Here is a 224,534-nt window from a genome sequence, read left to right as displayed (position 1 = left end):
CGCCGCGCTGCAGGACCTGCTGGGCCTGCTGTCGGGCAAGAAGATGGTGCTCATCGACACCACGGGCGTGGCCCCGCGCGACCCGCGCAAGCGCGACATGCTCGACGTGCTGGACCTGCCCCATGTGAACCGCCTGCTGGTGCTCAACGCGGGCTGCCATGGCGACACGCTCGACGATGTGCTCACGGCGTTCAAGACCGAAGGCTCCCAGCAGGCCATCCTGTCCAAGGTGGACGAAGCCGTGAAACTCGGCCCGGCCATCGACGCACTGATCCGCCACCAGATGGTGCTGCGCGGCGTGACCAACGGCCAGCGCGTGCCGGAAGACTGGGAGCGTGCCGATGCGCACAAGCTCATCAGCACCTCCATGCGCGCTCCCGCCAAGTCGGCTTTCGACCCCAAGGCAACCGACCTGAACTTCTTCTTCTCGCATTCGCCCGACACCATGAACGAACGGGGGCTGGTCGATGCTTGATATCGGCTTTCACCAGGCGGCAGGCCTGCACAGCTTCACCCCGCAGTCGGAACTGCGGGTGGTGGCGGTCGCCAGCCAGGACAACGCGGGCACCGGGCTGGAGACGCTGTGGCAGATCTGCGCGAGCCTGCAGCGCCTGGGCTACCCGGTGGTGGTGCTCGACGGCACCGCCCAGGAGACGGACGACAGCCCGGGGCTGCTGCACCTGCTGCAACAGGCGCCCTGGAACGAGGGTGTCGCCCTGAACATGGGGGCCATGGCCTCCTCGCTGGCGGTGATTCCGGCAGCCAAGGGCCTTCTGCGCATCAGCCGGGAAGCCAGCCGCAATGAAACGGCACCCCTGCCCAGCCTGCTGCCCTATTTCCGGACCTACGGGTTGATCGTGCTGCACGCGCCTGCGGCCACGCTCGGGCCGCTGCTGACGCACACGTCCACCATACCGCTGGTGGTGATGGGCGACGGATCGGCCGGCGTGCTGACCAGCTACAAGAGCCTCAAGCAGATCGCCCTGCACACGACCCTGCCCTGCATGGTGGCGGCCTTGCTGCGCGGCAACACCGCCGCCGAACGGCGCAAGACACAGCACGCGCTGCTGACCCTGCAGGACTGCGCGGAGCGCCACCTGGGTGGCCCGGTGCGCACGACCACCATCGCCACGCAGAACCCCCAGGACCTCCAGCGCCTGGCCTTGCAACTACTGGAAAATGCGGGCACTATCAGTGAATCGCTGACTGCGCTGCCACCCAGCAACTTGACAGGCATGCCTGCGCATTTTGTCCGGAGCCACTGATCTGATGTACACCGCCAAAGGCCAGCTCGATCGTGATGCGCTGATCCGCCAGCACGTCCCGCTGGTGCGAAGGATTGCGCACCACATGATCGCCAAGCTGCCGCCCAACGTGGAGCTGGACGATTTGATCCAGGTCGGCATGATGGGCCTGGCGGAAGCACTCTCGCGCTACGAAGCCGCCCAGGGCGTGCAGTTCGAGACCTTCGCGACCCAGCGCATCCGCGGCGCCATGCTCGACGAGTTGCGCGAGGGCGACTGGATGTCCCGCAGCTCGCGCAAGAGCCAGAAAGACATCGAGCACGCCGTGCAACGGCTGGAGCAGAAACTCGGTCGCAGCCCGCTCGAATCCGAGATCGCCAGTGAAATGGGCATGAACCTGGCGGACTACCAGAACCTGCTGGGCAAGGTGCGGGGCACGCAGCTGGTGTACCTGGAAGACATGACACACGGCAACGAGGACGACGACGGTTTCCTGGACCGCCATGTTGCCGACGGCGATGCCGACCCCATGGAATTGCTGCGCGACCAGCGGCTCAAGATGTCCCTGGTCAACGCCATCAAGAGCCTGCCCGAGCGCGAGCAGCACATCATGGGCATGTACTACGAGCACGACATGAATCTCAAAGAGATCGCGGCCGTGCTGGGGGTTACCGAGTCACGGGTGTGCCAGCTGCATAGCCAGTCCATCGCCCGCTTGCGTGCCAAGATGCGGGCGCATTAGGGCTCCCTGAGGCCATGGCTCCCCCTGAGTCGCCTGCGGCGCCTTCCCCCTGAGGGGGACGCCACCCCTGGACTGGCGAAGCCAGATCCACGGTGGCACTGGTATTGGGCTGCGACCGTTTCGACGGCCATTGCGCAAGGCCGAACTCCGACGTACTGACCCCGGTTCGCTATCGATGGGATAGCTGCTTGCGCTTGACTTGCGTTGGATCAAGCCGGTTTGGCCATTCAAACGCAGGTAGCTCAAGCGCTGGTAGCTATCTTTTTTGAGTTGCGACTCGACTCAGCCCGCCGACTTGTAGATCCGTGCCACGCCGGGCTTGCCGGGCTGGGCGCCGCGGCCGTCGCCATAGGTGGCGGGGGAGCCGGCCTGGGGCAGCAGGCTGGCAACCTGGCGGTCGGCGTTGGCGGACAGGCGGGCGAGGCCCTCGCGGTGATTGGCGAGCATGTCGCCGATGGCATCCACCCTCTTTTGCAACTGCGCGGGCAAAGGCAGGCCCCGGGCCGCCGCCTGCTCCAGGACGCGCGCGAACTGGGCCGCAGCATCCCGCAAGGCCATGCTGTTTTTCTCAAGGGATGGGGGATCTGCCGCAAGAAGGGCGGCGGAGACTTTTTCGATCAGCTGTTCAACAGCCGAGAGGGATTCTTCCAGCGACATGGCCCATTGTGCGCTGGATGGCATCTGGCTGCCAAGCGAGCTGTGGGATCAGCCGCGGGAGCGGGAGAGGATTTCCTGGGCGTTGGTGAGCATCTTGTCGGCAATGGCCTCGGCATCCACCGAGAACGCGCCTTTTTCGATGGCCGTGCGCACGGCCTTGACCTTGCCGGCATCGAAATCGCCCGTGGAACGGGCCGTCTGGTCCAGTGCGCGGGCTGCGGTGGACACCGTGACGGGCACACCGGCGGTTGACACGGCCGCTGCGTCCTTGGCGGCTCCTTCAGCAGCGCTGGCAGGACTTTTGGCCTGCTTGGCAGGCCCCGTCTGCGCCAAGGCGCCCGGGAGTTCCGGTTTTTGACCAATCTTCATCGCTCTCTCCACCACCCCGCTTGATGTGGGGCACAGTAGCAATGTTTTCGACCCTTTTGGCCCGGACTTTAGCCATTTATCGCCACAGCGTCATCAAAGAGCCACGACCACTGTCCCAGTCTCATTCACAGTTCCACTGACAACGCGGCCATTATCCATGCGGATGCGAACAATCTGCCCCGCTGCCCCTGCCGACATTGCCTGGCCGGCCGATGTCACGGCATAGCCCGGCCCCTGCGCGACCACCTTGACCTGGGCCCCTGCCCGGAAAAGATGCGGGGCCCGCACCATGGTCTGGCGCAAAGTCTGCCCGGCAACCAGCTGACGGGCGGCCACCTGCCCGACCCACAGCTCCGGATTGGCCATGACGGCCGCCGACTCCTCGGCCCAGTCCACCTCGGCCTGCGTCGCATCGTTGGCCGTGAGGATGGCGCCAGGAGCCACGGGGTTGATCAGCACCCAGGCGGGGCCAAAGGCCTTGACGGTCACCGGAAGATACACGTTCCATGCGGTCTGCCCCTCCACGCAGCGCAGTCCTAGGCGCGTACGCCCCCACAGCCGCGCGCCGGCCGGCAGATAGGGCTCAACCCGCGCACACGGCGCCAGCCGCAGCCTGGAATCCAGTGAGCCAACGCTCACTTCCATCCGCAAGGGGAGCCCCGCAGGCTGGTTGCGCGACATCGCATCGTCCAGCCAGCGCTGGGTCAGCGGCCCCAGGTCGGCCGCGGGATCGGCGGCGGCCTGCGCGAACGCGGCGCCGCTGCCGCCGGCCACAGCGGCCGCCAGCGCCACGCCCGCCAGTGCGCGGTGCGCGGCCACCTGCCCGCGCAAGGACACAGCCTGCGCGCAGGCTCGGACGAAACGGGAAGAAAAGATCGATGGCATGGGGCCTCCTGGGCGTCGCGCGTCTTCCCGCGCAGGGCGGCAAAGACTATTTCACGACTGGAACTATAGGCAGCCGGGCACAGCGCAAAACCCGAAACTGCGCGCCCATTTCCTCGTTCTTCGCGCTTTAGAAAAAAGCCACGGTTTCCATAATCAAGCCACGCCGGAAAGCCCCCTGCCCGGCGCCATTGCAACCCAGGGTGTGAGGCAACCATGCTTGACAAGATGACCAACCGGCTGGACTTTCACGGCAACGCGCTGACGCTGCGTGCCGAGCGCCAGCGCGCCATCGCCAGCAACATCGCCAACGCCGACACCCCGGGCTACGTGGCACGCGATTTCAGCTTTGGCGACGCGATGCGCGAAGCCACGGGGTCCGGATCGGGCGTAACCCGCCTCGCCACCGCAGGCTCCGTGGGCACCACGGGCAACCTGGGGGCCAAGGGCGCCACAGACCCCCGCCACATTCCACTGCCCGCGGCCAGCACGGGCACTGGCGCCCCCGGCGCACTGGGCTATTCCGTGCAGGCGCAGCCGAGCCTGGACAACAACACGGTGGACCTGGACCGGGAACGCGCGAACTTTGTCGACAACGCGGTGCGCTACGAAGCCACGCTGCGCTTCATCAACGGCAACGCCAAAACCATGCTCAGCGCGATCCAGGGCCAGTAAAGCCCACCGCATTGCAGCGCAGAAAGCGAGTCACCCCATGTCCATGTTCTCCATCTTCAGCGTGTCGGGCAGCGCCGTCAGCGCGCAGTCGCAGCGGCTCAACGTGGTGGCCAGCAATCTGGCCAATGTCGATGCGGTGGCCGGCCCCGACGGCCAGGCGTACAAGGCGCGCCAGGTGGTGTTCCAGACCGCGCCGATGGGCGCCGACAGCTCCGCCGGCGTGCGGGTGAGCGCCATCAGCGAAAGCAACACCCCCGGGCGCCGCGTGCACGACCCCGCCCACCCCTCGGCCGACGAGCAGGGCTACGTGACGCACTCCAACGTCAACGCCGTGGAGGAAATGGTCAACATGATTTCCGCCTCCCGTTCGTACCAGAACAACGTCGAGGTCATGAACACGGCCAAGTCGCTGCTTCTCAAGACCCTGCAGATGGGCCAGTAATTTCCGGGAGACCCCACCATGATCCTCAGCGCCACCAACGCCCCTTCCGTGACGGATGCGACCGGCACGAAAGCCAACGCCGCCACCGACCCCGCCGCCGCGCAGGACCGGTTCCTGAAGCTGCTCGTCGCGCAGCTGAACAACCAGGACCCGATGAACCCGCTGGACAACGCGCAGATGACCTCGCAGATCGCGCAGATCAACACGGTGACCGGCATCCAGCAGCTCAACCAGACCATGCAGAGCATGTCCGAGCAGTTCAACTCGCTGCAGGTGATGCAGGGCACGGCGCTGATCGGCCGCAACGTGATGACCGAAGGCTCGAGCGTCGCCGTGGCCGACAAGGTCGGCAAGGGCGGCTTCGAGCTGCCCTCGGCCGCCACGAACGTGAAGATCGAGGTCACCACCGCGGGTGGCCAGGTGGTGGACACCATCGACCTGGGCGCCAAGGCCGCGGGCCGCCACACCTTCGAGTGGGACGCCAGCAAATACACCGGCGCCACCGATGCGCTGCAGTTCCGCGTCAGCGCCGTCAACGGCTCGGCCAAGCTGTCGAGCACGCCGCTGTCCCTGTCCAAGGTCACCGCCGCGGGCGCCGAGGACGGCCAGCTCAAGCTGACGCTCGCGAACGGCAAGACCATCAGCTACAGCCAGATCAAGGCCCTGGTCTAACGCCGGCCCAAACCCTTTCTTCGCCTCTATCAGGAGAACACCATGAGTTTTCAGCAAGGCCTCTCGGGCTTGAATGCCGCCAGCAAGAACCTCGACGTCATCGGACACAACATTGCCAACTCCAACACCGTCGGGTTCAAGGCCTCGCGGGCGGAATTCGCTGAAATGGTCGCTTCCGCCATCGGCTCGGCCGGCGGCACCAACGCGGGCATCGGCGTCGAAGTCGGCGCCGTCTCGCAGCAGTTCACCCAGGGCAACCTCACGATCACGGGCAACAGCCTGGACGTGGCCATCAACGGCAATGGCTTCTTCACGCTGACCCTGCCCGACGGCACGCCCGCCTACACCCGCTCCGGCAACTTCAAGCTGGACAAGGAGGGCAACATGATCACGAACGACAACGCGAACGTGATGGGCTACCCCGTGGACCCCGTGACCGGCCTACGCTCGGGCACCGACCCCATCCCCATGGTCTTCCCCACCTCCGAGCCGATCCCGGCCAAGCAGACGACGAAGATCACCGCGGCCTTCAACCTGCCCGCCACCGCCACCGACGCGGCCGGCGACCCCGCCGCCACGCCACCCATCCCGGCCACGCCGCGCGCCACCTATGGCACCTCCATCAACGTGTTCGACAGCCAGGGCGTGGCCAAGCCGGTGAGCCTGTACTTCCAGAAGACCGCGACGGACAACACCTGGGACGTGTACGACGCGCTCGACGATCCCACGGCCACCCCGCCCGTGGTGGCCACCCCCATCGGCCAGATCACGTTCGACAACAACGGCGTCATCACCGGCCCCACCGCCACGCCACCCGCCACGGGCTTTTCGCTGCCGCTCACCGTCAATCCGACGCCGCCCAACCCGAACAACCTGCCCACGTTCACCGTTGACGTGAGCCTGGACAAGGTCTCCCAGAGCGGCAGCAAGTTCGCGGTCTCGAACCTGAGCCAGGACGGCTACACGACGGGCGAGCTCACCGGCATCAACATCGAGAACAACGGGATGATCATGACCCGTTACTCCAACGGCGTGACCCGCGCGGAAGGGCAGCTCGCGCTGTCGAGCTTCCGCAACACGCAGGGCCTGGCCTCTGTGGGCGGCAACAACTGGGTGGCCACCTTTGAATCCGGCCAGCCCGTGGTGGGCACCGCGACGGACGGCAACTTCGGCGCCCTGCGCTCGGGCGCCCTGGAAGACTCCAACGTCGATCTCACGGCCGAACTCGTGAACATGATGACCGCGCAGCGTGCCTACCAGGCCAACGCCCAGACGATCAAGACGCAAGACCAGGTGATGTCCACCCTGGTGAACCTGAGATGAAACACCCCCTGAGTCGCTTCGCGCCTTCCCCCTCTCTCGGCGCGCTGTGCGCTCCGGAAGGGGGACGCAGCCAGCGCGGCGGGGCGGCCCTTGCGCGGCTGCCCGCGCCTGGGCCGCGCCGGTTGCACACGCTGCGCACGGCACGCAGCACTGCAGGGTACTGAAAGGAGCATCGCACCATGGACCGCATCATCTACACCTCGATGACGGGCGCGAACGCCGCCGCCCACCGGCAGGCCGTGCTGTCCAACAACCTCGCCAACGCGTCCACCCAGGGGTTTCGCGCGGAGCTTTCCACCTTCCGCTCGGTGCCGCTGCAGGGCGACGGCTCCAAGACCCGCGTGTTCGCGCTCGAAGCCACCTCCGGCCATGTGAACACGCCCGGTCCCGTGCAGCGCACCGGCCGCAATCTCGATGCCATGGCCGCAGGCAACGCCTGGTTTGCCGTGCAGGGCCTGGACGGCACCGAGGCCTACACCCGCGCGGGCACCTTCGAGCTGTCGGCTACGGGCCAGCTGCTCACGCCCACCGGGCTGCCGGTGCTCTCCGATGGCGGAGCGCCCATTGACGTCCCGCCGGGCGCCGAGGTCACGCTGGGCTCGGACGGCACGGTCACCGCCAAGGCCGCGGGCCAGCCCGCGCAGGCCATCGGCCGGCTCAAGCTCGCCACCCCCACGCTGGAAGACCCGCTCAAGCGCGGCGATGACGGCCTGTTTCGCACCACGTCCGGCGATCCCATCGCGAACGATGCCAACGCCCGCATGCTCGCGGGGGCCGTCGAAGGCTCCAACGTGAACCCGGTCGAGAGCATGGTCGGGATGATCGCCGCATCGCGCCAGTTCGAGCAGCAGATGCGCCTGCTGCAGACCGCCGAGACCAATGACAAGACCGCCAGCCAGCTGCTGGGCATGAACGGTTGACGCGGCACCACCCACGCCCGCATCGCCCAAGGAAGGAAGCACACCATGATCAACTCCCTCTGGATCGCCAAGACCGGCATGTCTGCCCAGCAGACCCAGCTTGACGTCATCTCGCACAACCTGGCCAACGTCTCCACCACCGGCTACAAGCGCAACAACGCGGTGTTCGAGGATCTGATCTACCAGAACCTGCGCCAGGTGGGCGCCAACACCACCGAACAGAACCAGCTGCCCACCGGCCTGCACCTGGGCCTGGGCGTGCGCACGGTGGCCACCAGCCGCAACTTCGTGCAGGGCAGCCTGCAGGAGTCCAAGAACAACCTGGACGTGGCCATCAACGGCAACGGCTTCTTTGAAGTGACCATGCCGGACGGCACCCTGGGCTACACGCGCGATGGCTCGTTCCAGGTGGATGCGCAGGGCCGCCTCGTCACCTCCAGCGGCCTGCCCGTGGCCAACGGCATCACCGTGCCCCCCAACGCCACGAGCGTGAGCATCAGCGCCGACGGCGTGGTGTCCGCCACGGTGCAGGGCAACACCCAGCCCCAGCCGCTGGGGAACCTGGCCATGTCGGCCTTCGTGAACCCGGCTGGCCTGGAGCCCATCGGGCAGAACCTGTTCAAGGAATCGGCCGCCTCCGGCCAGCCGCAGCAGGGCACGCCGGGCACCAACGGGCTGGGCATTCTCAAGCAGGGCTTCCTGGAAGCCTCGAACGTCAACGTGGTGGAAGAGCTGGTCACCATGATCCAGACCCAGCGCGCCTACGAAATGAATTCCAAGGCCATCCAGACCTCGGACCAGATGCTGGCCAAGCTCAGCCAGCTGTGACGACGACAGGACCTTTCGCCATGCTGCACTCCACACGCCTCCCAGCCCTGGCCGCCGCCGCGGGCGCCCTGCTGCTCACGGGCTGCGCCACCATGTCGCCGCCCCCGCCGGTGGACATCCTTCCCACCACGCCCCCTCCGCTGGCCGCCGCCCCGCGCACGCCGCCACCGGTCACGGGCGGCCTGTTCCACCAGGCCAGCTACCGCCCCGCCTTCGAAGACCGCCGCGCGCGCATGGTGGGCGACAACGTGACGGTCATGATCGTCGAGAACGTGACGGCCAGCCAGAAATCCTCCTCCACGGTGGACCGCACCTCCGAGGCCTCGGCCGGCATCACCAACCTGCCCTTCGTGAAGAAATCGCTGGCCGACCGCACCACGCTGGGCGCGGCCTCGGAAAACACCTTCTCCGGCAAGGGCGGCACCGAAAGCGCCAATACCTTCACGGGGTCGATCACCACCACGGTGGTGGACGTGCTGCCCAACGGCCACCTGGTCGTGACGGGCGAGAAGCAGATCGGCGTCAACCAGAACGTGGACGTGCTGCGCTTCTCGGGCACCATCGATCCGCGCGCGCTGCAGCCGGGCAGCATCGTCAACTCGACCCAGGTGGCCAATGTGCGGGTGGAATCCCGTGGCCGTGGCGCGCAGGGCGAGGCCCAGGCCATGGGCTGGATGGGGCGGTTCTTCAATACCATCACGCCGTTCTAGATTCCCCCCTGAGTCGCTGCGCGCCTTCCCCCCCTGAGGGGGAACGCCACCCCCGGCCCGGCAAAGCCGGATCCGCGGTGGCGCTGGCCTTTGGCCGCGCCAGTTTTTACGGGTGTGGTTTCTGGATGCGCCGGGGGCACAAAGCCTGGGGTTTTGAGGCTTCGGGATGTCTGACCGTTGTGAAAAATCCTCGCCCCAGTTTGCTACATAATTTATAGCTTCTAGCGCTTACCCATAAAGCGGTAGAGGCTGTTTTCATTCATACTTTCTCCGGTAGCGCGGCACCAGCGCCTGCCTGGTTTTCCGCGCACCACTGGCCGTTCCCCACCCGCCCGGGAACCCATGCAATAAGCCGGTGAACCCGCTTCTTTTTGGGTTTTAGTTCCTGGCGGGGCCGCCCACAATGGATGCCATGAAAGCCTTGTCCCATTCCCTCCTGCCACGCTCCGCGCGCGCGCTGTGGCTGCTGCTGGCCCTCGTGGCCGCCTGCCTGGCCATGCCCGTGCACGCGTTGCGCATCAAGGAAGTGGCGGCGGTGCAGGGCGTGCGCACCAACCAGCTCACGGGCTACGGCCTGGTGGTGGGACTGGACGGGACGGGCGACCAGACCACGCAGATGCCCTACACCACGCAGGCCATGTCCAACTACCTGCAGCAGATGGGCATCAGCCTGCCACCCAGCGCGGCTGGCCAGCTGCAGCTCAAGAACGTGGCGGCCGTGATCGTCACGGCGCAGTTGCCCGCGTTCGCCCAGCCCGGCCAGATGATCGACATCAACGTCTCTTCCATGGGCAACGCCAAGTCGCTCAAGGGCGGCACGCTGATCGTCACGCCGCTGCGCGGCGCCGATGGCGAGATCTACGCACTCGCCCAGGGCAACGTGGTGGTGGGCGGCGCGGGTGCCTCGGCCGGCGGCAGCAAGGTCCAGATCAACCACCTGAGCGCGGGCCGCATTCCCCAGGGCGCGCAGGTCGAGCGCGCCGTGCCCACGCCGCTCAACGAGGGCGACACCATCAACCTCGGGCTCAACGCCTCCGACTTCCAGACCGCGCGGCGCGTGGCGCAGGCCATCAACACCAAGCTGGGCAGCGGCCTGGCCACGGCGCTGGACGGCCGCACGGTACAGGTGCGCGCGCCGCTCGACCCCGGCGCCCGCGTGGGCTTCATCGCCGACCTGGAAGAGCTGGCGCTGGAGTCGTCCACGCCCTCGGCCAAGGTCGTCATCAATGCGCGCACCGGCTCGGTGGTGCTCAACCAGGCGGTCACGCTGGGCCCCTGCGCCATCGCGCACGGCAACCTCTCGATCACCATCAGCTCCACGCCCATCATCAGCCAGCCTGCCCCTCTCTCGCAAGGGCAGACCGTGGTGGCGCAGCAAAGCGACATCCGCATCAACCAGGAGCCGGGCAACATCATCCAGATGCCGCCCTCGCCCCAGCTCGCGGACGTGGTGAAGGCGCTCAATACGCTGGGCGCCACGCCGCAGGACCTGCTGGCCATCCTGCAGGCCATCAAGGCTGCCGGCGCGCTCAACGCCGAGCTGGAAGTGATCTAAATGCTTCCCCTGAGTCGCTTCGCGCCTTCCCCCAAAGGGGGACGCACCCGGTGGCCTGGCGAAGCCAGTTCCACGGGTGCACTGGCCTGGGCAGCGCCAAATTCACTGTCTGTGGGTAGCCCAGCGCAGGAGGCTTGACCATGGCCCTCACACTCCCTTCGTCCAGCACCACCAGCACATCCAATGCGCTGGCGGTGGACATCCGCTCGCTCAATTCCCTCAAGTACGACGCGGGCACGGCCAGCAGCGCCCAGACCACGCGCGAGGTGGCCAAGCAGTTCGAGTCGCTGTTCATGCGCGAACTGATCAAGAGCATGCGCGACGCCACGATGAAATCCGGTCTCATGGAGGGAGAGCAGGCCAACCTGGGGCAGGACATGCTCGACCAGCAACTGTCCGTGAGCATGTCCGGCATGCAGGGCGGGCTGTCCGAGGCGATCGCCCGCCAGCTGTCGCGCCAGATGGGGGGCGCCGACGCCAACTTCTCCGTGCCCTCCACCCTGAGCCTGCAGCAGCAGGCGCTGCCCCGCGCCGCCGCGCCGGCCACGGCAGCCCCCGCGGAGGCCACCCTGCAGGCCCCCAAGGGCCGCGAGGGTTTCGTGCAGCACCTCTCGGGCACCGCCGAGCGCGTGGCCCAGGACAGCGGCATTCCCGCCAGCTTCATGCTGGGCCAGGCCGGCCATGAAACCGGCTGGGGCAAGAGCGAGATCCGGAACAAGGACGGCTCCAACTCGTTCAACCTGTTCGGCATCAAGGCCGGCAAGGGCTGGACAGGCAAGGTGGCCGAGATCACCACCACCGAGTACATCAACGGCAAGCCCCAGAAGGTGACGGCCAAATTCCGCGCCTACGACTCGTACGAGGATTCGTTCCGGGACTACGCCCGCCTGATCACGGACAACCCCCGCTACGAAAAGGCGCAGGCCACCGCCAAGAGCGGCTCCGCCGTGGCCTATGCGGCCGAACTGCAAAAGGCGGGCTACGCCACCGACCCCGAATACGCCCGAAAGCTCAGCGGCGCCATCAACAGCGCATTGCGCGTACAGCGCGCCCAGGCGTGATGAGAAAGCCGAGGTAAGCCATGAGTCTTCTCAACGTCGGCGCCCGCGCCCTGCTGGCCAACCAGGTGGCCCTGCAGACGGCGGGCCACAACATCGCCAACGTCAATACGCCTGGCTATTCGCGCCAGACGGTGGTGCTGCAGACCGTGCAGGGCCAGTTCACCGGCGGCGGCTACATCGGCCAGGGCGTGGACGTGCAGACCATCCTGCGCAACCAGAGCGAGCTGCTCACGCGCCAGTCGGCCACGGCGGGCTCGGTGCAGTCTTCCGACATCGTGCGGGCCGAGCGCCTGCGCCAGTTGCAGGAGGTCTTCAGCGGCGGCACGGCAGGCCTGGGTGCCGCCATCAACGACATGATGAATGCGTTCTCGGACGTGGTGAGCGCCCCCACCGACATCACGGCGCGCACCGTGGTGCTCACGCGCATGGACGAAACGGCCTCGCGCATGCGCTCGGCCGCCGACCGCATCAACGAGATCCAGTACACCGTCACCGAACAGCTGCAGAGCAGCGTGACGGCCGTCAACAGCCTGGCCCAGCAGATGGCCAGCGTGAACGAGCAGATCGCGCGCGCCAAGGGCAACGGCCAGACGCCCAACGACCTGCTGGACCAGCGCGACCAGATCATCCGCGACATCAACCAGTACGTGCAGACCACGCAGATCCCGGCCGACGACGGCACCGTGGGCCTGTTCGTGGCGGGCAGCCAGCCCCTGGTGCTGGGCACCACGGCGACCAGCCTGTCGGTCGGGGATGCGACGGCCTTTCCCGGCAGCGGTCAGCTCAAGCTGTTCTTCAACCGGCCCGGCGCACCGGCCGTGGAAATGGACGAGAACGTGCTGGGCGGCGGGTCGATGTCCGGCCTGCTGCGCTTCAACAACAACGACCTGAGCGAAGGCCGCAACCTGCTGGGCCGCATGGCGATGGCCATCGGCATGACCATGAACGACCAGCACAACCTGGGCCTCACGCTCGACGGCGCGCTGGGCAAGGACCTGTTCGCGGTACCCACCAGCATGCCGGGCCACACCAATGGCGCGGGCGTCGGCACGGTGTCGTTCACCGGCCCCACGCAGTTCGCGGCGTCGGACTACGAGATCCGCTTCACCACCGGCACGGCCGGGCAGGTGGTGCGGCTGTCGGACGGCAAGTCCACCCCCTTCACCGACGCGGCCAACCTCGCCACGCTGCAGATCGACGGCCTGAACTTCAACCTGACCACGCCCGGCAACCCCGGCGAGCGCATGCTGTTCAAACCGTTCAGCACGGCGGCGGCCAACATCCAGTCCCTGGTGTACTCGCCACGCGACCTGGCGGTGGCCAATCCGGTCAACGCGGCCATGGGCACGTCCAACGGCGGAACGCTGCAGCTGTCGGGGCTCAAGGCCACGGGCCTGCCCAACCCGCCGGGGCTGGTGCTGCCGGCCAATGCGAACCCGGCCGCGGTGCCGCCGATCCTGGGCGGGGTGCAGCTGCGCTTCACCGCCGGCCCGCCGACCACCTACGACGTGCTGGACCGCGGCACGGCGCCCCCCACGACGATCGCCGCCGCACAGCCCTACACGCCCGGCGCGGCCATCTCCATCAACGGCTGGGAGATCAAGCTGCAGGGCTCGCCGAACACCGGCGACACGGTCGTCATCGGCAACGCCGCCGACCCCCAGTACGGCGACACGTTCACCCGCAACTCGGGCAACGCCAGCGCCCTCATGGGCCTGCGCGACGTGAAGATGTTCGACGACTCCACGCTCAGCGACGGCTACGCGGGCGCCATCGCCCAGGTGGGCACCCGCACGCAGAGCGCGCTGTTCGCCGCCGAGCTGTCCACCACCATCGCGTCCAACCTGGAGCGGGACCGCACCGCGATCTCGGGGGTGAATCTGGACGAAGAGGCCGCAAGGCTGATCCAATACCAGCAGGCCTACCAGGCATCTTCCAAGATGATCCAGATCGCGCAAAACATCTTTGACTCGCTGCTGCAGGGCCTGGGCCGCTGAATGCGGACAGGAGTTAGGAGTTCGACATGAGCAATAGCATCTACCGCCTTGGCACCGCCAACATGTATGACAACGCCCTGCGCAATCTGGGCACGCGGCAGACCAGCCTGTCGAACCTGCAGGAAAACCTGACCTCGGGCAAGCGCGTGGTGCGGGCGAGCGACGACCCGGTGTCGGCCGCGCAGGCCGAGCGCGCCATCAACCGCCTGGCCCGCATCCAGACCGAGCAGCGCGCGCTGGAAACCCAGCGCAACGCCATCGCGCAGGCCGAATCGGCCCTGGGCGATGCCGTGAATCTGGTACAGAACTTCCGCGAACTGGTGGTGAGCGCCGGCAATGCCGCCCTCACACCCAACGAGCGCACCACCATCGCCAACCAGCTGCAGGGCCTGCGCGAACAGCTGGTGGAAGTGGCCAACCGCAAGGACACCAACGGCATTCCGCTGCTGGGCGCGCTGGGCAGCGCGCTCGCGCCGTTCCTCGGCCCGCTGAGCAGCTCGCCGGACTACAGCTTCGACGGGCTGCCCGGGCAGGCGGCCAGCTCCGGCGTGACCATTCCCGGCGCGCTGGACGGCGAAGCCGCCTTCATGTTCGACCCGCAGCGCGACGGCGTCTACACCGCCGGCATCAGCGCCATTCCCACCGGGCGCATCCTCAACACCACGGCCATCACGCCCGTGGACCCGAGCCTGGTGACCGGCGACAACTACACCATCACGTTCAGCGCCGTCGGCCCCGGAGCCACGCCCGGCACCACGACCGCCACCTACACCCTCACCAACACCACCACCGGCGCCGTCTCCCCCGCCGTGGTGGTGCCCGACTTTCCATCGGACAAGCCGGTGACCATTGCCGTCACCGGCATTCCGGGGCTGACCTTCGACATCAAGGGCAATCCGGCCAACGGGGACACCATCACCCTGCAGCCCAGCCCTAGCATGTTCAGCACCATGGACAGCGCGATCAACGGCATCCGAAACGCACCCAACAGCAATGCGGCGGCGCAGGCCGTGGGGCAGGCGCTGGGCAACATGGACATCGGCCTGGAGCGCATGCACAACATGCGCGGCTATGCGGGTGAATTGCTCAACCGCGCGGACCGCATCACGGGCGACCAGGAAAAGCGCTCCATCCAGCTCGAAAGCGACCGCTCACGCGCCGAGGATCTCGATATGATCCAGGGAATTTCGGACTTCCAGAACCAGCAGGTGGGCTATGAGGCTGCGCTCAAGTCCTATGCCCAGGTCCAGAAGCTGTCTCTGTTCAACTTCATTAGCTAGGACCTGCTCACGCGGTGGAGGGGATGCCCCCACCCGGGAACAGGCCCCCGTACATTTGCCTGAGAGCACATGGTCCAATCTGTCCTTGGCAGCCTGATTCTGGGCTATCGCCCCTTGTGGAGCCGCGCCCGCAAACTCGCCGGCATCCAGCTCTACGTGCACAGCGAGGCAACGGCCCTGGTCGATGCCGCCCATCTGCTGCGCACGCTGCAGGAGCTCTGGTCGGCCAGTTCCCCGCCGATCCTGCTGTCGCCCCAGAGCCGCCAGCTGCTGTGCGACATGCTCGAGCACGCGCCGCGCGGCACCCCGTGGATCGAGGTGCGGGGCGGCTGGCTGGCCGATTCCGCCATCTACACGCGCGTCAGGTCCGCGCACCAGCGGGGCCTCAAGCTGGTGTGGCGGGGTGAACTGGGCAAGCTGCCAGAACCCGACATAGCCCAGTGCTTCGACAACAGCCTGCTCACCCTGCGCCCCGAAGACGCCGTGGCGGCGCTGCAGGCCGCGCCCGCCCGTCCCGGCGCGCCCGCGCAGCCGCTGCGCGCCGCCAGCCCGGTGCTGGCCGGGCAGATGTACGAAAACGTCGCCAGCCGCGCGCTCATGGAGCATTGCCTGGACCAGAACAACGCGCTGGCGCTGGCCGGCTGGCCGTCGGAGGACGTGCTCTACAGCCTGCGCCACCACCCCCAGCAGCCCTCGCACGCGGTGATCTTCAAGCTCATGAAGGCCATCGACGACGAGCAATCGCTCGAGACCTTCGAGGCCATCATGGGCGAGGACCCGCTGCTGGCCTACCGCTTCATGGTGTACACCAACTCGGCCGCGCTCGGCCTGCGCACCGGAATCGACTCGCTGCGCCGGGGCCTGGTGATGATGGGCTACGGCTCCATCAAGCGCTGGCTGTCCGACCAGCTGCCCCACGCGAGCACGGACCCCAACATGCACCCGGTGCGCGAGGCCATGGTGATGCGCGCCCGCCTGACCGCGCAGTTGCTGGACGCGGGCGTGGAAAACGATTTGCGCCGCGAGATCTACCTGTGCGGCCTGCTCTCGCAGATCGACGAGCTGCTGGGTGAATCCCTGGGCACGATCCTGCGGCGCCTGCCCCTGTCCGAGCGCATCTACGATGCCACGGTGCTGCGCACCGGCCCCTACACCGAAGGCCTGCAGATGGCCTGCGCGCTGGAGACGGACGACGCCAGCGCCATCCGCCAGCTGTGCGAGACCTATGAGCTCGACCTGGAAGAGGTCAACCGCGCCCTGCTGCGCGTGCTGTCAGACCTGGTGGTCGACAGGAAGTAAGCCTCCCACGGAAGCCCCCTGAGCCGCTGCGCGTCTTCCCTCCCAGGGGGACGCCACCCGCGGCCCGGCAAAGCCGGCTCCACGGTGGCGCTGGCGGGGCCGCGCACTGCGCAACGGCCAGCTGGGGTGAGGTGCGCGGGGGCCGCTGATGGCGCGATGAAGACGCGTCCAGTGGGAGCACCCCCGGTTTGGAGCCAACGGTAACTGCCTACCGCCCTTGCTCATCGCGCACGCGCGCGAAAGTCTTCCAGAACGCCGCCTCCTGCGTGGTGGCGAAGTTGATGCGCATGAGGGTGCTGGGCTTGCGCTCGGCGTGGAACAGCGCCCCGGGCGCCAGCAGATAGCCCTCGTCCAGCATGCGCTGCGCCAGCGCGTCGGTGTCCACGCCCGTCTCCACCCAGCCGAACAGTCCCACGGGCTCGGCCGCGAAGGTGCAGCCGGCCCCGAGCGCCAGCTTCACGCTGCGCGCGCGTGCCGCGTCGAGCCGCGTGCGGATGCGCTCGGCGTGGCGGCGCAGCTGGCCCTGCTCGATGCACAGCGCCAGCGCCTTCTCCAGCAGCGCGGGCGTGGTGAGGGTCGCGAGCAGCTTGGTGTCCAGCAGCTGCTCGATCAGCGAGGGGTGCGCTGCGAGGAAGCCGATGCGCCAGTTGGGAGCGAGGATCTTGGCGAAGCCGCTCACGTAGATGGTGCGCTGCAGCCCGTCCAGCGCCGTGAGCCGCGTGGCATGCTCGGGCGCGATGTGGCTGTAGGTGTCGTCCTCCACCACGTGGAAGTTGTATTGGTTGGCCAGCTGCAGGATGCGGTGGGCGCTGCCGGGCGACAGGCAGTAGCCCGTGGGGTTGTGGAACACGCTCACGCTCACGTAGAGCTTGGGCTGGTGCACCTCGCAGTACTTCGCCATGACCTCCAGGTCGGGCCCGTCGGCGCGGCGCGGCACCGGCAGGATGTGCATGCCCAGGGCGGCCAGGCGCGCGAACTCCACGGCCCAGCCCGGCTCCTCCACCATCACCGGGTCGCCCGGGCGCAGCAGCGTGCGGCTCACGATGTCGAGCGCGTGCGTGGCGCCCACGGTGGTGATGATGTTCTCGGGCGCCGCGTGCACGCTGAGCGTGGCCAGCTTCTTGGACAGCACCCGCCGCAGCCCCGTGTCGCCCAGCGGCTCGCCGTATTGCAGCGAGAAGTCCTGCAGCGCGCGCGTGTTGGTCACCTTGCGCACGGCGGCTGGCATGAAGGTGGACTCCAGCCAGTCGGGCGGAAACACGCCCATGCCGGGCTGTGGCTTGTCGCTCACCTTGTGGAACATGCCGCGGATGAGCGCCGTGGCATTGACGGGCGGCGCCCCGCGCGCCGCGCCGCGCCCAGCGCCCCGGGCCGCGAACCAGTGCGCCGTGCTCCAGTTGCCCATGCCGCGCTCGACCTCTTGCGCGGCCGCGTCGTCCTCCGGCGCCCGCTCCAGCAGCGCGGTGGCCATCTCCCGCACGAAGAAACCCCGGTTCTTGCGCGCCTCCACCAGGCCCTGCGCCAGCAGCTGGTCATAGGCGGCCACCACGGTGGAGGGGCTCACGCCGTGCTGCTGCGCGCACTGCCGCACCGACGGCAGGCGCGCGCCCGGCGCCAGCAGCCGGTTGCGGATGCGCTCGCCAAAACGCGCCGACAGCTGCTCGGTCAGCGACTGGGTGGAGGTTTTCATCAGCATGGCGGTGTCCTTGTGTACTGTTATCGCGGCCAATACAGATCACGAACTGCGCTGCTGAACTGTATTGGTTGTGTACTGGGCTGGAAGATTACATTGAAGCCTCAGCGTTGACAAGTTCCCCCCACTGAGCCCCGCCTATCCCCGCACCATGAGCGCCCCCGAACTGACTGCCCTGCTGCTGTTCTGCACCGCGATGAGTTTCTCGCCGGGGCCCAACACCACCTTGTCCACTGCGCTGGCCGCCAACCTGGGCCTGCGGCGCGCCCTGCGCTTTTGCCTGGCGGTTCCGGCGGGCTGGACGCTGCTGATGCTCGGCAGCGGCCTGGGCCTGGGCGCGCTGATCACGGGCGTGCCGGCCCTGCGCTGGGCGGTGACCCTGCTGGGCGTGGCCTACATGCTCTGGCTGGCCTGGAAGCTCAGCCGCGCAGGCCAGCTGGCCGAATTGGACAGCACCCGCCTCTCCGTGACCTTCTGGCAGGGCGTGGGCCTGCAGTTCGTGAACATCAAGGCCTGGATGCTGGCGCTCACGCTCAGCGCGGGCTGGGTGGTGAATGCGGCCGGGCAGCCGGCGGCCAACCCCGGCGAGCGCCTGGCGATCATCTGCGCCGTGATGATGGTGTTCGCGTTCACGAGCAATTTCGTCTATGCGCTGGTCGGCTCGCTGCTGCGCCAGTGGCTGGCGCAGGGCAGCCGCCTGCTCTGGTTCAACCGCGCGCTGGCCCTGGTGCTGGTGGCCACGGCCGTGTGGATGCTCACCCTATGAACCGCGCACAGGAACGCGAAGCGCTGGTCTGGGGCCTGGTGGGCGTCACCTTGTTTGCCGCCACCCTGCCGATGACCCGCCTGGCGGTGGGCCCCGTGGACGCCCCCCAGCTTTCGCCCTGGTTCGTCACCTTCGGCCGCGCGGCGGTGGCCGGGCTCCTGTCCGTGGCCTACCTGGCATGGCAGCACGGCCGCGGGCGGCTCAACGTGCCGCGCCGCACGGAGTGGCCGCTGCTCGCCATCACGGCCTTTGGCGTGATCGTGGGGTTTCCGCTCTTCCTCGCGCTGGCGCTGCGCCACGTGCCCAGCACCCACGGCGCGGTGGTCACGGCGCTGCTGCCCCTGTCCACCGCCGTGCTCGGCGCGCTGTGGTTCCGCCAGCGGCCCTCCGCGGGGTTCTGGGCGTGCGCGGTACTGGGCAGCGGCCTGGTGCTGGGCTTCATGGTGTGGCGTGCAGGGGGGCTGTACCTGGGCGCGGCCAACATCTATCTCCTCATTGCAATGACCACGGGCGCTTTCGGCTACATCGGCGGGGCACGGCTCACGCCGCGCCTAGGCGCCGAGCAGGTGATCTGCTGGGTGCTCGTGTGCAGCCTTCCGCTGACCATCCCGGTGGCCTGGTGGTTCGCGCCCGCCGTGCCCTCTTCCATCGGCGGCATGAGCTGGCTGGGCTTCGTCTACGTGGCCCTGTTCTCGATGTGGATCGGCTTTTTTGCCTGGTACCGGGCCCTCGCGCTGGGTGCCGTGCGCGTGAGCCAGCTGCAGCTCATCCAGCCCTTCCTGAGCCTGCTCTTCGCCGTGCCGCTGCTGGGCGAGCGCCTGGACGCGGCCACCCTGGGCTTCGGCCTGGCGGTGATCGCCACGGTGTTCATGGGCAAGAGGATGCCCGTCCGGCAAGGAGCCCCCGCATGAAGGCGGGCCCTGCGCAGCGCCTGCGCCCCCGGGGCGCGGCCGAGATCAACGCCATGGCTTCCCTGAAGGACTGAGGAGAAAATGCAGCTACACGACATCCCGTTTGCCACCACCGACTGGTCTGGCATTCCCCGCGAGGAAAAAAGCGCGCAGGCCGGCCAGGTCTTCTGGCGCACGCAGCAGTTTGGCGATGTGCGCGTGCGCATGGTGGAGTACACGCCAGGGTATGTGTCGGACCACTGGTGCGTCAAAGGCCACGTGCTGCTGTGCCTGAGCGGAGAATTGCACACCGAGCTGGCCGACGGCCGCCAGTTCACCCTGGCGCCGGGCATGAGCTACCAGGTGGCCGACAATGCGGAACCCCATCGATCCACGTCGCCACAGGGCGCCACACTGTTCATCGTGGACTGACGCAGTGCCCGGCCCGGCGCGCCGCATCCGATTTTTTGACGACTTTGCAACAGGGGCGGTCCTTGGGGACTGCCCGCAGGAGACGAGAGTGAAACTGAACGACCTTCCACAGACCAGCACCTGGACCCTGGCGCGCCGCGCCGAGCGCATGAACCCTTCGGTCATCCGCGAAATCCTCAAGGTCACCGAAAAGCCCGGCATCATCAGCCTGGCCGGCGGACTGCCCTCGCCCAGGACCTTCCCGGTCTCGGCCTTTGCCGAAGCCTCCGCCGCCGTGCTGGCCAACGACGGCCCGGCCGCGCTGCAGTACGCCGCCAGCGAAGGCTTCGCCCCGCTGCGCCAGGCCATCGCCGACTTCCTGCCCTGGGACGTGGACGCCGACCAGGTGCTGATCACCACCGGCTCGCAGCAGGCGCTGGACCTGATCGCCAAGGTGCTGATCGACACGGACAGCCGCGTGCTGGTGGAAACACCCACCTACCTGGGCGCGCTGCAGGCCTTCACACCCATGGAGCCCGCCGTGGTGTCCGTGGCCAGCGACGATGAAGGCGTTCTGATTGACGACCTGAAGGCCAAGGTGGGCACGGGCGCCGGCAAGGCGCGCTTCCTGTACGTGCTGCCCAACTTCCAGAACCCGACGGGCCGCACCATGAGCGAAGCCCGCCGAGCCGCCCTGGTGCAGGCCGCCGCCGAACTGAACCTGCCGCTGGTGGAGGACAACCCCTACGGCGACCTGTGGTTCGACACGCCGCCACCCGCACCGCTCACGGCGCGCAACCCCGAGGGCTGCATCTACATGGGCTCGTTCTCCAAGGTGCTGGCCCCCGGCCTGCGCCTGGGTTTCGTCGTGGCGCCCAAGGCCGTGTACCCCAAGCTGCTGCAGGCCAAGCAGGCGGCCGACCTGCACACGCCCGGCTACAACCAGCGCCTGGTGGCCGAGGTGATGAAGGGCAACTTCCTGGACCGCCACGTGCCCACCATCCGCGCGCTGTACAAGCAGCAGTGCGAGGCCATGCTGGCCGCGCTCGACAAGGAGATGCAGGGCCTGTCCGTGCAATGGAACCGCCCCGACGGCGGCATGTTCCTGTGGGTGCGCCTGCCCGAGGGCATGAGCGCCATCGAGCTGCTGCCCAAGGCGGTGGAGCGCAATGTGGCCTTCGTGCCCGGCGCGGCCTTCTATGCCGACAACGCCGACCCGCGCACGCTGCGCCTGTCGTTCGTCACGTCCACGGTGGAGCAGATCGCCACGGGCATCGCCGCGCTGGCCGCCGCGATCCGCGATAGCAAGTGAACAACCCCTGTGGCGCAGCGCGGCCACCTCGCCTGGGCCGCGCCCGCTTCCTGCTGCGTCACGGGCCGCGCAACGCACCATGAAAGTTGATTCAACATGCTGAGGCTCTGGGGACGGCTCTCGTCCATCAACGTGCGCAAGGTGGTGTGGGCGGCGCAGGAGCTGGGCATCACGCTGCAGCGCACCGATGCGGGGGGGCAGTTCGGCATCGTGCGCGAGGCCCGCTACCTCGGGCTCAACCCCAACGGCCTCGTCCCGCTGATCGAGGATGACGACACGGGCGCCGTGCTGTGGGAGTCCAACCCCATCGTGCGCTACCTGTGTGCCCGGCATTCCATGGGCGAGCTGTACCCCGATGCGTTGCGCGAGCGCTTCGTGGCCGAGCAGTGGATGGACTGGCAGCAGACCACGCTGAACCCGGCCGGGCGCGATGCCTTCATCCAGTGGATACGCACGCCGGCCGCGCAGCGCAGCGATGCGCTGATTGCCGCGTCGGTGGCGGCCACCGAGCCCCTGGTGGCGATGCTGGATGCGCACCTGGCACGCCAGCCCTTCATGGCGGGAGACCGGTTCACCATGGCCGACATTCCCGTGGGCTGCGAGATCCACCGCTGGTGGGGCCTGCCGCAGGACCGCATCGCGCGGCCGCACCTGGAGCGGTGGTACAACACGGTCAGCACCCGCCCCGGCGCTCGGGGCGTATTGGACCAGCCTCTCTCCTGAACCTCACCATGCACCAGCGCCCCTTCAAGCAGATCGACGTCTTCAGCGACCGGCCCGGCTACGGCAACCCGGTCGCGGTGGTGCTGGATGCCGACGGCCTGGACGACAGCGACATGCGCCGCTTCGCGGCCTGGACCAACCTGTCGGAAACCACCTTCCTGCTGCCCCCCACCGAGGCCGGGCGCGCTGCGGGCGCCGACTACCGCCTGCGCATCTTCAGCCCCAATGGCGAGCTGCCCTTTGCCGGACACCCCACGCTGGGCACCTGCCACGCCTGGCTGCAGGCGGGCAACACGCCGCGCCAGAGCGGCCTGGCGATCCAGGAGTGCGCGCTGGGCCTGGTGCGCATCGCGCAGGCAAAGGACACCCTGGCCTTTGCCGCACCGCCCCTCCAGCGCAGCGCGCCCAGCCCCGCGCTGGTGCCGCTGATCGCCAGCGCGCTCGGCGTGCGCCCCCAGCAGATCCAGGGCGCGCAGCTGCTGGACAACGGCCCCGTGTGGCTGGGCCTGCTGCTCGACAGCGCGGACACCGTGCTGGGCCTCAAGCCCGACCATGCGCGCCTGAAGGACCTGGGCCAGGACGTGGGCGTGATCCATGTGGGCCCCGCCGCCAGCGACACCAGCCGGCCCGGCGTGGTGGTGCGCGCGTTTGCCGCGCCCATGGGCAACCCGGAAGACCCGGTCACCGGCACCCTCAATGCCAGCCTCGCCGAATGGCTGATCGCCGACGGCCTGGCCCCGCGCAGCTACCTGGTGGCCCAGGGCGAGTGCCTGGGCCGTGCGGGCCGCGTGCACATCCGCCAGGACGACGACCACCAGCTCTGGGTGGGCGGGCGCGCCGTCACCTGCATTGAAGGCTCGGTGCTGCTATGAGCTGGTCCAAAACCCCGCGCCCCAGCGGCTGACCCCCACCCCGGCGGACTCCTTCCTCCCAGGTGCCCACCGAACACAAGCCCAAGAACTCCAGACCCCCGGTCAGCCCCCGGCGTGCCCAGCTCGACCGATCCACCGCCCGTTTCACCGCTTTTTTGCTTCAAGGACCCTGACCACCATGCAACAACGCCCCTTCAAACAAGTCGATGTTTTCACCGCCCAGGCCTACCGGGGCAACCCACTGGCCGTGGTGCTGGACGGCACGGGCCTGTCCACCGAAGCCATGCAGGAGTTCACGAACTGGACCAACCTGTCAGAAGCCACCTTCTTGCTCCCACCCACCTCGCAAGGCCGCGCCGCCGGTGCCGACTACCGCGTGCGTATCTTCTGCCCCGGGCGCGAACTGCCCTTTGCCGGCCACCCCACGCTGGGCAGCTGCCACGCCTGGCTGCAGGCCGGGGGCCAGCCCCAGGTGGCCGGCAAGGTGGTGCAGGAATGCGGCGTGGGCCTGGTCGCGCTGCGCCAGGACGGCGACCGCCTGGCTTTTGCCGCGCCTGCGTTGATCAAAAGTGGCCCGCTGGCGGAAGACGACGTGACCTTGATTGCCCGGGGTCTGGGGGTGGACCGCAGCGACATCCTGCACCACGCCTGGTGCGACAACGGCCCCAACTGGCGCGGTGTGATGCTGCGCAGCAGCGAACAGGTGCTGGCGCTCAAGCCCGACGCCAGCATCCTGGGCCAGCTGGATGTGGGTGTGGTCGGACCGCGCGGAAAGGTCGGTGTCATCGGCAGCACCGACGCCGAAGGCATCGCCTTTGAAGTGCGCGCCTTTTTCCCCGGCAACAACGGCCTGGCCGAAGACCCCGTCACCGGCAGCCTGAACGCCGCGCTGGCCCAGTGGCTCATCGGCGCGGGACTGGCCCCCACAAAATACGTGGCCAGTCAGGGCACCTGCCTGAGCCGCGCCGGGCGCGTCTATGTGGAGCAGGACGGCGACACGATCTGGGTGGGCGGCAGTTCGGTCACCTGCGTGTCGGGCGAGGTGCTGCTGTGACAGCGAGCCCCTTGGCCCCGTGCGTAGACCATCTGGTCGTGTTGGCCGCCGACCTGGCCAGCGGCGTAGCCTGGTGCGAACGCACGCTGGGCATCACCCCCACAGCGGGCGGTGAACACCCTCTGATGGGCACGCACAACCGCATCTTCAATGTCTCCGGCCCCACCCACCCGCGCGCCTACCTGGAAATAATTGCTATCAACAAAGGAGCTGCTCCCGCAATACCAGAAAGCGCCAGCCGCTGGTTTGATATGGATGATGCTGCCTTGCGACAACAGGTGGCACAACACGGCCCACAGCTGATCCACTGGGTGGCCAGCGTGCCCGACGTGGCCGAGCGGTGTGCCGCGCTGGTGGCGCGGTACATCGAGCGCGGCGCCATCGTCACCGCCAGCCGCCCTACGCCGAATGGCCTGCTGCAATGGCAGATCACCGTGCGCGACGACGGCCTGCGCCTCATGGACGGCTGCCTGCCCACCCTCATCCAGTGGGGCGACGTGCACCCGTGCAGCAGCCTGCCCGCCAGTGGTGTGCAACTGCAGCAGCTCGCGCTGCAGCATCCGCAGGCCGCCACGCTGCAGGCCGCGTGCGAAGCCGTGGGGGTAGCAAACTCCGTCGCCATCACACCCGGCAACACGCCCCGGCTCACCGCGCAGCTCAGCACGCCACGGGGCCCGGTCACCCTCTCGTCGTTCACCCCCCAGGAGTAACCGCCATGCTTTTCTCTGTACAGGAACTGCTGCTTTTCGCACTCGCCGCCCTCGTGCTGGTGCTCACGCCCGGCCCCAACATGGTGTACTGCGTCTCGCGCAGCCTCACCCAGGGGCCGCGCGCCGGGCTCATCTCGCTGACCGGGGTGGTGCTGGGTTTTGTCGTGCACCTGCTGGCGGCTGCCCTGGGCCTGACGGCGCTGCTGGCCGCCGTGCCCGTGGCCTTCGACGCCATCCGCTACGCCGGTGCCGCGTATCTGCTGTGGATGGCCTGGCAGGCCGTCAAACCCGGCGGCAACGCGCCGTTCGAAGCCCGCAACCTGCCGCACGACAGCCCGCGCACGCTGTTCCTCATGGGCTTCATGACCAACCTGCTCAACCCCAAGGTGGCCATGTTCTACCTGTCGTTCTTCCCGCAGTTTCTGCACCCCGAGCGCGGCCAGTTGCTGCTGCAGAGCCTGACGCTGGGTGCCGTGCAGATCACCACCAGCGCAGCCGTCAACACGCTGCTCATCCTGTGCGCCGCCCGCGTGGCGCTGTTCCTGAACCGCAACGCCGCATGGATGCGCGCCCAGCGCTATTTCATGGGCACCGTCCTGGGTCTGCTGGCCCTGCGCCTCCTCACCGAAAAGAAAGCCGCCGCATGAACACCCGCCTCGACCCCACCGCACTGCTGCCCACCCTGGCCGACATCGAGGCCGCCGCGCAGGTGGTGTACCGCGACTTTCCGCCCACGCCCCAGTACCGCTGGGGCCTGCTGAGCGAACGCCTGGGCACCGACTGCTGGCTCAAGCACGAGAACCACACGCCCGTGGGCGCCTTCAAGATCCGCGGCGGCCTGACCTACTTCGACCAGCTCGCCCGGCGCGGCGCCATGCCCCGGGAGGTGATCAGCGCCACGCGCGGCAACCACGGACAGAGCATGGGCTGGGCCGCGCGCAGCCACGGCGTGGCCTGCACCATCGTCGTGCCCGAAGGCAACTCGGTCGAGAAGAACGCCGCCATGCGCGCGCTGGGCGTCACGCTCATCGAGCACGGCAGCGACTTCCAGGAGGCGCGCGAGTTCGCCATGGACCTCGCGGCCGAGCGCGGCGCCCACATGGTGCCCAGCTTCCACCCCGACCTGCTGCGCGGCGTGAGCACCTACTGGTGGGAGTTCCTGCGCGCCGTGCCCCAGCTCGACGTGGTGTACGTGCCCATCGGCCAGGGTTCGGGCGCGTGCTCGGCCATCGCGGCCAAGCTGGCGCTGGGCCACGGCGTGCGCGTGGTGGGCGTGGTCAGCAGCCATGCCACCACCTACGCCGACTCGCTGGCCGCAGGCCGCGTGGTCGAGGCGCCGGTCACCACGCGCCTGGCTGACGGCATGGCCTGCCGCGTGGCCGACCGGGAGGCGCTGGCCATCATCGCCCCGCACATCGACCACATCGTGCAGGTGAGCGACGACGAGGTGGCCGCCGCCATGCGTGCCCTTTTCACCGACACGCACAACGTGGCCGAGGGTGCGGGCGCGGCCGCGCTGGCGGCGGCGCTGCAGGAGCGCGGCCAGTTGCGCGGCTTGCAGGTGGGTTTGGCGCTCACGGGTGGCAATGTGGACGCAACGATGTTTGCAGAAACGCTCACACATCCTTGAATGTTTGTTGGAGAATGCCCCTCGCACTGCTGCCGCCAGAACGGCAGTGACACTACAAGACCAATGAGGGGTGTCCATGGCAAGCTCATCGCCGTCCGGCTATCGCTGGGGTTTGCGCGCGGTCATTGCGCTGCAGTGCCTGCTGGTTCTCGCGTTCGTGTACCACGGGTTTGCGGCACCCGGGCCTTTCGGCCCGCGCCTGCCTGCCGTGCAGGGCCAGACGCTGTGGCTTCAAAGCCACGGAGACCTCCACCAATTCAACGCGCAGGGCCAAAGACTTCAGCACTTTCCGCTGAGTGACCTGAAGCTTTCCAGCAGTCCGAGCAGCCTGCAGTTCACGCAGGCGAACGTGCTCTGGGTGCACGACGAAAGCCGCGTGCACCGTTGTGATCTGAAGCAGCGCCAGTGTCTGCCGGTGGAACTGGCAGACCTGGATTCCCGCCGGAGCAACCGGTGGGTGCGGGTCAGCGATGATGAATCGGAAATCACGGTCTCCGACGCCTCCCGCCACCGGGTACTGGTGTACCGGCGCGACGCCGTCACTGGCCACTATGCCCTGGCACGCACCGAGTCAGAAGGCATGCGCTTTCCCAACCAGACGCTACAGGCCGGCGACAGGATATGGGTGGCCAACACCAATCGCCACCAGATCGTGCAATTGCGCACCGGCCAGGGAGACGCAGCGGTGCGGCAGGAACACTCCATCGATCACCCGGACCTCCGGCCCGGGCGTTCGTTTCCGTTTGCCATGGCGCAGGACCCGCGCGGACAGCTGTGGGTGCTGGTGGCCCGGCCCGACATGCAGCAGGCCGACCTGCTCATCATGAACGAGCGGCTGCAACCGGATCGGGTGATTCCGCTCGCGCCAAAGCAGGACCCGAATGCGATCGCCTTGTTCGATCAGCACATGCTGCTGCCCGACATGACCCAGTTCCTGGTGCGCAAACTGGACCTGTATGGCCGCGTGCTGAGTCCGTTTGGAGACGCTGCGTTCCAGGCGGAGCTGGACACCGCGCGCAGCCAGGCAAAGTGGACGCGCCGGCTGCCCGCCTTGCTGATGTCTGCCACCGCAGTCCTGATGCTGATTGCGGTGTTCCTCGCCTGGAAGGCGGGCGAACTGCGGCAATTGCGCGGCACGGCATGGCGGCCCGATCCCGCCAAGGCGACGCTGGACGCTGGCGGCCCTGGCCCCACCGACCCCATGGTGATCGCGCAGACCCGCACGCAGCCCATCGAGCGCGGCCGCGTGACCATGGTCAAGGCGTTACCCGGCAGCACCCGCACACGACGCCGCGTGATGCTGGCCACGGATGCCATCGTGCTGGTGGCCATAGGCGCGGTGGTCTACTGGGCTTGGCCCCAGTTCTACCAGCGCGACTGCGCCCCAGGCAAAGCCTGCGCACCCTGGATGCCCTATGCGCTGGTTGCGCTGGCTCTGATCCCTGTAGCACTGTCCCTTCAGATGCGGCGCCACCTGAGGGCGCTGGAGGCCATCCGCATTGGCACTGATGGCGAGCAGGTGCAAGCCCGGGTGGGCAAGAAGCGCTACCAGGCCCCAGCCGACCAGGTCACCTGCACACGCCAGCAGTTGCTGATCGGCCTGGGTGCCGTGCCGTTGCGGCTCAATGGCGAGGCCCTGTTCGACGAAGAGTCCCTACGCCACAACATCATCGACCGTCTTCCCCAGATGCACATGAGCGGCAGTGCCTGGAGCCAAGGGCGTCTGGGCCACTATTGGAAACACGGCGGCTGGCAAGGGCGCACCATCGTGATCGGAACGGTGGCTCTGTGTGGCCTGTGGGTCTGGGTGATGCTGCGCTAGGAGGGGCGGCTTAAGGTCGTTGACGGATACACGGATTCATCGATAGGCTGCTGCACCGCAGCATCCGCGACTCCCGAATTGATAGCACCCGTCGCACTAGCGACAAGCGCAAGGCGCTGCGTTCATCACAATCCGCCGCATGGGAACCCTCTACCTCGTGCGCCACGGCCAGGCCTCGTTTGGCGCGGATGACTACGACCAGCTGAGCGCGCGGGGCCGTGAGCAGGCCGTGCGCCTGGGCGAATACTGGCGCGCGCGCGGCCTGGCGTTCGACGCCGTGATCACCGGCACGCTGCGCCGCCACACACAAACGCTGGAAGGCATCGCCGAGGGCCTGCGGACCGCGCCCGAGGTACTGCGGCTGCCGGGGCTCAACGAGTACGACAGCCATGCGCTGATCGCCGCCATCCACCCCCAGCCCCTGGGCCCGGCCGACACGCCAGAGCGCTACCGCGCGCACTTTCGCATCCTGTGCGACGCGCTCGCGCAGTGGATGGCCGGCGTCATCAGCCCGCAGGGCATGCCCAGCTGGAACGAATTCTCCGCCGGCGTGCGCGCGGCACTGGACCATGTGCGCCATCACCACGTGGGCCACAACGTGCTGCTGGTGAGCAGCGGCGGCCCCATCTCGACCGCCGTGGGCGAGGTGCTGGGCACGGCGCCCGAGGTGACGATCGCCCTGAACATGCGCCTGCGCAACAGCGCGGTGACGGAGTTCTCCATCGCGCCCAAGCGGCTGATGATGCAGACCTTCAACACCCTGCCGCACCTGAACGAGGGGCCGCACCTGGACTGGATCACGCACGCATAGCCGCCAGCGGGCCCGCCTGTTCCCCTGCCTGACCATCCAGCGCGCCCGGAACCGGGTTCAGGGCACGGGGTTCGAGCTCACGGGCGCAGCCGTGGCAAAGCCCGGCGAAGCATGGCGCCGCCGGGCCACGGCGGGCTCGGCCAGCACATCCGGGCCTATTCCCATTCCGTATCGGGGCGCACCGTCTGCGGCGCCAGGTCCGCAAGCTCCTGCAGCAACGCCACCAGTTGGCCCGCCGCGGCCTCCACCACCGCGCGCCCCTTGCCCGCCGTGGCGCCAGCGGCATTGCCCACGGCACCCGCGGGGTGGTAGTCCTGCATCTGCCAGCCCAGCTTGGCGCTCTTGCCGTTGCCCAGAATGGCGTAACGCTCCGCCCGGTCCTGCGACGTGGAGCGGAAATCCCGCGCGTGCTCCATGTGCACCGCGCCAGGCGCCAGGTGCAGCATCATCGAGGTCTCGATCTCGCCCGCGTGGATGCCAAAGCGGTGCTCCTCGCCGCTGAACTGGCCCGCCACCGCATCGGGCAGCGGCAGGCTGAACCAGCTGGCGCTGTAGACGATGAGGTCGCAGCGCGTGCGCAGTTCGCGCGCCACGATGTCCATCACGCTCACCTGGCCGCCGTGGCCGTTGAACAGCAGCAGCTTCTTGATGCCCGCACGGGCCACACATTCGCCGATCTCGGTCCACAGCGCGATCACCGTGGCTGGAGACAGCGTGAGCGTGCCCGGAAAGCGGATGTGCTCCGGGCTCAGGCCCACGTTCTGCGGCGGCAGGAAGAGCACGGGCAGGTCGGCGGGCAGCTGCGGCAGCGCCGCGTCGATCACGCCCTGCAGCAGGGTGGCATCCACCGACAGCGGCAGGTGCGGGCCATGCTGCTCGACGGCGGCCACGGGCAGCACGGCCACCACCTGGCCGGCCTGGCCCGTGCCCTGCAGCGCGGCAAAGTCGCGGGTGGACAGATCGGCCCAGAAGCGGGAGGGCAAGGCGGGGCGGGCGGAGGAGGTCGCGGCGGCAGCGGTCATGCCGCGATGTTAGGGCCTGTCCGGGGCCGCGTCACTTCGGCGCCGCCTTGCCCAGCCCATGGCAGCCGGCGGCCCGCGCCCGTGGTATCCCTGCAGCCACGGGGCGCCGCCCATGCCGCTACCATCACCGCATGACCCAAGACATCTTCCGACAAGACGCCTACCTGCGCGACTGCGATGCGCACGTCACCGCCATCACCGACACCGGCGCCATCGTGCTGGACCGCACGGTGTTCTATCCGCTGGGCGGGGGCCAGGCCGGCGACAGCGGCGTGCTCTTGCTCGCCGACGGCAGCAGCATCGCCATCGCCGACACCCGCAAGGGCAAGGACGCCGAAGGCCATGCCACCAGCGACATCGTGCATGTCCCCGCCCCGGGGCAGGAAGACCGCGTGGCCCAGCTCGCGGCAGGCACCGCCGTGACCGCCCGCATCGACTGGGAACGCCGCCACCGCATGATGCGCCTGCACACCACCTCGCACCTGCTGTGCCATGTGGTGCCGCAACTGGTCAACGGCTGCTCCATCACCCCCGACTACGCGCGGCTGGACTTTGCGATGACTGACCCGCTGGACAAGGAAGCCCTCACCGCCGCCATCGCCGCCCTGGTGGCCGCCGCGCACCCGCTCACGGTGGCCTCGATCAGCGACGAAGAACTGGACGCCAACCCTGCCCTGGTCAAAAGCATGAGCGTGCAGCCCCCGCGTGGCACGGGGCGCATCCGCACCATCCGCATCGGGGGTGACAGCGGTGCACCGCTGATCGACCTGCAGCCCTGTGGCGGCACCCATGTGGCCAACACGTCCGAGATCGGCGCCATCGTGGTGACGAAGATTGAAAAGAAAAGCGCCACCACCCGCAGGGTGGTGCTGGGCTTTGCCCAGTGAGCGCAGCGAAGAGCGCTTTTCTTTGGGGAGCACTCATGGGTGCGCAGCGCAAATGAGTGCCCCCAAAAAGACGTGGCACTGCCCCACCACCCGCAGGGTGGTGCTGGGCTTTGCCCAGTGAGCGCAGCGAAGAGCGCTTTTCCTTGGGGTGCACTCATGGGTGCGCAGCGCAAATGAGTGCGCACCAAAAGACGTGGCACTTGGCCACCACCCGCAGGGTGGCACCGGGCTTTGCCCAGTGAGCCCACGCCCTGGCCACCCCCTCAAATGTCAACAATCTTGAGCCAGGGCGGTACCCCCGTTGCATTGGTTTACGCGGCCTGACGTACAACAGGGACAATAGCGGCCCGCGCACGCGGTCTTGCACCAGGCCTCCTGGGACGGCGGCGCTCACTTCTGCCTGCCGCCATGCCGTTTTCCCTGCGCTCCGTCACCCCTGCCTCCGTCCGCCAGCACCGCTGGTTCCGCCCCATCGTGCGCGCCGCCCTGGCCCTGGCCGGGCTGTGGCTGTTGACCTGGCTGGCCGTGCCGCCGCTGCTCAAGGGCCCGCTGGAGCGCGCGGCCACCGCGCAGCTGGGCCGTGCCGTGACGGTGGGCGCGATCGATTTCAAGCCCTGGACGCTGGAGCTGGCCCTGCGCGACGTGGCGGTGGCCGGCGCCGACGAGGGCGCGCCACCCCAGCTCACCATCGGCCGCATCTACGCCGACGGCGAACTGCAGTCACTGCTGCGCCTGGCGCCCGTGGTGGATGCCTTCACCGTGGAAAACCCCGTGCTGCGCCTCACGCACCGCGGCGATGGCCATTACGACGTGGACGACATCATCGCCAAGGTCACCGCGCCCACGAACGAGCCCGACACGGGGCCGGCGCGCCTGGCGCTCTACAACCTGGCGCTGACCGGCGGCAGCATCGACTTCACCGACAGCAGCGTGGGCAAGACCCACGAGGTGCGCGAGCTGGCGCTGCAGGTGCCGTTCGTGAGCACCCTTTCCAGCCAGCGCGACGTGAAGGTCGAGCCCCACCTGGCGTTCGTGCTGGGCGGCAGCCGCTTCGACTCCTCCGCCCAGGGCACCCCCTTCGCCCAGACCACCCATGCCGACGCGAACATCCGCTGGCAGGGACTGAATCTCGCGCCCTATCTGGGGTACCTGCCCGCGAGCCTGCCGGTCAAGGTGCAGGGCGCCACGCTGGATGTGGATGTGAAAGTGGCGTTCGAGCAGGCGCCCCGCATGGCCGTGAAGCTCAGCGGGACCGTCCAGGCACGCGATGTGCGCATGACCGACCGGGGCGGCCAGGACCTGCTGGCCTACGACGGGCTGAAGATCGACATGGCCGATGTGCGGCCGCTGGAACAGATCGTGCGCCTGAGCCATGTGGAGCTGACCGCGCCCGTGGTGACCGCCACGCGCAACGCGTCGGGCGACATCAACTGGGCCCAGCTGGCCCAGGCGCCGTCGGCCCCCGCGCAGGTCGCACAGGCCGCGCCGGCCAGCGCCGCGCGCGGGCCCGCCAGCTCCGAGGCAGCGCCCCCAACACCCGCCAGCGGCGCTGCACCGGGCCCCGCGCGCGCCAGGGCCGCAGCCCCCCGCGCGCCCGCGCCGTGGGAGGTGTCCGTCGCCAGCGCCGCGGTGCGGGGCGGCACCGTGCGCTGGGCCGACCAGGGCACGCGCCCTGCCGCCGCGCTGCAGGCCACCGACTTCACGCTGGACGCCGCCGGCATCGCCCTGCCCTTCACTGAATCGTCGAAGCCCTTCACCTTCAAGGGGGGCCTCAACGTGCAAGGCAGCGCCCTGGCCTTCGTGGGCGAAGCCACCGACCGGCGGGCGCAGACCACTGTCTCGGTCAACGCGCTGGCCCTGCAGCTGGCGGCCCCCTATCTGGCGCAGGCGCTGGAGCCGCAGGTGTCCGGACAGCTGACGGGCGACGTGGCCGTGCTGTGGGAGGCGCCCAGCCCCAAGGCCGCGCAGGCCGGCGCCACCGGCGTCACCCTGACGGCCGGCCCCCTGGCCCTGGAGCAACTGTCGGTGAAGCAGGGCAAGACCACGCTGGCCAGCCTGGGCAGGCTGGAGGTGCAGGGCGCCCAGGTGCCGCTGGATGCCCGCACGGTCACGCTGGAGAAGCTGACCCTCAGCCAGCCGCAGGCCACGGTGGACCGGGGCGCGGACGGGCGCTGGATGTTCGAGCGCTGGGCCAAGGGCGCCAGCCCGTCGCCCGCCCCCGCCAGCCCGCCCCCGGGCACCGCCGCGGCCGCCCCCTGGAAGCTGCGCGTGGCCGATTTCGCCGTGCAGGGGGGCGTGGTCTCCTTCGCCGACAACGCCCAGGCACGGCCCGTGGCCCTGGAAGTTTCCGCCCTGAACCTGAGCGCCAGGAACCTTGCCAGCGACGGCGCCAGGCCCGAGGCCTTCCAGCTCTCGGCGCGCGTGGCCGCGCCCGGCAAGGGTGGCGCCAGGGGCGCGGGCAAGCCCGAGGCAGGCCGGATCGACTACCAGGGCACCCTGGCCCTGCAGCCCCTGGCCGCGCAGGGCAAGCTCGACATCGCGCGGCTGCCGCTGCATGCGCTGGACGGCTACCTGGCCAGCCAGCTGTCGGTGGAGCTGCTGCGCGCGGACGTGGGTTTCCGGGGCCAGGTCGCGCTGGCGCAGAACGACAAGGGCACCAGCCTGCGCCTGGCGGGCGACGCCGCCGTCGACGAACTCAAGGCCAACAGCACGGCCGCCTCCACGCCCAAGACCGAGGCGCAGGTGGGCGAGGAACTGCTGGCCTGGAAAAGCCTGAGCCTGCGCGGCCTGTCCGTGGCCACGGCGCCGGGCACGGCGCCACGCGTGGAGGTCAAGGAGACCAGCCTGGTGGACTTCTTCGCGCGCATCACCGTGAACGAGGCCGGCCGCATCAACCTGAGCGACATCGCCAAGACCCCCGCCGAGGCGCAGGCCGCGAACGCCGCCAGCGCCGCAGCGAGCGGCCCCGCGGCCTCTGCCTCCGCCGCGGCCCCCGCCAGCGCCGCAGTGGCCCAGGCCGACCCGCTGGCCCCGGTGGTGCAGTTCGGGCCGGTGAGCCTGGTCAATGGCCGGGTGGCGTTCTCGGACTTCTTCATCCGGCCCAACTACTCGGCCGACCTCTCGGAGCTGACCGGCCGGCTCAGCGCGTTCTCTTCCGAGGCCCCGGGCGGCGAACCCATGCTGGCCGACCTGGAGCTGCGCGGCCGTGCCGAGGGCTCGGCGTCGCTGGAAGTCACCGGCAAGCTCAACCCGTTGGCCAAGCCCCTGGCGCTCGACATCGTGGGCAAGGTGCGCGACCTGGAGCTGCCGCCGCTCACGCCGTATGCGGTGAAGTACGCCGGACACGGCATCGAGCGCGGCAAGCTCAGCATGGACGTGAACTACAAGGTGCTGCCGAGCGGCCAGCTCACGGCCAGCAACCGGCTGGTGCTCAACCAGCTGACCTTTGGCGAGCCGGTGGAGGGTGCGCCCAACAGCCTGCCGGTGAAGCTGGCGGTGGCGCTGCTGGCCGACCGCGACGGCGTGATCGACCTGGACCTGCCCATCAGCGGCTCGCTGAACGACCCGCAGTTCCGCCTGGGCCCGGTGATCGGCCGGATCATCGTCAACCTCATCGGCAAGGCCCTCACCGCCCCCTTCAGCCTGCTGGCCAGCGCCTTTGGCGGCGGCAACGAGCTGAGCCACGTGGCCTTCGCGCCGGGCAGCGCCGCGCTCACGGCCGAGGCGAAACAGAATCTGGACAAGGTGGTGAAGGCGCTGACCGACCGGCCGGCCCTCAAGATCACCGTGACCGGCATGGCGAGCCTCAAGGACGAGCGCGAAGGCCTGCAGCGCGAACGCCTGCAGCAGCTGGTGGCCGCCGAAAAGCGCCGTGCGGGCGGGGGCGACACGGCAGCGCCCGTGTCGGCGGCCGAGTACCCCGCCCTGCTCAAGGAGGTGTACCGCCGCGCCGACATCCCCAAGCCGCGCAACCTGGTGGGCCTGGCCAAGGACCTCACGGTGCCCGAGATGGAAACCCTGCTGATCACCAGCCAGAGCGCCACCGACGCGATGGCCGCCGAACTCGCGCAGGAACGCGGCCAGGCGATCCGGGCCTATCTGGTGGCGCAGAAGCTGCCCGCCGAACGGCTGTTCGTGGCCGCGCCCAAGTCGGGCAGCCAGCCCGACAAGTGGACACCGCGTGCGGAACTGAGCCTGAACACCCAGTAGCCCCCGTGCCGCCACGAGACGCGGCGGCTCTTCGGGGCGGTCCCCGGCGCCTCCTGCCGGAGCTGCTGCGCCCGTTTCCCCAGGGGGCCCGCGGGGCGCGCCCCGTTCCAGAGGGAGGGCGGTCCCGCGCACAATGGCGGATTCACTGAATGGACGGCCGGGCGCCGGAACCAACGGCGCCGCGCCTGCTCCCACACTGCAACCATGCCCCAACGCCTGCTCCACCGCCTTGCGGTCACTCTGCTTTTCATAGCTGCCAGCGCTGTATGGACAAGCGCTAGCGCCCAATTCAGCCCCAAAACCAGCGGCCAGGGCACGAGCGTGGTCACCACGCCGTATGTGCGGGCCGAGCTGATGGCCCATGCCCCCCAGGGCGTGGCGCCCGGCCAGCCGCTGTGGCTGGGCCTCTCGATCACCCACCAGCCCGAGTGGCATACCTACTGGAAGAACCCCGGCGACTCCGGCCTGCCCACCGACCTGGCCTGGACGCTGCCCGCCGGCCTGGACGCGGGCGAGATCGCCTGGCCCCTGCCCCGCAAGATCCCCATCGGCACCCTGGCCAACTACGGCTATGAAGGCACGGTGCTGCTGCCCGTGCCCGTCACGGTGGCCGGCAGCTTTGCCGCCGGGCCGCTCGCCAGGGACGCCACGATCAAGCTGCGCGCCTCCTGGCTGGTCTGCCGCAAGGAGTGCATCCCCGAAGAGGGCGAATTCACGCTGCAGCTGCCCCTGCGCAGCACCACGGCCCTGAACGGCGCCGCGTTCGAGGCGGCCGCCCAGGCGCAGCCCCGGCCCGTGCTGGCGGGCACCGGCGGCATCGTGCCGGACAGCCAGGCGCAGATTTCCGACGGCAATGCGCTGCAGGTCAGCGTGCAGGGCCTGCCCGTGGCGCTGCGGGGCAAGACGCTGGACCTGTTCCCCGAAACCGCCGAGGTCATCGACAACGCCGCCAGTTGGAAGCAGGCCTGGAACGGCACCGTCTGGACCGCGCAGATTCCCCTGTCTGCCCAGCGCAGCAACAGCCCCACGCTGATGCCCGTGGTGCTGGCCGAGCAGATGGCCGCGCACGCCACCGGCCCCGACACCCGCACCGGCTACCGGGCCGAGCTCAAGGTGCTGGGCACCTGGCCCCCCGCGGCCTCGGTGGCCAGCGTGTCGCCCGCCTTGGAGGCCGCGCTCAAGGCCAATGCAGCGCAAGCGGGAGGAGCGGCAGCGTCGGCCGCAGGCTCCGGCGCATCGTCCCTCACCCTCGCGGCGGCGCTGCTGGGTGCCTTGCTCGGCGGCCTCATCCTCAACCTCATGCCCTGCGTGTTCCCGGTGCTGGCGATCAAGGTGGTGGGCTTCACCCGGCACGCGCAGGACCGCCGCGCGCACCGGCTCAGCGGCATGGCCTACGCGGCGGGCGTGGTGCTGTCGTTCATGCTGCTCGGCGCGCTCATGCTGGGCCTGCGCGCGGCGGGCGAGGCCATTGGCTGGGGCTTTCAGCTGCAGTCGCCGGCCGTGGTGGCCTCGCTGGCGGCGCTGTTCACGCTGATCGCGCTCAACCTGGCAGGCGTGTTCGAGTTCGGGCAGTTCCTGCCGTCCTCGGTGGCCAGCCTGCAGGCGCGCCACCCGGTGGCCGACAGCTTCCTGACCGGCGTGCTGGCCGTGGCCGTGGCATCACCCTGCACCGCACCATTCATGGGCGCATCGCTGGGCCTCACGGCCACCCTGCCCGCGCCGCAGGCGCTGGCCGTGTTCGCAGCGCTGGGCCTGGGCCTGGCGCTGCCGTTTCTGGCCGCGAGTTTCATCCCCGCCGTGGCCCGCGCGCTGCCGCGCCCCGGCGCGTGGATGGACACCTTCCGCAAGCTCATGGCCTTCCCCATGCTGGCCACCGTGGTCTGGCTGGTGTGGGTGCTGGGCCAGCAAAGCGGCATCGACGGCGCCGGTGCGCTGCTGATCCTGCTGGTGGGGCTGTCGCTGGTGGTGTGGGCGCTGTCGCTGGCGGGCCGCGCGCGCGTGTGGATGGCCAGTGTGTCCATCGCGGCGATGGCCTTGCTGGTCTGGGCCTTTGCGCCGCATATCACCACCATGCCCGCCACGCAGGCCGCCCCGCAGGTTTCCGCCAACGGCTGGCAGCCCTGGGCACCCGGCGCGGCCGAGCAGATCGTGGCCACGGGCCGCCCCGTGTTCGTGGACTTCACCGCCGCATGGTGCGTGACCTGCCAATACAACAAGAAGACCACGCTGGCCGACGCCGACGTGATCGCCGACCTGCAGGCCAGGAACGTGGCCCTGCTGCGCGCGGACTGGACGCGCCGCGACCCCGACATCACCGCCGCGCTGGCGGCGCTGGGCCGCAGCGGCGTGCCCGTGTATGTGTTCTACCGGCCCGGCAAGCCGCCCGTGGTGCTGACCGAGGTGCTCAGCGTGGACGAGGTGCGCTCCACCATTGCCCAGTTGTAGAGGTTTTCACCCCGTTTCTTTTCCATCGACAGCCAACCCTTCAGGAGAGTCCGCCATGAAGATGCTTCGCCGTACGTTGATTGCCACCGCCGCGCTGGTGGCGCTGGGTGCCCAGGCCGCCGCGACCGTGGGCCAGCCCGCCCCGGACTTCACGCTCAAGGACGCCGCCGGCAAGACGGTGCGCCTGTCGGACTTCAGGGGCAAACATGTGGTGCTGGAGTGGACCAATCCCGGCTGCCCCTTCGTGCGCAAGCACTACGACAGCGGCAACATGCCCGCCACGCAGAAGCACGCCACCGGCCAGAACGTGGTGTGGCTGGCGGTCAATTCCACCGAGAAGGCCAGCAGCGACTACCTGGAGCCCGCCAAACTCACGGCCTGGCTCGCCGAACGCAAGGCCGTGCCCACCGCCGTGCTCATGGACGAGGAAGGCACCGTGGGCAAAAGCTATGGCGCGCGCACCACGCCGCACCTGTACATCGTCAACCCGCAGGGCGTGCTGGTCTATGCGGGCGGCATCGACAGCATCCCCTCGGCCCGCCCGGCCGACATCGAGAAGGCCACCAACTATGTGAAGGTGGGGCTGGCCGAGGCGCTGGCGGGCAAGCCCATCACGGCGGCGACGACCGCGCCGTATGGCTGCAGCATCAAGTACAAGTAGGAAGCCCCCCTGAGGCGCTGCGCGCCTTCCCCCGGCGGGGGACGCCACCGGTGGCCTGGCGGAGCCAGTTCCACGGTGGCACTGGTGTGGGGAGCGCGCCAGTTTTTACGAGTGTGGCGGGCTCGGCTCAGCGCGCCACGCAGTTCACGCGCAGCACACGGGGCGCCTGGAAGAACATCGTGTTGCCCTGGCCACGGATGTAGGTGCCACCGTCGCCGTACCCAAAGCCGGTGACCACACGCTCAGGCTGCAGCGGCACGGTGCGGCCGTTGATCTCCAGCAGCGCCGGGCCATCGGGCTGGGCGGGCCAGTGCACCACCAGCATGGGGCCACGGTCACAGGCGTAGGTCGTGACACGCTGGACCTTGGGGACATCGGGCGCGCGGGGCGGCGTGCAGGCGCTCAGGGCAACGGTGGACAGGACAACGGCGGCGGCCACAAGGCCAGTGGCGCGGCGAGCGCGTGGGGGGTTCTGCACGGGATCTCCTCGGAATCTGGGGCGGGGCCACAGTGTGGATGGACAACGGTGCTCTGGCGCCGCAGCAGTCCGTCCCCATACACTGCCATGTATGACACGCACGCCCGACACCATCAGCACCCTGCGCGATATTCTGACGCACTGCCGCACCCTTGCGGTGGTGGGACTGTCGCCCCAATGGCACAGGCCCAGCTATTTCGCGGCCAAGTACATGCAGGCGCATGGCTACCGCATCGTGCCGGTGAATCCGCTCGTCGCGCGCGAGGGCGGGCAGATTCTGGGGGAGACGGCCTACGCCAGCGTGGCCGATGCCGCCCGGGCGCTCGCGGCCCGGGGCGAACGCATCGACATGGTGGACTGCTTTCGCAAGAGCGAGGACATCCCCCCGCTGGCCGAGGAGGCGATCGCCATCGGTGCGCGCTGCCTGTGGCTGCAGCTGGGCGTGTTCAACGAGGCCGCCCGCCTGCGGGCGGAAGCCGCCGGGCTGCAGGTGGTCGAAAACCGCTGCGTGAAGATCGAGCACGCGCGGCTGTTTGGCGGCCTGGGCTGGATGGGCGTGAACACGCGCGTCATCAGCGCCAAGCGCCTGCGGCAACTGCCTTACTAGCAAATTCATAGCAGTCAGCGCTTTCCCATCAAGCGCTTGCGGCCAATTTCATTCAAGACCATGTCCTCATCAGACCACCCCTCCGGCGCCGACCGCGACTTCGGCTTCGGCACCCGCGCCATCCACGCCGGCGCCCAGCCCGACCCCGTGACCGGCGCACGCGCCACGCCGATCCACCAGACGACCAGCTTCGTGTTCGACAACGCCGAACACGCGAGCAGCCTGTTCAACCTGCAGACCTTCGGCAACGTCTACAGCCGCATCAGCAACCCTACGGTGGCCGTGTTCGAGGAGCGCATCGCCAGCCTGGAGAACGGCCGCGCGGCGCTGGCCTGCGCCAGCGGCATGGCCGCGCAGATGGCGGCGCTGCTGGCCATCCTGAAGACCGGCGACCACATCGTGGCGGCCAGCACGCTCTATGGCGGCACGGTGGGCCAGCTCGGCGTGGGCTTTGGCCGCCTCGGCATCGAGACCACGTTCGTGGACCCGGCCGACCCCGAGAACTTTGCCCGCGCCATGCGCCCCCACACCCGCGCCGTGTACGGCGAGACCATCGGCAACCCGCTGGTCAACGTGCTCGACATCGCGGCCGTGGCCGAGGTGGCGCATGCGCACGGCGTGCCGCTCATCATCGACAACACGGTGGCCAGCCCCTACCTGTGCAACCCGCTGGCCCTGGGCGCCGACATCGTGGTGCACAGCGCCACCAAGTACATCGGCGGCCACGGCACGACCATGGGCGGCGTGGTGGTGGAGGGCGGCAAGTTCCCGTGGGACAACGGCAAGTTCCCCGAGATGGTGGAGCCCAGCCGCGCCTACCACGGCGTGAAGTTCTATGAGACCTTCGGCGACTTCGGCTACACCATGAAGGCGCGCATGGAGGTCAACCGCACCTTCGGTGGCGTGCTCTCGCCCATGAACGCATGGCAGCTGCTGCAGGGCGCCGAGACGCTGCACCTGCGCATGCGCGAGCACTGCCGCAATGCGCTGGCCGTGGCGAAGTTTCTGCAAGGCCATCCGCAGGTGGCGTGGGTCAACTACCCGGGTCTGGCGGATTCGCCGTACTTCGATCTGGCGCAAAAGCAGTTCCGCGCCGTGGACGGTACGCCCGGGGCCTCGGGCATCCTCACGTTTGGCGTGAAGGGCGGCGCGGCGGCGGGCGAGAAGTTCATCGACGCCTGCGAGTTCCTGAGCCACCTGGCCAACATCGGCGACGCCAAGACGCTGGTGATCCACCCCGCCTCCACCACCCACCGCCAGCTGAGCGAAGAAGAGCTGGCCCGCGCGGGCGTGAGCGCGGACATGGTGCGGCTGTCCGTGGGGATCGAGGATGTGGACGACATCCTGTGGGATATCGACCAGGCGCTGGGGCGGACTTGATTGGCGAACAAGCCATGAACTTGATCTTGGAAGATTGCGCGCAGATTCCTTACTTCACCAACATGCGCTGGGTGCTCGATGCGCTGGAGCTGAACGCTGGCGACTTTGACTGGTTCGTCAGCGACATAGAGCACACGGGCGGCGACGCCTTTTGTGCCGAAGACCACTGGATTTCAGGCAACGATCTAGAACGAGCCCTCCGCGACAATGACATTCAATTCATCTGGGCCGTATTCAGTGCAATCCCCAAAGGCGGCCCTCGGCCGGTGATCCACGAGCCACCCTACGCGGATGGCAATACAGCTTTTTGGAGCGATCCATCTCTACGCCCACAACTCACCGAAGCGCTCTTTGAAGTGGTGTGCTGGGACAGCAGCGCCACCATCCTGGTGGGACTTCCTGAAGCAGCACTGCGCCAGTTTTGCCATCGGTTCCCGGATGCCAAGGAGCTGAGAGCAACTCAAAGCTAATCCACCAATTCAGCGCGCTATCGGCGCCCCCAGCCGCTGCGACAGGCCGCGCGCCGCCTCGCGCAGGTGCCGGGCGGCCTCGCTGTCCGGCCCCGTGTGCAGCGTGGCGCTGGGGCCGATGGTGGCCAGGCACAGCACCAGTTGCCCAAAGCCGTCGAACACCGGCGTGGCCAGCGCGCTGATGCCCGGTAGCAACTGGTCCGTGACCTTGCCGACCTGCTCGCGGCGCACGGCCGCCAGTTCGGCCGCGAACGCGGGTTCATCCAGCGCGCCCGCGAACCCTTCGGCCGCCAAGGCTGCGGCGGCGCGTTCGCGCGACCCGAAGGCCGCGAACACCTTGCCCGTGGCCGTGTGGCGCACCGAGGCCGTGGTGCCGTGGCGCATGGCCACGTACACGGCCGTGGGGCCTTCCTCGACGCGGATGATGGTCGGGCCGCTGTCGCCCCACACCGAGGCCGACACGGTGTAGCCGATGCGCTGGGCCAGCGCGGGCAGCTCGGCGATGGCCAGGCGCACCGGGTCCACCTGCTGCAGGCTGATCAGGCCCAGCTGCATGGCCAAGGGGCCCAGGCCGTAGTGGCCGCTCACGGCGTCCTGCTCGATCAGGCCCAGCTTGCCAAAACTCACCAGGTAGGGATGGGCCTTGGCGGCCGTCATGTCCGCCGCGCGGGCCAGGTCCTTGAGCGCCATGCGCCGGCCGGTGCGCGCCAGCACCTTCAGCAACTGCCCACCCACCTCCACGCTCTGGATGCCGCGCGGGCTGCGGGGCGTGTCTTCGTCATCGGCAAGGGGCAGGTCGGGGGTCGTGATGGGCATGGGCCCGATTGTCCACGCCTGGCGGCAAGGCACGCCTCTTCGGGTTTTCACCTAAACAAATGCATTAGACATGAACGAATTTCTTGCCTAACATCAACACATTCCGTTTAGATAAACGCATTCATCATTAACAAATCTCCACCATGAGCACCGTCAAAACCTTTGCCTCCGCCGCCGACCTCGAAGTGAAGAAGGTGAGCTTCGACAAGCTCTCCGACCACGCCTATGCCTACACCGCCGAGGGCGACCCCAACACCGGCATCATCATTGGCGACGACGCCGTGATGGTCATCGACACGCAGGCCACGCCGGTGATGGCGCAGGACGTGATCCGCCGCATCCGCGAAGTCACCGACAAGCCCATCAAGTACGTGCTGCTCTCCCACTACCACGCCGTGCGCGTGCTGGGTGCCAGCGCCTACGGCGCCGAGCACATCATCGCCAGCGAGGACACGCGCGACCTGATCGTGGAGCGCGGCCAGTTCGACAAGGACAGCGAGATCGGCCGCTTTCCGCGCCTGTTCCAGAACGTGGAGAGCGTGCCCGAGGGCCTGACCTGGCCGACCATGACCTTCAACAAGAAGATGACCTTGTGGCTGGGCAGCGTGGAAGTGCAGATCCTGCAACTGGGCCGGGGCCACACCAAGGGCGACACGGTGGCCTGGCTGCCGCAGGAAAAAATCCTCTTTTCCGGAGACCTGGTGGAGTTCGACGCCACGCCGTATGCGGGCGATGCGTACTTCCAGGACTGGCCGCAGACCCTGGACAACCTGGCCGCCCTGAAGCCCGAGAAGCTGGTGCCCGGCCGGGGCGCCGCGCTCCAGACGCCCGAGCAGGTGCAGGCGGGTCTGGCGGGCACGCGCGCCTTCATCAGCGACCTGTACGAAAGCGTCAAGGCCAGCGCCGCCCAAGGCGAGGACCTGCGCAAGGTGTACGAGGCCACCTTCGCGAAGCTGCAACCCAAGTACGGCCACTGGGTGATCTTCAACCACTGCATGCCGTTCGACGTGACCCGCGCCTACGACGAGGCCACGCAGTACCCCGACCCGCGCATCTGGACGGCCGAGCGCGACATTCAGATGTGGAAATCTCTGGAAGGCTGAGCCACTGAGGCTGGAGGAGACAAAAAATGAACCCCAGAGACATTCCTGCCGAGGCGTTCCACGCGAGCGGCCCGGACGTGCAGGCCATCGATTTCGGCTACGTGCGCTCACCCGACCAGGACAGCGCCGCGCCCGCGCCGCACCCCATCGTGGTCGTGGGCGCGGGCCCCGTGGGCCTGTCGCTCGCCATCGACCTGGCCCAGCGCGGCCAGCGCGTGGTGGTGCTGGACAACGACCACAAGCTCTCCATCGGCTCGCGCGCCATCTGCTTCGCCAAGCGCACGCTCGAAATCTGGGACCGCCTGGGCGTGGGCCAGCGCATGGTGGACAAGGGCGTGTCGTGGAACGTGGGCAAGGTGTTCCTCAAGGACGAGCAGCTCTACGAATTCAACCTGCTGCCCGAAGAAGGCCACGAGCGCCCCGCGTTCATCAACCTGCAGCAGTACTACGCCGAGGCCTACCTGGTGGAGCGCGCGCTGCAGCTGCCCGGCATCGACATCCGCTGGCACAACAAGGTGACCGCCGTGGCCGCACGCAACGACAGCGCCCTGCTCAGCATCGACACGCCAGAAGGCCCCTACCAGGTGGATGCGCAATGGGTGGCCGCCTGCGACGGCTCGCGTTCGCCCCTGCGCCAGATGATGGGACTGGAAAGCAAGGGCCGCATCTTCCAGGACCGGTTCCTGATCGCCGACGTGAAGCTGGCGGGCGATGCGGACTTCCCGACCGAGCGCTGGTTCTGGTTCGACCCGCCCTTTCACCCCGGCCAAAGCGTGCTGCTGCACCGCCAGCCGGACAACGTGTGGCGCATCGACTTCCAGCTGGGCTGGGACGCCGACCCGGAAGAAGAAAAGAAGCCCGGGAACATCATCCCGCGCGTGCAGGCGCTGCTGGGCGCGGATGCGCAGTTCGAGCTGGACTGGGCGAGTGTCTACACCTTTGCCTGCCTGCGCATGGACCAGTTCGTGCACGGCCGCGTGGTCTTCGCGGGCGACAGCGCGCATGGCGTCTCGCCCTTTGGCGCACGCGGCGCCAACAGCGGCGTGCAGGATGCCGAGAACCTGGCCTGGAAGCTGGACTGGGTGCTCAAGGGCCGGGTGGGCCCTGCCCTGCTGGCCACCTACGGGCCCGAGCGCGAATACGCGGCGGACGAGAACCTGTGCAACTCCACGCGCGCCACCGACTTCATCACGCCCAAGAGCGAGGTGAGCCGCCTGTTCCGCGATGCCGCGCTGCACCTGGCGCGCGAGCATGCGTTTGCGCGCCGCATCGTCAACAGCGGACGCCTGTCGGTGCCGGCCACGCTGCACCAGTCGCCGCTGAACACGCCAGACGCCGACACCTTCGCGGGCACGCAGGTGCCCGGTGCGGTGCTGCTCGACGCTCCCCTGACAAAACAGGGCCGCCCCACGTGGCTGCTGCGCGAGCTGGGGCCGGACTTCACGCTGCTGGTGTTTGGCCCCGCCCCCACCTGGGCCCGGGACCTGGCCCATGTGCGGGTGCTGCAGATCGGCATCGACGTGATCGACCACCAGGCGCTGGCCGCGCAGCGGCTCGATGCCCAGCCACGCACCGTGTACCTCGTGCGCCCCGACCAGCATGTGTGCGCACGTTGGCGCACCCCCACCGAAGCGGCGGTGCGTGCCGCCCTGGCCCACGCCACGGCGCCGGCCCCCTGACAAGGAACACCTTCATCATGCTCAACACCCAGCCCCACCTGCAGGCCTGCGACGATTTCTACGAGGCGCTGATCGCTGCGCACCAGGGCCTGTCCACGCCCGAGAGCCACGCCATGAACGCCCGCCTCGTGCTGCTGCTGGCCAACCACATCGGCGACCAGGCCACGCTGCTGCATGCCCTGCAGCTGGCGCGCGGCGCCGCGATGCCACTGGCAGACCGGCGCGCCACCCAGGCCATCACGCCCGTGGTGCCCACGCACGCCCTGGCGGCCTAGCCGCGCCCCCGCACCCCATCCGCCCCCCGGGGCTTGGCACCGCACGGACGGTGCAAGCCCCGGCTTTGCCCAATTCTTTTGACGACACCCCGGAGACGACACCATGCTGCGCAAACACTTCCTCGCCACCCTTGCCGGGCTGGCCCTGGCCACCACCCTCCCCCAGGCCCATGCCCAGGACACCAAGCCGCTGGAATGGGTGGTGGGCTATGCCGCCGGCGGCGGCTCGGACATCGTCGCGCGCACCATCGCCGAGTCGATGTCGGCCACGCTGGGCCGCCCCATCGTCATCAACAACAAGCCCGGCGCGGGCACCAACATCGCGGCCGAGTACAGCGCGCGCAACAAGGACTTCGGCAACCTGATCTTCTCGGCCGACTTCGCCACGCTGGCGGCCAACCCGTTCCTGTTCAGCAAGCTGAGCTACAACGCCGAGAAGGACTTCCAGCCCGTGGGCCTGCTGGTGCGCTTCCCCATGTTCCTCGTGGTGTCCAACAACGTGCCCGCCAGGAACCTCAAGGAGTTCATGGCCTGGGCCAAGGGCCTGCCCGACGGCGTGAACTGGGCCTCGGCCGGGCCCGGCAGCCCGCACCACCTAGTGGGCGAGCTGTTCCGCGAGCAAAGCGGCCTCAGGCTCACGCACGTGCCCTACCGGGGTGCGGCACCGGCCATCCAGGACGTGATCGGCGGCCAGGTCCCGGCCATGTGGATCGACAGCGCCACCGTGTACCCGTTCCTTGCCGCCGGCAAGGTCAAGGCCATCGGCGTGGCCAGCCCGCAGCGCGTGGGCACCATGCCCGACGTGGCCACCATTGCCGAACAGGGCCTGCAGGGCTTCGAGGGCTTTGCGTGGCAGGGGCTGGTCGCCCCCCATGGCACCTCGGCCGAGGCGGTGGCCCAGTTCAGCAAGGCCCTTCAAACCGCCCTTGCCGACACCCGCACGCGTGCGCGCCTGCAGGCCCTGGGTGTCGAACCCTTGCCCGGCACCGCCGCGCAGATGGGGAGCTTCGCGCGCGCCGAACGCGAGAAGTGGGGGCGTGTGATCACCAAGGTGGGCGTCAAGCTGGACTGAGCCCCCTGAGCGGCTGCGCCGCTTCCCCCTCAGGGGGACGCCACCCGCGGCCTGGCCAAGCCAGTCCCGCGGTGGCACTGGCGATAGCAGCGCGCCGGTTTCGCTGCCCGTGGACTCCAGGATCTGCGGGATTTCGCGCTTCGGAAAGCGAGCAGCGCCGATTCGTCCGTTACGCGGCGGCTGAGCGGCAGCGCGCCAGCCGGCGCTTGCGCTGCAGGGCGGGGGCCAGCCACAGCACCTGCACCACGGCGTAACCCAGCGCCGCGAGCAGCAATCCCAGCGTGGGCAGGCCGACCAGCAGTGGCGTGCCCAGGGCCTGGATCCAGGCCGCCATCGCCTGCACGGAGAAATCGCCGCCCGGCGCCACGCTGCTCCATGGCGGCAGGGTTTGCGTGCCGGGCATCACCAGCGCGCCCAGGTAGAAGGCCAGGGCATACAGCGGCACGGTGGTGAACGGGTTGGTATAGAAGGTGGCCACGCCGCCCGCCACCACGTTGCCGCGCAGCCACGCGCACACCAGCAGGGTGCCGGGGATCTGCAGCGGGCCGGGAATGAGCCCGCAGAACATGCCGGCCGCCACACCGCGCGCCAGCGGCTGGCGCTGAAAGCGGAACAGCTCGCGCCGCTCCAGCCAGGGCCGCAAGCGGGCGAGCCAGCCCCGGTCCAGGTGCACGCGGGCCCGGGGTTCCAGGCCGCGCAGCCAGCGGCGCAGGGTGCACAGCATCTGCATCACCACCCTGATCAGCTCCACGCCAGGGCCGCGGCCGTGCCGGCGCCCCACAGGGCGGCAAGGCCCGCCAGCAGGCGCACGTCCCGCCGCTCATTGCCGGCGCGGTACGCCGTCACCGTCGCCCCCACCAGGCCCACCAGCACACAGAGCATGATGGCATCGAGCAATTGCATGGTCTCCTACTCCCTTCAGTCCTTGGATGGCGATGCCAGGGGCTTGTGGGCGCCCGGGGCCGAGTTGCGCAGCGACAGGAAGATCGAACCCGCGATCAGCGATGCCGTGACCAGCAGCGCGTAGCCGATCGGAATCTTCACGAGGTCGATGAGCAGCATCTTGCCGCCGATGAACACCAGCACCAGGGCCAGGCCATAGGCCAGCAGGTGGAAGCGGTCGGCCAGGTCCGCCAGCAGGAAGTACAGCGCACGCAGGCCCAGGATGGCGAAGATGTTGGCCGTGAGCACGATGAACGGGTCGCTGGTGATGGCGAAGATGGCCGGGATGCTGTCCACCGCGAAGATGATGTCGGTGGTGCCGATGAGCACCAGCACCACGAACAGCGGGGTGTAGTGCTTGACGCCCTGGACCAGCGTGGAGAGCTTTTCGCCGTCGAACTGGTCGGTGATGCGGATGCGCTTCTTCAGCAACCTGAGCACGGGGTTGGTCGCGATGTCGGGCTCCTGCCCGGCCGCGAACCACATCTTGGCGCCCGTAACCACGAGGAACGCGCCGAACACGTACAGCAGCCAGTGGAAGGTGGCCAGCAGCCAGGCGCCTGCCAGGATGAGCAGCGTGCGCAGCACGATCGCGCCGATGATGCCGATGATGAGCGCGCGCTTCTGGTACTGCGGCGGCACGGCGAAATAGCTGAACAGCATCAGGAACACAAAGATGTTGTCCACCGAGAGGCTTTTTTCCACCAGGTAGCCGGTGATGAACTGCATCGACACCGTGTTGGCCACCTCGCGGCCCTGGCTGCCGTCCAGGTACCACCAGAGGATGCCCACGAACACGAAGGCCAGCGAGAACCACAGCAGGCTCCAGCGCACGGCCTCCTTCATCGTGACCTTGTGCGCGCCCTGGCGCTCCATCACCAGCAGGTCGATGCCGATGGCCACCACCACGAAGACGGCAAAGCCCGCCCACATCCACCAGGTTCCGATCGTTTCCATGAAGTCTTGCTCCTTCGCGCGACGGCGTCAGCGCCGCGAACGCGGCAGGGGTGGCAGGCCCGGGGTCGGGGCGGACAGGGGAAGGGGTGCGGCGTGGCGCATGGGTTCTCTCCGGTGCAATGGGTTGGCATTCAGGACAAGCCCGCACTGTAGGGATGCTTTTGCATCTTAAAAACCTGCCTTCACGGTACTATTTGTTCGGTTTTTACGAACCAACCAGTTCCTGCACCGATACCCCTTCAACGCACTGGGATACGCAAGACCATGAGCCAGAGCTTCAACTACCGCCACCTGTACTACTTCTGGGTGGTCGCCAAGGAGGGCGGCATCGCGCGCGCCGCCGAGCGGCTGGACATGGCCGTGCAGACCATCAGCGCGCAGGTGCGCTCCCTTGAGCAGGCCCTGGGAACCAGCCTGCTGCGCACCGAGGGGCGCAGCCTGGTGCTCACCGAGGCCGGCGTGGCCGCGCTGCACGAGGCCGACCACATCTTTGCCCTGGGCGAGCAGCTGACCCACCGCGTGCGCGAGGCCGCCAGCGGCCAGACGCTGCGGCTGAACCTGGGCATCTCGGACGGCATCGCCAAGCTGGCCATGCACCGGCTGCTCACGCCCGTGCTCGACGAGCCCCACCTGCGCCTGCTGTGCCACGAGGGGGAGTTCCAGCCGCTGCTCGGCGAGCTCGCGCTGCACAAGCTCGACGCGGTGCTGGCCGACCGCGCCGCGCCGCCCAACCCGGCCCTCAAGACCACCAGCCAGCTGCTGGGCACGAGCGCCGTGGCCTGGTATGCCCCACCCGTGTGGGCCGAGGCGGCGGCGCGGCAGTTTCCGCAGAGCCTGGCCGTGGTGCCCGTGCTGCTGCCCACGGACCATGCGGCCATGCGTGCGCGCATCGACCACTGGCTGGAGCGCGAACGCATCCGCCCACGCATTGCGGGCGAGTTCGAGGACAGCGCCCTGCTCAGCACCTTTGCCGCCACGGGCATGGGTGTGATGCCGGCCCCCGTGTCGGTGGGCGCGCACCTGCAACAAACCCATGGGCTGGTGCAGGTGGGCGCCACGCCCGACGTGCAGGAGCAGTTCCACCTGATCTACAACGCGCGCAAGGTCATGCACCCGCTGCTCACGCGCCTGCTGGAGTCCTCCGAGGGCGGCGCGCTGCTGAACTCCTGAGCAGCGGGCCCCGCCTCGGAGCGGCTCAAAAGCTCAGCGAAGCGGTTCTGGCTAGGCGCTGTGTCGCAGGCAGTCGGAGCCCGTCCACGGCCTTTTACGGGGTTGCGTTGCCTCCTCCGGGAGGATCAGGCAAGGCGCCCACCGCAGATGGACGCATGTCCATCAAGGATGGGCAACGCCGCATGGGCCTGCCGGAGGTGGCAACCCGAAGGGCATGCAGCCCACGCCCCACCCCTCGTCGTTGCCCACCTTGCCCATGCCACCGGCATGGGCAGCGGCGCGCGCCTAGACGGACGCACCGTGGACTGCATGCGCATCCCCGTAAAAGGCCGTGGACAGGCTCTAGTACGACAAGACGCAGCAACGACGCCCAGAAGAGTTTTTGAGTCGCTCCTACTTCGTGAACCGGCCGTCGCGGCCCATCATGAGCAGATCCACGAACTTGCCCGAACTGTGCTGCGTGGCCGACAGCTCCACGGGGTAGCCGCCCAGGTTCACGCTCTTCATCGACTCCATGGCCTGCACCAGCCCTGCGCGCGTGGGCTTGGCACCGGCGCGCTGCAGCGCCTCGACCAGGAAGCGGGCGGAGATGAATCCCTCCATCTGGCTGAAGGTGTACTCGGTGATGCCCTTGGCCTTGGCCAGGGTCTGGAACTCGCGAGAGATCGGCATGCTCTGGTTCCACGGCGAGGGCACGACCTGCGACACCACCACGCCCCGCGCGCGCTCGCCCAGCGCCTTGACCAGCTGGGCGTTGCTGATCACCGAGAGCATGTAGAAGGTGGAGCGGTGCCCGGCCGCCAGGTAGGCATCGACGAAATCCACGCTGGGCTTGCCCGCGCTGATGACGATGATGGCCTGGGGCGTGGCCTTGGCCACCGAGGTCACGGCGTCCGCCATCTTCGAGCCATCCACCTCCAGCGGGGCCTGGGCCACGAGTTCCACCTTGTGGTTCTTGACCGACTTCTCGACCGAGGCCAGCCCGCCCGTGCCGAAGGGGTTGTTGAGGTAGACCGCCGCGATGCGCGCGATGCCCACCGAGGCCAGTTGCTTCACGGTGGCATCGAGCTCGGTCGCATAGCCTGCCTTGATGTTGAACACGTAGCGGCTGCTGGCCTGGCGCAGGCCGTCGGAGCCCGTGAACGGCGCGATGAAGGGCACGCCGCGCTCCTCGGCGATCGGCAGGGCGGCCAGCGCGGGCGGGGTGCCCGCGTACTGGAACAGCGCGAGCACCTTGTCCTCGTCGATCAGCTTCTTCGTGTTCTCGGCGGCCTTCTTGGGGTCGTAGGCATCGTCGATGGCGACCACGCGGATCTTGCGGCCGCGCACGCCGCCCGAGGCATTCACATGGTCGAAATACAGGGCCGCGCCCTGGCGCACCTCGCTGGTCAGCGCCGCGAGCGGGCCGCTCAGCTGGCAGGACTGGCCGATCACGATCTCGCTGTCGGTCACGCCCGCGCCGTCCTGGGCCCAGGCCGTGCCCGCCAGCCCCGCGGCCAATGCCCCACCCGAACGCAAAAACGCCCTGCGTGCCAACCCTGGCTGAACGCCTGTCTTCATGCTTTGTCTCCTGTCGTATTCATGGATCTTCACAACGCAAAAGCCCTTCCGCAGCCCCAAGGCCTGCGAAAGGGCGAAACAGGACGGTCGCTGCGCTGCGCGGCGGTCCTCGGGACGCTCAATGGGCTTCGGCCCGGGCGTGCGCCGCCCCTCCCATGCCCAGGTAGGTGTCGATGATGCGGCAGTCGTTGAGCAGGTCCTGCGCGGCGCCCGTGAGCGCCACGGCGCCCATCTCCAGCACATAGGCGCGGTCGGCCACGCGCAAGGCGGCGCGGGCGTTCTGCTCCACCAGCAGCACCGACACGCCATGCTGGCGCAGCGAGGACACCACCTGCAGCACCTCGCGCACGATCAGCGGCGCCAGACCCAGCGAGGGCTCGTCGAGCATCAACAGGCGCGGGCGGGCCATCAGCGCACGGCCGATGGCCAGCATCTGCCGCTCCCCGCCCGAGAGCGTGGAGGCCAGCTGCACGCGGCGCTCGCGCAGGCGCGGGAAGATGCCGAACACCTCTTCCATGCGCTGCGCCTGGTCGCGCTGGCCCTTGCGCCAGCGCGAGAAGCCACCGAGCAGCAGGTTGTCCTCCACCGACATCTCGCCAAAGAGTTCGCGCTTTTCGGGCACCAGGGCCACGCCGCGCGCCACCATGGCTTCCACGCTGGGGCGGGCGATGCGCTCGCCGGCCAGGGTGATGGAGCCGGTGGCAGGCAGCAGGCCCATGGCCGCGCACAGCAGCGTGGTCTTGCCGGCGCCGTTGGGGCCGATGACGGTGACGATCTCGCCCTCGTTCACATCGAGCCGGACCTGGTGGACGGCCTCCACGGGGCCGTACGACACGGAGAGGTCCTGCAGTTGCAACAAGGCGGTCATGCGCGGGCTCCTTCGGTGGCGGCAGCGGCGGGCAGGTCGTCGTCGGCACCGCCCAGGTAGGCATCGAGCACGCGCTGGTTGCTCTGCACCTGGGCAGGCGTGCCCTCGGCGATCACGGTGCCGAACTCCAGCACGGTGATGCGGTCGGCCAGGTTCATCACGAACTCCATGTCGTGCTCCACCACCAGGATGCCCAGGCCCTCGGCGCGCAGTTGGCGCAGCAGGTCGGCCAGGGCCTTCTTTTCCAGGTGGCGCAGGCCGGCGGCGGGTTCGTCGAGCAGCAGGATGGCCGGCTGGCCGGCCAGGGCACGCGCGATCTCGACGATGCGCTGCTGCCCCAGGGCCAGCGAGGCGGCGGGCGCGTCGGCATGGGCACCCAGGCCGCAGCGCTCGATCTGGCGGCGGGCCTCGGCCAGCAGGGCGGCTTCCTCGGCGCGGTCCAGGCGCAGCATCGAGGCGATCCAGCCGCGGTGGGCGCGCTGGTGCGCGCCCAGGGCGACGTTCTCGACCACGCTGCGCTGGCCCAAGAGGCGCACGTGCTGGAAGGTGCGCGCCATGCCCAGGCGGGCAAAGGCGCGCGAGGGGCGGCGCAGCATGGCCTGGTCCACCAGGCGCACCTCGCCCTCGGTGGCGTCGTCCACGCCCGAAATCATGTTGAAGAAGGTGCTCTTGCCGGCGCCGTTGGGCCCGATCAGCGCGTGCACCTCGCCGGCCTTCACGTCCATGGAGACATTGTTGTTGGCGACCAGGCCGCCGAAGCGCTTGGTCACGTTGCGTGCCTGCAGCAGCACCGTGCCGGGCGCGGGCAAGGTACGCTGGCCCAGCTGTGCAGCCTCGCGCACCGCGCGCGGCGCCTCGCGGCGCAGCCAGCGCTCGCTCAGGCGGTTCAGCGTGGGCCACAGGCCGTCGGCAAAGCGCTGCAGCACGAAGACCATGAGCAGGCCGAAGACGATGACCTCGAAGTTGCCGCTGGTGCCCAGCAGCGAGGGCAGCACGTCCTGCAGCTTTTCCTTGAGCAGGGTGATGAGGGTGGCGCCCAGCACCGCGCCCCAGAGGTGGCCGGCGCCACCGACCACGGCCATGAACAGGTACTCGATGCCGATGTTGAGGTTGAACGGCGTGGGGCTGACAAAGCGCTGCAGGTGCGCATACAGCCAGCCCGAGATCGCCGCCAGCAGCGCCGCCAGCACGAAGAGCTTGATGCGGTAGCGCGCCGTGTCCACGCCCATGGACTCGGCCATCACCCGCCCGCCCTTGAGCGCGCGGATGGCGCGGCCCTCGCGCGAGTCGAGCAGGTTGTGCAGCAGCCACAGCGACACCAGCAGCACCGCCCAGATCAGCACGCCGATGGCGCGCGGCGAGGCCAGCGAGAAGCCCGCCACGACGAGCGGCGGCACGCCGGTGATGCCGGTCTGCCCCCCCAGGAATTCCATGTTGCCGAACAGGTAGTACAGCGACAGGCCCCAGGCGATGGTGCACAGCGGCAGGTAGTGGCCCGACAGCTTGAGCGTGACCGAGCCCAGGCCCCAGGCCACCGCGAAGGTGATCACAAGGCCCAGCACCAGCCCCACCCAGGGCAGGCCGGCCATGCCGACCAGGCCCGAGAGCGCCTGCACCGACGCGGGCGCCGTGCAGATCCAGGCCGTGGCATAGGCCCCGACGCCCACGAAGGCCGCCTGGCCGAAGGAGGTCATGCCGCCCACGCCGGTGAGCATGACCAGGCCCGCCGCGACGATGGCGTACAGGCCGATGTAGCTGAGCACGACCACGGTGAAGTCGGGCAGGAAGCCCCAGCACAGGGCCAGCAGCGCCACGGCCGCCAGCGTCAGCTGGGTGCGCGTGGCGATGCCGCGCGATGTGCCTGCATCGTGTGTGCCGGCACCCATGTCTGTCTTGACGGGCGCGGTCATTCCTCATCCTCCACATGGCGGCTGTTGAGCGAGCGCCACCACAGCACGGGAACGATCAGCGTGAACACGAGAACCTCCTTGTAGGCACTGGCCCAGAACGATGCAAAGGCCTCCAGCTGGCCCACGATCAGCGCCCCGAGCAGCGCCATGGGGTAGCTGCCCAGGCCGCCCACGATGGCCGCGACGAAGCCCTTGAGGCCGATCAGGAAACCCGTGTCGTAGTACACGGTGGTGAGCGGGGCGATCAAGAGGCCCGAGACCGCACCGATCAGCGCGGCCAGGGCGAAGCTCACGTCGCCCGAGAGTTCGGTGGGAATGCCCATGAGGCGCGCCCCCACGCGGTTGAGGGCCGTGGCGCGCAGCGCCTTGCCCACCATGGAGCGACCGAAGAACAGGAACAGCAGCATCACCAGCGCCAGCGTGACGCCCAGCACCACCAGCGACTGGCCCGAGACGGGGATGCCCCCGAGGTCGAAGCGCGCCTCGGAGAACGGTGGCGTGCGCGACCCTTCGGCACCGAAGAACAGCAGGCCCAGGCCCACCAGCACGCCATGCAGCGCCACCGAGACGATGAGCAGCATCAGCACCGTGGCATCGGCCAGCGGGCGATACGCCAGGCGGTACAGCAGCGGCCCCATGGGCGTGATGAGGATCAGCGTGGTGAGCGCCTGCATGCCCAGCGAGGTGGGGCGCAGCCCCAGGATCAGCGCCGTGGCCAGCAGCGGCAGCACCAGGCACCAGACCACGGTGGCAGGCCAGTTCACCGGGCTGCCGCGCTGAAAGCGCACCACCTCCACCACCAGCACCACGGCGGCCATGCCCAGCAATAGCCACAGCGTGGCGGGAATGCGCCCGCCCTGCATCATGGCCATGGTCAGCGCCCCGAAGGCCACGAACTCGCCCTGGGGGATGAAGATCACCCGGGTCACGGAAAAAACCAGCACCAGCGCCAGCGCCATCAGTCCGTAGATGGCGCCATTGACAATGCCGTCCTGCCCCAGCAGCAGGGCAATCTGCAAATCCATATTCAGCTTTCTTTGAGAAGCAGGTCGACCAGCGCTTACTACCAATTTAATAGCTGCCAGCGCTTTACCAGTAAGCTCCAGAGGCCATTTTCATGGCATTTCCAGACAGCTCTTCGCCGAAGAGACGGACACCATGAAACCGGCGCGCCCCAGACCAGCGCCACCGTGGAACCGGCTTCGCCAGGCCACGGGTGGCGTCCCCTTGGAGGGGAAGGCGCGCAGCGCCTCAGGGGGTCAGGGAATGTATTTCCAGGTCCCGTTCTCGATCTTGACCATCACGCGGGCGCGCTGGTCCAGGCCCAGGTGGTCGTTCTCGGACATGTTGAAGATGCCGTGCGCGCCGGGCACTTCCTTGATCTGCTCCAGCGCATCGCGCAGGGCCGTGCGGAATTCCACGGTGCCGGGCTTGGCCTTCTTCAGGGCCACGGGCACGGCGGCGGCCATCAGCACGCCGGCATCCCAGCCATGGGCGCCGAAGGTGGAAACGCTGTCCTTGCCGTGGGCAGCCTCATAGGCGGCCACGTAGGCGCTGGCCGACTTCTTCACCGGGTGCGAGGCGGGCAGCTGCGAAGCCACGAGCACCGGGCCGGAGGGCAGGAAGGTGCCTTCCACGTCCTTGCCGCCCACGCGCAGGAAGTCGGCATTGGCCACGCCGTGGGTCTGGTAGACCTTGCCGGTGAAGCCGCGCTCCTTGAGCGCCTTCTGGGGCAATGCGGCCGGCGTGCCGGAGCCGGCGATGAGCACGGCGTCGGGCTTGGCCGAGATCATCTTCAGCGTCTGGCCCGTCACCGAGGTGTCGGTGCGCGCATAGCGCTCGTTGGCCACGATCTGGATCTTCTTGATGGCGGCGGCCTTGCCGAACTCCTGGTACCAGCCTTCGCCGTAGGCGTCGGCAAAGCCGATGAAGGCCACGGTCTTCACGCCGGCGTTGGCCATGTGGTCCACGATGGCCAGCGACATCATGATGTCGTTCTGCGGGGTCTTGAAGACCCACTTCTTCTTGGCGTCCATGGGCTCGACGATGCGCGCCGAGGCGGCCATGGAGATCATGGGCGTCTGCGCCTCGGCGACCACGTCGATCATGGCCAGGGAATTGGGCGTGGTGCTCGACCCGAGGATGATGTCGACCTTGCTTTCGCTGATCAGCTTGCGCGTGTTGCCCACGGCGGTGGTCGTGTCCGACGCGTCGTCGAGCACGATGTAGTTGACCTTCTGGCCGCCGATGGTGCGCGGCATCAGGGCGATGGTGTTCTTCTCGGGAATGCCCAGCGAGGCGGCCGGGCCGGTGGCCGACACCGTGACACCGACGGTGATGTCGGCCAGGGCAGCGCCGCAGGCCATGGCGGCGGCTGCGGCCACGAGCGCGAGTTGTGCGAAGCGGGTCTTTTTCATGCGTTTGTCTCCTGTGGAAAAGAAAGGATGGTGTTGTCAGCGCAGGCAAGCAAGGAAGATTCAGCGCTGTTCCGGCTCTTGTCGGCCGGTATCGGGTACGCGGTGGTGAACGTGCGTGGCCATTGTCATGGACGCGCGGGTCTTTGGGCCGGTTCAATGGGCATTCGGACGGCAGGAAATCCACCAAAGAACAGGTCCGCAACGATGGGCGCCATGGTCCCGTAGTCGAGTTCGCCGTCGGGCTTGAGCCAGGTGAACATCCAGTTGATCATGCCGAACAGCAGCATGGTCAGCGCCTTGGTCAGGCCCGCGGCATCGGTGTCGGGGCGCAGTTGCCCCAGCGCGGTGGCGAAGGCGGCCACCACGGCGCGCTCCTTGCCCAGGATGCGCTCGCTGTCCTCGGGCTGCAGGAAGCGCACGTCCTCGGTCAGCACGCGGTGGGCGTGCTGGGCCTCGGCGTATTCCTCGACGAAGCGGTGGATCAGTTCGCGCAGCCGCGCCTCGGGCGCGAGCTGCTGGGCCTCGACCTCCTCCACCAGCGCCTGCAGGCGCGAGACATGCCCGTCGGCGATGTGCACGAGCAGGTTGTACTTGTCGCGAAAGTAGTGGTACAGCGTGGGCTTGGACAGGCCGCAGGCCTCGGCCACCTCGTTCATCGAGGTGGCGGGATAGCCGCGGCGTGCGAACAGTTCGGCGGCATGGCGGAGGATCATTTCGCGCTGGTCGTCGTATCCGGGGGAGCGTCCTCGGGCCATGGGCAGTTTTCCTTTGCATCCTGGAGTGAAGGGGCGCCATCTTGCCGCATCCGGGGGCACCGCAGGCCCACGGCGGCCCATTCCTTGCCGATGCCAGGCACCGTGTGCAGCGGTGGATGCCGTCATAGCGACCATCAGCGTTCGTCGAACGACAGCACCACGCTGTCGGACAGCGGCCGGCACTGGCAGGTGAGCACGAAGCCGGCGGCCACCTCGTTCTTGTCGAGCGCGAAGTTGCGCTCCATGCGCACCTCGCCCTCCACGCACTTGGCGCGGCAGGTACCGCACACGCCCGAGGTGCACGAGAACGGCACCTCCAGCCCGGCGGCCGAGGCCGCATCGAGGATGCTGGCCTGCTCGCCCGAGAACGGGAATTCGCGCCGCAGGCCATCGCGCACGATGGCGATGCGGGAGGTCTTGGCATCGCCCGGCAGCGCCTCGTGCACCACCGCGCCGACCTGCCCTCCTGCGGGCAGGGCCACGCCGAAGCGCTCCACGTGGATGCGCTCGGCCGGCACGCCGCCGGCCAGCAGCGCGGCCTCGGCCTCATCGTTCATCTGAAAGGGGCCGCAGATGAAGGCCTCGTCGATCTTCTGCGCGGGGATCAGCGCCTTCAGGAACTCGGCGAGCTTCTCGCTGTTCACGAAGCCCATGTTCAGCGGCGCGTCGGTCTGCTCGGCCGAGAACACATGGTGCAGCACCAGGCGCGTGAGGTAGCGGTTCTTGAGGTCCTCGATCTCCTCCTTGAACATGGTGGACTGCAGCGTGCGGTTGCCGTAGATCAGCGTGAAGCGGCTGCCGGGTTCGCGCGCCAGCACCGTCTTCATGATGGACAGGATGGGCGTGATGCCGCTGCCGCCCGCGATGCCCAGGTAGTGGCGCTGCGCGGCAGCCTGGATGGGCACGAAGAAGCGGCCCTGCGGCGCCATGACCTGCAGGGTGTCGCCCACCTTGAGCTGCGCGTTGATCCAGTTGGAGAACACGCCGCCGTTGACCTTGCGCACGCCCACGCGCAATTCGGCGTCGTCCACGCCGGCGCAGATGGAGTACGAGCGGCGCAGGTCCTGGCCACCGATGTCGGTGCGCAGGGTGAGGTACTGGCCCTGGGTGAAGCCGAAGACCTCGCGCAGCTCGGGCGGCACGTCGAAGGAGACGATGACGGCCTCGGCCGTGTCGGGCTCGATGGCGCGCACGCGCAGGGGATGGAAGATGACGCTCATGTCGGTGTCTTGTGTGGGGGCGAAGGCGGGTGCTTCACAAGGGCTTGAAATGTTCGAAGGGCTCGCGGCAGGCCATGCAGCGGTACAGCGCCTTGCAGGCCGTGGAGCCGAAGGCCGAGAGCCGCTCGGTCTGCAGGCTGCCGCAGCGCGGGCAGGCCAGGGCCGGGGCGGCGGCATTGGCACGCGGCATGAAGCGCAGCGGCACCTCGGTGCCCGGAGGCAGCGGGCCGGGCGGCGCGATGCCGTAGGCCAGCAGGCGGGCACGGCCGCGCTCTGTGATCCACTCGGTGGTCCAGGCCGGGGCGCGCTGCAGCGTGGCATGGGCCGGACCCAGTCCTGCCGCCTCGATGGCGGCGAGCACGTCGCGCTCGATGGCCTCGGTGGCCGGGCAGCCCGAGTAGGTGGGGGTGAGCACGATCTCCAGGCCATCGCCCGCCAGGCGCACGTCGCGCACGATGCCCAGGTCGCACACGGAGACCGCGGGCACCTCGGGATCGGGCACGCCGTCGAGCACCTCCCACGCGCGCGCAATGCGTGCGTCGGGAATGCCCGCTGTGGCCGGACGGTCGATGGCTTCGGCCACCCTCACCACACGCCCCCGGGGAAGCTGCGCTGCAGGTACTGCATCTCGGCCAGGATGTAGCCCATGTGCTCGCTGTGCACGCCCTGCTTGCCGGTGCTGCGGAACGCCGATGCCTGGGGCGTGGCCAGGCTGGCAGCGGCCAGGATCTGTGCCATCTCGCCGGTCCAGGCGTCCTGCAGGTCGGCCCAGCGCGGGCCCAGGCCGGTGGCCTGGGCGGATTCGTCCACCGCATCGACCACGAAAAGCTCAGGCGTGTAGCGCCACAGCGCCTTGAGGGCCGCTTCGGTGCGGCGGCGCGATTCGGCCGTGCCGTCGCCCAGGCGCACGACCCAGTCGGCCGCATGCTGCTGGTGGTAGCGCGCCTCCTTGACTGCCTTGCCGGCAATGGCGGCCAGCTCCGTGTCGCTGGAGGTGGCCAGGCGCTCCCACAGCAGCTTGAAGAGGGTGGCCACCATGGCATTGCGCACCACGGTGAAGGCGAAGTCACCGCGCGGCAGCTCCACCAGGGTCACGTTGACATAGTCGCGCTCGTCGCGCAAAAAGGCCAGCTGGTCCTCGTCGTGGCCACGGCCTTCGATCTGCCCGGCCCGGGTGAGCACGGCGCGCGCCTGGCCCACGAGGTCCAGCGCCATGTTGGACAGGGCGATGTCCTCTTCGAGCACGGGGCCGTGGCCGCACCATTCGGACAGGCGCTGGGCGAGGATGAGGCAGGTATCGCCGATGCGCAGCAGGTACTGCACGGCCGGGTCCTGGCTGGTGTGGATGCTGGTGGCTTGCATGGCAGTGGCGCTCACATGTGGTCCACGGACTCGGGCAGCACGTAGAAGGTGGGGTGGCGGTAGACCTTGTCCTGCGCCGGGTCGAAGTACATGGACTTCTCGCCGGGGTCGCTGGCCACGATCTGGTCGGAGCGCACGACCCAGACGCTGGTGCCTTCCTGGCGCCGGGTGTAGACGTCGCGCGCCAGCTGGATGGCCATCTTCGGGTCGGCGGCGTGCAGGCTGCCGCAGTGCTTGTGGTCCAGCCCGGCCTTGCTGCGCACAAAGACCTCCCAAAGGGGCCATTCGGTGGCGGTCGCAGAGGTCGCGGCGTCAGAAGGGGCGTTGGTGCTCATGGGGTTTCCGGACATTCGTTAAATGCGTTGCACTACTTTTTGATAGCTATTAGCGCTTTATGGATAAGCGCTAGAGGCCTTTTTTTATTCAAATTCTTTGCGGTGATATCAGGCGGCAGCCTTCACCGGCGCGTACTTGGCCGCGTGCGCAAGGGCCGCTTCGCGCACCCAGGCGCCGTCTTCCCAGGCTTTCACGCGGGCGCCCAGGCGCTCTTCGTTGCAGGGGCCGTCGCCGCCGATCACGCGCCAGAACTCGCTCCAGTCGATGGCGCCGTAGTCGTGCGCCTGGCGCTCCTCGTTCCATTGCAGGTCGGGGTCGGGCAGGGTCACGCCCAGCACCTTGGCCTGCTCGACGGTGGCGTCGATGAACTTCTGGCGCAGCGTGTCGTTGGAGACGCGCTTGATGCCCCAGCGCATGGATTGCGCGGAGTTGGGCGACTGGTCATCGGGCGGGCCGAACATCATGATGGAGGGCCACCACCAGCGGTTGACCGCGTCCTGCACCATGGCGCGCTGGGCGTCGGTGCCCTGCTGCATCATGGTGAGCAGCGCGTCGTAGCCCTGGCGCTGGTGGAAGCTCTCCTCGCGGCAGATGCGCACCATGGCCCGCGCGTAGGGCGCGTACGAGCAGCGGCAGATCGGCACCTGGTTCATGATGGCCGCGCCATCGACCAGCCAGCCGATGGTGCCCATGTCGGCCCAGGTCAGCGTGGGGTAGTTGAAGATGGAGCTGTACTTGGCGCGCCCGGTGTGCAGCGCATCCAGCATCTGGTCGCGCGAGCTGCCCAGGGTTTCGGCCGCGGCGTACAGGTACAGGCCGTGGCCGCCCTCGTCCTGTACCTTGGCCAGCAGGATGGCCTTGCGCTTGAGCGTGGGCGCGCGCGATATCCAGTTGCCCTCGGGCAGCATGCCGACGATCTCCGAGTGCGCATGCTGGCTGATCTGGCGCAGCAGGGTCTTGCGGTAGTGGTCGGGCATCCAGTCCTTGGCCTCGATGAATTCGCCCGCGTCGATGCGCGCGTCGAAGGCCTCCTGGCGCTGCATCTCCTCGGCGCTGCGCAGGGCCTTGTTGCCGGCGTCGCCGCCGTCCTTGCCCATGGTGTCCATGGCCTGGGTGTACATGGTGTCGTCCTTTCGTGAAGGGTTAGCGTGGGCGCTGGTCGATCACGCGGCGGGCCTTGCCCACCAGCGTGCGTTCGATGGAATCGGTGGCCAGCACCTCGACCTGGCAGGTGATGCCCACCAGGGTCTTGATGCGGTGCTGCACCCAGCCGGTGAGGTCGGGGCGCTCGCCGTCGGCCACGCCGGGCTGCAACTCGCAGCGCACGGTGACCTGGTCGAGGTTGCCGTCGCGCGCCACCAGGATCTGGTACTGGCCCGACAGCTTCTCGTTCTGCAGCACGATCTCTTCGATCTGCGTGGGGAACACGTTCACGCCGCGGATGATGAGCATGTCGTCCGAGCGGCCCACGATCTTGCCCATGCGGCGGAAAGCGCGCGAGGTCGGCGGCAAGAGGCGCGTGAGGTCGCGCGTGCGGTAGCGGATCATGGGCAGCGCCTCCTTGCTCAGCGAGGTGAAGACGAGTTCGCCCTCCTGGCCGTCGGGCAGAACCTCGCCCGTCTCGGGGTCGATGATCTCGGGGTAGAAATGGTCTTCCCAGACCACGGGGCCGTCCTTGCTCTCGATGCACTCGCTGGCCACGCCCGGGCCCATCACTTCGGACAGGCCGTAGATGTCCACCGCGTCGATGCCGGCCTTGGTCTCGATCTCGCGGCGCATGGCCTCGGTCCAGGGCTCGGCGCCGAAGATGCCGACCTTGAGCGAGCTCTCGCGCGGGTCCAGCCCCTGGCGCACGAATTCCTCGTTGATGACCTGCATGTAGGACGGCGTGACCATGATGATGCTGGGTCCGAAGTCGCGGATCAGCTGCACCTGCTTTTCGGTCTGGCCGCCCGACATGGGGATCACCGTGCAGCCTGCGCGCTCGGCGCCGTAGTGCGCGCCCAGGCCGCCCGTGAACAGGCCGTAGCCATAGGCCACATGGATCAGGTCGCCAGCGCGCCCACCCGCTGCGCGGATGGACCGTGCCACCAGGTCGGCCCAGGTGTCGATGTCCTTCAGGGTGTAGCCCACCACCGTGGGCTTGCCCGTGGTGCCCGAGGAGGCATGGATGCGCGCCACCTTTTCGCGCGGCACGGCGAACATGCCGAAGGGGTAGTTGTCGCGCAGGTCCTTCTTGACGGTGAAGGGGAACCTGGAGAGGTCGGACAGCTGCGTCAGGTCCGACGGGTGCACGCCCTTGGCATCGAAGGCGCGCCGGTAGTGCGGCACGTTGTCGTAGGCGTGCTGCAGCGTCCAGCGCAGGCGCTGCAGCTGCAGCGCCTGGACTTCATCGCGGCTGGCGGTTTCGATGGGCTCCAGGTCGCCTGGAGCGGGGTGGCGCACGGCCATGGATGTCTCCTGTAATGGTGATGGGGTCAGCGGCCGGCGGCATCGGCAAGCGGCACGGTGTGCTTGCCCTTCATGCAGTACGAGCGGCCGCGGAACACCGCGATGGCCTCGCCGCGCTGGTTGTGCACGTTCACGTCGTAGACGCCGGTGCGGCCGGCGAGCGAGACCTCGGTGGCCACGGCGGTGAGGCGGTCGCCCTCGCGCGCGGGCGCCAGGAAGTCGATGGACAGGCCCGAGGCCACGGTCATGTCGTTGCGCGCATTGCACGAGAAGGCGAACGCCGAATCGGCCAGCGTGGTGATGAAGCCGCCGTGGCAGATGGCAAAGCCGTTGAGCATGTCGGCACGCACGGTCATCTCGAGCGTGGCCCGGCCCGGTGCAATGGCCGTGATGGCGATGCCCAGGCCCTGCGTGGCGCGGTCGTTGGCGAGCATGCCGGTGCGCACGTGCTCGGCGATGGCCTGGGGGTCCAGTGGGGAGGTCGAGGAATCCATGGGTCGCTCAGCGGTCTTTGAACACGGGAGCGCGCTTGCCGATGAAGGCCTCGACGCCCTCGCGGTAGTCGGCCGAGGCGCCCAGCGTGCGCTGCACGGCCGCCTCACGGGCCAGGGCCTGGCCGTAGTCCATCAGTGCCGCCGCATCCATCGCGTTGCGCGTGGCGACCAGCGCCTTGACGGGCATGGCGGCCAGGCGCTGGGCCAGGGCCTGCGCTTCGTCCTGCAGGGCCGCATCGTCCACGCAGCGCCAGATCAGGCCCAGGCGCTCGGCATCGGCCGCGGGCAGCTTGTCGCCCAGCAGCGCCAGGCCCAGGGCCTGCGCACGGCCCACCAGGCGCGGCAGCAGCCAGGTGCCGCCGGTGTCGGGCACCAGCCCGATCTTGGTGAAGGCCTGGATGAAGCTGGCCGAGCGCGCAGCCAGCACCAGGTCGCACGAGAGCGCCAGGTTGGCGCCCGCGCCGGCGGCCACGCCGTTGACGGCGGCCACCACGGGGATGGGCATGCTGCGGATGCGCAGGCACAGCGGGCCGTAGAGTTTCTCGATCACTTCACCCAGGTCCTTGGGCGCGGCGCCGGGCGTGAGGTCGGGCGCCACGGCCGGGTCGGCCAGGTCCTGCCCGGCGCAGAAGGCCCGGCCCGTGCCCGTGAGCACCACGCAGCGCACCTCGGTGTTAGCCGCAGCGGCCTCCAGGGCGTCCAGCAGTTGCGCATGCAACTCGGCGGTAAAGCTGTTGAGCGCGGCGGGCCGGTGGAGCGCCAGTGTTTGCACGGCGCCCGACTGCGTCACAAGGACAAGGGGTTCAGACATGGATGCTCCTGCCTACCAAAGTGGGGAAACGTTGTATTGATCGGCCGCAAACATTATTGACCGACCGTTCGGTAGAGAATAAACTTTCCACAACCCTGACACAAGTCAAACCCCTCAGGGCAAACCCTTAACGGAGACAAATACATGCCCCTGTTCGATACGCACCGTGCCCTGCTCGATGGCGCCCTGGACGCACTGGCCACGCGCGGCCACTGGACGCCCTTCCCCGAATCGCCCTCGCCCAAGGTCTATGGCGAGACCGGCCAGGCCGACGGCCAGGCGGCCGTGGCCGCCCTGCTGGGCAAGGATTTCCCGCTGCAGCAGCCCGGTGAACAGGGCCGGCTGGCGACAGAACGCTCGCCCTACGGCGTGGCGCTGGATGTGCGCTACCCCGACTGCGACGTGCACGCGCTGGTGGCAGCGGCCCAGGCGGCCGAACCCGCGTGGCAGGCACTGGGCGCGCAAGGCCGCGTGGGCGTGCTGCTGGAGGCGCTCATGCGCATCCACCGCCGCAGCCATGAGATCGCCCACGCCGTGATGCTGACCACCGGCCAGGGCCCGATGATGGCCTTCCAGGCCGGCGGCCCGCACGCCCAGGACCGCGCGCTCGAAGCCATCGCCTACGCCTGGAAGGCCATGGCCGACGTGCCCGGCGAGGCGCTGTGGGACAAGCCCCAGGGCAAGAACCCGCCGCTGGTGATGCAAAAGCACTACGAGATCGTGGGCCGCGGCGTCGCGCTGGTGGTCGGCTGCGCCACCTTCCCCACCTGGAACACCTACCCCGGCCTGTTCGCCGCGCTGGCCACGGGCAACCCGGTCATCGTCAAGCCCCATCCCCATGCCGTGCTGCCGGCCGCGATCTCGGTGAACATCCTGCGCGAGGTGCTGGCCGAGCAGGGGCTGGACCCGAACACCGTGACCCTGGCCTTGAGCCCCCGCGCCGAAGACACCCAGGCCCTGGCCACGCACAGCGCGGTGGCCAGCATCGACTTCACGGGCAGCAACCAGTTCGGCCGCTGGCTCATCGACAACGCCCGCCAGGCGCGCGTGTATGCCGAGATGGCCGGAGTGAACACGGTGATCCTCGAATCCACCGACCAGTACGCGGCCCTGCTGCGCAACCTGGCGTTCACGCTGTCGCTGTACAGCGGCCAGATGTGCACCACCACGCAGAACCTCCTGGTGCCGCGCGGCGGCATCGCCACCGACGAAGGGCACAAGAGCTTCGAGCAGGTGTGCGCGGACCTCGCCGCCGCCGTGACCGAGCTGGCCTCGAACCCGCGCGTGGCCACCTCGGTGCTGGGCGCCGTGGGCTCGCCCGAGACCGTGGCGCGCATGCAGCGGGCCAGCGGCCAGGGCCACCTGGTGCTGGCCTCGCGCGCCCTGCCCCACCCCGAGTTCGCGAACGCACAGATCCACACGCCCGTGATCGTGGCGCTGGAGCAGGCCGACAGCGCCATCTACGGCCAGGAATGCTTCGGCCCCGTGTCCTACCTGGTGGCCACCGATTCGGGCGCCGCCAGCCTGCAGGTGGCCGAGGCCACGCTGCGCGCGCATGGCGCACTGACCCTGGGCGTGTACTCCACCGACCGCGCCTACATCGACGCCGCCATCGCCCTGGGCCGGCGCACGCGCGTGGCCCTGTCCATCAACCTCACGCAGGGGGTGTTCGTGAACCAGTCGGCCTCGTTCTCGGACTACCACGCCACGGGGGGCAACCCGGCCGCCAACGCCAGCTACACCAACCTGGCCTTCGTGGCCGACCGCTTCGTGATCGTGCAGCGGCGCGAGCATGTGCAGGCGGGGTCCGCTGCGGCAGCGTGATCGGGCGGGCGGCAGGTGGCGGGGCGCCGCGGCCCCTGCCCGCTCCGCCAGGACATGTTTGCGGTCTCAGGCCGGGTGCTGCCGACGTACCCACCACGACAGCCCCAGGCCCACCACCGAAGCCACGCCGGTGACCGCCCAGGTGAAATGCCAGCCGCCCGCCAGGCCCGCCACCCAGGCCACCAGCGGCGGGCCCAGGAACTGGCCACAGGCCGAGCACTGCTGCACCCAGCCCATCGTGGTGGACACCGTGTGCTCGCTGGGCGCCACCCGGACCGCCAGGGCAAACAAGGTGGCCGGAATCACCCCGCCCACCGCTGAAAACGCCACCACGGCAGCGAACCGAAGAACCGCGCCATCCCCCGCCAAGGGGCTGAAGGCCACCACCGTGGCCAATGCCGTGCCGCCGAAACCGAGGGACAACAGACGGTGCGTGCGCCAACCCGCCCGCATCAAGCCACCGGCCCCCAGGTTCCCCACCACGTTGGCCGCGCAGGCCAGTGCGGTCAGCGCACCGGCAGCCACGCCGCTGACGCCCGCCTGCATGTAGATGGAGGGCAGAAACCCGATGACGGCCAGCCACTGGCAGGAGTACATGCCAAACGCCACCGCCACCACCCAGGGCCCGGGACTGGCCAGGGTGAGCCGCAGCCGCCGCGCCAGAAGGACCACCGCGGGAGACGGCGCGTCCGTGCGCGGCCGCGCCACGGTGGCGCGCAGCGCATCCGGGCCAACGGCGAGGGCCAGCCAGAGCCCCGCGCAGCCCGCCAGCACACCCAGCAGACCCCACCAGGCCTGCCAGCTCCACAGCCCCATGACCACCGGCCCCGCCAGAAGCGCCAGGGCAACGCCGGCGGGCATGTAGGCACCCCACAGCCCCATGAAGGCGGGCAGCCTGGCAGCGGGCACCAGCTGCCGCATCAAGCTGGGCGCCGGCAGCACAACCCACAGGAAACCCAGCCCCTCCAGCGCCCGCAATGCCAGCAGGTCCGCCGGATGGCGGGCCCCCACGCCCGCCAGGCTGGCGATACACAACACGCCCAGCCCATACAGCATGCTGCGCCGCAGGCCAAAACCATCGGCCAGCGCCCCCACCAGAACGCCGAGCAGCATGCCCGCCAGCTGGACCGCCGACAGCAGGAAGCCCGCCTCGACCAGCGAGACCCCCAGCGTCTCCCGCAGCACGGTGATGGCGGGTGGGATCTTGCCGATGTGCAGCGCGGCCGCGAGCCCCGCCAGAAACACGGCGATGGGCGCGCGCAGGGGAAAGGAAGTCAACGGGGGCATCTTCAAGGCATGGATTCGGAAGGAAGGCGGGCGGATGGCATGCGCCCCCCACACCATAGCCGACAGCCCCGCCGGCCGCCCGTCACCGCTGCGGCATGTCCTTGACCGAGTAGCCCAGGCTCACCGTCGCGTCGTCCGGGATCGCGGGCATGGACGCATTCCATGCCTCCCAGGCCGCGCGCATCGTCCGCAGCCGCTCGGGTTCCACGGGAGCCCGGTTGGCGCGCTCGCGTTCGTCCTGCGACAGATCGAACAGGTAGTCGTTGCCGTCCACACGCAGGTATTTCCAGTCGCCCTGGCGCATGGCGCGCTGGCCCCGGTGGTTCATGCGCCAGAACAGGGGCGGCGCATCGTGCAGGGCGGCATCGCGCAGCAGCGGCATCAGCGAGCGGCCGTCGAGCGGGTAGTCCCCATGCGCCGCCACGCCGGCCGCATCGAGCATCGTGGCCGACCAGTCCATGGTCATGCAGGTCTGCGGGCTCACGCCGCCCGGTGCGATCACGGCGGGCCAGTGGGCGATCCACGGCACGCGGATGCCGCCTTCGGTCAGGTCCATCTTGCCGCCCACCAGGGGCCAGTTGTCCGAGAAGCGCTCGCCGCCGTTGTCGCTGGTGAAGACCACCAGCGTGTCGCGCTCGATGCCGTGGCGGCGCAGCGCGTCCATCAGGCGGCCAATACCTTCATCCATGTGGTGGATCATGCGGCGGTAGGTCTCGATGTTGCCGCCATGCAGGTGGAAGAGGTTGCCCTTCACCTCCTGCGCCAGCGCCCCGTCATCGCGCGTCTCCCACGGCCAGTGGGGCGCCGTGTAGTGCAGGCTCAGAAAGAACGGCGTGCCGGCCTGTGCGCCCGGCGCCATGCGCTCCACGTAGCCGAGCGCATGGTCGGTGATGAGGTCGGTGAGGTAGCCGTCCTGCTGTTTTTCCTCTTCGCCCAGGTACAGGTCATGGGTGCCGTTGGAACTGCAGTGCGTGAAGTAGTCCACCCCGCCCGACATGGGGCCGAAGAACTCTTCGTAGCCTGACTGCAGCGGCCCGAAGGCCGGCGGGTAGCCCAGGTGCCATTTGCCCATCAGCGCCGTGCGGTAGCCGCCCGCGCGCAGCAGCGAGGGCAGCGTGGGGTGCGACGGCGGCAGGCCCAGCGTGGTGCTTCCCCGGCTCTTGCTGTTGATGGGCTCCTCGGCCGCGCCGCGCAGGCGGTACTGGTAGCGCGCCGTCATCAGCGCGAAGCGCGTGGGCGAGCACACGGGCGAGTTGGAATAACCCTGGGTGAGCTTCAAGCCCTGCGCGGCCAGGCCGTCGAGCACGGGCGAGACCGGGCCGAAGGCCGCTTCGCGCCCGCCGTAGCAGCCCAGGTCGGCATAGCCCAGGTCGTCGGCGACGATGAAGATGATGTTGGGGCGGGTTTTGATGGTCATCTCGAAGTCCAGTTTCACTAAACCGCGCCCATTGCCTTTGCAACAGGCACGGCCGAGGCGAGGGGCGGCAAGCAAGGGCCGCCCCGCAGCAAGGCCGCCGTCCCCTTCGAGGGGGAAGCGGCAAAGCCGCTCAGGGGGTGCTTCCTGTCAAGGCTTGAAGCCCGAGCGCTGCACGACCGGCGCCCACTGCGCGCGGTAGGCCTTGAGCATGGCATCGGTCTGGGCCATGGTCGCCACCACGGGTTCCATCTTGGCGGTCTCGAACTTGCGCTGGGTGTCGGGGTCCTTCATCACCTCCACGATCAGCCCGGCCAGGCGTTCGGCCTGGGCCTTGGGCATGCTCATCGGGGCGAAGAAGGTGTTCCAGCCGGTGGCGGCCAGGTCCATGCCGGCTTCCTTGAAGGTGGGAATCTTCGGGTCCAGCGGGCTGCGCTTGGCGCTCGACACGGCCAGGATGCGAATCTTGCCGGCCTCGTGCTGGGGCAGCAGGGTGTCGAAGGTGTCGAACGCCACGGGCACCTGCCCGCCCAGCAGGTCGTTGAGCAGCGGCGCCGAGCCCCGGTAGCCCACCACCTCGGCGCGCACCTTGGCGGCATCGCCCACCATCAGCCCGAAGAAATGCGGCAGGCTGCCCGTGGCGGGCACGCCGAAGTTGGCCTTGTCCGGGTTGGCGCGCAGCCAGGCCATCAGGTGCGGCAGCTCCTTCACGGGCACGGCGCTGGCCACGGCCACGCCGAACTCGTAGCTGTTGACGTGGCTCACGGGACGGAAGTCGCGCTCGGGGTCATAGCCCGCATCGGGGAACACCAGGGGCGCCACCAGCATCACGGCGGGGTTGGCCAGCAGCAGGGTGGGCTGGTTGGCGGGCGCGGCCTTCACGGCCTGGGCCGAGAGGCGGCCGCCCGCCCCGGTCTTGTTCTCCACGATCACGGGTGTGCCGAGCTTGGTGCCCAGCTTGTCGGCCACGATGCGGGCCACGCGGTCGGTGGCGCCCCCGGGCGCATAGCCCACCACGATGCGCAGGGGCGTCTCCTGCGCCTGGACCAGGGACGCGGACAGGGCAAGCGCGGCGGCGAACGCAAAGGCAAGGGGTTTCCACATGGTCGAAATATCTCCAGGGCAAGGGCATGGGCCCTGCGCGGCCGCGCAGGTGGTGAGGTTGATGGGCGCACTGTATTGGCCACACAATCAATTGATCTAATCAATTCTCGCCCGGAAATACCCTGATGCCCGCACCGCCCGGCCACCGCCTGACCGACCCGCAGGCCGCCAACGACCTGCTGATGTACCGGCTCAACCGCCTGCTCGCCGTGGCGGGCAGCCTGGTGGTGCGGCTGTGCGAGGGCGGCTACGGCGTCACGCGGCGCGAGTGGGGCCTGCTCATGATGCTGGCCCAGCACCCCGGCATGCCCCCGGCCGAGCTGGCCCGGCGCCTGGGACTGGACCGCGCACGCACCTCGCGGGCCGTCACCTCGCTGCTGGCCAAGAAACTCATCACCCGCGACGCCATGCCCGGCGACCGGCGCCAGGCCGTGCTGACCCTCACGCCCGCGGGCCAGGCGGTGCACGACGGGCTGTTCCCGCAGGTGAAGGCGCTCAACCAGGAACTGCTGGCCGGCCTGGAAGCGCCGGATGTGCGGGCGCTGGACCATGCGCTGTCCGACATGCAGCAGCGCGCCGAGGCGCTGGTCGCGGCGCGCACCGACGTGCCGCGCACCTACCGGCTGCGGGGCGGACGGCACACCGACTGAGGGGCATCCCGCCGGCACCGCCCCAAAACAGGGATGAGGCGATATCCTTCCATCCCGCATGCCGCCGCAGCCGAAAAGCGGCCGCGCGCCCGCCCAGCCGAGTCTCTCCCGCCCGACGGCCCCACCACGACGCCCCCCGCAGACCACCTTTCATGTCCCAGCACCCAACCTCTTTGTGGAGCCCCTTGCGCCAACCCGCGTTCCGGGGGCTGTGGATCTGCGGTGGCATCTTTTTCGTGGGCAGCGGCATGCAGACCATGGCGGCGGCCTGGCTCATGGTGGAGCTCACGGGCTCCTCGTTCCTGGCCGCGCTGGTGCAGACGGCTGTGTTCATGCCCATGTTCCTGCTGGCCTTGCCGGCGGGGGTGCTGGCCGACACCACCGACCGGCGGCGCCTGATCTCCGGCGCGCTGCTGGCGCAGGTGGGGGCCAGCGCGCTGCTCACGCTGCTGGTGCTGGGCGGCTGGGGCGGCCCGGCGTCGGTGCTGTTCCTGGTGTTCGTGTGCGGCTGCTGCACGGCCGTGCTCACGCCCGCATGGAACTCCTCGGTCATCGACCCCGTGCCGCGCGACGAGTGGCCGCAGGCCATCACCGCCGTCAGCATTGCCTACAACGCCGCGCGCGCCGTGGGCCCCACGATGGCCGGCCTGGTGTTTGCCCAGCTGGGCGCGGGCTGGGTGTTCGCCGTCACGGTGACCACCACGCTGGTGATGTGGCAGTCCATCCGCCGCTGGCCGCCCAAGGCCCATCCCCCGTCCAAGCTGCCGGCCGAACGCCTGTGGGGCGGCACCTTGAGCGGCCTGCGTTTTGCCTGGCACTCGCGCATCATCCTCGCGCAGCTGGTGCGGGTGATGGCCTTCAGCGCGGCGGGCTCGGCCCTGTGGGCGCTGCTGCCGGTGATCGCCCAGCGCCAGCTGGGCACGGGCGCACAGGGCTTCGGCCTGCTCATGGGTTGCCTGGGCACCGGGGCCGTGGCCGTGGGCCTGGTGCTGGGGCGCCTGCGCGCGCGCTTTGGCATGGAGGCCATCGTGGGCGCGGGCGGGGTGGTGTTCGCCATGGCCATGCTGGTCGCGGCGCTGACCAAGATGGCCTGGCTGGTCTACATCGCGATGCTGTTCGCCGGGGCCGCATGGATGTCGGCCATGTCCACCTTCAACACCGCCACGCAGGCCAGCGCGCCGCAGTGGGTGCGCTCGCGCGCCGTGGCCATGCACATGGTGGCGGCGCTGGGCGCGTTCGCCATGGGCTCGGCGTTCTGGGGCGCGGCGTCCGACATCATGGGCCTGGCCCCCACGCTGTACGTGGCCGCCGCGCTCATGGGCGTGGGCCTGCTGCTGGCGCGCCCCATGCCGCTGCGCATGGGCGCGCTGCACGAGGTGACGCAGGCCACCCCCTGGGATGAGCTGTTCATCGAGGCCGAGCCCCTGCCCGAGGCGGGCCCCGTGGCCGTGGAGGTGGGCTACCGCATCGCGCCCGGCACCGACGCCGCCTTCCTCGACACCATCAGCCAGATGAAGGCCCCGCGCCGGCGCGACGGCGCCACCTTCTGGCGCGTGTACAAGGACCTGGGCGAACCCTCGCGCTACGTGGAGCGCTTCATCGTCGAATCCTGGGCCGACTACCTGCACCAGCGCGCCCGCGCCACCATGGCCGACCAGGCGCTGGAGACGGAAGTGCGGGCCTTCTTGGCGCCCGGCGAGGTCGTGCGCATGTCGCACTACATCGCCGAGAGATAGCTCCCCCCTGAGCCGCTTCGCGTCTTCCCCCTGAGGGGGGACGCCACCCGTGGCCCGGCAAAGCCGGTTCCACGATGGCGCTGGCAGAGGCGCGCCCTTGGCACAGATCAGCCGAGCCTCCGCCCACCCTGCGACAATCGGTGCATGAGCTTTGCACCCCTCTCCAACGACACCTTCCTGCGCGCCTGCCGCCGCCAAGCCACCGACTACACCCCCCTGTGGCTCATGCGCCAGGCGGGCCGCTATCTGCCGGAATACAAGGCCACGCGCGCCCAGGCGGGCAGCTTCATGGGCCTGGCCACGAATGTGGACTACGCCACCGAAGTGACCCTGCAGCCGCTGGAGCGTTTTCCGCTGGATGCCGCCATTTTGTTCAGCGACATCCTCACCGTGCCCGACGCGATGGGCCTGGGGCTCTCGTTCGCCGAGGGCGAGGGACCGCGCTTTGCCAAGGTGGTGCGCGACGAAGCCGCTGTGGAACAGCTGGCCGTGCCGGACATGGACAAGCTGCGCTATGTGTTTGACGCCGTCACCAGCATCCGCAAGGCCCTGAACGGCCGCGTGCCGCTGATCGGCTTCTCGGGCAGCCCCTGGACCCTGGCCTGCTACATGGTCGAGGGCAAGGGCAGCGACGACTACCGCCTCGTCAAGAGCCTGATGTACAGCCGCTCCGACCTCATGCATCGCATCCTGGCCATCAACGCCGACAGCGTGGCCGCCTACCTGAATGCCCAGATCGACGCGGGCGCCCAGGCCGTGATGATTTTCGACAGCTGGGGCGGCGTGCTGGCCGACGGCGCCTTCCAGGAGTTCAGCCTGGCCTATACCACGCGCGTGCTGGCGCAGTTGAAGCGCACCGGCGTGGACGGCACCGACGTGCCGCGCATCGTCTTCACCAAGGGCGGCGGCATCTGGCTCGAAGACATGAAGGGCATCGACTGCGAGGTGCTGGGCCTGGACTGGACGGCCCACCTGGGCAAGGCCCGGGCCATCGTCGGCGGCCAGGCCGGCGGCCCCGGCAAGGCGCTGCAGGGCAACATCGACCCCAACGTGCTGTTCGCGCCCCCCGCGCAGATCGCGCAGCAGGTGCGCCACGTGCTGGACAGCTTCGGCACGCCGCACACCGACCCCACCACCACCGGCCCCACCCACATCTTCAACCTGGGCCACGGCATCAGCCAGTTCACGCCACCCGAGCATGTGGCCGCGCTGGTCGAGGCAGTGCACGGCCACTCCCGGGCGCAGCGCCAGGGCTGAACCGGTCACCAGCGATGGCGGCACTGCCCGCATCGGCCCTGCTGGCGCCCCCGCCCGCGCTCGCCGGCTGCGTGCGCGCCTACATCTGGCGCGACCTGGCCGCGCTGCCCGCCGGCGCTCCGCGCGACACGCGGGTGCCGACCAGCCCGTACCCCGGAATCCTCTGGCTGGTGCGCGGCGCCGTGCACCTGCATGAATGCGCGGGCCAGGCCACGGACCAATGGCTGCCCCGCACGGCGCTCTCGGGAGCGCACCGGCACGCCTACCACTCCACCTCCGAACCCGCGGGCGACTTCTTCTGCCTGGCCTTCCAGCCCGGCGCGCTCGCGCTGCTGACGGGGCAGGACCTGCAGCCCCTCACCGACCGCGTGCAGGACGCGCGCGACTGGCTGCCCGCCGGCCCCGGGCGCGCCGACTGGCTTTGCTGGCTCGAGGCGATGCACGCCGCCCCCGGCCACGGTGCCCGCATGGCCCTGTGCGAGGCGTTCCTGGCGCCCCGCTGGGCCGCCGTGGCGCGGCAGCATGCGGCCTGGCTGCGCGTGCTGCAGGGGCGCTGGGAGCGCCCGGCGCGCCAGGCCCTCGCCCGGGAGCTGGGCTGGACGCCCCGCCACCTGCAGCGGCGCGCGCACCAGATCACCGGCCTGCGCCCCGGCGAGGTCGAGCGCATGCTGCGCGCCGAACACGCCCTGCTGGCCATGCGCGACGCGGGCGCGAGCGTCGTCGACGCGGCCTTGCGGCACGGCTACGCCGACCAGGCCCATTTCAGCCGCGAGGCACGCACGCTCTACGAGCGCTCCCCCGCGGCGCTCAGGACCCACGCGCAACAGCCCGCCGACGACGCGGACTGGCTGCTGCGCCGGCCCGCGCAAATGCCAGCGGCGCCTGGCGCGCGGCGCTAGCCGGTGCTAGCGCGGGATGACCCGGGGCCGCCGGATCCGGCCCTGCAGCTGCAGGATGCCGTAGAGCAGCGCCTCGGCCGTGGGCGGGCAGCCGGGCACGTACACGTCCACCGGCACGATGCGGTCGCAGCCCCGCACCACCGAGTAGCTGTAGTGGTAGTAGCCTCCGCCATTGGCGCACGAGCCCATGGAGATCACATAGCGGGGTTCGGGCATCTGGTCGTAGACCTTGCGGATGGCGGGCGCCATCTTGTTGGTCAGCGTGCCGGCCACGATCATCAGGTCGCTGTGGCGCGGACTGGAGCGCGGGATGATGCCGAAGCGGTCCAGGTCGTAGCGCGCCATGGCCGCGTGCATCATCTCCACGGCGCAGCAGGCCAGGCCAAAGGTCATGAACCACAGGCTGTCGGAGCGCGCGGCCTGGACCACGTCGTCCAGCCGGGCCAGCATGAATCCATCGCGCTCCAGCGTGGGAGCCGCCTCGGCGGGGAAAGGGGGGTGGGAGGAGGAGGAGGAAGCCATGGCGGCATCTTGGCGAGGCCGCTGCCCGCCGTCTTGAAGCAAAGCGACCTCAGGGCCGCCCGCCGCGCCCTGCGACAATGCCCGGCCGCGCGAGCGCATTTCCAGCCAGTCCGTGCGGCCGAAGGCCTGACTTATGCACAAAACTGGCGCAGGACCCGCGCCGTCCCCGCGGCGCGGCACGCCGGGCAGGCCCGAACGGAAATATTCTCAACCAGCACGTAAGTCATTGATTTCAAAGGATGTAGCAGGACTGCTTTTTTTGCGGGCATTCCGGCGAAAGCACGGCGGCACAAGGGCTTGCACGCCAAACACAGGGGATATCAACAAAGTTATCCACAGAAATTCTGGATTTCTCGCAAAACCTGAGGCAAATCAAGCACTTGCGGCCTACATCGCAGGAAGGCCTCAGCAGGGAATGGGGCGGCTAGCACAATTTTGGGGCTTCCCCGGGCCTTGACGGCCGATCGATGTTCGACTTATGCACACAAATCTTGATGCGACGCAACATAATCGGGCCCGGCAGCCTTAGCACAGAATTTGTACCGAAAATCCTTCAGATGATTGATTCATAAGGATTTTTTGGAGCTGCCGATTTTGTGTGCAATCTGTTCAGGCCCAGTATTCATGCGGGTCGGCAGGGTGCCGGGGCAGGATGTCAACAAAGTTATCCACAGAAAGACGGGATTACTCGCTCGCCCCAACAAATCAAGCACTTAGCCCCCGAACCTCCACACCGCCTCCACAAGCCTCTGTAACTCGCTCCCGTCCGTGTCCGCCTCCCTCGCCATCGTCCACGTCGCGCTGCACACCCCGTCCCACAGCGGCGTGGGGGACCTGCTCAGCTACGCCAGCCCCCAGGCCCTGCCGCCCGGCACGCTGGTGCGGGTGCCGCTCGGAAGCCGCGAAGTGCTGGGCGTGGTGTGGGACGCGGCCGAGGGCACCGGCGAGTTGCCCGAGGGGGCCACCCTGCGCCCCATCGCGGGCGTGCTGGAGGGCGTGGCCCCGCTGGACCTGCCCTGGCGCCGCCTGGTGGCCTTTGCCGCGCGCTACTACCAGCGCGCGCTGGGCGAAGTGGCGCTGGCGGCCCTGCCGCCCCAGCTGCGCGATTTGCGGCCCGAGCAGCTGGCCCGCCGCCTGCGCCGCCCCGCGAAGGCGGCCGGGGACACCACGGACGCTATGCAAACAATAGCACTCACCGCTGAACAGGAAAGCGCCAGGGCCCGGATTTCTTCAGAATCCGGCCCCTTCCTGCTGTTCGGCAGCACCGGCAGCGGCAAGACCGAGGTGTACCTGCGCTGCGCCCAGGAGATGCTGGAGGCGGACCCGGCGGCGCAGGCGCTGGTGATGGTGCCCGAGATCAACCTCACGCCCCAGCTGGAGGAGCGCTTCGTCTCCCGCTTCGCCCCGCGGTTCGGCGCGGGGGCCGTCGTCTCGCTGCACAGCGGCATGACGAACCCCCAGCGCCTCAAGAGCTGGCTGGCCGCGCACGGCGGCGCCGCGCGCATCGTGCTGGGCACGCGCATGGCGGTGTTCGCGAGCATGCCGGGCCTCAAGCTCATCGTGGTCGACGAGGAGCACGACCCCAGCTACAAGCAGCAGGAGGGCGCCCGCTACTCCGCGCGCGACCTGGCCATCTGGCGCGGGCGCGAGCAGGGCGCCAAGGTGCTTCTGGGCTCGGCCACGCCCTCGCTGGAAAGCTGGCACGCCAGCCGCCCGCCCACGCCGGACGACCCCGAGGGCGGGCGCTACGCGCGCCTGGCCATGCCCAGCCGGATCGGCGCGGGCGCCCTGGCGCGGGTGCGCCGCGTGGACATGAACCAGCAGCCGCGCCGCGCGATCTTCAGCGCGCCGCTGCTGGCCGCCATCACCGAACGCGTGGCGCGCGGCGAGCAGAGCATGGTGCTGCTCAACCGGCGCGGCTACGCCCCCGTGCTGCACTGCGCCGACTGCGGCTGGAAAAGCGACTGCCCGCACTGCAGCGCCCACCAGGTCTTCCACAAGGCCGACCGCACCCTGCGCTGCCACCACTGCGGCTACACCGTGCGCGTGCCCCGCGCCTGCCCCACCTGCGGCAGCCCCGACATCCACTCCATGGGGCGGGGCACGGAGCAGCTGGAGGAGCAGCTCTCCACCCTGCTGTCCGAGGTGCTGCGGCCCGACCGCACGCCCGCGCGCATCGCCCGCATCGACGCCGATACCACCAAGGCCAAGGGCGCGCTGGAGGCCCAGCTGGCACAGGTGCACGCGGGCGAGGTGGATGTGCTCGTGGGCACGCAGATGATCGCCAAGGGCCATGACTTCCGGCGCATCACGCTGGTGGCGGCCGTGCAGCCGGACGGCGCGCTGTTCAGCAGCGACTTCCGCGCGCCCGAGCGCCTGTTCGCGCTGCTCATGCAGGCCGCCGGCCGCGCGGGGCGCGACGCCGCCTACATGGCCGCGCAGGGCACCCAGTGCGAGATGTGGATCCAGAGCTACCACCCCAAGCACCCGGTGTACGAGGCGCTGCGCACCCACGACTACCCCGCCTTCGCCGCCCAGCAGCTCCAGGAGCGCGAGGAAGCCGCCATGCCCCCGTTCGCCTACCAGGCCCTGGTGCGCGCCGATGCCCGCACGCAGGAGGTGGCCCAGGGCTTCCTGGCCGCCGCCACGGCCGCCGCCCATGCCGCCGGCCTGCCGGGGCTGGACGCGGTCACGCTGTTCCCCCCGGTGCCGCTGACCATCCAGCGCGTGGCCAACGTGGAGCGCGCCCAGATGCTGATGGAAAGCCCGAGCCGCGCCGCGCTGCAGCGCTTCCTGGCCGCCTGGCAGCCGGTGCTGCAGGCCACGCGCGCCCAGCCCGCGCACAAGGGGCTGGTGCGCTGGCTGGTGGATGTGGACCCGCTGGTGATCTAGGCTCAAGATCCAGGGGCTTCATGGCCCTGGCGCTTGATGGACATGCGCGGATAGCTATTTAATTGATAGCAAATTCCGCCACGCCCCGCGCATCCTCGCACCCGGCGGATTCCGGGCCGGGGTGCGCGCAGGCCATCCGGTCACCCCTGGCGGCACTGCCGGTCCACGTACTGCAGGGCGTCGGGCAACGCGTCGCGGAACACCAGCCACTCGTGGTCGCCGTCGATCACGCGCAGCTCCACCTGCTTGGGCTGAATCTGGTACATCCGCCAGTACAGGGTGGCCGACATGGGAGCGATGCCCAGATAGTCGTGGTCGCCCGAGACGATCCACATCGGCACACGCGGCGTGCCCGCCTTGTAGGCGTCGAGCGCCGCCGCGTAGTTCAGCGACTTCCAGGTGTCGGGGTCAAACTGCCCGTCGCGCACGAACTGCGGGGTGCGCCGTGCCGCCGAGGTGTCCGGCGGCAGCGGGTCATAGATGGCGGGGCTGATCACCGCCGCGGCGCAGAACTGCGTGGGGTTGCGCAGCGACAGGTTCAACGCGCCGTAGCCCCCCATCGACAGGCCGCCGATGGCCCGGCCGCTGCGCTCCTTTTGCACGCGGTAGCGCGACTCGACGTAGGGCAGCAGGTCTTTCATGATGGCCGTGCCCGCCTTCTCGGCCGCGCCGTCGGCCCACCACGACGCCGGGCCCGCCGTGGGCATGACCACGACCGACGGGCGGATCAGCCCGCGCTTGATGAGGCCGTCCAGGGTCTCGACCGCGCCCCCCTTGGTGCGCCATTCGTTCTCGTCGCCGCCCGCGCCGTGCAGCAGGTAGACCACGGGATAGTTCACCGTGCCGCCGGGCTGGTAGCCGTCGGGCACATACACCGTGAACTTCACGTCGCGGCCCAGCGCGGCCGAGGGTGCCTGGTCGGCAAACACCTGGCCTGCCTGCGCGGTGGCGGCGGCGGAAAGAACGGCGGCCGCTGCCAGCCAGCTCCGAAAACAAGGCTTCGCAAAACGCATGGAGGTCTCCTCATGAATGGATGGATACGCCCATGCTGCAGTGGCACAGGCGATAGCATTGTGTGCGCACCACGCCACAGTGGACGTTTCGCCGGCGACAGGCGTGGATGAAGGCCTTCCCGGGCGCTGCGCCCCCCCGACCGTCACGCGCGATGCGGGCGCGCATGCTGGACGACCACACCCATCCGTTCGAGGCCAGGGCGCTGATCCTGTCCGGCGCGATCGGCAGCCCACGGTCGCGCGGGCCCGATAAAACTTGCATGCCGTGGGCTTGCCCCAGATACTGCGGCCTGGCACTCCAGCGCCTCGGGGCGTGGCTGTGCTGCGCGGGTCCGGTGGACCCGGCATCCAGGGCCCGTCGACCGGCCCCGTTCCCCCTTCCCTCGTCAGAAAGCCTGCCAATGACCGCCATTGTTCGTGCCCTGATCTTGCTGGCCCTCCTCGCGGGGGGGACCGCCGTGCGCGCCCAGAACCTGCTCACCAACGGCAACTTCGACGCCGGCTTGGCCGGCTGGAGCACCTGGACGGCGCCGCCGGGCTTCTGGGATGGCACCTGGATCCACAGCAACGATTGCGACATCTGGGTGCCCACCCAGTGCCCCTTCGGGGGTGCGGGCACCTCGCACGCGCAGAAGAAGGGCAGCGGCGCGGGCAATGCGCACGGCGGCCTGTTCCAGACCGTGGCGGTGACCCCCGGGCGGGTGTACCGGCTGCGCGGCGCCTGGTCAGGGGGCGTGACGGGCAATGCGGGCGGCAACGCCACCTGGTGGGAGGTCGTGGCCTACGACGGCGCCGTGGGGGCCGCCACCATCGACGCCGCGCCCGGCCCGCTGGACACGATGATCGCCCGCCGCGACGTCTCGAACCTCGCGCTCAACGGGGTATTCCAGTTCCAGTGGGAGCCGTTCGATGCCACCTTCACCGCCGCCTCGAGCCAGGTGACCATCGCGCTGAAGACCGGCAGCTTCTTCACCTTCGACGCGGCGGGCTACCACGACGACCTCGTGCTCGAAGAGGTGGCGCCCAGCCAAATTCCCGTCAACTCGCCCTGGGCGCTGGCGATGCTTTGCCTGGTGCTCCTGGCGACCGGGGCCTGGCTGCGGCGGAGCCAGGGGATGCGCCCCAGGTAAAGGGCGGCACAGAATTTCAAGTTTTTTTGGCCCCCAGCGCTTTACCAGAAAGCGCTGAAAGCTATCGAAAATATAGCAATCAGGCCAGCAGCGCCACCGCCGCCGAAAAGCTCAGGAACGCCAGCGCCGTGGACACCAGGATGATCCGCGCCACGCGCCCGTTGTTGGCGCCGAACTTCTCGGCCAGCAGCGAGACGTTGCTGGCGCTGGGCAGGGCCGCCAGCAGCACCAGCACCGTGAGCGCGAACGGCGTGAGCGGCACCCCGAGCGCGATGGCCGCCGTGCCCGCGCCCCACACCAGCAGCGGGTGCACCAGCAGCTTGGCCAGCGCGATGGGCACGTAGTCGCGCGCGGGCACCTGCTCGTGCTGGTTCATCTGCGAGCGGGCCAGCACCGCGCCGATGGTGAACAGCGCCACGGGCGAGGCCGCATCGGCCAGCATGGCGATGGTCTTGTCGACCGGGCCCGGCAGGGTGAACTGCAGGGCCGATGCCAGCGCGCCCAGCGCGATCGACCAGGGCATGGGGTTGGTCGCCATGCCCTTGAAGGCGCTGCGCAGCGCCACGCCCACGCCGTGGGTGCCGGCGCCGTCCAGCCGCGACAGCGCGATGCACAGCGAGCTGGTGATGACCATGTCCACCACGATGGTGACGATGGCCGGGCCCGCGCTTTGCGCGCCCAGCAAGGCCACGAGCAGCGGGACCCCCATGAAGCCCGTGTTGGGAAAGGCGGCCACCAGCGCGCCGAAGGCCGCGTCGTTCCAACCGATGCGCGCGCTGCGCGTGAGCGCCACCGTGCCGCCCACCATGGCCAGTGCGCACACCACGTACACGCCCGCCACGGCCGGGTCCAGCAGCTGCCCGATGGGCGTGCTGGCGCCAAAGCGGTACAGCATGCACGGCAGCGCGAAATACAGCACGAAGGCATTGAGCCCCGGGATGGCCGGCTGGGGCAGCACGCCGCGCCGCGCGGCCAGGTAGCCGCAGAGCACGAGCGCGAAGAAGGGGAAGGTGATGAGCAGGACGGAGAGCACGGGGCTATTGTCCGTGCTGCGCGGTGCGGCCGGTCGCCGGGCACCGGCGGCGGTCAGCGCAAAGTCAGGCGGGGGCCATCACCCCTGGCGAATGCACGGCGCGAGCGCCGGCGCGGCGGTGCCCTTGCGCGCCACTACTGCTTGCGCTGCACGATCAGGTTGCGCTTGGCGTCCTCGGGGTAGGCGAAGGTGATGGCACCGTTCCTGACCATGCCGATGACCAGCATGTTGCGGGTGATGGCCTCCTTGTCCTGCACGCTGAACGGCCTGTCGTAGGTGGACACCACCCCGTAGTAGGTCTTCATCCTGCCCTCCAGCGATTCCTTGATGGCCTTGCCCGAGAGGTTGCCGTCGCGGATGCCGAGGAAGGAATACATCAGCAGGTACGTGGCGTCGTACGCGTTGGCCGCGGCCATGGGCACGGCCACCTTGCCGTTGTACTTGCGGGTGTAGCTCGACAGGAACGAGGCCCGGCGCTCGTTGCTCGGCTCGGCGATGAAGGTCTGCACCATGAGCGCGCCCTCGGCGGCGTCCTTGGCCCCTTCAAGGAAGAACGGGAAGGACAGCGGCCACGCGCCCACCTGGGGCACCTTCCAGCCCATCGCCTTCTTGCCGTTGGCGATGGTCGCGTTCTCCGGCCCCACGGTATAGCTGTAGACCACGTTGGCGCCCGCGGCGCGGGCGGCCGCGAGCTCGGCCGTGAGGTCCTTCACGCCCAGGTCGAAGCGTGCCACGTGCACGGGCTTGAGGTTCTTGGCCGCCAGCGCCGCCACCACGTCGTTGTAGCCGCCCTCGCCGTAGCCCGTCTTGTCGGCGAAGATGGCCACCTTGTCCCAGCCGCGCTTGACGATGTCGTCCACCATGAAGGGCGCCTGCAGCGCGTCGCGGGCCTGCACCCGGAAGATGTAGCTGTCGGCGGCCGGGTACCTGGCCGTGACCGCCGTGCCCGTGGAGCACGGCACGATGAGCGGGCTCCTGGCCTCCTGGAACAGGTCGATGGCCTTGAGCGCCACGCCGGTGTTGCAAAAGCCGATGGTGGCGACCACCTTCTCGCCCAGCAGCTCCTGCGAGACCTTGCGGCCCTGGTCCGGGTTGGCGGCGTCGTCCTTGATGACCAGCTCCAGCGGCCGCCCCAGGTAGCCGCCCACGGCGTTGATCTCGTCCACCGCGAGCTTGATGCCGTTGAGCATGGGCACCCCGAAATCCGCCGAAGGCCCCGTGAACGGGCCGACCACGCCGACACGCACCGGGGCGGTGCTGCCCAGCTGCGCGTGCGCCGGGGCCAGCGCGGCGGCGCAGGCCAGCAGGGCGGCGCCCAGGGCCCCACGGCCGCGGCGCCGGCGGGTACCAGGTTGCAGCGGTGCCCGGGCGCGAAGGGGGCGAAGGGCGCGGAGTGGGGCAGGAAGGTGCATGGTGGGACTCGTCACGGCGCGGCCACCCGGATCGGGCGAAAACCGATGGGCGTAGTATCAAAGTGTGACGATCCCGTCCCTAGCGGGGTTTCCCGCAGCGCGGGGGCGGCGTCAGGCCCCTGTCAGACCCCGCCGGGGCCGGCCGCGGCGCAACCCGGCCCCGCCGGAGCGCGCCGGTATCATTGCGCGCTCCGGCGGCGCTGCGGTACGCCCGCCCCTGGGTGCCCCCGGCCCCTTCTTCCTCTCCTGCTTTTTCCTTCTTCCTCCATCCATGTCCGCCGGTCTCAATCTCGCCCAGCTCCAGGCTGTCCACTACACCGACGGGGCCTGCCTGGTGCTGGCCGGCGCGGGCTCGGGCAAGACGCGCGTGATCACGCAGAAGATCGCGCACATGATCGAGAAGGGCATGGAGCCCAGGCGCATCGCCGCCATCACCTTCACCAACAAGGCGGCCGCCGAAATGCGCGAGCGCGCCAAGGGCCTGATCGGCCGGCGCGCCAAGGACGTGCTGGTGTGCACCTTCCACGCCCTGGGCGTGCGCATGGTGCGCGAGGATGGTTCGGTGCTGGGCCTCAAGCCCCAGTTCAGCATCCTGGATGCCGACGACGTGACCGGCATCCTGAAGGAAGCCTCGGGCGGCACCACCGACATGGCCACCGCGCGCCAATGGCAGTGGGTGATCAGCAAGTGGAAGAACATGGGCCTGACCTCCGAGCAGGCGCTGGCCCAGGCGGCCGACGACAACGAGCGCATCATCGCCACGCTGATGGCGCGCTACGAGGAGCGCCTGGCGGCCTACCAGAGCGTGGACTTCGACGACCTCATCGGCATGCCGCTGCGCCTGCTGCGCGACTTCCCCGAAGTGCGCGCCAAGTGGCAGGCGGCGCTGAGCCACGTGCTGGTCGATGAATACCAGGACACCAACGCCACGCAGTACGAGCTGCTCAAGCTGCTGGTGGGCGAGAACGGGCACTTCACGGCCGTGGGCGACGACGACCAGTCCATCTACGGCTGGCGCGGCGCCACGCTGGACAACTTGAAGAAGCTGCCCATCGACTTCCCGCACCTCAAGGTCATCAAGCTGGAGCAGAACTACCGCTCCACCAGCGCCATCCTGCGCGCGGCCAACAACGTGATCGGGCCCAACCCCAAGCTGTTTCCGAAAACGCTGTTCTCCGAGCTGGGCGAGGGCGAGCCCGTGCGCGTGGTGGACGCCGACAGCGAAGAGCACGAGGCCGAACGCGCCGTGGCCCGCATCCAGAGCCTGCGCGCGGCCAGCAACCCGCCGCCCGACTGGAAGGCCTTCGCCATCCTGTACCGCGCCAACCACCAGGCCAAGCCGTTCGAGAAGGCGCTGCGCAAGGCCAACATTCCCTACAAGGTCTCGGGCGGCACCAGCTTCTTCGACCGCGCCGAGATCAAGGACCTGTGCGCCTGGTTCCGGCTGTGGATCAACAACGACGATGACCCGGCGTTCCTGCGCGCCATCACCACGCCCAAGCGCGGCATCGGCCACACCACGCTGGCGGCGCTGGGCGCGTTCGCCACGCAGCACAAGCAGAGCATGTTCGGCGCGCTGTTCAACGGCATGCTGCCGGCGGCCGTGCCCAAGCGGGCCATGGACGGCCTGCATGAATTCGGCCGCTACATCAACTACCTGGAGTACAGCGCGCGCCGCGTGCATGGCGCCGAGGAGTCGCGCACCTTCCTGAACGAGTGGCTCAAGGAGATCGGCTACGAGCAGCACCTGTACGACAACGAGGACAGCGAAAAGGTGGCCGCCGCGCGCTGGAGCAATGTGATGGAGTTCTGCGACTGGATGGCCCAGCGCGCGGGCGGCCAGATCGACGACACGGCGGGCGCCGTGGTGGCCAAGGAGACCAAGAGCCTGCTGGAGGTGTCGCAGACCATCGCGCTGCTGTCCACCATCAGCGAACGCGAGCAGGAGCAGGACATGGTCACGCTGTCGACCCTGCACGCGAGCAAGGGCCTGGAGTGGCCGCACGTGGTGCTGGTGGGCGTGACCGAAGGCATGCTGCCGTTCAAGCTCGACGACGACGAGGGGCGCCAGCAGAAGGTGAGCGACGACACGCTGCAGCGCCTGCAGGAAGAGCGCCGCCTGATGTACGTGGGCATCACCCGCGCCCAGCGCACGCTGGCCGTGAGCTGGACCAAGCGGCGCAAGAAGGGCCGCGAGATGGTGGCCGCGCAGCCCAGCCGCTTCATCGCCGAGATGGGCCTGGACAAGACCACCGCCCGCGAAGACCCGCGCGAGAAGCTCAAGGCCCTGCGCGCCGAATTCGCCGCCAAGGCCCAGGCGACGAGCGCGGCCAACGCCGCCGTGGCCGCCCAGCCCGCGCCCACGGCCTGAGGCGCCCCATGCCCCGGCCGGCACCCGCTCGCCCCCGCCCCGCGCCCCGGCGGGGGGCCGCTTTTATTTTGATAGCTATCAGCGCTTATCCTACAAGCGCCCACCGCCGAAATGAACCACAATCCACGGCGGCGTGCCCCGCCGCGGCGGACAGGGGCCACCCGCGCCTGCGGGGCCGCTGGCTGGCCGAGCCGCCGGCCCCCGCGCCGGGCGCCACGGCCACGCCGCAGCTGGGGCACCACGCCGCACTGGCACACAGCGTGCGTGGTACCGTGCAGCGTGGCGGCACCACGGCGCCGGTCAGCGGCGACGCCGATGGCGGCGACCCGACCCTGGAAGAATCGATCAACGGCATGAACATCAGCACCCCCTGGACGGGCCAGGTGGTGGATGGATCGTGCGGCAAGGAAATACGCGGAACATGGAACAACGCCACCCCCACCCCTTCAGCTCCATCGGCCCCTTTCGCGCTGCGCAGGCAGGCGGGGTGACCAGGACCGCCACGCCCGCCGCCGCGCCATCGCGTCGCACGCTGGCGCTGCTGGTGGCCGCCGCGCTGGCGCCCGCCGGCGCCGCGCTGGCACAGGCGGCCGCACCGGCCGGCGCCACCGCCTCGGCCGCCGGGGGCGCCGAGAGCGCCTGGCGCCGCTGCACCGCCCTGTCCAGCGACAACCAGGCGCGCCTGGCCTGCTTCGACCAGTGGGCCGCCGACCAGCAAAGCTGGAATGCGCCGGGCGCCTCCGCCGCCGCGTCGGCCGTGCCGCCGCCCGTGGACACCACCCTGCCCGCCACCCGCGTCATCGACGTGGCCCGCACCGAGGGCTGCCGCGACCCGCAGTACAGCGACCTCTCGCGCTTCTGGGAGCTGGAATCGGGCAGCGACTGCGGCACCTTCAGCTTCCGGGGCTACCGGCCCATCACCGTGTCGGTGGTGGCGTCGAGCAACGTGAACCGCCAGCCCACGTCCGACGCGGCGGACCACTCGGCCACCGAATCCACGCCCTACCGCCGCACCGAGAACCGCATCCAGCTGTCGGTGCGCACCAAGCTCGCGCAGGGCCTGCTCACGCAGGGCCACCCCACGCTCAAGGATTCCGTGTGGTTCGGCTATTCGCAGCAGTCGTACTGGCAGCTGTTCACGCCCCAGATCTCGCGCCCCTTCCGCGCCACCGACCACGAGCCCGAGGTCATGTACGTCTACCCCACCACGGCGCAGCTGCCGTTCGGCTGGAAGTGGCGCTACAGCGGCATCGGCCTGGTGCACCAGTCCAACGGCCAGAGCAAGCCCCTGTCGCGCAGCTGGAACCGCGTGTACCTCATGACCGGCATGGAGCTTTCCAACAGCTTCAGCGTGAACGCGCGCCTGTGGAAGCGCGTGCCCGAAAGCTCGGGCAGCGACGACAACCCCGGCATCAGCGACTACGTCGGCCGGGGCGAGCTGTCGGCGTTCTGGAACGTCAACAAGGACAACACCGTGGGCGCCACGCTGCGCCACTCGCTGTCGAGCAGCGACCGGGGCTCGGTGCGCCTGGAATGGCTGCAGACGGTGGGCACGGGCCTTTTCGGCAGCAAGAGCAACCTGCGCCTGCACACGCAGCTGTTCAGCGGCTATGGCGACAGCATGATCGACTACAACCGCAAGCGCACCGTGTTCAGCCTGGGGCTGAGCCTGGTGGATTTCTAGCAGGGACATCCCCCTGAGGCGCTGTGCGCCGTCCCCCCGCTCTCGCTGCGCTGCGCTGCGCGGGCAGAGGGACGCAGCCCTCGCTGCGGGGCGGCCCTTGCTTGGCGGCTCTGGCGTGGGCCGCGCCAGTCGCATACGCCTTGGGCAACGCAACGGCCGGGCGCAACCAAAGCCCAGACGCTCCAAACACCCCACTCACAACTCGTTACGACATCGCCCTCAAGTTTCGCGCGCTGGCGCCGGGGCGCCGCCACAATGGCACGCGCACAGAAACCAGCGCGGCCCTGGCGAACGGCTCCCGATAAGAGCCCCTTTCCCACCGTTTTACCTGCCATTGCCCGCACCGTGCGCCCTCGACAATGCCGACAGAGAGGAACACACCCATGGACATGCAATACCAGCTCAAGGCAGGCAGCTACTACCTCTACGACATGCGCGAGGCGCCCAGCGCCGTGACGGGTGAGCGCAGGTTCAAGCTGAAAACCGACACCGTGGCGATTGCATTCGATGCGCACACGGGCGAGGTGCACCAGCACGGCAGCCCCACGCGCATCCAGTCCTGGGCCAACAACACGCGCCGCCGCCTGCGGGCCGCAGGAGCCCAGGACGTGGCCAACGACATCGTGGTGGTGTCGGGCCCGCTGCCCGTGGACGAGCTCAACAAATGCCTGTGGGTGCGCGGCTACGTGCGCCGCATGTTCTCGCGCCTGGCCACCCTGCCCCACGGCAAGCTGCAGCGGCCCGCGGCCGAACCGTTTCGCAAGGCGGCCTGACACGCCGGGCACCCGTCCTCCGAAGATCCCCGCCAGGGCCGCGCACAGCGGCCCTTTTATTTTCTGGCCCCCCCCGAAAAGTTCTTGAACAGGTTCTCAGGCCTCGGTGTCTTCGGCCACGTCGCTTTCCAGCGCTTCCAGCACCTCGGCATGCTTGACGATGGTCACCGGCACCGGGCTCGCGTGCGCCACCTCCTGCGAGACCGAGCCCAGCAGCGCGCTGGTGATGGCGCCCTGCCCCTTGGCACCGATGATGACCATGTCGCAGCCCGAGCGCTCGATCATGTCCACCAGCGTGTGGGCCACGTCGCCCACGCCCACGTCGGTCTCGTAGGCCACGCCCGCCGCGTCGAGCAGCGCCCGCGCGGACGCCATGAGGTGCTGGCCGGCCTCCAGGCTGGCGGCGGCGATCAGGTCGGGGTCACGCGTGGTCACCAGTTCGTACAGCGTGGCGGGTTCCTGGACGTTGGCCAGGACCACGCTGGCCTTCAGGCCCTGGCCCAGGAGCGCCAGCGCATGGTGCACGCCGTCCAGGGAGAGTTCCGAGCCATCCACGGCGATGAGGATCTTGAGCATGTTGTTCTCCTTGTGATGGGCTGGTAGCCCGTCTGGAACCAGTGTAGCGATGCGGCGCGCCAACGCCAGCCCATGTCCCTGCGGCCTGCCCGCACAAGGCGGGGGCGGCCCGTCTGGGACAATCGCCCCATCATGCTGCAGTTCGACCTCCTCAAAACCGACCCCACCAGCCACGCACGCCGTGGCACGCTCACGCTCAACCACGGCGTGGTGCAGACCCCCATCTTCATGCCCGTGGGCACCTACGGCACCGTCAAGGGCGTGATGCCGCGCAGCCTGCACGACATGGGTGCGCAGATCATCCTGGGCAATACCTTCCACCTGTGGATGCGCCCGGGCCTGGACGTGATGCAGAGCTTTGGCGGCCTGCACGGCTTTGAAAAGTGGGACAAGCCCATCCTCACCGACTCGGGCGGTTTCCAGGTCTGGAGCCTGGGCGCGATGCGCAAGATCACCGAAGAGGGCGTGACCTTCGCCAGCCCCGTCAACGGCGACAAGCTCTTCATGTCGCCCGAGGTGAGCATGCAGATCCAGACCACGCTCAACTCCGACATCGTGATGCAGCTCGACGAGTGCACGCCGTACGAGACCAAGGGCCACCTCACCACCGAGGCCGAGGCGCGCAAGAGCATGGAAATGAGCCTGCGCTGGGCCAAGCGCTCGCGGGATGAATTCCAGCGGCTGGAGAACCCCAACGCGCTGTTCGGCATCGTGCAGGGCGGCATGTACAAGAACCTGCGCCAGGAATCGCTGGAGCGCCTGGTCGAGATGGATTTCCCCGGCTACGCCGTGGGCGGCGTGAGCGTGGGCGAACCCAAGGACGAGATGCTGGACATCATGGCCCACACGCCGCACCGCCTGCCCGCGCACAAGCCCCGCTACCTGATGGGCGTGGGCACGCCCGAAGACCTGGTGCAGGGCGTGGCCGACGGCGTGGACATGTTCGACTGCGTGATGCCCACGCGCAACGCGCGCAACGGCACGCTGTTCACGCGTTTTGGCGACCTGAAAATCCGCAACGCACGCCACAAGGCCGACCACCAGCCCCTGGACACCAGTTGCACCTGCTATGCCTGCGCGGGCAGCGCGGGCGTGTCGTGGGACGAGGGCGGGCGCGAGGGTTTCAGCCGTGCCTACCTGCACCACCTGGACCGCTGCGGCGAAATGCTGGGCCCCATGCTCACCACCGTGCACAACCTGCACTACTACCTGAACCTCATGCGCGAGGTGCGCGAGTCGCTCGACGCGGGCGCGTTCGCGCAGTTCCGGGCGCGCTTCAAGGCCGAGCGGGCCCGGGGCGTGTAACCACGATCGGAAGCTATAAAAACAATAGCTATTCGCGCTGGATAGACAAGCGCCAGAGGCCCAAATCATTCCAAGAATCCTGCACCAACTGCTGCGCTGGCCCGCGCGCATGCTGACCGGCCTGGGCAGCGGGCTGCTGGCCCTGCTGATCCTGTTCGAGGAATGGGGCTGGGTACCGCTGCAGCAGTTGCTGGCACGCATCGGCCGCTGGCCCGGCCTGCGCTGGATCGAAGGCTGCGTGCGCGCCCTGCCGCCCTGGGCGGCGGTGGCCGTGTTCCTGCTGCCCACGGCGCTGCTGCTGCCCGTGAAGCTGCTGGCCCTGTGGGCGGTGGGCCGGGGGCACGTGGTGCTGGGCATGACCGTGATCGTGATCGCCAAGGTGGTGGGCACCGCCGTGGTGGCCCGGCTGTACAGCCTCACCCAGGCCGCGCTGATGCAGCTGCGCTGGTTCGCCTGGACCCATGCCCGCTGGATGGGCATCAAGCACGCCGTGCTGGAGCGCGCCCGCGCGTCATGGGCCTGGCGCGTGGCGCGGGTCATCCGGCGGCAGTGGCGGCTGCGCTGGCGCCGCCGCTGAGCGCCTCCCCCATCGCGACCACGAACCACAGACCACGGTCCCCGCCTGGGACCGCCACCAACCCGCCATTGCACCGCGACATGGGCATACAGCTTGACCTCCCCACCGTACTCCTGCTCTACAAGACCGCCCTGGTGGCCGGGGCCCTGAGCATCTTTCACGTCAGCCGGCATTCCTGCCGGCCCCAGGGGCTGCGGCCGCTGGCCGGGGCGTACCTGCTGCTGGCCATCGGCGCCGAACTGGCGGGCCGGGGCGAGTACCTCATCCTGCCGGACTGGCTCTGGACACACGGCAGCCTGCTGCTCGGCACGGTCGGCTATTGCCTCTTCTGGGCGGGCGTCCGGGCGCTGAGCGGGCGCAGGCGCATCCCGATGGGCTGGCTCGCCCTGGTGCCCGCGGGCTGGCTGGTGGCGGGCATCGCCACACAGTTTCCGCTGGACAACCTCCTGCGGGCCGGTGCCTTCCACGTGACGGCCACCGCAGCCCTGGTGGGCTCGGCCCATGAAATATGGCGCGACCGCCGCGCCGAGCCCCTGCCATCACGGGCCCTCCTGGCGGGGTTCCTGCTGGTCAGCGCCTTCATCTTCGCGCTGCGCCTGTTCTACATCGCCACCGAGAACGCCAGCTCCACCGGTTTCGCCCGGGCCTTCTACGTGCAGATGTTCTGCCACTTCGGCATCGCCCTCATGGTCTCGTCGCTCTCCAGCGAACGGGCCGAGGCGCGCCTGGAGCGGATGGCGCAGACGGACGCGCTCACGGGCGTGGGCAACCGCCACTGGGTCATGTCCCGGCTGCCCGCGCAGCTGCCGGTGGGCAGCGCCATCGCGCAGCTCGACCTGGACCACTTCAAGCGCATCAACGACCGCTTCGGCCACGCGGCGGGCGACCGCGTGCTGGTCGCCTTCGCCGAATGCCTGCGCCGCCAGCTGCGCGACTCCGACCTGCTCGCGCGCATGGGCGGCGAGGAATTCCTGGTTTACCTGCCCGATGTCTCGGCGGGCGACGCCACCACCATCGCCCAGCGCCTGTGCACGGCCGTGGCGCAGATCCGGCTGACCGAGAATGGCGAGGACATCCCCGTCAGCGTGAGCATCGGCCTGGCCTGCGTGGCCCGCGCCGGCGGAACCTGGGCCGACTGGCTGAGCGCGGCCGACCACGCGCTGTACGACGCCAAGAGCGCGGGCCGCAACCGCGTGGCGGTGGTGCACGAGCGCCCGGCCTGAGCCGCCCCTCCCGGCCGGGAGCGGACACACCGCGCCAGGGGGCGGTTGCTGCAGAATGCCACCCCATGCCCGCACCCCCTGCCGTTCCGAACGAGGCGCTCGCACTGGCCTTTCACCTCGCGCCCGTGGGCATGTGCGTGACACGCGACCGCGCCATCGAGCTGTGCAACGATGCCTTCGCCCACATGTTCGGCCATGCCCAGGCCGAGCTGCTGGGCCAGCCGCTGGCGCCGCTGTACCCGTCGTTCGACGAGTTCACGCACACCGGCCACCGGGGCCTGAAGGCCATGCGCGACACGGGCGGCTACAGCGACGAGCGCATCATGCGGCGGCGCGACGGGTCGCTGTTCTGGTGCCACGTGGCGGGCCGCGCGCTCGACCGGGCCGACCCGTTCGCGCGCGCCGTGTGGATGTTCGAGGACATCTCGCACCGCCGCCCCGTCAGCACGCCGCTGACCGTGCGCGAGCGCGAGATCGCGCAGCACATCGTCACGGGCGCCACCAGCAAGCAGATCGGGCGCCACCTGGACATCAGCCACCGCACCGTGGACGCCCACCGCGCCCGGCTCATGCGCAAGCTGGGCGCCAGCAGCACGGGCGAACTGGTGGCGCTGCTGCTGGCAGGCCCCCCCTGACCCTCGCGGCGGGCGTTTGAAATCGTCAACAACGGTGTCCCGGGGGTGCCGGGCGAGCCCCCCACCACGCCCGGCCCGGGGACAATCGGGGGCACCCCCGCCCACCGCCGCCCCCGCCCTCCCGCCGATCCACCGCCATCCACCCATGTACCGCCCTTTCGCGCTCCTGCGACCGCTTCCGCCGCCCCTGGCCTGGCTGGGGCTGGCCCTGCTGATCTTCGCCGCCTGCCTGGTGGGCATCTTTGCGCGGCCCATCGGCTTCCTGTCGGCGTTCTGGCCCGCCAATGCGCTGCTGCTGGGACTGCTGGTCCGCTACCCCCGGCTCGCGCGGCCGCCGGCCTGGGTGGCGGCCGCCGTGGGCTACCTGGCGGCGGACCTGGCCACGGGCAGCGACTGGTCCATGGCACTGTGGCTCAACGGGGCCAACATGCTGGGCGCCACGGCGGGCTGGCTGGTGCTGCGCCGCCTGGACGAACGCATCCGGCGCCTGCAGCGCACGGTGTCGGCGCTGTACCTGCTGGTGGCGGCGCTGGTCGCCAGCACCGTGGGGGCCCTGGCGGGCTGCGGCGCCGCGCCGGTGTACTTCGATACCCCCTGGACCGACCTGCTGTCCCTGTGGTTCAGCACCGAACTCATGAACTACATGCTCATCGTGCCGGTGGTGCTGGCCGCGCCCCGCGCCGACGACCCGCCGCCCGCCATGAACGCCCCGCAGGGCCTGCCGGGCGCATCGCTGTTCTGGCGCGTGGCCCCCGTGAGCTCGCTGCTGCTGGCCGAGGGCATCCGCACCGTGGTCGGCGGGCCCGGCATGCTGGCCTTCGTGGTGCCGGGGCTGCTGTGGTGCGCGCTCAGCTACAGCCCGTTCACGTCCAGCCTGCTGTCGCTGGTGGTGTGCCTGTGGACCATGGCCGGGGTGGCCACGGGCGTGCTCAACTTCACGCCCGCGCATGCCAGCGACGTGTTCTCGCTGCGCGTGGGCGTCACGCTGCTGGCGCTGGGGCCGCTGGCCGTGGCCTGCGCCAGCGCCGCGCGCGCCGAGGCCCTGCGCCGCCTGGACCACGCCGTGCGGCACGACGACCTGACCGGCGTGCTCGCGCGCCGCGCGTTCCTGCAGCAGGGCGAGCGCCTGGTCGCGCGCTACCAGCGCGAATCCGCCGGCCTGGCCGTGCTGATGGTGGACGTGGACCATTTCAAGCAGGTCAACGACCAGCTGGGCCACGGCGCGGGCGACCAGCTCCTCGTCGGCCTCGCCCAGGCCATGGCCGGCGCGCTGCGCCCCCAGGACGTGCTGGGCCGCCTGGGCGGCGAGGAATTCGCGGTGGTGCTGCCCGATGCCTCGCCCGCCGAGGCGCACGCGATCGCAGAGCGCCTGCGCAAGGTGGTGGAGCAGCAGACCTTTGGCGCCGCCGGGGGCGTTCCACGGCATGCCACCATCAGCATCGGCCTGGTGCACAGCGCCACGCTGGGCGGCGATGCCGACATGGACATGCTGCTGCTCGCGGCCGACGCGGCGCTCTACCGCGCCAAGGCGCAGGGGCGCAACCGGGTGATGATGGGGTAGCCCCCCGCGCCGGCCCGCGGCGTCCCTCTACAGATACTGCGCCCAGAGCATGTTGGTCATCCGCCCCGCGGGGTCCCAGACGGCCTTGGCCGCGCGAAACCGGTCCGCCTGCGGGTAGGCCGCCGCGAACTGCGCCCGCGTGGCATGGCGCTGGTAGGGCAGGTAGTAGGTGCCGCCATGCTGCAGGGCCAGGTCGATCAGCGCACGCGTCCACAGAGCCACTTCGGCACAGGCCTCGGGGCGGGTGCCCTGCTTGTAGTACAGCACCCACGAAAACACCTCCTCGCGCGCCCAGGCCATGATGGCATCGGGGTCGGGCGGCGCATGGCGCACCGAGATGTTGAGCACCTGCGCCCCATGCTGCTGCAGGATGCGGGCCAAGCCCCGCGTGAAAGCGGCGAACCGGGCCACGGGCACAAAGTACTCCTGCAGCACGTAGGTGGACTGTGCGCGGCTCGCGGGCTCCAGCGAGGCGGCATCCAGGCTGGCCTCGTGGTTGCGCCACACCACCGGCTGGCCACGCAGCAGCGCCGGGCGCACCACCTTGTGCTGCAGCTGGTGGCCGCCCGGCAGTTCGGTCATGGCCCAGATCACGCTCTTGTCCAGGTCATACCGCTGGCCGCGCGGCACCAGGCGCCCGGGCATGGTCACGGGCTTGTCGGTGCGGGCCCAGGTCACGGCGGTGGCGCGGTCGAAACGGGGGGGCAGCAGGTCGGCGTTGTGCATCACGGCCCGCGCGTTGGCGGCCACCCTGGCGGCAAAGAAGCCGGGGTAGTCGTCCAGCGCCACCTGGGCCACGGTGCGCTCGATGGCGGTGTTGGCATCCAGGTCCAGCTCCACCTCGGTGATCACCCCCAGCCCGCCATAGCCGCCCAGCGCGGCACGGAACAGGTCGGGGTGCTGCTGGCGGCTGGCCTCGCGCACCTCGCCGCTGGCCAGCACGATCTGCAGGGCCCGCACGGACGCGCCGATGGGCCCGTGCCCCACATAGCGGCCATGCACGTTCACCGACACGGAACCGCCCACCGTGAAGTTCGAGTAGCTCTGCATGGTGCGCACCGCCAGGTCGTGGGGATCCAGGTGGTCCTGCAGGTCGCGCCAGCGCATGCCGGCCTGCACGCGCACCGTGCGCGCCCCGGTGTCCAGCCACACCAGGGCATTCATGCCGCGCATGTCGATGTGCAGGCCGCCTTCCACGCCGACCTGGCCGCCCATGCTGTAGCGCCCGCCGCCCACGGCCACCGCGCCGGGCCAGTTGCGCACGGCCTGCGCCACGTCCTGCAGGCTGGCGGGCACCACCACCCGCGACACGCGCACGGGGTACAGGCGGGTCACGTTCTCGATCAGCGCCCCGGGCGCACTGTGGGCCGGCAGCGGCGCACAGGCCCCCGCCAGTCCGGCGGCGGCCAGCGCGCCCAGAAGCTCGCGGCGGCGCAGCCCCCCCATGGATGTCACGCGGGGACCCGCTCAGTCATCCCGCGCCAGCCGCACCCCCGCGCCCGTGCCGCAGGCATGGCAGAAGCGGGCGAAGGCGCTCTTGCGCGTGGTGCAGGTGCCGCAGTGGTCGAACAGGCCGATGCCGCAGTGCGGGCAGAAGTCGATCTTCTCGTTCTTCAAGTCCACGGGCCGCTCGCAGCCGGGGCACACGCTCTTGGCCAGGCGGGCCAGGGCCACGTCGTAGCTCAGCTCCTTGCGGCGCTCCTGGTCGGGCAGGGTTTCGGCCAGCTTCTGGCGCTCCAGGTAGCGGTTGAGCGCGAGGATGGCGTAGCGCCCCACCAGCGCCGTGATGCCGATGCCCACCACGTAGCGCACATAGCCGCCGTAGCTGGGCAGGTAGGGCACCAGCTCCACGAAGAACGCGAACAGCGCGAAGAAGATGAAGCCCCACACGAACGGCCAGTAGGTGCCCTTGCGCTTCTTCACGAACAGCCAGCCGGCGATGGCCAGCAGCGGCAGGGTGAGCGCCAGGCGGTACAGGAACACGCGCAGCTCCACCTTGCGGCGCTCGGCCTCCAGCTTCACGTAGCCATCGGCTTCCATGCTGTTCAGGCGCTCCTGCGTGGCCGCCGCCGCCTGGCGCGCGTCGAGCGCGGCCTGCTGCTGCAGCTCCACCGCCTGCTGGGTCTTGCGCTCGGCGAGCTTGAGCACATCGAGCGCCTGGGTGCGCGCAATGACCTCCGGGTCCTGGTCCGCGCGCTGGGTGGCCGAGCGGGTGGAGAGCCAGTTGTTGAAGGTCTCGCGCGCGGCCTGCGTTTCGCTGCGGGCCTTGCTTCGCTGCAGCTGCGCCTGCTCCAGCGCGGTCTGCGCGTCCTGCTCGGCCTGGCGCGCGTCCTTGACCTGGGCGCGCAGCTTTTCGGCGGCCGGCTTGTCCAGGAAGTCATCCACGCGCAGCGGCGTCTCGACCTTGGGCAAATCGCCCACGATGGTGCCGCCCAGCCCGATGAGGAAGCTGGCAAACACCAGCGCCACCAGCCACAGGCCGCGGCGGAACCATTTTTCAGACAGCCGCAGTGATTTGCTCATGATCATTCCCCTCTGTAGATACTATGCATTTGATAGCTGCCAGCGCTTACCAGTCAAGCGCAATCGGCCCATTTCATCAATTCTTCACGGTCAGCACCACCGGCGCGGCCGCCAGCTGGGCCCGCTGCAGCCAGGCCAGCACCGAATCGACCGTGACGGTCTCGATGCGGTCCGAGAACCGCTTGTCGCCCGGGTGGTCGTCGAACGCGATGTTGGCCGAACCCACGCGCCCGCCCATCCGCGTGAGCGGCCCGAGCTTGAGCGTGGTCGGCTCGTAGCCCTTGAACTGCAGCCAGGCCTGCGCCTGCTCGCGGTTGCGCACCGTGGCGGGCTCCATGGCCACGGCCAGCGTTTCCAGCGCCCATTGGTTGGACTGCTGGTACTTGCGGCCCCACACGTAGCTCACCATGCTGTAGGGCGGGTGCTGCAGCGTCCTGGTGCGGGCCTTGTCCTGCAGCACGGCCAGCAGGCGCTGCTGCACCTCGGGCGTGGGCACGGCGTAGACGGCCTCGTAGCGCCACAGGTCGTCCAGGAAGAACTCGCCCAGGCCCTGCCGGTACAGGTGCCCCACGGCCGTGCCGCATTCGTTGAGCTTGTGGGCCACGCGCCAGGGGCCCTCGGGTGTCTTGTAGGCCCAGCCCAGGTGCGAATAGCGCAGGCCGTACTTGCTCAGGTCCTGCCCGGCGCGGGCGAGCACCACCACCTGGGCGCCAGACTTCGCATGCTCCGCGTCGAGCGCGGCGGAGGTCTGCTGCGCCAGTTGCATGCCGCGCTCGATCACCTTGGCCGGCACGGGCTTGGCGGCCTCGCAGGAGCGGCCCGCGTGGGCCGCTGGCGCCGCCAGCAGGGCCGCGCCCGCCACCAGGGCCAGGCCGAGCATGGCGGGGTTGAAGGAGCGCACGCGGGCATGCGCCGGGGTCGTCACGGTCATCTGCTGCATATCCATGGCGGTGCCCCTTACAGGCGCTCGTTGTGCAGCAGCGCACGGCCGATGGCGTTGGGCACGAAGGCGATCGCCTCGCCCGCCACCGACAGCACCACGCCCGTGCCGATCACGCTGCAGGTCACCACCGTGCCCACGGTGTGCGCCGATGCGCCCACGCCCCGGCCCGCCACCTCGACGCTGACCTGGGCGCCGTCGGAGGCGCGCTCCAGCAGGTACACCGTGCCGGTGGCCGAGGCCTCCACCGTCTTCACGGTCAGCACCGCACCCGCCACCGACAATGCGGCAGGCACCGCCACGACCGCGCCAGCGGCGGCGGACGCCACCGACGCCGTGCCCACCACCGAAGCGACAGGCAGCAGCGACAGCGCGGCCGAGGCCTCGCTCTGGGCGCGCGCGGGCAAGGCGGCCAGCGTGCACAGCAGGCCGGCGGCCAGGGCAAGGGTCAGGATCTTCGGCAATTTCTTCATGGTTTCACTCCTCGCGGGAGGTGCTGCGCAGTAGCGCGGCAGCACCGGATTTTTTCAGGGCAACCTCCGAGCATCCGCCATGGGGCCAGGGCGAACGCCGGAAACTCAGCTGGCGTTGTTACCAGACGTAGCAGCATGTGCTGCGGCAGCTTCGCGGCGGCCTTGCAGGCGTGCTTCCAGCAGGTCAGCCTCGTGGCGGTCGCGCAGCATCTTGGCCAGCGTGAAGGCGGTGGTGATCAGGTACAGCCAGCTCACACCCAGGAAGGCCTTGTAGGTCACGTTGATCTCCATGCCGAACAGGCCCCAGCCCGTGAGGCCCATGGCCACGGCGAATCCGCCCCAGACCACCAGCTTCCACATGGGCGTGTCGCCCGCACCGCGGCGCGCGGCGCTCTCGTTGTCCCGCACGAACTTGGCCAGCACGAACGCGGCCGAGAGGCAGAACACATAGCCCATCACCATGAACGCCTGCTCCAGCTGCTCGCCCGGCAGCCAGGCCAGCCCCACGGCGCACAGGAAGACGGCGATGCCGAACGAGACCCACACCTGCAGTTGCCAGGCACGGGTGTCACGCTGAACGAGGAAGGGGGCATTGGATGACATACAGAGGTGGGGCCCTTGTCAGGCCCGTGGTTGAACACGGACCGCATGGTGCCGGGCCCGGCCCCCGCCGCCCCCGCCGGGTTGCGCCAGTGGCGGCAGTCCGGCTTCACGGTATCGCCAAACGATACTTTTTGCCCATTGCAAGCGGCACCTGGGCGACATGCCGGCACCCGCTTGTCTTTCACAATCGCATCCCAGCAGCCGGCGGCCGCCCGCGGCGGCGCCCGCCCCTTCCCCCACCCGCACGCAGCAGTGCACGGAGACAGCCCATGACCAAACCCTTCGATCTTGTCGTCCACGGCGCCACCGGCTTCACGGGCCGCCTCGTGGTCGAGTACCTTTTGCAGCGCTATCCCACCGGCAGCGGCCTGCGCTGGGCCATGGGCGGGCGCAATGCCGACAAGCTCGCCGCCGTGCGCGACGAAGTGGGCGCCCCGGCCGACACCCCGCTGATCGTGACCGACAGCACCGACCCCGCCAGCCTGCAGGCGCTGATGGACCAGACCCGCCTGGTGCTGACCACCGTGGGGCCCTACCAGCTCTACGGCAACGAACTGGTGGCCGCGTGCGCGGCGGCCGGCGTGGACTACGTGGACCTGTGCGGCGAACCCGCGTGGATGCGCCAGATGATCGACGCGCACGAAGCCACGGCCCGGGCCAGCGGCGCGCGCATCGTGTTCTCGTGCGGGTTCGACTCCATCCCGTTCGACCTGGGCGTGTACCTGCTGCAAACCGAGATGAAGGCCCGTTTCGGCCACCCCGCGAGCCGGGTGCGCGGCCGGGTGCGCAAGATGAAGGGCACATTCTCGGGCGGCACCGCCGCCAGCCTGAAGGCCACCATGGCCGCCGCCGCCACCAACCCCGCCGTGCTGGACCTGCTCAAGAACCCGTTCTCGCTCACGCCCGGCTTCGAAGGGCCGCGCCAGCCCTCGGGCAACAAGCCCATGGTGGACGAGGCCCTGGGCGAAGGAGTGTGGGTGGCCCCGTTCGTGATGGCCGCCATCAACACCCGCAACGTGCACCGCTCCAATTTCCTGCTGCAGCACGCCTACGGCACCGACTTCGTGTACGACGAAATGCTCATCACCGGCCCCGGCGAAAAGGGCGAGGCCATGGCCAATGCCGTGGCGGGCGACAAGTCGCTGGGCTCGGACAAGGGCCCCAAGCCCGGCGAGGGCCCTTCGCGCGAGGAACGCGAGAACGGCTTCTACGACGTGCTCTTCCTGGGCACCGACGCCGCGGGCAACAGCCTGCGCGTGGGCGTCAAGGGCGACCGCGACCCGGGCTATGGCTCCACCTCCAAGATGATCACCGAGGCGGCCGTGTGCCTGCTGCAGGACGCCACGGACACCCCCGGCGGCATCTGGACCACGGCGCCCGCGCTGGGCGGCAAGCTGGTCGCGCGGCTGCAGGCCCGCGCGGGGCTGAGCTTCGCGGTGGAAGCGGCGTAACGCCCCGGGGTGGGCCCGGGCATGTCCGTTTTCGCACCAGGCCGGTCGTGAAACGCGCGGCCACGGACCCGCCGGTGCACCGAAAATACAGGGCATGAACACTGCCCTGCGCCCCCGCGATCTCGCCCTGGCCCTGCTCGTCATCGTGGTCTGGGGGCTCAACTTCGCCGTCATCAAGGTGGGCGTGGCCGGTGTGCCACCGCTGCTGCTGGGCGCGCTGCGCTACCTGCTGGCGGCGTTTCCGGCGCTGCTGTTCGTGACGCCGCCCAGGGTGCCGCTGCGCCTGTACCTGCTGTACGGCATGACCATGGCGGTGGGCCAGTTCGCGCTGCTGTTCACCGCCATCCACATCGGCATGCCGTCGGGCCTGGCCTCGCTGGTGCTGCAGTCGCAGTCGTTCTTCACGCTGCTGCTGGCGGCCTGGTGGCTGCGCGAGGCATGGCAGGGCAACCAGGTGGCGGGCCTGGCGCTGGCCGGCGTGGGGCTGGTGCTGATCGGCAGTGCCCACGGCGCGTCGATGCCGCTGGCGGGATTCGCACTGACCGTGGGGGCGGCGGCGATGTGGGGCTGCGGCAACATCGTCACGCGCGCCGTGGGACGCTACGGGCCGATGAACCAGTTTGCCTTCATCGTGTGGTCGAGCGTGGTGGCGCCGCTGCCATTCGTGGCGCTGTCCTTGCTGCTGGACGGGCCCGCGGCCGTGTGGGCCGCCGTGCAGCACCTGTCGCTGAAATCCATGGCCGCCGTGGCCTACATCGCCTGGATCTCCACGCTGCTGGGCTTCGGGCTGTGGACGTATCTCATGTCGCGCTACCCGGTGAACCGCGTCGCCCCCTTCACCCTGCTGGTGCCCGTGGTGGGCCTGACCACGGGCTGGTGGGTGTTCGGCGAGCAGTTGTTGCCCGTGCACTTTGCGGGCGCGGGGCTCTTGATGGCGGGGCTGGTGGTCAACCTGTTCGGCGGTCCGGCCTGGTCGGCCGTGGTGGGGCGCCTGCGCAGCGCCCCGTGAGCGGAGGGCTGGCCGCCGCTACAGCGCCAGCGGCAGCTCGGTGGTGGACAGCACATTGCGCAGCACCATGAACGAGCGCACCTGCCGCACGCCAGGCAGGTAGAGCAGCTGCTCGGCATGCAGCCGGTTGAAGCTGTCGTTGTCGCGCGTGCGCACCAGCATGAAGTAGTCGAACTCGCCGGTGACCACATGGCATTCCATGCAGCCGGACACCTTGGCCGCCGCCTTTTCAAACTCGGCAAACGACTCGGGCGTGGAGCGGTCCAGCACCACCCCAATCATCACCAGCATGCCCGCGCCCACGGCCTGGGGGTTGAGCAACGCCACGATGCCGTCGATGAGCCCCAGGCGCTTGAGCCGCTCCACGCGGCGCAGGCAGGCGGGCGGGCTCAGGTGCACCTTCTCGGCCAGCGCCACATTGGACAGCGAGGCATCACGCTGCAGCTGGCGCAGGATGGCCTTGTCGGTACGGTCCAGCTCGGCCGACACATCGGACTGCGGCACATTCTTGGCACGAACTTTTATTGTGCGCATAGTGATCTGTGAGAAATATTAGTTTTTCATATTCTCATACACAAACCTGAAACGCTGAAATCAGGAAGAAATTCGCAACCACTGTATGCGCGTGTTTTCCTACGATGAAGGCACTGCAAGCCACCTCTTGCACCATCCCTTCCATCGACCGGAAACCCGCCATGAACCTGCAGAAATTCGCCCGCCACCCGCTGACCTTCGGGCCCTCGCCCATCACCGCGCTGCCGCGCCTGTCGGCCCACCTGGGCGGCAAGGTGCACCTGTACGCCAAGCGCGAGGACTGCAACTCGGGCCTGGCCTTTGGCGGCAACAAGACGCGCAAGCTCGAATACCTCATCCCCGAGGCGATCGCGGGCGGCTACGACACACTGGTCTCCATCGGCGGCATCCAGTCCAACCAGACGCGCCAGGTGGCCGCCGTGGCCGCGCACCTGGGCATGAAGTGCGTGCTGGTGCAGGAGAACTGGGTCAACTACTCCGATGCGGTGTACGACCGCGTGGGCAACATCGAGATGAGCCGCATCATGGGCGCCGACGTGCGCCTGGACGCTGCGGGCTTCGACATCGGCATCCGCCCGAGCTGGGAGCAGGCCATGGAAGACGTGAAGAAAGCCGGCGGCAAGCCCTTCCCCATCCCGGCCGGCTGCTCCGAGCACCCCTACGGCGGCCTGGGCTTCGTGGGCTTTGCCGAGGAAGTGCGCCAGCAGGAGAAGGAGCTGGGCTTTACGTTTGACTACATCGTCGTGTGCTCGGTCACGGGCAGCACGCAGGCCGGCATGGTGGTGGGCTTTGCGGCCGACGGCCGGGCGCGCAAGGTGATCGGCATCGACGCCTCGGCCAAGCCCGAGAAGACGCATGCCCAGGTGCTGCGCATCGCGCAGAACACGGCCAAGCTGGTGGAGCTGGGCCAGGAGATCACGGCCGAGGACGTGGTGCTGGACACGCGCTACGGCGGCCCCGAGTACGGCCTGCCCAACGAGGGCACGCTCGAAGCCATCCGCCTGTGCGCACGCCAGGAAGGCATGCTCACCGACCCGGTGTACGAAGGCAAGTCCATGCACGGCATGATCGACATGGTGCGCAAGGGCGAATTCCCCGAAGGCTCCCGCGTGCTGTACGCGCACCTGGGAGGGGTGCCGGCGTTGAACGCCTACAGCTTTCTTTTTCGCAACGGCTGACGCACCGCCGCGCGAGGAAACCGAGCAACAGCGCCTGTGCCGGCTGGCCGGGCTGTCCGTGATCTGAGCGCCCCCCGCTCTGCCCTCGCAAGACCTGCGCATGCCGCCCGGTCTTCCACCGCCATGGCCCCGTGCCCTCATCTCATCGCCCTGGCGGCCTCGACAACTCCGCAGTAGCGACAGGCGTGGCCAGAGCGAGACGAAGACTGGCGCGCCTTCCCCTTGTTCACAGCCGCAACGCAGGGTGAACAACCCGCACCAGAAGGACCGCCACATGAAATGCCCACAGCCCAAAAGACGCACCAGCGTCGCCTTGTTGTTCATGGCAGCCATCGCAGGCTTGGGTTGGGGGCGCATGGCGCACGCCGATGGCTACCCCGCCAAGCCGGTGCAGCTGGTGGTGCCCTTTCCGCCCGGCGGGGCCGTCGACATCGTGGGCCGGCTCATCAGCAAGAAGCTGGGCGAACGCCTGGGCCAGGCGGTGGTGGTCGAGAACAAGGCGGGTGCGGGCACCATCGTGGGCGCATCCTTCGTGGCCAACGCTCCGGCCGACGGCTACACGCTGCTGATCAGCTCGGGCTCCACCTTCACCGTCAACCCGGCGCTCAACAACAAGCTGCCATACGACCCGGTCAAGAGTTTCGAGCCCATCGGCATGGTGGCGCGCGTGCCGCTGATCCTGCTGGCCCACCGCGATGTGCCGGTGGCCAACCTCCCGCAGCTGATCGCGGCGGTGAAGCGCGCTCCGGACAAGTTCTCCTACGGCTCGTTCGGCAGCGGCACCACGGGCCACTTTGCCGCCGAGCTGATGTGGTCGGCCACCGGCATCCAGCTGATGCATGTGCCCTACCGCGGCAGCGCACCCGCCATGAGCGACCTGATCGGTGGGCAGATCCCGTTCACCATCGACACGGTGGCGGCCGCGCTGCCGCAGCTCAAGGGCGGCAAGATCAAGCCCATCGTGGTCACCGGCGCGGCGCGGGCCACGCAGCTGCCGGATGTGCCCACGGTGGCGGAAAGCGGCTTCGCCGGTTTTGCCGCGGATTCGTGGCTGGCCGTCGTGGCGCCGCGCGGCCTGCCCGCCGAAGTCAAGGCGAAGCTGGGCAAGGCCCTGGCCGAGACCATGGCGGATGCCGAGATCCGCAGCAAGCTCATCGCCAGCGGGCTGGAGCAGTCCTATGCCAGCGGCGACGCCGTGCTGGCGCGGATCGAGGACGAACTGCCGCGCATGCGCGCGATCGCCCAGCGCGCGAACATCCGGGCGGAGTGAGCGCGGCAGCGATGGGGCGCTGGCGCGCGCCGGATCACAGCGCCCAGCTCGCCTGCAACGATGGACGCTTTGAAAATGCCTCGTACCAGGCCGCAACGGCGGGATGGCGCTGGCGCCATCCGAAGTCCGCAAACCTGAGATCCAGGTACCACAGCGCACAGGCCACCGTGAGCGTGCCGATGTCCAGCCGCTGCGGCGCGATGAGTGCGGGGTTCGCGGACAGGTGGGCCAGCGAAGTCTCGGCCTTGTCCAGCTGCGCGGCGCGCCACTCTGGCCAGCGCAGCGGCTCGGGCCGCGCCACGTCCTCATAGCGGGCGATCAGCGCGCCGTCGAGGATGCCGTCTCCGAGCGCCTGCAGCGTCAGCGCATTCCAGCGCGCATCGCCACTGCGGGGAAACAGCGTTCCGTTGCCGATCTCGTCGAGGTATTCGCAGATGACGCGGCTGTCGTAAAGCACGGCGCCCTCATCGGTGATGAAGGTCGGCACCTTGCCCAGCGGGTTCCTGGCGATGATGTCCCGGTCGCGCTGCACCGGATTGGCGTTGGACGGCAGCAGCTGCACGCGGTCGCTGAGGCCCAGCTCGTGCGCCGTGACCAGGCATTTGCGCACATAGGGAGAGAACGGAGAGAAATAGATCTGCATGGAAGTTCACCGGTTCATGGATGGGAAGGCGCTGCCTGCGCCAGCTGGCGGCCCGCGATCCACCCGAAGGTCAGCGCGGGCCCCAGGGTGATGCCGGGCGCGGGGTACTCGCCGCCCATCACCGAATGCATGTCATTGCCCGCCGCGTAGAGGCCCGGGATGGGCTGGCCGGCGGCATCGAGCGCCTGGGCATTTTCGTTGCAGGCAATGCCCACGGCCGTGCCGATGTCGCCCGCGAACACCTTCACGGCATAGAACGGGCCCTGGCGCAAGGCACCGATGCAGGGGTTGGGCTGGTGCGCCGCGTCGCCCAGGTAGCGGTTGTATTCGGTGCTGCCCTTGCCGAAGTCGTCGTCGCGCCCCTGGTCGGCCTGCGCGTTGAAGCGCTCGGCCGTGGCCTGCAGCGCGGCGCCGCCGATGCCCAGGGCATCGCCGAGCGCCCGCAGTGTCGGCGCCTTCACCAGGTAGCCGGCCTTGACGAGGTGATCGCGCGGCCGCCCGCCCGGCAACGCCAGGCCCATGCCCCATTGCTCCATGAAGTCGCTGTCGCAGACCAGGTAGGCCGGCAGCGTGGGCACCGTGGCGTGGGAGCGGTACATCGCCCGCACGAACTCGTGGTACGAGGTCGCTTCGTTGACGAAGCGCTGGCCGGCCCCGTTCACGGCCATGAGGCCGGGCTTGGCGCGGTCCCACACCAGGTGCGGGTAGCGCACGACCGAGCCATCGGGCCGCTGCAGCACGGAGACCGGGGCCCAGAACGCCGGACTGGTGTGGCCTTGCCCCAGCGTGGCACCCGCCTGGCGCGCCAGCGCGATGCCCTCGCCCCGGTTGCCTTGCGGCGACATGGACCACGGCCCTGTCGGCGACGGGTAGTGCGCACTGCGCAGTTCCTCGCTCCAGGGGAATCCCCCCGTGGCCACCACCACGCCGCGGCGCGCCCGCACCTGCACCGGCTTGCCCGCGCGCACCAGCGAGACGCCCACCACCGCGCCATGGGACACGTCCAGCTTCTCCACCGGTGTGTCCAGCCAGTAGTCGATACCCCGGTCGATCACGCTCTTGAAAAGCCGGGCCGCCAGCGCATTGCCCAGCACCAGGCGCGTGCCACGGTGGTAGCCGCGCAGCCGGTCGGCGAAGTAACGCAGCACGAGCTTCATGCCCTCGCGCCAGGCCGTGAACGAGCGCGTGACCGCCAGCAGGTGCCTGGCGTCGGTCATGTTGACCATCATTCCGCCCAGCACCATGAACTCGGGCAGGGGGTCGCGCAGTTCCCGGAAATGCGCGCCCAGTTCCCGCCCGTCGAACGTCGCCGGGTCGAGCGAGCGGCCGCCGAAGGCCGCGCCCTCGCGGTCGGGGTAGTAGTCGGGCGAGTAGCTGCGCGCGACAAGCCGCACCGCGGTGTGCTTCTCCAGGTAGTCGACCATGCCGGCGCCGTGGCGCAGGAAGGCCTGCTGCATCCCGGCCGGCGCGGCATCGCCCACCGTGTTGCGCAGGTAGGTCCAGACCTTCTCGAAGCTGTCGGGGTGGCCCACCCGCGCCGACTGCGCATTGAGCGGCGCCCACACGGCCCCGCCGGACACGGCGGTGGAGCCGCCCACGCGGTCGGTCTTCTCGACCAGCAGCACGCTGCAGCCTTCGATCTTCGCGGTCAGCGCGGCGGCCATGCCGCCCGCGCCCGCGCCGATCACGACGACGTCGTACTCGGCATCCCAGTGGGGGGCCGTCATGCGCCCGACCCACCCAGCGACTTGCCGCCATCGACGAACAGCACCTGCCCGGTGATGAAGCCGGTCTGCGGCGACACGAGGAAGGCCACCGCCTGGGCGATGTCTTCCGGCCTGCCGGCCTTGCCCGTGGGCTGCAGCGCGAGCTGCGCCGCCAGCCGCTCGGGCGTGAGCGCGCGCAGGATGGGCGTATCGATCAGCCCCGGCGCGATCGCGTTGACCAGGATGCCGCGCGGCGCCAGTTCCATGGCACTGGCGCGCGTGTAGCCCACCACGGCGGCCTTGGAGGCCACGTAGTGCGGGTGGTTCTTCGCCCCCAGGTACGCGCGCGAAGCGATGTTCACGATGCGGCCGCCCTCGGGCATGGTCTTGGCTACTTCCTGTGTGAGCGTGGCCACGGCGATGAGGTTGACCTCGTAGGCACGGCGGAAGTCGTCGTTGCTCACCTCCAGGAACTTGCGCTCGTCGAAGATGCCGGCGTTGTTGACCAGAGCGCGCACTGGGGGCAGGGAGTGCACCAGGCCGCGCACGGCCGCTTCGTCCGTCAGGTCGAGCACGCGGCACTGCACATCCAGGCCCAGGCCCTTCAAGCGGCCGGTCTCGCGCTGCGCCAGGGCTTCATCGCGGTCCACCATCACCACGGCATAGCCGTCGCGGGCCAGGCGTTCGACCGTGGCCAGGCCCATGCCGCCGGCACCGCCGGTGACCAGGGCAATCGGTTTGCTGTTGCTGTTGTCGTCCATGTGTTTGCGAAGATTCCGATCAAGCCGAGAGAAAGCCGCCATCGACGGGCAGCACCACACCATTCACATAGCTGGCCATGTGGGAGGAAAGAAAGACCACGGGTCCGACGATTTCCTCGACCTCGCCGCCGCGGCCCGCGGGCACGCGCTTCATGTACCAGTCCGTGCCGCCGGGCACGGCCAGCTGCGGGGCGACCATCTCGGTCAGCATCAGCCCGGGCGCGACCGCATTGGCGCGCACCCCAAAAGGCGCCAGGTCGCGGGCCAGCACCTGGGTCAGCGAACGCACGGCGCCCTTGGAGGCGACATACCCCGCCGACGAGATGCCGCTCACGAATGCCACGATGGACGACAGATTCACGATGCACCCCCGGGTCTTCTTCAACGCCGGCACGAAGGCATGCGTGACGTTGAACAGGCCCTGCAGGTTCACGTCGATGAGGCGGTCCCACACCTCGGGCGCGTGCGGGTCGTCGATGCGCGCGCGGCCGGAAATGCCTGCGTTGTTGATCAGCACGTCGATCGGGCCGATGCGCGCCTGCAGGTCCGCGGCGCAGGCCTGGACGGCGGCCCGGTCGCACACGTCCAGCACCACGCTCCAGGCCTCGCCGCCGGCATCGCGGATGCGCCGGGCCGTGGCCTCGGCCTTGTCCGCACCGATGTCGGCGCAGATCACCTTGGCGCCCTCGTTCGCGAAGCCCAGCGCAATGGCCGAGCCCAGCCCCCCGCCGGCGCCGGTCACCAGCGCGAGCTTGCCTTTCAACAAATCCATCCAATTTCTCCTGCTGAATGGGCGCCGTTCAGACGCCGAGGTAGGCCCGGCGCACGGCCGGGTCGTCCATGAGCTGGGCCGCCGCGCCCTGCAGCGTGATCTCGCCGTTTTCCAGGATGTAGGCGTGGCTGGCCACCGTGAGCGCCAGGCGCACGTCCTGCTCCACGAGCAGGATGGTCAGGCCCTGCTCGCGGTTGAGCCGCAGGATCGCCTCGAAGATCTGCTCGACGAGCAGCGGTGACAGCCCCATCGAAGGCTCGTCGAACATGATGAGCCGCGGGCGGGACATGAGCGCCCGGCCGATCGCCAGCATCTGCTGCTCGCCGCCCGACAGCGTGGCCGCCCGCTGCTCGGAGCGTTCCTTGAGCCGCGCAAACAGGGTGTAGACCTTGTCCAGGTCCTCGGCGATCGCGGCGCGGTCGCGGCGCAGGAAGGCGCCCAGCTCCAGGTTCTCGCGCACGCTCATTTCCTTGAACACCTCGCGCCCCTCGGGCACCTGCACCAGGCCCCTGCGGACGATCTCGTCGGACGGCTGCCGGTGGATGGGCTCGCCGGCGAAGTGGACCTCGCCGGCGGTGGGATCGATGAGGTGCGAGATCGCGTTCAACGTGCTGCTCTTGCCGGCACCGTTGCTGCCCAGCAGGGCCACGATGGCGCCCTGCGGCACGGCCAGGCTCACGCCCGAGAGCGCCTGGATGGCGCCGTAGGAGGCGCTGATGCCGCGCACTTCGAGCAGTGCGCCCTGGCTTGGTTGCTGCATGGGATCAGGCATGGGCCGCTCCCTTGCCGAGGTAGGCTTCGATCACGGTCGGGTTCTCGCTGATTTCCTTGGGGGTTCCTTCGGCGATCTTCTGGCCGAAGGACATGACGGTGATGCGGTCGGAGATCGACATCACCAGCTGCATCACGTGCTCGACCAGGAGCACGGTGATGCCGTCCTTCTGGGCCAGTTCGGTCAGCAGGTGGTCCAGGTTCTCGATGTCCCGGTTGCGCAGGCCGGCCGCCGGTTCGTCCAGCAGCAGCAGGCGCGGCTTGAGCGCCAGGGCGCGGGCGATCTCCAGCAGCTTCTGGTGGCCGAAGTCGAGTTCCTTGGCGCGGGTCTCGCGGTCGTGGGTCAGGCCCACGCGCTCGATGAGGCTGTCCACCAGGTCGCGGATCTCGCCGCCGGGGCGGCGCAGCAGCCGGCCCAGCGTGTTCGCGCTGTGCGAGTGGCAGCCCAGCAGCACGTTCTCGTACACGCTCAGGTCGCCGAACAGCTCCAGGTTCTGGAAGGTGCGCGCGATGCCCATGCCTGCCATGCGCGAAGGTGCATGGTGCGTCACGTCCTCGCCGTCCACAACGATGCGGCCTTCGGTCGGCTGGTAGTAGCGGGAGATGCAGTTGAAGGTGGTGGACTTGCCGGCCCCGTTGGGGCCGATCAGCGCATGGATCGAGCCGCGCGCCACGTCGAACGAGAGGCTGTTCACGGCCACCAGCCCGCCAAAGCGCACGGTGATGCCGGAGACTTCCAGGAAGGGGCGCGTGCTCATGCCTGCACCCCCTTGGCGGGCTTGCGTGCCACGCGGCGGTTGCGGTCGGCGAACAGCCCCTTGGGCATGAACATCATGAACCCCATGAGGATCACGCCATAGATGATTTCCTGCACCGACATGAGCTGGCGCAGCAGCTCGGAGATGAGGCCGAAGGCAATGGCGCCGGCCACCGCGCCGCGCACCGAGCCCATGCCCCCCACGACGACCATGGTGAGGACCAGGATGGTGGTCTGGAAGCCCAGGCTCTCCGGGTGGATGAACGAGGTGAACAGCGTGTACATGCCCCCGGCGATGCCCGCGAAGGCCGCCGAGATGGCGAACGCGCTCTGCTTCATGGCCTTGACGTTGATGCCCATGGCCATCGCGGCCACATCGCTCTCGCGCACGGCCCTGAGCGACGAGCCGTACTGTGAGCGCGCCAGCGCCACGGTGAGCCACAGCATCAGCCCCGCCAGCACCACCACGAAGGGGTAGGCCTGCAGGTCGTTGGTCAGCCTGTAGCCGAACAGATTGGCCGGATCCATCTTCATGCCGTTGGAGCCGCCCGTGACGCGCTCCCAGGTGAGAAAGACCCATTGCATCGCCTCGCCGAAGGCGAAGGTGGCCAGGGCCAGGTAGATGTCGCGCATGCGCAGCGCCAGGTAGCCGATGAGGTAGCCGAGCGCGGCCGACAGGGCCCCGCCGGCCAGGACGGACAGCACGAAGGGCGGATGCCATGCCGTGTTGATGATGCCGGCCGTGTAGATGCCGATGCCGAAGAACGCGGCGTGCGCCAGCGCGAACTGGCCCGATTCGCCGATCACGACGTGCATGCCCAGGGCCAGCACCACGAAGACCATCAGCAGGTTGACCACGTACAGGACATAGCCCGACACGGCGAAGGGAAGGATCGACAGAACCAGGGCGGCAGCGAGCAATGCCCAGTGATCGCGGGTCATGGTTTTCATACTTTCTTGACTTGGGGCTTGCCGCCCAGGATGCCCTGCGGACGCACGATCAGCGTGACCAGGATGGCCAGGAAGGGCGCGACCACGATGGCGTTGGTGGAGATGAACAGGCCCACCAGGTTCTCGACGATGCCGATGACGAGGCCGCCCAGCACGGCGCCCGGCAGGCTGGTGAAGCCGCCCACGATGGCCGCCGCATAGGCCAGGATCGCGATGTGCGCGATGTCCGGCGTGATGAGGATCTTGGGGGTAATGAGCAGGGCGGCCAGCGCGGACAGCAGGCCTGCCATGGCCCACACCATCATGCGGATGCGCGACAGGCGGATGCCGACGATCTGCGCGGCGCGCGGGTTCATGCCCACGGCCCGCATCGCCTTGCCGATGCGCGTGTGGTTGAACATCAGGTAGATCAGCACCATCGCGGTGATGGAGGCGGCGAAGATCGCCACGTCGAGCCGCGTGAGAAAGGCGTCGCCGATGATCACGGGGTCGTTGGAGACCAGGGGCGGCAGCGAGCGCGGCGTGTCGCCCAGCCCGGTCTGGCGCACCAGGCCCTTGAGCATGTAGGCCAGGCCCAGCGTGGCGATCACCAGCTGCGGGCCCACGCCCTTGGAATGGGTCACCCGCTCCATCACCACCCGCTGGAAGAGCGCCGCGCCCACCGCCACGGCGACCACCGTGACGGGGATGACCACGGCGTACGACCAGCCCGCGATCAGCAGCAGGGACAGCGCCACATAGCCGCCGATCATGAAGATCTCGCCCTGGGCGAAGTTCGGCACGTCGGTGGTCTTGAAGATCGCGACGATGGCGATGGCCAGCAGCGCATAGACGCTGCCCGTCACCAGGCCGGAAAGGATGCCCTGCTGCAGAAACAGCCAAATCTCACTGAAACTCATGGCGATGGAGGGGCGGCCGCACGCGGGCGTGGACCGGCCCCTTCTCCTGGTTGGTTACTTGGGCTGGTAGGTCCAGAGGCTGCGGTAGGCGCCGGGGACCGCGGTCATGTTGGTGCCGTCGAACTTGAGGTAGATGGCCGATTTCTGGCCCGCGTGGTCGGTGGGCGTGAGCTCGATCGGGCCGGCCATCACGTTCGACTCGAACTTGGTCTGCGACAGCGCGGTGAGGAACTTCTCCCGCGTGAGCTGCGGGCCCGCGGCCTTGAGCGCGTTGACCACGGTCATCGCCGACGGGATGCCGTAGGGCATGTAGGTCTGCGGATAGCCGGGCTTGGCGGCCAGCTCGGGGTAGTAGGCCTTGTACATGTCGTAGACCCACTTGAGCTTGGGGCCGCCGGCCACGTCGGCCATCACTTCCTGCAGGTAGACGTTCTTGAACGCATCCTTGCTGCCCACGTTCTCGACCAGCTGCTTGAGGTCGGCCGTGCCGTTGACGGCGATCACGATGGGTTTGGTCCAGCCCAGCTCCTGCGCTTTCTTGACCAGCAGGCTCACGGGGCGCGCGTAGGTGGTGATCAGCAGCACGTCGGGGTTGGCGGCGCGGATCTTGAGCATCGGCGCGGTCACGTCGGTCAGGTTCGGCGCGACCGACTGGACCTGCAGGTCCACCCCGAGCTGCTTGGCCTGGAACTCCGCCGCTTCGAGGTTCCACCCGCCATAGGCATCGTCGTGGTTGATGTAGCCGATCTTCTTGCCCTTGAGGTGCTCGGCGGCGAACTGCACCATCGAGCCGCCCACCGCGCGCTGGGAGATGGAGAACGCGCCGTAGATGTACTTCGACGGCGGGTACAGGGCGCCGTCGCCCGACGCGTTGAGCATCACCAGGGGGATCTGCGAGCGTTCCACGTACTCGCGCGCGCCCACCACGGCGGCAGAGCAGGAGCCCCCGTTGAGCGCGAAGACCTTGTCCTGCTCGGTGAGCTTCTTCACGGCGGCCAGCAGGTCGTTGGCGTTGCAGCGGTCGTCCTCGACCACCAGTTCGATCTTGCGCCCGTGGATGCCGCCGTCCTTGTTGATCTTGTCGTAGTACATCTTGGCCGCGTTCATCACGTCGAAGCCGTAGGCCATGGAGTTGCCCGACAGCGGCCCGAACAGGCCGAGCTTGATGGTCTTGTCGGTCAGGCCCGGTTCGGTCTGCGCCTGCGCGCAGAAGGTGGAAAGTGCGGCCACGCAGGCCACGAGCAAGGACTTGGCTGGTTTCACGAGAGTCTCCTTTTTTGGGGGGGTGAGGTAACGGGGGAGCGCAATGGCGTCAGGCGGCCGGCTGTGGGGCCGTGTCCTTCTTCTCGAACCCTGGGCGGGGAATCAGGCCCAGCCAAGCCTGCGTCAGGCCGCCGTCGACGAGGAATTCCTGGCCGCTGATGTAGCTGGCCCGCTCGCTGGACAGGAACAGCACGGCGCCGGCGATGTCCGAGGGCGTGCTGATGCGGCCGGCAGGCACGATCTGTTCGCGCCGCAGGCGCACCGCGGGGTCCGTGTAGATGCCCTCGCTCATGGGCGTGCGGATCATCGCGGGGCTGACCACGTTGCTGCGCACGCCGTGCGCGCCCAGCTCGACGGCCAGCAGCTGCGACAGCATCTTCACGCCCGCCTTGCTCACGCTGTACGCCCCGCTGTAGGGCTGCGGAATGCTGGCCGAGATGGACGCGATGTGAACCATCGAGCCCCCGCCGTGGGCGATCATCTGCCGCCCGAAGGCCTGGGCGCACAGCAGGTAGCCGGTCAGGTTCACCGACAGCAGCTGGTTCCACTTGTCGACGGCGATGTCCATCAGCGCGTCGGCGTACAGGGCCGCGGCATTGTTGACCAGCAGATCCACCGCGCCCCAGGCCTTTTGCACCTGGTCCGCCGCCGCCTGCACGCTGTGCGGGTCGGTCACGTCGCAGGTGATCGGCAGGACCCGGCCCGGGTGCTCGCCCAGTCCGCCGGCGATCTCCGCCAGGCGCTGTGCATCGCGGTCGAGCAAGGCGACGCGGGCTCCCGCGGCCAGCAGCTGCACGGCGATCTCCAGGCCGATGCCGCCGCCTGCGCCCGTCACCACACCGGTGCGGTTTGCCAACCCCAGCCAGCCGCCATCTTCACTTGCAACCCTTGCCATATCCACGCTCGCCCTTCTTGATCAAAATCACGCATGGTGCGTGAGCGAGGCAATTATGTATACATGAATACTGATTTATCTCAGGGATAACCCGTAAAAAGGCCATTAATGGCAGCACATGTATACTTGAAGAAAATTTCTACTGGAGCGGCAGGGATGAGAACTTTGGCCCAGGACGTGACCGAGACGCTGCGCAACTGGATCCTCAACGGGGAGATACGGCCCGACGAGCGGCTGGAGGAAATCCCCCTGGCCGAGAAGCTGGGCGTTTCGCGCACCCCCGTGCGCGCCGCCCTGAGCACCCTGGCCAGCGAGGGGCTGGTCGACCACCAGCCCAAGCGCGGCTACCTGGTGCGCGGCTTCAACATGGAGGAGATCGTCGCGGCCTACGAGGTGCGCGCGGTGCTCGAAGGCCTGGCCTGCCGCAACGCCGCCATGCGCGGACTCACGCCCGAACAGGCGCAGCGGCTGCGCGGGGCGCTGGCGGACGGCGACCGCATCCTGGCCCTGGGAGAACTGAGGCCCGAAGACCACGAGCCCTACCAGCAGATGAACGTGACCATCCACGACACGCTGCTGGAAGCCTCGGGCAACCCCTGGGTCACGCGCTTCGCGGAGCAGGCGCAGAACATTCCCTTCGCCTCGGACCGCATCATCCTGTGGGACGACCATCCCATCATCCTGCGCTCGCACGGCGACCACCACCGCATCATCGAGGCGGTCATCGCGCGCGACTGTGTGCGTGCCGAGCAGCTGATGCGCGAGCACGTGTACTACGCAGGGCTGATCCTGCGGCGCAACTACGAGAAGCTGCTCTCGTGCGGGGACGCAGCGCCGGGGGCCAAGCCACCGGCGCGCCGGGGTGCGCCCAAAGACTGACCCGGCGACAGGCCAGGCGGAACGCCCGAGGGCGGTTCCCGGCCCATGTATCCATGCCGGCAGGATCGCGGCTCAGGCGCGCAGCCAGGCCTGCAGGTGCGGATAGGGCGCAACGCCCGAAGAGGCGGCCTGTGCGGGCGATGCCGCGAGGCCCGCCGACACCAGCCCGGCAGCGCCCAGATACACGCCCAGCTCGAAGGTCATGCGCAAGCCCTGCGAGTGGCCGTGGTAGCCCCCTTCGTGGAACAGCACGGCCGATGGCAGCCGCAGATGCTGCAGGGCGGCCCAGGCCCATGCCGTGGCTTCGATCTCGCCGCCGTGCGGCACGGGGGGCAGTTCGGCAAGGGCATCGTCCATGCCCGCGCGCAGGGCTGCGGGCACCACGGCCAGGTGTCCGGCCTCGTGCAGCAGGTCGCCGGGCCACCGCAGCCGCGCCAGGTCCACCCTCAGGCCGCCGCGCGCGATGCGCACGCCGGGCAGGAAGCTGTTGCCGCCGGCAAGCTCGTCCTCGGCCACGTCCAGGCCGATCTCCCGCAGAAAGGCCATGATCTTGCGGGCCAGCGCGGTGCGCTCTTCCTGTTCCACCCGGTCCTGCTCCATGGCGGTCAGGCTCCGAGCAGGTCCGCCACGCGCGAACGCAGCAACGAAGGCTGCACGTCCGACGGCGCCACGGCGTGCCCCACGTTCAGGCCCACGCGGCTGTAGAAGCCCCGCCGGAAGGGCCGCACCATGGCCCCGCCCTGCTCGATGCGGCTGAAGTACGAGCCCCACAGATTGGTCAGCGCCATGGGAATGACGGGCGCTTCGATGCCCTCTTCGCGGGCACGCTCGATGATCTTCATGATGCCGCCCTTGAACTCCTGCAGTTGCCCGTCCTTGGTGATGCCGCCTTCGGGAAAGATGGCCAGCAGGTCGCCTTCGCGCAGCACCTGCGCGGCGCGGTCGAAGGCGGCTTCGTAGGTCTTGGGGTCTTCCTTGTAGGGAGCGATGGGGATGGCCTTGGCCAGGCGGAACAGCCAGCCGAGCACCGGCACGCGGAAGATGCGGTGGTCCATCACGAAGTAGATGGGGCGCGGGCTGGCCGCCATGAGCAGCACGGCATCCACAAAGCTCACGTGGTTGCAGGCCAGGATGGCCGCGCCCGTGCTGGGCAGGTTCTCGTCGCCCTGCACCTTGAAGCGGTAGACGAAACGCGAGGACACCCAGGCCACGAAGCGCAGCAGGTACTCGGGCACCAGCATGAAGATGTAGAACGCCACCACCGCATTGGCCAGGCCGGTGAACAGGAAGATCTGCGGCACCGTGAAGCCGGCGCCCAGCAAGGCACCCGCGATGAGCGAACTCGCGATCATGAACAGCGCGTTCAGGATGTTGTTGGCCGCGATGATGCGCGCGCGGTGCGTGGGCTGGCTGCGCATCTGGATCAGCGCGTACATGGGCACGCTGTACAGGCCCGCGAACAGGCTGAGCAGCGCCAGGTCGAGCATCACGCGCCAGTGCTGGCTCTGCGCGAGAAAGGTGCCAAGGCCCATGATCTCCGCGGGCGGCAGGCTGCGCGCGGCGAAGTACAGGTCGATGGAGAACACGCTCATGCCGATGGCGCCCAGGGGCACCAGGCCGATCTCGACATGGCGGCGCGAGAGCACCTCGCACAGCAGCGAGCCGATGCCGATGCCGATGGAGAACACCACCAGCAGCAGCGAGGCCACCTGCTCGTTGCCGTGCAGCACCTCCTTGGCCAGGCTGGGGAACTGGCTCAGGAACACCGCGCCGAAGAACCACATCCAGCTGATGCCCAGCAGCGAGCGGAACACCACGATGTTGCCATGCGCGAGCCTGAGGTTGCGCCAGGTCTCGGTGAAGGGGTTCCAGTTGATCGTGAGCCCCGGGTCGGTGGCCGGCACCGGGGGAATGAACTGCGCCACGGCGCGCCCCGCCAGCGCGGCCACCACACAGGCCACGGCCACCGTGGTGTGGCCGATGCCCGGCAGCGCCACCAGCAGGCCCCCCGCCACGTTGCCCAGCAGGATGGCCACGAAGGTTCCCATCTCGACCATGCCGTTGCCGCCCGTGAGTTCGCGCTCGTTGAGCACCTGCGGCATGTAGGCGAACTTGACCGGCCCGAACAGCGTGGAGTGCACGCCCATGAGGAAGGTGCACAGCAGCAGGACGGGCACGTTGCCCGCGATGAACCCGAAGGCGGCCACCAGCATGATGGCGATCTCCAGGTTCTTCACGAAGCGGATCATGCGCGTCTTGTCGTACTTGTCGGTGAGCTGCCCCGAGGTGGCCGAGAACAGCAGGAACGGCAGGATGAACAGCGCGCCGATCACCAGCCCCGCCATCGCGGGCGGCAGCCACGACACGCTGAGCTGGTACGTCACCATCACGGTGAATGCGAACTTGAAGAGGTTGTCGTTGGCGGCGCCGGAGAACTGGGTCCAGAAGAACGGGGCGAAGCGCCGCTGGCGCAGCAGCGCGAACTGGTTCGGGTCCTCATGCCCATGGCCCGGGCTGCCCGTGTGCTGCACGGAGTGCACGTGGGGCGCCTGGGGCACGCTGGCTGGGGTGGTCTCGGGGTTCATGCGTTTCTCCTCGTGTCCAATGGGTCGGCGGTGGCTGCTGTGTGTGTTGGTATGGCCCGGCGCACCCGGGGCTGGAGGCCCTGCCCGCGCGCGACACCCATGGTGTGGGCGCCATTCTGCCCGCACATGGCGGCAAATGCGGGGCGCGGTGCGCGGCTGTGGCGCGAAGCCGCCAGCGCATCCAGCGCCATCAGCACCGGCCAGGCAGCGCCAGCCGCCAGCACGTGCTTGAGGCTGTGGCCCGACACCCACTGCGCCGTGGCGTCGAACACGGCATGGTCGGCCGCCTCGAACAGCTTGGCCACGGCGTACATCGCGATCACGGCGCCCAGGTGCACCGGCAGCGTGCCCGCACGCCGGGGCAGCAGGGCCAGCGCCAGCACCACCAGCATCCCGCCCAGCTGCACCACGGCCCAGGGCAGCAGATTGCCGGTGGTGGACCACCACAGCACCGCAGCCGGCCCTGCCAGCAACACCGTGCCTGCGGCGGCCCAGCCCGCCCGGGCGCTCACCCGGCCACCCGCCGCCAGGCCCAGCAGGCCCGCGAAAGGCAGCACCATGCCCAGCCGGTCCCACAGCAGGCCCGCATCGTCGGGCACCGCGTGGTACAGGCCGGAGCCCACGGCCGTGCACACCAGGCCCGCGAAGAACAGGGCCGCGAAGACCCGGGAGGCCGCATCCATGGCCGGGCGCTCCACGCGCCGCAGCCACCGCAGCCCCCACAGGCCGGCGGCGGCGAATGGCAGGTTGCTCAGGACATCCAGCGCGCAAGGGATGCCCCACAGCGCGCGCTGGTCCGCAAAGGCATGCTGGTGGGTGCTGGCCGGCAGCGCCGGGCCCAGGCACGCCAGCCCCAGCAGCAGCACGGCGAGGCCCAGCAGGGCCCCCTCGGCGCGCGACGGGCCGGGGCGATGGCGAAAGGGAGCGGGGAGAACGGTCATGGTCGTCGTGTCCGTGGGCAGGTGGTGGATCGATGCAGCGCAGTGTCTTCAGCCCAACGGCCCCGGGCCGCGAAAAGTCGCACGGAGGGCCACCCGGAGCACCCTGGGTACCGATAATCGATACCCATGAGCACCACCGCCGACCTCGTTGCCGCCCTGAAAAAGGAACTCAAGACCGCGCAGATGACCTACGCGGACCTGGCCCAGGCCCTGGGCATGGCCGAGTCCAGCGTCAAGCGCATGCTGGCCAAGGGCGACATGCCGCTGTCGCGCATCGACGCGATCTGCCGCGCGCTGGCGCTGGACTTCGCCGACCTGGCGCGCCGCGTGGCCGACAGCCAGCCCTTGCTCAAGGAACTGAGCCAGGAGCAGGAGCGCGCGGTGGTGGCCGACAAGAAGCTGCTGCTCATGGCCATCTGCGTGCTCAGCCAGTGGACGCTGGAGCAGGTGACCACCACCTACCGCCTCACCGAGGCCGAGGGCATCAAGTACCTCGCGCAGCTCGACCGCATCGGCATCATCGAGCTGCGGCCGCTGAACCGCTACCGCCTCAAGCTGGCCAAGACCTTCCGCTGGCGGCCCCACGGGCCGGTGATGAACTACTTTCGCGAGCATGCGCTGCTCGACTACTTCGCGGGCGGCTTCGACGGCCCGGGCGAAGGCGTGCTGCTAGTGCACGGCACCATCAGCCGGGGCCTGGCGCCCGCCTTCATGGAGCGCATGCAGCGCGTGGCGCAGGACTTCGCGCAGCAGCACCTGGCCGACCAGAAACTGCCGCCGCGCGAGCTGGAGGGCTACACCCTGCTGCTGGCCATGCGCAGCTGGGAGTTCGAGGCCTTCACCGGGATGAGACGACTCCCCCCCTGAGCCGCTGCGCGGCGTCCCCCGCGGGGGATGCACCCGGTGGCCCGGCAAAGCCGGTTCCACGGGTGCACCGGCCTTGGGCGCGCCGGTTTCGGAGGGCGATGGCATGGCATGGCGGGGGGCCGGGCGAGCCAGCACAAACACTATCGTTTTGATAGCTTCTTGCGCTTTACCGACAAGCGGTAGAGGGCAAAAAAGTGCTCAGAACAGCCGCCTCCAGCGCACCGAATGCCCGTTTCAGCGCCGGTTGACTCTTTAATGTGAATACACTATTCTTTAAATAGTCAATTTGACAGATTTAAAGATATTAAATGAAGACCACCCGCCAGCAGCAAGATGCCACCCGCCGCCAGATCGTGGCCAGCGCGGTGGACCTCATGACCCGCCAGGGCTTCGACGGCACGACGATGAAGGACATCGCCCGCGCCGCCGGCATTGGCGACGCCACGATCTACAAATACTTCCCGACCAAGGACCGCATCGTGCTGGGCTACCTGGACGACGTGGCCCACCAGGCGCTGGCCGACACCCTGCAGACGCCCGGCTTCGCGGGCTACGGCCTGCAGGAAAAGCTGCAGCGCCTGACCGACGCGGTGCTGGAGCGCCTGCTGGCCGACCGCGAGTTCGTGGCCCAGGTGCGCAGCCTGGCGCGGCGCTCGCCGCTGTCGATGCTGGCCGAGCCCCTGGCGGCACGGCACAGCCTGCGCGAGGCCGTCGCCAGCTTTCTGGAAGCCGCGGAGGCCAGTGGCGAAATCGAGCCCTGCGACTTCAAGGGCATGGCGGGCGGGCTGTACACCGACTACCTGGCCGGTGTGGTGACGTACTGGCTGGCCGACACCTCCGAGGAATTTGCCGACACCACGCAGCTGGTGGACCTCTCGCTCGGCGTGCTGGTGCAGGCGCTGCGCGGAGGGCTCGTCAACCGCGTGCTGCAGCTCGGTGGCTTTGTGCTGCGCAGCCAGATGGCCCGCATGGTGCAGCACAGCAGCGGCCTGATGGGCATGCTGCAGCTGGCCAGACAGGCCATGGCCAGCGCACCGCCCGGCCCGGCCCCCGCCTACACGGCAGCCGCTGAACCATCCCGGTCGCCGGAGCCTTCCAAACCGCCGCGTGCGCCGCGCAAACCCCGCGCTGCCAGCCCGACACCCGCCGCACAGCCAGTGGCCACGCCCCGCAAGAGGAAGTCCGCATGACCACCGCCCGCGCCGTGCGCGAAATCCAGGTGCCCCCAGGCACCGTCATCCATGCCACCTTGCATGACGCGGATTTTTTTGACGCCTTCACAACGACCGATCCCCGCCCCGCCGCCAGCGCATTGCAGACCTGGCTGGAGGTCTTGGCCCGGACACCGCGGTGGACGGAGCAACTTCTGGCAGTGCGCAACAAGCTGGTGCGGCTGGTGGGCCTCAAGGGCGTGGGGCAGTTGCAGGACGTGCACCCGCTTGCCAGCGGAGCCTCTCCAACCAATGCGCGCAGCTACCGCGTCGGAGACCGCGTGGGCATCTTCCTCATCCGCCATCTGAGCGACACCGAAGTGGTGATGGGGCAGGACGACAAACACCTGGATGTGCAGGTCTCGCTGACCAAACACGGGCAGCGGGGCAGCGCGCCTACGGTGGTCATCAGCACCGTGGTGCACATCCACAACACGCTGGGCCATGCCTACATGGCCGTCATCACGCCGTTTCACCGCCGCATCGTGCAGTCCATGCTGCAACAACTGGCCGCTTCAAACCATGGCCCGCGCTGACCCGCCGCGCACCAGCCGGCTTGCGCGCGGCACCATCACGGGCCTGGCGGCGGCACGCATCGGCATGGCCCAACTAGGCCATCGCGTGCGCAGCACGCCGTCTGCCCAGGCGCAGGCCGACCACGAGGCCGCCCTGGGCCGCATCCTCTTTGGCGCCCTGGGCCAGCTGCGGGGTTCGGCGCTCAAGGTATCGCAGCTGCTCAGCATGCACCCGGGCCTGCTGCCCGACGGCGTGCGGCAGGAGCTGGCGCGCGCCCACCACCAGGCGCCGCCGCTCAACCGCGCGCTGGTGGGGCGCGTGTTCCGCCAGGCCTTCGGCCGGGAGCCCGAGGCGCTGTTCGACCACTTCGAGCCCACCGCCTTCGCCGCCGCCAGCCTGGGCCAGGTGCACCGCGCACAGCTGGCGGGCCACGGCACGGTGGCCGTCAAGGTGCAGTACCCCGGCATTGCCGCCACCATCGCCAGCGACATGCAATTGATGCGCACCGCGCTGCGCGCGCTGGCCCACACCGACATGCCCCTGCCCGCCAGCACCGTGGTGGACGGCGTGATGGCCGAGATCGAGGCCACGCTGCTGCGCGAGGTGGACTACCTGCAGGAAGCCGAGCAACTGCAATGGTTTGCGCAGCACGCGGCTTTGCCCGGCGTGGTGCTGGCGCGGCCCATCCTGTCGCACACGCGGGCCCAGGTGCTCACGCAGCAGTTCCTGCCGGGCCAGCACCTGCAGGCCTGGCTGGCCACGCAACCCACACAGCAGCAACGCGATCAGGCCGGGCAGCACCTGTGGGACTGGTTCATGCACTGCACTTTTGTGCTGGGCCGGGTGCATGCCGATCCGCACCCTGGTAATTTTCTGTTCGCCCCCGATGGCACGGTGGGTGTGCTCGACTTTGGCTGCACGCGCAGCCTCTCCGACGGGTTTCGGGCGCAAGTGACACAGGCGTGGTCCGCACTGCTGCGCCCTCCCTCCGACCCGCAGCGCGACGCGCTGGTGCTGCAGGCCTACCAGGCACTCGGGCTCGTCAACGCCGGTCTCTCCGTGCAGGCCTACGCCGCCGAACTCGCCCCCGCACTGGCTGACATGCAGGCCTGGCAGATGGAACCCTTCACGCAGGCGGTTTTCGATTTTGGCGCCAAGACGCCGCCACCCATCACCGCCGCCCGCCACCAGCGCGTGCTGGGCGATCACCTGGTGCAGGTGCCCGGCGAAATGCCGGCGTTCGAGCGCATGTGGATGGGCCTGATGCACCTGCTCACGGGGCTGGGTGCACGGGTGCGCACGCATTGCCCCGCCCTTCTTTCTTCCTAGGAACCCGCCCACATGACCACCCTGACCTCCCCCTCCCCTCGCTCTGCGGCCATGCCGCCTCGCAGCCGCTGGAAGGGCCAGTGGATGCTGGCCGTGGCGCTGCTGCACACGCTGTATGCCGCCGTCGTGTTTCCGACCCAGCTGCAGGAGATCGTGCGGCGCGGCGTTTTCAACAGCGTGCAAAAAGACCCGGCCGTGGGCGCCGTGGTCTGGTTTGTGCTGTTCGGCGTGTTGTTCGCGTTGCTGGGCTGGGCCATCCTGCTGGCCGAACGCAACACAGCCATGGCGCCCGTCCCCATGCGCGGGCTCGGTGCCGGGTTGCTGGCACTCACGCTGCTGGGCATCGTGCTCATGCCCGCCTCGGGCTTCTGGCTGGCGCTGCCGCCCGCGCTGGCCCTGTGCTGGCCCCCGAGGCGCTGAAGGCGAAGAAGACGGATCGCCGCGCCGCGTCTGCACCTTCCACGGCCACCCTGATTGACTTGAAAACTGTCCATGAATACTGCGCTGGTACTGGCAGCCGGGGGCCTCGCCCTGGTGGGCGTTGCGCACTCGGTGCTGGGTGAATTCCTCGTGTTTCGCGCACTGCGCACGCAGGGCGTGGTGCCCACCGGCGGCAAGCCCGTGCTGCACGAGCGGCAGGTGCGCATCCTGTGGGGCACCTGGCACCTGGCCACCGTGCTGGGCTGGGCCCTCAGCGCCCTGCTGTGGCGCCTGGGGACCGTACCCGGGGATGCCAACCTGGGGGCCTGGGTGGCTGACGTGGCCGGGCTGGCCACCTTGGTCAGCGGAATGCTGGTGTTCTATGCCACCGAGGGCAGGCACCCTGCCTGGTTTGCCTTGCTGGTGGTGGCGGCCCTGGTGTGGTGGCGTTGACACGCGCGGGCCTGCACCGGACGGCCACCTGCACGCCCCGGCGTGAAAGAAATCACGAAAAGCCCCCCCTTTGCCGTCACGGGAAACACAACTTCACAAGACTTCGCAATTCGCCTACACCGTCTTGACGCAGCATCTGCACCATGAAGTCTCCGGTTCCGCAAGGAATCATTTTGAGGAGACCATCATGGCCCGCAATGCACTCGCCGCTGCTTCCATCGCCCTGCTGTCGCTGGGCGCCGCGACCGTGGCGCAGGCACAGACCAGCGCCACCGTCGTCATCCAGTCGGGGCAGCCCCACCACTACCAGGCGCCGCCCGCGCCGGTGATGGTGCAGTACGGCCCACCCCCGCCACCGCGCTACGAAGTGGTGCCCCGCCCCCGCCGCGACATGGTGTGGGTGCCTGGGTACTGGGACTGGCGCGGCCACCGCCACGTCTGGATCCAGGGCCACTGGGTGAAGGCCCGCCCGGGCTACTACTACCGCGAGCCCCGCTGGGTGGAGCATGGGGGCCGCTGGGAAATGCGCCCCGGCGGCTGGGACCGCGATGGCGACGGCATCCCCAATCGCTATGACCGCGACCGCGATGGCGATGGCATTCCCAACCGCTACGACCGCGACCATGACAGGGACCGCGACGGCGTGTCCAACCGCCACGACCGCGACCGCGACGGCGACGGCGTGCCGAACCGCCACGACCGCCGCCCGGACAACCCCTATCGCAATTGACGGGGCCTGAGCGCCGCCCGCCCCCCGAGGGCGGCGGGCGCGCCAGGAACTGGCCCTCGCCGCCTACGCACACCCCCGCAGGGCGCCTACGCGGCCCGGCTGCCCGTGCCGCCACCATGCAGTGACCGCTTCCGCAAGGAACATCAGGAGAATCCCATGACCTTCATGACCCGCAAGACATTCACCGCAGCCTCCATCGCCTTGATGGCGCTGTGGACCCTCCCGCAGGCGCATGCCGCCACGCAGGGCACCGTCATCGTCCAATCGGGCCAGCCGGAGCGCAGCTACCACGCCACGCAGTACCAGGTGAGGCCCGCGCCCCCTCCCCCGCGCCATGAAGCCGTGCCCCGCCCCCGCCGGGGCCAGGTGTGGGAAGAAGGCCACTGGGAATGGCGTGGCAACCGCTACCAATGGGTGCGCGGCCACTGGGTGCAGGCCCGCGCCGGCCACCAGTATCGCCAGCCGCACTGGGTGGAACGCGAAGGCCGCTGGGAGTTTCAGCGTGGCGGCTGGGACCGTGACGGCGATGGCGTCTCCGACCGCCATGACCGCGACCGGGACGGCGACGGCGTACCGAACCGCCGCGACCAGCAGCCCGACAACCCGCGCCGCAACTGACCCCACGCCCGGCGCGCGCGCCGCGCAGGGCGCCGCCGGTCAGCCCAGTTGAAGTTCGGCGCGCCCCAGGCCGGGAAACTCAGCCACCACCACCGTGCCCGGCGCCACCATCACGGTGCCGGTGCAGGACCCGGTGGTCACCCACTGTCCCGCGCGCAGCCCACCCAGGCTGTGCGCGCCGCCATTGGCCAGCCAGGCGAGCAGGCGCAAGGGATCGCCCGCCGGGTTGCCCCAGCCAGCGTGCCGCACGGCCTGCGCGCCATTCACCGACAGCACCACAGGCTGCCGCATCGGCTGCACCGACTGCGCGCTCTCCGCTCCCGACCCCACGATGAGTGCGCCATGGCAGGCCTGGTCGGCCAGCCGGCTCCACTCGCCTTGCTGCGCCCAGGCGGCGTAGCGCGTGTCGCAGACCTCGATGGCCGCCCGCACCGACGCCACGGCGGACAGCACCTCGGCCTCGCTGTAGGGCTGCGCCCGGGCAGGCAGATCGGCACCCAGTTCGTACACCAGTTCCGCCTCCACACCCAGCACGGCGAAGCCCGCGCAGGACAGGCGCACCACGCCCCCGCCGGCCATCGCAAACACCGAATCGCGCGCCAGGGCCGCCCGCGCAGGCAGCGCCTGCGGCGACGCCGCGCCCACCTTCCAGCCCGCGATCTCGCCGCGCTCGCGCACCACGGCGTCCTGCACGGCATAGGCCTGGGCAGCGTTCTGGGGACGCAATGCGGCGGGCAGGTCGAGCGGACGGGGCGTGCGCCCCAGGCGGGCCATGGTGAGCACGGCCGCGCTGGTCAGCGGATCAAAGGCGGTATCGGGCATCAAGGCGTCCTGGAGAGAAAGGCGAAGGTTCCGGCGGATTATGGCCAACCCCGTGCCCGCAGCATCAGCAACGATTGCGGCTCATTAGCGCGGACAAAGCGGTTTTTGCGCGATGCGGGCTCCTAGAATGGCCCCCGCAGGAGAGTCAGCGGCCCCGCCCGCTTCACCGAAGGCGCAAACTCCCATACACGCTCAGGTCCCGTACTGCACCATTCATCAAAGCCGTCTGGAGAGCCGCTTCGCGCAACGCGAAGCGCACCGAAGGAGCAAACCGCGCGCCATGTGGGCCGCGCGGTGAATCTCTCAGGTACCAAGGACAGGGGGAGCGGCAGCTTGGGCATTCATGCGCCAGCTGCACGCTATTGAATTCATAGCTGCCAGCGCATGTTGTTCTAGCGCCAGAGCCCAGAAAGGCTTTGAAAATCATGCGCGTGATCGTTTTGGGCGCCGGCTTGCTCGGCGTGACTTCGGCTTACTTCCTGCAACAGCGCGGCCACGAGGTGACCGTCATCGACCGCCAGGGTGCGCCCGGCGCCGAGACCAGCTTCGCCAACGGTGGCCAGATCTCGGTGAGCCACGCGGAGCCCTGGGCCAACCCGAGCGCGCCGCTCAAGGTGCTGCAGTGGCTGGGCAAGGAGGATGCTCCACTGCTGTTCCGCCTGCGCGCCGACATGCGGCAATGGCTGTGGGGCCTGTCCTTCCTGCGCAACTGCACGCCCGCGCGCACGCGCCACAACATCGAGCAGATCGTGCGCCTGGGCACGTACAGCCGTGACACGCTGCAGCAGCTGCGCGCGGCCACCGGCCTCCAGTACGACCAGCGCACGCAGGGCATCCTGCACTTCTATACCAACCAAAAAGAGTTCGACGGCGCCCTGGCCCCTGCCGAGCAAATGCGCCAACTCGGCTGCGAGCGCCAGGTGATCAGCGCCGACGAGGCCGTGCGCATCGAGCCTGCCCTGGCCCATATCCGCCAGCAGCTGGCCGGAGCCACCTACACGGCCGAGGACGAATCCGGCGACGCCAACCAGTTCACACGCGAGCTGGCCAAGCTGTGTGAAGAGGCGGGCGTGCAGTTCCGCATGGGCCACCACATCACCGCGCTGCGCGAGGCAGGTGGCCGCATCGACCACGTGGAAGTGACCAATGCCGAAGGCCGCTTCGAGCGCGTGCGCGGCGATGCGTTTGTGCTGGCCATGGGCTCGTTCAGCCCACTGCTCGCGCAGCCGCTGGGCATCCAGCTGCCTATCTACCCGGCCAAGGGCTATTCGGTGACCATGCCGGTCAAGGATGCGGGCAAGGCGCACCAGGTGAGCCTCACGGACGACGAGTTCAAGCTCGTGTTCTCGCGCTACACCAGCGAACGGGGTGGCGACCGCCTGCGCATCGCCGGCACGGCCGAATTGAACGGCTACGACCGCCACCTGAACCAGGTGCGCTGCGACGCCATCGTGCGCCGCGTGGAGCAGCTGTTCCCCGGCGCGGGCGATGCCAGCCAGGCCCAGTTCTGGACCGGCCTGCGCCCCGCCACGCCCAGCAACGTGCCGCTGATCGGCGCCACCAAGGTGGCCAACCTCTTCCTCAACACGGGCCACGGCACGCTGGGCTGGACCCACGCCTGCGGCTCGGGCAAGGCCCTGGCCGACATCGTGAGCGGCCGGGTGCCCGAGGTGGACTTTGCATTCCAGGGTCTGCAGGGCTGCGCTCCCGGCAAGGCGCTGGTGCCATCGCGCACCACGGCCTGAACGGGAGCACAGCGGGGTTGCAGCACCGCCGCGCAGGCGGGCGCTGCCACCACGGGCCAGCGCCCGGCCTACCTGGCAGCGCCCGTGGCGTGCGCCACGAACTGCGCCACGGCCTGCATGTCCTTCTCGCTCATGCGTTCGGCATACGAAGGCATCACGCCGATGCCCGCCTTGAGCGCGCGCAGCACGCGGCTCGCGTCGGGCTTGAGCTCATCCAGCACCGGGCCCACCTGCCCCTCGGCACCGGCGGCCTGCAGCGTGTGGCACACGGCGCAGGCAGGCTGGATCTTGATGAACAGCTCCTTGCCCCGCGCCAGCTCGGCGGCATCCGCCGCCCAGCCGGCACCCGTCCACAGCAGCAGCACGCTCGACATGGCCGCGAGCGCAGGCACGCGCAAATGCTGGAAACCGATGCGCCCCAGCACCAGTGGCACCGCGGATCTGGCACGGCCAGTCCGGGGGGCGCGCGCCCCTCCAGGGAGGAAGGCGCGCAGCGTCTCAGGGGGGCGCCCGGTCACGCTGCGGTCACCGTGACCGCATGGTCGCGCCAGCTCGCGTTGTTGTAGCCGCCCAGGTTTTCCTCGCGCTGCTCGGCCTGCACATTGCCTGCGGCATCGGTGGCGCGGCTGGCCAGCACGTGCGTGCCCGCCGCCAGCGTCACCGGCAGCACGAACTGGCGCCACGCGAACTTGCCCAGATCGGGGCCGATGAGCCGCGCGGCCTGCCAGGTCTTGCCGCCGTCCACCGAGACCTCCACGCCCTTGATGGCCTGCGTGCCGCCAAAGGCCACGCCATGCACCTGCACCTGGCCGGCCTTGAGGGGGCCCTTCTCGGGCAGGGGGCCATTGATCCAGGACTTGACGCCCATCTCCCACACCGACGGCTGGTCGGGGCTGGCCTTGGAGCCGGGGGGCGACATGCGGTAGCCGTGCGACATGATGCGCGCCTGCGACTGTGCGCCGGTGAAGGCCACGCGCTTGACGTACTTGATGTTGTTCACGCCCTGGTAGCCCGGCACCACCAGCCGCAGCGGGCCGCCGTGCGCCAGCGAGATGGGCTCGCCATTCATTTCCCAGGCCAGCAGCGCGTCCTCGGTGGCCTTGATGGGCACGGAGCGCTCCACCAGCACGGACAGCGGGTCCACGCCCTCGGGCAGCTTCTCACCCCCCGTGCCCGTGAGGTAGGCCGCGCCATCGGCGAGCCCGCCCAGCGCCGCCACCACATTGCGCAGCGGCACGCCGCTCCACACGACGCACCCCGCCGCGCCCACGGCCCAGGGCGTGCCGCTGGGCTTGCTGGGGAAGAAGCCACGCCCGTTGCCCGAGCACTGCAGCACGGTGGCCACGGTTTCCACGCCCAGGGTCTTGAGCTCGGCCAGGGTGAGGCTGCGCGGGTTCTTCACGCCTTCGACCGACACCGTCCAGGCGTCCCGGTTGTCCAGGATGGCCGCGTCGGGCGCAGGCAGGTTGTTGCGCACATACAGCTGGTTGGAGGGCGTGATGACACTGGTGCCGAAAGCCGAGCGCCGGGTTTCCAGCGTGCTGCTGCTGTGCACGATGAGCGCATCGGAAGACTTCCATCCCGCGTACGCGGGCAGCGGCTTGGCGGGGCTGGCGGCCTGCTGCGCCCTGGCGCTGCCGGTCCATCCGGCCAGGCCCAGCGCGCTCAAGGCAGCGGCGCTTCCGGCCAGCATGTGGCGGCGCGGCAATGTCATGGAATCTTTCATGGAAACGGTCTCCAAAATAATGATTGAACAGGCAGGCTCGCGACAGCGGTGGGCAGGCCCCCGGCTTTCAGCCTAGGCCGCATTCTGTGCGGCAGCCCCTGCGCACCGCGCGCGACATGGCGTTAGTAAACGTAACAAATACAAAACATCGGAAACATTCGTACGCAGATACGGAGGGCGTGGGCATATTCGCCCTTTCTTTTGAGAGAGGGCGCGCGCCATGAACACTGACTGGAGACCCATGGGCGGCAAGCTCGCGGTGCTGCTTTTCGCGTGCGCGGCCTGTGCCGTGGCGCAGGCCCAGCTCACCGCCATGGTGGCGGTGGAGCCCACGGCCCGCAAGGCGGCCCACTCCATCCTGCGCACGGCCGCCGAGTCCGGGCTCTCCAAGGCGGCCGGCCAGACGGTGGCCCTGGCCACCAGCGACGAACTGGCCGACGTGATGCGCGCCACGCGCAGCGCCAGCCACGACATCTTCATCGGCCCCGCCCAGGTGGCCGCTTCCGCCCTGCAGCGCGGCTATGAACTGGTGGGCGCGACGCAGAAATCGGACAGGTACCTGCTGGTCGGCCTGCCGCAGATCGACGCGGTGCCGGCGATGAAGGGCCGCAGGCTCTACCTGCCCCAGCAGGATTCGCTCTATACCTACATGGCGCGCGGCATGCTCAACGAGGCGGGCCTGTCGTTCCAGGACCTGCGGGCCGTGCAGTACGAGAAGTTTCCCCAGGCGGGACTCACGGCCCTGACGCTGGGCACGGCCGACGCCACCGTGGTGCGGGAGGACGAGTGGGCGGAATGGTCCGCCGCGCACCCGGGCACCGCGCGCGTGCTGGCCACCTCGCAGCCGGTGCCGGGCGGGTTTTCCATCGTGGTGAAGAAGGACCTGCCCGCTGATGCGCGCGGCAAGCTGGCCCAGTGGTTTGGCGGGGCCTCGTCCGCCACCGGCCTGCCCCCGGTCGCCGTGCGCCCCGAGGCCGCGGAGTACCGGCGCGTTGCGGAGCTCGGCCTCTTCACGCCCACCAGCCTGCCCGGGGTGAACCGCATCACCGCGCGCGAGGCGCAGAGCCTGCAGGCCCAGGGCGCGACGCTGGTGGACACGCGCACCGAAAAGGAATTCAAGACCCGGCGCATCCGGGGCGCCGTGTTTGCCGCCTATGTGGAAAAGAGCCTCAAGGACGTGGCGTTCAACGCGGCCCAGGACGATTTCCAGGCGCTCGACAAGATTCCCAGCCTGGACAAGGCCAAGCCCGTGATCTTTGCCTGCAACGGCGCCGAATGCTGGAAGTCCTACAAGGCGGCCAAGGTGGCGGCGGCCAAGGGCTTCAAGTCCGTGTACTGGCTGCGCGGCGGGCTGCCCGAGTGGGACGCGACCGGGCTGCCCACCGAAGGCGGCTGAGCACGCGGCGCACGGGCCGCCACGGACCCCGCGCCAGGCCTGCCCTGCGGCCTGCGCGCCCTGCACCATCGGGTGCCGCGCGCGCAGGCGCCGTGGCCCTTGGGAAACCCGCCGCGCCCCCGTCCTTACAATCCCATACTCATCAACACCCAAGGGCGTGCAAGGCGCCCTTTGTATGGAAATAGCAATACTGTTCGCCCTCATCCTCCTCAACGGCCTGTTTGCCATGTCCGAGATCGCCCTGGTCACGGCCCGCAAAGCCCGGCTGCAGAAGCTGATCGATGAGGGCGATAGCGGCGCCGCCGCCGCCGTGAAGCTGGGCGAGGACCCCACCCGCTTCCTCTCCACCATCCAGATCGGCATCACGTCGATCGGCGTCCTCAACGGTATCGTGGGCGAGGCCGCGCTGGCCGCGCCGCTCGCGTCCTGGCTGGAGTCGCTGGGCGTGCCGCTGCCCTATGGCGGTTATGCGGCCACGGGGCTGGTGGTGGTGCTGATCACGTACTTCTCCATCGTCGTGGGCGAGCTCGTGCCCAAGCGCATCGGCCAGTCGTACCCCGAGACCTTCGCCCGGCTCGTCGCGCGGCCCATCAACTTCCTGGCGCTGGCCACCAAGCCGTTCGTGCTGCTGCTGTCCACGTCCACGCGCACGCTGCTGCGCCTCCTGGGCGTGAAGGAAACCAGCGGCAGCCCCGTGACCGAGGAAGAGATCCACGCCATGCTGGTGGAAGGCACCACGGCCGGCGTGATCGAGTCGCACGAGCACACCATGGTGCGCAACGTGTTCCGGCTCGATGACCGCCAGATCGGCTCGCTCATGGTGCCGCGCGGCGACGTGGTGTGCCTGGACATCGATGCGCCGTTCGAAGACAACCTGCAGCGCATCGAAGAATCCGACCATGCCCGCTTTCCCGTGGTGCGCGGCGGCATGGACAACATCCTGGGCGTGCTCAACGCGCGCCAGTGGCTGTCGCGCACGCTGCGCGACCGCGCCCACGGCCTGACCCAGCAGACGCTGCAGACCGCGCTGTACGTGCCCGAAACCATCACGGGGATGGAGCTGCTGGACAACTTCCGGCTGTCGGACGTGCACATGGCTTTTGTCATCGACGAGTACGGCGAGGTGCAGGGCATCGTGACGCTGCAGGACCTGATCGAGGCCATCACCGGCGAGTTCCAGCCGCGCGACCCCGAGACCTCGTGGGCGCTGCAGCGCGAGGACGGCAGCTGGCTGCTGGACGGCCACATTCCCGTGCCCGAGCTGAAGGACCGCCTGAACCTGGACACCGTGCCCGAGGAGGAGCGCGGCCGCTACCACACGCTCAGCGGAATGATCATGCTGCTGACCGGCCGCCTGCCCAAGGTGACCGACACGGTGCAGTGGGAGAACTGGAAGCTCGAAGTGGTGGACATGGACGGCAAGACCATCGACAAGATCCTGGCCACGCGGCTGACGCCCGAGGAAAAAGCCGAGTCCGACGAGAACGGCGCGGGCTGACCGGCGTTGGCGATTGCGGGGGCTGCCGCACCAGCCCGCCCCCTCTTCTACATCAGGACGGTGAGGGCTCGCCGTCCACAAACACGGTCAACACGCCGGTGTAGCCGTACAGATGGTGGTGGGCAATCTCGCCGCCCGCAAAAAAACCGGCCAGCGGCACATCGCCCAGCGCGTGGCGCACGATCTGCAGTTCGGCGCTGGGGCCGCCAAAATGCGGGCCGCCACGGCCCGAGCAGCTCACGTAGATCGCGCCGCAGATGCGCCGGCCCGCCTGCGGGGCGAGGCTGCCCTGGCCGCCCGCGGCGGGCCCGGCGGCCGCGCCCGCCGCGGCATCCGAGACCAGCGGCACGGGCTCCAGCTCCTCTGGCGACAGTTCCTCGCGGATCTCGGCGCAGATGCGCATGAGGTCGGCGCGCGCCGCAGCCACGTTGCGCTGGCAGAACGCCAGGTGCATGCCGGCCTCGACCTTGTCGGCCAGTGCCACGCCCCGGCGGGCGCCGTCCAGCCCGACGATGTGCCGCACCCGCGTGTCGGTGCCGAAGTGGCCCGTGCGGCGCTGGCCCTGGGGCTGCTCGCCCGCGCTGACCAGGCCCGCCAGCGTGGCGCGCACCTTGCGCAGGGCGGGCTGGGGATCTCCGTCGAGCGTGACGTCCAGCGTCTCCAGCAGCACGTCCAGCGCGGGTTCGCCGTCGAGCTGCAGCACCACGTTCTCCTGCGCGTCGGTGATGGTGCGCAGCGCCCCCACGGGCTGGCAACCCTGCGTGACGCGCGACACCAGCGCCACGCCGGCGCCAAACGCCACGCCCGACAGGCCGCCATCGAACACGCCGCCCGCCGCGCCCTGCCCGGCCATGTTCCCATCGCCCCCCACGGCGAACTGCACGCTCGCGCCGCGGCTTGCGCTCAGGCCCCCAAAGAGATAGCCCGTATCGGTGCGGGCCGCCATCTCCGCCAGCAGTTCGGCCAGCTCGGGCGTCTGGCCATCGGCATGCACCAGCGCGGTGTGCGCGACGAAGCCGCTGGCCGGGTGGCGCGGGTGGTTGGGCAGCGGTGCCACGCCCGAGAACACGCGGTACTGGTCGGCGGGTACATCGAGCAGCAGCACCGACAGCGCGGGCTCGTCAAAGTACTCGGCATTGTTGGCCGATACGCCCACGCCCACGGTGCCGCTCCAGTCCGTGACCTCGGGCAGTTCGCCACTGAGGTGGTCGAGCAGCGCCTGGGCCTCGCTGGCGTAGTGGTCGGTGATGTAGAGCAGGCCCAGCGTGGGCGCCGAGGCGTATTCGGGCAGCGCCATCTGGGCGCGCAACTGCGCCAGAACCAGCGCGGCGGCCATGCGCCACTGGGGATGGGTGGCGTGGCCGGAAGGGAAAAGCTTCATGGTGTGGATCTCCGTGCCAGGGGCGGTGGCGGGGGTGTCGGGCCCCCACGGGTTGCCACCCGCCCGCGTTGGCGTCAGCCCGCCCGCTTGCGGGCCGCCGGGCCGCGGGTGCTGCTGCCGGTTTTTTTGGCGGCGGGTTTCGCCGTGGTCTTGCGGGCCGCGGGCTTCTTGGTGGCGGCGGTCTTCCTGGCGGTGCCCGCCGCCGCGGCACGCTTAGCGCCGCCCTGCATGGTCTGCATGCCCTTGGCGGCGAACTGGGTGGCCATGCCGGTGGCCGTCTTGAGGGCTTCCTTGGCGAGGCCCGTGGCCATGTTCTTGGTGGTGTCGATGGCGGTCTGCTTGGCCGCGTCCTTCATGGCGTTGGCGGCGATCTGCTGGAACTGGCCGGTGAGCGCGCCCCACCACTGCATCGGGTCCACCACGGTGGGCGCGGCGGCGGCGGCCGCTGCCGCCTTGCTGCCCTTCGCCTTGGCCTTGGCGGGCTGGGCGGCGGGCTCGGCGTCCTCGCCCTCGTCTTCTTCTGCTTCTTCGGCGGGGCTCGCGCGGCCCGTGACGCGGGCGGCGGCACCAGCGACGGCACCGGCCGCGCCGCTCACCGTGTCGGCGGCTTTCTGCACGCCGCTCATCACGGTGTCGGCGGTCTTGAGCTTGAAGGCATTGGCCACGTCACCCATGCTGAAGTTCATGCCCTTGAGCGTGGCCAGGGTCATCTTCTGCACCTCCAGCGCCTGGATGGTGGCGGCCAGCGCGCGCGAGTTCTGCTCCAGCCAGAACTGCACGGCCTTGAGTTCGTCGATGCGCTTTTCGAGCTCTTCCACGCTGATGGTGGGCGCTACCCAGTTGCTCAGGTTGGGCAACTGCGGAATGCTGCTGGACGCCCCCTTGGCCAGGCTCTGCAGAAAGTCAAAACCGGGAACAAGTTTGCCGAAACCGAAATTCGATGTGTCGCTCATGGCCGCTCCGCAAGAGGTGGGTCTGTGGTGGGGTCACAGCTTACTCCAATGCGTTGCGGCCGCGAAGGCAGTGGCGCAGGCCAAATCCTCAGTGTTTGTGCTCATGCGCCTTGGCGCCGCCGGGCGCCGACGTGCCCACGGGCACGCTCAGTTCCAGCTTGCTCTCCGCGCCCTTGGCGTCCTGGAACACCAGCGTGATGGGCACCGAGCTGTCCTTGGCCAGCGGGGCCTTCAGGTCCAGCAGCATGACGTGGTAGCCACCGGGCTTGAGCTCCACGGTCTTGCCCGCGGGCAGGTCCAGCGCGGGCACGGCGCGCATCTTCATCACGTCGCCTTCCATTTTCATCTCGTGCACCTCGGTGACGCCCGCAGCGGGCGACTCGGCGCGCACCAGGCGGGCGCCGTCCCGGGCGGTCAACTGCATGAAGGCGCCGGTGCCCTTCTGGCCCTGCACGCTGGCGCGCGCCCAGGCGCCCTCGACCTTGACGGCGGCGGTCTGTGCCCACGCAGCAGGGGCGCTGGCCAGGGTCGCGGCCAGTGTGGAAACGAGGGCGGCGGTGCGAAGCAGTTTTTTCATGATGGATGTCTTTCGGATATCAGAAGGAAAATTGGATGGAACAAGCCCGTGGGCCTGACTGTCAATGATGGTGGGCAACGCCGCCGCCCGTGGGCAGAATCTCCAGCGCCGCCGCAGGGGACTTCAGGTCCGAAAGTTTCTGGCCCGCCTTGGGCACGTCAGTCCAGTCGTTCCGGCCTTCGGCGCAGGCCTGGCGCACGGGCCAGTACACGGTGCCCGCCTGCTCGGGCGCCTGGGCCACGAGCACGAACTCATCGTAGTGCGCGCTTTGCAGCATGTCCTCCGGGGTCTTGGCCGTCCAGGTGATGCGCACCACGTCCTCGGTGATGCTGCGGCCGTGGCTGGTGTACGGCTGGGCCAGCTTGTCGCGTTGCACATCGAGCGTCCAGCCCGGCTTGGGCATGGGGCGCGCGCCGCGCATGCCGGCCGGGATGTCCACCGCGATCTGCCGCGTGGGCGACGCGCCGCAGCCGTGGCCGACCTTGAAGCTCGCCTTGTAGCTGGCGCCCGCCGGGGCCACCTGGTATTCGAGCACCACATGGGCGGATGCAGAGCCCAAAATGCCTGCAGCGCTTAACAGTAAAGCGGTAGCCGCTATATTTTTCATAGTATTTGATTTCATATTCAGACCTTTCATTTCAACGATGCATTGCATTCAACACTGGCGCGCCCGAGGCGAGCGCCGTCGCGGAACCGGCTTCGCCGGGCCGCTGGAGGCGTCCCCCTTGGGGGATGCGGCGAAGCCGCTCAGGGGGCTATCTTTAGTTCTGCCATGTAGGTGCGCTGCGGGTAGGGGTGGAAGTTCCAGAACTGGTAGTTGTTGAGGTTGTCGATGCCCACGGCGGCGCTCACCTGCTTGGTGATCTGGTAGCGCACGCGCACGTCGGTGGTGAAGTAGCGGCTCGCGCCCTGGTAGGCAAAACCGTTCACATCGGTGTTGTCCAGCGTGCTGTACTGCCTGCCGCTGTAGCGCGCGCCCAGGGTGTACGACCATTTGTCGTCCGGCCGGTACGTGGCCACGGCACTCGCGCGCCACTCGGGGATGCGCGGCTGCCACTTGCCCACGCTGGCGGGAAACTTGTCGTTGCGGGTGATCCTGGAGTCCGTCCAGGTCAGGCTTGACCCGAGGTCGAGCCCACGCAGGAGCACATTGGCGGCCTGGTACGACAGCTCGATGCCCTTGGTGCGGATGGCGTCCACGTTCTGCACGTTGGTCACGTTGGGCGTGACGAGCACGTTGGTCTGCGAATACAGCGCGTCCCTGGTGCGCTCGAAGAACGCGGTCAGGCGCAGCAGCCCATTGCCCATATCGCGCTCGGCCGTGAGCTCGGTGGTCCAGCTCTTTTCGGGTTTCAGGTTCGGGTCGTTGTTGATGAGCGTGCCGCTGCCGCTGATGCCCCCCTGGTACAGCTCGGCCACGGTGGGCATGCGCACCGCGCGGCCGGTGGAGGCTTTCAGCACCCACAGGTCGCTGGCCTGCCAGGCCACGGCGGCCTTGGGCGAGAAGTACGTCTCGTTGCGCCCGGGGTGGTTCACCGTGGTGGTGGCGTTGCCGGTCTGGCCGTGGCTGGCGCTCCAGCGTTCGGCGCGGGCGCCCAGGACGGCCTTCCATTGGGGCGCGATCTTCCAGGTGTCTTGCGCCCACAGGCCCAGCAGCTGTGTGTCGCCGTTGAACGCCTGGTTGCGGGCGCCCGCAGCGCCGTTGATCCAGTTCGCCGTGGCGTTCTCCACCGTGCGCAGCTGGTAGCTGTCGCGCTGCAGGCCGAAGTCCACGATGTGCGCGCCCTGGACGCCCTCCGGCCGCCAGGTGCCTTTGGCGGCCAGCGTGTTCCAGCCCGTGCCCTTGCCGTTGACGATGCGGCCCGCGCCGCCATGCAACGCGGCGGGCATCGCCACCGTCGCGGCACGCAGGGTGTCGGTCTGGTAGTCGTACAGGCTGGCGGCCACTTCCCAGTCGAACGTGCCCTGCGTGTGGCTCTTGACCGAGAGCCCGTGCATGAAGTGCGTGAGGTTCTCGTTGGACACATTGAAGTCGGTGGGCGCCAGCGTGTACGAGCGGCCGTTGATGTTGACCGTGCCGCCGTACACCGCATTGCCGTTGGCGTCGCGCAGGTAGCTGGCGGGGCGCCCTTCGGATTCGTTGTGCCACCAGCCCAGGGTGTAGGCCGCGCGCACGGTGGGCGAGACGTCGTAGGCGATCTTGGCCTTGATGTGGTCTTGCTGCGTGTGGTACTGCGTGGCCGTGCCCAGCAGGTACCAGGGCTGGTTGCCGCGGTTGTCGCCCAGCACGGCACCCGTCACCGGCGTGCCTGCATGGCCCACGGCGCCTGCAGACACGAGGCGCGTGGGGAAGGTGAGCGGCTGGCCCTCGCTGTCGGTCTTGTTGAAGTTGAGGAACCACGACCAGTCGCCATTCTTGTTGCCCACCGAGGCGCTGACCTGCTTGCCCGCGTAGGTGGCGCTGGTGCCGTACAGATCGAACGGCTGGTGCTGGTAGCTCACCTGCGCATGCGCCTCGAACTTTGTCGGCATGCGCGTCACATAGTCCACCACCGCGCCCACCGAGTTGCCGGCGTACGCTGCGGAGAACGGGCCGTAGAGCACGTCCACGCGCTCGATCTCCTCGGGCGTGACCAGCATCCAGCGCGGCGCGTTGGTGGGGCCGTTGCCCAGGTAGTTGGAGAGCAGGATGCCGTCGGCGAACACCATGGACCGCGCCGGGTTGCCCGTGCCCGAGGCGCGGGTGGACAGCACGGCGTGGTTGTAGTCGCCGATGTAGCGCTTGCGCACCAGCAGGCTGGGCAGGTACTTGAGCGCGTCTTCGCTGTCGGTGGCGTTGATGGAGTGCTCGATCTGCTCGCGCGTCACGCCTTCGATGGTGGTGGGAATCTGCGTGGGCAGCGACGTGGGCTGGCCGCCGCGGATGGTGACCACGCCCAGCTCCTTGACGGGCGTGCTGCTGTCAGCGGTCTGGGCCCACGCGGGCACGGCCCAGGACAGGGCAAGGGGAAAGGCGCCGGCCACGGCCAGCGCCATGCGGCTTTTGCGCATGGGAACTCCTGAATTTCAAGCCAAATAGGCCGTCAGCGCTTACTCATCAAGCGCGAACAGCTATCAAACAAATAGCAATTTCAGGAGAAAGCGGGGGCCCGCGCGGCGGCAGCGGCGCGGCGGTGCGCGCAGCGATGTGCGCGGCGGGGATGGGGCGCAGGGCGTGCGCCAGGGGGTGAACCACAGGCAGCCGGGCCTGGGACACGGGAGGCGGAGCGCCGACATGCGCACACAGGGGGCAATCGAGCGTGTGGCTGGACATCTCCTGCATGCCATCGTCGGTCTTGACCAGCAGCTTGATCGCGCCCGAACCCGAGCAGATCAGTTCCATCGCCTGGGGGTTGACCAGGGGCGAGGCCACGGCCACGCCGATGGACAGGACAAACCACGCCAGCACAAGGCGGGCGAGCCAGCGAAGGCCGCGGATGGTTTGCAGGGAGGAAGGCATGGCAGGGTGATTGTAGGTGGCCCGGCCCCGGCCGCCTTGATCAGGGTCATCTGCGCGACGGACGCGGCAGGAGCGCCCGCCTACCATGCGCCTGTCATCCACAACTACAAAGGAGACTCCACCATGCTCACACTCTGCGGCTTTTCCGCCAGCAACTACTACAACAAGGCCAAGCTCGCCCTGCTCGAAAAGGGCCTGCCCTTCACCGAGGAGCTGGCCTGGGTCGGCGAGACCGACCGCAGCGCCAGCCCGCTGGGCAAGGTGCCCTACCTGCGCACCCCCCACGGGCCACTGTGCGAATCGGCCGTGATCGCCGACTACATCGAGATGGCCCACCCCCAGCCCGCCCTGCTGCCCGCGGACCCCTATCAGGCCGCCAAGGTGCGCGAGCTGATCACGTTCCTGGAACTGCACCTGGAGCTGGTGGCGCGCAACCTGTACCCCCAGGCCTTCTTTGGCGGCAGCGTGAGCGAGGCCGCCCGCGACAAGGTGGGCGCGCAGCTGGAGAAGAACATCGCGGCGTTCGGCCAGCTGGCGAAATTCAGCCCTTACGTGGCGGGCGACACGTTCACCATGGCCGATTGCGCGGCCATCGTTCACCTGCCACTGGTGAGCTCGGCCACCAAGATCATCTATGGCCGCGACTACTTGGCCGCGCTGCCCGTGCGCGACTACCTCGCGCGCATGGCCGAACGCCCGCACGTGCAGCGCGTGAACGCCGACCGCAAGACGAACACCGCCGACATGCTGGCGAGGAAGTGAAGCTTGAGCGCAGCCCCCTGAGCCGCTGCGCGGCTTCCCCCGGAAGGGGACGCACCAGTTTCACGCGGCTGCGGATGTTGGTGCTGACGGAACCGGAGGGGCGCGGGCACTGCGCGCCGCGTGCAGCCGGTGGTCAGAACTTGGGGGCGCGCTTCTCGCGCAGGGACGCCACGCCCTCGCGGGCGTCGGGGCCGCCAAAGCCCATGAATTCGAGCGCCAGCGAGGTTTCGAACATCGGGCCCGCCTGGCGCAGCCACTGGTTGAGCGCATGCTTGGTCCAGCGGATGGCGGTCTGCGAGCCGGCCGCCAGCCGGTCGGCCACCTCGTAGGCGCGCGGCAGCAGCTCGGCCTCGTCCACGGCCAGCGATACGAGGCCGATGCGCTCGGCCTCCTCGCCGCTCACCGGGTCGCACAGCAGCAGGTAGTACTTGGCCTTGGCCATGCTGCACAGCAGCGGCCACACGATGGCCGCGTGGTCGCCGGCCGCCACGCCCAGGCGGGTGTGGCCGTCCACGATCTTCGCGCCACGCGCCGCGATGGAGATGTCGGCCAGCAGGCCCGCCACCAGGCCCGCGCCCACGGCCGGGCCGTGGATGGCCGAGACGATGGGCTTGTCGCAGTGCACGATGTTGTAGACCAGGTCGCGCGCTTCCTTCCAGATGCGGCAGCGCAACTCGAAATCCTCGGTCATGTCCTGCACCATGGCCAGGTCGCCCCCGCCCGAGAAGCCCGCGCCTTCGCCGCGCAGCACGGCGCAGCGCACGCTGTCGTCGTCGCTCACGTCGCGCCAGACCCCGCACAGCTCGCGGTGGCCCACATGGCCCGCCGTGGGCAGCTTGCCGTTCAGCGCGCGCATCTGGATGTCCAGCACCGCGCCATCGGCGCCGCGGCGGGTGATGTTCAGCGTCTCGTAGCGCTGGTAGTCGGGGGAAGAAGCAGGCATGGCGGTGTGCGCGCGGCAAGCGCGGTGCAGTTGGGGAAGATGCGGCATTGTGGCGCGGGGGCGGCGGCGCCGGAACCCGTGCGCGGCGCAAATCCCGCTGCTATCCTGTGCGCATGCGCAGCCTCTTTCACCTCGCCTTTCACGTCACCGACCTGGACGCCGCGCGCCGCTTCTACGGCGGCGTGCTGGGGTGCCAGGAGGGCCGAAGCACCGACACCTGGGTGGACTTCGACTTCTTTGGCCACCAGATCTCCCTGCACCTGGGAGCGCCTTTCGCCAGCGCCCCCACCGGCCACGTGGGAAACCACATGGTGCCCATGCCGCATTTCGGCGCCATCCTGGAGCTGCCCGAGTGGCATGCGCTGGCCGCGCGGCTGAAGGCGGCAGGCACGGCCTTCGTGCTGGAGCCGCAGGTGCGCTTCGAGGGCGAGCCCGGCGAGCAATGGACCATGTTCTTCCACGACCCGAGCGGCAACCCGATCGAGATCAAGGGTTTCCGGTCGCTCGATGGGGTGTACGCCGCGTGAGCTACACCTTCGCGTCCGCCACCATCCTGCTCCTGCTGATCACGGATCCGCTGGGCAACATCCCCATCTTCGCCAATGCCCTGCGCGGCGTGGCCCCCGAGCGCCGCGCCCGCGTGATCCTGCGGGAGGTGCTGATCGCATTCGCGCTGCTGCTGGTGTTCCTGTTCTTCGGCGCCCAGTTCCTGCAGGTCATGAACCTGAGCGACCTGTCGCTGCAGCTCGCGGGCGCGGTCGTGCTGTTCCTGATCGCGCTGCGCATGATCTTCCCGCCGGACACCGGGCCGCAGACCGAGCTGCCCGGAGAACCCCTGATCGTGCCGCTGGCCATCCCCGCGCTGGCGGGGCCGTCGGCCATGGCCACGGTGATGCTGCTCGTGGCCCAGGCGCCCGAGCGGCGGCTGGAATGGGTGGGCGCGCTGTGCGTGACCATGGCGGTGTGCGCGGTCGTGCTGCTGATGGCCGAGCGCATCCAGCGCCTGCTGGGCGAACGCGTGGTCATGGCCTTCGAGCGCCTCATGGGGCTGATCCTGGTGGCCATCTCCGTGGAGATGCTCATTCGCGGCATCAAGCAGCTCGCCCACCAGCTGTAGCCACGGCGGCGGAGCTCCGGGCGCACCAGGAGCGCCGCCCCCTCAGCGGCGCTGCAGCAACGGGATCGTGCCGAGGGCAAAGACCGAGTTGGGCACGCCGACCCGCGCCATCAGGGGGCGGGGCTTGGCGCTCAGCTTGGGCCGCGGGGCCGCGGGCGCGGCCTCTTGCGGGACCACGCCCTTCTCCAGCTGCTGGGCAACGAGGTCCTGCAGGGTGACCGACTGCAGGTATTCCATCACCCGGGCGTTGAAGGTGGACCACAGCTCACCCGTCATCGACTTCACCTGCGCGGCCTGGCCGGGCGCCATGTTCTGGATGTCATCGGCCTTCAGGTTCTCGACCGCCAGGATGATCTCGGCCACGGAAATCTCGTCCGTGTTGCGTGCGAGGGTATAGCCGCCTCCGGGGCCGCGCGTGCTATCCACGAGCCCGGCGCGCCGCAGCGCACTGAACAGCTGCTCCAGGTAAGACAGCGAGGTGCCCTGGCGCGCGCTGATCGTCGACAGGGCCACGGGCCGCATTTTCTGGCGCAGGGCCAGATCGGTCATGGCCGAGACTGCGAGTTGTCCTCTGGTGGTGATCCGCATCTTTGACTCCTTGTGAACGGTGTATGGCCAGGGTTCGGTGCCCGAAGGGGCGTTCCGCGATCTGTCCATGAACGTACTGTAGGGATCTTGACACTTCGCGTATATTCGATTTATCGAGATTTTTACTTCGATTTTTACGAAGTATCAAGGAGACGGCATGAACTTCAAGCACCTGCGCTACTTCTGGACCACGGCCAAGGCGGGCGGCATCATGCGCGCCGGCGAGCAGCTCAACACCACGCCGCAGACGCTGTCGGGCCAGATCAAGCAGCTCGAGGAATGGCTGGGCCACGACCTGTTCAAGAAGCGCGGCCGGGGGCTGGAGCTGACCAGCGAAGGCCGCGTGGCGCTGGGCTATGCGGAGCAGATCTTCGCGCTGGGCGACGAGCTGGAAAAGTCCATCCGCCTGGCGCGCGGGCAGTCGCGCCCGCTGGAGTTCCGCGTGGGTGTGGCGGATTCGGTGGCCAAATCGGTCGCCTACCACCTGCTGGAGCCTGCCCTGGGCCTGGCCGAGCAGGTGCACATGACCTGCCACGAGGGCAAGTTCCCCGAGCTGGTGGCGCAGCTGAGCCTGAACCGGCTGGACCTGGTGCTGGCGGACGAGCCGGTCTCCAAGAAGATCGGCGTCAAGGCCTTCAACCACGGCCTGGGCACCAGCTCCATGAGCTTCTTCTGCGCACCGGCCCTGCGCAGCCAGCTGCAAGGGCCTTTCCCCAGGTGCCTGCATGGCGCGCCGATGCTGATCCAGGGGCCCATGTCCTCGGTGCGCCAGCAGCTCGATCACTGGTTCAACAAGCACCAGCTGCAGCCACGCCTGGTGGGAGAGTTCGACGACAGCGCGCTGATGAACGCCTTCGGGCGCGAGGGGCGCGGGGTGTTCACCTCGCCCACGGTGCTGGAAGAGGAGACCCAGGCCCAGTTCGGGGTCGAGGTGATCGGGCGCTCCACGGAGCTGGTCGAGGAGTTCTTCGCGATCTCGGTGGAGCGGCGCATCAGCCACCCCTGCGTGGCGGCCATCACCAAGGCCGCCCGCTCCGACCTGTTCGCAGCGTAATGGGGTAGCCCCCCTGAGCCGCTTCGCGTCTTCCCCCCAGAGGGGGACGCCCCCAGCGCGGCGGGGCGGCCCTTGCGCGGCGGGGCGGCCCTTGCGCGGGGGCACTCGCCCAGGTCGCGCCAGTTTCCTGAGGCTGCGACTATTGCCACGCTCCCCTTACATCAAGCCGTCACCTGCACCTGGCGCGCGTACGGCAACGGTGCCACAGCACCATAGCCCTGCACGGCCAGCGCGGCCGCGGCATTGGCATAGCGCGCCGCCGCGAACACGTCGTCACCCTGGGCCAGGCGGGCCAGCAGGTTGCCGCAGAAGCAGTCGCCGGCACCGGTGGCGTCCACGGGCGTGACGCGCAGGCCTGCGATGCGTTCCCTGCGCCGGCCGTCGCTCGCCAGTGCGCCTTCGGCACCGAGCTTGAGCACCACGGTGGCCGCGCCACGCGCATGGCCCCAGTCGACGATGGCGTCGGGATCGGACAGACCGGTCAGGGCCTGCATGTCCTCCAGGCTGGGCAGGAAGATGTCGCACAGCGACACGGCCTGTGCGATGCAGGCCTGGGCGCGCGCCAGCGGCCAGAGCTTCAGGCGCAGGTTGGAGTCGAAGGACACCAGCGTGCCGGCCTCGCGCGCCAGACGCATGGCCTCGAAGGCGGTGTCGCAGGCCTGCGGCGAGATGGCCAGCGAAATACCCGAGAGGTGCAGGATGCGCGCGGCGCGCAGCACGGCCGCGGGCTCGCCGGCCAGCCACTGCGGCGCCATGCGGCTCGCGGCCGACCCTGCGCGCTGGTAGCTGAACTCGTGCCCGGCCGCCCCGTGCGAGACGAAGTAGATGCCGGTGGGGTGCTCGCCGTCGCTCTGCACGGCGCGGGTGTCGACGCCCTCGGCGCGCCACAGCGCGGTGAGCGCCTGGCCGAAACTGTCCTGCCCGATGCGCGTGAGATAGGCCACGCGCGCGCCGGCCCGTGCCGCCGCAATGGCGGCATTGCTGGTGTCGCCGCCGAAGCCGCGCAGGTACTGCGGCTGGCCGGGGTGGACCTGGTTGAACTCGACCATGGCCTCGCCCAGCGCGGCCACGTCGAAGGTCTTTCCCACGGAGGTGGTGGAACGCTCAGGCACGGGGCTTGTAGGCGGTCACGTCGATCTCGACCTTGGCGTCGATCATGAGGCGCGACTCCACCGTGGAGCGGGCCGGCCGGTGCTCGCCGAAGCACTCCATGTAGACGCGGTTGAAGCTGCCAAAGTCGCGCGCATCGGCCAGCCAGACGCTGACCTTGGCCACGTCGGCCAGGGTGCAGTCGGCCAGGGCCAGGGCGTCCTTGACGCGCTGGAACACCTGGCGCGTCTGGGCCTCGATGCCGCCGACGATGACCTGGCCCTGGTCGTCCGTGGGCACCTGGCCCGAGACGAAGACGAAGTCGCCGGCGCGCGTGGCGGGCGACAGGGGACGCGCCTGGCGGTCGGATGCGATGGGGGACTGGCCCAGCAGTTCTACATGGCTCATGCAAGCTCCTTGTGTAATGAATTTACATAAATCGTCGGAAAAAACCCGTTTGACTTTCACAAACGAGTCATCTACGATCAAAAATGTAATGTTATTACTTATGGAGCCACGATGCAATCCTCATCCATCCGTGATTGGTTGACGCCCGGAACGCCTGTCCAGGCCGCCAGGCGCAGTGTTCTGGGCCTGGCAGCAAGCGCTGCCGTGCTCGTGGCCCTGGGGTCGGGCCAGCCCGCCCTGGCCGCCCCCGCCAAGGGGGGTGCCGCCAACCTGGCCATGGTCGGCGAGCCCCAGGGGCTGGACCCCATGGTGAGCACGGCCGACCTGGTCGGCACCATCATGCAGCACGTCTACGAGCCGCTGTACACCTTCGACGCGAACTGGGCCGTGGCGCCCATGCTGGCCGAGGGCCTGCCCTCCGTGTCCAAGGACGGCCTGACCTACACCATCGCCCTGCGCAAGGAAGTGAAGCTGCACAACGGCCGCGACCTGAATGCCGACGACGTGGTGGCCTCGCTGCAGCGCTGGATGGAACTGTCGCCGCGTGGCAAGGCCGTGGGCAAGGAGGTGGCCTCGCTCACCGCCAAGGGCCCGCTGTCGGTGGAGCTCAAGCTCAAGGCACCTTACGCGCCGCTGCTGGCCCAGCTGGCGCTGCCCAGCGGCATGGCTGCCATCATGGCCAAGGAGAGCATCGCGCCGCAGCTCAAGGAATTCGTCGGCACCGGTCCCTACAAGTTCAAGGAACGCCGCCCCGACCAGTTCACGGTGCTGGTGCGCCACGACACCTACAGCGCCCGCAAGGAGGCCCCGAGCGGCTACGCCGGCCGCCGCGAGGCCCTGCTCGACGAGCTGCGCTTCGTGCCCGTGCCCAATGCCAACACCCGCGTGGAGGGCGCCCTGTCGGGCCAGTTCCAGTACGCCGACCTGCTGCCCGTGGAAGCGGCCGGCCGCATCGACAAGGGTGCCCCGGCCGTGGTGCCCATCGTGACCAAGAACTTCGGCTTCCCTTACATCGTCTTCAACACCAAGGAAGGCGTGCTCGCCGCGCAACCGCTGCGCCGCGCGGTGCAGACGGCCGTGGGCTCGGGCGAGCTGCTGGCTGCGGGCTTTGGCGACAACCGCTTCTTCGTGGTGGAGCCCAACTTCTTCCCCAAGGGCACGCCCTACTACTCGGATGCGGGCAGCAAGCTCTACAACGAGCGCAACCCGCAGGCCGCCAAGGACCAGGCGGCCAAGGCCGGCTACAACGGCCAGCCGGTGCGCATCATGGCCAGCCGGCAGTACGAGTTCCACTACAACATGGCGCTGGTGATGGCCGAGCAGCTCAAGAAGGCCGGCTTCAAGACCGAACTGCAGGTGGTGGACTGGGCCACGCTGGTGCAGCGGCGCAACGATGCCAAGCTGTGGGACGTGTACTTCACGCACTCGGGCCTGTTCCCCGAGCCCATGCTCTCGCCGCCGCAGCTCGGTGACGGCGCGCCGGGCTGGTGGGATTCGCCCGCCAAGAAGGCCACGCTCACGGCCTTCAACCAGGAGACCAATGTCGCCAAGCGCGGCCCGCTGTGGGGTGCCGTGCAGCAGGTGGTGTACGACGAAGTGCCCTTCATCGAGGTCGGCAAGTTCAACGGCCTCTCGGCGCGCTCGGCCAAGCTGGAAGGCTACACGCCGGCGATCTGGCCGTTCTTCTGGAACACGGGCCTAGCCAAGTAAGCCCCCACTGCACGAAGGTTCGTTGCCATGCGTTTTCTGATGACCCGCCTGGGCGGCGCCCTGGTGGTGCTGGCCCTTGTCGCGGTGCTGGTGTTCGCGCTCACGCGCCTGGCCTCGGGCGACCCGGTGGCGCTGCTGCTGGGCGAGCAGGCCACGGCCGAGGACATCGCCGCGGCGCGCGTGCAGTACGGGCTGGACAAGCCCCTGCCCACGCAGTTCGTGCTCTGGGTGGGCGAGCTGCTGCAGGGCAACCTGGGCCAGTCCATCTTTCTGCAGCGCCCGGTGGCGCAGGCGCTGCTCGAGCGCGCCGAGCCCACGCTGTTCCTGGCCCTGTTCGCGGTGGGCATCGCGGCGCTGATCGGCATCCCCTGCGGCATGGCGGCCGCCATCTGGCGCGGCAGCCCCGGTGACCAGGCCCTGAGCGGCGTGGCCATGCTGGGCGCCAGCGTGCCCAGCTTCTGGCTCGGGCTGATCCTGATTCAGCTGTTCGCGGTCAAGCTCGGCTGGTTCCCGGCCTCGGGCTATGGAAATCCGGAGTCGCCGCTTGCGGAACGATTGACCCACCTGCTGTTACCCGCGCTGGTGCTGGGCCTGCTGAACTCGGCACTGATCATCCGCTTCACGCGCGCCTCGATGCTCGACATCCTGGGCGAGGACTACGTGCGCACGGCACGCGCCAAGGGCCTGGCCGAGGGCACGGTGATGGTCAAGCACGTGCTGCGCAATGCGCTGGTGCCGATCGTCACGGTGCTGGGCCTGACGCTGGCGCTGATGATCGGCGGCACGGTGGTGACCGAGACGGTGTTCAACCTGCCTGGCGTGGGCAACCTGGTGGTGCGTGCCGTGCTGCGCCGCGACTACCCGGTGATCCAGGGCACGCTGCTGGTCATCGCGGCCATCTATGTATTCATCAACCTGGCCATCGACTTCCTGTACACGCTGGTCGACCCACGCATCCGGCTGGAGGGCCAATGACATGGTGCAAGGCCTGATTCGCAATCTCAAGGACTACTGGCTGCCACTGGCACGCCGCCTGTTCGCACGCAAGGTGGTGCTGGCCTCGGCCATCGTGCTGGCCCTGGTGGTCGCGGTGGCCACGGTGTTCCCCTGGGTGTCGGACGCCGACCCCAACGCCATCTCGATCAGCGAGCGCCTGAACGCGCCCTCGGCCACGCACTGGGCCGGCACCGACGAGCTCGGGCGCGACGTGATGCTGCGCATCGTGCACGGCGCACGCTATTCGCTGTTGATCGGCGGGCTCACGGCTGCGGGCGCGGTGCTGTTCGGCACGCTGCTGGGCATGTTCGCGGGCTTCTTTCGGCGGCTGGACGCGCCGCTGATGCGCGTGGTGGACGCGATGATGTCCTTCCCCGACATCCTGCTGGGCATCGCCCTGGTGTCCATCCTGGGCGCCTCGCTGTGGAACGTGATGCTGGCGCTGGTCATCGTCTACACGCCGCGCGTGGCGCGCGTGGTGCGGGCCAGCACCCTGGTGCTGCGCGAGCTGCTGTTCGTGGACGCCGCGCGCGCCCTGGGCGTGCGCACGCCGCGCATCCTGCTCAAGCACATCCTGCCCAACCTGGTCTCGCCCATCCTGGTGCAGGTGACCTTCATCTTCGCCTATGCCATCCTGGCCGAGGCCGGCCTGTCCTTCCTGGGCGTGGGCGTGCCGCCCGACATCCCCACCTGGGGCACCATGATCGCGGGCAGCCTGGAATCGGCCGACCGCGCGTTCTGGACGATTCTCTACCCGGGCCTGGCCATCGTGTTCACCGCCCTGTCGCTGCAGATGCTGGGCGACGGCGTGCGCGACCTGCTCGACCCCAAGCTCAAGAAGGCCGCATGAGCTTTCACCGACCCACGCAAGCGCCCGCCCCTGGCGAGCGCGTTACGAAGGCACCCACCCCATGACCACCCCCACGGCTGCCCGGCTCGAAGTGCAGGGCCTGTCCACATCGTTCGCCACCGACGCCGGCCGCATCCAGAGCGTGGCCGACGTGTCCTTTGCCATCCACCCGGGCCAGACGCTGGCGCTGGTCGGGGAGTCGGGCTCGGGCAAGTCCGTCACCAGCCTGACGCTGATGGGCCTGCACGCCAAGACCTCGCAGGCCCAGGTCAGTGGCCAGGCCTGGTTCACCCGGCGCGACGGCCGGCGCGTGGACCTGCTGGCCCTGCCCGAGGCCGAGCGCCGGGCGCTGCGCGGCAACGAGATCGCGATGATCTTCCAGGAGCCCATGACCAGCCTGAACCCGGTGCTGACCGTGGGCGAGCAGATCGCCGAATCGGTGCGCCTGCACCTCAAGCTCGACCGCCGCGCTGCCTTGGCCCATGCCCAGCGCATGCTGGAGCTGGTGGAGATACCGGCCGCCAAGCAGCGCGTGCACGAGTACCCGCACCAGCTCTCGGGCGGCATGCGCCAGCGCGTGATGATTGCGCTGGCCATGGCCTGCAACCCCACGCTGCTGATCGCCGACGAGCCGACCACTGCGCTGGACGTGACCATCCAGGCGCAGATCCTGGCCCTCATGGGCCGGCTGCAGAAGGAGACGGGCATGAGCATGCTGTTCGTGACCCACAACCTGGGCGTGGTGGCGCAGTACGCCGACGCGGTGGCCGTGATGTACGCCGGCCGCATCGTCGAGTCGGCCCCGGTGCACGACCTGTTCGCGCAGCCCGAGCACCCCTACACGCGCGGCCTGCTGGCCTGCCTGCCCGGAGTGGCCAGGCGCCATGCGGTCGCGGTGGCCGGGCAGCGCCCGCGCCTGGTGGCCATACCGGGCCAGGTGTCGAGCCCGCTCGCGCCGCCGCCGGGCTGCGCCTTTGCGCCGCGCTGCGAGCGCCGCATCGCGGCCTGCGATGCGCGCATGCCGGCCCTGTCCGACGGCAGTGCCACCGAGGCCGGCCGGCGGGTGCGCTGCATCCGTGTGGGCGAGCAGGCGCAGCAGGAGGTGAGCGCATGAACGCCGTGGCCATGGCCCCGACCCCGGGCGATAACCTCATCGAAGTGCGCGGCCTGCGCAAGTACTTCGGCAGCGGCCCGCACCCGGTGCGCGCGGTGGACGACGTGAGCTTTGCCATCCGGCGCGGCGAGACGCTGGGCCTGGTGGGCGAGTCGGGCTCGGGCAAGAGCACCATCGGCCGCCTGCTGACGCGCCTGGTGGACCCGACGGCGGGCCAGATGCTGTACCACGGCAGCGACGCTGGCGGGCAGGACCTGGCCGGGATGAGCCAGGGCCAGTTCCGCCCGCTGCGCTCGAAGATCCAGATCATCTTCCAGGACCCGTACGCCAGCCTGAACCCGCGCATGCGCATCCGCGAGGTGCTGGGCGAGGCGCTGGACACGCACCGCCAGGCGCGCGGTGCGGCACGCCTGCCGCGCATCCATGAGCTGCTCACCCAGGTGGGCCTCAGGCCCGAGCATGCGGATCGCTTTCCGCACGAGTTCTCGGGTGGGCAGCGCCAGCGCATCGGCATTGCGCGCGCGCTGGCAGTGCAGCCGAACTTCATCGTGGCGGACGAGCCGCTGTCGGCGCTGGACGTGTCGATCCAGGCGCAGGTGGTGAACCTGCTGGGCGACCTCAAGCAGCAGCTGGGCCTGACCTTGCTGTTCATCTCGCACGACCTGGACGTGGTGGAGTACCTGTGCGACCGCGTGGTGGTGTTGTACCTGGGCCGCGTGATGGAGATCGCTCCCACCAGCGCGCTGTATGCGCAACCGGCCCATCCCTACACGCGCGCCCTGCTGGCCGCGGCCCCCATCCCCGACCCGGCGCAGCGGCGTACCATCCCCCTGCTGCAGGGCGACCTGCCCAGCCCCGCCCATCCGCCCTCGGGCTGCGTGTTCCGCACGCGCTGCCCGCATGCGGTGGCCGAATGCGCCAGCGCCGACATGGCCCTGCGCCCCGTGGGCACCGAGCACTGGAAGGCCTGCTGGCGCGACGACATCTGACCGGCGCAGCCCCGCTGCGTCCCTCCAACATGACGAGACGACATGACGAACACCACCACTGACTTCACCCTGGACGCCACCAGCAAGAGCTTTCCCATCGCGGCGGCGCCCTGCCGCGCCAGCGAGATCGCCGCACGCGGCTGGAATGTGCTGGCCGACGACCTGGCCTTCCCGCTGGCAGTGCTCAGCCGCACGGCGCTGGCGCACAACCTGGCCTGGATGCAGGATTTCGCCAAGCGCAAGGGCATCGCCCTGGCGCCGCACGGCAAGACCACCATGTCGCCCCAGCTCTTTGCCCAGCAGCTGGCGGGCGGTGCCTGGGGCCTGACCTTCGCCACCGCCTTCCAGGTCGCGGTGGGGGTGCAAGCCGGTGCGCGCCGCGTCATCATCGCCAACCAGGTGGTCTGCGATGCCGACCTGGATGCGCTCGATGCACTGCTGGCCCGTCACGCCGATCTCACGGTGTGGTTCCTTGTCGACTCGCTGGCGCAGCTCGCACTGGTGGAGGACTGGAAGCAGCGCCGCGGCAGTGCCCGTGTGTTCAACGTGCTGCTGGAGATGGGCATCCCCGGCCAGCGCACCGGCTGCCGCACGCTGGACGAGGCACTGGCCCTGGCGCGTGCGCTGGCGGCGTCGAAGGCCGTGCAGTTCGATGGCATCGAATGCTATGAGGGCGGCGTGGCGCGCTGCGACAACGAGCACGACGCCCGCGAGGTGACGGCCCTGGTGCGCCGCGTGATGGAGGTGGCACGCGCCTGCGATGCAGGGCACCTGTTCGCACAGGACCGCATCCTGCTCACCGCGGGCGGCTCGGCCGTGTTCGACCTGGTGGTGCCGCTGCTGCAGGCCCGGGGCCTGTCGCGCCCCGTGGAGGGCGTGCTGCGCTCGGGCTGCTATGTGACGCACGACCATGGCAACTACGCGCGCTTCCTCAAGAACGTGGAGCAGCGCGAAGGGCTCGATACCTCGCTGCGCCCGGCCCTCACGGTCTGGGCCATGGTGCAGTCGGTACCGGAGCCGGGCCTGGCCCTGCTGACCTGCGGGCGCCGCGACATCTCCTACGACCTGGAGATGCCCATCCCGGTGCAGCTGGCGCGGCGCGGCGAGCGCTCGGCAGCAGCCGCCCCTGCAGGCTGGAGCGTGAGCGCGTTGAACGACCAGCATGCCTACCTGCGCTTCGATGCCGCAGCCGGCGACGCCGGTGCGCCCCGCGTGGGCGACCGCGTGGCGCTGGGCATCTCGCACCCCTGCACCACCTTCGACAAGTGGCGCTGGATGCCGCTGGTGGAAGACGATGGCGCCATCACGGGTGCCATCAGCACCCGGTTCTGAGACGCGGAGAAGCGCATGAACAGCAGCCTGCCTCCTTCGCCCTCGTCCTCCACCCAGCCGCCCAGCCCCACGCCGGGCCTGCTGCAGCAACTGCGCGAGCGCCAGGACAGCCTGCCCGATGCGCAGCGCAGCGTGGTGCGTGCCGTGCTCGAAGACCCGCGCGCTGCCGTGGCGGCCACGGTGGAGCAGTTGGCGCAGCAGGCGGGCGTGTCCATGCCGACCATCGTGCGCACCTGCCGCAGCTTCGGCTACGACTCGGTGCGCGAGTTCATGCTGGCGCTGGCGCAGGACCTCGCGGTCTCGGGCTCCTACCTGCACCGCAGCGTGCTGGCCGAGGACACGGCGCAGGACGTCTCCAGCAAGATCATCCATGCGGCCGTCTCCTCGCTGACCGAGCTGGGCCGGCGCATCGACGTGGACGTGATCGACCAGGTGGCCGCCAAACTCGCCAAGGCGCGGCGCATCGACTGCTACTCGGTGGGTGCGGCGTCGACCTTCACGGCCAGCGAGCTGCAGAGCCGGCTGTTCCGACTGGGCCTCACGGCCAACGCGATCTTCGACGCGCACCAGCAACTGGTCTCGGCCAGCACGCTGGGGCCAGAGGGCGTAGCCTTCGTCATCTCGCACGTGGGGCGCATGCCCTACACGGTGGAGGCGGCCAAGTTCGCGCGCTCGCAAGGGGCCACCGTGGTGGCCCTCACCCAGCCGGGCACGCCACTGGCCGAAACCGCCGACCTGGTGCTGGCGGTGTCGGTGCCGCAGGACGCGGTGATGCGCGTGGGCACTGAGGCCTACCTGGCCCACCTGGTGGTGATCGAGATCCTGATGGTGCGCCTGGCGCAGCAGCTGGGGCCGGTAGCCACGCGGGGCCTGCAGCAATTCAAGGCCCTGCTGCACAAGCACGGATTCGACAGCGCCGAGTATGCCGGCGCCATGGACCATGGACCGGCCATGCACAACAAGCCGGGCAAGAAAGAACACTGATGGCAGCAACGCAAGCGACCCTGCTGAGGAACGGAACGATCATCGACGGCACGGACCGCCCCGGCTGGACGGGCGACCTGCTGATGGCCGGGGAGCGCATCGTGGCACTGGCGCCAACGGGCACGATCGACCCGGCGCTGCTGTCAGGCCTGGCCGTCAGCACCGTGGACTGCACGGACCGCGTGATCGCACCGGGCTTCATCGACGTGCACACGCACGACGATGCGGCGGCGCTGGATGCGCCCGACATGCTGCCCAAGCTGTCGCAGGGCGTGACCACGGTGATCGTGGGCAACTGCGGCATCTCGCTGTCGCCCATGGTGACGGCCGCACCGGCCGCACCGCTGTCGCTGCTGGGCCAGCACCAGTTCCGCCACGCGCGCATGGCCGACTATGCGCGCGCCGTGGATGCCGCGCGGCCCGGGGTGAACGTGGCCGCGCTGCTGGGCCACACGGCCCTGCGCATGCGCCACCTGCCCGAGCTGGGCCGTGCGGCCACGGCCAGCGAGCGCGCCGCCATGGCGGTCGACATGCAGGAGGCCATGGACGCGGGCGCGCTGGGCCTGTCATCGGGCGTGTTCTACAAGGAAGCCTACGCGGCCGACCTCACCGAGCTGACCGAACTGGCCAGCGTGGCTGCGCGCAATGGCGGCGTGTACGCCACCCACATCCGCGACGAACTCGCCGGCATCCTCCCGGCGCTGCAGGAGGCGGCGCTCACGGCGCGCCATGCCGGGCTGCCGCTGGTGCTGTCGCACCACAAGTGCGCCGGCGCCTCGAACTGGGGCCGCACGCGCGAGACGCTGCCGCTGATCGAGTCCCTCGCAAAGGGCCAGCCCATCAGCCTGGACGTGTACCCCTACACCGCGGGTTCGACGGTGCTGCGCACCGACCTGGTCGACGGTGTGATCGACATCCTGATCACCGGCAGCCAGCCACACCCGGAAATGGTGGGCCGCTACCTCAAGGACATCGCGCGGGAATGGGACACGACCGAGCAGGCGGCCTGCGACCGGCTGCAGCCCGGCGGTGCCTGCTACTTCCAGATGCGCGAGGACGATGTGGAGCGCGTGATTGCCCACCCCTTGTCCATGATCGGCTCGGACGGCCTGCCCCATGACGAGCGGCCGCACCCCCGCCTGTGGGGCGCCTTCCCGCGTGTGCTGGCCTGCTACTGGCGCGAGAAGGGCCTGCTGCGCCTGGAGGAAGCCATCCACAAGATGACCGGCCTGTCGGCCCAGCGTTTTCGCATCGGCGAGCGCGGGCGGCTGGAAGCCGGCTGCATGGCCGATATCGTGGTGTTCGACCCGGCGCGCGTGCGCGATACCGCGAGCTACGAACAACCCGTGCAGTTCAGCGAGGGGATCGAACAGGTTTGGGTCAACGGCGTGCTGAGCTACACCGCGGCTGGTCGTGCCACGGGCGCGCGGGCCGGGCGGTTCATCCGGCGTCAGGCACTACCGGCCTGAAGGGGCGATTTGCCTGCGGGGCCTGGATCATCATCCATGCCCCCAGGAATTCCATCTTCTCCTGCCGAGCCTGCCGTCAACCGCGTGCAGCTGTGGCACCAAGACCCAGGAGTTTCGCCGTCTGGGCGGACTTGCCTGCTGGCACGGTGATCCGTCAGCTCACGGCTGAGCGGGTCAGCAGCAGCCGGATGCCTGCGTACACGAAGACTCCAGCCAGCAGCGCATTGAATGCGCGATGGATGCGGGCGTATGCCGCACGTGCCAACGGTGTCGAAAATGCCAGGGCATAGCCCATGAAGATACAAGCTCCGATGCCGGCGCAACACGCCACGACCGCCAGGGCATGGCTGCGTCCGGCGCCGGCGGGCACGCCGAGAGCGACGATGGAAAGCCACACAAAGACGGCCTTGGGGTTGGTCATGTGCATCGCCAGGCCGCGCCGAAAAGCCTGGCGGTGGTCGCCGCCCGTGGTGTCGGAGGCCTCGTGCAGGGCATTCGGCGTGAATGCGGCATGCGCCGCCTTCCAGGCCAGCCAGAGCATGTAGATGCCGCCCAGCACCTTTAGGACGAGCAAGGACCATGAATAGCTGCGCATGAGTGCCGACATGCCCAGTGCAGCGGCCACACCCCAAAACACCGAGCCGAGGACCACCCCGGCAGCCAGGGCCATGGCACGCCTCCGTCCATGCGACATGGCGGCCGCCATGATCGCCAGATTGCTGGGGCCAGGGCTTGCAACACCAACGGTATAGGCCATGAGCGCCACCAGCAGGGCCGGGGACAGAAAACCTGCGTCCATGGAAGAGGCCTCCTGGAATGCACACCCCACCAAAGAGGAAAGCCGCTCACTGCAATGGCAGGGCACAAACAAAAACGCCCACGGTCAAGTGGGCGTTTGCTGTGAGCGGAGACCGCTACATATTGGTTGCGCGAGAAGGATTTGAACCTCCGACCTTTGGGTTATGAGCCCAACGAGCTACCAGACTGCTCCATCGCGCGGTAAGAAATAAATTATACCCTATTATTCAGCTGCTGCCGAATTATTCTCGGTTTCTGCAGCACGATCCACCAATTCAACCAGGGCCATGGGTGCATTGTCGCCCACACGGAAACCCATCTTGAGGATGCGGGTGTAGCCACCAGGACGCACCTTGAAGCGGGGGCCCAGGTCGTTGAACAGCTTGGTCACGCTGTCACGGTCGCGCAGGCGGTTGAAGGCCAGGCGGCGGTTGGCAACGGAGTCTTCCTTGGCCAGGGTGATCATGGGTTCGATCACGCGGCGCAGTTCCTTGGCCTTGGGGACGGTGGTCTTGATGACTTCATGCTCGATGAGCGAGTTCATCATGTTCTGCAGCATCGCAAGGCGGTGCGAGCTGGTGCGGTTGAGTTTGCGGAGGCCGTGACCGTGACGCATGGTGCTTTTTCCTTATTTAAAATTAAATCAGGCAGCCGTGTAAGGTACTGCCCGAGGCACTGTTCCCATCCAAGGGAACCAAAAACCGGGTTCCCGCGATTCGGGGAACCCAGAATTATAACTTAACGCTTGTCCAGACCGGCTGGTGGCCAGTTCTCAAGCTTCATGCCCAACGTGAGACCACGCGATGCGAGCACTTCCTTGATTTCGTTGAGCGACTTGCGACCCAGGTTAGGCGTCTTGAGCAGCTCGTTCTCGGTGCGCTGGATCAGGTCACCGATGTAGTAGATGTTCTCGGCCTTCAGGCAGTTGGCGGAACGCACGGTCAGTTCCAGCTCGTCCACAGGACGCAGCAGGATCGGATCGAACGTGGCATTGCCGCGCGGGCCTGCCGGTGCGTCGAACGCAGCCAGCTCGCCACCTTCCAGCTGCGCGAACACCGCCAGCTGTTCCACCAGGATCTTGGCCGACGCGCGCACTGCGTCTTCGGCAGTGATGGCACCATTGGTCTCGATCTCGACAACCAGCTTGTCCAGGTCGGTACGCTGCTCCACGCGGGCGCTTTCCACCGTGTAGCTCACGCGCTTCACAGGGGAGAACGATGCATCCAGCACGATCCGGCCAATCGACTTGGTCGACTCGTCGGCATAGCGGCGCAGGCTGCCGGGCACGTAGCCACGGCCCTTCTCGACCTTGATCTGCATGTCCAGCTTGCCGCCGGCCGACAGATTCGCGATCACGTGGTCAGGGTTGACGATTTCCACGTCGTGAGGGGTCTGGATATCGCGTGCGGTAACCACACCTTCGCCATCCTTGCGCAGGCTCAGCGTGACTTCATCACGGTTGTGGAGCTTGAACACCACGCCCTTGAGGTTCAACAGGATGTTGACCACATCTTCCTGAACGCCGTCAATGGACGAGTACTCATGCAGAACGCCTGCAATGGTGACTTCCGTCGCTGCGTAACCCACCATGGACGAGAGCAGGACACGCCGAATGGCGTTACCCAGCGTGTGGCCGTACCCACGCTCGAACGGCTCCAGCGCGACCTTGGCACGGTTGTGGCCAAGCTGCTCGACATTGATCGCCTTGGGTTTCAGCAAATTGGTTTGCATTCAGACTTCCTCTCAATACCCCCAGCTCGTTACACCGGTAAGGCTGGTGAAGCGCCTAAACCGCGATGCCTCGCGGTTCAGGGACGGTTTTCTTGAAATATGTACCGAGCGATTAGCGCGAGTACAACTCAACGATCAGGGATTCGTTGATGTCGGCGCCAAACTCATCACGGTCCGGCACCTTCTTGAAGATGCCTTCGGCCTTCTCGGCGTTCACTTCCACCCACGCAGGCATGCCGACCTGGGCAGCCAATTGCAGGGCTTCAACAATGCGGTTCTGCTTCTTGGACTTTTCACGCACGGCCACCACATCGCCCGTCTTCACGAGGTAGGACGCGATGTTCACGGACTTGCCGTTCACCGTGATCGCCTTGTGCGAGACCAGCTGGCGCGCTTCGGCGCGGGTCGAGCCGAAGCCCATGCGGTACACCACGTTGTCGAGACGGGATTCCAGCAGGAACAGCAGGTTGGCGCCGGTATTGCCCTTCTTGCCTTCGGCGGCTTCGAAGTAGCGGCGGAACTGCTTTTCCAGCACGCCGTACATGCGCTTGACCTTCTGCTTTTCACGCAGTTGCAGGCCGTAGTCGGACGTGCGGGCACCGGAGGTGCGGCCGTGCTGGCCTGGCTTGGAGTCGAACTTGGACTTGTCGGCAATCGAGCGACGTGCGCTCTTGAGGAACAGGTCCGTGCCTTCACGGCGGGAGAGTTTGGCCTTGGGGCCGAGGTAACGTGCCACTTGAGCTTCCTTTGTGTCATCTACCGCAAACCATTGCGGGAGCCGCCTGAGGCGCTTGCGCGTTCACAGGCGGCGGTGGGCTTAGAGAGAGATTAGATACGACGGCGCTTTTGAGGGCGGCAGCCGTTGTGAGGCACGGGGGTCACATCGGAGATGGACGTGATGCGAATGCCCAGGGCGCCCAGAGCACGCACCGAGGATTCACGCCCTGGGCCAGGACCCTTGATTTCAACGTCAAGGTTCTTGATGCCTTGGTCGATGGCAGCGCGGCCAGCCACTTCCGAAGCCACTTGGGCCGCGAAGGGAGTGGACTTGCGCGAGCCCTTGAAACCTTGGCCACCGGACGATGCCCACGACAGGGCATTGCCCTGGCGATCGGTGATCGTGATGATGGTGTTGTTGAACGAGGCGTGCACGTGTGCAATGCCGTCCGAAACATTCTTCCGGACCTTCTTGCGAACGCGCTGAGCTGCGTTATTGGCAGGAGACTTAGCCATGATGATCTTTCAATCTCTTTATTTCTTCAGTGCAGCTGCACCCTTGCGCGGACCCTTGCGAGTGCGTGCATTGGTACGGGTGCGCTGACCACGCATTGGCAGACCGCGGCGATGGCGGAAGCCACGATAGCAGCCGATGTCCATCAAGCGCTTGATGTTCATCGTGGTTTCGCGGCGCAGGTCACCTTCAATGGTGAACTGCTCGATTTGCTCGCGAATTTTTTCCAGATCACCATCCGTCAGATCCTTGATCTTCTTGGAGTAAGCGATACCAGTTGCTTCGCAGATCTTGCGAGCGCGGGTGCGACCAATGCCAAAAATGGCGGTCAAACCGATTTCCGCGTGCTTGTGCGGCGGAATGTTAATGCCAGCGATACGTGCCATATGCGTCCTCTAATACTTTCCAATCAACCTTGGCGCTGCTTGTGACGCAGATCCGTGCAGATCACGCGCACCACACCCTTGCGGCGGATGATCTTGCAGTTGCGGCAGATTTTTTTGACCGAAGCCGAAACTCTCATTGCATTCTCCTAAAACTTTTCCATCCGTCCCGGCTGTTTCGCACGGAACACAATTTGTGCCCGCGAAAAATCGTGGGGCGCCAACTCAACCGATATCCAGTTCTGCAGGCAGTCGCCGCTACGCGACCAACTGCCTTCCTTCATCATCATCAACCGCCTGCGTTGCCCTTGAAATTGGCTTTCTTGAGCAGCGATTCGTACTGTTGCGACATCATGTAGTTCTGAACCTGGGCCATGAAGTCCATGGTCACCACCACAATGATCAGCAGCGATGTCCCACCAAAGTAGAACGGAACGTTGTACTTCAAGATCAGGAACTCTGGCAGCAAGCACACGAAGGTGATGTACACAGCGCCTGCCAAGGTCAGGCGAACCAGGATCTTGTCGATATAACGGGCCGTCTGCTCACCGGGCCGGATGCCTGGGATGAACGCACCGCTCTTCTTCAGGTTATCTGCAGTCTCACGGCTGTTGAACACCAGTGCCGTATAGAAGAAGCAGAAGAACACAATCGCGGCAGCGTAGAACATCACATAGATGGGCTGACCAGGAGTCAACGCACCCGAGATGTCCTTCAACCAGCGCATCGACTCGCCTGCACTGAACCAGTTCACCACCGTGGCGGGCAACAGGATGATCGACGAGGCAAAGATCGGAGGAATCACGCCAGCCATGTTCAGCTTGAGGGGCAAGTGCGACGACTGGCCGCCGTAGACCTTGTTACCTACCTGCCGACGGGCGTAGTTCACCAGAATCTTGCGCTGACCACGCTCCACAAACACCACGAAGTAGGTCACCAGACCGACCACGAGGACGATGAAGATGGCGGCCAGGATGCTCATGGCACCCGTACGAACCAGTTCAAGGAGACCACCGATGGAGCTGGGCAATCCTGCTGCGATACCTGCAAAGATCAGGATCGAGATACCGTTGCCCAAACCACGTTCAGTGATCTGCTCACCCAGCCACATCAGGAACATCGTGCCGGCGGTCAGGCTGACGACGGCGGTCATGCGGAACCCGAAACCAGGGCTCAGCACCAGGCCTGCGGAGCTTTCCAGCGCGACGGCAATACCCAGCGACTGGAACAGGGCCAGGCCCAACGTTCCGTAGCGGGTGTACTGCGTGATCTTCCTGCGACCGGCTTCGCCTTCCTTCTTCAACTGCTCGAACGTGGGAATCACGTAAGTCATCAGCTGCATGATGATCGATGCCGAAATGTACGGCATGATCCCCAGAGCGAAGACCGTGAAACGCGACAGCGCACCACCCGAGAACATGTTGAACAGGTTCAGGATGCCGCCTTGCTGGCCACTGAACAGCTGCTGGAGTTGGGCTGGATCGATACCAGGCACAGGGATATGAGCCCCTATGCGATACACGACCAGCGCAAGCAACAGAAAAACCAGACGGCGACGCAGGTCGCCGAACTTGCCGGTCTTTGCAATTTGAGCTGCGCTAGTAGCCACAGATGCCTTCCTTCAGAGCCACACTCAGGCGACGCTGCCGCCAGCAGCTTCGATCGCTGCCTTGGCACCTGCCGTAGCGCCCACGCCATTGAGCTTGACAGCCTTGGTGAGGGAACCGCTCTTGATGACCTTGACCACCTTGGCCAGCTCGCCCACGAGGCCAGCTTGCTTGAGTGCCAGCACGTCCACTTCGGCCAGGCCGAGCTGATCGAGCGCCGTCAGCGTCACTTCTGCATTGAACTTGAGCAGGTGCGACTTGAAGCCGCGCTTGGGCAAGCGACGTTGCAGAGGCATTTGACCGCCTTCGAAGCCCACCTTGTGGTAGCCACCGGCGCGCGACTTCTGACCCTTGTGACCACGGCCAGCGGTCTTGCCCAGGCCGGAGCCGATACCACGGCCTACACGGCGCTTGGCATGCTTGGCACCGTCTGCGGGCTTGATGCTATTGAGTTCCATGATCTATCTCTCAGAGGACTTTGACCAGATAGCTGATCTTGTTAATCATGCCGCGCACTTCGGGCGAGTCCTGCAATTCGCTCACGCTGTTGAGCTTGCGCAGGCCCAGGCCACGGACGGTGGCGCGGTGCGATTCCTTGGTGCCGATAGGGCTGCGCACCAATTGAATCTTGACGGTTTGTTGCGTTGTCATTTTCAGGCTCCGATTCAGGCGAAGATGTCTTCGACCGTCTTGCCGCGCTTGGCTGCCACATTCGACGGAGTGGTCGAATTGACGAGCGCATCAAAAGTGGCACGGACCATGTTGTAGGGGTTGGAGGAACCATGGCTCTTGGCCACGATGTCCGTCACGCCCAGCACTTCGAAAACGGCGCGCATGGGGCCGCCGGCAATGATGCCGGTACCCTTGGGAGCGGGAGCCATCATCACGACAGCAGCGCCATGGTGGCCCGTCACGTTGTGGTAGATGGTGCCGTTCTTGAGCGATACCTTGACCATGTTGCGGCGGGCTTCTTCCATCGCCTTTTGCACGGCAGCAGGCACTTCCTTGGACTTGCCCTTGCCCATGCCAACACGGCCGTCACCGTCGCCAACCACCGTCAGTGCGGCGAAGCCGAGGATACGGCCGCCCTTCACGACTTTGGTCACGCGGTTGACCGCGATCATTTTCTCGCGCAGACCGTCGTCCTGACCTTCGCTCTGCACTTTGGGTTGAAATTTAGCCATTTTTTATTCGCTCCGCTTAGAACTGCAGGCCGGCTTCACGGGCTGCGTCGGCCAGGGCCTTGACGCGACCGTGGTAGGCAAAGCCTGCGCGATCAAATGCAACCTTCTCGACACCCGCAGCCTTCGCTTTTTCAGCGATGCGCTTGCCGATGATCTGGGCTGCAGCGGCATTGCCACCCTTGCCCGAACCGCCGAGCGACTTGCGCACGTCGGCTTCTGCCGTCGATGCACTTGCCAGCACCTTGCTGCCGTCGCCGGAGATCACACTGGCGTAGATATGGAGGTTCGTACGGTTCACGGTGAGACGCGCCACGCCTTGCTGTGCAATGCGGATGCGGGTCTGGCGCGAACGACGAAGACGCTGCTCTTTCTTGGTCAACATGTTGCAGCTCCTTATTTCTTCTTGGTCTCTTTGATCGTGATCTTTTCGTCCGCATAGCGGATACCCTTGCCCTTGTAGGGCTCGGGTGGACGAACAGCACGGATCTCAGCAGCGATTTGCCCCACACGCTGGCGGTCAGCACCCTTGATCACCACTTCCGTGGGCGTGGGGGTTGCGACCGTGATGCCAGCGGGCATTTCGATATTGACCGGGTGCGAATAGCCCACAGCCAGGTTCAGCTTGGAACCGGAAGCCGCAGCCTTGTAACCCACACCCACCAGGCTCAGCTTCTTTTCAAAGCCCTTGCTGACACCGACCACCATGTTGTTGACCAACTGGCGAATCGTGCCGCTCATGGCATTGGCTTCGCGGGAGTCGTTGACAGGCGCAAAGCTCAGCTTGCCTTCATTGCTCGACACCTTCACCAGCACATTCTGTGCGAGCGAGAGGGCGCCACCAGAACCCTTGACAGAGATCTGGTCATCTTTCACGGACACATCCACGCCAGCGGGGATGGTCACGGGCATTTTTCCTACTCGGGACATTTCAGTTTCTCCTCAATGCCGCGGGTTAGGCCACATAGCAGAGCACTTCGCCACCGACACCGGTAGCGCGCGCCTTGCGATCGGTCATCACGCCCTTGGGCGTCGTGACAATTGCCACACCCAGACCGTTCATGACTTGTGGAATGGAATCACGGCCTTTGTAGACACGCAGTCCGGGGCGGCTGACGCGCTCGATGCGCTCAATCACGGGACGGCCTGCGTAGTACTTCAGGGCAATTTCGAGTTCCGACTTGCCAGCTTCGGTTTTCACCTGGAAGCCGTCGATATAACCTTCGTCCTTCAGCACCTGGGCGATGGCAATCTTCACTTTGGAAGAAGGCACCAGAACCGTGGCCTTGGCGACCATCTGTGCATTACGGATGCGGGTCAGCAAGTCAGCGATGGGATCACTCATGCTCATGTTTAATCTCTCCTGCCTGCTTACCAGCTGGCCTTGGTGACACCAGGGATGTCGCCTGCAAAAGCCAGTTCACGGATCTTGGCGCGAGCCAGACCGAATTGACGGAAGGTGCCGCGTGGACGACCGGTGATTTCGCAACGGTTGCGCTGACGCGTCGGGTTGGCATTGCGGGGGAGCTTTTGCAGGCCCAGGCGGGCTGCATCGCGCTCTTCGTCGCTGCGCTTGGCATCGCCAGCGATTGCCTTCAGTTCCGCATACTTGGTTGCGTACTTGGCTGCCAGTTTTTCGCGCTTCAGTTCGCGCTGGATCAAAGCTACTTTAGCCATGCTTCGCCTCAGTTCTTGAACGGGAAACGGAAACCAGCGAGGAGAGCCTTGGCTTCTTCGTCCGACTTGGCCGTCGTGGTGATGCTGATATTGAGACCGCGCAAGGCATCCACCTTGTCGTACTCGATTTCAGGGAAAATGATCTGTTCCTTGACGCCGATGTTGTAGTTGCCACGGCCGTCGAAAGCGCGGCCGGAGATACCACGGAAGTCACGAACGCGGGGCAGAGCCACGGTCACGAAACGGTCCAGGAACTCATACATCTGCACGCCGCGCAGCGTGACCATGCAACCGATGGCCTGGCCTTCGCGGATCTTGAAACCGGCGATAGCCTTCTTGGCCTTGGTCACCACGGGCTTCTGACCAGCAATCTTGGTCAGGTCGGCCACGGCGTTGTCCATCACCTTCTTGTCCGAGACTGCCTCGCTCACGCCCATGTTCAGGGTGATCTTGGTCAGACGGGGAACCTGCATCGGCGAGGTGTAACCGAACTGCTTGGTCAGTTCGGGAGCGATCTTGTCGCGGTAAATTTCTTGGAGTCGTGCCATGTTTACCCCTTAGGCCGCCTTGATTTCAGCGCCGCTGGACTTGAACACGCGAACGCGCGTGCCGTCAGCCTGCACCTTGATGCCCACGCGATCAGCCTTGCCGGTCGCGGCATTGAAGATGGCCACATTGGACTGGTGAATCGGCATGGCCTTTTCAACGATGCCGCCCGTCGTACCCTTCATGGGGTTTGGCTTGGCGTGCTTCTTGACGAGGTTGATGCCGTCGATGACGAGGTGGGAGTCATCCTTGCGCAGCGACACCGTGCCACGCTTGCCCTTGTCACGGCCGGTCAGCACGATGACTTCGTCGCCCTTGCGAATCTTGTTCATGGCGCGTCCTTAGAGAACTTCAGGAGCCAAGGACACGATCTTCATGAACTTCTCGGTACGCAGTTCACGCGTCACGGGTCCAAAGATGCGGGTGCCGATAGGCTCCAACTTTGCGTTCAGCAACACTGCAGCGTTGCCATCGAATTTGACGAGCGAACCGTCGCCACGGCGAATGCCCTTCGCCGTGCGAACGACCACCGCACTGTAAACCTCGCCTTTTTTGACGCGGCCACGTGGAGCGGCTTCTTTGATGCTCACCTTGATGATGTCGCCAACGCTTGCATAGCGACGCTTGGAACCACCCAGCACCTTGATGCAAAGGACGGACTTAGCGCCGGTATTGTCGGCAACCTCTAACCGAGATTCTGTCTGGATCATTTCAATATTCCCAACTTGCACCAGAAGACAACAGCCCCAGAGAACTTCTCAAGGGCTGCGGATCAGCCAGTCAGTCTTGGGCCCGTCGTCCGCACCGCAAACCATTTGCAGCACTTCCCGCTGGGCAGAAACTTCACGCAGGAAACGCGAAGCCCTCGATTATTGCAAAGGACTTCCAGGAAGTCAAGCGCCGCATCAGCCAGGGGCGTGCAGATACTGTTGCGCCAGCACCAGAAAGTCGCCGAGACGAGGGTCCGAACCCAGTTCCTCCTGCAGGAGGTCAGCGACGGCGGGCGCCAGTTCAATGGCCTTGCGGGAATCGAGGAACAGCAGCCTGCAGCGGCGCGCCAGCACATCTTCCACCGTGCGGGCGTATTCATGCCGCGCCGCGAACCGCACCATCGCCTCCGTCAGGCCGCCGCCCAGATCCGTCTGTGCACCCGGCATTTCCTGAACGGCCGCCGCTTCGCTGCCATAGGAGTGCAGCCCCTGGGCATCGCTGATACGGTGCCGCACAGGCCCCGGGGGCGTTCCCACCAGGGGCAAATGATTGGTCACGCCCGCGGGTTTTTCGGGCAGCAGGCCCGTGGTGAAGCATTTTTGCAACACATCTTCAGCCATGGCGCGGTAGGTGGTCCATTTGCCACCGGTCACGGTGATCAGGCCGCTGCGGCTGGCCAGGACGGTGTGCTCGCGGCTGATTTTCTTGGTGTTGTCGCCATCGTCGTCCTGCGGCTTCACCAAGGGACGCAGGCCCACCCAGATGCTGCGGATGTCCCCGATCTTGGGGGCGCGGGTGAGGTAGCGCGCCGATTCTTCCAGGATGAACTGGACTTCCTCGTGGAAAGGCTCCGGCTCCCGCACGATGTCCTGGCGCGGGCTGTCCGTCGTCCCCAGAATGAGCTTGCCCAGCCAGGGCACTGCAAACAGGACCCGGCCATCGGCCGTCTTGGGCACCATGAGGGCATGGTCGGAGGGAAGGAACTCGCGATCCACCACGATGTGCACGCCCTGGCTTGGCGCCACGATCGGCTTGACGGGGCGGCCAATGGCCTCGCCGTCCATCTGGCGCAGGGCATCCACCCACACGCCGGTGGCATTCACCACGGTGCGGGCGCGAACAGTGAACTGCTGGCCGCTGTCGGCGTCCTCGCAGACAAGGCCCGCCACCTTTCCCGCCTCATGGACCAGGGCCCGCGCAGGACAGTAGTTGACCACCAGGGCGCCCAGACCCGCCGCCGTCCGCGCCAGCGCCAGGGCCAGCCGGGCATCGTCGAACTGCCCGTCCCAGTACTTGACCCCTCCCTTGAGCCCCTCGGTCCGGGCCGTGGGCAGGCATTCCAGGGTGCGCGCACGGCCCAGGAACTGGGTGGCACCCAGTCCGGCTTTTCCGGCCAAGGCGTCGTACATCATGAGCCCGATGCCATAAAAGGGCGTCTCCCAGAAACGGTACGAGGGCATCACGAAAGGCAGGGGCTGGGCCAGATGCGGCGCGTTGTTCAGCAAGGTTGTGCGCTCATGCAACGCCTCGCGCACCAGCGCGATGTTGCCCTGGGCCAGGTAGCGGACACCACCATGCACCAGCTTGGTGGCGCGGGACGAGGTCCCCTTGGCGAAGTCGTGCGAGTCCACCAGGACCACGCTGAAACCGCGCGCGGCCGCATCCAGAGCGACTCCCAGCCCCGTCGCCCCGCCACCAATCACGGCAAGGTCGTAGTGGTGCGGCTGGGCCAGACGGGCCAGCAGGTCGGCGCGTCGCGTAGGAAGGGGGGCAGTGGCGATGGTCATGGGGTGATTGTCCATGGGCGGAACAAGAATTAAGGGTTTACCCTTGAATTCTTGGCACTTCCGGGATGAGAAACCGCCCAAGGGGAAGGAACTCCGGGAGGCGGCATGGAGTAAAAAAGGCAGCCAGAGACCTTGTGAGCCCTGGCTGCCGGTGGCATCAGTCGTCAAGAAGCGACCGCTTCAGGGTCTCAACGTGCCTTGCCGTCCTTCCAAGCCTGCAGCAGCGTGCCGTACGCAATCGTCTGGCCCTTCGGCTTCTCATTGGCCAGCTTGGCCCAAGGCGCCTGCTTGTCGCTCAGCCACTTGGCGTTGTCGCTCTTCGGATTGAGCTTGGGGGCGCAATGCGCCATGCCGGCACGTTCCAGACGGGCCATCACCTGGTCCATTTCGTCGGCCAGCGTGTCCATGGCGCCCTGGGGCGTCTTCTCACCTGTGACCGCCTGCGCCACATTCTTCCACCACAGCTGTGCCAGCTTGGGGTAGTCAGGCACGTTGGTGCCGGTGGGCGACCATGCCACGCGGGCGGGACTGCGATAGAACTCCACCAGGCCGCCCAGCTTGGGCGCCATGTCGGTCATGGCCTTGGACTGGATGTCGCTCTCGCGGATCGGGGTCAGGCCCACGATGGTCTTCTTGAGCGACGTGGTCTTGGCCGTCACGAACTGGGCGTAGAGCCAGGCAGCGGCGGTCTTGTTGGCGTCGTGGTCCTTGAAGAAGGTCCAGCTGCCCACGTCCTGGTAGCCGTTCTGCATGCCCTGCTTCCAGTACGGGCCGTTCGGGCCGGGGGCCATGCGCCACTTGGGCGTGCCGTCGGCATTCACCACAGGCAGGCCGGGCTTGGTCATGTCGGCCGTGAAGGCGGTGTACCAGAAGATCTGCTGGGCGATCTGGCCCTGGGCGGGCACGGGGCCGGCCTCGCCGAAGGTCATGCCCGTGGCTTCCTTGGGCGCGTACTTCTTCATCCAGTCCACGTACTTGGTCAGCGCGTAGACCGCAGCAGGCGAGTTGGTAGCGCCGCCACGGGCCACCGAGGCGCCCACGGGCGTGCACTTGTCGTCGGCCACGCGGATGCCCCATTCGTCGATCGGCAGGCCGTTGGGCGCGCCAATGTCCGCCGTGCCCGCCATGGACAGCCATGCATCCGTGAAGCGCCAGCCCAGCGAAGGGTCCTTCTTGCCGTAGTCCATGTGGCCATAGATGGGCTTGCCGTCGATGTTCTTCACGTCGTTGGTGAAGAACTCGGCGATGTCCTCATAGGCGCTCCAGTTGAGCGGCACGCCCAGGTCGTAGCCGTACTTGGCCTTGAACTTGTCCTTGATGTCCTTGCGGTCGAACAGGTCGGCGCGGAACCAGTACAGGTTGGCGAACTGCTGGTCGGGCAGCTGGTACATCTTTCCGTCCGGGCCGGTCGTGAACTTGGTACCGATGTAGTCCTTGAGGTCGATGCCGGGGTTGGTGAATTCCTTGCCCGCGCCGCCCATGTAGTCGGTCAGGCTCATGATCTTGCCGTAGCGGTAGTGCGTACCGATCAGGTCCGAATCGGAGATCCAGCCGTCATAGATCGACTTGCCGGACTGCATGGAGGTCTGCAGCTTCTCGACCACGTCGCCTTCCTGGATCAGGTCGTGCTTGACCTTGATGCCCGTGATTTCCTCGAACGCCTTGGCCAGCGTCTTGGATTCGTATTCGTGGGTGGTGATGGTTTCAGACACCACCGAGATTTCCTTCACGCCCTTGGCCTGCAGCTTCTTGGCCGCATCGATGAACCACTTCATCTCGGCCATCTGCTGGTCCTTGCTCAGCGTGGAAGGCTGGAACTCGCTGTCAATCCACTTCTTGGCTTCCGCCTCGCCCGCCATGGCGGCCTGGCCCGTCATGACCGCAACTGCCAATGCCAGCGCTGTGTACCGCGTCTTCATAGTGCCTGTCTCCTCATAGTCATCTCCCCTTTTGGATGCAAGGGTCGCCCGGCTCCGGGGAAGGGTTGAGCCGCGCGACGGGAACCAACGGAATGAAAGCTGCCTGCGAACGCGCTACCCCTTGCGCAGGATCAGCGCCAGCAGCGCCATCGACAGCACGAAGCTGATCCAGATCGAAGGATCGCCCTGAAGGCTGAACCACTGGGCCAGCTTGCCGCTGATGCCCACAAAAATCAGATTCACGTAGGCCGCTGACAACAGCCCAATAAACAGCCGATCACCGCGCGTCGTCTCCAGCGGCAAAAAACCCTTGCGCATCGTCGTGGGCGACTTGATCTCCCACACCGTCATGCCAATCAGCATCAGCACGATGCAAATGAAGAACACCGCCACGGGCAGCGTCCAAGCCATCCACTCAAACATGGCGATATCTCCTCAAACCCGGCCCATCGCGAAACCCTTCGCGATGTAGTGCCGAACAAACCAGATCACGATGGCACCCGGCACGATGGTCAGCACGCCGGCGGCGGCCAGCGTGGCCCAGTCCATGCCGCTCGCGCTCACCGTGCGCGTCATGGTGGCCACGATGGGCTTGGCATTCACGCTGGTCAGCGTGCGCGCCAGCAGCAGCTCCACCCAGCTGAACATGAAACAGAAGAACGCCGCCACGCCCACGCCGGCCTTGATCAGCGGCAGGAAGATCGTCATGAAAAAGCGCGGAAAGCTGTAGCCATCGATATAGGCCGTCTCGTCGATCTCGCGCGGAATGCCGCTCATGAAGCCTTCCAGGATCCACACCGCCAGCGGCACGTTGAACAAGAGGTGCGCCAGCGCCACGGCAATGTGCGTGTCCATCAGCCCCACGGTGGTGTAGAGCTGGAAGAACGGCAGCAAAAACACGGCCGGCGGCGTCATGCGGTTGGTCAGCAGCCAGAAGAACACATGCTTGTCGCCCAGGAACTGGTAGCGCGAGAACGCATAGGCCGCCGGCAGCGCCACGGTCAGCGATATCGCCGTGTTGATGGCCACGTAGATCAGGCTGTTGATGTAACCCGAGTACCAGGACTCGTCGGTGAAGATGGTCTTGTAGTTGTCCCACGTGAAGTTCTGGGGAAAGAACGAGAACGTCGAGAGGATCTCCGCGTTGGTCTTGAAGCTCATGTTGACCATCCAGTAGATGGGCAGCACGGCGAAGACCAGGTAGGCGATCAGGAACACCGACCGCTTGTGGAAGCGTTTTTCATTCATGGCCGGCCCCTTCGTTGCTGGCGGTGCCCACGCGCTGCATCCAGTTGTAGAGGATGAAGCACAGCAGCAGGATGATGAAGAAATAAATCAGCGAGAACGCTGCGGCGGGACCCAGGTCGAACTGGCCCACGGCCTTGGTCGTCAGGTACTGGCTCAGGAAGGTGGTGGCATTGCCCGGCCCGCCACCCGTGAGCACGAAGGGCTCGGTGTAGATCATGAAGCTGTCCATGAAGCGCAGCAGCACCGCGATCATGAGCACGCCGCGCATCTTGGGCAGCTGGATGTAGCGGAACACCGCGAACTTGCTGGCACCGTCGATGCGGGCGGCCTGGTAATACGCATCCGGGATGGAGCGCAGGCCGGCGAAGGCGAGCAGCGCCACCAGCGGCGTCCAGTGCCACACGTCCATGAGCAGCACCGTGAGCCATGCATGCGCGGCGTTGCCGGTGTAGCTGTACTCGATGCCCGCCTCCTGCAGCAGGCGCCCCATGAGGCCGATATCCGCGCGGCCATAGATCTGCCAGATGGTGCCCACCACGTTCCAGGGAATCAGCAGCGACAGCGCCACCACCACCAGCACGGCGGACGACTTCCACCCCTGCGCGGGCATGGACAGCGCGAGCAGGATGCCCAGCGGGATCTCCACCGCCAGCACCGCCAGCGAGAACGTGATCTGGCGCCACAGCGCGGCGTGCAGCTCCTCGTCGCGCATCACGGCGGCGAACCACTCGGTGCCCACGAACACCCGGCGCTCGGGCGAAATGATGTCCTGCACCGAGTAGTTCACCACCGTCATCAACGGAAGGATGGCCGAGAAAGCCACGCAGATGATGACCGGAAGGATCAGGAACCAGGCCTTCTGGTTCACGGGCTTGGTGGTGGTGCTCATGCCAGCAGCTCCTCGTTTTGATAGAAGCACGTGTGCTCGCCGAGCACCTGCAGCCAGACGGCATCCCCCGCGGAAGGCAGCCGTGCTTCCGGGCTGAAGCGCGCCTTGAGCGTGTGCTCGCCCACCTTGGCGGTCAGCATCAGGTAGGTACCGATGTCCTGCACCTGCACCACCGTGCAGGGCAACGCGCCGGCTTGGCCGGGCTCGGCCAGGGCCAGGTACTCGGGCCGCACGCCCACCTGCAACACACCTTCGGGCAGGGCGCGGTCCACCGGCGCGGCCAGGCGGTGGCCCGCCACCGACAACGCGGCTCCATCGCGCTGGGCGGGCAGGAAGTTCATGCCGGGCGAGCCGATGAAGTGGCCCACAAAGACGTGTGCGGGCCGCTCGAACAGCGCGTCGGCCGAGCCCACCTGCACGGCACGGCCGCGCGTCATCACCACCACCTGATCGGCAAAGGTCAGTGCCTCGACCTGGTCGTGCGTCACATAGATCAGCGTGAGCTTGAGTTCGTGGTGGATCTGCTTGAGCTTGCGCCGCAGCTGCCACTTGAGGTGCGGGTCGATCACCGTGAGCGGCTCGTCGAACAGCACGGCCGCCACATCGGCGCGCACCAGGCCACGGCCCAGCGATATCTTCTGCTTGGCATCGGCCGCGAGGCCGGCCGCGCGCTGGTTGAGCTGCCCACTCATCTCCAGCATCTCGGCGATCACGCCCACGCGCTGCCTGATCTGGTCTTCGGGCACCTTGCGGTTGCGCAGCGGGAAGGCCAGGTTCTCGGCCACCGTCATGGTGTCGTAGATCACGGGGAACTGGAACACCTGCGCAATGTTGCGCTCCTGCGGGCTGGCGCGCGTCACGTCGCGGCCATCGAACAGCACCTTGCCGTGCGAGGGCACGAGCAGGCCCGACATGATGTTGAGCATGGTGGTCTTGCCACAGCCCGAGGGGCCCAGCAGCGCATAGGCACCGCCGTCCTCGAACTCCATCTTGAGCGGCAGCAGCGCGTAATCGCTGTCCTGCTGCGGGTTGGGCTTGTAGGAATGCGCCAGATCCAGACTAATGCGAGCCATTTCAGCGCCCTCCCTGGCGCGCGGGCGCCCATGCCAGCCGGCCGTCAGCGCCAAACACATAGGCCTGCGCCGGGTCCAGATGCAGCGTGAGGGGCGTGCCCAGTTCGAAGTAATGCACCCCCGTCAGCTGGGCGACCAGGTCACCCCAGGGCGTCGTGGCGTGCACGAAAGTGTCGGACCCGGAAATCTCGGCCAGCTCCACCACGCCCCCCACGCTGATGTCATCAGGGCGGGCATGTACGCGCAGCGCGCTGGCGCGCACGCCCACGGTGAGCCCCGCGGCCGTGGCCACACCCTGCGGCAGCGGCACGGCCAGCTCCACGCCGCCCTCCAGGCGCACGCCACGCGGGGTTGCCGATGCGGCGATCAGGTTCATGGGCGGGTCGCTGAAGGCACGCGCCACGCGCAGCGAGTTGGGCGCATGGAACACCTCCGCCGTCGGGCCGTACTGCAGCAGCTGCCCCTCGTCCAGCACGGCGGTGTAGCCGCCCAGCAGCAGGGCCTCGCCCGGCTCGGTGGTCGCATAGACCACCGTGGACTGGCCGGCGGCAAACAGCTGCGTCAGTTCTTCACGCAGCTCTTCGCGCAGCTTGTAGTCCAGGTTCACCAGGGGTTCGTCCAGCAGCATCAGGGGCGCACCCTTGGCCAGGGCGCGGGCCAGCGCCACGCGCTGCTGTTGCCCGCCCGACAGCTCGGCAGGATAGCGGTCCAGGAACATGTCGATGTGCAGGCGGCTGGCGATCTCGCGCACCCGGGCGTCGATGTTCTTTTCGCCGCGCAGCTTGAGCGGCGATGCAATGTTGGCCGCCACCTTCATCGAGGGGTAGTTGATGAACTGCTGGTACACCATGGCCACGTTGCGGTCGCGCACGGGCATGCCGGTCACATCCACGCCATCGACCGTCACGCGGCCCGCGGTCGGTGTGTCCAGCCCGGCCATGATGCGCATGAGGCTGGTCTTGCCTGCCTGCGTGGCGCCCAGCAGCACCGTCACGGCGCCGCTGTGCAGCGCCAGGCTCATGTCATGGAGCCAGGTCTGCGGACCAACCTTCTTGCTGATGCTGTCCAGTGCCAGCTGCATCACGCAACCTTTCTAATGGGCCCCTGAGGGCCGGGTGGATCTGGCTCCCTGCCGCGCACGCAGCAAAACGCCTCGTTTTCGATTGCGTTCATTTTTGTTCTTTTTTGATCGTATTGAATCAAGGTTTACCCTTAACAGGTTCCTTTTTGTTCGATTTAAAGTATCTCCAATCCTCAGACCACTGATTCGCGTGAATACGAACCCCCGACAACTGCTGCTTCTCGAAGAAGTCCGCGCGCGCAAGTCCGCCACGGTCGAACAACTGGCCGACACGCTGGGCGTGACGCTGCAGACCGTGCGCCGCGATGTGCAGCGCCTGGCCGAGTCCGGCCTGCTCACGCGCTTCCATGGCGGCGTGCGCGTGCCCAGCTCCACGGTGGAGAACCTGGCCCACACCCAGCGCGAGACGCTGCATGCCGAAGGCAAGGCACGCATCGCGCGCGCCGTGGCCGAGCAAGTGCCCAACGACTGCTCGCTGATCCTGAACATCGGCACGACCACGGAAGCCATCGCCAAGGCGCTGCTGCACCACCGCGGCCTGCGCGTGATCACCAACAACCTGAACGTGGCTGCCATCCTGAGCGGCAACCCCGAGTGCGAGGTCATCGTGGCCGGCGGCGTGGTGCGCGCGCGCGACCGAGGCATCGTGGGCGAGGCGGCGGTGGACTTCATCCGCCAGTTCAAGGTGGACATCGCGCTCATCGGCATCTCGGGCGTCGAGCCCGACGGCTCGCTGCGCGACTTCGACTACCGCGAGGTGAAGGTGGCGCAAACCATCATCGAGCAGTCGCGCGAGGTCTGGCTGGCGGCCGACCACAGCAAGTTCAACCGCCCGGCCATGGTGCAGCTGGCCACGCTGCAGCAAATCGACCGCCTGTTCACCGATGCGCCACCGCCCGAGCCCTTTCCCGTATTACTCCAGGACGCCGAGGTCATCTGCACGGTCGCTGCATGACAGAAGGCCCCCCGAGTCACCTGCGGCGCCTTCCCCCGGTGGGGGACGACGCCCTCGCTGCGGGGCGGCCCTTGCTCGGCGTCCGCTGGTCTGGGCCGCGCGCTGATCGACCGCCGTGGACACTACGTGGATTCATACATTTCGGAGCCCCTCGTCACCATGACTTACCTGCTCGCCCTCGACCAAGGCACCTCCAGCTCCCGCAGCATCGTTTTTGACGAAGGCGGCCACATCGTGGCGCAGGCGCAGCTGGAGCTGCCGCAGATCTACCCACAGCCCGGCTGGGTCGAGCATGACCCGCTGGAGATCTGGCGCACCCAGCTGGCCACGGCACGCGATGCGCTTGCCAAGGCGGGCATAGCGGCGAGCGCCGTGCGCGCGGTGGGCATCACCAACCAGCGCGAGACCACGGTGCTGTGGAACCGCAGGACCGGCCAGCCCGTGCACCACGCCATCGTTTGGCAGGACCGGCGTGCCGAACCCGCCTGCGCACAGCTGCGCGAACAAGGCCACGCAGCCACCATCCAGGCCAAGACCGGGCTGCTGGTGGACGCCTACTTCTCGGGCACCAAGCTGCAGTGGCTGCTGGACCATGTCCCCGGTGCGCGCGAAGCCGCCGAGCGCGGCGACCTGGCCTTTGGCACGGTGGACAGCTGGCTGATGTGGAAACTCACCCATGGCCAGGTGCATGTGACGGACGTGAGCAACGCCTCGCGCACCATGCTCTTCAATGTGCACACCAACCAGTGGGACGACGAGCTGCTGGCGCTGCTGCGCATTCCCAGGGCGCTGATGCCCGCAGTGCTGCCGTCGAGCGCCCACTTTGGCGACATCGCCCCCGACCTGCTGGGCCACTCCATCCGCATCGGCGGCGTGGCGGGCGACCAGCAAAGCGCGCTGTTCGGCCAGGCCTGCTTCACGGCCGGCATGGCCAAGAACACCTACGGCACCGGCTGCTTCATGCTGATGCACACGGGCGGCGTGTTCCAGACCAGCCAGAACGGCCTGCTCACCACCAGCGCGGCGCAGGCAGGCACGGCGCCCGAATACGCCATGGAGGGCAGTGTCTTCGTGGGCGGCGCCGTGGTGCAGTGGCTGCGCGACGGCCTGCGCGCCATCTCCACCAGCAACGAGGTCGAGTCGCTGGCGCAGAGCGTGCCCGACTCGGGCGGCGTGATGATGGTGCCCGCCTTCACGGGCCTGGGCGCCCCGTACTGGAAGCCCGATTCGCGCGGCACCATCACGGGCCTCACGCGCGGCACCACGCTGGGCCACATCGCCCGCGCAGCGCTGGAAAGCATCGCCTACCAGAGCGCCGCCCTGCTCCTGGCCATGAGCCGCGATGCCGTGGTCGCCGGCGGCGCACCGGTCAGCGAGCTGCGCGTGGACGGCGGCGCCTGCATCAACGACCTGCTGATGCAGTTCCAGGCCGACCTGCTGGGCATCCCGGTGGTGCGCCCGGCCGTCATCGAAACCACGGCCCTCGGTGCAGCCTATCTGGCGGGGCTGTCGAGCGGCGTGTACCGCAGCACGGACGAACTCTCGCAGCTGTGGCGCGCCGACCGCCGCTTCGTTCCCACGCTGGGCAGCGCGCGCGCGCAGGAGCTGATGGCGAACTGGGAACACGCCGTGCGGCAGACCACGGCCGCATAGGCAGGCTCACCGCCTTCAGGCCGCGGGCGGCATGGCCCCGGGCGGCGGCGCCTGCTCCTGCGGCAGGTAGATGCGCGCCAGCCCCCGCGTGATCGCGTCCACGATCTGGTCGCGCCGCAATGCGATGTGCGCGGACAGCAGACGCTCGCTCAGGGCCGGGTCCCGCGCGCGCAGGGCTTGCAGGATGTCCTGGTGCTCATGCTGGGTGGAATCGCGCCCGACGTTTTCCATGTCAATCCAGCGGATGAACCGGATGCGTTCATTGAGGCTCAGCAGCATGCGCCGCAATTCGGAATTGCCCGCCATGTCCGCGATGCGCATGTGAAAGCCCTCGTCCAGCTCCACCAGCCGCTGCACCGCAGCCGCGGCGGGAACGCGCCGGCTCTCCTCCAGGTAGGAACAGGCCTCTTCCACCTGGGCGTCCGTTGCCCGCTTGATCGCCAGCCGCATGCATTCGCGCTCGATCGCCACGCGCGCTTCATACAGGTCCAGCGTTTCCTGCACGTCGAGCGGGCGGCGCATGTAGCCCCGCGTGGCCGGCTGCAGGAACCCTTCCGTCACCAGCCGCCCCAGGGCCTCGCGCACGGGCGTGCGGCTCACGCCCAGGCGCTCGGCCAGCTCGATTTCGCTCAGGCGCTCTCCGGGCTTGAACTGGTAGGCAATCGCCATGTGCCGCAGCGTGTTGTAGACGCTGGAACCTCTCTCGCGGCGAATCTTGGCAATGGGAGCTGTCATGGGGGTGTATTGTGCACGCGCTCTTTCAGAATTCATTTAGGTATACTTAAATGAATTCTCGCGAATCACCCAACCCGACGAAGGCCCTCCGACATGACGACCCCTTTCAATGGCGCCGATGCGATGGTGCGCATGCTGCAGCACAACGGCGTGAAGCACATCTTCGGCCTGTGCGGCGACACCAGCCTGCCGTTCTATGACGCCCTGGCGCGCCTGGACCACGGCATCGACCACATCCTTACCCGCGACGAGCGCAGCGCCGGCTACATGGCCGACGCCTACGCCCGCGTGACCGGCAAGGTGGGTGTGTGCGAGGGCCCCAGCGGCGGGGGCGCCACCTACCTGCTGCCCGGGCTGGTGGAGGCCAACGAGTCCTCCGTGGCGGTGCTGGGCATCACCTCGGATGTGTCGGTGGGCGCGCGCGGCAAGTTCCCGCTGACCGAACTCGACCAGCAGGCGCTCTACCGCCCCCTGACCAAATGGAACACCACCATCGACCGGGTGGACCAGATTCCGCATGCCGTGCGCAGCGCTTTCCGTGCCATGACCACGGGCCGCCCCGGCGCGGCCCACATCTGCCTGCCCTACGACGTGCAAAAACATGCCATCGACCCCGCGGAGGTGTGGGCACAGCCAGGGCATGGCCAGTTTCCCGCCCACCGCTCGGCACCCGACCCCGCGGCGGTGGACGAGGCCGCCGACCGCCTCGTGGCGGCCACGTCGCCCGTGCTCATCTGCGGCGGCGGCGTGGTGATCGCTGGCGCCAGCGCGGCGCTCGACGCCCTGGCCACGCTGCTCAACGCGCCGGTCTGCACCAGCGTGAGCGGCCAGGGCAGCCTGGCCGACACGCACCCGCTGAACGCGGGCGTGGTCGGCACCAATGGCGGGATCGATGCCACCCGCGCCGTGGTGGCGCAGGCCGACCTCGTCCTGTTCATCGGCGCGCGCGCGGGCTCCACCACCACCGAGCACTGGCAGATGCCGTCCCGCAAGGTCACCATCCTGCACCTTGACGTGGATGCGATGACCATCGGCACCAACTACCGCACCGACGTGGCGCTGGTCGGGGATGCCCTGCTCGGCCTGCAGGCGCTGCACGCCGCGGTGCAGGCGCGCATCGGGCGCCGCCCCGCCCACGCGGCCGATGGCGGGGCGCTGGCCGGCGAGGCACGCGCCCGCAAGCAGGCCTTCTTCGCACCGCTGGCGGCATCGCTGGACCGCCCCATCAAGCCCGAGCGCGTGGTGGACGTGCTCAACCGGCTGCTGCCGCCCCGCGCCATCGTGGTGGCCGACCCCGGCACGCCCTGCCCCTACTTCACCGCCTACTTCAACGCACCGCAATCAGGGCGCCACTTCATCACCAACCGGGCGCACGGCGCGCTGGGCTTCGCCATGTCGGCCGGCGTGGGCGCGGCGTTCGGGCAGCCGGACTCGGTGGTGGTTTCCGTCATGGGCGACGGCAGCTTCGGCTTCACCTGCGGGGAGCTGGAGACCATCGTGCGCCGCAACGTGCCCCTGAAGATGATCGTGTTCTCCAATGCGGTCTATGGCTGGATCAAGGCCAGCCAGAAAACCGGCTACGACGGGCGCTACTTCTCCGTGGACTTCAACCGCACCCACCATGCGCGCGTGGCCGAGGCCTTCGGCGTGAAGGCCTGGCAGGTGGAGGACCCCGCCGACCTCGAGGGCGCCATCAGGGCGGCCCTCCTGCACGACGGCCCGGCGCTGGTCGATGTGGTCTCGCAGGAACTGCAGGACACGGCCGTGCCCGTGAGCCAGTGGATGGGCTGAGGCCCGCCCCCCGGCATGTCCGCGGGCGCCAGCCTTGGCGCCCGCCGCTGATTCACTTGAAGAGGAGTTTCCATGACCCGCACCGCGTCCCGCCGCCAGATCCTGTCGGCCGCCCTTGCATCCGCCCTGGGGCTGGGCGGCCCCGCGCTGGCCAGCAACGATGCCAACCTCAAGCTGGTGATCACCTTTCCACCGGGGGGCAGCACCGACATCGCGGCGCGCATCCTGCAGCCCCGCCTGGCCGAGAAGGCGGGCCGCCCGGTGGTCGTGGAGAACCGGCCCGGCGCGGCCAGCCAGATCGCCACGCAGTACGTGGCCAAGTCGGCCCCGGACGGCAACACCGTGCTGGTGAGCTTCGACACCCACGCCATCAACCCCATCGCCAAGCCCCGGCTGCCCTACGACACCTTCAAGGATTTCGCGGGCGTCTCGCTGGCGCTGCGGTTTCCGCTGGTGATCGGCGCCGCCGCCTCCGTGCCGGCCAAGGACCTGCGCGGCTTTCTCGACCTGGCCGCCAAGGCGCCCGGCAAATACAGTTACGCATCCACCGGCCTCGGCTCGATGAACCACCTGGTGATGGAGGACATCAAGCGCCGCTCCGGCACCTTCGTGCTGCATGTGCCCTTTGGCGGCGGCGGCCCCGCCGTCCAGGCGGTGCTGGGCGACGTGGCCAGCCTGACCTTGCTCAGCTATGCGGCGCTGCGCGGCCAGATCGCCGCGGGCAAGATCAAGCCGCTGGCCGTGACGGGCGCCCGGCGCCTGCCCGAACTGCCCGACGTGCCCACCGTGGCCGAATCGGGATTCCCCGGCTTCGAGGCCTATTCCTGGATCGGGCTGTTCGTGCCCGCCGCGACACCGGCCGCCACGGTGCACCAGCTGACCGAGGACTTCCAGGCCACCCTGCAGACGCCCGACATCAAGGCCAGGCTCACGCAGGCGGGCTTTGAAGTCGTCGCCAGCGACGGGCCGGGCCTGGAGCGCCACGTGCGCGAGGAATATGAGCGCTGGGGCAAATTCGTGCGCGAAACCCGGTTGAAGCTGGACGAATGACCATGGAGCCCCACGCCATGCCCTTCGCCCTGGACCACATCGTCATCGCCGTGGCCGACCTGCAAGCCGCCATCGCCGACTATCGCGCCCTGGGCCTGCAGGTGCTTACCGGCGGGCAGCACCCGGGGCGCACCTCGCACAACGCCCTGGTGGTGTTTGCGGACGGCGCCTACCTGGAACTCATCGCATGGCGGGCCCCGGCCCCCGAAGAGCGCTGGTACCGCACGCTGCGCGACCATGGCGAAGGCCTGGTGGACTTCGCGCTGCGTGCGCCGGACACCGTGCAGGCGCTGGCGGACGCACGCGCGCGCGGGCTCGGCACCCTGACCGGCCCTGTCGACGGCGGCCGGCTGCGGCCCGACGGCGCGCAGCTTCGCTGGCAGACCGCGCGCCACGCCACGCCGGACGTTCCCTTCCTGTGCGGCGACATCACCCCCCGGGCCCTGCGCGTGCCCGAAGGCGCCGCCCGCGTCCACCCCAACGGCGCAGAGGGCGCTGCGGCGCTGACGGTGGCCGTGCACGACCTGGATGCCACCCTGGCGCGCTACCAGGCCCTGCTGGGCGCGCAGGCGCAGGCCGCCACCCTGGCCAGCGCAGGCGGAATCCGCACCGCGCGGCTCCCGCTGGGTAGCACGCTGCTGTGGCTGCAGAGCCCCGAGCGCGCGGCCAGCGCCCCCGGCGCGGCAGAACCGCCCGCCGCCCAGGCGCTGCGCGAGCGGCTGGCCTCGCGCGGCGAAGGGCCCTGCGCGCTGGTCCTTCGCCGCCGCGCTGACACGCTCCCGCCCGGCACCGCGGCCACCCACGGCGTCGCGCTCCAATGGCTGGCCGCCGAGATTCCCTAAACTGCCAGCTTTTGATTCCCTCCGCCTGCCCGACATGAACACCACCGCCGCTCCCACCTCCCTGCCCGTCATCGCCTTCATCGGCGGTGGCAACATGGCCAGCGCCATCATTGGCGGGCTGATCCACCAGGGCCACCCCGCCCGCGACATCGAAGTGGTCGAGCCCTGGCCCGAAGCGCGCGAGGCGCTGCGCAAGAACTACGGGATCGAGGCCCAGCCCGAAGCCGGCCCCGCCCTGCAGCGCGCCCGCATCGTGGTCTGGGCCGTCAAGCCCCAGACCTTCAAGGACGCGGCCGCCCAGGCCCGGGCCCACACGCAGGACGCGCTGCACCTGAGCGTGGCCGCCGGCATCCGCTCGGACAGCATCGCCCAATGGCTGGGCACCGAACGCATCGTGCGCACCATGCCCAACACGCCGGCGCTGGTGGGCAAGGGCATGAGCGCGCTGTATGCCCGCCCCGCCGTGGACGCGGCCGCCCGCGTGCAGGTCGAGTCCATCATGGCGTCCACCGGGGAATTCCTGTGGGTGGAAAGCGAAAAGCAGCTCGACGCGGTCACGGCGCTGTCGGGTTCGGGCCCGGCGTATGTCTTTTACTTCCTGGAAGCCATGACCCGCGCGGGCGTCGGCATGGGGCTGTCGCAGCAGCAGGCGCACCAGCTGGCCGTGGGCACGTTCGTGGGCGCATCGGAGCTGGCGCGCCGCTCCGACGAGCCGCCCGCCGTGCTGCGCCAGCGCGTCACCTCCAAAGGCGGCACCACCTACGCGGCGCTGCAGTCCATGGAGGCCGCGGGCATGGGCGCGAGCTTCGAGGCCGCCATGCGCGCCGCCGAGCAGCGGGCGCTTGAACTGGGCGATGAATTCGGCGGCTAAGCCCCGAGGCGCTGCCCTGGCCGGGGCCATGCCGTCCGCGGCCAGCGGGTACCGCGCAGCCCCGTGACAGGCGGAGACACCGTCGGCAAACGGGTCAATGGGCCGCCAGCTGGCGCAGCAGATAGCTGCCGGCGATCCCCGCGAACACCGTGGCGCCGAGCCAGTGGTTGACCCGGAAGGCCTTGAAGCACCCCTCGCGGGTGCGGTGGCGGATCAGGCGCCAGTGCCACAGCACCTGCGCGAGCGCACCGGCGATTGCTATGCAAAACATAGCACCCAGCGCATACCGATAAAGCGCCACAGCCCAAATGGACAGGAAGAGCAGATAGAACGCCACGATGGCCGCCACGTCCAGGCGGCCCAGCGTGATGGCCGAGGTCTTGATGCCGATCCGCAGGTCGTCGTCGCGGTCCACCATGGCGTATTCGGTGTCGTAGGCCAGCACCCAGAACAGGTTGCCCAGCCACATCCACCAGGCCACGGCAGGCACCGCGCCCTGCACCGCGGCGAACGCGATCACGATGCCGAAATTGAACGCGATGCCCAGCACCGCCTGCGGCATGGAGATCACGCGCTTGGAGAACGGGTAGGCGATGGCCACCAGCAGCGCGGGCACCGACCAGGCGATGGCCGCGGCGTTGGTGGTGAGCACCAGGCCGAACGCCAGCAGCGCCAGCACCGCGCCCAGGGCCAGGGCTTCCTTCACGCCCACCGCGCCCGTGGTGACCGGGCGCTGCGCCGTGCGCTTGACATGCCTGTCGAAGTCGCGGTCGGCCACGTCGTTCACGCAGCAGCCCGCGCTGCGCATGAGGATGGTGCCCAGCACGAACACCGCCAGCAGGTGCCAGCCCGGAAACCCGTCCGCCGCGATCCACAGCGCGCTGAGCGTGGGCCACAGGCATACCAGCCAGCCGGCGGGGCGGTCCCAGCGGATGAGGTCAAGGTACAGGGCGAAGCGGCTGCGCAAAGATACGGACGGCATGCGGGCTGAGCGGAAAAGGACGGTGGAAACCCGCCGGACACGCGGGCGCACCGAATGTAGCAGGGAGGGTACGGGCAGCCCGAAGAACCGGTAAAGTCTCCCGTTCCCTTCCACTACGGACCAGCCCGCATGCCCCGATCATCGAGCCCCCAGGCCGCCACGCGCTTTGCCATCCCCCGCACGCTGCTGGCGGGTTTCGTGGTGGCGGCCCTGGCCACGCTGGTCATCGCTCTGGTCAATTTCCGCGCCTCCGAACTGCGCGCCGACGCGGTCGATGCGATGGACCGGACCACCCTGGCGATGCGCCAGCTCAATCTGCTGAGTTCGGCCCTCAAGGACGCGGAGACGGGCCAGCGGGGCTACCTGCTGACGGGCGAAGCCCCCTACCTGCAGCCCTACCAGCTCGCGCTCACCGCGGTGGAGCGGCAGATGTCCGCCCTGAAGGCCAGCACGGCGGACAACCCCGTGCAGCGGCGGCTGGTGGTGCAGATCGATGACCTGGCCCAGCAAAAGCTGCGCGAGCTGAACGAAACCATCGAGCTGCGCAAGGCCGGCAATGCCGACGGCGCGATGGCGCTCGTGCGCACCGATGCCGGCAAGAACCTCATGGACCGCGTGCGCGACCTGGCCGCCGACCTGTTCACGCTGCAAAGCCAGCAGCTGGAAGCCCGCCGCCAGCAGTGGGTGGATGCCGCCACGGCCTCCGCCTACTACTCGTGGGGCGGCTCGCTGGTGCTGCTGGTGCTGATCTGCGTCTCCGCCGCGCTGACCGCGCGCGAATACCGCGCCAAGGCCCTGCAGTCCTGGGTGGCGGCGGGCCTCACCGGCCTGGGCCAGCGCATCCAGGGCGACCACCGGCTCGAGGACATCGGCGAGCTGGCCCTGGAATACCTGGCCACCTACCTCAAGGCCTCCGTCGGCGCGGGCTATGCGGCCAATGGCCACGGCAGCTTCGCGCTGTTTGGCGGCTATGCCCTGCCGCGCGAACGCCTGGAGCAGAAACTCCTCGCGGGCGAGGGCCTCGTCGGGCAGGCCGTGCGCTCGCGCCAGCTGCTGCATGTGCGCGATGTGCCGCCGGGCCACCTGCAGGTCGCCTCGGGCACCGGGCAGTCCGGCCCGGCCGAGCTGCTGGTGGCGCCCGCGGTGGAAAACGGCGAAGTCTTCGCCGTGATCGAGCTGGGCTTCTACCGGCCGGTGGGCGAGGCCGAGCGCGACCTGATGGAGCGCGCCTCGGAGATGCTGGCCGTGGCCATCCGCTCGGGCATCGACCGCACGCGCCTTGAATCCCTGCTGGAAGAAACCCAGCGCCAGTCCGAGGAGCTGCAGATGCAGCAGGAAGAGCTGCGGGTCAACAACGAGGAGCTGGAGCAGCAAAGCCGCGTGCTGCAGGAATCGCAGGCGCAGATGGAAGTGCAGCAGACCGAGCTGGAGCAGACCAACGCGCACCTGGAAGAGCAGACCCAGCAGCTCGAGCACCAGCGCGAGCAGCTCCTGCGCGCCCAGAGCGCGCTGACCGACAAGGCCCGCGAGCTGGAACTGTCGAGCCAGTACAAGAGCGAATTCCTGGCCAACATGAGCCATGAGCTGCGCACGCCCCTCAACTCCACGCTGATCCTGGCCAAGCTGCTGTCGGACAACAAGCCCGGCAACCTCAGCGGCGACCAGGTGAAGTACGCGCAGACCATCTACGCGGCCGGCAACGACCTGCTGGCGCTCATCAATGACATCCTGGATCTGTCCAAGATCGAGGCAGGCCAGGCCACCGTGGCCGTGGAGCCGGTTTCCATCGCACGGGCCGTGCAGGCACTGGTGGACCCACTGCGCCCGCTGGCCCAGGAAAGGGGCCTGGCGCTCAACGCCACCGTGGCCCCGGACGTGCCCGCGACCATGGACACCGACCCCCTGCGCCTGGGACAGGTGCTCAAGAACCTGCTGTCGAATGCGATCAAGTTCACCGAGCAGGGCTCGGTGGCGCTGCACGTGTCCCGCAACCCCGGCGACACGCTGTCGTTCGTGGTCAAGGACACCGGCATCGGCATTCCCGCGCACCAGCAGGAACTGATCTTCGAAGCCTTCCGCCAGGCCGATGGCAGCACCCACCGCAAGTACGGCGGCACGGGCCTGGGCCTGTCGATCTCACGCGACCTGGCGCAGCTGCTGGGCGGGCACATCACCGTGGAAAGCACGCCCGGCCAGGGCAGCGTGTTCACGCTGGTCCTGCCCCTGCAGCTGGAAGCGGCCATGCCGGTGGCGCCCCTCCTGCCCGCGAGCGTGCGAGCGGACCCCGCCCCGCCCGCCGATGCGCCCGCGCGGCTGCCTGCCGCGGCGCCGCAGGACGCCCCGCCCCCTCCGGGCACCCGCGCGGGCCCGGCGCCACTGCCGCGCGCCGGTGCGCGCAGCATTCTCGTCATCGAGGACGACGAACGCTTTGCGCACATCCTGCGCGACCTGGCCCAGGAAATGGGCTTCGAGTGCGCCGTGGCCCTGAACGCCGCCGACGGCATGCTGGCTGCCACGCAGAGCCTGCCCAGCGCCATCGTGCTGGACGTGAACCTGCCGGACTTCTCGGGACTGGGCGTGCTCGACCAGCTCAAGCGCAACCCGGCCACGCGCCACATTCCCGTGCACGTGGTGTCGGTGGCCGACTATTCGCAGGAAGCCATGGGCCGGGGCGCCGTGGGCTACGCGCTCAAGCCCGTCAAGCGCGAGGAACTGGTGCATGCGCTGGAGCGCCTGGAGGCCAAGTTCACCCAGAACATGCACCGCGTGCTGGTGGTCGAAGACGACGAGCGCCAGCGGGAAAGCGTGCGCCACCTGCTCAGCCGCGATGGCGTGGAGATCGTCTGCGCCGGCACCGCCGCCGCCGCCCTCGAACACCTGCGCGGCGCGACCTTCGACTGCATGGTGATGGACCTGAACCTGCCCGACCTGAACGGCTACGAGCTGCTGCAGCAGATGACCGAGCAGGACGGCGTGTCGTTCCCGCCCGTCATCGTGTACACCGGCAGGGCGCTGTCGCGCGACGAGGAACAGCTGCTGCGGCGCTTCTCCAAGTCCATCATCATCAAGGACGCCCGCTCGCCCGAGCGGCTGCTGGACGAAGTCACGCTGTTCCTGCACCAAGTGGAGTCCGAGCTGTCCGCCGAACACCGCCAGATGCTGCAGGTGGCCCGCAACCGGGACACGGCCCTGGAAGGGCGCACCGTGCTCGTGGTGGAGGACGACGTGCGCAACGTGTTCGCGCTCTCCAGCATCCTCGAGCCCTCGGGCATCCGCGTGGAGATCGCCCGCAACGGCCGCGAGGCGCTGGACGCCCTGGCCCGCGCCGACAGCGGCGCAAGCTCCCATGCCATCGACCTCGTGCTCATGGACATCATGATGCCGGAGATGGACGGCTACACCGCCATGCGCGAGATTCGCGCCCGCCCGGAATGGCGGCGCCTGCCCATCATCGCGCTCACCGCCAAGGCCATGAAGGACGACCAGGAAAAATGCCTGGCGGCCGGAGCCAACGACTACATCGCCAAGCCGCTCGACGTGGAAAAGCTGCTGTCGCTGGTGCGGGTCTGGATGCCCAAGTAACCCGGCAGCGCACCATGCCCCACCGCAAGAAGGCCCGCACGGCGGACATCGAGCAGCGCCTGCTGATCGATGCGATCTACCACCGCTACCACTACGATTTCAGGGGCTATGCGCAGGCGTCCCTCAAGCGGCGATTGAACACGGCCCTGCTGCAGTTCCAGTGCCAGACGCTCTCGCAGCTGCAGGACCGCGTGCTGCACGAGCCCGCGGTGTTCCCGGCACTGCTCGAGTACCTCACGGTGCAGGTCAGCGACATGTTCCGCGACCCAAGCTACTTCCTGTCGCTGCGCAACGAGGTGGTGCCCCTGCTGCGCACCTACCCGTCGCTCAAGGTCTGGGTGGCGGGCTGCAGCGCGGGCGAAGAGGTGTATTCGCTGGCCATCCTGCTGCACGAGGAAGGCCTGCTCGAGCGCACGCTGATCTACGCCACCGACATCAACCCCCATGCGCTGCATGCCGCCGAGGCCGGCGTGTTCGACGTGGCCCGTGTCGCGTCCTTCACCGAGAACCATGCCCGCTCGGGCGCGCGCAGCTCCCTGTCGGACTACTACTCGGCCCACTACGGGCGGGCGGTGTTCGACAAGTCGCTCAAGGAGCACATGGTGTTCTCGGACCACAGCCTGGCCACCGACAGCGTGTTCGCCGAGATGCACCTGGTCTCCTGCCGCAACGTGCTCATCTACTTCGAGCGCGAACTGCAGGACCGGGCGCTGGGGCTGTTCCGCGACGCGCTGTGCCACCGGGGCTTCCTGGGCCTGGGCTCCAAGGAGTCGCTGCGGTTCTCCGGCCAGGCGGATGCCTTTGACGACCTCGTGCCCGAGGACCGCATCTACCGCAAGAAGGCGGGCCTGTGACGCGGCCACGACACCCGCCAGCCGAGCCCCTGGAGGGCTACGACGCCATCGTGGTGGGCGGGTCCTCCGGCGGCATCGATGCGCTCATGCAGGTGCTGCCCGCGCTGCCCGCCAGCCTGCGCGCCGCGGTGCTGATCGTGCTGCACCTGCCCCGCGACCGGCGCAGCCTGCTGGCGGAGATCTTCCGGCAACGCTGCGCGCTCCCCCTGCACGAAGCGCAGGACAAGCAGTCCATCGCCCCGGGCACGGTGTACTTCGCGCCGCCGGACTACCACCTGCTGGTGGATGCGGGGCCGGGCATCGCGCTGTCCGTGGACGCGCCCGTGCATTTCTCGCGCCCCTCGATCGACGTGCTCTTCGAATCCGCGGCCGACCAGTATGGCGGCCGCCTGGTGGGCATCCTGCTCTCGGGCGCCAACGAGGACGGGGCCCACGGCCTGCGGTCCATCCGCGCCGCGGGCGGGCTGGCCATCGTCCAGGAACCCGCCAGCGCGGCCATGCCCACCATGCCGCAGGCCGCGCTGGCCTGCACCGAGGCCCACCACGTCCTGCCCCCCAAAGGCATTGCCGATCTGATCGCAGACCTGCACCGCCAGCGCCTGCTGTGATGCACCGCGCCCTTACCCACCCCGACGCCCACATCCTCTCCCCGCACGCGAAGACCATGCCACACACCGACCGCATCAAATGCCTGCTCGTCGATGACATTCCTGAAAACCTGATCGCGCTGGAAGCGCTGCTGCAGCGCGACGGCCTCGACATCCTGAAGGCCCAGTCCGGCCCTCAGGCACTGGAGCTGCTGCTCGCCCACGGGGACGTGGCGCTGGCCCTGCTCGATGTGCAGATGCCGGAGATGAATGGCTTCGAGCTGGCCGAACTGATCCGCGGCAGCGAGCGCACGCGCCATATTCCGCTGATCTTCATGACCGCCGGTTCCCGCGAGCAGAACTGGCAGTTCCGGGGCTACGAAAGCGGTGCGGTGGACTTTCTGTACAAGCCCATCGAACCGCACGTGCTCACCAGCAAGGCCAACGTGTTCTTCGAGCTGCACCGGCGCAAGCAGGCCCTGGCCCACGAACTGAAGGAGCGCACGGCGGCGCTGCGCATCAACGAGATGTTCATGGCGGTGCTGAGCCACGACCTGCGCACGCCCCTGATGTCGATCACGGCGGCCGCCACGGTGCTCAAGCGCCAGCCCGATGCCGAGAAGGTGGGCGCGATGGCCGACCGGGTGCTCAGCAGCAGCCAGCGCATGGGCCGGATGATCGAAGACCTGCTGGACGTCACCCGCATACGCCACGCGGGCGGGCTGGCCCTGCAGCTGGGCCCCGTCGACATGCAGGCCGTGGTGCAGCGCGCGCTGGACGAGGTGCAGACCGGGTTCCCGGCCCACCGCATCGAGTCCACGCTGGCGGGGGACCTGGCCGGGGTCTGGGACGCCGAGCGCATGTGCCAGGTGATGACCAACCTGGTGGGCAATGCCATCCACCACGGCGATCCCGCACAACCCGTGCGCATCGCGGTGGACGGAACCCAGGCGGGGAGCGTGTCGGTCTCGGTGGCCAACGGGGGCGTGATACCGCCAGGCCTGCTGCCCCATCTTTTCGACCCGTTCCACGGACGGGAAAGAGAGCCGGGACGCCACCAGGGGCTGGGGCTGGGACTGTTCATCGCGCACCAGATCGTTCGCGCGCACTCGGGGAACATCGAGGTGTGCTCACAGGACGCAAGCACCTCTTTTCGCGTGACCCTGCCCCGGGTCTCGCCTGCGCCCGGCGATCGCAAGGCACCGCCGGCCTGAGCCGGCACGGCGGTGGCGTGTCAGGCGACGGGGCGCGCCACGGCCTCGCGGATGGAACTCAGCAGCTGCTCCAGATCCTCCAGGTCGAAGGGCTTGAGCAAGGTCCGGACATTGGGGCCCCAGGCGCCGGGATAGTGGCCCAGTTCATAGCCCGAGCACAGGACCACCCAGCGTTGCGGGTCCTGGGCCAGCAGCCGGCGCGCGAGATCCGTCCCCGAAATGCCGGGCAGGCTCACGTCCGAGACCAGCAGGTCGTAGGACTGCAGGGCATCAAGCTCCAGGGCTTCTTCGGCCGTGGCGCACGAAGTCACCGTCTGGCCTTCGCCCTCCATCAGCATGCCAATGGTCTCGCGCAGTTCGGCGTTGTCTTCCACGTAGAGGATTCGCATACATCACAGATTTTCTTGTCCTCCATGCCCCTGACGTCGCCCCACGGCAGCAGGCGGCATGCCCAAGCCCGGATCATCCACACAAGCCAGGCGGCCCCCTGTAGGACAACACGCACTTCCGTCCCCTGGGGGCGCACGCGGGCGCCGCCCCGCGTCCAGGGCTGCGGTGCGGCTACTCCTCCAGCAGCGAGCGCAACATCCACGCCGTCTGCTCGTGCACCGTCAGGCGCTGCGTCAGCAGGTCGGCCGTGGGCTCGTCGCTGGCCTTGTCCGCCAGCGGGAACAGGCTGCGGGCGGTGCGGGCCACGGCCTCGTGGCCTTCGACCAGCACACGCACCATATCGAGCGCCTTGGGCGGCTTGGCGGGCGCGTCGGGCACCGTGGCGAGCTTGCCGAACTCGGCGTACGAGCCGGGCGCCACATGGCCCAGCGAGCGGATGCGCTCGGCGATCGGGTCCACCGCGTTCCACAGTTCGGTGTACTGCGCCATGAACATAGTGTGCAGCGTGTTGAACATGGGGCCCGTCACGTTCCAGTGGAAGTTGTGCGTGGTCAGGTACAGCGTGTAGGTGTCGGCCAGCAGGCGCGAGAGGCCTTGCGCGATCGCGGCGCGGTCCTTGTCGCTGATGCCGATGTTGATGCTGGGGGCTGCGGTGGTCTTGGGGGCCTTGGCCATGGGAAGCTCCTTCGTTGGAATGGGGGTCAATCGATGGAATCCGCCGCGCCATCGCAGCCCGGAAGGCTCCGGGCCACGGCGCGCGGCGGCTGGTGGTCACTGTAGCGCAGGCGCCAAAGCCATCACTGCATCTGGCTCAAATTCCCGATGCGCACGAGCATCTCGGTGAACATCTGCATGTCCGCGTCCAGGTCCACCACTTCCTTGAACTCCTTGGCGTTGTGGGCCGTGTACTTCTTGCCCGGCATGGCGGGGCCGAAGTTGATGGCGTTGGGCATGAGCTTGGCCGTGGTGCTGCCGGCCGTGGGCACGGGCTTGGCTTCCAGGCCCGTGGTGTCGCCAAAGGTGTTGAGCAGCGTGGCGAGCCAGGCGCCCCGGGGGTCACGCGCCATCCAGTTGCCCTGGCTGTGGTCCACCTCCACCGCCACGCCGGCCTGGGCGCCCCAGGCCTTGATCTTCGCGGCCGTCGCCTGGGAGAGCGCCTCGGGCGTGCTGCCGCGGGGCATGCGCACATTCACCAGCACATCGACCTGGCCGTCCTTCTCGCGCACGAGGTTGGGCGACATGGTCAGCGGGCCCATGAAGTCGTCGGCATACGCCAGGCCCAGCGTGCGGCCCAGGTAGTCGGTGCCGTACAGGTCGGTGAGGTAGCGCACGGCCTGCGCGTAGCCGTTGGGGGCGAGCGCCACGCCGGATTCCTTCAGGAACAGCGCCAGGCGCGGCAGCGGGTTCACGCCCTCTTCCGGGCGCGAGCCGTGGGCCGATGCGCCGGTGACCTTGACCTGCACGGCGGCACCGTCCTGGGCCACGTCGATGCTGAAGGGCCCGCCCTGCGGCTTGTACTTCTCGACGAACGCCGCCTTGGCAGCGTTCAGGCGCGCCGACACGTCGGCGGTGCTGCCTCCCTGCAGCCTGGCCGTGGCGGTCTGCGGCACGGCGTTGGCCGATGCGGCGCCGGCCATGGCGGTGATGGCGGTGGCGCTGACGCTAGCCATCGATCCCAGCGCGAACGAGGCGCGCAGCGCGCCGGAGCCCTTCTCGGCCACCACGGCGGGGTACTTGCTGTCGAGCACGATGTTGTACTCGGGCAGTTCGGTCCTGGCGCGGTAGTACTTCATCGCGTCGCCACCGGTCTCTTCCGTCGTCTCGATCATGAGGCGGATGGTGCGCGACAGCGGCAGGCCGCTGTCCTTGACCGTCTTCATCGCATACAGCACGGCGGCGATCGAGCCCTTGTCGTCGATGGAGCCGCGGCCGTACAGGTTGCCGCCCACGCGCGTGAGCTTGAAGGGATCGAGGCGCGTGCCGTCGTCCAACACCCATTCGTCGGCCACCACGGGCACCACGTCGGCGTGCGTGAGGATGCCGAACTCCTCCTTGCCCGTGCCGGGCAGCTTCACTTCAAAGATGCGGTTGTCCACATTGCGGTACTGCAGGCCAAAATCGCGGGCCATGCGTTCCACCAGCGCGCCGAAGGCGATGATGGACTTGTCCTCGTGCGGCGGTACTTTCTCGGACCGGAAGGTGGGGAGCGCCACCATCTTCGCCGTGGCGTCGATCACCGCGGATTGATTGTGCAGGCGGTTGTACAGGCCGAGCAGGCGGCCGATGTTGACCAGGTCATCCCCCGCCAGCGGCTGCTTGGCCGCATAGGCCGAGACGCTGGCGCGCAGCAGCGGGTTCTCGCGCGCGGCCTGGGCCAGGAACTCGGTGAAGCTGCCTTGTGCCGCAGCGGGCAGCACGGCCACCAGGCGGTCCATGTCGGCCTTCTTGACCGTGCCCGCCGAGGGTGCGTTGGTGGGCATGCTGGTGCACGCGGCCAGGCCCAGGGCCAGGCCGGCGGCCATCAGGATTTTTTTCATCTATTGCTTTCCTTGGGTTGTGGAGTGCGCAGGGCGCCCGCGGTGCGCATGTGGCGCAGCCCCGCGGTGCGGGCGGCCCGTTGGCGCCGCCCGCGGCGTGCCGCCCGAAAGCAGCCGCACGCCATGCGGGGCGAGAGTGTAGTCCCGCGCAGGCGGGGTCAGGACAGGCGCTTGACGCCGGGCAGCTCGCAGGCATACACGGCGTTGCGCAGTGCCGCGATGGCTTCGTAGCGCGTGAAGCTGCGCCGCCATGCCAGCACCACGCGGCGCATGGGCGGCGGCCCCCCATCCTCTTCACGGATGGGCAGGTAGCGGATGTAGGTCTCGTCGCTCTTGCGGCGGCGTGACACGGTCAGCAGGGCGTCGCGCGGCACCGACAGGCGCGGCACCAGGGTCACGCCCATGCCCGCGGCCACCATGTGCTTGATGGTCTCCAGCGACGAGCCCTCGAAGGACTTGCGGATGCCCTCGGCATTGCTCGCAAAGCGCGCGAACTCGGGGCAGACCTCCAGCACGTGGTCGCGAAAGCAGTGGCCCGCCCCCAGCAGCAGCATGGTTTCACTCTTGAGTTCGGCGGCCGTCACGGATTTCTTGGCCGCCAGCGGGTGCGAACTGGGCACCGCCGCCATGAAGGGCTCGTCGTACAGCGGCGCCATGGCCAGGCCCGTGTCCGGAAACGGCTCGGCCAGGATGGCGCAGTCGATCTCGCCCGTGCGCAGCATTTCCAGCAGCTTCACCGTGAAGTTCTCCTGCAGCATGAGCGGCATTTGCGGCGAGCGGCCGATGGCCTGGCGCACCAGGTCGGGCAGCAGATAGGGCCCGATGGTGTAGATCACGCCCAGGGTCAGCGGGCCGGCCAGCGGGTCCTTGCCGCGCTTGGCGATTTCCTTGATGGCCGCCGCCTGCTCCAGCACGCTCTGGGCCTGGCGCACGATCTCCTCGCCCAGCGGCGTGACCGAGACCTCGCCCGCGCTGCGCTCGAAGAGCTTCACGTCGAGCTCTTCCTCCAGCTTCTTGATCGCGACCGACAGCGTGGGCTGCGAGACATAGCAGGCATCGGCCGCATGGCCAAAGTGCTTCTCGCGCGCCACGGCGACGATGTACTTGAGTTCGGTCAGGGTCATGGTCTGTTCCTGGGCTGGGGGTGAATGGCAGTTCCCTGCCCATGCTGCGCGCGCGGCAGCGCGCGGCGGCTTGGGGGGAATGTCATCTTCATGCCTTCAGATAGTCCGATTTTCCACCCAACCAGCGCGCCACGTGTTGCGCCGCCAGGTCCGGGTGGCGGTCCAGCATCACCGGCGCCAGTTCGCGGGCCCAGTCGAGCAGCACGGTGTCGGTGGCCAGGTCGGCAAAACGCAGCAGCGCGTCGCCCGACTGGCGCGCGCCCAGGAACTCGCCGGGGCCCCGGATCTCCAGGTCGCGCCGGGCGATCTCGAAGCCGTCGTTGGTCTCGGCCATGGCACGCAGGCGCTCCTTGGCGGTCTCGCCCACGCGGCCGCTGTCGTTGGTGGCATACAGCAGCACGCAGGCGGACGCCGCCGCGCCGCGCCCCACGCGGCCGCGCAGCTGGTGCAGCTGCGACAGGCCAAAGCGCTCGGCATGCTCGATGACCATGAGCGAGGCGTTGGGCACGTCCACGCCCACCTCGATCACGGTGGTGCTGACCAGCACGCCCATCTGGCCGCTGGTGAACAGCGCCATCACCGCCTTCTTCTGGGCGCTGGGCATGCGCGAGTGCAGCAGCCCGACCATGACGCCGGGAAGCGCTTCGCTCAGCTCGGCATGCGTCGCGGTGGCATTGGTCAGGTCCAGCGCCTCGCTCTCTTCGATCAGCGGGCACACCCAGTACACCTGCCGCCCGGCCTCCACCTGGGCGCCGATGCGCTCGATGACTTCGTCCTTGCGGCTGTCGGCGATCAGCTTGGTGACGATGGGCGTGCGGCCGGGGGGCAACTCGTCGATCACCGAGACGTCGAGGTCGGCGTAGTAGCTCATGGCCAGCGTGCGCGGAATCGGGGTCGCGCTCATCATCAGCATGTGCGGCTCCATGGGAACCTTGCGCCCCCACGCTCCGCCGCTGCGCGGGTCGCTGCCCCCCGAGGGGGCCGCGTCGCCTTGGGGCGGCCCGGCGGCGACGCCCTCCGCCAGCTTTTGCCGCAGCGCCAGCCGCTGCGCCACGCCAAAGCGGTGCTGCTCGTCGATGATGGCCAACGCCAGGTTCTTGAACCGCACCTGCTCCTGGATCACGGCGTGGGTGCCCACCACCAGCGCCGCCTCGCCGCTCTCGACCAGCGCGAGCATGGCGGTGCGGTCCTTCTTCTTTTGCCCGCCCACCAGCCAGGCCACCCTGCGGCCGCGCGCGGCCAGCAGGGGTTCGAGCCAGCCGATCATCTTGGCGAAGTGCTGCTCGGCCAGGATCTCGGTGGGCGCCATCAGCGCGCACTGCCAGCCCGCGTCCATGGCCAGGCACGCGGCCAGGGCCGACACCACGGTCTTGCCCGATCCCACGTCGCCCTGCAGCAGCCGGTGCATGGGTACCTGGCGCGCCAGGTCGGCCGCGATCTCCTCGCCCACGCGGCGCTGCGCGGCGGTCAGGCTGAAGGGCAGCACGGCCATCAGTTGCTCGTGCAGCGGCAGCGCACCATCGGTGGGCCGACGCACCTTCAGCACCGGCGCACGCAGCATGTCCCGCGCGCGGCGTGATTGCTGCTGCGACAGCTGCTGGGCCAGCAGCTCCTCCACCTTCAGGCGCTGCCACGCGGGGTGGCTGTGGTCTTCCAGCGTGGACAGCGCCACATCCGGCGTGGGGTGGTGCAAAAAAGTGAGCGCCTCGCGCAGGCTGAACAAGCGCGGGAGGCCATTCTGGCTCGTAAAACGCGCATACGGCGGCTCGGTGCCGGGTGGCAGCGTGTCCGACAGGTCCACCCGGGCCAGCGCGCCAACCACCGCGCGGCGCAGGTAGGGCTGCGGCAAGCCAGCCGTGGTGGGGTAGACGGGCGTGAGCGCGGCGGGCAGCTCGCCGCCCGCGAGGCGGAACGCGGGGTGCAGCATCTGCCTGCCCCAGAACCCGCCCTTGACCTCGCCCCGGATGCGCAGGCGCGCGCCCACGGACAGGGTCTTCTGGTGCGAGGGGTAGAAGCTGAAGAAGCGCAGCTCGCACGTGCCGGAGCCGTCCTCCACCTGCACCACCAGCTGGCGGCGCGGGCGCAGCTGCACCTCGCTGGCGGTCACGGTGGCTTCGATCTGGACCATCTGCCCGTCGCGCGCGCTGGCCAGCGGGGTGATGCGGGTTTCGTCCTCGTAGCGCAGGGGCAGGTGCAGGGCCAGGTCGATGTCGCGCTGGAGGCCCAGCTTCTGCAGCGCCTTCTGGGCCACCGATGCACCGCCCTTGGACACGGCAGGCGCCGCCGCCGCCGGGGGGCTAGGGCGAATCGGCATTCACATGTCCCCTAGGGGAAACTCTGGATACGGCGGCGGGCATGTAGCGGGTTTTACGAACGACACGAATGGGCAAAAAGGCTACCATGGTTACCACTGCCAGCGCGTCAAAGCAGGCGCCTTTTCCGAGTCCAGGGGTCTTGCCATGCTCAAGCGCATCCAAATTCAGCACCTTACCCTGGGCATGTATCTGCACGAGTTCTGCGGCTCGTGGATGGAGCACCCCTTCTGGCGGGCCAAGTTCCTGCTGAGCGACCCCAAGGACCTCGCCCGCATCCAGGCCACCGCGATCCATGAATGCTGGATCGACACCTCCCGGGGCCGGGACGTGGCCCCCGGCACCGCCTCGGTGTCCCGCGAGGAGGTGGACGCCCAGATCGAGACGGACTTCAGCCGGCTGGAGGACCTGCCGCCCATCAAGGTCACGCTGCCCTCCCCACCCCCGCCGCCCAGGCGCGACCGCAAGCCCGCCGACATGAAGAGCGAGCTCAAGGCCGCCGCCGCCCTCTGCGTGAAATCCAGGGAGGCGGTGATTTCGATGTTCAACGAGGCACGCCTGGGGCGCGCGGTGGACTCCGCCAGCGCGCAGAGCCTGGTGGAGGAAATCTCGGACTCCGTCACCCGCAACCCGGGCGCGCTCATCAGCCTGGCGCGCCTGAAGACGGCGGACGACTACACCTACATGCATTCGGTGGCCGTGTGCGCGCTCATGGTGGCGCTGGCCAAGCAGCTCAGGCTCAAGGACGACCAGCAGCGGCTGGCCGGCATGGCGGGCCTGCTGCACGACCTGGGCAAGGCCGCGGTACCGCTCGCGGTGCTCAACAAGCCCGGCAAGCTCACCGACCAGGAGTTCACCGTGGTGCGCAGCCATCCGGTGCAGGGCTTTCACATGCTCAAGGAAGGCGGCAACATGCCCGACGCGGTGCTGGACGCGTGCCTGCACCACCACGAGAAGGTGGACGGCTCCGGCTACCCGGACAAGCTGCAGGGCGACGGCATCAGCGTGATCGCGCGCATGACGGCGATCTGCGACGTGTACGACGCCATCACCTCCGACCGCCCCTACAAGCGCGGCTGGGACCCCGCCGAATCGCTGCGCCGCATGGCCGAATGGACCCAGGACCACTTCGACGCGCGGCTGTTCCAGGCGTTCGTCAAGAGCATCGGGATCTATCCCGTGGGCTCGCTCGTGCGGCTGACCTCGGGGCGCATCGGCGTGGTGACCGAGCAATCGGCCGCGGCGCTCACCACGCCCCACGTCAAGGTGTTCTTCTCCACCAATTCCGGCCTGCGCGTCCCGCCCGAGACGGTGGATCTCTCCGCCCCGGGGTGCCACGAGAAGATCGTCGCCCGCGAAGACCCGGACAAGTGGCGCTTTCCGGACCTGAACGAGCTGTGGTCGGGCTTTCCGGAAAAGACCTGGTAGGCCCGGCCCCCCGGCCCCGCCGTGGGAAAATGGCGGCCTCCCCGCTTTTTTCTTGGCACGGGCCTGTCCGGCCCTCAAGCCCCATGACCGCATCCAGCCCGCCTGCCCCGCGCACCTACACGCTCAGCGACTTCGACTTCTCGCTGCCTCCCGAACTCATTGCCCAGCACCCCGCTGCCGAACGCAGCGCCTCGCGCCTGCTGGACGGACGCGCCATCGAGCCCATGGACCGCATCTTCCGCGACCTGCCCGGCCTGCTGCGCGAAGGCGACCTGCTGGTGTTCAACGACACCCGGGTGGTCAAGGCGCGCATCTTTGGCGAGAAAGCCAGCGGCGGCAAGCTGGAGCTCTTGATCGAGCGCGTGCTGCCCGCCGAAGCCGGCGGCACGGGCAACGAAGTCGTGGCCCACATGAAGGTCAGCAAGAAGCCGCTGCCCGGCAGCACCGTGCACATGGCGGGCGGCCGCCACGGCGGTGGTTTCGACGCCACGCTGCTGGGCCGCTGGCCCCATGACGACGGCCCGCTGTTCCGCTTTGCGCTGCACGGCCCCGCAGGCGAGTCGCCGTGGGAGCTGATGGACCGCCACGGCCACCTGCCGCTGCCGCCCTACATCGAACGCCAGCAGAACACCGGCCACGACCCCGACGAAGCCGAGGACAGCCAGCGCTACCAAACGGTGTTTGCGCGCGCCCCCGGCGCCGTGGCCGCGCCCACCGCCGCGCTGCACTTCGACGAGGGCGTGCTGGCCGGCCTGGCCGCGCGCGGCATCGAGCGCGCCAGCGTCACGCTGCACGTGGGCGCGGGCACCTTCCAGCCCTGCAAGACCGAAAACCTGGCCGAGCACCAGATGCACAGCGAGTGGTACGAAGTGCCGCTGGCCACGCTGGCAGCCCTGGAGCGCTGCCGCCAGCGCGGCGGCCGCGTGGTGGCCGTGGGCACGACCACGGTGCGCACGCTCGAATCGTGGGCGAAGACCGGTCTGGCCACGGGCGACACCAGCATCTTCATCACGCCGGGCTTTGCTTTCCAGGTGGTGGATGTGCTGGTCACCAACTTCCACCTGCCCAAGAGCACGCTGATGATGCTGGTGAGCGCGTTCGCGGGCTATGCGCACACCATGGGCCTGTACCGGCACGCCATCGCGCAGGGGTACCGGTTCTTCAGCTACGGGGATGCGATGCTGCTGGAGCGCCCACCCGCGCGTTGACCGGCGATGCGGCCCTGCGGCTCCACGGCAATCGGCGGGGTCAAGGGCAGTTGCTGACGGGCGCCACGCGCGGTGCGGCGCCCACATCGGGCAGGCGATTGGCCGAGGGCAGCCGCACGCAGTAGGTGCCCGACGGGCTCTCCACCTGCGTGACCCGGGAGCCATCGCCACCGCGCCACTCGCGGGTCGAAATCGCAGCACCCAAGGGCCTGGCCGCTGGCGCGCCGTCTCCCACTGCCAGTTGCGCCGCCGGTACGGCACCGTGGCGGCGCTGCCATTCGCGCTCTTGGCGGTCGGCACGGCCCACGGCGTCGGGGCTCCAGCGCAGAGGTGCATCGGCCATCCGGCTGTCGGACGCAGGCAGCTCGGGCGCGGGCGCAGCGGCAGTCGCGGCCTGCGGAGGGGGCTGCTGCACGGCGCGTGCCGGGGTGCCGATGACCGTGCCGGTCACTGCATCGGTGGGCGCGTCGGCGCTGCGGTGGCGCTCTGCCGCACGCACCGGGCGCGATGCAGATGCGGGCGCGGAAACGGAACCCTTGGGGAGAGCCTGCGCACGCCCCGGGCCGAGCACCGCCATGGCGGGCTGCAGCACCTCGGCGTGCGTGATCCACTGCACCCCCATCGCTTGTCGCGGTGATGTGAATGGTGGCGGTGGTGCCGATAGCGATGGCGAGACGCGGCTGGTCGACAGATTCCACGCGGTCAGGATGACACCGTGCAGCAGCACCGAGGCCACCACGGCCACTGCCACGCGCCTGCGCCGGCTGACGGAAGCGGCACCCCAGCCCCACCAGCGCACTTACACGCCTTCTTGCGCCGCGCCGTCGTCCGCGCCATCACCGCCGCTGTCCACCCACGCCAGCAGGTCGCCGGGCTGGCACTGCAGGTACTCGCAGATGGCCGAGAGCGTCTCGAAGCGCACGCCCTTGACCTTGCCGCTCTTGAGCAAGGACAGGTTGGCCTCGGTGATGCCCACATGGGCCGCGAGGTCCCGCGACTTGACCTTGCGGCGCGCGAGCATTTCATCCAGGGTCACAACAATCGCCATGGGGAATACGGTACCTGGGAGTGGCTACACAAACGCATCCGCTTCGGCCTGCAGGCGGCAGCCCTCGGCCAGCACGTGGGCCAGGAGCAGCATCATCAGCCCCACCACCAGCACGCTCATTTCAAACGAGCCCACGCCCAGCGCGATGAGCCCGCCCTGCTGGCCGGAGGCCAGCCACGACAGCAGCGCCGTCACGCCCACCTGGTAGACCAGCGAGGTCGCGAACATCGCCAGAAAGCCCCAGCCCACGCCCCGGAACCCGCGCACGACCACCGGCCCGAACACGGCGCCCGCCAGGAAGGCCCGGCAGATGCGGTGCACGCACAGCACCGCGTACAGCATGGCCAGGGCGGGAATGCACTCCAGCGCCACGCCCACCCACCGCCATTGCGTCTCCATGGACTCCGGCGGGGTCAGCCCGACCAGCAGGGCCTGCGTCGGCACCACCGTCAGGGGCATCCACCCACCCCAGCCGGTCTCGTGCCCGATCGCCGCCCAGCGCGCCAGCGAAAAAACCAGCGACACCAGGGCACACACCCAGCTGGCGGCCAGCAGCCCCCAGGCCAGCCGGCGGAATGAAGGGCTGTGGACGGGGGAGACCGGGGTGGCCAGAGTTCGCGTCATGGTTTGGCAATTTTTTTCTGTAAAACAATAATAATATACCGTTAAACAGAAATTTCAACACCACCCGACCCGCATGACACCCAGCCCGCCCATCCCTTTTCGCAGCGGCACCCGCCTGCTCCGGGGCCCTATTTCACCCGTCCGGCCGCCATGGCGGCGCGGGGCGGGCCTTGGCGTTCTCCTCCTGTGCACGGCACTGCTGGCCGCCTGCGGCACCGTGCCGGTGTCGTCCCTGTGGAAGCTGCGCAAGCTCCAGCTGGAGACGCTCGACCCCGCCGCGCTGCGCGCCGCCGTGGTGCACGGCCCCGGCCTGCGGCTCCATGGCCCGGCGCTGGAGCTGACGGTGAGCGTGTCCCGCAAGGTGCGCCAGCCCGGCGGCGGCACCACCACCGAGCGATGGGAAGAAAAGCTGCCGCTGCAGGAGCTGAGCGGCACCGCAGAGCGCAGCCCGCTGGCACCCTATGACACTGCCCGCACCGCGGTGCAGGTCTGGCGCATCGACCCGGAGGCATTGCCCCGGCTGCAGGCACTGCGCGCCAAGGCCCTGGCCTGGAAAACGGTGGACGACGGCCCGCGCGAGCTGGGCCTGGGGGTGGAACTGGCAGGCTGCCAGAAGGGCAGCGCCGGGAACCGGCTGGTGACCACGCTCATGCGCTTCACGGATCCCGGGGAGTACATCCCCCTCGCGCACAACATGGACCTGGCGGAAACCATGCCGGCAGCGGAGCTGGCACGGCGGTTTCCGGACTGCGCCGCCGGTTGACCAGGGAACCTGGCAGGTTCTCAGAACGCGACCGCGTGCCCGTCCTTGCGTGGGTCAGACCCGGCGATGTAGTGGGCGCCGTCGCGCAGCACCAGCTGGGCCCCGCCAAAGGCGAACACGCCATTGCCCTCCTCCACCGCCACCTCGTGGCCGCGCGCGCGCAGCGCGGCGACCACGGCGGAATCAAAGCCCGGCTCCACCGCCACGCCCTTGCCGCCCGTCACGCGCCAGCGGGGCGCGTCGGCGGCGGCCTGCGGGTTCTGGCCGTAGCGCAGCACGCGCAGCGCCATCTGGGTGTGGCCCTGGCTCTGCATGGGGCCGCCCATCACGCCGAAGGCCATCTGCGGCGTGCCGTCCGAGTGCATCGCGAACGCCGGGATGATGGTGTGAGAGGGGCGCTTGCGCGGGCCCACTTCGTTGGCGTGGCCTGGCTTGAGGTTGAAGCCGTGGCCCCGGTTCTGCAGGCTGATGCCCGTGCCCGGCACCACCACGCCCGAGCCGAAGCCCATGTAGTTGGACTGGATGAACGAGACCATCATGCCCTGGCTATCTGCCGCCGCCAGGTACACCGTGCCGCCCGGGCGCGGCGCGCCGTGGCCCGGGTCGCCCGCGCGCTCGGGGTCGATGAGCGCCGCGCGGCCGCGCAGATAGTCCGCCTCCAGCAGCTCCTTCGGCGCGACACGCATCGCACCGATGTCGGCGTTGTACTGGTCCAGGTCGGCCAGCGCGAGCTTCATGGCCTCGATGCTCGCGTGCACCGTCTCCACGCTGTCGAGCGGGTGCGCGCCGATGCCGTGCGCGTCCAGCATGCCCAGCGCCATCAGCGCGGCAATGCCCTGGCCGTTGGGCGGGATCTCGTGGATCACCGAGTCGCCGAAGCGCTGCTCGATGGTGCCCACCCAGTCGGCCTGGTGCGAGGCGAGGTCTTCGAGCGTCATCGCGCCGCCGTGGGCCTGTGCATGGGCCACCATGCGCTCGGCGATCACGCCCCGGTAGAACGCCTCTCCCTGCGTTTCGGCGATCAGTTCCAGCGTGCGCGCATGGGCCTCGCTGCGGAAGATCTCGCCCGCCCGCGGTGCGCGGCCACCGGGCAGGAAGCACTCGGCAAAACCGGGCTGCGCGCCCAGCTTGGCGCCACCCAGCGCCCACAGGCGGGCGATGGTGGGCGACACCGGAAAACCATTGCGCGCATAGTCGATGGCGGGTTGCGCCAGCTGTGCGAAGGGCAGCTTGCCCAGGCGCCTGGACAGCGCCACCCACGCCGAGACGGCGCCCGGCACGGTCACCGCGTTCCACCCCGTCTCGGGTATGCCGCCCAGCTTCTCGAAGTACTCCGGCGACCACGCGGCCGGTGAGCGGCCCGAGGCATTGAGGCCGTGCAGTTCCTTGCCGTCCCACACGATGGCAAAGCCGTCGCTGCCGATGCCGCAGCCCGTGGGCTCGACCACCGTGAGCGCCATGGCGGCGGCGATGGCGGCATCCACCGCGTTGCCGCCCGCCAGCAGCATGCGCAGCCCCGCCTGCGCGGCCAGCGGCTGCGAGGTGGAGACCACATTGCGCCCCATGACCGCGCTGCGGTGGGAGGCGTAGGGATGGGACCAGTCGAGGGTTGGGTTATTCATAGCGTTCTGACTCCGTGGCTCGCAAGGGTTGCGGTGCGTGGAAACTGGCGCGGCGCAAAGCGAGAGACGCCAAGGAAGGGCCGCCCCGCACCGAGGGTGTCGTCCCCCTCGGGGGGAAGGCGCCGAAGGCGACTCAGGGGGGCTACTCCACCGCGATTTTGTGCTGCCGGATCACCGTCGCCCAGCGATTGCTGTCCGCCTGCACCATGGCACCAAACTGCGCGGGCGTGCGCGGCGCGGCAGGCTCCACGCCCAGCTTGGCCAGGCTCTCGGCCACTTCGGGCGCCTGCACTGCCTTGGCAAAGGCCTTGTGCACCTTGTCGACCAGCGCGGGCGGTGCGCCCGCGGGCAGGTACACGCCGAACCAGGTCACCGACGAATAACCGGGCAGGCCGGACTCGGCCAGCGTGGGCAGCTCGGGCGCCAGCGTGCTGCGCTTCTCGCTGGTCACGGCCAGGGCCCGCAGGCGGCCGGCCTTGGCGTGCGGCATGCCCGTGGGCAGCGAATCGAACAGCACGTGGGTCTGCCCGGCGATCAGGTCGGGAATCGCCAGCGCCGTGCCCTTGTAGGGGATGTGCGTCATCTCCACGCCGGCCTGCGCGCTGAAGGCTGCCGTGTTCAGGTGCACGATGGTGCCGTTGCCGCTGGTGGCGTAGTTGAGCTTGCCTGGATGGGCCTTGGCGTAGGCGATGAGTTCGCCCACGGTCTTGACCGGCAGCGAGTTGGTGACCAGCAGCACGCTGGGTGCGTCAGCCACGTGGACCACGGGCACAAAGTCCTTGCGCGGGTCGTAGGCCAGCTTGGGCATCAGATGGGGCGAGATGGCATGCGTGCTGCTGGTGGTCAGCAGCAGGGTGTAGCCATCGGGTGCGGCCTTGGCCGCCTCGGCCGTGCCCAGGGTGCCGCCGGCGCCGGGCTTGTTGTCCACGACCAGCTGCTGGCCCAGGTCGGCCGCCACGCGCTGTGTGACCACCCGGGCCACTAGGTCGGTGGCGCCGCTGGCCGGAAACGGCACGATGACCCGTACGGGCCGGTCGGGCCACGCGGCCTGCGCCTGTGCGCTGGCGCCCCACACCATCAACCAGGCCAGGCACACGACGCCACGGCCCCAGGGAAAAAGACGCATACAAGTACTCCAGAAGAAGGGGAAACGCGCGATGCCGGACCGCGCACGCAGACAGGGACAGGGGGAGCCGCAGGGCCCCGCCCGGGGGCAACCAGACAGCCATCTTAGGAAGCCAGCCCCCGGAAGACCAACGCCAAATAGGCAAGCAGCTTTGCCGCAGCGGCAAACCACTTCATACTTTGGGCCGCCACCCGGCAATACGCCCCACTCCAGCCCCCTGCCCTGCCCATGCGCCCCCAGCTCCTGCAAGACACCGCCCTGCGCTACTTCCTGGAGGTGGCGCACAGCGGTTCGCTCACCGAAGCCTCCGCACGGCTGCACGTGGCCGCTTCGGCGCTCAGCCGCCAGATCGCCGGGCTGGAGGCGCAGCTGGGCACGCCGCTGTTCGACCGCCACCCGCGCGGTATGGTGCTCACCGCGGCCGGAGAGATCCTGGCCGTGCACGCCCGGCGCACGGTGCTGGACGCCGAACGCGCGCTGGGCGAGATCGGCGCGCTGCAGGGCCTGCGCGCGGGGCAGGTGCGTCTGGCCACGTCGGACGCATTTGCCAACGAGTTGGTGCCGCGCCTGTGTGTGGAATTCCAGCGCACGCACACGGGCATCCAGTTCAGCGTGATCTCGCTGCCCACCGCCCAGGTGCCCGACGCGGTGCGCAGCGGCGCGGCCGACATCGGCCTGTGCTTCAGCCGTGCGCCGCACAAGGACATCGAGGTCGCCTACCGGCAAGGCGCTCCGGTGCTGGCACTCATCCCGCCCGGCCATGCGCTGGCGGAATCGGCCAGCGTCACGCTCGCGCAGATGGTCGCCTACCCCCTGGCCCTGCCGCCCGCCGAGACCACGGTGCGCCAGATGATCGACATCGTGTGCAGCCGCCAGGGCCTGCAGCTGGAGGCGGTGCTCATCAGCAACCATGCCAAGACGGTGCTCAACTTCGTGGCGCATGGCGGGGGGCTGTCGGTGGCCAGCGAGATCGCGGCACGCCACCTGGTGGCGGCGGGCGCCGTGGTGGCCGTGCCCATCAGCGACCCTGGCATGGACCTGCGCGACCTGGAGGTGCAGACCCTGGCGGGCCGCAGCCTGCCCGTGGCGGCGCAGGCCTTTCTCGACCTGCTCAAGGAGCGGCTGCCGGGGCGCTGGTAGACCGCGGGGGCGCAGCGCCGCCGCGCTGGCGCCTCAATACCCGTGCTGCGCCCGGAACGCGCGCGCCTTGCCGAAATGCCCGTTGCCGATGAACGGCACGGGCGGGCGCAGGGCGGACAGCGGCGAAGGGTGGTTGGACAGGAGCAGCAAGTGGCCTCGGTCCTGGGGGATCAGCGCGCGCTTGGATTGCGCGTGCGAGCCCCAGAGCATGAACACCACGGGCCGCTCGCCCTCGGCCACATGGCGGATGACCGCGTCGGTCAGGGCCTCCCAGCCCTTGCCGGCATGGCTGGCGGGCTGGCCCTCTTCCACCGTGAGGCCGGTGTTGAGCAACAGCACGCCGTTCTTCGCCCACTTGACCAGGCTGCCCCCCGGGTTCGGAAACGGCGGGAAAGCCACGCCCAGGTCGCGCTGCATTTCCTTGAAGATGTTTTGCAGCGAGGGCGGCAGGCGCACGCCCGGCGCCACCGAGAACGCCAGCCCTTCGGCCTGGCCGCGCCCGTGGTAGGGGTCCTGGCCCAGGATGACCACGCGTACCTCGTCCGGCGGCGTGAGTTCCAGCGCCCGCAGCGGGCGGGGCGGGAAGATCACCGCGCCCGCATCGAGCCGCGACTGCAGAAAGGCAAGCAGCGACTGGCCGCGCACACCAGCAAAGAAGTCATCGACCAGCGGCTGCCAGCCGGAGGCCACCGGCCAGTCGGCCGGGTTGGCGCTTTGCAGCTGGGTGGGATTTACAGCGGCGTCATTCATGGTCAAAAAGGCCTCTACCGCTTGATGGACAAGCGCAATAAGCTATCAAATAAGGAGCAAACAAGCAATCAGGCGAACAGCTTCGCCAGCGCTTCGCCCGGCTCCGGCGCGCGCATGAACGCCTCGCCCACCAAAAACGCGTGCACGCCGGCATCGCGCATGCGCTTCACGTCGTCAGGCTTCAGGATGCCCGACTCGGTGACCAGCAGCCGGTCGGCCGGCACGTCCTTGAGCAGGCCCAGGGTGGTGTCCAGCGTCACCTCGAAGGTGCGCAGGTTGCGGTTGTTGATGCCCACCAGCGGCGTCTTGAGCCTGAGCGCGCGCTCCAGCTCGGCGCCGTCGTGCACCTCCACCAGCACCGCCATGTCCAGGCTGCGCGCGATGGCCTCGAAGTCTGCCATCTGGGCGTCGTCCAGGCTGGCTGCGATCAGCAAGATGGCATCGGCGCCCATCGCCCGGGACTCGTAGATCTGGTACGCATCGACCATGAAGTCCTTGCGCAGCACCGGCAGCTGGCAGCTGGCACGCGCCTGCTTGAGGTAGTCCACGCTGCCCTGGAAGAACTGCTTGTCCGTCAGCACCGACAGGCAGGCCGCGCTCACCTTGCCGTCGCCATCGGCATAGCTCTGTGCGATGTCGGCAGGGATGAAGTCGGCGCGCAGCACGCCCTTGCTGGGGCTGGCCTTCTTGACCTCGGCGATCACCGCCGCCTGGCCCTTGGCGATCTTGGCGCGCAGGGCTCCTTCGAAGTCGCGCGTGAGCACACGGCTCTCGGCATCGGCGCGGATGGCGTCGAGGGGCATGCGCTTCTTCGCAGCGGCCACTTCTTCGTGCTTGACGGCCACGATCTTGTTGAGGATGTCGCTCATGGGAAACCTGCCTTTTCAACCCCGGCGGGGTCGCGATTGAACGTTGAAACATGGCGCGAGCGCAACGCCCGCGCGGCCCAAAGCGGAGGACACCGCAGAGCTGGCTTTGCCAGGCTGCGGGTGTCGTCCCCCTTCCCGCAGGAGAAGGGGGAAGCGGCGCAACTGCTCAGGGGGTTGATCTTCATGCAGCCAGCGCATGCGTGCGCGTGACCATCTGATCGAGCTTGGCCAGCGCTGCGCCGGAGGCGACCGCAGCCCGCGCTTTGGCAAGACCTGCGGGCACCGAGTCGACCACATTGGCCGCATACAGTGCCACGCCCGCGTTCAGGCAGACGATGTCCTGCGCGGCGCCCGGCTCGCCCTTGAGCACGCCGATCAGCATTTCGCGCGACTGCTCGGGGGATTCGACCTTCAAGGCGCGGTTGCTGGACATGGACATGCCGAAGTCCTCGGGGTGGATTTCGTACTCGGTGATCTGCCCGTTCTTCAGCTCGCCCACCAGCGTGGCCGCGCCCAGGCTGACTTCGTCCATGCCGTCGCGGCCGTAGACCACCATAGCGTGTTCGGCGCCCAGGCGCTGCAGTGCGCGCACCTGGATGCCGACGAGGTCAGGGTGGAACACGCCCATCAGGATGTTGGGCGCGCCGGCCGGGTTGGTCAGCGGTCCCAGGATGTTGAAGATGGTGCGCACGCCCAGCTCCTTGCGCACCGGGGCCACGTTCTTCATGGCCGGGTGGTGGTTGGGCGCGAACATGAATCCGATGCCGACCTCTGCAATGCACTGCGCGATCTGCTCGGGCTTGAGGTTGATGTGGATGCCCAGGGCCTCCATCACATCCGCGCTGCCGCTCTTGCTGGACACGCCGCGCCCGCCGTGCTTGCTGACCTTGGCGCCCGCCGCTGCGGCCACGAACATGGAGCAGGTGGAGATGTTGAAGGTGTTGGCGCCGTCGCCGCCCGTGCCCACGATGTCCACCAGGTGTTTGCTGTCGGGCACGTGGACCTTGGTGGAGAACTCACGCATCACCTGCGCGGCGGCCGTGATCTCGCCGATGGTTTCCTTCTTCACGCGCAGGCCGGTGACGATGGCCGCCGTCATGACGGGCGAGAGCTCGCCGCTCATGATCATGCGCATCAGGTGCAGCATCTCGTCGTGGAAGATTTCGCGGTGCTCGATGGTGCGCTGCAGCGCTTCCTGGGGGGTGATGGACATGGTGTCTCCAGTGTCTTTGCGACGGTGTCTATCTAGTTCAATTCGACGGTTGGTCGGTGAAGGCGAGCTTGAGGCCAAAGCCGATGAACATCGCGCCTGCGATGCGGTCCAGCCAGTGCATGCCGCGCTGCACCGCGCCCATGCGGCGCGCCATCCAGCCCGCGGCCAGCGCCCAGCCCGTGTTGACGGGAATCGCGTTCACGTTGAACAGCACGCCCAACAGCACAAAGGCCAGCGCCTTGTTCTCCGTGCCGGGCGCGATGAACTGCGGCACGAAGGCCAGGAAGAAGATCGCGACCTTGGGGTTGAGCACGTTGGTCCAGAAGCCGCCCAGGAAGATCTTGGACAGCGGCGTGGCGGCACCGGACGATGCCCCCGCCTGCGCCGCCGCGATGGCCGCCGCGCTGCCGCCGTCGCCCGACGGTTTGGACAGCAGAATGCGAACGCCCATCCACATCAGGTAGGCCGCGCCCACCCACTTGAGCACGGTGAACGCCGTGGCCGACGTGGCCAGCAGCGCGCCCACGCCCACGGCGGCCGCGAAGATGTGCACGAAGCACCCGGCCGTGATGCCCAGGCCGGCGACGATGCCCGCGCGGGTGCCGGACTTGAGCGCGTTGGACACGATGTAGAGCACGTCCGGGCCGGGCGTAAGGTTCAGCAGCCAGCCGGCCGCGATGAACATGAGCAGTTGGTGGCTGTCGGGCATGGTGTTACGACCAGCGTCGCTCCGGTTGCAGGCGGTGCAGAAAGGTGGTGAGCGAGTCGCGCGGCAGCGGCACGGAGTGCACCGCCAGGATGCGGCCGGCCGCCCCCCGGTGGTAGGTGCCGTGCACCACCACGTGGTTCAGGATCTCGCCCCGGGTCATGGTGCCGGTGTCGCCGTCGGTGAAGCGGAACTGCACGGGCTCGGCCAGCTGGTCCGCGGTGAGCCCGTTCGCGTACTGCACATACCAGTCGTCCGACGCGCGGACCGCCTCGCGCAGGGCCGGCAATGCGGGCGTTTCCTCGGTGTTGGTGGCCGTGTAGGTGGTTTGCGGCAGGCCTTGAAGGTGGCTCGCGAAGATGCGGTCCACCACGTAGGTGTGGTTCAGGATGCGCACGAAGAGCCGGCGGTCGCCTTCGGGCAATACCGCCTGTGACGCCTCGCCCAGCGCGAGCAACTCTTCATTGGCCCAGCGCTTGTACTGGAACAGCTGGGCGAGCGAGCCCGAGGAAGCTGCTGCAGCATCGGCCGGCGCCGTCATGCGCGCTGCTCCAGGAAGTTCTTCAGCATCGCGTGGCCGTGTTCGGTGAGGATGCTTTCGGGGTGGAACTGCACGCCCTGGATGGCCAGCTCCTTGTGGCGCACGCCCATGATCTCGCCGTCATCCGTCCAAGCCGTGACCTGCAGCACGTCGGGGCACGCGGCGCGATCGATGGCCAGCGAGTGGTAGCGGTTCACGGTGAATTTTTCGGGCAGGCCCGCGAACACGCCCTGCTGTGTGGTGGTGATGACGCTGGTCTTGCCGTGCATCAGCTCCTGCGCGCGGACGATGGTGCCGCCGAAGGCCGCGCCGATGCTCTGGTGGCCCAGGCACACGCCCAGGATGGGCAGCTTGCCCGCGAAGTGCTGGATCGCCGCCACCGAGATGCCGGCCTCGGCGGGCGAGCACGGGCCGGGCGAGATCACCAGGCGGTCGGGCGCGCGCGCCGCAATGCCTTCAAGCGTGATTTCATCGTTGCGGAACACCTCGACCTCGGCACCCAGCTCGCCGAAGTACTGCACGATGTTGTAGGTGAAGCTGTCGTAGTTGTCGACCATCAAGAGTTTCATGCGGCGCTCCCGGCAGAGGCGGATTCGCGCAGGCGGGCGAACTCGCGGTGTTCATAGGCAATGCAGGCTTCCATGAGGCTGCGGTAGATGGCTTCCATCACGTCGGCATCGCCGCCTTCGGCCAGCGCCTGCTCGCGCACGCGGTCCACGATGGCCTGTATGCGCGCCTCATCGCGCACCTGCGTGGCGTCTTGCTTGATGCGCGCGGCCTGCGTCATGTAGCCCACGCGCTCCACCAGCAGGGGCACCAGCACGTCGTCCAGCCTGTTCACCTCGCGGCGCACGTCCGGCATGGCGGCGCAGGATTTGACTTTGTCGATGGCGCGGGTCATTCGAGGCCCTCCTCGACCAGCTCCGCCGCGCGCAGCAGCGCACGGGCCTTGTGCTCGGTTTCCTTCCATTCGAGCTCGGGCACCGAGTCGGCCACCACGCCGGCGGCCGCCTGCACGTAGAGCGTGCCGTTCTTCACGATGCCGGTGCGGATGGCGATGGCCACGTCCATGTCGCCGGCGTAGCTCAGGTAGCCGCAGGCGCCGCCGTACAGGCCGCGCTTGGTGGGTTCGAGCTGGTCGATGATTTCCATCGCATGCACCTTGGGCGCGCCGGTGAGCGTGCCGGCCGGGAAGGTGGCCTTGAGCACGTCGATGGCCGTCATGCCGTCGTTGAGGATGCCTTCCACGTTGCTCACGATGTGCATCACGTGGCTGTAGCGCTCGATGGCGAAGGCCTCGGTCACCTTCACCGTGCCGGTCTTGGCGATGCGGCCGATGTCGTTGCGCGCCAGGTCGATCAGCATCACATGCTCGGCGCGCTCCTTGGGGTCGTTGATGAGCTCGACCTCGGCGGCCTTGTCCTTCTCCAGCGTGGCGCCACGGGGGCGCGTGCCGGCCAGGGGGCGGATGGTGACCTTCTGGCCGTCGGGCGTGTTCTCCTGGCGCACCAGGATCTCGGGGCTCGCACCCACCACGTGGAAGTCGCCGAAGTCGTAGAAGTACATGTACGGCGACGGGTTCAGCGAGCGCAGCGCGCGGTACAGCGACAGGGGGCTTTCGGTGTAGCGCTTGTGGATGCGCTGGCCCACCTGCACCTGCATGAAGTCACCCGCGGCGATCAGTTCCTTGGCGCGGTCCACGGCGGCGAGGTAGTCGGCCTTGGAGAAGTCGCGCTGCGCGGGGTGGCTCTCGGTGGGCTTGACGATGGGCGCGCTCACCGAATACTTGAGCTGGTCCTTCAGGTCGCGCAGGCGCTTCTTGGCCTTGGCGTAGGCCTCGGGCTGGGCCGGGTCGGCGTAGACGATGAGGTAGAGCTTGCCCGACAGGTTGTCGATGACGGCGAGTTCCTCGCACTGCAGCAGCAGGATGTCGGGGCAGCCCAGCGTGTCGGGCGGGCAGGTGTCTTCGAGCTTCTTTTCGATGTAGCGCACCGCGTCGTAGCCGAAGTAGCCAGCCAGGCCGCCGCAAAAGCGCGGCAGGCCGGGGCGCAGGGCCACCTTGAAGCGCTTCTGGTACGCCTCGATGAAGTCGAGCGGGTTGCCCGCTGCGGACTCCACCACCTCGCCGTTGGTCACCACCTCGGTCTTGGCGCTGGCGCCAAAACCGCTGGCGCGCAGCAGCGTGCGCGCGGGCAGGCCGATGAAGCTGTAGCGCCCGAAGCGCTCGCCGCCCACCACGGATTCGAGCAGGAAGCTGTGCTTGCCGCCGTCCTTGCTGTGGGCCAGCTTCAGGTACAGGGAGAGAGGGGTTTCCAGGTCCGCAAAGGCTTCCGCCATGAGCGGAATGCGGTTGTAGCCTTCGCCGGCCAGGCTTTTGAATTCAAGTTCTGTGATCACGGGAAGAGCTCCCAGCTGTGGCAGCGCGTGTCCCCCGGGCAACAAAAGGGGGCGCTGCGGTCCATTCAATCGGCCCCGGTAGGGCCACGGGTGCACGCTGGGGCAATTGCCCAGGTGCCATCAGGCGTTCAAGGAGACAGGCTGACGCCAGGGCCAGGCTCCCCGGTCGCTGCAACCTGTGATGAACACGTGGTGAATGAACATGGCCCAAAGTGTAGCAAAGGTTCCCGGCCGCCCCGCTTTTGACACAGCGCAACGCCGCGCCGCGCAACCACTCGAAAACCCTGTTGCGGCAAAAAGCAGGTGCAGCAACAATTTGAAACGAACGACCGTTCTTTTTTAGGAGTTGCGCATGAAGTTCCTCCAGCGATGCGCCGCAGCGGCAGCGTTGTGCCTGCTGACGGCCGGTGCCATTGCCCAGACCATCACCGTGGCCGACGTCAAGTACGAAGAAACCACCAGCCTGAGCGGCAGCAGCCTGCAGCTCAATGGGGCGGGCGTGCGCTACAAGGCGGTCTTCAAGGTCTACACGGCCGGCCTGTATCTCGAAAAGAAAGCCCACACGCCGCAGGACATTGCCGCGCTCAAGGGCCCCAAGCGCATGAGCATCACCATGCTGCGCGAGATCGACTCCACCGAGCTGGGCAAGCTCTTCTCGCGCGGCATGGAGGACAACATGGACCGCGCGGCGTTCTCCAAGCTGATTCCCGGCGTGCTGCGCATGAGCCAGATCTTCTCGGACCACAAGAAGCTGCAGGCAGGCGACCAGTTCATGATCGACTGGATACCCGGCACCGGCACGGTGATCACGGTCAAGGGCAAGCCGCAGGGCGAGCCTTTCAAGGAGCCGGAATTCTTCCACGCGCTGCTGGGCATCTGGCTGGGCAACACACCGGCCGACTGGAAGCTCAAGGATGCCTTGCTCGGCAAGCCCGCATAGCCGCCCGCGCCGGTTGCGCGTCCCGGGACACCGCCGCTACGGGCAAACCCCCATGAAACCATGCCTGCGGCTGTCACCCGCCCGACAGCGGCGGGCCGCACCGGGGCGTAACCTTTGATCCAGGGAATTCAGGGCCTTCGACGCAACCTGCACCGCATGCCCCTGCGGCGCCACCCGCGCCATGTGATGCCACGCACAGCCCGGCCCGGGCGCCCTGCGCCACCCGCATGCGCCACGGCCCTTGCCACCCCAGAGCCCCAGCCCCACCCCCAGACACCTTTTTTGCGCCCGCCATCACCATGAAATTCAGCAACCTTTCCGTCGGCCTGCGCCTGGGCGCTTCCTTTGGGGCCATCCTGCTCATCACCGCCCTCATCGCAGCCACCGGCATATGGCGCATCGCCAGCCTGCAGAACGCCAGCGAGCGTGTCGCCACGCAGGAGATCGAGCAACAGATGCTGGTGGAAGACTGGGCCTCCGACATCCGCCTGAACTGGGTCCGCACGGAGGCATTCCTCAAGGCCATCGACCGCGACTACATGGACAAGCTCGCCGCGGACACCCAGGCCACGGCCAAGGGCATGGATGCCAAGGTCCAGCGCATCGAGGCGCTGGTGCAGGGCGAGCCTGGCCGCGCACTGCTGGCCGCCATTGCCACGGCGCGCGCGGCCTACAACGACAAGCAGGCCGAGATCCGCGAACTGCACCGGGGCGGCGAGCCGAACGTGCCCGCCCTCGTGGACAAGGACCTTCGCCCGCTGGCCGACAAATACCTGAAGTCACTGGACGACCTGCGCACGGCCATGGCCACGCAACTGGCTGAAAGCCAGGCCGACACCGGTACCCTTGCCAAGGCCAGCCAGGCACTTCTGGGCGTGGGCACCCTGGTGGCGGTGGCGCTGGGGGCCCTGCTGGCCTGGACGGTCACGCGCTCGATCGTCCGGCCCGTGCAGCGGGGCAAGCAGGCGGCGGAGAGCATTGCCAGCGGCGACCTCACGCACGCCATCGAAGCCCATGGCGGCGACGAGACAGGCCAGCTGCTCCAGGCGCTGTCCACCATGCAATCGCGCCTGGCCACCATCGTGGGCAATGTGCGCCACAGCGCCGAAGGCGTGGCCACCGCCAGTGCCGAAATCGCCTCGGGCAACAACGACCTGTCGGCCCGCACCGAGCAGCAGGCCTCGGCGCTGCAGCAGACGGCCGCCTCGATGGAACAGCTGGGCTCCACGGTGCGCCAGAACGCGGACAACGCGCGCCAGGCCAACCAGCTGGCGATGAGCGCCTCCACCGTCGCCCAACAGGGCGGCGACGTGGTGGCCGAGGTGGTGGACACCATGAAGGGCATCAACGACAGCAGCCGCAAGATCGCCGACATCATCAGCGTGATCGACGGCATCGCGTTCCAGACCAACATCCTGGCGCTGAATGCTGCGGTGGAAGCCGCCCGCGCGGGCGAGCAGGGCCGGGGCTTCGCCGTGGTGGCCGGCGAGGTGCGCAGCCTGGCCGGGCGCTCGGCGCAGGCCGCCAAGGAAATCAAGGCCCTGATCGGCACCAGCGTGGAGCGCGTGGAACAGGGCACCGCGCTGGTGGACAAGGCGGGCGCCACGATGACCGAGGTGGTCGGGGCCATCCGCCGCGTGACGGACATCATGGGCGAAATCAGCGCGGCCAGCAGCGAGCAGAGCCAGGGCGTATCCCAGGTGGGTGATGCGATCACGCAGATGGACCAGGCCACGCAGCAGAACGCGGCGCTGGTGGAGCAAAGCGCCGCAGCGGCCGACAGCCTCAAGACCCAGGCAGGCCAGCTGGTCGATGCCGTGGCCGTGTTCCGGCTGGGCAGCGACGCTGGCGCGCCAGCGCATGCGGCACTCGTCACCACGGCACCACCGGCCCGTACAGCCGGCAGCGCACGGGTGCTGCCAACGGCTGCGCAGCGCCGTATCGCGGCCTGATCAGCCCGCGAACGCGCTCAGCGCATCCGCGAAACCATCGGCATCCACCGCCCGCGCGGGCTGGCCGTGGTTGTAGCCGTAGGTCACCAGCACCACGGGGCAGCCGGCGGCGCGCGCGGCCTGCGCATCGTTGCTGGAATCGCCGACCATCAGCGTGCGCGCGGGCGCGGTGCCCAGGGCCTCGCAGGTCTTGACGAGGGGCAGCGGATCGGGCTTCTTGCGCGCGAAGCTGTCGCCACCGAACACCTGCGAAAAGTAGCCGTCGAGCCCCTTGGCCTTCAGCAAGGGCACGGCGAAATCCAGGGGCTTGTTGGTCAGGCAGGCCAGGCGCAGGCCCGCGGCCTGCAGCGCCTGCAGGCCGGCCACCACGCCGGGGTACACCTGCGCATACTGGCCGTTGATGGCCAGGTAGTGCTTCTGGTAGCTGGCCCAGGCCGCGGGGTACAGCGATTCGACCTGCGCTGCATCGGCCGGCTGGCCCTCGGATGCCAGCACATGGGCCAGCACCGAACGCAGCAGGTGCTCCGAGCCTTTGCCCACCATGCGCTCGATGGAGGGTGCCTCGATGGGTGGCAGCGCCAGTTCGCGCAGCATGCGGTTGAGCGCCTCGGCAAAGTCCCCGAGCGTGTCCACCATGGTGCCGTCCAGGTCCACGATGGCGGCGTCCACGCGGGACAACAGGGCGGACAGGGGCGAGGATGTGGACATGCGAAAAAACCTTGCAGTGCAGACGAGGAAAGGCCGGGCACCTTGCCCGGCCTGCCTGGATTTTAAAGGGCCCATCTTCGTCTCACATCGCGACCGCCATGCATGGCCATTGCCCCGTGAAACTGGCGCGGCCAAAACCAGTGCTCCCGCGCAAGGGCCGCCCCGCCGCGCTGGGAGCGTCCCCGCTCAGATTGCGAAGCAATCTGAGAGAGGGGGAAGGCGCGAAGCGACTCAGGGGCGCTCATCTCAAGCTCAGTGTCTGGCGCTTCCAGGCCGGGTCCTGCCAGCGCTGGAACAGGGGCAGCGCGGCCACGTCACCCGTCACGCGCTCGGTGGCCAGGCCTTCCAGGCGCACGATCTCGAAGCTCTTGCGGTAGCGGCCCTGGCCCCGGGCCTCGCGCGCCACCAGCATCTGCTGGCCGCCGGGCACCCAGCCAGCCCACTCGGCCACGCCGGTTTCGGGCGCCGTGGCGGCGGGGGGCAGCACGTCGACCAGCCAGCCCTCGGCGGTCTTGCGCATCACCCACAGCTCGCGCCAGCCTTCCAGCGGCTGCACGGCCAGGGCCACGGCCGTGCCCTCGCGGTTCACGCTGGCCGAGGCAGCCCAGACCACGCCGTAGGTGCAGCGGCGCAGCAGCGGGGTCTTCACGCCCCTGTGGGCATCGACCAGCAGCACGCAGGTCTCGCCGGGCGCACCGGGCTCGGTCACGATGCCCGGGCGGCTGCCCTGGGCCACCGGCAGGCTGGCGGGCACCAGGGCCCAGCGCACGGCGCCCACGCGCATGGCGGCATCGTTGTAGGCCGGCTGGTCCTCGTCGGGCAGGTCGTTCCTGCTCACACCGGAGAACTCGGCCAGGGCGCGGGCCGCAGCAGCGGCCACGGCCGGGCCGATGGCATCCTTGCGCGCCTGCTGGAAAGCCAGGGCACTCCACACACTGGCGCGGCGCATCTGGATGCGGTTGCGCACATAGGAGGGCAGGCCGGCCACGTCCACGCGTTCGAGCACCTCGGACTGCCACGCCTGCACACGGGCCCGTTCGTGCGGCGGCAGGTCGGGGTTCACGCACTCGGGGCGGGTGAGGGCCAGGGCGGCGCGGGCGCGCTGCTCGGCATCGGCCACGGGCATGGCCAGCACGCGGCGAAAGGCCTCGCCGTCGTAGCAGACCTGCATGCGGCCTTCGACCTCGTAGGTCGTGAAGCGCACGCCGTAGCCGTTGGCCACGTCCAGGTGGGCCGACAGCGTGGCGCCCGAGGCCTTGCCCGGCACGGCGGCCGAGGCGCGGCGCGCCAGCCGGTCGGCCAGCGTGCCCAGTGCGTCGAAGGCCTGGGCGCCCTGCTCACCGGCCAGCGCACTGGCGGGCGCGGCCTGCAGGTAGGCGGCCGTGATGCCGATGCCCAGCGCCTCGGCGCCCGGGCTGTCGCGCACGAAGCGCAGCACCGACAGCAGGGCCGGGCCCTGGGCCTCATCGAGCGCCACGCGGCGCACGTCGCTGGCGCGGATGAAGCCGCCGCGTTCGCGCTTGTGGTCCCAGACCTGCAGGTAGTCGAGGCGCTCGCCGCGCACTTCAAGCACCTCGCCCTGCCACAGGGCGGACTGCTGCTGGGCCGAGTCGCGCGGGGCGGCGCGCAGGCTGGCCTGGTCCTGCACGACGATGGCGCTGCCGAATGTGCTGGTGGGCGCGGGGGGCACGGCGGCGGTGGCGACCATGGCGGCGGCAGAGGCGATGGCCGCGACGAGCGTGAGGGTGGTGCGGTCCATGTTCATTGCTCCGTGGCGGGGGTCGTGGCGGTGTCGTCGGCACCGGCGGCAGCCTGCGCGGCCACGGCCTGGGCATTGCGGTTGCCGCCCAGCAGCGCCGCACCGATGAAATCGCCATTGGTCGGCGGGGGCGCGATGATGACCTGGATCTTGTCCGACAGCTTGTCGGCCAGCGTCTTCTGGATCAGCAACGGGTGGCGCGTGACCAGGGCGCCTTCGCGCGCCATCTGCTCGGCGTTGACCTTGCCGATGCGGTCCATGCGGTAGGCCTCGGCCTCGGCCAGCTTCTGGCGCGCATCGGCCTCGCCATTGGCTTCGATGCGGCGCGCCTGGGCGCTGCCCTCCGCGGCCTTGATGCGCGAGACCTTCTCGGCCTCGGCCTCCAGCTGGCGCTGCTCGATCTGGCGCTGCTTGAAGGGCAGCACGTGCTTCATGGCCTCTTCCTGGGCGCGGGCGGCGATCACCTGCTCGCGGGCGGCGGCTTCGGCAGCCACCTCGCGGCGCACCTTGTCGGCGCTGGCGTCGAGCTCGGTCTCCTTCACGCGCTTGTCCTTGAGCTCCAGCGTGTAGCGCATCTTCTCGGACGCCAGCTCCTCGGCCAGCAGGCTGTCCATGCCACGGCGGTATTCGGCGGGCAGGTCCACCTTGCCGATCTGCACATGGCGCAGCAGCACGCCTTCGGCGGCCAGGCGGGTGCGCAGTTCGGTTTCAATGGTCTGCGCGATTTCGGCGCGCTTGGACGAGAAAATCTCGCGCACCGTGTAGCGGGCAAACACCCTGTAGACCAAGCCCTGCACGGCAGGCGCCACGATGTCGGCGTCCACGTCATCGGGCAGGCGGCCGGCCCGGACGGCGTCGGAGGCCGGATCGAGCGCGTAGCGCACGCTCAGGTCGAGCCCGAACGACAGGCCTTCCACCGATTGCAGGGGTGCGCTGCCGTTGGCCTGGCGCATCGCTTCAGGGCGATAGCTCTGGTCCCGCAAGGAGAAGATGCGCACACTGTGCAGGCCCGGCACCACCCACATGCTGCCGTCGCGCCACTGGCTCACCGAACCGGTGAACTGGTTCATGCGGACCGCCAGCTCGCCCTGACCCAGTTGCTGCACCGGTGGGTGGCGCACCACCAGGGCACCGGCGGCCACCACCACGGCTGCGGCTGCCATCCAGCGCGCCGTGCTGGCCGTGGGCAGCAGGTAGGCCCAGTGGATGCGCCCTTCGGCCGCGGGTGCTGGCGTGGGGGCGTCGGCTTCCACAGGTGCCGCAGCTTGCGGCCCTTCGGCACGGGCGTCCAGCGGGTGGGCGGCGGCGTTGCGGCCACGCAGGGCTTGCACGATGCGGTTCCAGGCGGTTCTCATGGTGTTTCTCTCTCTTGGGTGGTGAATTTGTTGTCTGCTTCTGAGCGGCCCAACCGGTCTGCTCATTGGGGACTGATTCTTCGGATTCACCCCGGAAGCAACAATGCAGCGCAGCCCCCAAAGCCCTCACGCCCGCCGCGCAAACCCTCCGGGCCCGGAAGAAACCTTCACACCGGGCAAGCCAGGCGCCCCGGATAATCCACGCACCCCCACCCACTCCGCGCCCACCATGACCCGCATCGCCGTGATCGAAGACGACCTGCCCACCAGCAACCAGCTGGCGGGCTGGATTGCCAGTGCGAAAAACGGCATCGTGATCGACCAGTGGTTCACGCGCGACGACGCCGAAGCCGCCCTGGCGCGCGAGCACTACGACGCCGTGGTGCTCGACATCGAACTGGGCCGCGAGCGCCATGCGGGCGTGGCGCTCATCAACGCCATCAACAAGCGCCGCCAGGGCACGCCGGTACTGGTGGTGTCGGCCATGCCCGCCGCCATCTACCGCAGCATCATGAAGGCGCTGGACGCGTGGGACTACCTGCAAAAGACCACGTTCGAGGAGGCCGACTTCATCGAGACCTTCCTCGACATCCTGCGCACCACGCAGGCCCCGGCGAACGCCGCCACGTCCTTGTCCGCGCCGGCGCCGGATGCGCTGGTGCTGGACCCGCTGTGGCAGCGCACCCCCACCTGGCGCGGCGAGCGCATCAACCTGCCGCTGACGGCCCAGCGCATCCTGGCCACGCTGCACCAGCGCAGCGGCGAGGTCGTGTCGTACGACGAGCTGTTCGAGGTGGTCAAGAGCGGGCGCAACCGGGACAACGTGCGCAAGCATGTGAGCACCATCCGCGAAGCCCTGCGCGAGGTGGACCCCGCCTTCGAAGGCATTGAAAACGTGCCCATGCGGGGCTTTCGCTGGGTAGGCAAGTGAGGCATCCCCCTGAGCGGCTTCGCCGCTTCCCCCTTCTCTCGAACGGCTGCGCCATTCAGGAAGGGGGACGCCGCCAGTGCGGCGGGGCGGCCCTTGCACGGCGGCCCTGGCCTGGGCCGCGCCGGGTTCAGACGCCGTGTGCAGTGCTTTCACGCAGGGGGACCTGAAATGAAACGCCTGCTGCGCCCCACGCTCGACATCCCCAAGCTGGAAATGCCCCGCCTGGGCCTGCCCGCCTTCCGGCTGCGGATTCTGGTGCGCGGTGTGTTTGTGCTGCTGGCGCTGGCCACCGTCGCGCTGAGCGTGGTGCTGCTCAAGGAAGAAAAGGAGCGTGGCTGGCAAAGCTACCGGCACGGCTTCGCGCGCAGCCAGTCCGAGGTCATGGCCCGCCTGCGCCACCCCTCGGGGCAACTGGCCCTGCTCAACGCGGGCAGCCGGGGTTCGGCCCCGGCACCGCTCGCACCCTTGCTGCTGCCCTATGCGGCGCTGGACTTCGACGACCAGAACAAGGCCCAGCAGGCCGTGGAAATGGCGGGCTGCGCGGTGCAGTACCCCGACGGCGCGTCGGTCTGCGCGGCCATCGGCAACAACCCGTATGCCGGGGGCTTCATCTATCTGGTGGGCAGCTTCTACGCGGGCGCGCTGGTGCCGCGCGAACGTGGTGCCCTGGACCTGCAGGCGGTGCACCGCGCCCGCGTCACGCTGGACATGCGCGGCGCCACATCCCGCTGGGTCGCGCCCTTTGAAGCACTGCCCCCCCAGGGCACGATCAGCACCCGGGGCCGCCTGACGGGTTTCGTGGACGGTGGCGAGGAATCCCTGGACGCCCGCGCCCGGCCGGTGCGGGATTTTCGCGGCTGGCTCTGGCAGAACGGCCAGTGCCGGGACCTCGCGGGCGCCGCGCCCGATTGCCTGCGCCGCACCTTCTACTCCATCCGCCTTCCCGTGGAGCTGTTCCGCGAAGCGCTGTTTGACAAGCAGCGCCTGGTCTGGCCGCCACAGGATCTGGGCAGCATGCGCGTGCGCGTGGAAATGCTGGCGCCCGGTGCGGCTGCGCCCCTGTTCGACAGCAACGCCCCCGGAGCCCAGGCCGCCGCATCGCTGGCGGACGTGGCGCGCACCCTGCTGCCTGGCGAACAGGTACAGATCCGCAAGCTGGGCACGAGCGACAGCGAAGCGATCACGCTCAAGGGCTCCGAGGTGCAGGCAGATCCGTCGGCGCCCTGGCTGCTGCGCCTCATCAGCTGGCTGCCGCTGGAGTGGCAGGCCGCTGGCGATCATCAGGCGCAGCCGGTACCGGCCGGCCTCGACATTCTGGACACCCCGGCGGGCAACTATGCCGTCACCTTTACCGGCAACCTGCGCGGCGTGGAGCAGGGCCTTGCCGCCGTGGCCACCCGCATGTCGTGGTACCTGGGCGCCATGCTCGCGGCCATCGCGCTGGCCTGGCTGGTGGTGGAGGTGGGCCTCATCCGCCGCGTGACCGCCCTCACCCGCCGCGCGGCAGCGGTTTCGTACAACGTGCAGGACGGGCACATCGGCCCGCGCCTGGGCGACCTGGACGTGTCGGACCTGCGCGGATCGGACGAACTGGGCATTCTGGCTGGCGGCCTGGCCGACCTGCTCCAGCGTGTGAAGGACGATATCCAGCGCGAACAGTTGCGCGCCCAGCAGGAGCGCGACATGTGGCATGCCGTGGGGCACGAGATCATGTCCCCCTTGCAATCGCTCATGGTGCTGCACGGCGGCGCAAGCGACCCGGGCCACCGCTACATCCAGCGCATGCAGCAGGCGGTGCACGTGCTCTATGGCACTGCATCCCCGGCGGAGGCCTTGCAGGCGGCGGACGTGCCGCAGGGGCGGCTGGACCTGGACGCCTTCCTGCGCCATGTGGCCGGCAACGCGCACTTTGCCGGCATCGACCAGGTGGTCTATGAAGGCGGCGCGGGGCCTGTCATCGTGCGTGCGGACGAGTTTGCGCTGGAGGACGTGGTGACCCACATCCTGCGCAACGCCGACCGCTACCGCCCGGCGGGCACGGCGATCACGCTGACGCTGGTGGCCTCCGAATCCACCGCCAGCGCCACGCTGCACAACCAGGGCGCCACCATCGACGAGGATCTGCTGGGGCGCATTTTCGAGCTGGGCGTCTCCGACCCCAGCCTGCCCATGCCCGAGGGCGAGACCGGGCACCGGGGCCAGGGCCTGTTCGTGGCCAAGACCTACATGGCCAAGATGGGCGGCACCGTCAACGCGCGCAATACGACCGATGGCGTGGCCTTCGTCCTGACCTTTCAGCGCCTGGGCTGACGCCTTCGCCCCACGCGCAACGGGGGGCAGCGGGGTTGCACCGGCCACCGCGCATCAGGTTCCCGCGGCTGCGCCACAGCGCGTTGCGAGATGCCTGCGCAGCACCCGGTCCGGGTGCTCCCAGGGCATCACTCGAATTGAACTTCGGTGGCCTGAAGTACCCCGGAAACCACCTGGCGGCCTCGCACCGTCACGCGAACGCCATTGCGCAAACCCTTCGCCGTCCCGTTGGCGAACACCACGCCCTCACCGGAGGCATTCACGGGCTGTCCGTTCACACGGAAGTCGTGGATGGACCGATACTGCCCAATGGCACCGATCAGCTCAAAGGTGGCAGGCCCGCCCGTCCCCGGCACATGGCGAATGCGCGCCCGCTGGGCCACCAGCACACCGCCGGACATCGTTCCGGCGACTTCGAGCTTGACGCCATTTCCAATGGCCGTGGCGGGCCCGCCCGTGATGAGCGCGGACGCGGCATTCACCCGCGTTCCGTACAGCGAGAACTCGGCATTCAGATGACTGAAGTTCGACACGATGCCCAGCAGGTTGGCCGCGAAGCTCCCCGCCGTGGGCAAGGTGTGGCCTCGCCGGATCTGTTGAGCGTTCAGCACGCCATCAACGGGCGGCGCCATGGCCCGCACGTACACCACCATGCCATTGGCCAATGAAGTGCCGAGCAACGTGCCCTTGAAAGACGCGGCCGCGTAGCTCACCAGATGGCCGCCCAGCCGGAAGGTCCTGGAAGCACCATCAAGCTGTTCAATGGCACCCGCCATGATCAACGGCATGCCCGGGTCCTTGCGTTCGACCCGGCTCGCACGCCACCGGCCATCCCCCACTGGCAGCGCATAGATCTGCAAGGTGGTGCCCACCGCCACCGAGGACAGTCCCGCCAGGCCGTCGTACACCGTGGTTGTATCCACCGCAATCCGGTTCCCCCAGATTTCGAATTCGCCCGCGGCCACGTTCAGTGCCGTGACCGGCCCCCGGAACTCGGGGACCGAAAGCACGCTGGTCGCGACCCCCGTCGCCAGGTCTGGCAGAATGGAGCCGCTGATCAACGCGGTCATCCCCAGGCGCAACGCGTCCGAATCCTCTGTCGTGATCTGCGCAGTGTCGGTGGCAAATCGCACGCCATTGACAATCACGCTGCCAAAACCGTCCGCAACGCCGATGCCCACGGCGGAAGCCGTCACCCCCGTGCCTCCGGAGCCCACGCCGCCCGCGTCCCCTGGGGCGGCAGCAACACCATCTCCCACCCCATCGCCTGTGCCTGTGCCTGTGCCTGTGCCTGTGCCTGTGCCTGTGCCTGTGCCTGTGCCTGTGCCTGTGCCTGTGCCTGTGCCCGTGCCCGTGCCCGTGCCTGTGCCCGTGCCCGTGCCCGTGCCTGTGCCCGTGCCGGCATCAGTGCCCGAACCCGAACCCGAACCCGAACCTGTGCCGGCATCAGTGCCTGAGCCCGAGACTCCACCGCCTCCCACTCCTGCGGGCGCAGTGCCCTCCTGCGACCCACCGCCACAAGCTGCCAAGGCGAGCCACAGAGTCAGCAAGACTGACCGAATCAACACATTCATGGGATATCTCACTGTTATTCTTTCAACGGATCAGATGCTCTCGGCTGGCCGGCCCCTTGGAGAGGCACCACGGGCGCCTCGATGCCGTGGGGCCGATCCCGTTCGTCCTCGTAGTAGGCGTAGATCCCGACACGCATGCGCCCCGCCCCCTGCCCGTCGCTCTGTTCCACGGCGTCCGTCATCTCCCGCACGAGCAGATGGTGGGTCGCCTCCCAGTGCTGGCGTGCGACCTGATGTATGCGCTCGCAGTCCTCCAGTGTCAAGCCGGAGGCATAGACCGCGCGCTCCAGCATGCGGGGCTGCTGGCCCAGCGTGTTGGATACCGCGGCCTGCAGATGGTCTCGCACGTTGTCTCCCAGGAAGGCGAGCATGTCGCGCACGCTGGCGGTGGGCAAAAAGCTGTCCCCCAGCAAGTGGACCTCACCGTCCGACAGAGCGACCAGGTTCAGCCTCAGCAACTCTTCCAGCACGGTGCGGTGGTGGACATTGCCACGGGTAGCGAACCGGGACAGCAGTTCGAAGGAATGGCCCTTCCCAGAATCCGCCAAGGGCAATGTGCGCTGCGATTCGTCTTCCGAGACCACCTGGAGCCAGGCCGTGTAGGCCTTCGCCGCCGCAGAACCCTCGGTGGCAGGCAACACGGAGCGCGTGTCGCGCACCCGGGCTGTCACGTCCTTGCGATTGAGCCCAGTCGTGGTGGCCAACTGGCTGAGATTGGGTTTCGCCCCATCCTTCGCGAGCCATAGATTCCTGGCCTCGTCGACCAAGAGGTCGCGCAGCACCTCTTCGAGCTGCGGATGCTTCAGACCCATCGCCAGGGCCAGACGCACCGCTGGCCGCAGGATGCGTGCCAGGGCGGCTTGGGTCCAGGAAATTCGGTCTTGCATGAATGTTCGGAATAGCCGCGATTTTCCGCGAATTCCGCGGGGGCTGCCATGCCTGCCCGCAGCCCCTCGCGGGCAATGCATGCCCCCGTAAAAAGGCGCGAGGGCGCACGGAGGCGGGAGGCGGTGTCTGACAGGGTCGCAAGGCGCTCGGGGCTACGCTGAAGCCAGCCCGTTTGTGATTACCGAGATTGCCAGGAGCCCTTACATGACCCGCACCGCTTTTTTTGCCCCCGTCCTGACGGCGACCCTGTTGGCAGCCTGCGCAGGCGCCCTCGCCCAGACGCCGCCCCCGGATGCCCGTGCGCGCTACGAGCAGGAGCGCGAGAAGTGCATGACCAACAACACCCAGGACAGCCTCGCGACCTGCCTGCGCGAGGCGAACAACGCGCTGGACGCGTCCCGCAAGGGGCAGCTGAGCAACCCGGGCGCCGCCGCCACGGACAACGCCACGCAGCGCTGCGCGGCGTTCCCGACGGCGGCGGAGCAGACGGAATGCGTGCGCCGCATCCAGAACAGCCCGGCCAGCGGCTCGGTGCCCGGTGGCGGGGTGCTGCGTGAATCCACCACGACCACCGTCGTGCCGCAATAGGCAGTGGCAGTCCCGTATTGGTAATCGTGCCGCGGCAGGCCGCAGCGGCGCGGCCTGGCCAGCCGCCGTGGACGTCAGGCCAGCTGCACGCGCATGGCGTCGATCACGCCCTGGTAGTCTGGCTTGCCGAAGATGGCGCTGCCCGCCACGAACGTATCGGCGCCCGCATCCGCCACACGGCGGATGTTGTCCGTCTTGATGCCGCCGTCCACCTCGAGGCGGATGTCCTTGCCCGTGGCATCGATGCGGCGGCGCACCTCCTCGATCTTGCGCAGCGCCGAGTCGATGAAGCTCTGGCCACCAAACCCTGGGTTCACGCTCATGATGAGGATCAGATCGATGTCGTCGATCACCCAGTCGAGCACATCCAGCGGCGCGGCCGGGTTGAACACCAGGCCGGGCTTCACGCCCTTGGCGCGGATGGCCTGGATGCTGCGGTGCGCATGGGCCGAAGCGTCCGGATGGAAGCTGATGTAGTCGGCCCCGGCGTCGGCGAACGCGGCGGCCAACGCATCCACGGGCTCGATCATCAGGTGCACGTCCACCGGAACGGGCACGCCGGCGGCGGTCCGGGCATGCGGCTTGAGTGCCTGGCAGACCATGGGGCCGAAGGTCAGGTTGGGCACGTAATGGTTGTCCATCACGTCGAAGTGGATCCAGTCCGCGCCAGCGGCAATGACATTGCGCACCTCTTCACCCAGGCGGGCGAAGTCGGCGGAGAGGATGGAGGGGGCGATGCGGAAAGAACGGCTCATGGGGGCAATTGTCGCAGTTCAGCGGTTCCACAGGGCAAGCCTCGCCTATTGCGCTGCGTGCACGCGACGTGCCTCCGCCCGGGCGCCGCCGCGCACTCAGGCCCCGGGCACGCGGGGTTTCTGCACCATTGGCTTACCATTCGCCCCATGCCAAAGTACCAGTTCGCCGTGGAGGTGCGCCCCGAATACCTGCCCGAGCAGTCCGCCCCGGACACCGGCGTGTTCAGCTTCGCCTACACGATCACCATCACCAATGCGGGGGAAGCGCCAGCACAGCTGATTTCGCGCCACTGGATCATCAGCGATTCCCGCGGCCACACCGAGGAGGTCAAGGGCCTGGGCGTGGTGGGCCACCAGCCGCTGCTCAAGCCCGGTGAATCGTTTCAGTACACCAGCGGATGCCGGCTGCGCACCGCCAGCGGCACCATGCACGGGACGTTCCACTGCGTGGCGGAGGACGGGGAGCCTTTCAACACGCCCGTGCCGCTCTTCGTGCTGGAAGCGATCAACCACGGCCCGTCGGGTGAGCCGCTGAGCGGTCGGGTGCTGCATTGAAGCGTGGCAAGACCACCCCGGACCTGGCCAGCCTGCTGTCGGCGCTGGATCCGGCAGCCGATCTCGCGCACCGCCACCTGTGGCTCATCCACCTGCTGGACTGGGTGCGGGGCGAGCGCGACTCCGTGGCCTCCGCCGTGGGCCGCGTGCAGCTCTTCCTGGATGCGGTGCAGGCACGGCCCGACATCCAGCTGCGGCTTCAGGCGTGGTGGGCCACGCTGGTCGACCAGGTGGACATCACCACCCTGCTGGCGGATTTCGGCTTCGCGCCCCGCACCGCGCTGGTCAGCGAGCTGGCCGAACGCCTGCGCACCAAGCTGCTGCCGGGCAGCCCTGAAACCATCGACGCGTCCGAGCTGTTCATGCTGGCCCTGCCCGGGGAGTTCGACGCGCAGTGGCTGTCGGCCCTGGAAGAAGCCCAGCTCACCCGCCTTGTGGCGCTGCTGGCGCCCCCCAGCACCGAAGGCAACCCGGGCCCCTCGCGCTGGCAACGGGCCCTGCTGGATGCCATCACCTACTGCGCCGGACAGATTCTCTCCACGGGCTTCGCACCCGAGCTGCGCCTGCGCATGAGCGAATCCGCCCGCGAAGCCCAGCCCTTTCATGCCCTGATCCGCGACGTGGAAAGCCTGCGCGTGGAGGTGCTGCATGCGCTGCGCACGCCAGACCGGCTCAACGAGGCCGCGCAGCGCCTGCGCGAGCGGCTGGAGGCCTGCCGCGCCGCGGCCGCCACGGTCTACACCCATTTCGAGGACAACGGCATCTCCGTGGGCCTGGTCTTCCGCCTGCGGCAACTGCGCGAGCGCATCCTGCGCGTGCGCGAGCTGCTGGACTGCCTGCTGTCGCCCAAGCCGTCCGTCACCGCCGCCCGGCTCATGGCGCGCCTGGTGATGGTGGGCCAGGAACGGCGCAGCCTGCGCGCCCTGCTGGCGTCCAACTCCTCGCTGCTGGCGGCCAAGGTGGTCGAGCGCAGCGCGGAAACCGGCGAACACTACATCACGCGCACCGCGGCCGAGTACCGGGCCATGGTCCGCAAGGCGGCAGGGGGCGGCGCGGTCATGGCCTTCACCACGCTGGCCAAGTTCGGCCTCTATGCGCTGGCGCTGTCGGCCTTCTGGGGCGGCTTCTGGGCGGGCGTGAACTACGCCGTCACGTTCGTGCTGATCCAGCTGCTGCACCTGACCGTGGCGACCAAGCAGCCCGCGATGACGGCGCCCGCCATGGCCGCAAAGCTCAAGGAGCTGGGCGCCAGCGACGCCATCGAGTCGTTCGTGGACGAGATCACACACCTGGTGCGCTCCCAGGTGGCCGCCGTGCTGGGCAATGTGTTCGTGGTGTTCCCGGCGGTGCTCGGGCTGGCCATGCTGATCGCGCTGGCCACCGGCAGCCCGGCCATCAGCGAGCGCGAGGCAGCGCATGTGTTCGAGTCCCTGCACCTGCTGGGCCCGTCGCTGCTCTTCGCGGCATTCACCGGGGTGCTGCTGTTCGCCTCCAGCATCATCGCGGGCTGGACCGAGAACTGGTTCGTGCTCAACCGCCTGGACTCGGCCATGCACTACAACCCGCGCATCACCCGCATGCTGGGCACGGAGCGGGCCGCCCGCTGGGCGCGTTTCCTGCGCGAGAACCTCTCGGGCTTCGCGGCCAACATCTCGCTGGGCTTCATGCTGGGGCTCGTCCCGGCCTTTGCAGGGTTTTTCGGACTGGCCCTGGATGTGCGCCATGTCACACTGTCCACAGGCCAGGTGGGCGCGGCCAGCGCCGCGCTGGGCCTGGGAGTGCTGCACATGCCCGCCTTCTGGTGGGCCGTGGCGTCGCTTCCCTTGCTGGGCGCGCTGAATGTCACCGTCAGTTTCTACCTGGCCTTCAGCCTCGCGCTGCGCGCGCAGAACGTGAGCGGCGTGGACCGGTCGCGCATCTACGCGGCGATCCGCGCGCGCATGCGTTCGGCGCCCCTGAGTTTTTTCATGCCCGAACGCCGCACCGCGCCCTGAGGCGCAGCGGCGGGTGGAACCAAGCGCCGCCCCTGTCCTACAGAGACGTTTTGTTTCCGCCTGTAAATTCAGGCCACGCCAGGCGCACCCCTTCCCCCGCGGAGGCGGTGTGCGCCCGCTCCTTCACACCGACGGGCCAGCCCGTCTGACGCAGAGGTCCCGAAACATGAATGAAATCCTGAGCTTCTGGGCGCAATGGCTGCGCCCCTCGGCCGGGTTGCCCACGGTGCAATGGTCGCTGCTGCTCGCGGTGGCGGCCATGGTGGGCTATCTCACGCAGCGCCACACCGGCCTGCCCAAGGTGCTGGGCTACTCGCTGGTGGGCACCGCCGCCGGGCTCGCAGGCTTCAGCGGCGCCGTGTGGCCGCTGCAGGGTATCGGCCTGTTCCTGCTGGAGCTGGGGATCGCCCTGGTGCTCTTTGAATGCGGTGGCCGCATCCCGCTGCGCTGGTTCCGCCACAACCCCATGGTGCTGGTGCAGAGCATTGCCGAATCCGTGCTGACCTACTTTGCCGTGTACTGGGTGCTGGTGTGGCTGAACCTGCCCCCGCAGGTGGCCGGCCCGCTGGCGCTGGTGGCCCTGGCGGCATCGCCCGCCGTGCTCACGCGCGTGGTGGCGGACACCCGCGCGGCCGGCCCGGTGACGGAGCGCGCCATCGTGCTCACCACCCTGTCCACCCTGTATGCGCTGACGCTGGGCAGCGCGAAGGCCGAGCTGATCAACCGCCAGAGCCTCACCGTGGTGGAAACCGTGTACCCGGTGATCGTGGTGCTGGGCGTTTCCATCGTGGTGGCGGCCGTGCTGGCGCTGGTCTTGCGCATGGCGCTGCGCTTCATGAGCCCCACGAGCGAGAACACCTCGATGCTGTTCCTCGCGCTGGTGGCGGCGGGCACCGCCGTGGCGGCGCACATGGGCGGTTCGGCGCCGCTGGCGGCGCTGCTGGGCGGCATGCTGCTCAAGCAGCTCAACCCGCGCCCCTGGGCATGGCCGCGCCAGCTGGGCAATGCGTCCTCGCTGCTGACCATGCTGATGTTCGTGCTGGTGTCCACCGTGGCCGCCCAGGCGGACTGGAGCGCGCCGGTGGCGGGCGTCGTGCTGGCACTGATCGCCGTGCGCCTGCTGGCCAAGGCCACGGGTGTCGCCCTGGGCAACGTGGGCAGCGGCGCCAGCTGGAAGCAGGCCCTGTGGGTGGGCTGCGCCATGACGCCGATGTCGTCCATCGCGCTGCTGATTGCCTCGCAGTTCGTGCTCGCCTCGCCCTCCACGGGCCATGTGATCGCCGGCGTGGCGCTGCCCGCCATCCTGCTCATGGAAGTGCTGGGCGCCGTGATCGCCACCGTGGCCATCTACCGCGCGGGCGAGAGCTCTAAACCCTGGGCGCCACTGACGACCCGTGGCCACAACGGAGACACCCCATCGTGAGTCTTGAAGCCTTCAACCATTCCGAACCGCTGACGCTGGGCGTCGAACTGGAGCTGCAGCTCGTCAACACCAACGACTACGACCTGGCCCCCTATGCCGAGGACATGCTGCGCCTCATGAAGAAAACCCCGCTGCCCGGCAGCGTGGTGCCCGAGATGACGAACAGCATGATCGAGATCTCCACGGGCATCTGCCATTCCAGCAGCGAGGTGCTGGGCCAGCTCACGCCCATCCGCGACGCGCTGGTCAAAAGCGCCGACAAGCTCAACATCGCCGTGGTGGGCGGCGGCACGCACCCGTTTCAGCAATGGCACGAGCGGCGCATCTACGACAAGCCGCGCTTTCGCGAGCTGTCGGAGCTGTACGGCTACCTGTCCAAGCAGTTCACCATCTTCGGCCAGCACGTGCACATCGGCTGCCCCGATGCCAACGCCGCGCTGCTCATGCTGCACCGCATGTCGCGCTACATCCCGCACTTCATCGCGCTGTCG

At 68.6% G+C, this 224,534-nt stretch carries 221 protein-coding genes, 1 tRNA gene and 1 riboswitch (2 of these 223 running past the window's edge); of the genes, 106 read left to right on the top strand and 116 right to left on the bottom strand.

The window, feature by feature from the left end:
- The 3 genes in view from flhF to KW843_RS20335 are tightly spaced (at most 4 nt apart) and all read left to right on the top strand, a layout consistent with a single transcriptional unit that may run on beyond the window.
- Positions 1-475 carry the end of a flagellar biosynthesis protein FlhF gene (gene flhF / locus KW843_RS20345; RefSeq protein ID WP_218296958.1) on the top strand. The gene continues 1,034 nt to the left of window position 1, outside the view, so 475 of the gene's 1,509 nt are visible here — the last part of the coding sequence; its start codon lies beyond the left edge, outside the window; the stop codon is at positions 473-475.
- On the top strand, positions 468-1,265 hold the full coding sequence (locus tag KW843_RS20340) for a hypothetical protein (RefSeq protein WP_218296957.1): 798 nt from the start codon (positions 468-470) through the stop codon (positions 1,263-1,265). The genes flhF and KW843_RS20340 overlap by 8 nt, the downstream gene beginning before the upstream one ends.
- A gap of 4 nt (positions 1,266-1,269) precedes the next feature.
- Positions 1,270-1,986 carry an RNA polymerase sigma factor FliA gene (locus KW843_RS20335; RefSeq protein WP_218296956.1) on the top strand — a complete coding sequence of 239 codons (717 nt, stop codon included), beginning with the start codon at positions 1,270-1,272 and terminating at the stop codon, positions 1,984-1,986.
- 282 nt (positions 1,987-2,268) lie between these two features.
- Here KW843_RS20335 and KW843_RS20330 read toward each other — a convergent pair whose 3' ends face one another.
- From KW843_RS20330 to flgA, 3 genes are all read right to left on the bottom strand, one after another.
- A complete protein-coding gene (locus KW843_RS20330) occupies positions 2,269-2,544 on the bottom strand; it encodes a hypothetical protein (RefSeq protein WP_255591934.1) in 276 nt (91 codons plus the stop codon).
- A 147-nt stretch (positions 2,545-2,691) separates the two neighbouring features.
- Positions 2,692-3,012, bottom strand: a complete 321-nt coding sequence (gene flgM / locus KW843_RS20325; RefSeq protein ID WP_218296955.1) for a flagellar biosynthesis anti-sigma factor FlgM — start codon at positions 3,010-3,012, stop codon at positions 2,692-2,694.
- A 93-nt stretch (positions 3,013-3,105) separates the two neighbouring features.
- Positions 3,106-3,897 (bottom strand): flagellar basal body P-ring formation chaperone FlgA, encoded by a 792-nt coding sequence (gene flgA / locus KW843_RS20320; RefSeq protein ID WP_218296954.1) that lies wholly within the window; start codon positions 3,895-3,897, stop codon positions 3,106-3,108.
- Positions 3,898-4,110: 213 nt separating this feature from the next.
- Between flgA and flgB the strand changes: the two genes are divergently transcribed.
- The 12 genes from flgB (at position 4,111) to KW843_RS20260 (ending at position 16,656) form a co-directional block, all read left to right on the top strand.
- The gene (gene flgB, locus KW843_RS20315) at positions 4,111-4,569 is read left to right on the top strand and encodes a flagellar basal body rod protein FlgB (RefSeq protein ID WP_218296953.1); all 459 of its coding nucleotides are present in this window, start codon (positions 4,111-4,113) and stop codon (positions 4,567-4,569) included.
- Positions 4,570-4,606: 37 nt separating this feature from the next.
- Complete coding sequence (gene flgC / locus KW843_RS20310) at positions 4,607-5,011, top strand: flagellar basal body rod protein FlgC (RefSeq protein ID WP_218296952.1); 405 nt, start codon at positions 4,607-4,609, stop codon at positions 5,009-5,011.
- 18 nt (positions 5,012-5,029) lie between these two features.
- The gene (locus tag KW843_RS20305) at positions 5,030-5,683 is read left to right on the top strand and encodes a flagellar hook assembly protein FlgD (protein WP_218296951.1); all 654 of its coding nucleotides are present in this window, start codon (positions 5,030-5,032) and stop codon (positions 5,681-5,683) included.
- A 42-nt stretch (positions 5,684-5,725) separates the two neighbouring features.
- Complete coding sequence (gene flgE / locus KW843_RS20300; protein ID WP_218296950.1) at positions 5,726-7,006, top strand: flagellar hook protein FlgE; 1,281 nt, start codon at positions 5,726-5,728, stop codon at positions 7,004-7,006.
- 179 nt (positions 7,007-7,185) lie between these two features.
- Positions 7,186-7,926, top strand: a complete 741-nt coding sequence (gene flgF, locus KW843_RS20295) for a flagellar basal-body rod protein FlgF (RefSeq protein ID WP_218296949.1) — start codon at positions 7,186-7,188, stop codon at positions 7,924-7,926.
- A 45-nt stretch (positions 7,927-7,971) separates the two neighbouring features.
- On the top strand, positions 7,972-8,754 hold the full coding sequence (flgG, locus tag KW843_RS20290; RefSeq protein WP_218296948.1) for a flagellar basal-body rod protein FlgG: 783 nt from the start codon (positions 7,972-7,974) through the stop codon (positions 8,752-8,754).
- 20 nt (positions 8,755-8,774) lie between these two features.
- Positions 8,775-9,464, top strand: coding sequence for a flagellar basal body L-ring protein FlgH (locus tag KW843_RS20285; protein WP_218296947.1), 690 nt, complete (start codon positions 8,775-8,777; stop codon positions 9,462-9,464).
- Positions 9,465-9,876: 412 nt separating this feature from the next.
- Positions 9,877-11,019 carry a flagellar basal body P-ring protein FlgI gene (locus tag KW843_RS20280; RefSeq protein ID WP_218296946.1) on the top strand — a complete coding sequence of 381 codons (1,143 nt, stop codon included), beginning with the start codon at positions 9,877-9,879 and terminating at the stop codon, positions 11,017-11,019.
- A 140-nt stretch (positions 11,020-11,159) separates the two neighbouring features.
- Positions 11,160-12,080 carry a flagellar assembly peptidoglycan hydrolase FlgJ gene (gene flgJ, locus KW843_RS20275; protein WP_218296945.1) on the top strand — a complete coding sequence of 307 codons (921 nt, stop codon included), beginning with the start codon at positions 11,160-11,162 and terminating at the stop codon, positions 12,078-12,080.
- 20 nt (positions 12,081-12,100) lie between these two features.
- On the top strand, positions 12,101-14,077 hold the full coding sequence (gene flgK, locus KW843_RS20270) for a flagellar hook-associated protein FlgK (RefSeq protein WP_218296944.1): 1,977 nt from the start codon (positions 12,101-12,103) through the stop codon (positions 14,075-14,077).
- A 26-nt stretch (positions 14,078-14,103) separates the two neighbouring features.
- Complete coding sequence (gene flgL / locus KW843_RS20265) at positions 14,104-15,357, top strand: flagellar hook-associated protein FlgL (protein ID WP_218296943.1); 1,254 nt, start codon at positions 14,104-14,106, stop codon at positions 15,355-15,357.
- Positions 15,358-15,426: 69 nt separating this feature from the next.
- Entirely contained in the window at positions 15,427-16,656 is a 1,230-nt protein-coding gene (locus tag KW843_RS20260) for an HDOD domain-containing protein (RefSeq protein ID WP_218296942.1), read from the top strand.
- 208 nt (positions 16,657-16,864) lie between these two features.
- Here the strand turns inward: KW843_RS20260 and KW843_RS20255 are convergent, their stop codons facing one another.
- Positions 16,865-18,352, bottom strand: a complete 1,488-nt coding sequence (locus tag KW843_RS20255) for a PLP-dependent aminotransferase family protein (RefSeq protein WP_218296941.1) — start codon at positions 18,350-18,352, stop codon at positions 16,865-16,867.
- A 148-nt stretch (positions 18,353-18,500) separates the two neighbouring features.
- Here KW843_RS20255 and KW843_RS20250 point away from each other — a divergent pair, with 148 nt between their 5' ends.
- The 12 genes from KW843_RS20250 (at position 18,501) to KW843_RS20195 (ending at position 29,350) form a co-directional block, all read left to right on the top strand.
- On the top strand, positions 18,501-19,115 hold the full coding sequence (locus KW843_RS20250; protein WP_218296940.1) for a LysE family translocator: 615 nt from the start codon (positions 18,501-18,503) through the stop codon (positions 19,113-19,115).
- The gene (locus KW843_RS20245) at positions 19,112-20,026 is read left to right on the top strand and encodes a DMT family transporter (RefSeq protein ID WP_218296939.1); all 915 of its coding nucleotides are present in this window, start codon (positions 19,112-19,114) and stop codon (positions 20,024-20,026) included. The genes KW843_RS20250 and KW843_RS20245 overlap by 4 nt, the downstream gene beginning before the upstream one ends.
- 81 nt (positions 20,027-20,107) lie before the next feature.
- Positions 20,108-20,437: a DHCW motif cupin fold protein gene (locus tag KW843_RS20240; RefSeq protein WP_218296938.1), complete on the top strand. Its 330-nt coding sequence runs from the start codon at positions 20,108-20,110 to the stop codon at positions 20,435-20,437.
- A gap of 88 nt (positions 20,438-20,525) precedes the next feature.
- Positions 20,526-21,728, top strand: coding sequence for a PLP-dependent aminotransferase family protein (locus KW843_RS20235; RefSeq protein ID WP_218296937.1), 1,203 nt, complete (start codon positions 20,526-20,528; stop codon positions 21,726-21,728).
- A 96-nt stretch (positions 21,729-21,824) separates the two neighbouring features.
- A complete protein-coding gene (locus tag KW843_RS20230; protein WP_218296936.1) occupies positions 21,825-22,451 on the top strand; it encodes a glutathione S-transferase in 627 nt (208 codons plus the stop codon).
- 8 nt (positions 22,452-22,459) lie between these two features.
- Entirely contained in the window at positions 22,460-23,323 is an 864-nt protein-coding gene (locus tag KW843_RS20225; protein WP_218296935.1) for a PhzF family phenazine biosynthesis protein, read from the top strand.
- Positions 23,324-23,501: 178 nt separating this feature from the next.
- Positions 23,502-24,377, top strand: a complete 876-nt coding sequence (locus tag KW843_RS20220; RefSeq protein WP_218296934.1) for a PhzF family phenazine biosynthesis protein — start codon at positions 23,502-23,504, stop codon at positions 24,375-24,377.
- A gap of 11 nt (positions 24,378-24,388) precedes the next feature.
- Positions 24,389-25,087 (top strand): VOC family protein, encoded by a 699-nt coding sequence (locus tag KW843_RS20215; protein WP_218296933.1) that lies wholly within the window; start codon positions 24,389-24,391, stop codon positions 25,085-25,087.
- Positions 25,088-25,092: 5 nt separating this feature from the next.
- Positions 25,093-25,734: a LysE family translocator gene (locus KW843_RS20210; RefSeq protein WP_192429177.1), complete on the top strand. Its 642-nt coding sequence runs from the start codon at positions 25,093-25,095 to the stop codon at positions 25,732-25,734.
- Complete coding sequence (locus tag KW843_RS20205; RefSeq protein WP_218296932.1) at positions 25,731-26,717, top strand: threonine dehydratase; 987 nt, start codon at positions 25,731-25,733, stop codon at positions 26,715-26,717. Before KW843_RS20210 ends, KW843_RS20205 begins: the two co-directional genes overlap by 4 nt.
- 76 nt (positions 26,718-26,793) lie before the next feature.
- A complete protein-coding gene (locus KW843_RS20200) occupies positions 26,794-28,539 on the top strand; it encodes a hypothetical protein (protein ID WP_218296931.1) in 1,746 nt (581 codons plus the stop codon).
- Positions 28,540-28,678: 139 nt separating this feature from the next.
- A complete protein-coding gene (locus KW843_RS20195) occupies positions 28,679-29,350 on the top strand; it encodes a histidine phosphatase family protein (protein WP_218296930.1) in 672 nt (223 codons plus the stop codon).
- A gap of 155 nt (positions 29,351-29,505) precedes the next feature.
- On the opposite strand, the gene KW843_RS20190 is transcribed toward KW843_RS20195, so the two are convergent.
- Positions 29,506-30,372: a creatininase family protein gene (locus tag KW843_RS20190; protein WP_218296929.1), complete on the bottom strand. Its 867-nt coding sequence runs from the start codon at positions 30,370-30,372 to the stop codon at positions 29,506-29,508.
- Between the two features lie 131 nt (positions 30,373-30,503).
- Between KW843_RS20190 and KW843_RS20185 the strand changes: the two genes are divergently transcribed.
- The 4 genes from KW843_RS20185 to KW843_RS20170 all read left to right on the top strand — a co-directional run bounded on the left by KW843_RS20185 (position 30,504) and on the right by KW843_RS20170 (position 38,574).
- Complete coding sequence (locus KW843_RS20185) at positions 30,504-31,259, top strand: alanyl-tRNA editing protein (protein ID WP_218296928.1); 756 nt, start codon at positions 30,504-30,506, stop codon at positions 31,257-31,259.
- 408 nt (positions 31,260-31,667) lie between these two features.
- Positions 31,668-35,468 (top strand): DUF748 domain-containing protein, encoded by a 3,801-nt coding sequence (locus KW843_RS20180; RefSeq protein WP_218296927.1) that lies wholly within the window; start codon positions 31,668-31,670, stop codon positions 35,466-35,468.
- 204 nt (positions 35,469-35,672) lie between these two features.
- Entirely contained in the window at positions 35,673-37,913 is a 2,241-nt protein-coding gene (locus tag KW843_RS20175) for a protein-disulfide reductase DsbD (RefSeq protein ID WP_218296926.1), read from the top strand.
- Positions 37,914-37,968: 55 nt separating this feature from the next.
- Positions 37,969-38,574, top strand: coding sequence for a thioredoxin family protein (locus tag KW843_RS20170; RefSeq protein WP_218296925.1), 606 nt, complete (start codon positions 37,969-37,971; stop codon positions 38,572-38,574).
- A gap of 127 nt (positions 38,575-38,701) precedes the next feature.
- Here KW843_RS20170 and KW843_RS20165 read toward each other — a convergent pair whose 3' ends face one another.
- Positions 38,702-39,052 carry a hypothetical protein gene (locus KW843_RS20165; RefSeq protein WP_218296924.1) on the bottom strand — a complete coding sequence of 117 codons (351 nt, stop codon included), beginning with the start codon at positions 39,050-39,052 and terminating at the stop codon, positions 38,702-38,704.
- A gap of 91 nt (positions 39,053-39,143) precedes the next feature.
- On the opposite strand from KW843_RS20165, the gene KW843_RS20160 reads away from it, so the two are divergent.
- Genes KW843_RS20160 through KW843_RS20150 form a run of 3 tightly spaced genes read left to right on the top strand, consistent with a single transcriptional unit; the run spans position 39,144 to position 41,509 of the window.
- Positions 39,144-39,659 (top strand): CoA-binding protein, encoded by a 516-nt coding sequence (locus KW843_RS20160; RefSeq protein ID WP_218296923.1) that lies wholly within the window; start codon positions 39,144-39,146, stop codon positions 39,657-39,659.
- 60 nt (positions 39,660-39,719) lie between these two features.
- Positions 39,720-41,039, top strand: coding sequence for an O-acetylhomoserine aminocarboxypropyltransferase/cysteine synthase family protein (locus tag KW843_RS20155; protein WP_218296922.1), 1,320 nt, complete (start codon positions 39,720-39,722; stop codon positions 41,037-41,039).
- 14 nt (positions 41,040-41,053) lie between these two features.
- A complete protein-coding gene (locus tag KW843_RS20150) occupies positions 41,054-41,509 on the top strand; it encodes a hypothetical protein (protein ID WP_218296921.1) in 456 nt (151 codons plus the stop codon).
- A gap of 9 nt (positions 41,510-41,518) precedes the next feature.
- On the opposite strand, the gene KW843_RS20145 is transcribed toward KW843_RS20150, so the two are convergent.
- The gene (locus KW843_RS20145; protein WP_218296920.1) at positions 41,519-42,325 is read right to left on the bottom strand and encodes an IclR family transcriptional regulator; all 807 of its coding nucleotides are present in this window, start codon (positions 42,323-42,325) and stop codon (positions 41,519-41,521) included.
- A 143-nt stretch (positions 42,326-42,468) separates the two neighbouring features.
- On the opposite strand from KW843_RS20145, the gene KW843_RS20140 reads away from it, so the two are divergent.
- The 4 genes from KW843_RS20140 (at position 42,469) to KW843_RS20125 (ending at position 46,454) form a co-directional block, all read left to right on the top strand.
- Positions 42,469-43,428 (top strand): MBL fold metallo-hydrolase, encoded by a 960-nt coding sequence (locus tag KW843_RS20140; RefSeq protein WP_218296919.1) that lies wholly within the window; start codon positions 42,469-42,471, stop codon positions 43,426-43,428.
- A 26-nt stretch (positions 43,429-43,454) separates the two neighbouring features.
- On the top strand, positions 43,455-45,107 hold the full coding sequence (locus tag KW843_RS20135) for an FAD-dependent oxidoreductase (RefSeq protein WP_218296918.1): 1,653 nt from the start codon (positions 43,455-43,457) through the stop codon (positions 45,105-45,107).
- A gap of 14 nt (positions 45,108-45,121) precedes the next feature.
- Complete coding sequence (locus KW843_RS20130; protein ID WP_218297010.1) at positions 45,122-45,382, top strand: DUF2783 domain-containing protein; 261 nt, start codon at positions 45,122-45,124, stop codon at positions 45,380-45,382.
- A gap of 103 nt (positions 45,383-45,485) precedes the next feature.
- A complete protein-coding gene (locus KW843_RS20125; protein ID WP_218296917.1) occupies positions 45,486-46,454 on the top strand; it encodes a tripartite tricarboxylate transporter substrate binding protein in 969 nt (322 codons plus the stop codon).
- A 169-nt stretch (positions 46,455-46,623) separates the two neighbouring features.
- On the opposite strand, the gene KW843_RS20120 is transcribed toward KW843_RS20125, so the two are convergent.
- The 3 genes from KW843_RS20120 to KW843_RS20110 are packed head-to-tail and all read right to left on the bottom strand — an operon-like array spanning position 46,624 to position 48,353.
- Positions 46,624-47,205, bottom strand: a complete 582-nt coding sequence (locus KW843_RS20120) for a DUF2062 domain-containing protein (RefSeq protein ID WP_369643521.1) — start codon at positions 47,203-47,205, stop codon at positions 46,624-46,626.
- On the bottom strand, positions 47,196-47,357 hold the full coding sequence (locus tag KW843_RS20115; protein ID WP_218296916.1) for a hypothetical protein: 162 nt from the start codon (positions 47,355-47,357) through the stop codon (positions 47,196-47,198). The genes KW843_RS20120 and KW843_RS20115 overlap by 10 nt, the downstream gene beginning before the upstream one ends.
- 15 nt (positions 47,358-47,372) lie before the next feature.
- Positions 47,373-48,353 carry a TerC family protein gene (locus tag KW843_RS20110; RefSeq protein ID WP_218296915.1) on the bottom strand — a complete coding sequence of 327 codons (981 nt, stop codon included), beginning with the start codon at positions 48,351-48,353 and terminating at the stop codon, positions 47,373-47,375.
- Between the two features lie 264 nt (positions 48,354-48,617).
- On the opposite strand from KW843_RS20110, the gene KW843_RS20105 reads away from it, so the two are divergent.
- On the top strand, positions 48,618-49,523 hold the full coding sequence (locus KW843_RS20105) for a LysR family transcriptional regulator (RefSeq protein WP_218296914.1): 906 nt from the start codon (positions 48,618-48,620) through the stop codon (positions 49,521-49,523).
- Between the two features lie 393 nt (positions 49,524-49,916).
- On the opposite strand, the gene KW843_RS20100 is transcribed toward KW843_RS20105, so the two are convergent.
- From KW843_RS20100 to KW843_RS20035, 14 genes are all read right to left on the bottom strand, one after another.
- Positions 49,917-51,083 carry an ABC transporter substrate-binding protein gene (locus KW843_RS20100; RefSeq protein WP_218296913.1) on the bottom strand — a complete coding sequence of 389 codons (1,167 nt, stop codon included), beginning with the start codon at positions 51,081-51,083 and terminating at the stop codon, positions 49,917-49,919.
- 118 nt (positions 51,084-51,201) lie between these two features.
- Positions 51,202-51,951, bottom strand: coding sequence for an ABC transporter ATP-binding protein (locus KW843_RS20095; RefSeq protein WP_218296912.1), 750 nt, complete (start codon positions 51,949-51,951; stop codon positions 51,202-51,204).
- Positions 51,948-53,837 carry an ATP-binding cassette domain-containing protein gene (locus KW843_RS20090; protein ID WP_370627861.1) on the bottom strand — a complete coding sequence of 630 codons (1,890 nt, stop codon included), beginning with the start codon at positions 53,835-53,837 and terminating at the stop codon, positions 51,948-51,950. The genes KW843_RS20095 and KW843_RS20090 overlap by 4 nt, the downstream gene beginning before the upstream one ends.
- Before the next feature lie 20 nt (positions 53,838-53,857).
- The gene (locus KW843_RS20085; RefSeq protein WP_218296910.1) at positions 53,858-54,886 is read right to left on the bottom strand and encodes a branched-chain amino acid ABC transporter permease; all 1,029 of its coding nucleotides are present in this window, start codon (positions 54,884-54,886) and stop codon (positions 53,858-53,860) included.
- A 234-nt stretch (positions 54,887-55,120) separates the two neighbouring features.
- Positions 55,121-56,278, bottom strand: coding sequence for an ABC transporter substrate-binding protein (locus KW843_RS20080; protein WP_370627858.1), 1,158 nt, complete (start codon positions 56,276-56,278; stop codon positions 55,121-55,123).
- A gap of 125 nt (positions 56,279-56,403) precedes the next feature.
- Positions 56,404-57,033: a TetR/AcrR family transcriptional regulator gene (locus tag KW843_RS20075; RefSeq protein WP_218296909.1), complete on the bottom strand. Its 630-nt coding sequence runs from the start codon at positions 57,031-57,033 to the stop codon at positions 56,404-56,406.
- 134 nt (positions 57,034-57,167) lie between these two features.
- Positions 57,168-58,253, bottom strand: coding sequence for a 1,2-phenylacetyl-CoA epoxidase subunit PaaE (paaE, locus tag KW843_RS20070; RefSeq protein WP_218296908.1), 1,086 nt, complete (start codon positions 58,251-58,253; stop codon positions 57,168-57,170).
- A 34-nt stretch (positions 58,254-58,287) separates the two neighbouring features.
- The gene (gene paaD, locus KW843_RS20065) at positions 58,288-58,836 is read right to left on the bottom strand and encodes a 1,2-phenylacetyl-CoA epoxidase subunit PaaD (protein WP_218296907.1); all 549 of its coding nucleotides are present in this window, start codon (positions 58,834-58,836) and stop codon (positions 58,288-58,290) included.
- A gap of 2 nt (positions 58,837-58,838) precedes the next feature.
- Positions 58,839-59,615: a 1,2-phenylacetyl-CoA epoxidase subunit PaaC gene (paaC, locus tag KW843_RS20060; protein WP_218296906.1), complete on the bottom strand. Its 777-nt coding sequence runs from the start codon at positions 59,613-59,615 to the stop codon at positions 58,839-58,841.
- A gap of 11 nt (positions 59,616-59,626) precedes the next feature.
- Positions 59,627-59,950, bottom strand: coding sequence for a 1,2-phenylacetyl-CoA epoxidase subunit PaaB (gene paaB / locus KW843_RS20055; protein WP_218296905.1), 324 nt, complete (start codon positions 59,948-59,950; stop codon positions 59,627-59,629).
- Between the two features lie 108 nt (positions 59,951-60,058).
- Positions 60,059-61,072 carry a 1,2-phenylacetyl-CoA epoxidase subunit PaaA gene (paaA, locus tag KW843_RS20050; RefSeq protein WP_218296904.1) on the bottom strand — a complete coding sequence of 338 codons (1,014 nt, stop codon included), beginning with the start codon at positions 61,070-61,072 and terminating at the stop codon, positions 60,059-60,061.
- 22 nt (positions 61,073-61,094) lie between these two features.
- Complete coding sequence (paaK, locus tag KW843_RS20045; RefSeq protein WP_218296903.1) at positions 61,095-62,402, bottom strand: phenylacetate--CoA ligase PaaK; 1,308 nt, start codon at positions 62,400-62,402, stop codon at positions 61,095-61,097.
- 26 nt (positions 62,403-62,428) lie between these two features.
- Complete coding sequence (gene paaI / locus KW843_RS20040; protein WP_218296902.1) at positions 62,429-62,896, bottom strand: hydroxyphenylacetyl-CoA thioesterase PaaI; 468 nt, start codon at positions 62,894-62,896, stop codon at positions 62,429-62,431.
- A gap of 7 nt (positions 62,897-62,903) precedes the next feature.
- Complete coding sequence (locus KW843_RS20035; RefSeq protein WP_218296901.1) at positions 62,904-63,707, bottom strand: enoyl-CoA hydratase-related protein; 804 nt, start codon at positions 63,705-63,707, stop codon at positions 62,904-62,906.
- A gap of 144 nt (positions 63,708-63,851) precedes the next feature.
- Here KW843_RS20035 and paaN point away from each other — a divergent pair, with 144 nt between their 5' ends.
- Positions 63,852-65,531, top strand: coding sequence for a phenylacetic acid degradation protein PaaN (gene paaN / locus KW843_RS20030; RefSeq protein WP_218296900.1), 1,680 nt, complete (start codon positions 63,852-63,854; stop codon positions 65,529-65,531).
- Positions 65,532-65,597: 66 nt separating this feature from the next.
- Here paaN and KW843_RS20025 read toward each other — a convergent pair whose 3' ends face one another.
- The 3 genes from KW843_RS20025 to KW843_RS20015 all read right to left on the bottom strand — a co-directional run bounded on the left by KW843_RS20025 (position 65,598) and on the right by KW843_RS20015 (position 69,336).
- Positions 65,598-66,818, bottom strand: a complete 1,221-nt coding sequence (locus KW843_RS20025) for an MFS transporter (protein WP_218297007.1) — start codon at positions 66,816-66,818, stop codon at positions 65,598-65,600.
- An 82-nt stretch (positions 66,819-66,900) separates the two neighbouring features.
- Positions 66,901-68,235 (bottom strand): sulfatase, encoded by a 1,335-nt coding sequence (locus tag KW843_RS20020; RefSeq protein WP_218296899.1) that lies wholly within the window; start codon positions 68,233-68,235, stop codon positions 66,901-66,903.
- 147 nt (positions 68,236-68,382) lie between these two features.
- Complete coding sequence (locus KW843_RS20015) at positions 68,383-69,336, bottom strand: tripartite tricarboxylate transporter substrate-binding protein (RefSeq protein WP_218296898.1); 954 nt, start codon at positions 69,334-69,336, stop codon at positions 68,383-68,385.
- Between the two features lie 125 nt (positions 69,337-69,461).
- Between KW843_RS20015 and KW843_RS20010 the strand changes: the two genes are divergently transcribed.
- The 4 genes from KW843_RS20010 (at position 69,462) to KW843_RS19995 (ending at position 73,878) form a co-directional block, all read left to right on the top strand.
- Complete coding sequence (locus KW843_RS20010) at positions 69,462-69,986, top strand: MarR family winged helix-turn-helix transcriptional regulator (protein ID WP_218296897.1); 525 nt, start codon at positions 69,462-69,464, stop codon at positions 69,984-69,986.
- Between the two features lie 152 nt (positions 69,987-70,138).
- Complete coding sequence (locus KW843_RS20005) at positions 70,139-71,722, top strand: MFS transporter (protein ID WP_218296896.1); 1,584 nt, start codon at positions 70,139-70,141, stop codon at positions 71,720-71,722.
- 144 nt (positions 71,723-71,866) lie between these two features.
- A complete protein-coding gene (gene hemE / locus KW843_RS20000) occupies positions 71,867-72,979 on the top strand; it encodes a uroporphyrinogen decarboxylase (protein ID WP_218296895.1) in 1,113 nt (370 codons plus the stop codon).
- A 14-nt stretch (positions 72,980-72,993) separates the two neighbouring features.
- Positions 72,994-73,878, top strand: a complete 885-nt coding sequence (locus KW843_RS19995) for a helix-turn-helix transcriptional regulator (protein ID WP_218296894.1) — start codon at positions 72,994-72,996, stop codon at positions 73,876-73,878.
- A gap of 6 nt (positions 73,879-73,884) precedes the next feature.
- On the opposite strand, the gene KW843_RS19990 is transcribed toward KW843_RS19995, so the two are convergent.
- A complete protein-coding gene (locus KW843_RS19990; protein WP_370627860.1) occupies positions 73,885-74,328 on the bottom strand; it encodes an NADH-quinone oxidoreductase subunit B family protein in 444 nt (147 codons plus the stop codon).
- Positions 74,329-75,168: 840 nt separating this feature from the next.
- Here KW843_RS19990 and priA point away from each other — a divergent pair.
- A complete protein-coding gene (gene priA, locus KW843_RS19985) occupies positions 75,169-77,292 on the top strand; it encodes a primosomal protein N' (RefSeq protein ID WP_218296892.1) in 2,124 nt (707 codons plus the stop codon).
- 140 nt (positions 77,293-77,432) lie between these two features.
- Here priA and KW843_RS19980 read toward each other — a convergent pair whose 3' ends face one another.
- Positions 77,433-78,305 carry an esterase family protein gene (locus tag KW843_RS19980; RefSeq protein ID WP_218296891.1) on the bottom strand — a complete coding sequence of 291 codons (873 nt, stop codon included), beginning with the start codon at positions 78,303-78,305 and terminating at the stop codon, positions 77,433-77,435.
- A 401-nt stretch (positions 78,306-78,706) separates the two neighbouring features.
- Between KW843_RS19980 and KW843_RS19975 the strand changes: the two genes are divergently transcribed.
- Positions 78,707-79,435: a hypothetical protein gene (locus KW843_RS19975; RefSeq protein ID WP_218296890.1), complete on the top strand. Its 729-nt coding sequence runs from the start codon at positions 78,707-78,709 to the stop codon at positions 79,433-79,435.
- A 79-nt stretch (positions 79,436-79,514) separates the two neighbouring features.
- Here the strand turns inward: KW843_RS19975 and KW843_RS19970 are convergent, their stop codons facing one another.
- Both KW843_RS19970 and KW843_RS19965 read right to left on the bottom strand, forming a co-directional pair.
- Positions 79,515-80,468, bottom strand: coding sequence for an AEC family transporter (locus KW843_RS19970; RefSeq protein ID WP_218296889.1), 954 nt, complete (start codon positions 80,466-80,468; stop codon positions 79,515-79,517).
- A gap of 134 nt (positions 80,469-80,602) precedes the next feature.
- Positions 80,603-81,880, bottom strand: coding sequence for an ABC transporter substrate-binding protein (locus tag KW843_RS19965; protein WP_255594835.1), 1,278 nt, complete (start codon positions 81,878-81,880; stop codon positions 80,603-80,605).
- A 271-nt stretch (positions 81,881-82,151) separates the two neighbouring features.
- On the opposite strand from KW843_RS19965, the gene KW843_RS19960 reads away from it, so the two are divergent.
- The 4 genes from KW843_RS19960 to KW843_RS19945 all read left to right on the top strand — a co-directional run bounded on the left by KW843_RS19960 (position 82,152) and on the right by KW843_RS19945 (position 86,708).
- Entirely contained in the window at positions 82,152-84,251 is a 2,100-nt protein-coding gene (locus tag KW843_RS19960; protein WP_218296888.1) for an ATP-dependent helicase, read from the top strand.
- 8 nt (positions 84,252-84,259) lie between these two features.
- Entirely contained in the window at positions 84,260-84,742 is a 483-nt protein-coding gene (locus KW843_RS19955) for a hypothetical protein (RefSeq protein WP_218296887.1), read from the top strand.
- Entirely contained in the window at positions 84,673-85,935 is a 1,263-nt protein-coding gene (locus KW843_RS19950) for a phospholipase A (protein ID WP_255594834.1), read from the top strand. Before KW843_RS19955 ends, KW843_RS19950 begins: the two co-directional genes overlap by 70 nt.
- Before the next feature lie 383 nt (positions 85,936-86,318).
- Positions 86,319-86,708, top strand: a complete 390-nt coding sequence (locus tag KW843_RS19945) for a hypothetical protein (RefSeq protein ID WP_010466226.1) — start codon at positions 86,319-86,321, stop codon at positions 86,706-86,708.
- A 96-nt stretch (positions 86,709-86,804) separates the two neighbouring features.
- Here the strand turns inward: KW843_RS19945 and KW843_RS19940 are convergent, their stop codons facing one another.
- A complete protein-coding gene (locus tag KW843_RS19940) occupies positions 86,805-87,284 on the bottom strand; it encodes a universal stress protein (RefSeq protein WP_218296886.1) in 480 nt (159 codons plus the stop codon).
- A 132-nt stretch (positions 87,285-87,416) separates the two neighbouring features.
- On the opposite strand from KW843_RS19940, the gene tgt reads away from it, so the two are divergent.
- From tgt to KW843_RS26945, 5 genes are all read left to right on the top strand, one after another.
- Positions 87,417-88,589: a tRNA guanosine(34) transglycosylase Tgt gene (tgt, locus tag KW843_RS19935; RefSeq protein WP_218296885.1), complete on the top strand. Its 1,173-nt coding sequence runs from the start codon at positions 87,417-87,419 to the stop codon at positions 88,587-88,589.
- Between the two features lie 109 nt (positions 88,590-88,698).
- Positions 88,699-89,166 carry a hypothetical protein gene (locus KW843_RS19930; RefSeq protein ID WP_255591624.1) on the top strand — a complete coding sequence of 156 codons (468 nt, stop codon included), beginning with the start codon at positions 88,699-88,701 and terminating at the stop codon, positions 89,164-89,166.
- A gap of 80 nt (positions 89,167-89,246) precedes the next feature.
- Positions 89,247-90,389, top strand: a complete 1,143-nt coding sequence (locus tag KW843_RS19925) for a GGDEF domain-containing protein (protein ID WP_255594833.1) — start codon at positions 89,247-89,249, stop codon at positions 90,387-90,389.
- Between the two features lie 65 nt (positions 90,390-90,454).
- Positions 90,455-91,024, top strand: a complete 570-nt coding sequence (locus KW843_RS19920) for a LuxR C-terminal-related transcriptional regulator (RefSeq protein ID WP_218296883.1) — start codon at positions 90,455-90,457, stop codon at positions 91,022-91,024.
- Positions 91,025-91,169: 145 nt separating this feature from the next.
- A complete protein-coding gene (locus tag KW843_RS26945) occupies positions 91,170-92,585 on the top strand; it encodes a diguanylate cyclase (RefSeq protein WP_218296882.1) in 1,416 nt (471 codons plus the stop codon).
- Positions 92,586-92,612: 27 nt separating this feature from the next.
- Here the strand turns inward: KW843_RS26945 and KW843_RS19910 are convergent, their stop codons facing one another.
- The 5 genes from KW843_RS19910 to KW843_RS19890 form a co-directional block, all read right to left on the bottom strand.
- Positions 92,613-94,031, bottom strand: coding sequence for an FAD-binding oxidoreductase (locus KW843_RS19910; protein ID WP_255594843.1), 1,419 nt, complete (start codon positions 94,029-94,031; stop codon positions 92,613-92,615).
- A 21-nt stretch (positions 94,032-94,052) separates the two neighbouring features.
- Complete coding sequence (locus KW843_RS19905) at positions 94,053-95,108, bottom strand: serine endopeptidase (protein ID WP_218296880.1); 1,056 nt, start codon at positions 95,106-95,108, stop codon at positions 94,053-94,055.
- 76 nt (positions 95,109-95,184) lie between these two features.
- A complete protein-coding gene (locus KW843_RS19900; RefSeq protein ID WP_218297003.1) occupies positions 95,185-95,988 on the bottom strand; it encodes a DUF2145 domain-containing protein in 804 nt (267 codons plus the stop codon).
- 77 nt (positions 95,989-96,065) lie between these two features.
- Positions 96,066-96,521 carry a hypothetical protein gene (locus KW843_RS19895; RefSeq protein ID WP_218296879.1) on the bottom strand — a complete coding sequence of 152 codons (456 nt, stop codon included), beginning with the start codon at positions 96,519-96,521 and terminating at the stop codon, positions 96,066-96,068.
- Positions 96,522-96,626: 105 nt separating this feature from the next.
- Entirely contained in the window at positions 96,627-97,124 is a 498-nt protein-coding gene (locus KW843_RS19890; protein ID WP_218296878.1) for a YiaA/YiaB family inner membrane protein, read from the bottom strand.
- A gap of 269 nt (positions 97,125-97,393) precedes the next feature.
- Between KW843_RS19890 and KW843_RS19885 the strand changes: the two genes are divergently transcribed.
- The gene (locus tag KW843_RS19885) at positions 97,394-98,575 is read left to right on the top strand and encodes a trans-acting enoyl reductase family protein (RefSeq protein ID WP_218296877.1); all 1,182 of its coding nucleotides are present in this window, start codon (positions 97,394-97,396) and stop codon (positions 98,573-98,575) included.
- 106 nt (positions 98,576-98,681) lie between these two features.
- Positions 98,682-99,584 carry an EamA family transporter gene (locus KW843_RS19880; protein WP_218297002.1) on the top strand — a complete coding sequence of 301 codons (903 nt, stop codon included), beginning with the start codon at positions 98,682-98,684 and terminating at the stop codon, positions 99,582-99,584.
- An 18-nt stretch (positions 99,585-99,602) separates the two neighbouring features.
- On the opposite strand, the gene KW843_RS19875 is transcribed toward KW843_RS19880, so the two are convergent.
- Entirely contained in the window at positions 99,603-100,118 is a 516-nt protein-coding gene (locus KW843_RS19875) for an Lrp/AsnC family transcriptional regulator (protein WP_218296876.1), read from the bottom strand.
- 161 nt (positions 100,119-100,279) lie between these two features.
- Here KW843_RS19875 and KW843_RS19870 point away from each other — a divergent pair, with 161 nt between their 5' ends.
- Positions 100,280-101,296, top strand: a complete 1,017-nt coding sequence (locus tag KW843_RS19870; protein ID WP_218296875.1) for a 1-aminocyclopropane-1-carboxylate deaminase — start codon at positions 100,280-100,282, stop codon at positions 101,294-101,296.
- Positions 101,297-101,570: 274 nt separating this feature from the next.
- Positions 101,571-102,566: a tripartite tricarboxylate transporter substrate binding protein gene (locus KW843_RS19865; protein WP_218296874.1), complete on the top strand. Its 996-nt coding sequence runs from the start codon at positions 101,571-101,573 to the stop codon at positions 102,564-102,566.
- A gap of 34 nt (positions 102,567-102,600) precedes the next feature.
- Here KW843_RS19865 and KW843_RS19860 read toward each other — a convergent pair whose 3' ends face one another.
- Genes KW843_RS19860 through KW843_RS19815 form a run of 10 tightly spaced genes read right to left on the bottom strand, consistent with a single transcriptional unit; the run spans position 102,601 to position 111,984 of the window.
- Entirely contained in the window at positions 102,601-103,209 is a 609-nt protein-coding gene (locus KW843_RS19860; protein WP_218296873.1) for a glutathione S-transferase, read from the bottom strand.
- 14 nt (positions 103,210-103,223) lie between these two features.
- On the bottom strand, positions 103,224-104,936 hold the full coding sequence (locus KW843_RS19855) for an FAD-dependent oxidoreductase (protein ID WP_218296872.1): 1,713 nt from the start codon (positions 104,934-104,936) through the stop codon (positions 103,224-103,226).
- Positions 104,933-105,676, bottom strand: a complete 744-nt coding sequence (locus tag KW843_RS19850) for an SDR family NAD(P)-dependent oxidoreductase (RefSeq protein WP_218296871.1) — start codon at positions 105,674-105,676, stop codon at positions 104,933-104,935. The genes KW843_RS19855 and KW843_RS19850 overlap by 4 nt, the downstream gene beginning before the upstream one ends.
- 19 nt (positions 105,677-105,695) lie before the next feature.
- Positions 105,696-106,448 (bottom strand): SDR family NAD(P)-dependent oxidoreductase, encoded by a 753-nt coding sequence (locus KW843_RS19845; RefSeq protein ID WP_218296870.1) that lies wholly within the window; start codon positions 106,446-106,448, stop codon positions 105,696-105,698.
- Positions 106,449-106,476: 28 nt separating this feature from the next.
- A complete protein-coding gene (locus KW843_RS19840; RefSeq protein ID WP_255594831.1) occupies positions 106,477-107,220 on the bottom strand; it encodes an ABC transporter ATP-binding protein in 744 nt (247 codons plus the stop codon).
- The gene (locus KW843_RS19835; RefSeq protein WP_218296869.1) at positions 107,213-107,977 is read right to left on the bottom strand and encodes an ABC transporter ATP-binding protein; all 765 of its coding nucleotides are present in this window, start codon (positions 107,975-107,977) and stop codon (positions 107,213-107,215) included. Before KW843_RS19835 ends, KW843_RS19840 begins: the two co-directional genes overlap by 8 nt.
- On the bottom strand, positions 107,974-108,918 hold the full coding sequence (locus tag KW843_RS19830) for a branched-chain amino acid ABC transporter permease (protein ID WP_218296868.1): 945 nt from the start codon (positions 108,916-108,918) through the stop codon (positions 107,974-107,976). Before KW843_RS19830 ends, KW843_RS19835 begins: the two co-directional genes overlap by 4 nt.
- Before the next feature lie 5 nt (positions 108,919-108,923).
- Positions 108,924-109,826, bottom strand: coding sequence for a branched-chain amino acid ABC transporter permease (locus tag KW843_RS19825; RefSeq protein ID WP_218296867.1), 903 nt, complete (start codon positions 109,824-109,826; stop codon positions 108,924-108,926).
- A 54-nt stretch (positions 109,827-109,880) separates the two neighbouring features.
- Entirely contained in the window at positions 109,881-111,089 is a 1,209-nt protein-coding gene (locus KW843_RS19820; RefSeq protein ID WP_218296866.1) for an ABC transporter substrate-binding protein, read from the bottom strand.
- A gap of 49 nt (positions 111,090-111,138) precedes the next feature.
- Complete coding sequence (locus KW843_RS19815; RefSeq protein ID WP_218296865.1) at positions 111,139-111,984, bottom strand: SDR family NAD(P)-dependent oxidoreductase; 846 nt, start codon at positions 111,982-111,984, stop codon at positions 111,139-111,141.
- Positions 111,985-112,140: 156 nt separating this feature from the next.
- On the opposite strand from KW843_RS19815, the gene KW843_RS19810 reads away from it, so the two are divergent.
- Positions 112,141-112,863, top strand: coding sequence for a GntR family transcriptional regulator (locus tag KW843_RS19810; protein WP_218296864.1), 723 nt, complete (start codon positions 112,141-112,143; stop codon positions 112,861-112,863).
- A 72-nt stretch (positions 112,864-112,935) separates the two neighbouring features.
- On the opposite strand, the gene KW843_RS19805 is transcribed toward KW843_RS19810, so the two are convergent.
- Genes KW843_RS19805 through KW843_RS19795 form a run of 3 tightly spaced genes read right to left on the bottom strand, consistent with a single transcriptional unit; the run spans position 112,936 to position 116,389 of the window.
- On the bottom strand, positions 112,936-113,463 hold the full coding sequence (locus tag KW843_RS19805) for a hypothetical protein (protein ID WP_255591620.1): 528 nt from the start codon (positions 113,461-113,463) through the stop codon (positions 112,936-112,938).
- 5 nt (positions 113,464-113,468) lie between these two features.
- Positions 113,469-115,448 carry an MFS transporter gene (locus KW843_RS19800; protein ID WP_255594830.1) on the bottom strand — a complete coding sequence of 660 codons (1,980 nt, stop codon included), beginning with the start codon at positions 115,446-115,448 and terminating at the stop codon, positions 113,469-113,471.
- The gene (locus tag KW843_RS19795; protein ID WP_255594829.1) at positions 115,445-116,389 is read right to left on the bottom strand and encodes a hypothetical protein; all 945 of its coding nucleotides are present in this window, start codon (positions 116,387-116,389) and stop codon (positions 115,445-115,447) included. Before KW843_RS19795 ends, KW843_RS19800 begins: the two co-directional genes overlap by 4 nt.
- Before the next feature lie 126 nt (positions 116,390-116,515).
- Between KW843_RS19795 and KW843_RS19790 the strand changes: the two genes are divergently transcribed.
- From KW843_RS19790 to KW843_RS19755, 8 genes are all read left to right on the top strand, one after another.
- Positions 116,516-117,256, top strand: coding sequence for a helix-turn-helix transcriptional regulator (locus tag KW843_RS19790; protein ID WP_218296863.1), 741 nt, complete (start codon positions 116,516-116,518; stop codon positions 117,254-117,256).
- A 308-nt stretch (positions 117,257-117,564) separates the two neighbouring features.
- Positions 117,565-118,446, top strand: a complete 882-nt coding sequence (locus KW843_RS19785) for a TetR/AcrR family transcriptional regulator (RefSeq protein WP_218296862.1) — start codon at positions 117,565-117,567, stop codon at positions 118,444-118,446.
- On the top strand, positions 118,443-119,003 hold the full coding sequence (locus tag KW843_RS19780) for a DUF2867 domain-containing protein (RefSeq protein ID WP_218296861.1): 561 nt from the start codon (positions 118,443-118,445) through the stop codon (positions 119,001-119,003). Before KW843_RS19785 ends, KW843_RS19780 begins: the two co-directional genes overlap by 4 nt.
- The gene (locus tag KW843_RS19775) at positions 118,990-120,312 is read left to right on the top strand and encodes an AarF/ABC1/UbiB kinase family protein (RefSeq protein WP_218296860.1); all 1,323 of its coding nucleotides are present in this window, start codon (positions 118,990-118,992) and stop codon (positions 120,310-120,312) included. The genes KW843_RS19780 and KW843_RS19775 overlap by 14 nt, the downstream gene beginning before the upstream one ends.
- Before the next feature lie 12 nt (positions 120,313-120,324).
- Positions 120,325-120,732 carry a DUF6463 family protein gene (locus tag KW843_RS19770; RefSeq protein ID WP_255594828.1) on the top strand — a complete coding sequence of 136 codons (408 nt, stop codon included), beginning with the start codon at positions 120,325-120,327 and terminating at the stop codon, positions 120,730-120,732.
- A gap of 72 nt (positions 120,733-120,804) precedes the next feature.
- The gene (locus KW843_RS19765; RefSeq protein WP_218296859.1) at positions 120,805-121,185 is read left to right on the top strand and encodes a hypothetical protein; all 381 of its coding nucleotides are present in this window, start codon (positions 120,805-120,807) and stop codon (positions 121,183-121,185) included.
- 187 nt (positions 121,186-121,372) lie between these two features.
- Positions 121,373-121,915 carry a YXWGXW repeat-containing protein gene (locus KW843_RS19760; RefSeq protein WP_218296858.1) on the top strand — a complete coding sequence of 181 codons (543 nt, stop codon included), beginning with the start codon at positions 121,373-121,375 and terminating at the stop codon, positions 121,913-121,915.
- A 165-nt stretch (positions 121,916-122,080) separates the two neighbouring features.
- A complete protein-coding gene (locus KW843_RS19755; RefSeq protein ID WP_218296997.1) occupies positions 122,081-122,533 on the top strand; it encodes a YXWGXW repeat-containing protein in 453 nt (150 codons plus the stop codon).
- Positions 122,534-122,572: 39 nt separating this feature from the next.
- Here KW843_RS19755 and KW843_RS19750 read toward each other — a convergent pair whose 3' ends face one another.
- Positions 122,573-123,355, bottom strand: a complete 783-nt coding sequence (locus tag KW843_RS19750; protein ID WP_218296857.1) for a 2-keto-4-pentenoate hydratase — start codon at positions 123,353-123,355, stop codon at positions 122,573-122,575.
- Between the two features lie 216 nt (positions 123,356-123,571).
- Positions 123,572-123,685: riboswitch (glycine riboswitch) on the top strand.
- Between the two features lie 95 nt (positions 123,686-123,780).
- Between KW843_RS19750 and KW843_RS19745 the strand changes: the two genes are divergently transcribed.
- On the top strand, positions 123,781-125,100 hold the full coding sequence (locus KW843_RS19745; protein ID WP_218296856.1) for a D-amino acid dehydrogenase: 1,320 nt from the start codon (positions 123,781-123,783) through the stop codon (positions 125,098-125,100).
- A gap of 68 nt (positions 125,101-125,168) precedes the next feature.
- On the opposite strand, the gene KW843_RS19740 is transcribed toward KW843_RS19745, so the two are convergent.
- Both KW843_RS19740 and KW843_RS19735 read right to left on the bottom strand, forming a co-directional pair.
- Complete coding sequence (locus KW843_RS19740; protein ID WP_304505119.1) at positions 125,169-125,474, bottom strand: cytochrome c; 306 nt, start codon at positions 125,472-125,474, stop codon at positions 125,169-125,171.
- Positions 125,475-125,614: 140 nt separating this feature from the next.
- Positions 125,615-126,826 (bottom strand): sulfite oxidase, encoded by a 1,212-nt coding sequence (locus KW843_RS19735; RefSeq protein ID WP_218296855.1) that lies wholly within the window; start codon positions 126,824-126,826, stop codon positions 125,615-125,617.
- A 220-nt stretch (positions 126,827-127,046) separates the two neighbouring features.
- Here KW843_RS19735 and KW843_RS19730 point away from each other — a divergent pair, with 220 nt between their 5' ends.
- Both KW843_RS19730 and KW843_RS19725 read left to right on the top strand, forming a co-directional pair.
- Entirely contained in the window at positions 127,047-128,222 is a 1,176-nt protein-coding gene (locus KW843_RS19730; protein WP_255591614.1) for a rhodanese-like domain-containing protein, read from the top strand.
- A 175-nt stretch (positions 128,223-128,397) separates the two neighbouring features.
- Positions 128,398-129,720 carry a hemolysin family protein gene (locus KW843_RS19725; RefSeq protein ID WP_218296854.1) on the top strand — a complete coding sequence of 441 codons (1,323 nt, stop codon included), beginning with the start codon at positions 128,398-128,400 and terminating at the stop codon, positions 129,718-129,720.
- A gap of 52 nt (positions 129,721-129,772) precedes the next feature.
- On the opposite strand, the gene KW843_RS19720 is transcribed toward KW843_RS19725, so the two are convergent.
- The 6 genes from KW843_RS19720 to KW843_RS19695 all read right to left on the bottom strand — a co-directional run bounded on the left by KW843_RS19720 (position 129,773) and on the right by KW843_RS19695 (position 136,130).
- Positions 129,773-131,101, bottom strand: coding sequence for an FIST N-terminal domain-containing protein (locus tag KW843_RS19720; protein WP_218296853.1), 1,329 nt, complete (start codon positions 131,099-131,101; stop codon positions 129,773-129,775).
- Positions 131,102-131,175: 74 nt separating this feature from the next.
- Positions 131,176-132,054: a PhaM family polyhydroxyalkanoate granule multifunctional regulatory protein gene (locus KW843_RS19715; RefSeq protein ID WP_218296852.1), complete on the bottom strand. Its 879-nt coding sequence runs from the start codon at positions 132,052-132,054 to the stop codon at positions 131,176-131,178.
- 88 nt (positions 132,055-132,142) lie between these two features.
- Positions 132,143-132,631, bottom strand: a complete 489-nt coding sequence (locus KW843_RS19710; RefSeq protein ID WP_218296851.1) for a copper chaperone PCu(A)C — start codon at positions 132,629-132,631, stop codon at positions 132,143-132,145.
- A 61-nt stretch (positions 132,632-132,692) separates the two neighbouring features.
- Positions 132,693-133,253, bottom strand: coding sequence for a YcnI family protein (locus KW843_RS19705; RefSeq protein ID WP_218296850.1), 561 nt, complete (start codon positions 133,251-133,253; stop codon positions 132,693-132,695).
- A 125-nt stretch (positions 133,254-133,378) separates the two neighbouring features.
- Positions 133,379-135,682 carry a TonB-dependent receptor gene (locus KW843_RS19700; protein ID WP_218296849.1) on the bottom strand — a complete coding sequence of 768 codons (2,304 nt, stop codon included), beginning with the start codon at positions 135,680-135,682 and terminating at the stop codon, positions 133,379-133,381.
- A gap of 46 nt (positions 135,683-135,728) precedes the next feature.
- Positions 135,729-136,130 (bottom strand): DUF2946 family protein, encoded by a 402-nt coding sequence (locus tag KW843_RS19695; protein ID WP_218296848.1) that lies wholly within the window; start codon positions 136,128-136,130, stop codon positions 135,729-135,731.
- Positions 136,131-136,253: 123 nt separating this feature from the next.
- Between KW843_RS19695 and KW843_RS19690 the strand changes: the two genes are divergently transcribed.
- Positions 136,254-136,892 (top strand): glutathione S-transferase, encoded by a 639-nt coding sequence (locus KW843_RS19690; protein WP_218296847.1) that lies wholly within the window; start codon positions 136,254-136,256, stop codon positions 136,890-136,892.
- A gap of 133 nt (positions 136,893-137,025) precedes the next feature.
- Here the strand turns inward: KW843_RS19690 and KW843_RS19685 are convergent, their stop codons facing one another.
- Positions 137,026-137,835, bottom strand: coding sequence for an enoyl-CoA hydratase/isomerase family protein (locus KW843_RS19685; protein ID WP_218296846.1), 810 nt, complete (start codon positions 137,833-137,835; stop codon positions 137,026-137,028).
- 113 nt (positions 137,836-137,948) lie between these two features.
- Here KW843_RS19685 and KW843_RS19680 point away from each other — a divergent pair, with 113 nt between their 5' ends.
- Positions 137,949-138,362, top strand: a complete 414-nt coding sequence (locus tag KW843_RS19680; RefSeq protein ID WP_218296845.1) for a VOC family protein — start codon at positions 137,949-137,951, stop codon at positions 138,360-138,362.
- Positions 138,359-138,952, top strand: coding sequence for a MarC family protein (locus KW843_RS19675; protein WP_218296844.1), 594 nt, complete (start codon positions 138,359-138,361; stop codon positions 138,950-138,952). The genes KW843_RS19680 and KW843_RS19675 overlap by 4 nt, the downstream gene beginning before the upstream one ends.
- Positions 138,953-138,994: 42 nt before the next feature.
- Here the strand turns inward: KW843_RS19675 and KW843_RS19670 are convergent, their stop codons facing one another.
- Positions 138,995-139,540, bottom strand: coding sequence for an Rrf2 family transcriptional regulator (locus KW843_RS19670; RefSeq protein WP_218296843.1), 546 nt, complete (start codon positions 139,538-139,540; stop codon positions 138,995-138,997).
- 157 nt (positions 139,541-139,697) lie between these two features.
- Between KW843_RS19670 and nhaR the strand changes: the two genes are divergently transcribed.
- Entirely contained in the window at positions 139,698-140,594 is an 897-nt protein-coding gene (nhaR, locus tag KW843_RS19665; RefSeq protein ID WP_218296842.1) for a transcriptional activator NhaR, read from the top strand.
- Positions 140,595-140,755: 161 nt separating this feature from the next.
- On the opposite strand, the gene KW843_RS19660 is transcribed toward nhaR, so the two are convergent.
- Positions 140,756-141,706, bottom strand: coding sequence for a sugar kinase (locus tag KW843_RS19660; protein WP_218296841.1), 951 nt, complete (start codon positions 141,704-141,706; stop codon positions 140,756-140,758).
- Positions 141,699-142,091, bottom strand: a complete 393-nt coding sequence (locus tag KW843_RS19655; protein WP_007849612.1) for a RidA family protein — start codon at positions 142,089-142,091, stop codon at positions 141,699-141,701. Before KW843_RS19655 ends, KW843_RS19660 begins: the two co-directional genes overlap by 8 nt.
- A 111-nt stretch (positions 142,092-142,202) precedes the next feature.
- Between KW843_RS19655 and KW843_RS19650 the strand changes: the two genes are divergently transcribed.
- The 8 genes from KW843_RS19650 to KW843_RS19615 all read left to right on the top strand — a co-directional run bounded on the left by KW843_RS19650 (position 142,203) and on the right by KW843_RS19615 (position 151,535).
- Complete coding sequence (locus KW843_RS19650) at positions 142,203-143,801, top strand: ABC transporter substrate-binding protein (RefSeq protein WP_218296840.1); 1,599 nt, start codon at positions 142,203-142,205, stop codon at positions 143,799-143,801.
- A gap of 27 nt (positions 143,802-143,828) precedes the next feature.
- Positions 143,829-144,776 carry an ABC transporter permease gene (locus KW843_RS19645; RefSeq protein WP_218296839.1) on the top strand — a complete coding sequence of 316 codons (948 nt, stop codon included), beginning with the start codon at positions 143,829-143,831 and terminating at the stop codon, positions 144,774-144,776.
- 1 nt (position 144,777) lies between these two features.
- Positions 144,778-145,647 (top strand): ABC transporter permease, encoded by an 870-nt coding sequence (locus KW843_RS19640; protein WP_218296838.1) that lies wholly within the window; start codon positions 144,778-144,780, stop codon positions 145,645-145,647.
- A gap of 61 nt (positions 145,648-145,708) precedes the next feature.
- A complete protein-coding gene (locus KW843_RS19635; protein WP_007849591.1) occupies positions 145,709-146,761 on the top strand; it encodes an ABC transporter ATP-binding protein in 1,053 nt (350 codons plus the stop codon).
- Positions 146,758-147,750: an ABC transporter ATP-binding protein gene (locus KW843_RS19630; RefSeq protein WP_218296837.1), complete on the top strand. Its 993-nt coding sequence runs from the start codon at positions 146,758-146,760 to the stop codon at positions 147,748-147,750. The genes KW843_RS19635 and KW843_RS19630 overlap by 4 nt, the downstream gene beginning before the upstream one ends.
- A gap of 42 nt (positions 147,751-147,792) precedes the next feature.
- On the top strand, positions 147,793-149,082 hold the full coding sequence (locus KW843_RS19625) for an amino acid deaminase (protein WP_218296836.1): 1,290 nt from the start codon (positions 147,793-147,795) through the stop codon (positions 149,080-149,082).
- Between the two features lie 15 nt (positions 149,083-149,097).
- A complete protein-coding gene (locus KW843_RS19620; protein WP_218296835.1) occupies positions 149,098-150,066 on the top strand; it encodes a MurR/RpiR family transcriptional regulator in 969 nt (322 codons plus the stop codon).
- Positions 150,066-151,535 carry an amidohydrolase family protein gene (locus KW843_RS19615; RefSeq protein WP_218296834.1) on the top strand — a complete coding sequence of 490 codons (1,470 nt, stop codon included), beginning with the start codon at positions 150,066-150,068 and terminating at the stop codon, positions 151,533-151,535. The genes KW843_RS19620 and KW843_RS19615 overlap by 1 nt, the downstream gene beginning before the upstream one ends.
- A 154-nt stretch (positions 151,536-151,689) precedes the next feature.
- On the opposite strand, the gene KW843_RS19610 is transcribed toward KW843_RS19615, so the two are convergent.
- The 26 genes from KW843_RS19610 to KW843_RS19485 form a co-directional block, all read right to left on the bottom strand.
- Positions 151,690-152,334: a LysE family translocator gene (locus KW843_RS19610; RefSeq protein ID WP_218296833.1), complete on the bottom strand. Its 645-nt coding sequence runs from the start codon at positions 152,332-152,334 to the stop codon at positions 151,690-151,692.
- A 123-nt stretch (positions 152,335-152,457) separates the two neighbouring features.
- Positions 152,458-152,534, bottom strand: a tRNA-Met gene (locus tag KW843_RS19605).
- 22 nt (positions 152,535-152,556) lie between these two features.
- Positions 152,557-152,949: a 50S ribosomal protein L17 gene (gene rplQ, locus KW843_RS19600; RefSeq protein ID WP_008906513.1), complete on the bottom strand. Its 393-nt coding sequence runs from the start codon at positions 152,947-152,949 to the stop codon at positions 152,557-152,559.
- Between the two features lie 122 nt (positions 152,950-153,071).
- Positions 153,072-154,064 carry a DNA-directed RNA polymerase subunit alpha gene (rpoA, locus tag KW843_RS19595; protein WP_008906514.1) on the bottom strand — a complete coding sequence of 331 codons (993 nt, stop codon included), beginning with the start codon at positions 154,062-154,064 and terminating at the stop codon, positions 153,072-153,074.
- 112 nt (positions 154,065-154,176) lie between these two features.
- Positions 154,177-154,800, bottom strand: a complete 624-nt coding sequence (rpsD, locus tag KW843_RS19590; RefSeq protein WP_218296832.1) for a 30S ribosomal protein S4 — start codon at positions 154,798-154,800, stop codon at positions 154,177-154,179.
- A gap of 92 nt (positions 154,801-154,892) precedes the next feature.
- Positions 154,893-155,297 (bottom strand): 30S ribosomal protein S11, encoded by a 405-nt coding sequence (gene rpsK, locus KW843_RS19585; RefSeq protein WP_005793662.1) that lies wholly within the window; start codon positions 155,295-155,297, stop codon positions 154,893-154,895.
- An 18-nt stretch (positions 155,298-155,315) separates the two neighbouring features.
- Positions 155,316-155,681, bottom strand: coding sequence for a 30S ribosomal protein S13 (gene rpsM, locus KW843_RS19580; RefSeq protein WP_008906516.1), 366 nt, complete (start codon positions 155,679-155,681; stop codon positions 155,316-155,318).
- A gap of 23 nt (positions 155,682-155,704) precedes the next feature.
- Positions 155,705-155,818, bottom strand: a complete 114-nt coding sequence (rpmJ, locus tag KW843_RS19575; RefSeq protein ID WP_005793651.1) for a 50S ribosomal protein L36 — start codon at positions 155,816-155,818, stop codon at positions 155,705-155,707.
- A gap of 149 nt (positions 155,819-155,967) precedes the next feature.
- Complete coding sequence (gene secY / locus KW843_RS19570) at positions 155,968-157,287, bottom strand: preprotein translocase subunit SecY (RefSeq protein ID WP_218296831.1); 1,320 nt, start codon at positions 157,285-157,287, stop codon at positions 155,968-155,970.
- A 24-nt stretch (positions 157,288-157,311) separates the two neighbouring features.
- A complete protein-coding gene (gene rplO, locus KW843_RS19565) occupies positions 157,312-157,743 on the bottom strand; it encodes a 50S ribosomal protein L15 (RefSeq protein WP_055395677.1) in 432 nt (143 codons plus the stop codon).
- Between the two features lie 10 nt (positions 157,744-157,753).
- Positions 157,754-157,936 carry a 50S ribosomal protein L30 gene (gene rpmD, locus KW843_RS19560; protein WP_007861725.1) on the bottom strand — a complete coding sequence of 61 codons (183 nt, stop codon included), beginning with the start codon at positions 157,934-157,936 and terminating at the stop codon, positions 157,754-157,756.
- A gap of 14 nt (positions 157,937-157,950) precedes the next feature.
- Positions 157,951-158,469, bottom strand: coding sequence for a 30S ribosomal protein S5 (gene rpsE, locus KW843_RS19555; protein ID WP_218296830.1), 519 nt, complete (start codon positions 158,467-158,469; stop codon positions 157,951-157,953).
- A 16-nt stretch (positions 158,470-158,485) separates the two neighbouring features.
- Complete coding sequence (rplR, locus tag KW843_RS19550) at positions 158,486-158,851, bottom strand: 50S ribosomal protein L18 (RefSeq protein WP_005793639.1); 366 nt, start codon at positions 158,849-158,851, stop codon at positions 158,486-158,488.
- An 11-nt stretch (positions 158,852-158,862) separates the two neighbouring features.
- Positions 158,863-159,396, bottom strand: coding sequence for a 50S ribosomal protein L6 (gene rplF / locus KW843_RS19545; RefSeq protein WP_218296829.1), 534 nt, complete (start codon positions 159,394-159,396; stop codon positions 158,863-158,865).
- Between the two features lie 25 nt (positions 159,397-159,421).
- Positions 159,422-159,817, bottom strand: a complete 396-nt coding sequence (gene rpsH, locus KW843_RS19540; protein ID WP_008906523.1) for a 30S ribosomal protein S8 — start codon at positions 159,815-159,817, stop codon at positions 159,422-159,424.
- 20 nt (positions 159,818-159,837) lie between these two features.
- Positions 159,838-160,143: a 30S ribosomal protein S14 gene (gene rpsN, locus KW843_RS19535; protein ID WP_007861712.1), complete on the bottom strand. Its 306-nt coding sequence runs from the start codon at positions 160,141-160,143 to the stop codon at positions 159,838-159,840.
- 8 nt (positions 160,144-160,151) lie between these two features.
- Entirely contained in the window at positions 160,152-160,691 is a 540-nt protein-coding gene (gene rplE / locus KW843_RS19530; protein ID WP_005793632.1) for a 50S ribosomal protein L5, read from the bottom strand.
- 9 nt (positions 160,692-160,700) lie between these two features.
- Entirely contained in the window at positions 160,701-161,021 is a 321-nt protein-coding gene (rplX, locus tag KW843_RS19525; protein ID WP_184860255.1) for a 50S ribosomal protein L24, read from the bottom strand.
- A 9-nt stretch (positions 161,022-161,030) separates the two neighbouring features.
- Entirely contained in the window at positions 161,031-161,399 is a 369-nt protein-coding gene (rplN, locus tag KW843_RS19520) for a 50S ribosomal protein L14 (protein WP_007861702.1), read from the bottom strand.
- A gap of 195 nt (positions 161,400-161,594) precedes the next feature.
- The gene (locus tag KW843_RS19515; RefSeq protein WP_218296828.1) at positions 161,595-163,187 is read right to left on the bottom strand and encodes a glycerol-3-phosphate dehydrogenase/oxidase; all 1,593 of its coding nucleotides are present in this window, start codon (positions 163,185-163,187) and stop codon (positions 161,595-161,597) included.
- A 188-nt stretch (positions 163,188-163,375) separates the two neighbouring features.
- Positions 163,376-165,106: an ABC transporter substrate-binding protein gene (locus KW843_RS19510; protein ID WP_218296827.1), complete on the bottom strand. Its 1,731-nt coding sequence runs from the start codon at positions 165,104-165,106 to the stop codon at positions 163,376-163,378.
- A gap of 114 nt (positions 165,107-165,220) precedes the next feature.
- The gene (locus tag KW843_RS19505) at positions 165,221-165,529 is read right to left on the bottom strand and encodes a DUF2160 domain-containing protein (RefSeq protein WP_218296826.1); all 309 of its coding nucleotides are present in this window, start codon (positions 165,527-165,529) and stop codon (positions 165,221-165,223) included.
- Between the two features lie 12 nt (positions 165,530-165,541).
- The gene (locus KW843_RS19500) at positions 165,542-166,354 is read right to left on the bottom strand and encodes a carbohydrate ABC transporter permease (protein WP_218296825.1); all 813 of its coding nucleotides are present in this window, start codon (positions 166,352-166,354) and stop codon (positions 165,542-165,544) included.
- Complete coding sequence (locus KW843_RS19495; protein WP_218296824.1) at positions 166,347-167,243, bottom strand: carbohydrate ABC transporter permease; 897 nt, start codon at positions 167,241-167,243, stop codon at positions 166,347-166,349. Before KW843_RS19495 ends, KW843_RS19500 begins: the two co-directional genes overlap by 8 nt.
- Positions 167,240-168,316: an ABC transporter ATP-binding protein gene (locus KW843_RS19490; protein ID WP_218296823.1), complete on the bottom strand. Its 1,077-nt coding sequence runs from the start codon at positions 168,314-168,316 to the stop codon at positions 167,240-167,242. The genes KW843_RS19495 and KW843_RS19490 overlap by 4 nt, the downstream gene beginning before the upstream one ends.
- A gap of 1 nt (position 168,317) precedes the next feature.
- Positions 168,318-169,397 (bottom strand): ABC transporter ATP-binding protein, encoded by a 1,080-nt coding sequence (locus KW843_RS19485; RefSeq protein WP_218296822.1) that lies wholly within the window; start codon positions 169,395-169,397, stop codon positions 168,318-168,320.
- A 190-nt stretch (positions 169,398-169,587) separates the two neighbouring features.
- Between KW843_RS19485 and KW843_RS19480 the strand changes: the two genes are divergently transcribed.
- A complete protein-coding gene (locus KW843_RS19480; protein ID WP_218296821.1) occupies positions 169,588-170,352 on the top strand; it encodes a DeoR/GlpR family DNA-binding transcription regulator in 765 nt (254 codons plus the stop codon).
- Between the two features lie 159 nt (positions 170,353-170,511).
- Entirely contained in the window at positions 170,512-172,005 is a 1,494-nt protein-coding gene (gene glpK, locus KW843_RS19475) for a glycerol kinase GlpK (protein WP_218296820.1), read from the top strand.
- Positions 172,006-172,020: 15 nt separating this feature from the next.
- On the opposite strand, the gene KW843_RS19470 is transcribed toward glpK, so the two are convergent.
- Positions 172,021-172,740, bottom strand: coding sequence for a GntR family transcriptional regulator (locus KW843_RS19470; RefSeq protein WP_218296819.1), 720 nt, complete (start codon positions 172,738-172,740; stop codon positions 172,021-172,023).
- 93 nt (positions 172,741-172,833) lie between these two features.
- Between KW843_RS19470 and KW843_RS19465 the strand changes: the two genes are divergently transcribed.
- The 4 genes from KW843_RS19465 to proC all read left to right on the top strand — a co-directional run bounded on the left by KW843_RS19465 (position 172,834) and on the right by proC (position 177,294).
- Positions 172,834-174,531 (top strand): thiamine pyrophosphate-binding protein, encoded by a 1,698-nt coding sequence (locus tag KW843_RS19465; RefSeq protein ID WP_218296818.1) that lies wholly within the window; start codon positions 172,834-172,836, stop codon positions 174,529-174,531.
- 72 nt (positions 174,532-174,603) lie between these two features.
- On the top strand, positions 174,604-175,581 hold the full coding sequence (locus tag KW843_RS19460) for a tripartite tricarboxylate transporter substrate binding protein (protein ID WP_218296817.1): 978 nt from the start codon (positions 174,604-174,606) through the stop codon (positions 175,579-175,581).
- A gap of 17 nt (positions 175,582-175,598) precedes the next feature.
- Positions 175,599-176,423, top strand: a complete 825-nt coding sequence (locus KW843_RS19455) for a VOC family protein (RefSeq protein WP_218296816.1) — start codon at positions 175,599-175,601, stop codon at positions 176,421-176,423.
- 34 nt (positions 176,424-176,457) lie between these two features.
- Complete coding sequence (gene proC, locus KW843_RS19450; RefSeq protein WP_218296815.1) at positions 176,458-177,294, top strand: pyrroline-5-carboxylate reductase; 837 nt, start codon at positions 176,458-176,460, stop codon at positions 177,292-177,294.
- Positions 177,295-177,388: 94 nt separating this feature from the next.
- Here proC and ubiA read toward each other — a convergent pair whose 3' ends face one another.
- A complete protein-coding gene (gene ubiA, locus KW843_RS19445) occupies positions 177,389-178,276 on the bottom strand; it encodes a 4-hydroxybenzoate octaprenyltransferase (protein ID WP_218296814.1) in 888 nt (295 codons plus the stop codon).
- Positions 178,277-178,405: 129 nt separating this feature from the next.
- Between ubiA and KW843_RS19440 the strand changes: the two genes are divergently transcribed.
- The 4 genes from KW843_RS19440 to KW843_RS19425 are packed head-to-tail and all read left to right on the top strand — an operon-like array spanning position 178,406 to position 184,513.
- Positions 178,406-181,858: a response regulator gene (locus tag KW843_RS19440; RefSeq protein ID WP_218296813.1), complete on the top strand. Its 3,453-nt coding sequence runs from the start codon at positions 178,406-178,408 to the stop codon at positions 181,856-181,858.
- 14 nt (positions 181,859-181,872) lie between these two features.
- Complete coding sequence (locus KW843_RS19435; protein ID WP_218296812.1) at positions 181,873-182,712, top strand: protein-glutamate O-methyltransferase CheR; 840 nt, start codon at positions 181,873-181,875, stop codon at positions 182,710-182,712.
- On the top strand, positions 182,709-183,320 hold the full coding sequence (locus KW843_RS19430) for a chemotaxis protein CheB (RefSeq protein WP_369643577.1): 612 nt from the start codon (positions 182,709-182,711) through the stop codon (positions 183,318-183,320). Before KW843_RS19435 ends, KW843_RS19430 begins: the two co-directional genes overlap by 4 nt.
- A 56-nt stretch (positions 183,321-183,376) precedes the next feature.
- A complete protein-coding gene (locus tag KW843_RS19425) occupies positions 183,377-184,513 on the top strand; it encodes a response regulator (RefSeq protein ID WP_218296993.1) in 1,137 nt (378 codons plus the stop codon).
- A 20-nt stretch (positions 184,514-184,533) separates the two neighbouring features.
- On the opposite strand, the gene KW843_RS19420 is transcribed toward KW843_RS19425, so the two are convergent.
- The 5 genes from KW843_RS19420 to recG all read right to left on the bottom strand — a co-directional run bounded on the left by KW843_RS19420 (position 184,534) and on the right by recG (position 190,878).
- Positions 184,534-184,902 (bottom strand): response regulator, encoded by a 369-nt coding sequence (locus KW843_RS19420; protein ID WP_218296811.1) that lies wholly within the window; start codon positions 184,900-184,902, stop codon positions 184,534-184,536.
- Positions 184,903-185,074: 172 nt separating this feature from the next.
- The gene (locus KW843_RS19415) at positions 185,075-185,578 is read right to left on the bottom strand and encodes a Dps family protein (RefSeq protein WP_218296810.1); all 504 of its coding nucleotides are present in this window, start codon (positions 185,576-185,578) and stop codon (positions 185,075-185,077) included.
- Between the two features lie 122 nt (positions 185,579-185,700).
- Positions 185,701-187,440, bottom strand: coding sequence for a dipeptidase (locus KW843_RS19410; protein ID WP_218296809.1), 1,740 nt, complete (start codon positions 187,438-187,440; stop codon positions 185,701-185,703).
- A 158-nt stretch (positions 187,441-187,598) separates the two neighbouring features.
- On the bottom strand, positions 187,599-188,564 hold the full coding sequence (locus KW843_RS19405) for a LysR substrate-binding domain-containing protein (protein WP_218296808.1): 966 nt from the start codon (positions 188,562-188,564) through the stop codon (positions 187,599-187,601).
- Between the two features lie 88 nt (positions 188,565-188,652).
- Positions 188,653-190,878: an ATP-dependent DNA helicase RecG gene (gene recG, locus KW843_RS19400; RefSeq protein WP_218296807.1), complete on the bottom strand. Its 2,226-nt coding sequence runs from the start codon at positions 190,876-190,878 to the stop codon at positions 188,653-188,655.
- Positions 190,879-191,023: 145 nt separating this feature from the next.
- Here recG and KW843_RS19395 point away from each other — a divergent pair, with 145 nt between their 5' ends.
- Positions 191,024-192,304 carry an HD-GYP domain-containing protein gene (locus KW843_RS19395; protein WP_218296806.1) on the top strand — a complete coding sequence of 427 codons (1,281 nt, stop codon included), beginning with the start codon at positions 191,024-191,026 and terminating at the stop codon, positions 192,302-192,304.
- A gap of 83 nt (positions 192,305-192,387) precedes the next feature.
- Positions 192,388-193,512, top strand: a complete 1,125-nt coding sequence (gene queA, locus KW843_RS19390; RefSeq protein WP_218296805.1) for a tRNA preQ1(34) S-adenosylmethionine ribosyltransferase-isomerase QueA — start codon at positions 192,388-192,390, stop codon at positions 193,510-193,512.
- A gap of 40 nt (positions 193,513-193,552) precedes the next feature.
- On the opposite strand, the gene KW843_RS19385 is transcribed toward queA, so the two are convergent.
- Genes KW843_RS19385 through KW843_RS19375 form a run of 3 tightly spaced genes read right to left on the bottom strand, consistent with a single transcriptional unit; the run spans position 193,553 to position 195,184 of the window.
- Positions 193,553-194,263: a hypothetical protein gene (locus KW843_RS19385; RefSeq protein ID WP_218296804.1), complete on the bottom strand. Its 711-nt coding sequence runs from the start codon at positions 194,261-194,263 to the stop codon at positions 193,553-193,555.
- A 48-nt stretch (positions 194,264-194,311) separates the two neighbouring features.
- Positions 194,312-194,560 (bottom strand): helix-turn-helix transcriptional regulator, encoded by a 249-nt coding sequence (locus KW843_RS19380; protein WP_218296803.1) that lies wholly within the window; start codon positions 194,558-194,560, stop codon positions 194,312-194,314.
- A gap of 24 nt (positions 194,561-194,584) precedes the next feature.
- Complete coding sequence (locus KW843_RS19375) at positions 194,585-195,184, bottom strand: DUF2975 domain-containing protein (RefSeq protein WP_255594827.1); 600 nt, start codon at positions 195,182-195,184, stop codon at positions 194,585-194,587.
- A 73-nt stretch (positions 195,185-195,257) separates the two neighbouring features.
- On the opposite strand from KW843_RS19375, the gene KW843_RS19370 reads away from it, so the two are divergent.
- The gene (locus tag KW843_RS19370; RefSeq protein ID WP_218296802.1) at positions 195,258-195,947 is read left to right on the top strand and encodes a hypothetical protein; all 690 of its coding nucleotides are present in this window, start codon (positions 195,258-195,260) and stop codon (positions 195,945-195,947) included.
- A 20-nt stretch (positions 195,948-195,967) separates the two neighbouring features.
- Here KW843_RS19370 and KW843_RS19365 read toward each other — a convergent pair whose 3' ends face one another.
- Positions 195,968-197,569 carry a gamma-glutamyltransferase family protein gene (locus tag KW843_RS19365; protein ID WP_218296801.1) on the bottom strand — a complete coding sequence of 534 codons (1,602 nt, stop codon included), beginning with the start codon at positions 197,567-197,569 and terminating at the stop codon, positions 195,968-195,970.
- A gap of 142 nt (positions 197,570-197,711) precedes the next feature.
- The gene (locus KW843_RS19360; RefSeq protein ID WP_218296800.1) at positions 197,712-198,695 is read right to left on the bottom strand and encodes a tripartite tricarboxylate transporter substrate binding protein; all 984 of its coding nucleotides are present in this window, start codon (positions 198,693-198,695) and stop codon (positions 197,712-197,714) included.
- 228 nt (positions 198,696-198,923) lie between these two features.
- Here KW843_RS19360 and KW843_RS19355 point away from each other — a divergent pair, with 228 nt between their 5' ends.
- Positions 198,924-199,835 (top strand): LysR family transcriptional regulator, encoded by a 912-nt coding sequence (locus KW843_RS19355; RefSeq protein ID WP_218296799.1) that lies wholly within the window; start codon positions 198,924-198,926, stop codon positions 199,833-199,835.
- Positions 199,836-199,868: 33 nt separating this feature from the next.
- Here KW843_RS19355 and KW843_RS19350 read toward each other — a convergent pair whose 3' ends face one another.
- The 8 genes from KW843_RS19350 to trpE form a co-directional block, all read right to left on the bottom strand.
- On the bottom strand, positions 199,869-200,585 hold the full coding sequence (locus tag KW843_RS19350) for a uracil-DNA glycosylase (protein WP_218296798.1): 717 nt from the start codon (positions 200,583-200,585) through the stop codon (positions 199,869-199,871).
- A gap of 68 nt (positions 200,586-200,653) precedes the next feature.
- Positions 200,654-201,454 carry an indole-3-glycerol phosphate synthase TrpC gene (trpC, locus tag KW843_RS19345; protein WP_218296797.1) on the bottom strand — a complete coding sequence of 267 codons (801 nt, stop codon included), beginning with the start codon at positions 201,452-201,454 and terminating at the stop codon, positions 200,654-200,656.
- A gap of 181 nt (positions 201,455-201,635) precedes the next feature.
- On the bottom strand, positions 201,636-202,667 hold the full coding sequence (gene trpD / locus KW843_RS19340; RefSeq protein WP_218296796.1) for an anthranilate phosphoribosyltransferase: 1,032 nt from the start codon (positions 202,665-202,667) through the stop codon (positions 201,636-201,638).
- A 37-nt stretch (positions 202,668-202,704) separates the two neighbouring features.
- Positions 202,705-203,376 carry a LysE family translocator gene (locus tag KW843_RS19335; RefSeq protein WP_218296795.1) on the bottom strand — a complete coding sequence of 224 codons (672 nt, stop codon included), beginning with the start codon at positions 203,374-203,376 and terminating at the stop codon, positions 202,705-202,707.
- 4 nt (positions 203,377-203,380) lie between these two features.
- Complete coding sequence (locus KW843_RS19330) at positions 203,381-203,914, bottom strand: DinB family protein (protein ID WP_218296794.1); 534 nt, start codon at positions 203,912-203,914, stop codon at positions 203,381-203,383.
- Positions 203,911-204,483 (bottom strand): aminodeoxychorismate/anthranilate synthase component II, encoded by a 573-nt coding sequence (locus tag KW843_RS19325; protein ID WP_218296793.1) that lies wholly within the window; start codon positions 204,481-204,483, stop codon positions 203,911-203,913. Before KW843_RS19325 ends, KW843_RS19330 begins: the two co-directional genes overlap by 4 nt.
- Positions 204,480-204,815 (bottom strand): chorismate mutase, encoded by a 336-nt coding sequence (locus tag KW843_RS19320; protein WP_218296792.1) that lies wholly within the window; start codon positions 204,813-204,815, stop codon positions 204,480-204,482. Before KW843_RS19320 ends, KW843_RS19325 begins: the two co-directional genes overlap by 4 nt.
- Positions 204,812-206,311, bottom strand: a complete 1,500-nt coding sequence (gene trpE / locus KW843_RS19315) for an anthranilate synthase component I (RefSeq protein WP_218296791.1) — start codon at positions 206,309-206,311, stop codon at positions 204,812-204,814. Before trpE ends, KW843_RS19320 begins: the two co-directional genes overlap by 4 nt.
- 352 nt (positions 206,312-206,663) lie before the next feature.
- Here trpE and KW843_RS19310 point away from each other — a divergent pair, with 352 nt between their 5' ends.
- Positions 206,664-207,251 carry a chalcone isomerase family protein gene (locus KW843_RS19310; RefSeq protein ID WP_218296790.1) on the top strand — a complete coding sequence of 196 codons (588 nt, stop codon included), beginning with the start codon at positions 206,664-206,666 and terminating at the stop codon, positions 207,249-207,251.
- A 299-nt stretch (positions 207,252-207,550) separates the two neighbouring features.
- The gene (locus KW843_RS19305) at positions 207,551-209,203 is read left to right on the top strand and encodes a methyl-accepting chemotaxis protein (RefSeq protein ID WP_218296789.1); all 1,653 of its coding nucleotides are present in this window, start codon (positions 207,551-207,553) and stop codon (positions 209,201-209,203) included.
- Here KW843_RS19305 and gph read toward each other — a convergent pair whose 3' ends face one another.
- From gph to KW843_RS19290, 3 genes are all read right to left on the bottom strand, one after another.
- Entirely contained in the window at positions 209,204-209,911 is a 708-nt protein-coding gene (gene gph / locus KW843_RS19300; protein ID WP_218296788.1) for a phosphoglycolate phosphatase, read from the bottom strand. It abuts the gene before it with no gap.
- A 241-nt stretch (positions 209,912-210,152) separates the two neighbouring features.
- Positions 210,153-211,619, bottom strand: a complete 1,467-nt coding sequence (locus KW843_RS19295; protein ID WP_218296991.1) for a hypothetical protein — start codon at positions 211,617-211,619, stop codon at positions 210,153-210,155.
- A 53-nt stretch (positions 211,620-211,672) separates the two neighbouring features.
- A complete protein-coding gene (locus KW843_RS19290; RefSeq protein WP_218296787.1) occupies positions 211,673-213,025 on the bottom strand; it encodes an SPFH domain-containing protein in 1,353 nt (450 codons plus the stop codon).
- 229 nt (positions 213,026-213,254) lie between these two features.
- Here KW843_RS19290 and KW843_RS19285 point away from each other — a divergent pair, with 229 nt between their 5' ends.
- Both KW843_RS19285 and KW843_RS19280 read left to right on the top strand, forming a co-directional pair.
- The gene (locus KW843_RS19285; protein ID WP_218296786.1) at positions 213,255-213,956 is read left to right on the top strand and encodes a response regulator transcription factor; all 702 of its coding nucleotides are present in this window, start codon (positions 213,255-213,257) and stop codon (positions 213,954-213,956) included.
- 168 nt (positions 213,957-214,124) lie between these two features.
- The gene (locus KW843_RS19280) at positions 214,125-216,266 is read left to right on the top strand and encodes a HAMP domain-containing sensor histidine kinase (RefSeq protein WP_218296785.1); all 2,142 of its coding nucleotides are present in this window, start codon (positions 214,125-214,127) and stop codon (positions 216,264-216,266) included.
- Between the two features lie 128 nt (positions 216,267-216,394).
- Here KW843_RS19280 and KW843_RS19275 read toward each other — a convergent pair whose 3' ends face one another.
- Positions 216,395-217,462, bottom strand: a complete 1,068-nt coding sequence (locus KW843_RS19275) for a DUF5666 domain-containing protein (RefSeq protein ID WP_218296784.1) — start codon at positions 217,460-217,462, stop codon at positions 216,395-216,397.
- A 392-nt stretch (positions 217,463-217,854) separates the two neighbouring features.
- Positions 217,855-218,727: a DUF6502 family protein gene (locus KW843_RS19270; protein ID WP_255591589.1), complete on the bottom strand. Its 873-nt coding sequence runs from the start codon at positions 218,725-218,727 to the stop codon at positions 217,855-217,857.
- 205 nt (positions 218,728-218,932) lie between these two features.
- Here KW843_RS19270 and KW843_RS19265 point away from each other — a divergent pair, with 205 nt between their 5' ends.
- Positions 218,933-219,316 (top strand): hypothetical protein, encoded by a 384-nt coding sequence (locus tag KW843_RS19265; protein ID WP_218296783.1) that lies wholly within the window; start codon positions 218,933-218,935, stop codon positions 219,314-219,316.
- A 74-nt stretch (positions 219,317-219,390) separates the two neighbouring features.
- On the opposite strand, the gene rpe is transcribed toward KW843_RS19265, so the two are convergent.
- A complete protein-coding gene (gene rpe, locus KW843_RS19260; protein ID WP_218296782.1) occupies positions 219,391-220,071 on the bottom strand; it encodes a ribulose-phosphate 3-epimerase in 681 nt (226 codons plus the stop codon).
- A gap of 147 nt (positions 220,072-220,218) precedes the next feature.
- Here rpe and apaG point away from each other — a divergent pair, with 147 nt between their 5' ends.
- The 4 genes from apaG to KW843_RS19240 form a co-directional block, all read left to right on the top strand.
- Complete coding sequence (gene apaG / locus KW843_RS19255; protein WP_218296781.1) at positions 220,219-220,626, top strand: Co2+/Mg2+ efflux protein ApaG; 408 nt, start codon at positions 220,219-220,221, stop codon at positions 220,624-220,626.
- The gene (locus KW843_RS19250; RefSeq protein ID WP_218296780.1) at positions 220,623-222,620 is read left to right on the top strand and encodes a site-specific recombinase; all 1,998 of its coding nucleotides are present in this window, start codon (positions 220,623-220,625) and stop codon (positions 222,618-222,620) included. Before apaG ends, KW843_RS19250 begins: the two co-directional genes overlap by 4 nt.
- Before the next feature lie 166 nt (positions 222,621-222,786).
- Positions 222,787-224,043 carry a cation:proton antiporter gene (locus tag KW843_RS19245; RefSeq protein ID WP_218296779.1) on the top strand — a complete coding sequence of 419 codons (1,257 nt, stop codon included), beginning with the start codon at positions 222,787-222,789 and terminating at the stop codon, positions 224,041-224,043.
- Positions 224,040-224,534, top strand: the start of a protein-coding gene (locus tag KW843_RS19240; protein WP_218296778.1) for a YbdK family carboxylate-amine ligase. The gene runs 630 nt beyond the window's last position; 495 of the gene's 1,125 nt are visible here — the first part of the coding sequence; the start codon lies at positions 224,040-224,042; the stop codon falls past the right edge of the window. The genes KW843_RS19245 and KW843_RS19240 overlap by 4 nt, the downstream gene beginning before the upstream one ends.

It is taken from the genome of Acidovorax sp. sif1233 (genome assembly GCF_019218755.1).
Classification (GTDB): domain Bacteria; phylum Pseudomonadota; class Gammaproteobacteria; order Burkholderiales; family Burkholderiaceae_C; genus Acidovorax.
The sequence above is the reverse complement of the archived record's forward strand: the minus strand, read 5'-3'. Positions and strand labels throughout refer to the sequence as shown.

Bases quoted from the DNA above. Each gene is read 5' to 3' on its own strand.
- KW843_RS19615 (WP_218296834.1), top strand. From the start codon at position 150,066: ATGGCAGCAACGCAAGCGACCCTGCTGAGGAACGGAACGATCATCGAC.
- KW843_RS19840 (WP_255594831.1), bottom strand. From the start codon at position 107,220: ATGCCTGATCCCATGCAGCAACCAAGCCAGGGCGCACTGCTCGAAGTG.
- KW843_RS19610 (WP_218296833.1), bottom strand. From the start codon at position 152,334: ATGGACGCAGGTTTTCTGTCCCCGGCCCTGCTGGTGGCGCTCATGGCC.
- KW843_RS19280 (WP_218296785.1), top strand. From the start codon at position 214,125: ATGAAACGCCTGCTGCGCCCCACGCTCGACATCCCCAAGCTGGAAATG.
- KW843_RS19655 (WP_007849612.1), bottom strand. From the start codon at position 142,091: ATGAGCCATGTAGAACTGCTGGGCCAGTCCCCCATCGCATCCGACCGC.
- KW843_RS19830 (WP_218296868.1), bottom strand. From the start codon at position 108,918: ATGACCCGCGATCACTGGGCATTGCTCGCTGCCGCCCTGGTTCTGTCG.
- KW843_RS19960 (WP_218296888.1), top strand. From the start codon at position 82,152: ATGTCCGCCGGTCTCAATCTCGCCCAGCTCCAGGCTGTCCACTACACC.
- KW843_RS19740 (WP_304505119.1), bottom strand. From the start codon at position 125,474: ATGTCGAGCGTGCTGCTGCTGTGGACGGGTGCCGGCTGGGCGGCGGAT.
- KW843_RS19980 (WP_218296891.1), bottom strand. From the start codon at position 78,305: ATGCGTTTTGCGAAGCCTTGTTTTCGGAGCTGGCTGGCAGCGGCCGCC.
- KW843_RS20135 (WP_218296918.1), top strand. From the start codon at position 43,455: ATGAACCCCAGAGACATTCCTGCCGAGGCGTTCCACGCGAGCGGCCCG.
- KW843_RS19920 (WP_218296883.1), top strand. From the start codon at position 90,455: ATGCCCGCACCCCCTGCCGTTCCGAACGAGGCGCTCGCACTGGCCTTT.
- KW843_RS19700 (WP_218296849.1), bottom strand. From the start codon at position 135,682: ATGCGCAAAAGCCGCATGGCGCTGGCCGTGGCCGGCGCCTTTCCCCTT.
- KW843_RS19370 (WP_218296802.1), top strand. From the start codon at position 195,258: ATGACACCCAGCCCGCCCATCCCTTTTCGCAGCGGCACCCGCCTGCTC.
- KW843_RS19825 (WP_218296867.1), bottom strand. From the start codon at position 109,826: ATGAGTTTCAGTGAGATTTGGCTGTTTCTGCAGCAGGGCATCCTTTCC.
- rplX (WP_184860255.1), bottom strand. From the start codon at position 161,021: ATGAACAAGATTCGCAAGGGCGACGAAGTCATCGTGCTGACCGGCCGT.
- KW843_RS20100 (WP_218296913.1), bottom strand. From the start codon at position 51,083: ATGAAGACAGGCGTTCAGCCAGGGTTGGCACGCAGGGCGTTTTTGCGT.
- KW843_RS19955 (WP_218296887.1), top strand. From the start codon at position 84,260: ATGCCCCGGCCGGCACCCGCTCGCCCCCGCCCCGCGCCCCGGCGGGGG.
- KW843_RS19465 (WP_218296818.1), top strand. From the start codon at position 172,834: ATGACGACCCCTTTCAATGGCGCCGATGCGATGGTGCGCATGCTGCAG.
- KW843_RS20185 (WP_218296928.1), top strand. From the start codon at position 30,504: ATGACCCAAGACATCTTCCGACAAGACGCCTACCTGCGCGACTGCGAT.
- KW843_RS19900 (WP_218297003.1), bottom strand. From the start codon at position 95,988: ATGCTCGGCCTGGCCCTGGTGGCGGGCGCGGCCCTGCTGGCGGCGCCA.
- KW843_RS20145 (WP_218296920.1), bottom strand. From the start codon at position 42,325: ATGCCCATCACGACCCCCGACCTGCCCCTTGCCGATGACGAAGACACG.
- KW843_RS19515 (WP_218296828.1), bottom strand. From the start codon at position 163,187: ATGACCATCGCCACTGCCCCCCTTCCTACGCGACGCGCCGACCTGCTG.
- KW843_RS19810 (WP_218296864.1), top strand. From the start codon at position 112,141: ATGAGAACTTTGGCCCAGGACGTGACCGAGACGCTGCGCAACTGGATC.
- KW843_RS19975 (WP_218296890.1), top strand. From the start codon at position 78,707: ATGACCGCCATTGTTCGTGCCCTGATCTTGCTGGCCCTCCTCGCGGGG.
- KW843_RS19440 (WP_218296813.1), top strand. From the start codon at position 178,406: ATGCCCCGATCATCGAGCCCCCAGGCCGCCACGCGCTTTGCCATCCCC.
- KW843_RS19965 (WP_255594835.1), bottom strand. From the start codon at position 81,880: ATGCACCTTCCTGCCCCACTCCGCGCCCTTCGCCCCCTTCGCGCCCGG.
- KW843_RS19925 (WP_255594833.1), top strand. From the start codon at position 89,247: ATGGGCATACAGCTTGACCTCCCCACCGTACTCCTGCTCTACAAGACC.
- KW843_RS20220 (WP_218296934.1), top strand. From the start codon at position 23,502: ATGCAACAACGCCCCTTCAAACAAGTCGATGTTTTCACCGCCCAGGCC.
- rplF (WP_218296829.1), bottom strand. From the start codon at position 159,396: ATGTCCCGAGTAGGAAAAATGCCCGTGACCATCCCCGCTGGCGTGGAT.
- rplN (WP_007861702.1), bottom strand. From the start codon at position 161,399: ATGATCCAGACAGAATCTCGGTTAGAGGTTGCCGACAATACCGGCGCT.
- KW843_RS19850 (WP_218296871.1), bottom strand. From the start codon at position 105,676: ATGGACGACAACAGCAACAGCAAACCGATTGCCCTGGTCACCGGCGGT.
- KW843_RS20115 (WP_218296916.1), bottom strand. From the start codon at position 47,357: ATGCAATTGCTCGATGCCATCATGCTCTGTGTGCTGGTGGGCCTGGTG.
- KW843_RS19695 (WP_218296848.1), bottom strand. From the start codon at position 136,130: ATGCCTTCCTCCCTGCAAACCATCCGCGGCCTTCGCTGGCTCGCCCGC.
- KW843_RS19705 (WP_218296850.1), bottom strand. From the start codon at position 133,253: ATGAAATCAAATACTATGAAAAATATAGCGGCTACCGCTTTACTGTTA.
- KW843_RS20195 (WP_218296930.1), top strand. From the start codon at position 28,679: ATGGGAACCCTCTACCTCGTGCGCCACGGCCAGGCCTCGTTTGGCGCG.
- KW843_RS19620 (WP_218296835.1), top strand. From the start codon at position 149,098: ATGAACAGCAGCCTGCCTCCTTCGCCCTCGTCCTCCACCCAGCCGCCC.
- KW843_RS19640 (WP_218296838.1), top strand. From the start codon at position 144,778: ATGGTGCAAGGCCTGATTCGCAATCTCAAGGACTACTGGCTGCCACTG.
- KW843_RS19835 (WP_218296869.1), bottom strand. From the start codon at position 107,977: ATGAGCACGCGCCCCTTCCTGGAAGTCTCCGGCATCACCGTGCGCTTT.
- tgt (WP_218296885.1), top strand. From the start codon at position 87,417: ATGCTGCAGTTCGACCTCCTCAAAACCGACCCCACCAGCCACGCACGC.
- KW843_RS19415 (WP_218296810.1), bottom strand. From the start codon at position 185,578: ATGGCCAAGGCCCCCAAGACCACCGCAGCCCCCAGCATCAACATCGGC.
- KW843_RS19330 (WP_218296794.1), bottom strand. From the start codon at position 203,914: ATGACGGCGCCGGCCGATGCTGCAGCAGCTTCCTCGGGCTCGCTCGCC.
- KW843_RS20005 (WP_218296896.1), top strand. From the start codon at position 70,139: ATGTCCCAGCACCCAACCTCTTTGTGGAGCCCCTTGCGCCAACCCGCG.
- flgM (WP_218296955.1), bottom strand. From the start codon at position 3,012: ATGAAGATTGGTCAAAAACCGGAACTCCCGGGCGCCTTGGCGCAGACG.
- KW843_RS19895 (WP_218296879.1), bottom strand. From the start codon at position 96,521: ATGAAGAAATTGCCGAAGATCCTGACCCTTGCCCTGGCCGCCGGCCTG.
- KW843_RS19800 (WP_255594830.1), bottom strand. From the start codon at position 115,448: ATGAACCCCGAGACCACCCCAGCCAGCGTGCCCCAGGCGCCCCACGTG.
- KW843_RS20205 (WP_218296932.1), top strand. From the start codon at position 25,731: ATGAACACCCGCCTCGACCCCACCGCACTGCTGCCCACCCTGGCCGAC.
- KW843_RS19990 (WP_370627860.1), bottom strand. From the start codon at position 74,328: ATGCTGGCCCGGCTGGACGACGTGGTCCAGGCCGCGCGCTCCGACAGC.
- recG (WP_218296807.1), bottom strand. From the start codon at position 190,878: ATGCCGATTCGCCCTAGCCCCCCGGCGGCGGCGGCGCCTGCCGTGTCC.
- KW843_RS19805 (WP_255591620.1), bottom strand. From the start codon at position 113,463: ATGGAGCAGGACCGGGTGGAACAGGAAGAGCGCACCGCGCTGGCCCGC.
- KW843_RS19780 (WP_218296861.1), top strand. From the start codon at position 118,443: ATGACCACCGCCCGCGCCGTGCGCGAAATCCAGGTGCCCCCAGGCACC.
- KW843_RS19405 (WP_218296808.1), bottom strand. From the start codon at position 188,564: ATGACCCTGACCGAACTCAAGTACATCGTCGCCGTGGCGCGCGAGAAG.
- rpmJ (WP_005793651.1), bottom strand. From the start codon at position 155,818: ATGAGAGTTTCGGCTTCGGTCAAAAAAATCTGCCGCAACTGCAAGATC.
- KW843_RS19635 (WP_007849591.1), top strand. From the start codon at position 145,709: ATGACCACCCCCACGGCTGCCCGGCTCGAAGTGCAGGGCCTGTCCACA.
- KW843_RS19995 (WP_218296894.1), top strand. From the start codon at position 72,994: ATGGCGGCACTGCCCGCATCGGCCCTGCTGGCGCCCCCGCCCGCGCTC.
- KW843_RS20280 (WP_218296946.1), top strand. From the start codon at position 9,877: ATGAAAGCCTTGTCCCATTCCCTCCTGCCACGCTCCGCGCGCGCGCTG.
- rpsK (WP_005793662.1), bottom strand. From the start codon at position 155,297: ATGGCTAAGTCTCCTGCCAATAACGCAGCTCAGCGCGTTCGCAAGAAG.
- KW843_RS19940 (WP_218296886.1), bottom strand. From the start codon at position 87,284: ATGCTCAAGATCCTCATCGCCGTGGATGGCTCGGAACTCTCCCTGGAC.
- paaB (WP_218296905.1), bottom strand. From the start codon at position 59,950: ATGAGCACCAACGCCCCTTCTGACGCCGCGACCTCTGCGACCGCCACC.
- KW843_RS20305 (WP_218296951.1), top strand. From the start codon at position 5,030: ATGATCCTCAGCGCCACCAACGCCCCTTCCGTGACGGATGCGACCGGC.
- flgC (WP_218296952.1), top strand. From the start codon at position 4,607: ATGTCCATGTTCTCCATCTTCAGCGTGTCGGGCAGCGCCGTCAGCGCG.
- KW843_RS19650 (WP_218296840.1), top strand. From the start codon at position 142,203: ATGCAATCCTCATCCATCCGTGATTGGTTGACGCCCGGAACGCCTGTC.
- KW843_RS19295 (WP_218296991.1), bottom strand. From the start codon at position 211,619: ATGGTCGCCACCGCCGCCGTGCCCCCCGCGCCCACCAGCACATTCGGC.
- flgL (WP_218296943.1), top strand. From the start codon at position 14,104: ATGAGCAATAGCATCTACCGCCTTGGCACCGCCAACATGTATGACAAC.
- flgG (WP_218296948.1), top strand. From the start codon at position 7,972: ATGATCAACTCCCTCTGGATCGCCAAGACCGGCATGTCTGCCCAGCAG.
- KW843_RS19500 (WP_218296825.1), bottom strand. From the start codon at position 166,354: ATGAATGAAAAACGCTTCCACAAGCGGTCGGTGTTCCTGATCGCCTAC.
- rpsE (WP_218296830.1), bottom strand. From the start codon at position 158,469: ATGGCTAAATTTCAACCCAAAGTGCAGAGCGAAGGTCAGGACGACGGT.
- KW843_RS19735 (WP_218296855.1), bottom strand. From the start codon at position 126,826: ATGAAAGATTCCATGACATTGCCGCGCCGCCACATGCTGGCCGGAAGC.
- KW843_RS19715 (WP_218296852.1), bottom strand. From the start codon at position 132,054: ATGAGCGACACATCGAATTTCGGTTTCGGCAAACTTGTTCCCGGTTTT.
- KW843_RS20245 (WP_218296939.1), top strand. From the start codon at position 19,112: ATGAACCGCGCACAGGAACGCGAAGCGCTGGTCTGGGGCCTGGTGGGC.
- KW843_RS19710 (WP_218296851.1), bottom strand. From the start codon at position 132,631: ATGAAAAAACTGCTTCGCACCGCCGCCCTCGTTTCCACACTGGCCGCG.
- paaI (WP_218296902.1), bottom strand. From the start codon at position 62,896: ATGGATTCCTCGACCTCCCCACTGGACCCCCAGGCCATCGCCGAGCAC.
- KW843_RS19815 (WP_218296865.1), bottom strand. From the start codon at position 111,984: ATGGCAAGGGTTGCAAGTGAAGATGGCGGCTGGCTGGGGTTGGCAAAC.
- KW843_RS19750 (WP_218296857.1), bottom strand. From the start codon at position 123,355: ATGCCCGATACCGCCTTTGATCCGCTGACCAGCGCGGCCGTGCTCACC.
- KW843_RS19335 (WP_218296795.1), bottom strand. From the start codon at position 203,376: ATGCCCGACAGCCACCAACTGCTCATGTTCATCGCGGCCGGCTGGCTG.
- flgB (WP_218296953.1), top strand. From the start codon at position 4,111: ATGCTTGACAAGATGACCAACCGGCTGGACTTTCACGGCAACGCGCTG.
- rpsH (WP_008906523.1), bottom strand. From the start codon at position 159,817: ATGAGCATGAGTGATCCCATCGCTGACTTGCTGACCCGCATCCGTAAT.
- rplQ (WP_008906513.1), bottom strand. From the start codon at position 152,949: ATGCGTCACGGTCACGGCCTCCGCAAACTCAACCGCACCAGCTCGCAC.
- KW843_RS19420 (WP_218296811.1), bottom strand. From the start codon at position 184,902: ATGCGAATCCTCTACGTGGAAGACAACGCCGAACTGCGCGAGACCATT.
- KW843_RS19670 (WP_218296843.1), bottom strand. From the start codon at position 139,540: ATGCGGATCACCACCAGAGGACAACTCGCAGTCTCGGCCATGACCGAT.
- KW843_RS19375 (WP_255594827.1), bottom strand. From the start codon at position 195,184: ATGACGCGAACTCTGGCCACCCCGGTCTCCCCCGTCCACAGCCCTTCA.
- KW843_RS20340 (WP_218296957.1), top strand. From the start codon at position 468: ATGCTTGATATCGGCTTTCACCAGGCGGCAGGCCTGCACAGCTTCACC.
- KW843_RS19890 (WP_218296878.1), bottom strand. From the start codon at position 97,124: ATGTCATCCAATGCCCCCTTCCTCGTTCAGCGTGACACCCGTGCCTGG.
- KW843_RS19470 (WP_218296819.1), bottom strand. From the start codon at position 172,740: ATGACAGCTCCCATTGCCAAGATTCGCCGCGAGAGAGGTTCCAGCGTC.
- apaG (WP_218296781.1), top strand. From the start codon at position 220,219: ATGCCAAAGTACCAGTTCGCCGTGGAGGTGCGCCCCGAATACCTGCCC.
- KW843_RS19645 (WP_218296839.1), top strand. From the start codon at position 143,829: ATGCGTTTTCTGATGACCCGCCTGGGCGGCGCCCTGGTGGTGCTGGCC.
- KW843_RS19685 (WP_218296846.1), bottom strand. From the start codon at position 137,835: ATGCCTGCTTCTTCCCCCGACTACCAGCGCTACGAGACGCTGAACATC.
- KW843_RS20250 (WP_218296940.1), top strand. From the start codon at position 18,501: ATGAGCGCCCCCGAACTGACTGCCCTGCTGCTGTTCTGCACCGCGATG.
- paaA (WP_218296904.1), bottom strand. From the start codon at position 61,072: ATGTACACCCAGGCCATGGACACCATGGGCAAGGACGGCGGCGACGCC.
- KW843_RS19855 (WP_218296872.1), bottom strand. From the start codon at position 104,936: ATGACGGCCCCCCACTGGGATGCCGAGTACGACGTCGTCGTGATCGGC.
- KW843_RS20285 (WP_218296947.1), top strand. From the start codon at position 8,775: ATGCTGCACTCCACACGCCTCCCAGCCCTGGCCGCCGCCGCGGGCGCC.
- KW843_RS20020 (WP_218296899.1), bottom strand. From the start codon at position 68,235: ATGACCATCAAAACCCGCCCCAACATCATCTTCATCGTCGCCGACGAC.
- KW843_RS19265 (WP_218296783.1), top strand. From the start codon at position 218,933: ATGACCCGCACCGCTTTTTTTGCCCCCGTCCTGACGGCGACCCTGTTG.
- KW843_RS20175 (WP_218296926.1), top strand. From the start codon at position 35,673: ATGCCCCAACGCCTGCTCCACCGCCTTGCGGTCACTCTGCTTTTCATA.
- KW843_RS19950 (WP_255594834.1), top strand. From the start codon at position 84,673: ATGGAACAACGCCACCCCCACCCCTTCAGCTCCATCGGCCCCTTTCGC.
- KW843_RS20155 (WP_218296922.1), top strand. From the start codon at position 39,720: ATGTCCTCATCAGACCACCCCTCCGGCGCCGACCGCGACTTCGGCTTC.
- rpsM (WP_008906516.1), bottom strand. From the start codon at position 155,681: ATGGCACGTATCGCTGGCATTAACATTCCGCCGCACAAGCACGCGGAA.
- KW843_RS20150 (WP_218296921.1), top strand. From the start codon at position 41,054: ATGAACTTGATCTTGGAAGATTGCGCGCAGATTCCTTACTTCACCAAC.
- KW843_RS19790 (WP_218296863.1), top strand. From the start codon at position 116,516: ATGAGCACCACCGCCGACCTCGTTGCCGCCCTGAAAAAGGAACTCAAG.
- paaE (WP_218296908.1), bottom strand. From the start codon at position 58,253: ATGAGCGTCATCTTCCATCCCCTGCGCGTGCGCGCCATCGAGCCCGAC.
- KW843_RS19720 (WP_218296853.1), bottom strand. From the start codon at position 131,101: ATGAAGCTTTTCCCTTCCGGCCACGCCACCCATCCCCAGTGGCGCATG.
- KW843_RS20225 (WP_218296935.1), top strand. From the start codon at position 22,460: ATGCACCAGCGCCCCTTCAAGCAGATCGACGTCTTCAGCGACCGGCCC.
- KW843_RS20260 (WP_218296942.1), top strand. From the start codon at position 15,427: ATGGTCCAATCTGTCCTTGGCAGCCTGATTCTGGGCTATCGCCCCTTG.
- KW843_RS19435 (WP_218296812.1), top strand. From the start codon at position 181,873: ATGCCCCACCGCAAGAAGGCCCGCACGGCGGACATCGAGCAGCGCCTG.
- flgF (WP_218296949.1), top strand. From the start codon at position 7,186: ATGGACCGCATCATCTACACCTCGATGACGGGCGCGAACGCCGCCGCC.
- KW843_RS20095 (WP_218296912.1), bottom strand. From the start codon at position 51,951: ATGACCGCCTTGTTGCAACTGCAGGACCTCTCCGTGTCGTACGGCCCC.
- KW843_RS19865 (WP_218296874.1), top strand. From the start codon at position 101,571: ATGAAATGCCCACAGCCCAAAAGACGCACCAGCGTCGCCTTGTTGTTC.
- KW843_RS20200 (WP_218296931.1), top strand. From the start codon at position 26,794: ATGGCAAGCTCATCGCCGTCCGGCTATCGCTGGGGTTTGCGCGCGGTC.
- KW843_RS19505 (WP_218296826.1), bottom strand. From the start codon at position 165,529: ATGTTTGAGTGGATGGCTTGGACGCTGCCCGTGGCGGTGTTCTTCATT.
- KW843_RS19425 (WP_218296993.1), top strand. From the start codon at position 183,377: ATGCCACACACCGACCGCATCAAATGCCTGCTCGTCGATGACATTCCT.
- KW843_RS19845 (WP_218296870.1), bottom strand. From the start codon at position 106,448: ATGGATTTGTTGAAAGGCAAGCTCGCGCTGGTGACCGGCGCCGGCGGG.
- KW843_RS19365 (WP_218296801.1), bottom strand. From the start codon at position 197,569: ATGAATAACCCAACCCTCGACTGGTCCCATCCCTACGCCTCCCACCGC.
- KW843_RS19510 (WP_218296827.1), bottom strand. From the start codon at position 165,106: ATGAAGACGCGGTACACAGCGCTGGCATTGGCAGTTGCGGTCATGACG.
- ubiA (WP_218296814.1), bottom strand. From the start codon at position 178,276: ATGCCGTCCGTATCTTTGCGCAGCCGCTTCGCCCTGTACCTTGACCTC.
- KW843_RS19460 (WP_218296817.1), top strand. From the start codon at position 174,604: ATGACCCGCACCGCGTCCCGCCGCCAGATCCTGTCGGCCGCCCTTGCA.
- KW843_RS19360 (WP_218296800.1), bottom strand. From the start codon at position 198,695: ATGCGTCTTTTTCCCTGGGGCCGTGGCGTCGTGTGCCTGGCCTGGTTG.
- rplE (WP_005793632.1), bottom strand. From the start codon at position 160,691: ATGGCACGACTCCAAGAAATTTACCGCGACAAGATCGCTCCCGAACTG.
- KW843_RS19765 (WP_218296859.1), top strand. From the start codon at position 120,805: ATGAATACTGCGCTGGTACTGGCAGCCGGGGGCCTCGCCCTGGTGGGC.
- KW843_RS19380 (WP_218296803.1), bottom strand. From the start codon at position 194,560: ATGGCGATTGTTGTGACCCTGGATGAAATGCTCGCGCGCCGCAAGGTC.
- KW843_RS20015 (WP_218296898.1), bottom strand. From the start codon at position 69,336: ATGTGGAAACCCCTTGCCTTTGCGTTCGCCGCCGCGCTTGCCCTGTCC.
- rpmD (WP_007861725.1), bottom strand. From the start codon at position 157,936: ATGACAACGCAACAAACCGTCAAGATTCAATTGGTGCGCAGCCCTATC.
- KW843_RS19305 (WP_218296789.1), top strand. From the start codon at position 207,551: ATGAAATTCAGCAACCTTTCCGTCGGCCTGCGCCTGGGCGCTTCCTTT.
- KW843_RS19860 (WP_218296873.1), bottom strand. From the start codon at position 103,209: ATGCAGATCTATTTCTCTCCGTTCTCTCCCTATGTGCGCAAATGCCTG.
- KW843_RS19760 (WP_218296858.1), top strand. From the start codon at position 121,373: ATGGCCCGCAATGCACTCGCCGCTGCTTCCATCGCCCTGCTGTCGCTG.
- KW843_RS19725 (WP_218296854.1), top strand. From the start codon at position 128,398: ATGGAAATAGCAATACTGTTCGCCCTCATCCTCCTCAACGGCCTGTTT.
- queA (WP_218296805.1), top strand. From the start codon at position 192,388: ATGACCGCATCCAGCCCGCCTGCCCCGCGCACCTACACGCTCAGCGAC.
- trpD (WP_218296796.1), bottom strand. From the start codon at position 202,667: ATGTCCATCACCCCCCAGGAAGCGCTGCAGCGCACCATCGAGCACCGC.
- KW843_RS20010 (WP_218296897.1), top strand. From the start codon at position 69,462: ATGCCCGCACCGCCCGGCCACCGCCTGACCGACCCGCAGGCCGCCAAC.
- glpK (WP_218296820.1), top strand. From the start codon at position 170,512: ATGACTTACCTGCTCGCCCTCGACCAAGGCACCTCCAGCTCCCGCAGC.
- nhaR (WP_218296842.1), top strand. From the start codon at position 139,698: ATGAACTTCAAGCACCTGCGCTACTTCTGGACCACGGCCAAGGCGGGC.
- KW843_RS19410 (WP_218296809.1), bottom strand. From the start codon at position 187,440: ATGAAAAAAATCCTGATGGCCGCCGGCCTGGCCCTGGGCCTGGCCGCG.
- KW843_RS19630 (WP_218296837.1), top strand. From the start codon at position 146,758: ATGAACGCCGTGGCCATGGCCCCGACCCCGGGCGATAACCTCATCGAA.
- KW843_RS20090 (WP_370627861.1), bottom strand. From the start codon at position 53,837: ATGGGTGCCGGCACACACGATGCAGGCACATCGCGCGGCATCGCCACG.
- rplO (WP_055395677.1), bottom strand. From the start codon at position 157,743: ATGGAACTCAATAGCATCAAGCCCGCAGACGGTGCCAAGCATGCCAAG.
- rplR (WP_005793639.1), bottom strand. From the start codon at position 158,851: ATGTTGACCAAGAAAGAGCAGCGTCTTCGTCGTTCGCGCCAGACCCGC.
- KW843_RS20190 (WP_218296929.1), bottom strand. From the start codon at position 30,372: ATGACCGCTGCCGCCGCGACCTCCTCCGCCCGCCCCGCCTTGCCCTCC.
- KW843_RS19290 (WP_218296787.1), bottom strand. From the start codon at position 213,025: ATGAGAACCGCCTGGAACCGCATCGTGCAAGCCCTGCGTGGCCGCAAC.
- KW843_RS20230 (WP_218296936.1), top strand. From the start codon at position 21,825: ATGCTGAGGCTCTGGGGACGGCTCTCGTCCATCAACGTGCGCAAGGTG.
- rpsN (WP_007861712.1), bottom strand. From the start codon at position 160,143: ATGGCTAAAGTAGCTTTGATCCAGCGCGAACTGAAGCGCGAAAAACTG.
- KW843_RS20075 (WP_218296909.1), bottom strand. From the start codon at position 57,033: ATGGCCCGAGGACGCTCCCCCGGATACGACGACCAGCGCGAAATGATC.
- KW843_RS19455 (WP_218296816.1), top strand. From the start codon at position 175,599: ATGCCCTTCGCCCTGGACCACATCGTCATCGCCGTGGCCGACCTGCAA.
- KW843_RS19875 (WP_218296876.1), bottom strand. From the start codon at position 100,118: ATGCGCACAATAAAAGTTCGTGCCAAGAATGTGCCGCAGTCCGATGTG.
- KW843_RS20035 (WP_218296901.1), bottom strand. From the start codon at position 63,707: ATGTCTGAACCCCTTGTCCTTGTGACGCAGTCGGGCGCCGTGCAAACA.
- KW843_RS26945 (WP_218296882.1), top strand. From the start codon at position 91,170: ATGTACCGCCCTTTCGCGCTCCTGCGACCGCTTCCGCCGCCCCTGGCC.
- rpe (WP_218296782.1), bottom strand. From the start codon at position 220,071: ATGAGCCGTTCTTTCCGCATCGCCCCCTCCATCCTCTCCGCCGACTTC.
- flgK (WP_218296944.1), top strand. From the start codon at position 12,101: ATGAGTCTTCTCAACGTCGGCGCCCGCGCCCTGCTGGCCAACCAGGTG.
- KW843_RS19485 (WP_218296822.1), bottom strand. From the start codon at position 169,397: ATGCAGCTGGCACTGGACAGCATCAGCAAGAAGGTTGGTCCGCAGACC.
- KW843_RS20240 (WP_218296938.1), top strand. From the start codon at position 20,108: ATGCAGCTACACGACATCCCGTTTGCCACCACCGACTGGTCTGGCATT.
- KW843_RS19355 (WP_218296799.1), top strand. From the start codon at position 198,924: ATGCGCCCCCAGCTCCTGCAAGACACCGCCCTGCGCTACTTCCTGGAG.
- KW843_RS20160 (WP_218296923.1), top strand. From the start codon at position 39,144: ATGACACGCACGCCCGACACCATCAGCACCCTGCGCGATATTCTGACG.
- KW843_RS19495 (WP_218296824.1), bottom strand. From the start codon at position 167,243: ATGAGCACCACCACCAAGCCCGTGAACCAGAAGGCCTGGTTCCTGATC.
- KW843_RS20210 (WP_192429177.1), top strand. From the start codon at position 25,093: ATGCTTTTCTCTGTACAGGAACTGCTGCTTTTCGCACTCGCCGCCCTC.
- KW843_RS20025 (WP_218297007.1), bottom strand. From the start codon at position 66,818: ATGCCCCCGTTGACTTCCTTTCCCCTGCGCGCGCCCATCGCCGTGTTT.
- flgE (WP_218296950.1), top strand. From the start codon at position 5,726: ATGAGTTTTCAGCAAGGCCTCTCGGGCTTGAATGCCGCCAGCAAGAAC.
- flgA (WP_218296954.1), bottom strand. From the start codon at position 3,897: ATGCCATCGATCTTTTCTTCCCGTTTCGTCCGAGCCTGCGCGCAGGCT.
- KW843_RS20255 (WP_218296941.1), bottom strand. From the start codon at position 18,352: ATGCTGATGAAAACCTCCACCCAGTCGCTGACCGAGCAGCTGTCGGCG.
- paaK (WP_218296903.1), bottom strand. From the start codon at position 62,402: ATGGCCGTGCGCCACCCCGCTCCAGGCGACCTGGAGCCCATCGAAACC.
- KW843_RS20335 (WP_218296956.1), top strand. From the start codon at position 1,270: ATGTACACCGCCAAAGGCCAGCTCGATCGTGATGCGCTGATCCGCCAG.
- trpC (WP_218296797.1), bottom strand. From the start codon at position 201,454: ATGAGCGACATCCTCAACAAGATCGTGGCCGTCAAGCACGAAGAAGTG.
- gph (WP_218296788.1), bottom strand. From the start codon at position 209,911: ATGTCCACATCCTCGCCCCTGTCCGCCCTGTTGTCCCGCGTGGACGCC.
- KW843_RS19870 (WP_218296875.1), top strand. From the start codon at position 100,280: ATGAACCTGCAGAAATTCGCCCGCCACCCGCTGACCTTCGGGCCCTCG.
- KW843_RS19775 (WP_218296860.1), top strand. From the start codon at position 118,990: ATGGCCCGCGCTGACCCGCCGCGCACCAGCCGGCTTGCGCGCGGCACC.
- KW843_RS20080 (WP_370627858.1), bottom strand. From the start codon at position 56,278: ATGAAAAAGACCCGCTTCGCACAACTCGCGCTCGTGGCCGCAGCCGCC.
- paaC (WP_218296906.1), bottom strand. From the start codon at position 59,615: ATGCAAGCCACCAGCATCCACACCAGCCAGGACCCGGCCGTGCAGTAC.
- KW843_RS19785 (WP_218296862.1), top strand. From the start codon at position 117,565: ATGAAGACCACCCGCCAGCAGCAAGATGCCACCCGCCGCCAGATCGTG.
- KW843_RS19690 (WP_218296847.1), top strand. From the start codon at position 136,254: ATGCTCACACTCTGCGGCTTTTCCGCCAGCAACTACTACAACAAGGCC.
- hemE (WP_218296895.1), top strand. From the start codon at position 71,867: ATGAGCTTTGCACCCCTCTCCAACGACACCTTCCTGCGCGCCTGCCGC.
- KW843_RS19905 (WP_218296880.1), bottom strand. From the start codon at position 95,108: ATGAGCAAATCACTGCGGCTGTCTGAAAAATGGTTCCGCCGCGGCCTG.
- KW843_RS19930 (WP_255591624.1), top strand. From the start codon at position 88,699: ATGCTGACCGGCCTGGGCAGCGGGCTGCTGGCCCTGCTGATCCTGTTC.
- KW843_RS19285 (WP_218296786.1), top strand. From the start codon at position 213,255: ATGACCCGCATCGCCGTGATCGAAGACGACCTGCCCACCAGCAACCAG.
- KW843_RS20330 (WP_255591934.1), bottom strand. From the start codon at position 2,544: ATGGCCTTGCGGGATGCTGCGGCCCAGTTCGCGCGCGTCCTGGAGCAG.
- KW843_RS20125 (WP_218296917.1), top strand. From the start codon at position 45,486: ATGCTGCGCAAACACTTCCTCGCCACCCTTGCCGGGCTGGCCCTGGCC.
- KW843_RS19745 (WP_218296856.1), top strand. From the start codon at position 123,781: ATGCGCGTGATCGTTTTGGGCGCCGGCTTGCTCGGCGTGACTTCGGCT.
- paaN (WP_218296900.1), top strand. From the start codon at position 63,852: ATGCCCCTGTTCGATACGCACCGTGCCCTGCTCGATGGCGCCCTGGAC.
- KW843_RS19770 (WP_255594828.1), top strand. From the start codon at position 120,325: ATGACCACCCTGACCTCCCCCTCCCCTCGCTCTGCGGCCATGCCGCCT.
- KW843_RS19885 (WP_218296877.1), top strand. From the start codon at position 97,394: ATGACCAAACCCTTCGATCTTGTCGTCCACGGCGCCACCGGCTTCACG.
- KW843_RS19325 (WP_218296793.1), bottom strand. From the start codon at position 204,483: ATGAAACTCTTGATGGTCGACAACTACGACAGCTTCACCTACAACATC.
- KW843_RS20085 (WP_218296910.1), bottom strand. From the start codon at position 54,886: ATGGATTTGCAGATTGCCCTGCTGCTGGGGCAGGACGGCATTGTCAAT.
- KW843_RS19270 (WP_255591589.1), bottom strand. From the start codon at position 218,727: ATGCAAGACCGAATTTCCTGGACCCAAGCCGCCCTGGCACGCATCCTG.
- KW843_RS20170 (WP_218296925.1), top strand. From the start codon at position 37,969: ATGAAGATGCTTCGCCGTACGTTGATTGCCACCGCCGCGCTGGTGGCG.
- KW843_RS20110 (WP_218296915.1), bottom strand. From the start codon at position 48,353: ATGGAAACGATCGGAACCTGGTGGATGTGGGCGGGCTTTGCCGTCTTC.
- KW843_RS19320 (WP_218296792.1), bottom strand. From the start codon at position 204,815: ATGACCCGCGCCATCGACAAAGTCAAATCCTGCGCCGCCATGCCGGAC.
- KW843_RS20180 (WP_218296927.1), top strand. From the start codon at position 31,668: ATGCCGTTTTCCCTGCGCTCCGTCACCCCTGCCTCCGTCCGCCAGCAC.
- KW843_RS20105 (WP_218296914.1), top strand. From the start codon at position 48,618: ATGAGCCAGAGCTTCAACTACCGCCACCTGTACTACTTCTGGGTGGTC.
- KW843_RS19730 (WP_255591614.1), top strand. From the start codon at position 127,047: ATGAACACTGACTGGAGACCCATGGGCGGCAAGCTCGCGGTGCTGCTT.
- KW843_RS19310 (WP_218296790.1), top strand. From the start codon at position 206,664: ATGAAGTTCCTCCAGCGATGCGCCGCAGCGGCAGCGTTGTGCCTGCTG.
- KW843_RS19910 (WP_255594843.1), bottom strand. From the start codon at position 94,031: ATGGGGGGGCTGCGCCGCCGCGAGCTTCTGGGCGCGCTGGCCGCCGCC.
- proC (WP_218296815.1), top strand. From the start codon at position 176,458: ATGAACACCACCGCCGCTCCCACCTCCCTGCCCGTCATCGCCTTCATC.
- rpoA (WP_008906514.1), bottom strand. From the start codon at position 154,064: ATGCAAACCAATTTGCTGAAACCCAAGGCGATCAATGTCGAGCAGCTT.
- KW843_RS19245 (WP_218296779.1), top strand. From the start codon at position 222,787: ATGAATGAAATCCTGAGCTTCTGGGCGCAATGGCTGCGCCCCTCGGCC.
- KW843_RS19625 (WP_218296836.1), top strand. From the start codon at position 147,793: ATGACGAACACCACCACTGACTTCACCCTGGACGCCACCAGCAAGAGC.
- KW843_RS19795 (WP_255594829.1), bottom strand. From the start codon at position 116,389: ATGACCGTTCTCCCCGCTCCCTTTCGCCATCGCCCCGGCCCGTCGCGC.
- KW843_RS19755 (WP_218296997.1), top strand. From the start codon at position 122,081: ATGACCCGCAAGACATTCACCGCAGCCTCCATCGCCTTGATGGCGCTG.
- KW843_RS20140 (WP_218296919.1), top strand. From the start codon at position 42,469: ATGAGCACCGTCAAAACCTTTGCCTCCGCCGCCGACCTCGAAGTGAAG.
- KW843_RS19680 (WP_218296845.1), top strand. From the start codon at position 137,949: ATGCGCAGCCTCTTTCACCTCGCCTTTCACGTCACCGACCTGGACGCC.
- KW843_RS19395 (WP_218296806.1), top strand. From the start codon at position 191,024: ATGCTCAAGCGCATCCAAATTCAGCACCTTACCCTGGGCATGTATCTG.
- KW843_RS19490 (WP_218296823.1), bottom strand. From the start codon at position 168,316: ATGGCTCGCATTAGTCTGGATCTGGCGCATTCCTACAAGCCCAACCCG.
- KW843_RS19350 (WP_218296798.1), bottom strand. From the start codon at position 200,585: ATGAATGACGCCGCTGTAAATCCCACCCAGCTGCAAAGCGCCAACCCG.
- KW843_RS19945 (WP_010466226.1), top strand. From the start codon at position 86,319: ATGGACATGCAATACCAGCTCAAGGCAGGCAGCTACTACCTCTACGAC.
- flgJ (WP_218296945.1), top strand. From the start codon at position 11,160: ATGGCCCTCACACTCCCTTCGTCCAGCACCACCAGCACATCCAATGCG.